The sequence below is a fragment of the Ferrovibrio sp. genome, assembly GCF_035304305.1.
Classification (GTDB): domain Bacteria; phylum Pseudomonadota; class Alphaproteobacteria; order Ferrovibrionales; family Ferrovibrionaceae; genus Ferrovibrio.
In genome coordinates this window covers 1-201,739 of record NZ_DATGQG010000054.1, presented here as the reverse complement: position 1 = coordinate 201,739, position 201,739 = coordinate 1, and the positions used below count along the sequence as shown (strand labels likewise).

General features: G+C 66.9%; 202 protein-coding genes, 2 tRNA genes and 1 pseudogene. 105 read left to right on the top strand and 100 right to left on the bottom strand.

Going from position 1 to position 201,739, the window contains the following annotated elements; translation table 11 throughout:
- On the bottom strand, positions 1-728 hold a 728-nt coding region (locus tag VKZ87_RS07255; RefSeq protein ID WP_324220581.1), incomplete at its 3' end, for a hypothetical protein.
- 383 nt (positions 729-1,111) lie between these two features.
- On the opposite strand from VKZ87_RS07255, the gene VKZ87_RS07250 reads away from it, so the two are divergent.
- Entirely contained in the window at positions 1,112-1,723 is a 612-nt protein-coding gene (locus VKZ87_RS07250; protein ID WP_324220580.1) for a glutathione S-transferase, read from the top strand.
- A 17-nt stretch (positions 1,724-1,740) separates the two neighbouring features.
- On the top strand, positions 1,741-2,283 hold the full coding sequence (locus VKZ87_RS07245; RefSeq protein ID WP_324220579.1) for a PAS domain-containing protein: 543 nt from the start codon (positions 1,741-1,743) through the stop codon (positions 2,281-2,283).
- A 6-nt stretch (positions 2,284-2,289) separates the two neighbouring features.
- Here the strand turns inward: VKZ87_RS07245 and VKZ87_RS07240 are convergent, their stop codons facing one another.
- Both VKZ87_RS07240 and VKZ87_RS07235 read right to left on the bottom strand, forming a co-directional pair.
- Positions 2,290-4,326: an elongation factor G gene (locus VKZ87_RS07240; protein WP_324220578.1), complete on the bottom strand. Its 2,037-nt coding sequence runs from the start codon at positions 4,324-4,326 to the stop codon at positions 2,290-2,292.
- A gap of 155 nt (positions 4,327-4,481) precedes the next feature.
- The gene (locus tag VKZ87_RS07235; protein WP_324220577.1) at positions 4,482-6,257 is read right to left on the bottom strand and encodes an SLC13 family permease; all 1,776 of its coding nucleotides are present in this window, start codon (positions 6,255-6,257) and stop codon (positions 4,482-4,484) included.
- Positions 6,258-6,394: 137 nt separating this feature from the next.
- Here VKZ87_RS07235 and VKZ87_RS07230 point away from each other — a divergent pair, with 137 nt between their 5' ends.
- Positions 6,395-7,684 (top strand): NCS2 family permease, encoded by a 1,290-nt coding sequence (locus tag VKZ87_RS07230; protein WP_324220576.1) that lies wholly within the window; start codon positions 6,395-6,397, stop codon positions 7,682-7,684.
- A gap of 60 nt (positions 7,685-7,744) precedes the next feature.
- On the opposite strand, the gene VKZ87_RS07225 is transcribed toward VKZ87_RS07230, so the two are convergent.
- Positions 7,745-8,656, bottom strand: a complete 912-nt coding sequence (locus VKZ87_RS07225; RefSeq protein ID WP_324220575.1) for a DMT family transporter — start codon at positions 8,654-8,656, stop codon at positions 7,745-7,747.
- Positions 8,657-8,761: 105 nt separating this feature from the next.
- Between VKZ87_RS07225 and VKZ87_RS07220 the strand changes: the two genes are divergently transcribed.
- Both VKZ87_RS07220 and rpsA read left to right on the top strand, forming a co-directional pair.
- Positions 8,762-9,397 (top strand): d(CMP) kinase, encoded by a 636-nt coding sequence (locus VKZ87_RS07220; RefSeq protein ID WP_324220574.1) that lies wholly within the window; start codon positions 8,762-8,764, stop codon positions 9,395-9,397.
- A 119-nt stretch (positions 9,398-9,516) separates the two neighbouring features.
- The gene (gene rpsA, locus VKZ87_RS07215) at positions 9,517-11,244 is read left to right on the top strand and encodes a 30S ribosomal protein S1 (protein ID WP_324220573.1); all 1,728 of its coding nucleotides are present in this window, start codon (positions 9,517-9,519) and stop codon (positions 11,242-11,244) included.
- Positions 11,245-11,313: 69 nt separating this feature from the next.
- Here rpsA and VKZ87_RS07210 read toward each other — a convergent pair whose 3' ends face one another.
- Positions 11,314-12,027, bottom strand: a complete 714-nt coding sequence (locus tag VKZ87_RS07210) for a hemerythrin domain-containing protein (RefSeq protein ID WP_324220572.1) — start codon at positions 12,025-12,027, stop codon at positions 11,314-11,316.
- A gap of 463 nt (positions 12,028-12,490) precedes the next feature.
- Here VKZ87_RS07210 and VKZ87_RS07205 point away from each other — a divergent pair, with 463 nt between their 5' ends.
- Positions 12,491-12,793 (top strand): hypothetical protein, encoded by a 303-nt coding sequence (locus VKZ87_RS07205; RefSeq protein ID WP_324220571.1) that lies wholly within the window; start codon positions 12,491-12,493, stop codon positions 12,791-12,793.
- A gap of 78 nt (positions 12,794-12,871) precedes the next feature.
- The gene (locus tag VKZ87_RS07200; protein WP_324220570.1) at positions 12,872-13,435 is read left to right on the top strand and encodes a ferritin-like domain-containing protein; all 564 of its coding nucleotides are present in this window, start codon (positions 12,872-12,874) and stop codon (positions 13,433-13,435) included.
- Between the two features lie 31 nt (positions 13,436-13,466).
- Here VKZ87_RS07200 and VKZ87_RS07195 read toward each other — a convergent pair whose 3' ends face one another.
- The 3 genes from VKZ87_RS07195 to VKZ87_RS07185 all read right to left on the bottom strand — a co-directional run bounded on the left by VKZ87_RS07195 (position 13,467) and on the right by VKZ87_RS07185 (position 16,250).
- A complete protein-coding gene (locus VKZ87_RS07195) occupies positions 13,467-13,988 on the bottom strand; it encodes a PAS domain-containing protein (RefSeq protein ID WP_324220569.1) in 522 nt (173 codons plus the stop codon).
- Between the two features lie 76 nt (positions 13,989-14,064).
- Positions 14,065-15,588 carry a hypothetical protein gene (locus VKZ87_RS07190; protein WP_324220568.1) on the bottom strand — a complete coding sequence of 508 codons (1,524 nt, stop codon included), beginning with the start codon at positions 15,586-15,588 and terminating at the stop codon, positions 14,065-14,067.
- Between the two features lie 113 nt (positions 15,589-15,701).
- Positions 15,702-16,250 (bottom strand): RNA methyltransferase, encoded by a 549-nt coding sequence (locus VKZ87_RS07185; RefSeq protein WP_324220567.1) that lies wholly within the window; start codon positions 16,248-16,250, stop codon positions 15,702-15,704.
- A 75-nt stretch (positions 16,251-16,325) separates the two neighbouring features.
- Here VKZ87_RS07185 and VKZ87_RS07180 point away from each other — a divergent pair, with 75 nt between their 5' ends.
- Positions 16,326-17,363 carry an asparaginase gene (locus VKZ87_RS07180; protein ID WP_324220566.1) on the top strand — a complete coding sequence of 346 codons (1,038 nt, stop codon included), beginning with the start codon at positions 16,326-16,328 and terminating at the stop codon, positions 17,361-17,363.
- A gap of 12 nt (positions 17,364-17,375) precedes the next feature.
- On the opposite strand, the gene VKZ87_RS07175 is transcribed toward VKZ87_RS07180, so the two are convergent.
- The 3 genes from VKZ87_RS07175 to VKZ87_RS07165 form a co-directional block, all read right to left on the bottom strand.
- Positions 17,376-18,173, bottom strand: a complete 798-nt coding sequence (locus tag VKZ87_RS07175; RefSeq protein ID WP_324220565.1) for a hypothetical protein — start codon at positions 18,171-18,173, stop codon at positions 17,376-17,378.
- A 67-nt stretch (positions 18,174-18,240) separates the two neighbouring features.
- Positions 18,241-19,362, bottom strand: coding sequence for a GTP-binding protein (locus VKZ87_RS07170; protein WP_324220564.1), 1,122 nt, complete (start codon positions 19,360-19,362; stop codon positions 18,241-18,243).
- A gap of 60 nt (positions 19,363-19,422) precedes the next feature.
- Positions 19,423-20,733, bottom strand: a complete 1,311-nt coding sequence (locus VKZ87_RS07165) for a nucleotide sugar dehydrogenase (protein WP_324220563.1) — start codon at positions 20,731-20,733, stop codon at positions 19,423-19,425.
- Positions 20,734-20,877: 144 nt separating this feature from the next.
- On the opposite strand from VKZ87_RS07165, the gene VKZ87_RS07160 reads away from it, so the two are divergent.
- The 3 genes from VKZ87_RS07160 to VKZ87_RS07150 are packed head-to-tail and all read left to right on the top strand — an operon-like array spanning position 20,878 to position 25,074.
- Positions 20,878-22,035 (top strand): glycosyltransferase family 4 protein, encoded by a 1,158-nt coding sequence (locus VKZ87_RS07160; protein WP_324220562.1) that lies wholly within the window; start codon positions 20,878-20,880, stop codon positions 22,033-22,035.
- Positions 22,032-23,078, top strand: coding sequence for a glycosyltransferase family 4 protein (locus VKZ87_RS07155; RefSeq protein ID WP_324220561.1), 1,047 nt, complete (start codon positions 22,032-22,034; stop codon positions 23,076-23,078). The genes VKZ87_RS07160 and VKZ87_RS07155 overlap by 4 nt, the downstream gene beginning before the upstream one ends.
- A 28-nt stretch (positions 23,079-23,106) precedes the next feature.
- Entirely contained in the window at positions 23,107-25,074 is a 1,968-nt protein-coding gene (locus tag VKZ87_RS07150; RefSeq protein WP_324220560.1) for a nucleoside-diphosphate sugar epimerase/dehydratase, read from the top strand.
- A 13-nt stretch (positions 25,075-25,087) separates the two neighbouring features.
- Here the strand turns inward: VKZ87_RS07150 and VKZ87_RS07145 are convergent, their stop codons facing one another.
- From VKZ87_RS07145 to VKZ87_RS07130, 4 genes are all read right to left on the bottom strand, one after another.
- Positions 25,088-26,068, bottom strand: a complete 981-nt coding sequence (locus tag VKZ87_RS07145) for a CoA ester lyase (RefSeq protein ID WP_324220559.1) — start codon at positions 26,066-26,068, stop codon at positions 25,088-25,090.
- A 110-nt stretch (positions 26,069-26,178) separates the two neighbouring features.
- Positions 26,179-27,093 (bottom strand): site-specific tyrosine recombinase XerD, encoded by a 915-nt coding sequence (gene xerD, locus VKZ87_RS07140; RefSeq protein ID WP_324220558.1) that lies wholly within the window; start codon positions 27,091-27,093, stop codon positions 26,179-26,181.
- Positions 27,094-27,100: 7 nt separating this feature from the next.
- Positions 27,101-28,930 carry a hypothetical protein gene (locus VKZ87_RS07135; protein WP_324220557.1) on the bottom strand — a complete coding sequence of 610 codons (1,830 nt, stop codon included), beginning with the start codon at positions 28,928-28,930 and terminating at the stop codon, positions 27,101-27,103.
- A 15-nt stretch (positions 28,931-28,945) separates the two neighbouring features.
- Positions 28,946-29,086: a hypothetical protein gene (locus tag VKZ87_RS07130; protein WP_324220556.1), complete on the bottom strand. Its 141-nt coding sequence runs from the start codon at positions 29,084-29,086 to the stop codon at positions 28,946-28,948.
- Positions 29,087-29,227: 141 nt separating this feature from the next.
- On the opposite strand from VKZ87_RS07130, the gene VKZ87_RS07125 reads away from it, so the two are divergent.
- Genes VKZ87_RS07125 through VKZ87_RS07115 form a run of 3 tightly spaced genes read left to right on the top strand, consistent with a single transcriptional unit; the run spans position 29,228 to position 31,882 of the window.
- Positions 29,228-29,866, top strand: a complete 639-nt coding sequence (locus VKZ87_RS07125; protein ID WP_414655632.1) for a shikimate kinase — start codon at positions 29,228-29,230, stop codon at positions 29,864-29,866.
- Positions 29,863-30,987: a 3-dehydroquinate synthase gene (gene aroB, locus VKZ87_RS07120; RefSeq protein WP_324220555.1), complete on the top strand. Its 1,125-nt coding sequence runs from the start codon at positions 29,863-29,865 to the stop codon at positions 30,985-30,987. Before VKZ87_RS07125 ends, aroB begins: the two co-directional genes overlap by 4 nt.
- 4 nt (positions 30,988-30,991) lie before the next feature.
- Positions 30,992-31,882 carry an AEC family transporter gene (locus VKZ87_RS07115; RefSeq protein ID WP_324220554.1) on the top strand — a complete coding sequence of 297 codons (891 nt, stop codon included), beginning with the start codon at positions 30,992-30,994 and terminating at the stop codon, positions 31,880-31,882.
- On the opposite strand, the gene VKZ87_RS07110 is transcribed toward VKZ87_RS07115, so the two are convergent.
- Both VKZ87_RS07110 and VKZ87_RS07105 read right to left on the bottom strand, forming a co-directional pair.
- Positions 31,836-32,189, bottom strand: a complete 354-nt coding sequence (locus tag VKZ87_RS07110; protein ID WP_324220553.1) for a ribbon-helix-helix domain-containing protein — start codon at positions 32,187-32,189, stop codon at positions 31,836-31,838. The two genes, VKZ87_RS07115 and VKZ87_RS07110, sit on opposite strands and share 47 nt — an antisense overlap.
- A gap of 116 nt (positions 32,190-32,305) precedes the next feature.
- Positions 32,306-32,593, bottom strand: coding sequence for a BolA family protein (locus tag VKZ87_RS07105; RefSeq protein ID WP_324220552.1), 288 nt, complete (start codon positions 32,591-32,593; stop codon positions 32,306-32,308).
- A gap of 327 nt (positions 32,594-32,920) precedes the next feature.
- Here VKZ87_RS07105 and VKZ87_RS07100 point away from each other — a divergent pair, with 327 nt between their 5' ends.
- From VKZ87_RS07100 to cobT, 3 genes are all read left to right on the top strand, one after another.
- Positions 32,921-33,319 (top strand): J domain-containing protein, encoded by a 399-nt coding sequence (locus tag VKZ87_RS07100; protein WP_324220551.1) that lies wholly within the window; start codon positions 32,921-32,923, stop codon positions 33,317-33,319.
- A 72-nt stretch (positions 33,320-33,391) separates the two neighbouring features.
- Positions 33,392-34,393 (top strand): cobaltochelatase subunit CobS, encoded by a 1,002-nt coding sequence (cobS, locus tag VKZ87_RS07095; RefSeq protein WP_324220550.1) that lies wholly within the window; start codon positions 33,392-33,394, stop codon positions 34,391-34,393.
- A gap of 15 nt (positions 34,394-34,408) precedes the next feature.
- A complete protein-coding gene (cobT, locus tag VKZ87_RS07090; RefSeq protein ID WP_324220549.1) occupies positions 34,409-36,280 on the top strand; it encodes a cobaltochelatase subunit CobT in 1,872 nt (623 codons plus the stop codon).
- Between the two features lie 9 nt (positions 36,281-36,289).
- Here the strand turns inward: cobT and VKZ87_RS07085 are convergent, their stop codons facing one another.
- On the bottom strand, positions 36,290-40,492 hold the full coding sequence (locus tag VKZ87_RS07085; protein ID WP_324220548.1) for a PAS-domain containing protein: 4,203 nt from the start codon (positions 40,490-40,492) through the stop codon (positions 36,290-36,292).
- A gap of 67 nt (positions 40,493-40,559) precedes the next feature.
- Here VKZ87_RS07085 and VKZ87_RS07080 point away from each other — a divergent pair, with 67 nt between their 5' ends.
- Positions 40,560-41,540, top strand: coding sequence for an esterase-like activity of phytase family protein (locus VKZ87_RS07080; protein ID WP_324220547.1), 981 nt, complete (start codon positions 40,560-40,562; stop codon positions 41,538-41,540).
- Between the two features lie 65 nt (positions 41,541-41,605).
- Here VKZ87_RS07080 and rpmB read toward each other — a convergent pair whose 3' ends face one another.
- The gene (rpmB, locus tag VKZ87_RS07075) at positions 41,606-41,902 is read right to left on the bottom strand and encodes a 50S ribosomal protein L28 (RefSeq protein WP_324220546.1); all 297 of its coding nucleotides are present in this window, start codon (positions 41,900-41,902) and stop codon (positions 41,606-41,608) included.
- Between the two features lie 270 nt (positions 41,903-42,172).
- Here rpmB and rpmH point away from each other — a divergent pair, with 270 nt between their 5' ends.
- The 6 genes from rpmH to argB are packed head-to-tail and all read left to right on the top strand — an operon-like array spanning position 42,173 to position 46,401.
- Complete coding sequence (gene rpmH / locus VKZ87_RS07070) at positions 42,173-42,307, top strand: 50S ribosomal protein L34 (RefSeq protein ID WP_324220545.1); 135 nt, start codon at positions 42,173-42,175, stop codon at positions 42,305-42,307.
- A 10-nt stretch (positions 42,308-42,317) separates the two neighbouring features.
- Positions 42,318-42,695 (top strand): ribonuclease P protein component, encoded by a 378-nt coding sequence (gene rnpA / locus VKZ87_RS07065; protein WP_324220544.1) that lies wholly within the window; start codon positions 42,318-42,320, stop codon positions 42,693-42,695.
- A complete protein-coding gene (yidD, locus tag VKZ87_RS07060) occupies positions 42,692-42,949 on the top strand; it encodes a membrane protein insertion efficiency factor YidD (RefSeq protein ID WP_324220543.1) in 258 nt (85 codons plus the stop codon). The genes rnpA and yidD overlap by 4 nt, the downstream gene beginning before the upstream one ends.
- Positions 42,949-44,778 (top strand): membrane protein insertase YidC, encoded by a 1,830-nt coding sequence (gene yidC, locus VKZ87_RS07055; RefSeq protein ID WP_324220542.1) that lies wholly within the window; start codon positions 42,949-42,951, stop codon positions 44,776-44,778. The genes yidD and yidC overlap by 1 nt, the downstream gene beginning before the upstream one ends.
- Before the next feature lie 5 nt (positions 44,779-44,783).
- Positions 44,784-45,440: a ribosome biogenesis GTP-binding protein YihA/YsxC gene (gene yihA / locus VKZ87_RS07050; protein WP_324220541.1), complete on the top strand. Its 657-nt coding sequence runs from the start codon at positions 44,784-44,786 to the stop codon at positions 45,438-45,440.
- A 46-nt stretch (positions 45,441-45,486) separates the two neighbouring features.
- Positions 45,487-46,401, top strand: coding sequence for an acetylglutamate kinase (gene argB / locus VKZ87_RS07045; protein ID WP_324220540.1), 915 nt, complete (start codon positions 45,487-45,489; stop codon positions 46,399-46,401).
- 24 nt (positions 46,402-46,425) lie between these two features.
- On the opposite strand, the gene VKZ87_RS07040 is transcribed toward argB, so the two are convergent.
- Together VKZ87_RS07040 and VKZ87_RS07035 are read right to left on the bottom strand one after the other, a co-directional pair.
- Positions 46,426-47,331: a DMT family transporter gene (locus tag VKZ87_RS07040; RefSeq protein WP_324220539.1), complete on the bottom strand. Its 906-nt coding sequence runs from the start codon at positions 47,329-47,331 to the stop codon at positions 46,426-46,428.
- Positions 47,332-47,342: 11 nt separating this feature from the next.
- Positions 47,343-48,332, bottom strand: coding sequence for an LLM class flavin-dependent oxidoreductase (locus tag VKZ87_RS07035; RefSeq protein ID WP_324220538.1), 990 nt, complete (start codon positions 48,330-48,332; stop codon positions 47,343-47,345).
- A 170-nt stretch (positions 48,333-48,502) separates the two neighbouring features.
- Here VKZ87_RS07035 and VKZ87_RS07030 point away from each other — a divergent pair, with 170 nt between their 5' ends.
- Positions 48,503-48,967 (top strand): VOC family protein, encoded by a 465-nt coding sequence (locus tag VKZ87_RS07030; protein WP_324220537.1) that lies wholly within the window; start codon positions 48,503-48,505, stop codon positions 48,965-48,967.
- Between the two features lie 6 nt (positions 48,968-48,973).
- Here the strand turns inward: VKZ87_RS07030 and VKZ87_RS07025 are convergent, their stop codons facing one another.
- Both VKZ87_RS07025 and purB read right to left on the bottom strand, forming a co-directional pair.
- Positions 48,974-49,858, bottom strand: coding sequence for a haloalkane dehalogenase (locus tag VKZ87_RS07025; protein ID WP_324220536.1), 885 nt, complete (start codon positions 49,856-49,858; stop codon positions 48,974-48,976).
- Positions 49,859-49,906: 48 nt separating this feature from the next.
- Positions 49,907-51,283, bottom strand: a complete 1,377-nt coding sequence (purB, locus tag VKZ87_RS07020) for an adenylosuccinate lyase (RefSeq protein WP_324220535.1) — start codon at positions 51,281-51,283, stop codon at positions 49,907-49,909.
- Positions 51,284-51,848: 565 nt separating this feature from the next.
- Here purB and VKZ87_RS07015 point away from each other — a divergent pair.
- From VKZ87_RS07015 to VKZ87_RS07005, 3 genes are all read left to right on the top strand, one after another.
- Positions 51,849-52,214 (top strand): VOC family protein, encoded by a 366-nt coding sequence (locus tag VKZ87_RS07015; RefSeq protein ID WP_324220534.1) that lies wholly within the window; start codon positions 51,849-51,851, stop codon positions 52,212-52,214.
- A gap of 166 nt (positions 52,215-52,380) precedes the next feature.
- Positions 52,381-53,028: a LysE family translocator gene (locus VKZ87_RS07010; RefSeq protein WP_324220533.1), complete on the top strand. Its 648-nt coding sequence runs from the start codon at positions 52,381-52,383 to the stop codon at positions 53,026-53,028.
- Position 53,029: 1 nt separating this feature from the next.
- On the top strand, positions 53,030-53,674 hold the full coding sequence (locus VKZ87_RS07005) for a glutathione S-transferase family protein (protein ID WP_324220532.1): 645 nt from the start codon (positions 53,030-53,032) through the stop codon (positions 53,672-53,674).
- A 12-nt stretch (positions 53,675-53,686) separates the two neighbouring features.
- Here VKZ87_RS07005 and VKZ87_RS07000 read toward each other — a convergent pair whose 3' ends face one another.
- The gene (locus VKZ87_RS07000) at positions 53,687-53,866 is read right to left on the bottom strand and encodes a hypothetical protein (protein WP_324220531.1); all 180 of its coding nucleotides are present in this window, start codon (positions 53,864-53,866) and stop codon (positions 53,687-53,689) included.
- A gap of 212 nt (positions 53,867-54,078) precedes the next feature.
- Here VKZ87_RS07000 and VKZ87_RS06995 point away from each other — a divergent pair, with 212 nt between their 5' ends.
- Positions 54,079-54,567: a response regulator gene (locus tag VKZ87_RS06995; RefSeq protein WP_324220530.1), complete on the top strand. Its 489-nt coding sequence runs from the start codon at positions 54,079-54,081 to the stop codon at positions 54,565-54,567.
- On the opposite strand, the gene VKZ87_RS06990 is transcribed toward VKZ87_RS06995, so the two are convergent.
- The 5 genes from VKZ87_RS06990 to VKZ87_RS06970 all read right to left on the bottom strand — a co-directional run bounded on the left by VKZ87_RS06990 (position 54,515) and on the right by VKZ87_RS06970 (position 58,492).
- The gene (locus VKZ87_RS06990) at positions 54,515-55,342 is read right to left on the bottom strand and encodes a DUF2243 domain-containing protein (protein ID WP_324220529.1); all 828 of its coding nucleotides are present in this window, start codon (positions 55,340-55,342) and stop codon (positions 54,515-54,517) included. The genes VKZ87_RS06995 and VKZ87_RS06990 overlap by 53 nt on opposite strands.
- A gap of 20 nt (positions 55,343-55,362) precedes the next feature.
- Entirely contained in the window at positions 55,363-55,557 is a 195-nt protein-coding gene (locus tag VKZ87_RS06985; RefSeq protein ID WP_324220528.1) for a hypothetical protein, read from the bottom strand.
- Between the two features lie 60 nt (positions 55,558-55,617).
- On the bottom strand, positions 55,618-55,923 hold the full coding sequence (locus VKZ87_RS06980) for a hypothetical protein (RefSeq protein WP_324220527.1): 306 nt from the start codon (positions 55,921-55,923) through the stop codon (positions 55,618-55,620).
- Between the two features lie 134 nt (positions 55,924-56,057).
- Entirely contained in the window at positions 56,058-57,668 is a 1,611-nt protein-coding gene (gene aceB / locus VKZ87_RS06975; protein ID WP_324220526.1) for a malate synthase A, read from the bottom strand.
- 95 nt (positions 57,669-57,763) lie between these two features.
- Positions 57,764-58,492, bottom strand: a complete 729-nt coding sequence (locus VKZ87_RS06970) for an SDR family oxidoreductase (RefSeq protein WP_324220525.1) — start codon at positions 58,490-58,492, stop codon at positions 57,764-57,766.
- Positions 58,493-58,617: 125 nt separating this feature from the next.
- On the opposite strand from VKZ87_RS06970, the gene VKZ87_RS06965 reads away from it, so the two are divergent.
- A complete protein-coding gene (locus tag VKZ87_RS06965; RefSeq protein ID WP_324220524.1) occupies positions 58,618-59,241 on the top strand; it encodes a TetR/AcrR family transcriptional regulator in 624 nt (207 codons plus the stop codon).
- On the opposite strand, the gene puuE is transcribed toward VKZ87_RS06965, so the two are convergent.
- Genes puuE through VKZ87_RS06950 form a run of 3 tightly spaced genes read right to left on the bottom strand, consistent with a single transcriptional unit; the run spans position 59,238 to position 62,695 of the window.
- Positions 59,238-60,209: an allantoinase PuuE gene (puuE, locus tag VKZ87_RS06960; protein ID WP_324220523.1), complete on the bottom strand. Its 972-nt coding sequence runs from the start codon at positions 60,207-60,209 to the stop codon at positions 59,238-59,240. The genes VKZ87_RS06965 and puuE overlap by 4 nt on opposite strands.
- A gap of 2 nt (positions 60,210-60,211) precedes the next feature.
- Complete coding sequence (locus VKZ87_RS06955; RefSeq protein WP_414655631.1) at positions 60,212-61,447, bottom strand: ArgE/DapE family deacylase; 1,236 nt, start codon at positions 61,445-61,447, stop codon at positions 60,212-60,214.
- Between the two features lie 9 nt (positions 61,448-61,456).
- On the bottom strand, positions 61,457-62,695 hold the full coding sequence (locus tag VKZ87_RS06950) for an allantoate amidohydrolase (protein ID WP_324220522.1): 1,239 nt from the start codon (positions 62,693-62,695) through the stop codon (positions 61,457-61,459).
- Between the two features lie 120 nt (positions 62,696-62,815).
- Here VKZ87_RS06950 and VKZ87_RS06945 point away from each other — a divergent pair, with 120 nt between their 5' ends.
- The 5 genes from VKZ87_RS06945 (at position 62,816) to VKZ87_RS06925 (ending at position 66,134) form a co-directional block, all read left to right on the top strand.
- A complete protein-coding gene (locus tag VKZ87_RS06945) occupies positions 62,816-64,078 on the top strand; it encodes a glycerate kinase (protein WP_324220521.1) in 1,263 nt (420 codons plus the stop codon).
- 156 nt (positions 64,079-64,234) lie between these two features.
- Positions 64,235-64,750, top strand: a complete 516-nt coding sequence (uraD, locus tag VKZ87_RS06940) for a 2-oxo-4-hydroxy-4-carboxy-5-ureidoimidazoline decarboxylase (protein WP_324220520.1) — start codon at positions 64,235-64,237, stop codon at positions 64,748-64,750.
- Between the two features lie 4 nt (positions 64,751-64,754).
- Positions 64,755-65,108 (top strand): hydroxyisourate hydrolase, encoded by a 354-nt coding sequence (gene uraH, locus VKZ87_RS06935; RefSeq protein ID WP_324220519.1) that lies wholly within the window; start codon positions 64,755-64,757, stop codon positions 65,106-65,108.
- Positions 65,108-65,581: a nucleoside deaminase gene (locus tag VKZ87_RS06930; RefSeq protein WP_324220518.1), complete on the top strand. Its 474-nt coding sequence runs from the start codon at positions 65,108-65,110 to the stop codon at positions 65,579-65,581. Before uraH ends, VKZ87_RS06930 begins: the two co-directional genes overlap by 1 nt.
- Before the next feature lie 10 nt (positions 65,582-65,591).
- Positions 65,592-66,134, top strand: coding sequence for a hypothetical protein (locus tag VKZ87_RS06925; protein WP_324220517.1), 543 nt, complete (start codon positions 65,592-65,594; stop codon positions 66,132-66,134).
- On the opposite strand, the gene VKZ87_RS06920 is transcribed toward VKZ87_RS06925, so the two are convergent.
- Both VKZ87_RS06920 and VKZ87_RS06915 read right to left on the bottom strand, forming a co-directional pair.
- Complete coding sequence (locus VKZ87_RS06920) at positions 66,131-67,318, bottom strand: urate hydroxylase PuuD (protein ID WP_324220516.1); 1,188 nt, start codon at positions 67,316-67,318, stop codon at positions 66,131-66,133. The genes VKZ87_RS06925 and VKZ87_RS06920 overlap by 4 nt on opposite strands.
- Positions 67,319-67,426: 108 nt before the next feature.
- Complete coding sequence (locus VKZ87_RS06915) at positions 67,427-68,041, bottom strand: hypothetical protein (RefSeq protein WP_324220515.1); 615 nt, start codon at positions 68,039-68,041, stop codon at positions 67,427-67,429.
- Between the two features lie 70 nt (positions 68,042-68,111).
- Between VKZ87_RS06915 and VKZ87_RS06910 the strand changes: the two genes are divergently transcribed.
- Positions 68,112-68,666 (top strand): histidine phosphatase family protein, encoded by a 555-nt coding sequence (locus tag VKZ87_RS06910; RefSeq protein ID WP_324220514.1) that lies wholly within the window; start codon positions 68,112-68,114, stop codon positions 68,664-68,666.
- On the opposite strand, the gene VKZ87_RS06905 is transcribed toward VKZ87_RS06910, so the two are convergent.
- The 4 genes from VKZ87_RS06905 to VKZ87_RS06890 all read right to left on the bottom strand — a co-directional run bounded on the left by VKZ87_RS06905 (position 68,663) and on the right by VKZ87_RS06890 (position 70,719).
- Positions 68,663-69,400, bottom strand: a complete 738-nt coding sequence (locus VKZ87_RS06905) for a DUF1045 domain-containing protein (protein ID WP_324220513.1) — start codon at positions 69,398-69,400, stop codon at positions 68,663-68,665. The two genes, VKZ87_RS06910 and VKZ87_RS06905, sit on opposite strands and share 4 nt — an antisense overlap.
- Positions 69,401-69,471: 71 nt before the next feature.
- Positions 69,472-69,663 (bottom strand): hypothetical protein, encoded by a 192-nt coding sequence (locus VKZ87_RS06900; RefSeq protein WP_324220512.1) that lies wholly within the window; start codon positions 69,661-69,663, stop codon positions 69,472-69,474.
- 82 nt (positions 69,664-69,745) lie between these two features.
- A complete protein-coding gene (locus VKZ87_RS06895; protein WP_324220511.1) occupies positions 69,746-70,411 on the bottom strand; it encodes a hypothetical protein in 666 nt (221 codons plus the stop codon).
- 32 nt (positions 70,412-70,443) lie between these two features.
- The gene (locus tag VKZ87_RS06890) at positions 70,444-70,719 is read right to left on the bottom strand and encodes a YMGG-like glycine zipper-containing protein (RefSeq protein ID WP_324220510.1); all 276 of its coding nucleotides are present in this window, start codon (positions 70,717-70,719) and stop codon (positions 70,444-70,446) included.
- 239 nt (positions 70,720-70,958) lie between these two features.
- Between VKZ87_RS06890 and VKZ87_RS06885 the strand changes: the two genes are divergently transcribed.
- From VKZ87_RS06885 to VKZ87_RS06875, 3 genes are read left to right on the top strand one after another with little or no spacing between them, the layout of a single operon-like run.
- Positions 70,959-71,564 carry a hypothetical protein gene (locus VKZ87_RS06885; RefSeq protein WP_324220509.1) on the top strand — a complete coding sequence of 202 codons (606 nt, stop codon included), beginning with the start codon at positions 70,959-70,961 and terminating at the stop codon, positions 71,562-71,564.
- Positions 71,548-72,270, top strand: a complete 723-nt coding sequence (locus VKZ87_RS06880) for a response regulator transcription factor (protein WP_324220508.1) — start codon at positions 71,548-71,550, stop codon at positions 72,268-72,270. The genes VKZ87_RS06885 and VKZ87_RS06880 overlap by 17 nt, the downstream gene beginning before the upstream one ends.
- Positions 72,263-73,792, top strand: a complete 1,530-nt coding sequence (locus VKZ87_RS06875; RefSeq protein WP_324220507.1) for a sensor histidine kinase — start codon at positions 72,263-72,265, stop codon at positions 73,790-73,792. The genes VKZ87_RS06880 and VKZ87_RS06875 overlap by 8 nt, the downstream gene beginning before the upstream one ends.
- Here VKZ87_RS06875 and VKZ87_RS06870 read toward each other — a convergent pair.
- On the bottom strand, positions 73,782-74,357 hold the full coding sequence (locus tag VKZ87_RS06870; RefSeq protein ID WP_324220506.1) for an HdeD family acid-resistance protein: 576 nt from the start codon (positions 74,355-74,357) through the stop codon (positions 73,782-73,784). The two genes, VKZ87_RS06875 and VKZ87_RS06870, sit on opposite strands and share 11 nt — an antisense overlap.
- 124 nt (positions 74,358-74,481) lie before the next feature.
- On the opposite strand from VKZ87_RS06870, the gene VKZ87_RS06865 reads away from it, so the two are divergent.
- Positions 74,482-75,495 carry an adenosine deaminase gene (locus VKZ87_RS06865; RefSeq protein ID WP_324220505.1) on the top strand — a complete coding sequence of 338 codons (1,014 nt, stop codon included), beginning with the start codon at positions 74,482-74,484 and terminating at the stop codon, positions 75,493-75,495.
- On the opposite strand, the gene gcvA is transcribed toward VKZ87_RS06865, so the two are convergent.
- The gene (gcvA, locus tag VKZ87_RS06860; RefSeq protein ID WP_324220504.1) at positions 75,434-76,381 is read right to left on the bottom strand and encodes a transcriptional regulator GcvA; all 948 of its coding nucleotides are present in this window, start codon (positions 76,379-76,381) and stop codon (positions 75,434-75,436) included. The two genes, VKZ87_RS06865 and gcvA, sit on opposite strands and share 62 nt — an antisense overlap.
- A gap of 124 nt (positions 76,382-76,505) precedes the next feature.
- Here gcvA and VKZ87_RS06855 point away from each other — a divergent pair, with 124 nt between their 5' ends.
- The 3 genes from VKZ87_RS06855 (at position 76,506) to VKZ87_RS06845 (ending at position 79,501) form a co-directional block, all read left to right on the top strand.
- The gene (locus VKZ87_RS06855; RefSeq protein WP_324220503.1) at positions 76,506-77,696 is read left to right on the top strand and encodes an acyl-CoA dehydrogenase; all 1,191 of its coding nucleotides are present in this window, start codon (positions 76,506-76,508) and stop codon (positions 77,694-77,696) included.
- A 26-nt stretch (positions 77,697-77,722) separates the two neighbouring features.
- Positions 77,723-78,943 (top strand): CaiB/BaiF CoA-transferase family protein, encoded by a 1,221-nt coding sequence (locus tag VKZ87_RS06850; protein WP_324220502.1) that lies wholly within the window; start codon positions 77,723-77,725, stop codon positions 78,941-78,943.
- An 87-nt stretch (positions 78,944-79,030) separates the two neighbouring features.
- Complete coding sequence (locus VKZ87_RS06845) at positions 79,031-79,501, top strand: hypothetical protein (RefSeq protein WP_324220501.1); 471 nt, start codon at positions 79,031-79,033, stop codon at positions 79,499-79,501.
- Position 79,502: 1 nt separating this feature from the next.
- On the opposite strand, the gene VKZ87_RS06840 is transcribed toward VKZ87_RS06845, so the two are convergent.
- Positions 79,503-80,471, bottom strand: a complete 969-nt coding sequence (locus VKZ87_RS06840) for a hypothetical protein (protein WP_324220500.1) — start codon at positions 80,469-80,471, stop codon at positions 79,503-79,505.
- A 213-nt stretch (positions 80,472-80,684) separates the two neighbouring features.
- Positions 80,685-81,587 (bottom strand): DMT family transporter, encoded by a 903-nt coding sequence (locus VKZ87_RS06835; protein ID WP_324220499.1) that lies wholly within the window; start codon positions 81,585-81,587, stop codon positions 80,685-80,687.
- A 194-nt stretch (positions 81,588-81,781) separates the two neighbouring features.
- On the opposite strand from VKZ87_RS06835, the gene VKZ87_RS06830 reads away from it, so the two are divergent.
- A complete protein-coding gene (locus VKZ87_RS06830; protein ID WP_324220498.1) occupies positions 81,782-82,990 on the top strand; it encodes an acyl-CoA dehydrogenase family protein in 1,209 nt (402 codons plus the stop codon).
- A gap of 6 nt (positions 82,991-82,996) precedes the next feature.
- Here the strand turns inward: VKZ87_RS06830 and VKZ87_RS06825 are convergent, their stop codons facing one another.
- On the bottom strand, positions 82,997-84,217 hold the full coding sequence (locus tag VKZ87_RS06825; protein ID WP_324220497.1) for an MFS transporter: 1,221 nt from the start codon (positions 84,215-84,217) through the stop codon (positions 82,997-82,999).
- 101 nt (positions 84,218-84,318) lie between these two features.
- Here VKZ87_RS06825 and VKZ87_RS06820 point away from each other — a divergent pair, with 101 nt between their 5' ends.
- Complete coding sequence (locus tag VKZ87_RS06820) at positions 84,319-85,578, top strand: hypothetical protein (RefSeq protein WP_324220496.1); 1,260 nt, start codon at positions 84,319-84,321, stop codon at positions 85,576-85,578.
- Between the two features lie 166 nt (positions 85,579-85,744).
- Here VKZ87_RS06820 and VKZ87_RS06815 read toward each other — a convergent pair whose 3' ends face one another.
- From VKZ87_RS06815 to VKZ87_RS06790, 6 genes are read right to left on the bottom strand one after another with little or no spacing between them, the layout of a single operon-like run.
- Positions 85,745-86,539 (bottom strand): ABC transporter ATP-binding protein, encoded by a 795-nt coding sequence (locus tag VKZ87_RS06815; RefSeq protein ID WP_298728400.1) that lies wholly within the window; start codon positions 86,537-86,539, stop codon positions 85,745-85,747.
- On the bottom strand, positions 86,536-87,786 hold the full coding sequence (locus tag VKZ87_RS06810; protein ID WP_298728398.1) for an ABC transporter substrate-binding protein: 1,251 nt from the start codon (positions 87,784-87,786) through the stop codon (positions 86,536-86,538). Before VKZ87_RS06810 ends, VKZ87_RS06815 begins: the two co-directional genes overlap by 4 nt.
- A gap of 48 nt (positions 87,787-87,834) precedes the next feature.
- Entirely contained in the window at positions 87,835-88,908 is a 1,074-nt protein-coding gene (locus VKZ87_RS06805) for a branched-chain amino acid ABC transporter permease (RefSeq protein ID WP_298728396.1), read from the bottom strand.
- 3 nt (positions 88,909-88,911) lie between these two features.
- Positions 88,912-89,799 carry a branched-chain amino acid ABC transporter permease gene (locus VKZ87_RS06800; protein WP_298728395.1) on the bottom strand — a complete coding sequence of 296 codons (888 nt, stop codon included), beginning with the start codon at positions 89,797-89,799 and terminating at the stop codon, positions 88,912-88,914.
- Positions 89,800-89,807: 8 nt separating this feature from the next.
- The gene (locus VKZ87_RS06795; RefSeq protein ID WP_324220495.1) at positions 89,808-91,757 is read right to left on the bottom strand and encodes an AMP-dependent synthetase/ligase; all 1,950 of its coding nucleotides are present in this window, start codon (positions 91,755-91,757) and stop codon (positions 89,808-89,810) included.
- Positions 91,747-92,535 carry an ABC transporter ATP-binding protein gene (locus VKZ87_RS06790; RefSeq protein ID WP_324220494.1) on the bottom strand — a complete coding sequence of 263 codons (789 nt, stop codon included), beginning with the start codon at positions 92,533-92,535 and terminating at the stop codon, positions 91,747-91,749. The genes VKZ87_RS06795 and VKZ87_RS06790 overlap by 11 nt, the downstream gene beginning before the upstream one ends.
- A gap of 204 nt (positions 92,536-92,739) precedes the next feature.
- On the opposite strand from VKZ87_RS06790, the gene VKZ87_RS06785 reads away from it, so the two are divergent.
- Positions 92,740-94,638, top strand: a complete 1,899-nt coding sequence (locus VKZ87_RS06785) for an AMP-binding protein (protein ID WP_324220493.1) — start codon at positions 92,740-92,742, stop codon at positions 94,636-94,638.
- A 50-nt stretch (positions 94,639-94,688) separates the two neighbouring features.
- On the opposite strand, the gene VKZ87_RS06780 is transcribed toward VKZ87_RS06785, so the two are convergent.
- Positions 94,689-94,762, bottom strand: a tRNA-Gly gene (locus tag VKZ87_RS06780).
- A 279-nt stretch (positions 94,763-95,041) separates the two neighbouring features.
- Here VKZ87_RS06780 and VKZ87_RS06775 point away from each other — a divergent pair.
- On the top strand, positions 95,042-97,345 hold the full coding sequence (locus VKZ87_RS06775) for a nitric-oxide reductase large subunit (RefSeq protein WP_324220492.1): 2,304 nt from the start codon (positions 95,042-95,044) through the stop codon (positions 97,343-97,345).
- A gap of 14 nt (positions 97,346-97,359) precedes the next feature.
- Positions 97,360-97,761, top strand: a complete 402-nt coding sequence (locus tag VKZ87_RS06770; RefSeq protein ID WP_298728387.1) for a SirB2 family protein — start codon at positions 97,360-97,362, stop codon at positions 97,759-97,761.
- Here VKZ87_RS06770 and VKZ87_RS06765 read toward each other — a convergent pair.
- Entirely contained in the window at positions 97,692-98,480 is a 789-nt protein-coding gene (locus tag VKZ87_RS06765) for a winged helix-turn-helix domain-containing protein (protein WP_324220491.1), read from the bottom strand. The genes VKZ87_RS06770 and VKZ87_RS06765 overlap by 70 nt on opposite strands.
- 95 nt (positions 98,481-98,575) lie before the next feature.
- Here VKZ87_RS06765 and VKZ87_RS06760 point away from each other — a divergent pair, with 95 nt between their 5' ends.
- Positions 98,576-98,815, top strand: coding sequence for a DUF1127 domain-containing protein (locus VKZ87_RS06760; RefSeq protein ID WP_324220490.1), 240 nt, complete (start codon positions 98,576-98,578; stop codon positions 98,813-98,815).
- A gap of 24 nt (positions 98,816-98,839) precedes the next feature.
- On the opposite strand, the gene VKZ87_RS06755 is transcribed toward VKZ87_RS06760, so the two are convergent.
- Positions 98,840-99,367: a PaaI family thioesterase gene (locus tag VKZ87_RS06755; protein WP_324220489.1), complete on the bottom strand. Its 528-nt coding sequence runs from the start codon at positions 99,365-99,367 to the stop codon at positions 98,840-98,842.
- 49 nt (positions 99,368-99,416) lie between these two features.
- On the opposite strand from VKZ87_RS06755, the gene VKZ87_RS06750 reads away from it, so the two are divergent.
- From VKZ87_RS06750 to VKZ87_RS06740, 3 genes are all read left to right on the top strand, one after another.
- Complete coding sequence (locus VKZ87_RS06750; RefSeq protein ID WP_324220488.1) at positions 99,417-99,962, top strand: MarR family winged helix-turn-helix transcriptional regulator; 546 nt, start codon at positions 99,417-99,419, stop codon at positions 99,960-99,962.
- Between the two features lie 169 nt (positions 99,963-100,131).
- Positions 100,132-102,075: an acetate--CoA ligase gene (gene acs / locus VKZ87_RS06745; protein ID WP_324220487.1), complete on the top strand. Its 1,944-nt coding sequence runs from the start codon at positions 100,132-100,134 to the stop codon at positions 102,073-102,075.
- Between the two features lie 58 nt (positions 102,076-102,133).
- Positions 102,134-102,319 carry a hypothetical protein gene (locus tag VKZ87_RS06740; protein ID WP_324220486.1) on the top strand — a complete coding sequence of 62 codons (186 nt, stop codon included), beginning with the start codon at positions 102,134-102,136 and terminating at the stop codon, positions 102,317-102,319.
- 18 nt (positions 102,320-102,337) lie between these two features.
- On the opposite strand, the gene VKZ87_RS06735 is transcribed toward VKZ87_RS06740, so the two are convergent.
- Positions 102,338-103,108 carry an SDR family oxidoreductase gene (locus tag VKZ87_RS06735; RefSeq protein ID WP_324220485.1) on the bottom strand — a complete coding sequence of 257 codons (771 nt, stop codon included), beginning with the start codon at positions 103,106-103,108 and terminating at the stop codon, positions 102,338-102,340.
- A gap of 142 nt (positions 103,109-103,250) precedes the next feature.
- Between VKZ87_RS06735 and VKZ87_RS06730 the strand changes: the two genes are divergently transcribed.
- On the top strand, positions 103,251-104,381 hold the full coding sequence (locus tag VKZ87_RS06730; protein WP_324220484.1) for a PQQ-dependent sugar dehydrogenase: 1,131 nt from the start codon (positions 103,251-103,253) through the stop codon (positions 104,379-104,381).
- Positions 104,382-104,384: 3 nt separating this feature from the next.
- On the opposite strand, the gene VKZ87_RS06725 is transcribed toward VKZ87_RS06730, so the two are convergent.
- Positions 104,385-105,242: a hypothetical protein gene (locus VKZ87_RS06725; RefSeq protein ID WP_324220483.1), complete on the bottom strand. Its 858-nt coding sequence runs from the start codon at positions 105,240-105,242 to the stop codon at positions 104,385-104,387.
- Positions 105,243-105,344: 102 nt separating this feature from the next.
- Positions 105,345-106,757: an aspartate aminotransferase family protein gene (locus VKZ87_RS06720; protein ID WP_324220482.1), complete on the bottom strand. Its 1,413-nt coding sequence runs from the start codon at positions 106,755-106,757 to the stop codon at positions 105,345-105,347.
- Between the two features lie 107 nt (positions 106,758-106,864).
- On the opposite strand from VKZ87_RS06720, the gene VKZ87_RS06715 reads away from it, so the two are divergent.
- Entirely contained in the window at positions 106,865-107,800 is a 936-nt protein-coding gene (locus tag VKZ87_RS06715) for a lysophospholipase (protein ID WP_324220481.1), read from the top strand.
- On the opposite strand, the gene VKZ87_RS06710 is transcribed toward VKZ87_RS06715, so the two are convergent.
- The 11 genes from VKZ87_RS06710 to VKZ87_RS06660 all read right to left on the bottom strand — a co-directional run bounded on the left by VKZ87_RS06710 (position 107,797) and on the right by VKZ87_RS06660 (position 116,251).
- Positions 107,797-108,264, bottom strand: coding sequence for a MarR family transcriptional regulator (locus tag VKZ87_RS06710; protein WP_324220480.1), 468 nt, complete (start codon positions 108,262-108,264; stop codon positions 107,797-107,799). The genes VKZ87_RS06715 and VKZ87_RS06710 overlap by 4 nt on opposite strands.
- A 63-nt stretch (positions 108,265-108,327) precedes the next feature.
- Positions 108,328-108,720: a response regulator gene (locus tag VKZ87_RS06705; protein ID WP_324220479.1), complete on the bottom strand. Its 393-nt coding sequence runs from the start codon at positions 108,718-108,720 to the stop codon at positions 108,328-108,330.
- 102 nt (positions 108,721-108,822) lie between these two features.
- On the bottom strand, positions 108,823-109,875 hold the full coding sequence (locus VKZ87_RS06700; RefSeq protein WP_324220478.1) for a chemotaxis response regulator protein-glutamate methylesterase: 1,053 nt from the start codon (positions 109,873-109,875) through the stop codon (positions 108,823-108,825).
- An 8-nt stretch (positions 109,876-109,883) separates the two neighbouring features.
- Entirely contained in the window at positions 109,884-110,768 is an 885-nt protein-coding gene (locus VKZ87_RS06695; RefSeq protein WP_324220477.1) for a protein-glutamate O-methyltransferase, read from the bottom strand.
- 22 nt (positions 110,769-110,790) lie between these two features.
- The gene (locus VKZ87_RS06690) at positions 110,791-111,327 is read right to left on the bottom strand and encodes a chemotaxis protein CheW (RefSeq protein WP_324220476.1); all 537 of its coding nucleotides are present in this window, start codon (positions 111,325-111,327) and stop codon (positions 110,791-110,793) included.
- A gap of 15 nt (positions 111,328-111,342) precedes the next feature.
- Positions 111,343-113,598 carry a chemotaxis protein CheA gene (locus VKZ87_RS06685; RefSeq protein WP_324220475.1) on the bottom strand — a complete coding sequence of 752 codons (2,256 nt, stop codon included), beginning with the start codon at positions 113,596-113,598 and terminating at the stop codon, positions 111,343-111,345.
- A gap of 29 nt (positions 113,599-113,627) precedes the next feature.
- Complete coding sequence (locus VKZ87_RS06680; RefSeq protein ID WP_324220474.1) at positions 113,628-113,996, bottom strand: response regulator; 369 nt, start codon at positions 113,994-113,996, stop codon at positions 113,628-113,630.
- Positions 113,993-114,307: an STAS domain-containing protein gene (locus tag VKZ87_RS06675; RefSeq protein ID WP_324220473.1), complete on the bottom strand. Its 315-nt coding sequence runs from the start codon at positions 114,305-114,307 to the stop codon at positions 113,993-113,995. Before VKZ87_RS06675 ends, VKZ87_RS06680 begins: the two co-directional genes overlap by 4 nt.
- Before the next feature lie 166 nt (positions 114,308-114,473).
- Positions 114,474-114,923, bottom strand: coding sequence for a hypothetical protein (locus VKZ87_RS06670; RefSeq protein WP_324220472.1), 450 nt, complete (start codon positions 114,921-114,923; stop codon positions 114,474-114,476).
- A 164-nt stretch (positions 114,924-115,087) separates the two neighbouring features.
- Complete coding sequence (locus VKZ87_RS06665; protein WP_324220471.1) at positions 115,088-115,627, bottom strand: hypothetical protein; 540 nt, start codon at positions 115,625-115,627, stop codon at positions 115,088-115,090.
- Positions 115,628-115,729: 102 nt separating this feature from the next.
- Positions 115,730-116,251 (bottom strand): hypothetical protein, encoded by a 522-nt coding sequence (locus VKZ87_RS06660; protein WP_324220470.1) that lies wholly within the window; start codon positions 116,249-116,251, stop codon positions 115,730-115,732.
- Between the two features lie 198 nt (positions 116,252-116,449).
- Here VKZ87_RS06660 and VKZ87_RS06655 point away from each other — a divergent pair, with 198 nt between their 5' ends.
- From VKZ87_RS06655 to VKZ87_RS06640, 4 genes are all read left to right on the top strand, one after another.
- Positions 116,450-117,655, top strand: coding sequence for a pentapeptide repeat-containing protein (locus VKZ87_RS06655; RefSeq protein WP_324220469.1), 1,206 nt, complete (start codon positions 116,450-116,452; stop codon positions 117,653-117,655).
- 10 nt (positions 117,656-117,665) lie between these two features.
- Entirely contained in the window at positions 117,666-118,316 is a 651-nt protein-coding gene (locus tag VKZ87_RS06650) for a chemoreceptor glutamine deamidase CheD (RefSeq protein ID WP_324220468.1), read from the top strand.
- A gap of 17 nt (positions 118,317-118,333) precedes the next feature.
- Positions 118,334-118,885 carry a response regulator gene (locus tag VKZ87_RS06645; RefSeq protein ID WP_324220467.1) on the top strand — a complete coding sequence of 184 codons (552 nt, stop codon included), beginning with the start codon at positions 118,334-118,336 and terminating at the stop codon, positions 118,883-118,885.
- A gap of 240 nt (positions 118,886-119,125) precedes the next feature.
- The gene (locus tag VKZ87_RS06640; RefSeq protein ID WP_324220466.1) at positions 119,126-119,518 is read left to right on the top strand and encodes a DUF2794 domain-containing protein; all 393 of its coding nucleotides are present in this window, start codon (positions 119,126-119,128) and stop codon (positions 119,516-119,518) included.
- A 10-nt stretch (positions 119,519-119,528) separates the two neighbouring features.
- Here the strand turns inward: VKZ87_RS06640 and VKZ87_RS06635 are convergent, their stop codons facing one another.
- The 3 genes from VKZ87_RS06635 to VKZ87_RS06625 all read right to left on the bottom strand — a co-directional run bounded on the left by VKZ87_RS06635 (position 119,529) and on the right by VKZ87_RS06625 (position 123,213).
- On the bottom strand, positions 119,529-120,839 hold the full coding sequence (locus tag VKZ87_RS06635) for a tetratricopeptide repeat protein (protein WP_324220465.1): 1,311 nt from the start codon (positions 120,837-120,839) through the stop codon (positions 119,529-119,531).
- A 1-nt stretch (position 120,840) separates the two neighbouring features.
- Positions 120,841-122,325, bottom strand: a complete 1,485-nt coding sequence (locus VKZ87_RS06630; RefSeq protein WP_324220464.1) for a M81 family metallopeptidase — start codon at positions 122,323-122,325, stop codon at positions 120,841-120,843.
- 162 nt (positions 122,326-122,487) lie between these two features.
- The gene (locus VKZ87_RS06625) at positions 122,488-123,213 is read right to left on the bottom strand and encodes a Bax inhibitor-1/YccA family protein (protein ID WP_324220463.1); all 726 of its coding nucleotides are present in this window, start codon (positions 123,211-123,213) and stop codon (positions 122,488-122,490) included.
- Positions 123,214-123,430: 217 nt separating this feature from the next.
- On the opposite strand from VKZ87_RS06625, the gene VKZ87_RS06620 reads away from it, so the two are divergent.
- A complete protein-coding gene (locus VKZ87_RS06620) occupies positions 123,431-124,645 on the top strand; it encodes a Bcr/CflA family multidrug efflux MFS transporter (protein ID WP_324220462.1) in 1,215 nt (404 codons plus the stop codon).
- Positions 124,646-124,648: 3 nt separating this feature from the next.
- On the opposite strand, the gene VKZ87_RS06615 is transcribed toward VKZ87_RS06620, so the two are convergent.
- Genes VKZ87_RS06615 through VKZ87_RS06605 form a run of 3 tightly spaced genes read right to left on the bottom strand, consistent with a single transcriptional unit; the run spans position 124,649 to position 128,498 of the window.
- Positions 124,649-125,248: a class I SAM-dependent DNA methyltransferase gene (locus tag VKZ87_RS06615; protein ID WP_324220461.1), complete on the bottom strand. Its 600-nt coding sequence runs from the start codon at positions 125,246-125,248 to the stop codon at positions 124,649-124,651.
- Complete coding sequence (locus tag VKZ87_RS06610; RefSeq protein WP_324220460.1) at positions 125,248-127,758, bottom strand: ABC transporter permease; 2,511 nt, start codon at positions 127,756-127,758, stop codon at positions 125,248-125,250. Before VKZ87_RS06610 ends, VKZ87_RS06615 begins: the two co-directional genes overlap by 1 nt.
- Complete coding sequence (locus VKZ87_RS06605; protein ID WP_324220459.1) at positions 127,758-128,498, bottom strand: ABC transporter ATP-binding protein; 741 nt, start codon at positions 128,496-128,498, stop codon at positions 127,758-127,760. The genes VKZ87_RS06610 and VKZ87_RS06605 overlap by 1 nt, the downstream gene beginning before the upstream one ends.
- Before the next feature lie 28 nt (positions 128,499-128,526).
- On the opposite strand from VKZ87_RS06605, the gene VKZ87_RS06600 reads away from it, so the two are divergent.
- The 4 genes from VKZ87_RS06600 to cobB all read left to right on the top strand — a co-directional run bounded on the left by VKZ87_RS06600 (position 128,527) and on the right by cobB (position 131,763).
- Entirely contained in the window at positions 128,527-129,183 is a 657-nt protein-coding gene (locus VKZ87_RS06600; protein ID WP_324220458.1) for an arylesterase, read from the top strand.
- Positions 129,184-129,284: 101 nt separating this feature from the next.
- Positions 129,285-130,343 (top strand): NADP(H)-dependent aldo-keto reductase, encoded by a 1,059-nt coding sequence (locus tag VKZ87_RS06595; protein WP_324220457.1) that lies wholly within the window; start codon positions 129,285-129,287, stop codon positions 130,341-130,343.
- A 71-nt stretch (positions 130,344-130,414) separates the two neighbouring features.
- On the top strand, positions 130,415-131,044 hold the full coding sequence (gene thpR, locus VKZ87_RS06590; protein ID WP_324220456.1) for an RNA 2',3'-cyclic phosphodiesterase: 630 nt from the start codon (positions 130,415-130,417) through the stop codon (positions 131,042-131,044).
- Positions 131,045-131,049: 5 nt separating this feature from the next.
- Positions 131,050-131,763 (top strand): Sir2 family NAD+-dependent deacetylase, encoded by a 714-nt coding sequence (gene cobB, locus VKZ87_RS06585; RefSeq protein WP_324220455.1) that lies wholly within the window; start codon positions 131,050-131,052, stop codon positions 131,761-131,763.
- A 3-nt stretch (positions 131,764-131,766) separates the two neighbouring features.
- Here cobB and VKZ87_RS06580 read toward each other — a convergent pair whose 3' ends face one another.
- Positions 131,767-132,171, bottom strand: coding sequence for a metallopeptidase family protein (locus VKZ87_RS06580; RefSeq protein WP_324220454.1), 405 nt, complete (start codon positions 132,169-132,171; stop codon positions 131,767-131,769).
- A gap of 89 nt (positions 132,172-132,260) precedes the next feature.
- Here VKZ87_RS06580 and VKZ87_RS06575 point away from each other — a divergent pair, with 89 nt between their 5' ends.
- From VKZ87_RS06575 to VKZ87_RS06545, 7 genes are all read left to right on the top strand, one after another.
- A complete protein-coding gene (locus VKZ87_RS06575) occupies positions 132,261-132,590 on the top strand; it encodes a 4a-hydroxytetrahydrobiopterin dehydratase (RefSeq protein ID WP_324220453.1) in 330 nt (109 codons plus the stop codon).
- On the top strand, positions 132,591-133,208 hold the full coding sequence (locus VKZ87_RS06570; RefSeq protein ID WP_324220452.1) for an SCO family protein: 618 nt from the start codon (positions 132,591-132,593) through the stop codon (positions 133,206-133,208).
- Between the two features lie 565 nt (positions 133,209-133,773).
- The gene (locus VKZ87_RS06565) at positions 133,774-135,006 is read left to right on the top strand and encodes a polyhydroxyalkanoate depolymerase (protein ID WP_414655630.1); all 1,233 of its coding nucleotides are present in this window, start codon (positions 133,774-133,776) and stop codon (positions 135,004-135,006) included.
- A 31-nt stretch (positions 135,007-135,037) separates the two neighbouring features.
- The gene (locus VKZ87_RS06560; protein ID WP_324220451.1) at positions 135,038-135,505 is read left to right on the top strand and encodes a YcgN family cysteine cluster protein; all 468 of its coding nucleotides are present in this window, start codon (positions 135,038-135,040) and stop codon (positions 135,503-135,505) included.
- A gap of 76 nt (positions 135,506-135,581) precedes the next feature.
- A complete protein-coding gene (locus VKZ87_RS06555; RefSeq protein ID WP_324220450.1) occupies positions 135,582-135,860 on the top strand; it encodes a hypothetical protein in 279 nt (92 codons plus the stop codon).
- Positions 135,861-135,924: 64 nt separating this feature from the next.
- Entirely contained in the window at positions 135,925-136,422 is a 498-nt protein-coding gene (locus VKZ87_RS06550) for an HAD-IIIA family hydrolase (protein ID WP_324220449.1), read from the top strand.
- Positions 136,423-136,439: 17 nt separating this feature from the next.
- Entirely contained in the window at positions 136,440-137,345 is a 906-nt protein-coding gene (locus VKZ87_RS06545) for an SDR family oxidoreductase (protein WP_324220448.1), read from the top strand.
- Positions 137,346-137,365: 20 nt separating this feature from the next.
- Here the strand turns inward: VKZ87_RS06545 and VKZ87_RS06540 are convergent, their stop codons facing one another.
- Positions 137,366-138,655 (bottom strand): 3-deoxy-D-manno-octulosonic acid transferase, encoded by a 1,290-nt coding sequence (locus VKZ87_RS06540; protein ID WP_324220447.1) that lies wholly within the window; start codon positions 138,653-138,655, stop codon positions 137,366-137,368.
- Between the two features lie 121 nt (positions 138,656-138,776).
- Between VKZ87_RS06540 and VKZ87_RS06535 the strand changes: the two genes are divergently transcribed.
- Entirely contained in the window at positions 138,777-139,568 is a 792-nt protein-coding gene (locus VKZ87_RS06535; protein WP_324220446.1) for a crotonase/enoyl-CoA hydratase family protein, read from the top strand.
- Here VKZ87_RS06535 and mutY read toward each other — a convergent pair.
- Positions 139,525-140,649 (bottom strand): A/G-specific adenine glycosylase, encoded by a 1,125-nt coding sequence (mutY, locus tag VKZ87_RS06530; protein WP_324220445.1) that lies wholly within the window; start codon positions 140,647-140,649, stop codon positions 139,525-139,527. The genes VKZ87_RS06535 and mutY overlap by 44 nt on opposite strands.
- Positions 140,650-140,721: 72 nt before the next feature.
- Here mutY and VKZ87_RS06525 point away from each other — a divergent pair, with 72 nt between their 5' ends.
- The 3 genes from VKZ87_RS06525 (at position 140,722) to VKZ87_RS06515 (ending at position 146,111) form a co-directional block, all read left to right on the top strand.
- Positions 140,722-141,234: a DUF721 domain-containing protein gene (locus VKZ87_RS06525; protein ID WP_324220444.1), complete on the top strand. Its 513-nt coding sequence runs from the start codon at positions 140,722-140,724 to the stop codon at positions 141,232-141,234.
- A 107-nt stretch (positions 141,235-141,341) separates the two neighbouring features.
- Complete coding sequence (locus VKZ87_RS06520; RefSeq protein WP_324220443.1) at positions 141,342-141,956, top strand: DsbA family protein; 615 nt, start codon at positions 141,342-141,344, stop codon at positions 141,954-141,956.
- Between the two features lie 30 nt (positions 141,957-141,986).
- Positions 141,987-146,111 carry an AAA family ATPase gene (locus VKZ87_RS06515; RefSeq protein WP_324220442.1) on the top strand — a complete coding sequence of 1,375 codons (4,125 nt, stop codon included), beginning with the start codon at positions 141,987-141,989 and terminating at the stop codon, positions 146,109-146,111.
- Between the two features lie 3 nt (positions 146,112-146,114).
- Here the strand turns inward: VKZ87_RS06515 and VKZ87_RS06510 are convergent, their stop codons facing one another.
- The 6 genes from VKZ87_RS06510 to VKZ87_RS06485 all read right to left on the bottom strand — a co-directional run bounded on the left by VKZ87_RS06510 (position 146,115) and on the right by VKZ87_RS06485 (position 152,110).
- Positions 146,115-147,035, bottom strand: coding sequence for a pentapeptide repeat-containing protein (locus VKZ87_RS06510; RefSeq protein ID WP_324220441.1), 921 nt, complete (start codon positions 147,033-147,035; stop codon positions 146,115-146,117).
- Between the two features lie 73 nt (positions 147,036-147,108).
- Entirely contained in the window at positions 147,109-148,101 is a 993-nt protein-coding gene (locus VKZ87_RS06505; RefSeq protein ID WP_324220440.1) for a D-glycerate dehydrogenase, read from the bottom strand.
- A 189-nt stretch (positions 148,102-148,290) separates the two neighbouring features.
- Positions 148,291-148,881 (bottom strand): hypothetical protein, encoded by a 591-nt coding sequence (locus VKZ87_RS06500; RefSeq protein WP_324220439.1) that lies wholly within the window; start codon positions 148,879-148,881, stop codon positions 148,291-148,293.
- Between the two features lie 130 nt (positions 148,882-149,011).
- A complete protein-coding gene (locus VKZ87_RS06495) occupies positions 149,012-149,953 on the bottom strand; it encodes an Hsp33 family molecular chaperone (protein WP_324220438.1) in 942 nt (313 codons plus the stop codon).
- Positions 149,954-149,972: 19 nt separating this feature from the next.
- The gene (gene argF / locus VKZ87_RS06490) at positions 149,973-150,917 is read right to left on the bottom strand and encodes an ornithine carbamoyltransferase (protein WP_324220437.1); all 945 of its coding nucleotides are present in this window, start codon (positions 150,915-150,917) and stop codon (positions 149,973-149,975) included.
- The gene (locus tag VKZ87_RS06485) at positions 150,914-152,110 is read right to left on the bottom strand and encodes an aspartate aminotransferase family protein (protein ID WP_324220436.1); all 1,197 of its coding nucleotides are present in this window, start codon (positions 152,108-152,110) and stop codon (positions 150,914-150,916) included. Before VKZ87_RS06485 ends, argF begins: the two co-directional genes overlap by 4 nt.
- A gap of 217 nt (positions 152,111-152,327) precedes the next feature.
- Here VKZ87_RS06485 and VKZ87_RS06480 point away from each other — a divergent pair, with 217 nt between their 5' ends.
- The 3 genes from VKZ87_RS06480 (at position 152,328) to VKZ87_RS06470 (ending at position 154,282) form a co-directional block, all read left to right on the top strand.
- Positions 152,328-153,494: an iron-containing alcohol dehydrogenase gene (locus VKZ87_RS06480; protein WP_324220435.1), complete on the top strand. Its 1,167-nt coding sequence runs from the start codon at positions 152,328-152,330 to the stop codon at positions 153,492-153,494.
- 2 nt (positions 153,495-153,496) lie between these two features.
- The gene (locus VKZ87_RS06475) at positions 153,497-153,940 is read left to right on the top strand and encodes a thioesterase family protein (RefSeq protein WP_324220434.1); all 444 of its coding nucleotides are present in this window, start codon (positions 153,497-153,499) and stop codon (positions 153,938-153,940) included.
- Positions 153,941-154,060: 120 nt separating this feature from the next.
- The gene (locus VKZ87_RS06470; RefSeq protein ID WP_324220433.1) at positions 154,061-154,282 is read left to right on the top strand and encodes a hypothetical protein; all 222 of its coding nucleotides are present in this window, start codon (positions 154,061-154,063) and stop codon (positions 154,280-154,282) included.
- 3 nt (positions 154,283-154,285) lie between these two features.
- On the opposite strand, the gene VKZ87_RS06465 is transcribed toward VKZ87_RS06470, so the two are convergent.
- Complete coding sequence (locus tag VKZ87_RS06465) at positions 154,286-155,116, bottom strand: ABC transporter permease (protein ID WP_324220432.1); 831 nt, start codon at positions 155,114-155,116, stop codon at positions 154,286-154,288.
- A 62-nt stretch (positions 155,117-155,178) separates the two neighbouring features.
- Here VKZ87_RS06465 and meaB point away from each other — a divergent pair, with 62 nt between their 5' ends.
- From meaB to VKZ87_RS06445, 4 genes are all read left to right on the top strand, one after another.
- Positions 155,179-156,126: a methylmalonyl Co-A mutase-associated GTPase MeaB gene (meaB, locus tag VKZ87_RS06460; RefSeq protein ID WP_324220431.1), complete on the top strand. Its 948-nt coding sequence runs from the start codon at positions 155,179-155,181 to the stop codon at positions 156,124-156,126.
- Complete coding sequence (locus VKZ87_RS06455) at positions 156,123-157,286, top strand: pyridoxal phosphate-dependent aminotransferase (RefSeq protein WP_324220430.1); 1,164 nt, start codon at positions 156,123-156,125, stop codon at positions 157,284-157,286. Before meaB ends, VKZ87_RS06455 begins: the two co-directional genes overlap by 4 nt.
- 7 nt (positions 157,287-157,293) lie before the next feature.
- Positions 157,294-158,442: an acyl-CoA dehydrogenase family protein gene (locus VKZ87_RS06450; RefSeq protein WP_324220429.1), complete on the top strand. Its 1,149-nt coding sequence runs from the start codon at positions 157,294-157,296 to the stop codon at positions 158,440-158,442.
- Positions 158,443-158,524: 82 nt separating this feature from the next.
- Positions 158,525-159,709, top strand: a complete 1,185-nt coding sequence (locus VKZ87_RS06445; protein WP_324220428.1) for an acetyl-CoA C-acyltransferase — start codon at positions 158,525-158,527, stop codon at positions 159,707-159,709.
- 1 nt (position 159,710) lies between these two features.
- Here the strand turns inward: VKZ87_RS06445 and VKZ87_RS06440 are convergent, their stop codons facing one another.
- Both VKZ87_RS06440 and VKZ87_RS06435 read right to left on the bottom strand, forming a co-directional pair.
- Positions 159,711-160,142: a DUF3293 domain-containing protein gene (locus tag VKZ87_RS06440; protein WP_324220427.1), complete on the bottom strand. Its 432-nt coding sequence runs from the start codon at positions 160,140-160,142 to the stop codon at positions 159,711-159,713.
- Complete coding sequence (locus tag VKZ87_RS06435; protein ID WP_324220426.1) at positions 160,139-160,822, bottom strand: lipid-binding SYLF domain-containing protein; 684 nt, start codon at positions 160,820-160,822, stop codon at positions 160,139-160,141. The genes VKZ87_RS06440 and VKZ87_RS06435 overlap by 4 nt, the downstream gene beginning before the upstream one ends.
- A 163-nt stretch (positions 160,823-160,985) precedes the next feature.
- Here VKZ87_RS06435 and VKZ87_RS06430 point away from each other — a divergent pair, with 163 nt between their 5' ends.
- The 7 genes from VKZ87_RS06430 (at position 160,986) to VKZ87_RS06400 (ending at position 167,645) form a co-directional block, all read left to right on the top strand.
- Positions 160,986-161,243 (top strand): exodeoxyribonuclease VII small subunit, encoded by a 258-nt coding sequence (locus VKZ87_RS06430; protein ID WP_324220425.1) that lies wholly within the window; start codon positions 160,986-160,988, stop codon positions 161,241-161,243.
- A gap of 1 nt (position 161,244) precedes the next feature.
- Complete coding sequence (locus VKZ87_RS06425) at positions 161,245-162,159, top strand: polyprenyl synthetase family protein (protein WP_414655629.1); 915 nt, start codon at positions 161,245-161,247, stop codon at positions 162,157-162,159.
- Between the two features lie 16 nt (positions 162,160-162,175).
- On the top strand, positions 162,176-164,098 hold the full coding sequence (dxs, locus tag VKZ87_RS06420) for a 1-deoxy-D-xylulose-5-phosphate synthase (RefSeq protein WP_324220424.1): 1,923 nt from the start codon (positions 162,176-162,178) through the stop codon (positions 164,096-164,098).
- 14 nt (positions 164,099-164,112) lie between these two features.
- Positions 164,113-165,483 (top strand): MATE family efflux transporter, encoded by a 1,371-nt coding sequence (locus VKZ87_RS06415; RefSeq protein ID WP_324220423.1) that lies wholly within the window; start codon positions 164,113-164,115, stop codon positions 165,481-165,483.
- Positions 165,480-166,229: a TlyA family RNA methyltransferase gene (locus tag VKZ87_RS06410; RefSeq protein ID WP_324220422.1), complete on the top strand. Its 750-nt coding sequence runs from the start codon at positions 165,480-165,482 to the stop codon at positions 166,227-166,229. Before VKZ87_RS06415 ends, VKZ87_RS06410 begins: the two co-directional genes overlap by 4 nt.
- Complete coding sequence (locus VKZ87_RS06405; RefSeq protein WP_324220421.1) at positions 166,219-167,508, top strand: class I SAM-dependent RNA methyltransferase; 1,290 nt, start codon at positions 166,219-166,221, stop codon at positions 167,506-167,508. The genes VKZ87_RS06410 and VKZ87_RS06405 overlap by 11 nt, the downstream gene beginning before the upstream one ends.
- A gap of 63 nt (positions 167,509-167,571) precedes the next feature.
- Positions 167,572-167,645 (top strand) — tRNA-Gln (locus VKZ87_RS06400).
- Between the two features lie 73 nt (positions 167,646-167,718).
- Here the strand turns inward: VKZ87_RS06400 and VKZ87_RS06395 are convergent.
- Positions 167,719-168,390 carry a TetR/AcrR family transcriptional regulator gene (locus VKZ87_RS06395; protein WP_324220420.1) on the bottom strand — a complete coding sequence of 224 codons (672 nt, stop codon included), beginning with the start codon at positions 168,388-168,390 and terminating at the stop codon, positions 167,719-167,721.
- A gap of 75 nt (positions 168,391-168,465) precedes the next feature.
- On the opposite strand from VKZ87_RS06395, the gene VKZ87_RS06390 reads away from it, so the two are divergent.
- The 3 genes from VKZ87_RS06390 (at position 168,466) to glgA (ending at position 174,203) form a co-directional block, all read left to right on the top strand.
- Positions 168,466-169,566 (top strand): efflux RND transporter periplasmic adaptor subunit, encoded by a 1,101-nt coding sequence (locus tag VKZ87_RS06390; protein WP_324220419.1) that lies wholly within the window; start codon positions 168,466-168,468, stop codon positions 169,564-169,566.
- Positions 169,567-169,569: 3 nt separating this feature from the next.
- Entirely contained in the window at positions 169,570-172,641 is a 3,072-nt protein-coding gene (locus tag VKZ87_RS06385; protein WP_324220418.1) for an efflux RND transporter permease subunit, read from the top strand.
- Between the two features lie 89 nt (positions 172,642-172,730).
- Entirely contained in the window at positions 172,731-174,203 is a 1,473-nt protein-coding gene (gene glgA / locus VKZ87_RS06380; RefSeq protein ID WP_324220417.1) for a glycogen synthase GlgA, read from the top strand.
- Here the strand turns inward: glgA and msrP are convergent, their stop codons facing one another.
- The 4 genes from msrP to VKZ87_RS06360 form a co-directional block, all read right to left on the bottom strand.
- Complete coding sequence (msrP, locus tag VKZ87_RS06375) at positions 174,204-175,154, bottom strand: protein-methionine-sulfoxide reductase catalytic subunit MsrP (RefSeq protein WP_324220416.1); 951 nt, start codon at positions 175,152-175,154, stop codon at positions 174,204-174,206.
- Between the two features lie 94 nt (positions 175,155-175,248).
- Positions 175,249-175,728, bottom strand: a complete 480-nt coding sequence (locus VKZ87_RS06370) for a Dps family protein (protein ID WP_324220415.1) — start codon at positions 175,726-175,728, stop codon at positions 175,249-175,251.
- Between the two features lie 162 nt (positions 175,729-175,890).
- Complete coding sequence (gene ada, locus VKZ87_RS06365) at positions 175,891-176,964, bottom strand: bifunctional DNA-binding transcriptional regulator/O6-methylguanine-DNA methyltransferase Ada (protein ID WP_324220414.1); 1,074 nt, start codon at positions 176,962-176,964, stop codon at positions 175,891-175,893.
- 61 nt (positions 176,965-177,025) lie between these two features.
- Positions 177,026-178,807, bottom strand: coding sequence for an acyclic terpene utilization AtuA family protein (locus tag VKZ87_RS06360; protein WP_324220413.1), 1,782 nt, complete (start codon positions 178,805-178,807; stop codon positions 177,026-177,028).
- Between the two features lie 92 nt (positions 178,808-178,899).
- Between VKZ87_RS06360 and VKZ87_RS06355 the strand changes: the two genes are divergently transcribed.
- From VKZ87_RS06355 to VKZ87_RS06345, 3 genes are read left to right on the top strand one after another with little or no spacing between them, the layout of a single operon-like run.
- Positions 178,900-179,676, top strand: a complete 777-nt coding sequence (locus VKZ87_RS06355; protein WP_324220412.1) for a ComF family protein — start codon at positions 178,900-178,902, stop codon at positions 179,674-179,676.
- 46 nt (positions 179,677-179,722) lie between these two features.
- Complete coding sequence (gene grxC / locus VKZ87_RS06350) at positions 179,723-179,983, top strand: glutaredoxin 3 (protein WP_324220411.1); 261 nt, start codon at positions 179,723-179,725, stop codon at positions 179,981-179,983.
- A gap of 7 nt (positions 179,984-179,990) precedes the next feature.
- A complete protein-coding gene (locus VKZ87_RS06345) occupies positions 179,991-180,833 on the top strand; it encodes a carbon-nitrogen hydrolase family protein (RefSeq protein WP_324220410.1) in 843 nt (280 codons plus the stop codon).
- Here VKZ87_RS06345 and VKZ87_RS06340 read toward each other — a convergent pair.
- The 3 genes from VKZ87_RS06340 to VKZ87_RS06330 are packed head-to-tail and all read right to left on the bottom strand — an operon-like array spanning position 180,803 to position 182,779.
- On the bottom strand, positions 180,803-181,675 hold the full coding sequence (locus VKZ87_RS06340) for an inositol monophosphatase family protein (RefSeq protein ID WP_324220409.1): 873 nt from the start codon (positions 181,673-181,675) through the stop codon (positions 180,803-180,805). The two genes, VKZ87_RS06345 and VKZ87_RS06340, sit on opposite strands and share 31 nt — an antisense overlap.
- Before the next feature lie 23 nt (positions 181,676-181,698).
- The gene (locus VKZ87_RS06335; RefSeq protein WP_324220408.1) at positions 181,699-182,238 is read right to left on the bottom strand and encodes a GNAT family N-acetyltransferase; all 540 of its coding nucleotides are present in this window, start codon (positions 182,236-182,238) and stop codon (positions 181,699-181,701) included.
- Positions 182,239-182,245: 7 nt separating this feature from the next.
- Positions 182,246-182,779, bottom strand: a complete 534-nt coding sequence (locus VKZ87_RS06330) for a class I SAM-dependent methyltransferase (protein ID WP_324220407.1) — start codon at positions 182,777-182,779, stop codon at positions 182,246-182,248.
- A 91-nt stretch (positions 182,780-182,870) separates the two neighbouring features.
- Between VKZ87_RS06330 and VKZ87_RS06325 the strand changes: the two genes are divergently transcribed.
- Positions 182,871-183,290: a DUF1178 family protein gene (locus VKZ87_RS06325; RefSeq protein ID WP_324220406.1), complete on the top strand. Its 420-nt coding sequence runs from the start codon at positions 182,871-182,873 to the stop codon at positions 183,288-183,290.
- Positions 183,291-183,293: 3 nt separating this feature from the next.
- On the opposite strand, the gene ubiG is transcribed toward VKZ87_RS06325, so the two are convergent.
- Complete coding sequence (gene ubiG / locus VKZ87_RS06320; RefSeq protein ID WP_324220405.1) at positions 183,294-184,031, bottom strand: bifunctional 2-polyprenyl-6-hydroxyphenol methylase/3-demethylubiquinol 3-O-methyltransferase UbiG; 738 nt, start codon at positions 184,029-184,031, stop codon at positions 183,294-183,296.
- Positions 184,032-184,217: 186 nt separating this feature from the next.
- On the opposite strand from ubiG, the gene VKZ87_RS06315 reads away from it, so the two are divergent.
- The 8 genes from VKZ87_RS06315 (at position 184,218) to VKZ87_RS06280 (ending at position 194,163) form a co-directional block, all read left to right on the top strand.
- On the top strand, positions 184,218-185,438 hold the full coding sequence (locus tag VKZ87_RS06315; RefSeq protein WP_324220404.1) for an aspartate kinase: 1,221 nt from the start codon (positions 184,218-184,220) through the stop codon (positions 185,436-185,438).
- Between the two features lie 78 nt (positions 185,439-185,516).
- On the top strand, positions 185,517-187,787 hold the full coding sequence (ptsP, locus tag VKZ87_RS06310) for a phosphoenolpyruvate--protein phosphotransferase (protein WP_324220403.1): 2,271 nt from the start codon (positions 185,517-185,519) through the stop codon (positions 187,785-187,787).
- Between the two features lie 65 nt (positions 187,788-187,852).
- Positions 187,853-189,016, top strand: a complete 1,164-nt coding sequence (locus VKZ87_RS06305) for a helix-turn-helix domain-containing protein (RefSeq protein WP_324220402.1) — start codon at positions 187,853-187,855, stop codon at positions 189,014-189,016.
- A 103-nt stretch (positions 189,017-189,119) separates the two neighbouring features.
- Positions 189,120-190,259: a flavodoxin-dependent (E)-4-hydroxy-3-methylbut-2-enyl-diphosphate synthase gene (gene ispG / locus VKZ87_RS06300; RefSeq protein WP_324220401.1), complete on the top strand. Its 1,140-nt coding sequence runs from the start codon at positions 189,120-189,122 to the stop codon at positions 190,257-190,259.
- A gap of 28 nt (positions 190,260-190,287) precedes the next feature.
- Entirely contained in the window at positions 190,288-191,526 is a 1,239-nt protein-coding gene (gene hisS / locus VKZ87_RS06295; RefSeq protein WP_324220400.1) for a histidine--tRNA ligase, read from the top strand.
- A 5-nt stretch (positions 191,527-191,531) separates the two neighbouring features.
- Positions 191,532-192,620 (top strand): peptide chain release factor 1, encoded by a 1,089-nt coding sequence (gene prfA / locus VKZ87_RS06290; protein ID WP_324220399.1) that lies wholly within the window; start codon positions 191,532-191,534, stop codon positions 192,618-192,620.
- The gene (gene prmC / locus VKZ87_RS06285) at positions 192,613-193,470 is read left to right on the top strand and encodes a peptide chain release factor N(5)-glutamine methyltransferase (RefSeq protein WP_324220398.1); all 858 of its coding nucleotides are present in this window, start codon (positions 192,613-192,615) and stop codon (positions 193,468-193,470) included. Before prfA ends, prmC begins: the two co-directional genes overlap by 8 nt.
- A gap of 231 nt (positions 193,471-193,701) precedes the next feature.
- Positions 193,702-194,163 carry a DUF4167 domain-containing protein gene (locus VKZ87_RS06280; RefSeq protein WP_324220397.1) on the top strand — a complete coding sequence of 154 codons (462 nt, stop codon included), beginning with the start codon at positions 193,702-193,704 and terminating at the stop codon, positions 194,161-194,163.
- Between the two features lie 75 nt (positions 194,164-194,238).
- On the opposite strand, the gene VKZ87_RS06275 is transcribed toward VKZ87_RS06280, so the two are convergent.
- Positions 194,239-195,270 carry an alpha/beta hydrolase family protein gene (locus VKZ87_RS06275; RefSeq protein ID WP_324220396.1) on the bottom strand — a complete coding sequence of 344 codons (1,032 nt, stop codon included), beginning with the start codon at positions 195,268-195,270 and terminating at the stop codon, positions 194,239-194,241.
- A gap of 198 nt (positions 195,271-195,468) precedes the next feature.
- On the opposite strand from VKZ87_RS06275, the gene trxA reads away from it, so the two are divergent.
- Positions 195,469-195,792 (top strand): thioredoxin TrxA, encoded by a 324-nt coding sequence (gene trxA, locus VKZ87_RS06270; protein WP_324220395.1) that lies wholly within the window; start codon positions 195,469-195,471, stop codon positions 195,790-195,792.
- On the opposite strand, the gene VKZ87_RS06265 is transcribed toward trxA, so the two are convergent.
- The 6 genes from VKZ87_RS06265 to pyrF are packed head-to-tail and all read right to left on the bottom strand — an operon-like array spanning position 195,789 to position 201,452.
- A complete protein-coding gene (locus VKZ87_RS06265) occupies positions 195,789-197,051 on the bottom strand; it encodes a bifunctional folylpolyglutamate synthase/dihydrofolate synthase (RefSeq protein WP_324220394.1) in 1,263 nt (420 codons plus the stop codon). The two genes, trxA and VKZ87_RS06265, sit on opposite strands and share 4 nt — an antisense overlap.
- 25 nt (positions 197,052-197,076) lie before the next feature.
- Positions 197,077-198,021 (bottom strand): acetyl-CoA carboxylase, carboxyltransferase subunit beta, encoded by a 945-nt coding sequence (gene accD / locus VKZ87_RS06260; protein ID WP_324220393.1) that lies wholly within the window; start codon positions 198,019-198,021, stop codon positions 197,077-197,079.
- 14 nt (positions 198,022-198,035) lie between these two features.
- Complete coding sequence (trpA, locus tag VKZ87_RS06255) at positions 198,036-198,857, bottom strand: tryptophan synthase subunit alpha (RefSeq protein ID WP_324220392.1); 822 nt, start codon at positions 198,855-198,857, stop codon at positions 198,036-198,038.
- Positions 198,854-200,065, bottom strand: a complete 1,212-nt coding sequence (gene trpB / locus VKZ87_RS06250) for a tryptophan synthase subunit beta (protein ID WP_324220391.1) — start codon at positions 200,063-200,065, stop codon at positions 198,854-198,856. The genes trpA and trpB overlap by 4 nt, the downstream gene beginning before the upstream one ends.
- Before the next feature lie 17 nt (positions 200,066-200,082).
- Positions 200,083-200,724, bottom strand: a complete 642-nt coding sequence (locus VKZ87_RS06245; RefSeq protein WP_324220390.1) for a phosphoribosylanthranilate isomerase — start codon at positions 200,722-200,724, stop codon at positions 200,083-200,085.
- On the bottom strand, positions 200,724-201,452 hold the full coding sequence (gene pyrF, locus VKZ87_RS06240; RefSeq protein ID WP_324220389.1) for an orotidine-5'-phosphate decarboxylase: 729 nt from the start codon (positions 201,450-201,452) through the stop codon (positions 200,724-200,726). The genes VKZ87_RS06245 and pyrF overlap by 1 nt, the downstream gene beginning before the upstream one ends.
- Positions 201,453-201,547: 95 nt before the next feature.
- Here pyrF and VKZ87_RS06235 point away from each other — a divergent pair.
- A pseudogene (locus VKZ87_RS06235) lies at positions 201,548-201,739 on the top strand (chitin deacetylase); the annotation flags it as partial.

Genomic DNA, 201,739 nt, shown 5'->3' with positions numbered 1-201,739 from the left:
TGCCCGCCGGTCGTCACCTCGGAGCGGAAATCGAAGCGCCGGTCGGCCATGGTGTCGCCGCAGGGCGTATTGAAGATCACCAGCTCCAGCGCGTTCCGCGCGTCGCCGTCCGGCGAGTCCAGCATCCAGGTCCAGCGGTCGTTGCCTTCGGTCGGCGGCTTCGAGGGATAGTGGCGCGGCGGCTGGCCGAGACGGTCGAGCGTGATCGAATCGCCGGTCACGCGCAGGTTCCAGTAGGGCTCGTTGCCGAAGGCACGCCAGTTCTGCTGCGCCGCGGGACCGCTCTCGTGGCAATCGGTGCGGAAATGCGTCACCCAGCCAAGCAGCCGGCCGTCGCGATGGAAGACCGGGTCGTTGCTGCCGCAGCGCTGGAAGGGTTCGGGCATGGTCGCAGGGGTGAAGATCGGGCCCTGCGCGGTTGTTTCGCCTGCTTCGGTCTGCACGGGTGTCCTGGTGGCGCCGGTGTCGATGCTGCATTCCCGGCGGCTGCCATCGGCCCCAACCGTCTCGACAAGCATCATTCCGCGGTTCTGTGGCACCGCATGGGCGACGTAGGCCGGCTGCGACGGGTGGGCAGCCAGGCAGGCATTCAGGCCGTTGTAGAGATCGGGCAGATAGCGGCTCCAGTTATCCGCCTCGGCCGTGCGGCGCGTGATCTGGATGTCATCGGCGGCGAAGCGATCGCCGCTGCAGGCGGCCAGCGCGACAGCGGCGCCCAGCGCCGCCATCCGGATGGCCGGCCGGATAGGATATGTCCGTTCCGCTCCCATGCCGGCTATTCCGCCAGAACAATGCGGCAGGATCGCGGCAAACCGCATTGCCTTCCGGCTGGGCATTTGCCCGGCGGCCAGCCCGCTTCATGGGCAGCCCCTGGTTCCGGACGGCCCTGGCGGCGGCAAAATCGCTGGCACGGAACCTGCTTCATGACAGCTGCATCCGGTGTGGAGTCGCATCGGGCTGCGATACCCCGGCCCCGGTTGTCTCTTCTGGGCCGGGTGGCGAGACGGACACCTTGCGCCGGCCATGAGGACTCTGTCGTCATTGCCGGCGCCTTTTTTTGTTCCGCGTTTCCTCCTAGGGTTCTCGCCGAATAAGAACCGAGGAAACCCCGATGAAACTCTTCTACTCGCCGACCTCGCCCTATGTGCGCAAGGTCATCGTCCTGGCCATGGAGACCGGGCTGGACGCGAAGATCGAGCGCATCCCCGCCGTGACGTCGCCGGTCGAGCAGCATCCTGATCTTGCCAGGGCCAACCCGCTGGCCAAGGTGCCGGCGCTGGTCATCGACAGCGGCGAGGTCCTGTTCGACAGCCGGGTGATCTGCGAATACCTCGACAGCCAGCACCAGGGGCCGAAATTCTTTCCTGCCGCCGGTCCGGCGCGCTGGACCGCGCTGCGGCAGCAGGCGCTGGGCGACGGGCTGCTCGATGCCGCTCTGCTGGTCCGTTACGAGGGCTTCCTGCGGCCGGAGGACAAACGCTGGCCGGCCTGGTCGGAGGGCCAGATGAAGAAGATCACGGGCGCGCTGGCCGAAATCGAGAGGCTCGCGCCGTCCTTCGGCGACCGGGTCGATATCGGCACGGTCGGCATCGCCTGCGCCCTGGGCTATCTCGATTTCCGCTTCGCCGACATGAACTGGCGGCAACAGCATCCGCAGGCCGCCGCCTGGGCCGCGCGCGTCTTCGAGCGGCCTTCGCTGAAGGCGACGGTGCCGGCGGCCTAGGCAGAGGTGGAAGGATCATGATGAGTGCGGTGGGAGAGCCCTGGCAGACCGACCACCGCATCACCCGGTTGCTGGACTACTGGCGGGCGAAACGTCCGGCCGGCGGTCTTCTGCCGGGGCGGGCGGCGATCAGCCCGGTCGAGCTTGGCCCCGGCATGCTGCCGCATGTGGCACTGATCGATGTCATCAATGGCGGCGAGCGGTTCCGCTTCCGGCTGGTGGGGACAAAACTGAATGCCGATGCGGGACTCGACCTGACCGGCCGGTTTGTCGACGAACTGAGGCCCGATCCGGATTATGCCAAATACATCACCGGCCTTTACCGGATGACCATACAGCACCGGCTGCCGGTCTACTCCGAAACCCGCTATCGCGCAGCCAGCGGCCGCATCGGACAGACGCACCGGCTGCTCTGTCCTCTCGCCACGGACGGCATCAGCATCGACATGTTCGCCTGCGCCCAGGTGACGGAAGCCGACGATCAGCGTTTCGCGGAAGCACCGACGCTGACCTTTGCCGCCAGCTTCGAGCCGCTTTGCGCGCTGGTGATCCCGGGCTAGGCCGGGTCAGGCCGCCATTGCCCGCCGCCTGTCTTCCACCACGCGGTCGGCCAGCTTGCCGGAGAGTTCCTGCAGATGATCGAAGCGCGCGGTGAAACTGCCCACGCCCAGAGTGGCCGAGCGCAGCTCCACCGCGAGGTCCTGCATTTCCGCTTCCGGCAGATAGCAGTCGATCTGGTCCCAGCCGGGCCATTCCTCGCGCGCCGCGATGCCGAGGATCTGGCCGCGTCGCGAGGACACGATGGCATGCACCTTCGCGGTGTATTCGTTCGGCACCGTGAAGGTGACGGCCTGGATCGGCTCCAGCAGCACCGGTCCGCATTTCGGCAGGCCTTCGCTCATCGCCAGGCCGCCTGCGGTGCGGAAGGCCTGGTCGGAGGAATCCACCGAATGGAACTGGCCGTCCGTCAGCGTTACGGCAATGTCGACGACGGGAAAACCCAGCGGCCCGCGCTGCAGCGCTTCCCGGATGCCTTCGTCGACGGCGGGGATGAAGTTTTTCGGGATGGCGCCGCCGACGATGCGGTTGACGAACAGATAGCCCTGGCCGCGCGGCTGCGGCGCGATATCGACCTTGATGTCGGCAAACTGTCCGTGGCCGCCAGATTGCCGTTTGAAGCGGGCATGCTGGTGCGTGCCGTGTCGGATCGTCTCCTTGTAGGCGGGCGCCGGCACCGATGTCCGTACGGCGGCGTTGAAGCGCTGCTGCAGCTTGTCGATCGCAAGCTTGAGATGGATCTCGCCCTGGCCGCGCAGCAGAAGCTGACCGCTGCTCTGGTCGACCACCAGACTCGGATCCTCCTCGCACAGCTTGGCCAGCGCCGCGGTCAGCTTGACCTCGTCCTTGCGGTCGGCGGGCAGCAATGCCAGGGCATGCACCGGCGGCGGCAGGTCCGGCCAGTCCGCAACCGGATCGCCATGGCCGTCAGCGGTGAGGAACTGGCCGGTTGCCAGCTCGTCCAGCCGGCCAAGAGCGGCGAGATCGCCGGGGACGGCCCGCTGCATCTTGTCGACATGCCCGCCCATCAGGCGGTAGAGCCCGCCCAGCCGCCTGCTGCCCAGCATGCCGTTTTCAGCCAGCTCGCCCTGCCACAGCCGTGTCAGGCTCAGTTTGCCGGTATGGCCCTGGTGCAGCGTCTTGAACACGGTGCCGCAGAGACCACCCTCCGCCGACGGAATGCCCAGCCGCTTCGCCGTCTCGGCATGATGCGGCGCGTCGTGGCGCAGCGCCTTCCACAGCCGCATGACGCCATTGCCGCGTTCGGCAGAACCGAAGAAGACGGGAACGATCAGATCTTCGTGCAGCTCCTTCCGGAGCTGCGCATAGATTTCCGTCGGCGCGGGCACGCGGTCTTCCAGCAGCTGCTCCAGCAATGCGTCATCGAAATCCGCGATGGCTTCCAGCATCTGCTGCCGGGCTTCCGTTTCCCGCGGCCGGACGCTGTCGGGCATTTCGACCAGATCGGATGGCTTGTTGTCGCCGTAGCGGTAGGCGCGTTCGGAGACCAGGTCGACATAGCCGGTGATCGTCTCGCCATCGCGGATCGGCACCTCGCGCAGCACAAGGGGACGGGCGGAGACATGCTGCAGGGCCGCCAGCAGGTCGCGCATGCGGATGCTGGTCTTGTCCAGTTTGTTGATGAAGAGGACATGGGGGATGCGCTTTGCATCGAGAAACCGCAGCAGCGGCGCCAGCGTCACGGCGCGGGAAGGATCAGGCTCGGCCACCACGATGGCGATGTCGGCCACCATGAGGGCCGCGAGCGCGTCCTGCGCCAGTTCCACCGAACCGGGGCAGTCGACGAACACCCAGGGATCGCCCAGAAAGCTGCAATGCGCGATATTCGGCTCGATGGTCATCTGCCGGGCGCGCGCCTCGGGCGCGGCATCGCCGACAGTGTTGCCCGCCGCCACCGACCCTTTGCGCGGGATGGCGCCGGCGATGAAAAGCAGGGTTTCCAGCAGGCTTGTCTTGCCGGCCGTATAGGGGCCGACGATGGCGGCCACCCTGGGGGCGGCAGTTCCGGCACTGGATTGGGTCACGGCGGGTCCTCCCTGAGCCACTGGGGTCAAAGGCACGACAGGCGGCCGGATGGCCGGTCTCTGCCGGCCTTCAGGAGCGGGGAAGCGCTACATGGCCACAGGATTCCACAGAGCGCGGCAAGTCCCTAGCGGAGATTTGCCCTGCTGCGAAGATTCTACAGCGGCCAGAGCATCGGCAGCACAACCATGGCGGTGATGAAGACGACGATCTGCAAAGGCAGGCCGAGACGCCAGTAGTCGGTGAAGCGGTAACCGCCCGGTCCCATCACCAGCAGGTTGTTCTGGTGTCCGATTGGCGACAGAAAGGCGCAGGACGCGCCGACCACGACCGCCATGAGGAAGGCGTCGGGATTGGCCTCGATCTGTTTCGCCAGATCTATGGCCAGCGGTGCCATCAGCAGCGCCGTTGCCGAATTGTTGACCATGTCGGAAATCCACATGGTCAGCAGCAGGATGGCGGCGAGCAGCCAGATCGCGGAAAGATCGCCCGAGAGATCCGCGAGAAACTTCGCCAGCAGTCCCGTCGTGCCGGTGCTGTCGAAGGCATCACCGACCGGCATGAGGGCGGCCAGCATGACCAGCACCGAGGCGTCGATGGACTGATAGGCCTCACGCAAACTCAGGCGCCGCGTCACGAGCAGGAGCGTCGCTGCCGCGCCGAGGCAGACGGCGGCCGGCGCGAGTTCGAGGATGAGCGCCCCCAGTCCCGCGAGAGCGATGGCGAGGGTCGGCAGGGCCGTGCTCGGCCGCTGCAGGGTCAGGTCGCGTTGCTCCAGCGGCAGCAGGCCGAGTTCGGAAATGGCATCCTCGACGCAGTCTTCCTCGCCCTGCAGCAGCATCACGTCGCCGGCATTGAAGCGCCAGTCCTTCAGGCCGCTGAAGGTGTTGGTGCCCTCGCGGGCGACGCCGAGCAGATTGACGGTGAAACGCTGCCGCAATCGCAGTTCGGCCGGCGTGAGGCCGATGATGGCGCCGTAGGGTCGCACCACGGCTTCGGCGATATGCAGGTCGTTGGCCTTGTTCTCCACCGGCACGTCGCGGCCCGGCTTGACCAGCGACAGGCTGAGCGGCCCGAGCAGCGGGCCGACGGTGTCCGGCGCTGCCTCGATCAGCAGGACATCGCCCGCCCGCACCTGCGTCCATTGCGCGGCACCCGGCACGGTGACGCTGCCGCGCTTGAGGCCGAGCAGCCCGGCATCGCTGTCCTCGAGGATCACCGAAACGTCGCCGAGCAGCTTGCCGATCAGCGGGGATTCCTCATCGACCGTGGCCTCCAGCAGATATTCCTGCACGCGGCCGGAGCCGGTGCGGCCGGCGGAAATGCGTTGCGGGATAAAGCGCCAGCCGATGAAGGCGACAAACAGCGTTCCGGTGATCAGGATGGCAAGACCAAGCGGCGCGAAGTCGAACAGTTTGAAGCCTTCGCCCAGGCGGTCGGCACGGATTCCGGAGATGATGATGTTGGGCGGTGTGCCGATCAGGGTCAGGACCCCGCCCAGCACAGTGATGTAGGACAGCGGCATGAGCACCATGCTGGGCGAGTGCCCGGCATTCTGGCAGACCGCGATGGCGACCGGCATGACCAGCGCCAGGGCGGCGATGTTGTTCATGAAACCCGAGGCGATGCCGGCCGGCAGGCAGAGCAGGATCAGGATCAGCACCGGGTTGGTCGTCCGCGCGGTGAGCCGGGTGGCGACCCGGTCGAGAATACCGGTCATGGATATCGCGCGGCTGATGACCACCGCCGCTGCTACCGTGATGACGGCGGGATGTCCAAAGCCGGCGAAGGCCTCTTCGGCCTTCACCAGCCCGAGCCCGACGGCGACGAACAGAACGGCCAGGGCCACCACGTCATGGCGCCAGCGGCCCCAGCCGAACAGCACGAGGGCGACGGCCAGCAGAGAGAGGATCTCGATCTGGGGAAGGGTCATGGGAGTGGTTAGGTTATTGAAAAGGCGTGCAAGTCGGTGATCCGTCCGTCATACTTAAGTCGAAGTCCAGCCGGCGAATCGTGACCGTTCGGGGGCCTGCCGGCGGCTTCGACCGATTAACACCTGGGGGACCAATTATGCTCGACCGTTACTTTAAGCTCTCGGAGAACGGTACCACCGTTCGGACCGAGGTGCTGGCCGGGATCACGACTTTTTTGACCATGGCCTACATCGTCTTCGTCAATCCGGCCATCCTGGCGGATGCGGGCATCGACCGTGGCGCCGCCTTCGTCGCCACCTGTCTGGCGGCGGCCATCGGCACCGCGATCATGGGGCTGTATGCGAATTATCCGGTCGCGCTGGCGCCCGGCATGGGGCTGAACGCCTACTTCACCTATGGTGTCGTTCTCGGCATGGGGCATAGCTGGCAGGTGGCCCTGGGCGCGGTCTTCGTCTCCGGTGTGCTGTTCCTCATCCTCTCGCTGCTGCCGATTCGCGAGAAGATCATCAATGCCATTCCGCTGTCGCAGAAGTTCGCCATCGGCGCCGGCATCGGCCTCTTCCTCGGTCTGATCGGCCTGAAGAATGCCGGCATCGTGGTCGACAATCCCGCGACCCTGGTCGGCCTCGGCAAGCTGATGACGCCGGTGGTCGGCATGGCGATTCTCGGCTTCTTTCTGATCGCCATCCTCGACAACCGCAAGGTGCCGGGGGCGATCATGATTTCCATCCTCGCCGTTACAATCCTCGGCATCGTGCTGGGGCTCTCGCCGTTCGGCGGCATCGCCTCGGCCCCGCCCAGCCTGGCGCCCACCCTCCTTGCCATGGATATCAGTGGCGCGCTCTCGCTCGGCCTGATCACCATCGTATTCGCCTTCCTGATGGTCGACCTGTTCGATACGGCGGGCACGCTGGTGGCGGTAGCGCCGCGGGCCGGTCTGCTCAATCCCGATGGCAGCCTCAAGCGTCTCAGCCGCGCCCTGATCGCCGATTCCACCGCCACCATCGCGGGCGCGGCGCTGGGTACCTCGACGACCACCAGCTACATCGAGTCCGCGGCCGGCATCCGCGTCGGCGGCAGGACCGGCCTGACCGCGGTCATCGTCGCGATCCTCTTCATCCTGGCGATCTTCTTCGCCCCGCTGGCGGGATCGATCCCCAGCTATGCCACGGCGCCGGCGCTGATTTTCGTCGCCTGCGTCATGGCCAGCAGCCTGGCGCGCATCGACTGGGAGGATCTCACCGAGTATCTGCCGGCAGTGGTCACGGCGATCATGATGCCATTCACCTTCTCGATCGCCACCGGCATCGGCCTCGGCTTCATCACCTATGTGGTGCTGAAGGCGACCACCGGCCGTTTCCGGGACATTCATCCGGTTATGGCGGCGGTGGCCTTCGTCTTCCTGCTGAAGTTCATTTTCACGTAATCCGGCGATCGCAACTGAATAATCGCGGAACGAAGCGGGCGGCTCTGCCGCCCGCTTTTTTTATTTCCGCGCGGCCAGCGCAAGCAGAATCCCGGCCAGCAGGATGACCACGCCGACGATCTCCGTTCGCGCCGGCCGTTCGCGGAAGACCAGATACGACATCAGGAAGGTGAAGATCATCTCCGTCATGCCCAGCATGCGGACATAGGCCGCCACCTGCAGCGCCATGGCGGTGAACCAGCCGGCCGAGCCGGCGGCAGAGGCCATTCCGACGATCAGGCCGGGTTTCCAGGCCGCCGCCACCCGGCGCAGCTCGCCCGGCTCCCGCCAGGCCAGATAGGCCATCATCAGCACGATCTGCAGCAGGATCGCATGCACCAGCGTCGTAGCCGCCGCCAGCGGCAGGAAATCCTCGCCGAGCGACAGGGAAGCGGCGCGGAAACCGATGGCCGAGACGGCGAACAGCGCGCCCGAGCCGATGCCGATCAGCGCCGATTTCTCCATCCAGCCGAACAGGAAGGCATGCAGGGCATTGTCGCTGCCCTTCAGCGAGATCAGCAGCACGCCCACGGTGCCGATCATGATGGCGGCGATGCCGCCCAGGCTGACCGGCTCGGCGAGGATCAGCATGCCGAAGGCGGCGGCCTGCAGCGCCTCGGTCTTGGAATAGGCGGTCGCCACCACGAAATTGCGCATCGTCAGCGCCAGGATCAGCAGGTTGGTGGCGAGGATCTGCGCCACGGCGCCGAGCGCCGTCCAGGCATAGAATTCCGCATGACCTTCCGGCAGCGCCCGGCCGGTCGCCCAGAGCGTCGCCAGCAGATAGGCCACCGCAAGCGGCAGGCCGTAGACGAAGCGGGTAAAGCTGGCGCCGTTGGTGCTCAGCCGCCCTTTAAGCTGCTTCTGCAGGCCGGTGCGGATGGTCTGGCAGAAGGCGGCCCAGATGGTGATCGGAATCCATGCCCATTCCATGGCCCAGAGGGGTAACCTGCCGGAGCGGGCGGAGCAAATGAGAAGCCTTGGCAGCCCCCTTGAGGGGAATTTGCCTAAATCCGGCCAGTCGGCTAAACCGCCCGCATGACAGCATCCCCTATCGTGATCGCCATCGATGGCCCGGTGGCCGCCGGCAAGGGCACCCTGGCGCGGCAGCTCGCCGCCCGGTACGACTATGCCTATCTCGATACCGGCTCGCTCTACCGCGCGGTCGGCAGCAAGGTGCTGCGCGAGGGCGGCGACCCGGCTGCGGCCGCCGCCGGCCTGACCGAAAGCGACCTTGCCGCCGGCGACCTGCGCTCGGAGGCCGTGGGCCTTGCCGCCTCGAAGGTGGCTGCCCTGCCCGAAGTGCGGGCCGCCCTGCTGGACTACCAGCGCCGGTTCGCCGCCCATCCCCCGGGGGGCAAACGGGGCGCCGTGCTGGACGGCCGCGACATCGGGACGGTGGTCTGTCCCGACGCGGCGGTGAAGCTGTTCGTCACCGCCAGTGACGAGGTCCGCGCCCGCCGCCGGCACAAGGAGCTGATGGAAAAGGGCGATACCGCCAGCTTCGAGCAGGTCCTGGCCGATCTGCGCCGCCGCGACGAGCAGGACCGGGCCCGGGCCACCGCGCCGCTGAAGCCGGCCGAGGATGCGCACTTGCTGGATACCTCGGATTTGGCTATAGAAGCCGCCGTTGCCGCGGCCGCAGAGATCGTCGCGGCAGCCCTGAAGCGCTGACGCTCGCTTCGGGCGGAGCAACCAACCCCGGGTCGCCGCGTCAGCGCCCTGCCTGCCCGCCCCGCGGATCGCCTCTGGCATCCGGCAGGCCCAACCACTAGGGGCTCCTAGGAGACATAATGGCTAAACGTAGTACTGCGGCGAAGGCTGCGGAAACCTATTCGGCTGACGAAAATTTCGCCGCCCTGCTGGAAGAGTCCTTCACCACCGCGAATGCGATGGAAGGCACTGTCGTCAAGGGTGTGGTCGTCAGCATCGAGAATGATTTTGCCCTGATCGATGTCGGCCTGAAATGCGAAGGTCGGGTTGCGCTCAAGGAATTCGCCGCCCCGGGCCGCGCGCCGGAAGTGAAGGTCGGCGACGTCGTCGAGGTCTTCCTCGACCGTATCGAGAATGCCCAGGGCGAGGCGGTGATCAGCCGCGACAAGGCCCGCCGCGAGGAAGCCTGGGAGAAGCTGGAGCAGAGCTTCAACGCCAACCAGCGCGTCGAAGGCGTCATCTTCGGCAAGGTCAAGGGTGGTTTCACCGTCGACCTGTCGGGCGCCGTGGCCTTCCTGCCCGGCAGCCAGGTCGACGTCCGTCCGGTGCGCGATATCGGTCCGCTCATGGGCCAGCCGACCCCGTTCCAGATCCTCAAGATGGACCGTCGCCGCGGCAACATCGTCGTGTCGCGCCGCGCCGTGCTGGAAGAGAGCCGCGCCGAAGCCCGTTCGGAACTGGTGTCCAACCTCAAGGAAGGCCAGATCCTCGATGGCGTGGTCAAGAACATCACCGATTACGGTGCGTTCGTTGACCTCGGCGGCGTCGACGGCCTGCTGCACGTCACCGACATCGCCTGGCGCCGCGTGAACCATCCCTCCGAGGTTCTGTCGATCGGCCAGACCGTGAAGGTGCAGGTCATCCGCGTGAACCCGGAAACCCAGCGCATCAGCCTCGGCATGAAGCAGCTGGAGGCCGATCCGTGGGAGGGCGTGAAGTCCAAGTACCCGGTGACCGCGCGCTTCATGGGCCGCGTGACCAACATCACCGACTACGGCGCCTTCGTGGAGCTGGAGCCGGGTGTGGAAGGCCTCGTGCACGTGTCCGAGATGAGCTGGACCAAGAAAAACGTCCATCCGGGCAAGATCGTTTCGACCTCGCAGGAAGTCGAAGTGATGGTGCTGGAAGTCGATCCGGCCAAGCGCCGCATCAGCCTCGGCCTCAAGCAGTGCATGGCCAATCCGTGGGATGCCTTTGCTGACAAGCATCCGGTCGGCTCGGTCATCGAGGGTGAGATCAAGAACATCACCGAGTTCGGCCTCTTCATCGGCTTGGACGGTGGCGTCGATGGCATGGTCCATCTGTCCGATCTGGACTGGAACAAGCCCGGCGAACAGGCGATCCAGGACTACCAGAAGGGCCAGGTGGTCAAGGCGCAGGTGCTCGACATCGATGTCGAGAAGGAGCGCATCAGCCTCGGCATCAAGCAGCTGGGCAACGATCCCTTCCAGTCGCTCGGCGAACTGAAGAAGGGCGCGGTGGTCACCTGCACCGTGGCGGCGGTCGATCCGCGCGGCATCACGGTCACCGTCGGCGACGGCGTGCAGGGCTATATCCGCAAGTCGGAACTGTCCCGCGACCGCGACGAGCAGCGTCCGGACCGCTTCTCGGTCGGCGACAAGCTGGACGCCAAGATCGTCACCATCGACGGCAAGGCGCGCAAGCTGACGCTGTCGGTCAAGGCGCTGGAAATGGAAGAGGACCGCAAGGCGATGGAGCAGTACGGCTCCACCGACTCGGGCGCCTCGCTGGGCGACATCCTGGGTGCCGCCATGCGCAAGAAGAAGGACGAGGACGCCGGCCAGTAAGCCGGTCCATCCCGGACATGCAGAGCCCCGGCGGAGCGATCCGCCGGGGCTTTTCTTTTCGCCCGGAACCTAGCGTTTTGCGGACGACATCTTCTCCAGCAGCTCCGCCTTCCGCATCATCAGCTGCTCGCCCAGTTCCTCGAGGTCGATGTCGCTGTCGCGCAGCTGCGGAAACATCTCGTTTTCCTCTTCCTTCACATGGTGCTGCACATACTCGCCCAGCACCTTGACCTTGGCGTCGAACAGATGATCGCGCGGGCTCATCGCCTCGATCTCGGCGATCAGCTGCTTGGCGCTGGCATGCTCGACGATGGCCTCGTCGACCAGATCTTCCTCGATCTCCTCATGGGCCTGCGGATAGAGCAGTTCCTCCTCGATCGTCGCATGCACCGTCAGCATGAGGCAGATCTTTGCGGCCAGCTTGCCTTTCTCGGCCTTGGACTCGAGCTGCTCGAATTCCTTGAACATGGTCTCCACTTCGCGGTGATCCCGCTTCAGCAGGGTGATGGCATCGGTGGGAGAGGCCATCATCTCGCTCATCGCCGTGCTCATCTGGCGGGCGAGTTTCGCCAGCGCCGGCGTAATCGTCATGCCGAACCGGGCGGAACGGCGGCGGGCTGTCGGGCGGCCGGCGCTGCGGCGGGATGCCGTCTTGCGTGCGGTGGATTTACGCGACGCCGCCGAGCGGCTGGCCGTCTTCCGGCGGGTGGTGCTGGACTTCGTCGTCCTGCGCGACTTGCTGGCGGTACGGGGCTTCGATTTCGTGGCGGCACGTCGGGCCATGGGGCGATCTCCTTGGGGAATGAAAGGGACACGGGGAGTTTTTCACTTTGCGCCCGTAACCCGACGGGCGCTGTTTCGTTCCCGTCGCCCGGAAAGCGGTGCGTCCGCAGTTTGAAACTGCGGCGGCAGTTCTTCACACCTTCGAACGGCGACGACGCGCGCTCTCCGAATCGGCATATTTCCCCGCGGACGACGGTAAACGAACTCGCGCATGCGGAAGCCTGCGCGCGCCGCCGAGACCTTGGCATGAGATGGCAATGATCCCCGAGCTCCGCGGACGCGTTGCTGGTGATCAGCGCTTGCGGGCTGCTCCCCGGAACCAGGTTGGTCCTGCGCTTTTTTCAGTTTCCTGATGGCAAAATGATGCTGTGGGGTATGATTCGTGCCGCTGCGCCCTATATCGCCAGAAGGCGGCGGAGCGGACCACCGTCCGGCGCGTGCGCCCCTGATCAAGGATCCAGACATGCAGGACAATTCGGCCGAGGCGGCCCGGCAGCGGGCACAGATGCGTTTCGAGCGGGCAACCAGCCAGGCCCGGGAAGCGGCGGCTGCGCTGAAGGATCATCACGATCGCAACGTGGCCGAAGCGGCCAAGGTGGCGAGGCTTAGGGCGCTGCGGCTCGCCCGCGACGCGGCTGCTGCCGAGGCGGAGCAGGAGGCGCTTGCCGCGGATGCTGCCGCCGGACTTGATCCGGCTGCCGCAAAGCCTTCCGCCAGGAAGAAAGCCGCTTCGCGCCGTCGGGCGGCTCCGTCCGAGAGTAACTGACGGGCGATCTTTCGCCGGAACGCTTCCCCACTTCACGGGTTGCCATGGCCATACAAATCCGTTGGAAGGAGTATGGTCATGTCCGAATCCCCGCAGCAGCATTACGCGAAAGCGACAACCCGCCAGACGGGCAGTTCAGAGGCGCGTGAACAGCTGGTCGACTGGCTGCGCGATGCCCATGCGGCGGAAGAGCAGTCCGAGAAGATGCTGACGAAGTTCGCCGGACGCATCGAGAACTATCCCGAACTCAAGAGCCAGATTCAGCGCCATATCGAGGAAACCCGCGGGCAGGCGCGCCGGCTTAAGCAGTGCCTCGACCGCTACGGCGACACCACGTCAACCCTGAAGGATGCCTTCGGCAGGATGATGGCCTTCGCCCAGGGGATGAGCGGTGCCTTCGTCGATGACGAGATCATCAAGGGCTCCATGGCCGCCTATACCTTCGAGCATATGGAGATTGCCTCCTATCGCATCCTGATTGCGGCCGCGGAGAGCCTGGGAGACACGGAAACCCGCAATATCTGCGAGCAGATCCTCGAAGAGGAAATCGCCATGGCCACCTGGCTCGAGGAGCATCTGCCCGAGATCACGCAGAAGTACATGCTCCGCACCGATATGCCCGGTGTCACCGCAAAACACTGATCCGGTTTCAGACTTCCCGGCCGGGCGGCGCTCAGATCGCGCCGGCCTGGCCGGGGAAGGCGAGGCGCTTGTCCGCAATGTCGCCCGCGCCGATGCCGACAGGCTGTTGCTCGAGGAAATGCAGCATGCTGAAGACAAAACGCCTGTCGCCCCGGGAATCGGCATACGGTAGGAGCAGCCGCTGGACGCCCTTCCACCGGCAAAGCGGCATCAGCAACCGTCCGGAATAGAAGATTGGCGAACCATGCCGCAGCGTTTCGTTCAGGATCGCGACGCGGCTTTCCACATGGGACGGATGCGCCAGCTCGTCGACATGGCGGCCGGTGCTCTCGAAGCCGAATGCCTCGACGATGGCGGTGCCGGACAGGCGGCAGAGAAAGCGGCCGTCGGTCTTGCGCTCGTGGACCTGGACCAGCGCGAGTTGCTCCGGCAGCAGTGTCGGTGTGAAGGGCGGCTGACGCGGCACGGTCTCGCTGCCGCGCGACTCGTTCCAGTGGCGCAGCATGCGGCGCATGCCATCGGCAGGAAGTGCGGCGAGGAAGGCAGTGTCCATCCGCCACACCTATGCAATCGCCGGCTGAAACAGAAGTTATTTTCCGGCAATGGGTGTGTGCGTTCGGATGCGCGACCTATACGCGAGCGCCCGCCAGCGGGTCGAAATACAGCGCGACTTTCTTGGCCATCTGCGCATCCTTGCAGCGATACCGCATGGCCACATACCCCTCATCGGTATAGCGCACCACATCGCCTTCAGCATCGAAGGTGATCTGGAGTTTCGGATTCTTGATCTTGACCGTCAGATTGAGGATTTCGCCCTCGAGGAACGTGCCGGTGATCGGGCCGAACAGCAGGCCGATGGCGCTCCAGTTCTTCAGCGGGATGCGCGTGCCCTCCAGCAGGACGTGATCTTCCGGTCCGCATTGCGTGCGCGCCGAGCGGCGCTGTTCGCCGGCGGCCAGCCTCTGCGTCAGGGGATCGAGAATGCCGAGGAACGCCTCGCGGCGATGGTCGGAGAGGCCCGAGCTGATCACCTTCTTGCGCAGTTCCTGCGCGATCTCGACCTTCTCCTCCGGCGAATAGGCCGGATCGGCGAATTCCTTCTCGAGATCGCGGTGCTCGAAGAGATACGAGATGTACTTCAGCAGGATCTCGCGCGGGCCGTCGCCGATCGCCTCCTCGAAGAGCTGCAGGCCCTGCATCAGCTTGGGTGCCGAATAATGACCCGGTATCAGCTTGGTCAGCTTCTCGGCGGTCACCAGCCGCACCATGCGCTTCTCGAACAGGTCGGCGGCGCCGAGTTCCAGCGCCATGTCCCGGTCGCGGGTGAGCAGCGCATAGGTTTCCTTGGTGGCGCGGAATTCCTCGGTCGGCTCTTCCGACAGCAGGGGCACGGAGGAGATCAGCAGCCGCCGGGTCAGCGCCACGATCGCCTCGCGCAGGGCCGGCATCGGATGCGCGCTGGCGATCTCGTGCAGGCGGCGGGCAAAGTCGGTGGCGTAAGCCTCGTCGTCGATGGCGTAACGGCTGTCCAGCAGCGACATCAGCTGCACGATGCGCAGCTTGGCATCGCGGAACCGGCCGAGCAGCTCGGGCACGGCGCTTTTCGCCGACAGGATTTCGGCAAGCGCCTCGTCCAGGACGGTGATGGCGGACGGATCCATGCCCTCGCCGAACAGCGCCAGGCAGCGCTCGGCCTTCTCCGTCCAGCTCTTGCTCAGGTGCAGATGCCGCGCCAGCGCCGAGAAGGCGATGCGGGTGCCGTATAGCGGATCGGATGCGGTCAGCTGGGCAAGCAGCCGGTGGGTCAGGGGCGTGGCCGGCAGGCGCTTCTCGAAGGCCTCAACCTGGGTGATTGCCGCGGTGGTGATGGCGTAGAGCTTCTTGACCTTGTCGCGAACGGGACTGTTGGTCGCCTGGGCCTGGGCGACGGCCGCCTTCTGGATCAGCGCGGCACAGAGATTCTCGGCGTTGTTCAGCAGCTTGGCATGGCCGCTATGGTGGAGAAGCTCGATCGGGATTAGCACATTCTCGTCGAGATAGTCCCGGCAGACGCGGCCGACCATCACGCGGGCACGGCGTTCCGATAGCGCATGCGCGTCCTGGCACAGAACAACGCCGCCCGATACCTCCGTAACCCCCGATGGTGCGCTCATGTGGCCTTCTCGACGTGCCAGTTATGCCGGCATTATGGCAGCCGCATGCCGAAAAGGAAATGGTAGGCGAAACCAGTAGGTTAATGCGTTGCCATCAGTACTCGTAAAAGTGGTTATCCGCGTCGCTTGGGGTGCCGGCGGCCGGGATTGTCCGCCCAGGGATCAGCCGTCTCCGGCAGCGCGGCAAGGCTGCGGGGCAGAGCGGAGATTGGCCGTTCGCCGAACTTCCCCAGGGTGATGAGCCGGTCATACATGACGATGGCGCCGGCGACGGCGACATTGACGCAGAAGCTGGTGGGAATCTTGATCACATGGGCGCAGCGGGCCACCAGTTCGGGGGACAGGCTGCCCATTTCCGGGCCCAGCACATAGGCGGCCTTGAGCGGGTGGCGGAAGCGCGGCAGTTCGATCGCCGAATCCAGCAATTCGATGCCGACCAGCTGGCAGCCCTGCGGCAGGGTGAGGTCGGCTGCGGACTCGTACTCGTACCAGGGCAGGGAATCGGGCGACTTGCTGGTGTCGGAGCGGGCGCGCTTGACCGAATACTCGGCGTCGATGGTGAACACGAAGCCGGCGCCGAAGGCATGCGCGGTGCGGAACAGATTGCCTGCATTCATCGGCTTGCTCAGGCGCTCGACGCCGATTCCGAAATAGCCACGCATCGCCAGTCCTGTCGCCGCCGTGTATAAGCCGCCAAAGTGAGTCCAGCCAGAACGATTCCAGCAGGAGAGAGCGCCATGAGTCGCCCCTTCGGTCCCCTGCCGCCCCCCGGCGCGCGGCCCTTTATCGTCGAGGTCACGCGTGGAGCGCAAGTGGAAAGCCGCCACGCCGTGGCCGCAGCCATCCTCGACGCCGATGGCGGCGTGGTGGCGAGCTGGGGTGATGTCGACGCGCCGGTCTTCCCGCGTTCGGCCAACAAGGCGATCCAGGCCCTGCCGCTGGTGGAAAGCGGCGCTGCCGACGCCTTCAGCCTCAGCAATGCCGAGCTGGCGCTGGCGGGCGCCAGTCATGGCGGGGAGGCGCGGCATACCGAAACGGTTGCAGCCTGGCTCAAGCGCATCGGCCTTTCGGCGGACGTGCTGGAATGCGGCGCGCACTGGCCCTATCACGAGGAGACCGCGCGGCAGCTCGCGCGTCAGGGCGGGCAGCCCGGCAACCTGCATAACAACTGCTCCGGCAAGCATGCCGGCATGGTCAGCGTGGCGCGGCATCTCGGCGAAGAGATCGCCGGCTATGTGCGGCCCGACCATCCGGTGCAGCGGCGGGTCACGGCGGCGATCGAGGATGTATGCAACGTGAAGCTCGATCCTGCGCTGACCGGTATCGATGGCTGTTCGATGCCGACCATGCCGCTGCCGCTGCGCAAGCTGGCCCATGGCTTCGCGCGCTACATCACCGGTCAGGGGCTGGCGCCGGAACGGGCGAAAGCGGCAAAGCGGATCGCCGCCGCGCTGTTGGCCGAGCCCTTCTACGTGGCCGGCACCGGCCGCTTCTGCACGGCAGTGATGCAGGCCGGGGCCGGCCGTTTCATCGCGAAGACCGGCGCGGAAGGCGTCTATACCGCGGCTTCGGCGGAGAAGGGGATCGGGATCGCGCTGAAGGTGCTGGACGGCACGGCGCGGGCCGCGCAGACCGCCCTCGGCGGCCTGCTGGAGCATGTCGGGCTGCTGGACGAGACCGGACGCGAGGCGATCCGGCCGCTGGTCGAACAGCCGCTGAGAAACTGGCGCGGCCTCGACGTCGGCAGCATCTCGCTGGCGCCGCCGGCCTTCTGAGCCGGCTTCCGTTCAGGCAGTGGCGCGCAGGGCGGCGGCAATCGCATCCTCTGCCGCCACGGCCTGCCGCACGTCACGCCCGGCGCGCGACTGGATCAGCCGCGCCAGCGCAATGATCCAGTTCGTCCGCCGCAGGAACTTCGCCAGTGCCGCGCGTGCGTCTGGTGCCGCTTCGGACAGCATCGCGGTTGCCAGTCGCGGCAGCCGCGGCGGTCCGCCCGCCGGCTCGTAGCGGGTCAGCGAATACAGGAACAGCAGCAGGTCGCGTGCCTGCCGCTCCGCCCTGGTCATGCCCGGCAGGTCGTGATCCTCGAAATCCAGCAGGCCGGGCCTGCCGTCGCGCCAGCTGAAATTGCGGATCTGCGCGCCGCCATGCCACAGCCCTGCGGCATGCAGGCGGCTCAACAGCGCCGCTGCCGCCTCGATGCGGCGCCAGCGCTCGTCGACATCGGCAAGACGGCCGAGATCGGATTCCAGCGCCGTGCCGGCATCGCCGAGCACCAGCCATTCAGGCGTGCAGCCGATGACCTCGGGTACCGGGAAGCCGTCCGCGGCGAGGTTGCGGATCGCCGCGGCCTCGGCGGCAAGCGCGGCGGCACCGCTGCGGCGTCGCGGCGGACGCAGCATCGGCAGGCCGAACAGGGTAGCGAGCATCCATTGCAGCAGAATCGACGAGCGCCGGCGCGGGATGCCCGCGGTCTTCACCCAGAGTTTGCGACTGTTCTGGCTGATGGCGAAGACCCGCGTCGGGGCGGTGGCGGCAAGACTGCGGATATGCGCCTGCAATGCGGGATCGAGACCCTGGTTCATGCCTTTTTCCGGCACTGCGATGTCATGAGGCCTGACGCTCACGCCCCGTTTCGGTCCTGACCATGCTTCAGCTGGCGGCAGCGTCCGCCGGCGGCTCGGCCTGACGGAGCGCCGCGAGGGTCTGTTCAATCACCTCGCGGGGCAGGTCGCGCGTGATGAACACGATCCGGCTGCGGCGATCCTCATCCGGCCAGGCGGGGATGGTCGCCGGCGGATGGAACAGGTGCTGCACGCCGTGCACGACGACCGGGCGGTCCACGCCGCTGACATTCATCAGGCCTTTCACCCGCAGGAGATTGTCGCCGCGATAGGCGGCCAGAAGGTCCAGCCAGGTCGCCAGCGTGTTCCAGTCGAACGGTTCGTCGAAGGTCAGGCAGAAGGCCTGGATGGACGCATCGTGCCGGTTGACGTCATGCGGATCCTGGCCGTCGCCGGCGTGGTCATGATCGTGGTGATGATGATCATGGTGATGACCGTGATCATGATGGTGGTGGCCATGGCCATGTTCGTAGGCTTCCGCGCGCAGCCAGTTCTGCGCATCGAAGCTCTTGGTCCTGGGATCGTACAGCCCGGCATTGAACAGCTGGTTCGGCGCGATGTCGCCATCGATCGCCGTGAAGATGGGCGCTGCCGGATTGAGATGCTGCAGGCGATGTCGCAGCTGCTGCACCGCCTGGGCGTCGGCCACGTCCACCTTCGTAAGCACCAGGCGATCGGCGACGGCGGCCTGCTTCACCGCCTCGCGATGGTGGTTCAGCGTGCTGTCGCCGTTGACCGCATCGACCAGCGTGACCACGCTTTCCAGTCGGCAGCGTTCCGCCACCACCGGGTCGGTCATCAGGGTATGCAGCACCGGTGCCGGGTCGGCCAGTCCCGTGGTTTCGATCACGATGCGACGGAAGGGCTTGATTTCCCCCTTATCCCTGCGCTGGGTGAGGTCGCGGAACGTCTCGACCAGATCGCCGCGCACGGTGCAGCACAGGCAACCGGAATTCAGCAGCACCGTGTCCTCGCTGCTGGAGGCGATCAGCGCATGGTCGAGGCCGACTTCGCCGAATTCGTTGACGATGACCGCCGTCTCGCCCATCTCCGGATGCCGCAGCAGGCGGTTGAGCAGTGTGCTCTTGCCTGCGCCGAGAAAGCCGGTGATGACGGAGACGGGAATGCGCGCGTCGGTCTGTTCGGACATCGGAAAACTCCTCGCGCCGATTATGCCCCATCCGGTGGCGGGAACAATGTCCGGTGCCGACTACAGCGCCCAGTAATTGAGGCCGGCCTCGGCTGCGTGGTCACGCCACATTCCCTTGAGATCGGCCAGCAGGCCATTCGGCTGCAGCAGGCCGGCAATAGTGGCCGGTGAAAGCGCGCGATACTGCTGATGCGGAACCGCGACCACGACGGCGGCAAAGCCGCTCAGGCCGTCCAGTTTCGGCGTCAGCATCAGGCCGTATTCGTGCTGCGCCTCGTTCGGATCGGCCAGCGGATCATGGATGGTGACGGCATGACCGAACTGCTTCAGGTGGCCGACCAGGTCGGCCACCTTCGAGTTGCGCAGGTCGGGCACATCTTCCTTGAAGGTCAGGCCCAGCACCAGCACGGGGCCGTTCTTCGGGATGCGCGACGAGACGCATTCGGCGACGTAGCGGCTCATGCCGTCATTGATCGCGCGTCCCGCAAGGATGATGCGGGCATGATGGCCCAGTTCCTCCGCCCGGTGCGCGAGATAATAGGGATCGACCCCGATACAGTGCCCGCCGACCAGTCCGGGCTGGAATTTCAGGAAATTCCACTTTGTTCCGGCCGCTGCCAGCACGTCCTGGGTCGAGATGCCCAGCTTGTTGAAGATCATCGCGATCTCATTGACGAAGGCGATGTTGATGTCGCGCTGGGCGTTCTCGATCACCTTGGCGGCTTCCGCCGTCTTGATCGTGGGCGCCAGATGGATCCCGCCGCTGGTCACTTTACCGTAGATCGCCGCGAGCCGGGTCGCGACTTCCGGCGTCTGGCCGGCCACCACCTTGGTGATCTTGTCGACGGTATGGACCCTGTCGCCGGGATTGATCCGCTCGGGCGAATAGCCGAGGAAGAAGTCCCGGCCGCAGGTGAGGCCCGACTCGGCGGCGATGATCGGGCCGCAGATCTCCTCGGTGACACCGGGATAGACCGTGCTCTCGAACACTACGATGGCGCCCGGCACGGCTCCGTGTGCGAGCGCCTGGCCGACGCTGCGCGAGGCCGAGCGTACCGGCCCCAGATCCGGCTTGTTCCCGGCGTCCACCGGGGTGGGGACCGTGACGATGTAAATGCCGTGGCCGGGCAGGTCGGCAGGGTCGGCGCTGAGCTTCAGGCTGCTCGAGCGCAGGGCCTCGGGTTCGGCTTCGCGGGTGCGGTCCACGCCGCGGCGCAGTTCCTCCACCCGGCCCCGGTCGATATCAAAGCCGATGACCGGAAAATGCCGCGCCAGCGCCAGGGCCAGCGGCAGGCCGACATAGCCCATCCCGATCACGGCAATGGATTCGGAGGTGGTTGGGGTAGGCGGCGAATCGGGTGGAATGGACAAGGAAGGACTTTCTGCAGGGAAACGCGTCGCAGGGGGTAGCCCGCCCGGGCCCCAGTGTCAATTCCGCCCGTTATCTGTCGGCTATTTGGGCTGCCTGCCGGGCCACAGCTTGACCCGGCAGGCCCGGGCGGGATAGAGCCGGGCATGTCCCGCAGGCTGCTGATCGTCGTCCAGGAAGCGCTGTTCTTCACCACTCACCGGCTGCCCGTCGGCCTGGCCATGCAGCAGCGCGGCTGGGAGGTGCATGTCGCCGCCCCGGCGGATGCCGCCATTGCGGCGCGGCTGACGGCATTGGGATTTCACGTGCATCCGATCCCGCTGGCGCGCGGCGGCCGTGATCCGGTCGCCGAACTGCGCCTGCTGCTTGCCATGCTGCGGCTGATCCGCCGGCTGCAGCCGGCGCTGCTGCACCTCGTCTCGATCAAACCGGTGATCTGGGGGGGTGTGGCGGCAAGGCTGCTCGGCGTGCCCGCCGTTGTCCATGCGATCACCGGACTCGGATTCCTGTTCATCCGGCAGGATGGCCGTACCGGCCTGCTGCGACGGATCATTGAGCGGCTTTATGCCTTCGCACTGAATCATCGCAACAGCGTGGCGATTTTCCAGAATGGCGACGACCGTACGCTGTTCGAGCAGCGCGGGATGGTGCAGCCCGGCCGCTGGGTGATGATCCGGGGTTGCGGCGTCGATATGAATGTCTTTGCTGCCGCGCCAGAGCCGGAGATCAATGAGAACAACCCGCCGATCGTCATGTTTCCTGCCCGGCTGCTCGGCGACAAGGGCATCCACGAATTCGTCGGCGCCGCTGAACGTCTTCGGGCTGCGGGTTACCGGGCGCGTTTCGTGCTGGTCGGACGGCGCGATTCGGACAACCCGACCGATATCGGAGAGGCCCTGCTGCAGCAGTGGGTCGAGGCGGGCGTTGTCGAATACTGGGGTTATGCCGAAGACATGCCGGCCATGCTTGCGCGCGCCCATGTGATCGTGATGCCTTCCTACCGTGAAGGTCTGCCGCGCGGCCTGATCGAGGCGGCGGCCACCGGGAGGGCCATCGTGACGGCTGACGTGCCCGGATGCCGCGAAGTGGTGCGGCATGGCGAGAATGGCCTTCTGGTGCCGGTACGCGATGCCGAGGCCACGGCGCAGGCCATCGCGCAGCTGCTCGATGACCCGGAGCTACGTCGGCGGCTGGCTCTGCGGGGACGCGCCATGGCGGAGGCCGAATTCTCGGTCGAGCGTTTCGTGACCGAGAGCCTTGCGGCCTATGAGCGCGTGGCCGGCCCGCTGCGGAGCAACCCATGACGACGCCGGATAACCTGAACGACTGGTTCTGGGCCATCGGCCTGGGGCTGGCGGCTGCGGCGATCACCGCGATCCTGCTACCGCCGCTGATAGCCTGGCTTAAGCGCCGCGCCGTGCTGGATCTGCCCAATGCGCGTTCCAGCCATACCCAGGCGACGCCACGCGGCGGTGGCATTGCCGTGATGACGGCCATTCTGGTCTGCGGTGCCGTCTGGCTGACGCTGTTTCCGGATATTCCCGCCGGCTTTGCGCTGGTGGGGGCGGCGATGCTGGCGCTGGTTTCGTGGATCGACGATCGCCGGCGCGGCGGCCTGCCGGCAGGGCAGCGGCTGGCGGCCCAGGCATTGGCCATCGCGGCGGTGCTTTACATGCTGCCTGCCGACGCGCGGATCGCCGGCGACTGGCTGCCGACCCAGGCCCTGCCGCTCTGGATCGAACGCGCGCTGGTGTTCCTCGCCTGGCTCTGGTTCACCAACCTGTTCAATTTCATGGACGGCATCAACGGCATCTCCGGTGCGGAGGCGGTCTCGGTGGGCGCGGGTCTTGCGCTGGTCCAGGCGGTCGCCGGGCTGGTGGGCGTCAATGCCGGGCTGGGGCTGATCGTCGCCGGCGCAATGGCCGGTTTTCTGCCATGGAACTGGAACCGGGCCCGGGTTTTTCTCGGCGATGTGGGCAGCGTGCCGGTGGGTTTCCTGCTCGGCTGGCTGCTGCTGGATGCCGCCATGCAGGGTTTCTGGGCGGTGGCGGTGATCCTGCCGCTTTATTACTGGACGGATGCCACAGTGACGCTGATTCGCCGTCTGGCTCGTGGCGAGCGGATCTGGCAGGCGCATAACAGCCATTTCTACCAGCAGGGCGCGCGCAAATTCGGCTCGCATGCCGTTGTTGCCTCGCGCATAGCCATCCTCAATCTGGGCCTGATTCTGCTGGCGCTGGTGGCGCTCCTCGGCTGGCCCTATTCCGGCGGGGCAGTAGCCGTGGCCATTGTCGCGACGCTGCTGCTTTGCAGGCATTTCGTCGGGGCGGCTAAGCCGGTAGAATGACCCCCTTGGAAAACGGCAACTGAAAGCTGTGGGACTCAGACAGATTATTTTCCCCCGCCTGAACCGGCGCGTCATGGTCGTGGCGCTGCATGACATCGTCATGGCGGCGCTGTCCTACCAGGCCGCGCTGTGGCTGCGTTACTGGCTCGCCGATTGGCGCTGGAGCCCCCTGCAGGCGTGGGAGGGCATGGTGGTCTTCACGCTGGTGGCGGCCGTAGTCTTCCGTTTCTCCGGTCTGTACCGCGGGATCTGGCATTTTGCCTCCATGCGCGACATGCTGGCGATCCTGCGGGCGTCCGCTCTGTCGCTGCTGCTCTTCCTGCCCTTGCTGTTCTTCGTCACGCGTCTGGAAGCCTATCCGCGCAGCGCGCTCATCCTGCAGTTCTTCATCCTGGTTGCCCTGCTGGCCGGGTCCCGGCTGCTCTATCGCAGCTGGAAGGAAGGCAGCCTGACCGGCGCACTCATTTCCGGTACTGATCGCCGCGTGCCCGTGCTGCTCGTCGGCTCCGGCCTCGCTGCCGATGCCTTCATCCGCGAGATGGAGCGCAATCGTCAGGCCGGCTATCGCGTGGTGGGGATTATCGACAACAGCGAAGGCCGGCAGGGCCGGGATCTGCGCGGCATCCGCATCCTGGGCGGAATCGAGGATCTGCCTTCGGTCGTCAACGGCATGCATGAAGGGGATCGGCCGCGCCGGATCGTGATCGCGGACGAACGGCTGGGCGGCGCCAGCATCCGCCGGCTGCTCGATCTGGCCGCGCCGCTGGCAATCAGCGTCTCGCGCCTGCCGCGAATGACGGAATTCCGCCGGGAGGACGAGGCGGCGCAGCAGCCGCGGCCGATCGATGTCGAGGATCTGCTCGGACGGTCGCAGCGCGTGCTGGACCGTACGCTAGTCGTGCAGCTGATCACCGGCCGCCGTGTGCTGGTGACCGGTGCCGGAGGAACCATTGGCTCCGAGCTGGTCCGCCAGATCGCGGAACTGAAGCCGGCCCTGCTGGTGCTGTTCGAGCAGAGCGAACATGCGTTGTACCAGATCGACATGGAGATGGCGGAGCGTTTCTCCGGCGTCCCGCGGGCCGCGGTGCTGGCCGATATTCGCTCGCCCGAACGGATCGAGCAGGTCTTCCGCGAATTTCGCCCCGAGATCGTTCTGCATGCCGCGGCGTACAAGCATGTACCGCTGGTCGAAGCCAATATCGAAGAGGGGGTGCTGACCAATGTGATCGGCACGCGGCAGCTGGCTGCAGCCTGCCAGCGTCACGATGTCGGCACCATGGTGCTGATCTCCACCGACAAGGCGGTGAATCCGACGAACGTGATGGGGGCGAGCAAGCGCGTGGCGGAGATGATCTGCCAGAGTCTTGATCTTTCCTCCGGCCTGACGCGCTTCGTGACGGTGCGCTTCGGCAACGTCCTGGGGTCATCCGGCTCGGTAGTTCCGCTGTTCCAGCGCCAGCTCGCCGCCGGCGGACCGCTCACCGTCACGCATCCGGAAGTGACCCGCTTCTTCATGACGACCCGTGAAGCCGTGGAGCTCATCCTGCAGGCCGCCGCTCTGCCGACGGCCGAGCTCGATGCGGCAGGAAAGATTTTTGTGCTCGACATGGGCGAGCCGGTTCGCATCCGCGATCTGGCCTATCAGATGATCCGCCTGGCCGGCATGCAGCCGGAGCGCGACATCAAGGTCGTCTTCACCGGTTTGCGGCCGGGTGAGAAGCTCTACGAGGAAGTGCTGCATCGCGACGAGGCGCTGGTGCCGACGCCGCAGGAAGGCGTGCTGCTGGGTGCGCCGCGGATCATCGATCACGCCGAACTGGAACGCAGTCTTGATGCCCTGCTGGAGGCGGCCAGATCCCGGGATACGGCTTCGGTGCTGACGCAGCTGAAGACACTGGTACCGGAATTCCAGCATGCGCCCCGGGGGCAGGACAAGGCGGCCGATGCCGGCGGATCCGGGCGCCCGGAACCCGCCAAGGCCTCCGCGGCGGAATAACCCCTGAAACCTGTCAGCTGCCCTGGGCGATCAGCTCGGCCTGCTTGACGATGCCTTCCGCCTGGCGGATCGAGGCGATGTCGATCAGCTTGCCATCCAGCGCGACGGCTCCCTTGCCCTCGGCCTGGGCCTGCTTCATCGCATCCAGAATGCGCCGCGCCTTGGCGACCTCCGATTCCGGCGGCGTGTAGACCTCGTTGGCCAGCGGGATCTGGGACGGGTGGATCGCCCATTTGCCCTCGCAGCCGAGGATCGCGGCCCGGTTGGCCTGCGCCTTGTAGCCTTCCGCGTCGGCGAAGTCGCCGAACGGACCGTCGATCGGCCGCAGCCCGTTGGCACGCGCGGCCACCACCATGCGCGCTATCGCGTAATGCCACATATCGCCCCAGAAGAACTCGCGGGGCTTATCGCCGTCCTTGTCGGTCAGCACGCCGTAAAGCGGGTTGGGTCCGCCGATCGAGGTGGTGCGTGCCCGCGTTGAGGCCGAATAGTCGGCGACGCCGAAATGCAGGCTTTCCAGCCGCGGCGAAGCCGCCGCGATCTCGTGGATGTTCTGCATGCCCAGCGCGGTTTCGATGATGGCCTCGATGCCGATGCGCTTCCTGAGGCCCTTCGCCGTCTCGATCTGGGTCAGCAGCATGTCGACGGCGTAGATATCGGCGGCGGTGCCGACCTTCGGCACCATGATGAGGTCGAGCTTGTCGCCGGCGCCTTCGACGACCTCGATCACGTCGCGGTACATGTAATGGGTATCGAGGCCGTTGATGCGCACCGACATCGTCTTGCGGCCCCAGTCGATGTCATGCAGCGCCTGGACGATGTTCTTGCGCGCCTGCGGCTTGTCGTCGGGGGCGACGGCATCCTCGAGGTCGAGGAAGATCACGTCGGCAGCGGATTTCGCGGCCTTTTCGAACAGCTTGGTGCTGCTGCCCGGTACGGCCAGTTCACAGCGGTTGAGCCGGGTCGGCGCTGGCGTGATCGTCTTGAAGCTCATGGCACCACTTTCCCTTCATCGGTCTGCCGCATCTGCTAACAGCGCCGGATAAACGTGGCAAGACTCAGAAAATTACCCGGATTGTGGCCATTGCGGGTCCGGCCGGTGGGTCAGGCCCGGGCCAGCGGGTGATGCTGCCGCACCAGCGCCTGCTTCCGCGCCTCCAGCACATGGGTATAGATCTGGGTGGTGCTGATATCGGCATGGCCGAGCATTTTCTGCACCGCGCGCAGATCGGCGCCGCGTGCCAGCAGATGGCTGGCGAAGGCATGCCGCAGCACATGGGGCGAGACTTTCGCCGGCGGAATCCGGGCCTGAATGGCGAGATCTTTCAGCAGCTGGCCGAAACGCTGGCGGGTCAGATGGCCGCTCTCGCCACGGGAGGGGAACAGCCAGGGCGAAGTCCGCTTTGGCTGCAGGAAGTCGGTGCGGAAGCCGGCATAGGCCTCCACCGCCTGACGGGCCGGTTCGCTCAACGGGACCAGCCGTTCCTTGCCGCCCTTGCCCCGGATCACCAGGAAGCGCGGATCGTCGCCGAAGGGCGGCCAGCGCAGGGAAACCAGCTCGCTGACCCGCAGGCCGGTGGCATAGAGCAGTTCCAGCAGCGCCGTCAGCCTGGCCGCCTCGGCCGGATCCTCGCGCAGCTCGCGCGCCGCCTGCAGCAGCCGGTCGACCTCCTCCTCGCTCAGCAGCTTGGGCAGGGCGCGCGCGCGTTTGGGGGCGTCCAGCAGCGCGGCGGGATCGTCGCTGCGCAATCCCTCCCGGGCGAGAAAGCGGAAGAACTGCCGCAATGCCGAGAGGCGTCGGGCTGCCGTCGCCGGTTTCAATCCGGCATCGGCAAGGCCCTGCACGTAGCGCCGCAGCGCGGCGATGCCGATGCGCTCCACGCTTTCGCCTTCGGCAGTGAGGAAGCCGGCAAAATCGGCGAGATCGGTGCGGTAGGCCAGCAGGGAATTCTGCGCCAGGCCACGCTCGGCACTCAGCATTTCAAGGAAGTTTTCGATGTGACGGTCGGGCCGCGCCATCGGGCGCTCAGAAATTCCGCAGCAGCGCGGCTTCCAGGGCGATCTGCTGCGCCTCGCGGCCGAGCCCGGCGCCGCGCAGGGCGTTCAGTGCGGTGACCAGAGTCTGCGCATCGGCCATCTCCGTGCCGTGCGAGCCGAGCAGCGCCAGCGCCAGCGCCACGGTTTCGGCCTTTGCCTGCGCCTGCGCGGCGCGGGCAAGGTTGCGCCAGATGGCGGGTGGCGCGCCGCTGCGGGTTCCCGTGCCGGCAGTGGGGGCCAGCAGCGCATCCCAGCGTTCCGCCGGCACCGCGATGCCCGCGCCTTCTGCCAGGGTCAGCAGCAGCGTGACCCGGGCATTGCGTTCGGCCGCGGGCATCTTCTCCATGGTGGCCAGCCAGGCGTCGAAGCGGCTGTCCTGCCACTCAGTCTCGGCGCCGGCGATCAGCAGCAGCGGCCAGGCCTGCGCCACCATCCCGCCGCGCTCGGGCGTCAGTGTCAGCAGTGTGTTGTACCAGAGCCGTGCCAGCCCGACCTCGCCGGCAGCAAGGTTGAGGCGGATCATTGCCGGTGCCGCGGCGGCGGTGCTCTCATCGGGAGTAAGATCGGCGGCGAGTGGCTGCAGAACGGCGGCAGTGGGGAACAGCAGGTCGCGCGCCTGCCCCAGTTCGAAGGCACGCTGCAGCAGGTCGGTCCGCTGCTTCGGCTCGGTGGCGTTCTTGGCGGCCTGGTACAGCGCGGCGGCGGCGCGCGGCGTATGGTCCTTGCCGGCGAGCAGCGCGCTGCGCTGGGCATCGGTGATCTCCACGTTGCCATAGGCTTCTGCCAGTCTGGCCGGAGGGAGCGCGCCGAGGCGGCTTGCGGCCTCCGCTGCAGCGAGCCGCGTATCGGCGTCGGCCTTCTCGTATCCGGCGAGTTCTGCCAGAACCGCCGGCGCGGCGATCTCCAGCCAGTTTTTCGGCACCGGCCGGCCGGCCGCGCGCAGCGTCGCCAGATGCAGCGGGCTCACCGCGTCGCCAAGTCCGTCTAGCTTCACTTTGGTGTCGCCGCGCAGGGCGGCGGCCAGCGCGCTGAAAGCGGCATCGTCGCCACCGCCATCGCGCCACAGAGTGAGCGCCAGATCGCCGCCGGCGATGTCCTTGGCGTGATAGCGGCAGAGCACGATGGCCTTCTGCCAGTAAGGCGCGCCGTCCTCGCGGAGTCCCTGCTGGATCAGTTCACAGGCCCGCATGAGATCCTGCTGCAGCAGGGCCGCATCCACCGGTACCTGGAGAAACACGGTATCTTTCAGCAGGGGCGGCTTCGGCACTGCCAGCTGTCCGGCGGCGTCAACATCGCCAAGCTCGTAGAGCTGCGCGATGCGCCGACCGAGCAGACTCGGCGTTTGCGGCTCGCCGGACGGCACTTCGGCGATGGTCAGCAGCAACCGCCGCTGCAACTCGCGCAGGGCCGGCGAGGGCACGGGCGCCGGCAGCACGCTCAGGGCCTGGGCCGCCTGGCGGCGGGTCGAGCCCTGCCACATATCGGCGCCGAGGCCGCCATTGCCATCGTCCAGCAGGCCGGCCGAGGACGGATCAGGCGCCGTCAACGGCTGGATCACGAAACCGTTCGGCATGGCCGCGGCGGTATCGCCGGGCGGGGTGGACGTATTCGCCGGCGGGACTGCGGGCGTCACGCCCACAGGCGGCACATTGCCCTGCGGCACGGACGGGAGCTGCGGAGCCGCCTCGTTCTGCGGTGCGGTCTGTGCGGGCGATTCGCCGCCATCCGACGGGATCAGCCGGATCGGCTGGGCCGTGGCTTCGGCGCAGGCGGCAGCGGCCAGAAGAGCGGCTAGGCCCCAGCGCCTGGCCTGCAGCATGACTGGCCGCATCGGCTATTTGCCCAGTCGGTCGGCCGGGATCACCTTTTCGACCTTGGCGCGAGGGGCAGGAATGTCCCAGGTGGCAAGAAAGGCGGCGCCGCCGCCGATCAGCAGCACGAGCAGGGCAATGAAGAAGACTGACATGCGGGCCATGCGGCGCGGCTCCGTAATCGGGGCGCAGCCGGCCATCGGGCCGGGACCGCGCTGGAAATGTGACGCGATTGCTTTATTCTGCCGGCATTCTATCGGCGCGGCGCGGCGCAGGCAATGTGCTAGCCCGGTAACGGAGACGATGTGAGTATCATTGCCATGACGCCGGATTCCGCCGGTGAGCAGCATGCAGCAGGGCCCGGACGGGGCGACAGCGGCGAGGTCTCGGAACAGGACGCACCGCGCAGTCTCGTGCTGGTCGGACTGATGGGGGCCGGGAAGAGTTCCGTGGGCCGCCGGCTGGCCCAGGCGATCGGATTCGATTTCGTCGATGCCGATACCGAGATCGAGAAGGCTGCCGGTGCGACGATCCCGGAAATTTTCGCCGAGCATGGCGAGGCTGCCTTCCGCGATGGCGAGCGCAAGGTGATCGCCCGGCTGCTTGGCCAGAAGCGCATCGTGCTGGCGACCGGCGGCGGCGCCTACATGAATCCGGAGACGCGGCGCCGGATCGCGGCCAGCGGCATCTCGATCTGGCTCAAGGCTGATCTCGACGTGCTGGTGCGCCGCTGCGCCCGGCGCGGGCACCGGCCGCTGCTGCAGAATGGCGATATCCGCGGCACGCTGGCGCGCCTGATGGAGGAACGCTATCCGGTCTATGCCGAGGCGGACATCACGGTGATTTCCAGCGACGTGCCGCATGAAGAGGTGGTGGACGAGATCCTGCGGCACCTGCCTGAGACATACCGCGCGCTGGCGGAGAAGGCGGGGCATCAGTCATGACGCAGCATCGGGTTCGCGTGGCGCTGGGCGAGCGCGCCTATGACATTCTGGTCGGCGGCGGCCTGCTGGATCGTGCCGGCGAACATATCGCGCCGCTGCTGCGACGATCTTTCGCCGTGATTGTTACCGACGAGAATGTCGCCGCCCGGCATCTCGAGCCGCTGAAGCGCGCGCTGGCGCAGCAGGGTATCGGCAGCGAAGCAATCATTCTGCCGCCCGGCGAGGCGCAGAAATCCTATGCCGGTTTCGAGCACCTCTGCGAGGCGCTGCTGGCGCTGAAGGTCGAGCGCCGCGATCATCTGATCGCGCTCGGCGGCGGCGTGATCGGCGACCTGGTCGGGTTCGCGGCCTCCGTCCTGCGCCGCGGCATGGATTTCATTCAGGTGCCGACCTCGCTGCTGGCGCAGGTCGATTCCTCGGTCGGCGGCAAGACGGCAATCAATTCGCGGCAGGGCAAGAACCTGATCGGCGCCTTTCACCAGCCGCGCCTGGTGCTGGCCGATGTCGACCTGCTGCGGACGCTGCCGCCGCGTGAACTGCGTGCCGGCTATGCCGAAGTGGTGAAATACGGCCTGCTGGGCGATGCCGAGTTCTATGCCTGGCTGGAAGCCAACGGCACGAAGCTGCTGAGCGGCGATGCCGCATTGCTGGCCGAGGCGGTGGCGCGGTGCTGTGCGCACAAGGCGCGCATCGTTGCCGCCGACGAACGCGAGGAGGGCGAGCGCGCGCTGCTCAATCTCGGCCATACATTCGGCCACGCGCTGGAAGCCGAAACCGGCTATTCCCAGCGCCTGCTGCATGGCGAGGGGGTTGCGGTCGGCATGGCTCTGGCCTTCCGCCTTTCAGGTACGCTGGGGCTTTGCGACGCAGATCTGGCGCCGCGCGTCGAGCGGCATCTCGCCGAAACCGGCCTGCCGGCACGCCTCGCCGATGTGGACGGGGCGCAGGCCTTTTCCGCCGAGCGCCTGCTCGATCATATGAGGCAGGACAAGAAGGTCCGTGACGGCAAGCTGGTCTTCATACTTGCCGAAGCGATCGGCCGCGCCGTGCAGCGCGACGACGTGCCGGTTGAGGCCGTGCAGGGGCTGCTGAGCGAACAGCTGGACCGCAGGGCGGCCTGAGCATATGCCGCTGGCGGCGCTTGCCGAAATTTTTCCCGTCATCGCTCCGCTTTTCGTGCTGGCCGGCATGGGCTGGCTCTGGGCCAAGCGGGGGCGTCCCTTCCAGGTCGAGACGGTCAGCCTGCTGGCGACCAATATCGGCACGCCCTGTCTGGTTCTGCATACGCTGCTGGCGACCCAGTTCGAGCGCAGCATCATCTTCGTCATGCTTCTGGCCTGCGTGCTGGCGCTGGCGGTCTTCATGGCGGCCAGCGCGCTTGCGCTGAAGCTCCTGCATATGCCGGTGCGCACCTTTGTTTCCTCGCTGACATTCCCCAATGCCGGCAATGCCGGGCTGTCTCTCTGCCTGTTCGCCTTCGGCCAGCAGGGGCTGGCTCTGGGTATCCTGTTTTTCGCCGTTTCGTCGCTGGGCAATTTCACCATCGGTCAGGCGCTGATGGCCGGCCGCGGCCAGCTGGGCACCGTACTGCGCTCGCCGATGATCTATGCCGTGCTGGCCGGCATCATCGGCAATCTGACCGACGTCCAGCTGCCGCAATGGATGATGCGCAGCCTGCAGGTTGCCGGCGGCATCGCCATCCCGCTGATGCTGCTGACACTGGGTGTCTCGCTGGCGACGCTGAAGGTGCAGGACGTGCGCAACGGCATCATCCTGTCGGTGCTGCGGCTCGGGATCGGCGTTGCGGTCGGCCTCGGCCTGACCATGCTGCTCGGACTGGAGGGGCCGGCGCGCGGGGTGCTGATCATCCAGTGCGCCATGCCGGCCGCCGTGATCAACTACGTCTTCGCCGCCCGCTACAACCGCGACCCGCCCGCCATCGCCAGCCTGGTCGTGCTCTCGACGCTGATCAGCTTCGCGTCTCTTCCGGCGTTGCTGCTTCTGGTCCTGAACTGACGAACTCGCGCACGAGCCGGCTGCCCATTCCCGGGATGCTCATGCCCGCCCGCGCGACGAAATAGGTCAGGATGGCGCTGCGCACCCTTGAGGTGAGCGTCTTCTCTTTGCGCGCCGGATCGCGGTCGACCAGGCTGGCAAAGGCGTGGCGGTCCAAGCCCTCGGCCCGGCAGATGGCATCCAGCGCTGCCCATTCCAGTCGCTCGAGGCGGATGCTGGTGCGCCCCCTGTGAAGACGGATATTCCGGGTAATCAGACTGGGACCCGAGATGGCGCCGCTATGCTGCGGATTGCGGGTGATTGGCATGCCACAACTCTTAATAGCCCGCCCCGAGTCCAGTCAAATGAAAAGGTTGTAATTCTGGAATTAAGCGCCTGAAAAAGTTGAATGAGAATGACTTTGGTTCGCTCCGGCTGTAGCTGCTATGGCTCCCGGGCGGCGCCGGGTTCATCCGGGGTCAGGGCAGTGATCGCAAGGGCGTGGATGCCTTCTGCCAGTTCCGCCTCCAGTGCCTTGTGGACAAGCCGCTGCCGCTGGACACGCGACAGGCCCCGGAAACCTTCGGCCACCACGAGCAGGCGGAAATGCGTTTCCTCCGGCTGCAGGCCTTTCATCGCCGCATGACCGGCATGGCGGGCCGATTCGTCGACCAGTTCGACGCGCTCCGGGGCCAGTGCGGCGGCGAGACTTCTGCGGATCCGGTCAGCCATGCCCATCGTCAGACTCCATGTGTTCCATAGGAAAACCGCAATTCGGTGCGACGTTAAATCAGCCGCTATTGCCTTGCCAGTGCATCGCCCGGAAACCATACTTTCGCGACCATGAACAAAGCCCGCGCCGCACAGCGCAAAGCCGCTCTTGAAGCTGATCTGGAGGCTGCTTTCGGCCGCAGCCGGCCGAACCGCTGCAATCATCCGGGATGCAGCGAAGAGGGGCTGTATCCGGCCCCAAAAAGCCGGGAACCACGGGACGGGCGCTGGTTTTTCTGTCTGCCCCATGTGCGGCAGTATAATGCCGGATGGGATTTTTTTCGGGGCATGAGTCCCGATGAGATCGAGCGCTACCAGCGCGAAGACGTGCTGGGGCACCGCCCGACCTGGCGGCTCGGGACCAAGCCTCAGCGCGAGGAGCCGCAGGTCTGGGTGAAGGACGATCTGGGCATCCTCGCCGATGTGGGGATCCGGATCGGGGCCGGGCGACGCAAGAGCGAGGCCGAGCTGCGGCTGCCTCCGGATGTCCGGGAAGCGCTGGTGACGCTGGGGTTCGAGCTGGCCAAGCTGACCCTGCCGTTACGAAAAGCCGTGATAAAGGCGCAATACAAGACGATGGTGAAGCGGTATCACCCCGATACAAGGGGTGGCGACCGGGCCGCCGAGGAACAGCTGAAAAGCATCAACCAGGCCTATGCCTTCCTGCAATCGCGCGGTTATACTTGAGCGATTTCCAGGCGGGCCGCTACTCAGGCCCCACGAAAAGGCCAAGCAAGCCACCAGACGACCGAGAGTGAGATGACGGCCCTCCAGACCAAGTCCATTGCCACGCCGGCCACCGATCTGCCGGATATCACCGTTTCCGTCCGCGACGTGTTCGGTATCGACAGCGACATGAAAGTGCCCGGCTTCAGCCAGCCGACCGAGCATGTCCCCGATCTGGACAGCGCCTACCGGTTCGACCGCGAAACCACGCTCGCGATCCTGGCGGGCTTTGCCTATAACCGCCGCGTCATGGTGCAGGGCTACCACGGCACCGGCAAGTCGACCCATATCGAGCAGGTCGCCGCCCGGCTTAACTGGCCCTGCGTGCGCGTCAATCTCGACAGCCATATCAGCCGCATCGACCTGGTGGGCAAGGACGCCATCGTGCTGCGCGACGGCAAGCAGGTGACGGAGTTCCGTGAAGGCATCCTGCCGTGGGCGCTGCAGTCGCCGGTGGCGCTGGTCTTCGACGAATACGATGCCGGCCGCCCGGATGTAATGTTCGTCATCCAGCGCGTGCTGGAAGTCGAGGGCAAGCTGACCCTGCTCGACCAGAACCGCGTCATCCGGCCGCATAAGGCCTTCCGTCTGTTCGCGACTGCCAACACAGTCGGCCTCGGCGACACCACCGGCCTCTATCACGGCACGCAGCAGATCAACCAGGGCCAGATGGACCGCTGGAGCATCGTCTGCACGCTCAACTATCTGCCGGCCGAGGATGAAGTCGCGATCGTGCTCGCCAAGTCGCCGACCTATACCGGCGAGGCGGGCAAGAAGACGGTGCGCAACATGGTGGCCGTGGCGGAACTGACCCGCGCCGGCTTCATCAATGGCGATATCTCCACGGTGATGAGCCCGCGCACGGTGATCACCTGGGCCGAGAATGCGCGCATCTTCGGCGATGTCGGCTTTGCCTTCCGGCTCACCTTCCTCAACAAGTGCGACGAGCTCGAGCGGCCGATGGTGGCGGAATACTACCAGCGCTGCTTCGGCGAGGAGCTGCCCGAGACGGCGGCGAAGGCCGATCTCAGGTAAGGCATATCCGGCGCGATGGCCAAGCCAGAGAGTCCCGCAGAACCGTTCAAGCGTGCCCTGACTGCCGCCACCCGGGCGATCTCCCAGGACCGTGACCTCCAGGTCAGCTTCGGTCCGGAAACGCCCGGACTGCGCGGCAAGCGGGCCCGCCTGCCGGTGCCCGGTCGCGACCTGCCGGCGGAAGAAGTCGCGCAGATCCGCGGCATGGCGGATGCGATGGCCCTGCGGCTGCGCCATCACGACGATGCACTACATTCAAGGCTGCTGCCGCAGGGCGGCACGGCCCGTGCGGTATTCGACGCCATCGAACAGGCGCGCGTCGAGGCGATCGGCGCCAACCGCATGTCCGGCGTGGCGAAGAATCTGGCGGCTGCGCTGGAAGACCGCTGCAAAAGCCGCGGCTATGCCAAGGTCAAGGACCGTTCGGAGGCGCCGCTCGCCGACGTGGTCGGCCTGATCGCGCGCGAACGCCTGACCGGCGAGAAAATTCCGGAATCGGCCCAGAAGATGGTGGCGCTGTGGCGCGACTGGGTCGAGGAGAAGGGCGGCGAGGATCTCGACCGGCTGTTCGAGAACATCGACAGCCAGCGGGCTTTCGCCAAGGTGGCCCGCAAGCTGATCAAGGATCTCGATCTGCTTGATGAGGACGGCAACGACCTCGACGAGGAAGACGAGGGCGAATCCGAGGACAGCCAGGGCGACCAGCCGCAGAGCCAGTCCGAGGGCCAGGATTCCGAGCAGGGCGAGGCCGCCAGCGCCGGCATGGACCAGTCCGACGCGGCTGATGCGTCCGGCGGCGAAGCAGCCGAGATGGAAGCCGAAGCCGGCATGGAGCAGGAGGTTGCGGGCTCCGGAGAAGAGGCCGGCAAGGGCCGCCGTCCGCCGCAATCGGATCTCACCGGCCATAACCGCGAGCCGACCTACAAGGCATTCACCAAGCAGTTCGACGAGGTCATCAGCGCCGACGATCTGTGCGACGCCGAGGAGCTCGCGCGGCTGCGCCATCATCTCGATCAGCAGCTCAGCCACCTGCAATCGGTCGTCGGCAAGCTGGCCAACCGCCTGCAGCGCCGCCTGATGGCGAAGCAGTCGCGCTCCTGGCATTTCGACCTCGAGGAAGGCATCCTCGACGCCGCCCGTCTCGCGCGCGTGGTCGCCAACCCGACCCTGCCGCTCTCCTACAAGCAGGAAAGCGATACCGAATTCCGCGACACCGTCGTGACGCTGCTGATCGACAATTCCGGCTCGATGCGCGGCCGCCCCATCACCGTCGCGGCGATGTGCGCCGACATCCTCGCCCGCACGCTGGAACGCTGCGCGGTGAAGGTGGAAATCCTCGGCTTCACGACGCGTGCCTGGAAGGGCGGCCAGAGCCGCGAGAAATGGCTGTCCGAGAACAAGCCGCCGCAGCCGGGTCGTCTCAACGACCTGCGGCACATCGTCTACAAGGCGGCCGACGCGCCGTGGCGGCGCGCGCGGCGCAATCTCGGCCTGATGCTGCGCGAGGGGCTGCTGAAGGAGAATATCGACGGCGAAGCGCTGCTCTGGGCCCACGACCGCCTGCTCGCCCGGCCCGAACAGCGCCGCATCCTGATGGTGATTTCCGATGGCGCTCCCGTTGACGACTCGACGCTGTCGGTCAATCCGGGCAACTACCTCGACCGCCATCTGCGCGAGGTGATCGAATGGATCGAGCGCCGCTCGCCGGTCGAACTGACCGCCATCGGCATCGGCCATGACGTCACCCGCTACTACAAGCGCGCGGTCACCATCGTGGACGCTGAGCAGCTCGGCGGCGCGATGATGGAGCGGCTGGCCGAACTCTTCGACGAGACGCCGGCTGCATCGCAGCCGCGCGGCCCCGGACGATCCCGCCGCGCCGCCTGATTCCGCGGCCTACCGCTTCAGCTTTTTCAGCGATGCCAGCAGGTCGCCGAGGCCGGCCTTCGCGGCTTCGCTCAGGCCCTGTTCGCCCTGCGGCCCGGCCTCCGGCGTTGCCAATCCGGCCGTGATGACCGGGCGATCCAGCACGCGGTTCATGGCCGCCAGAAGCTGCGGCAGCGCGATCGGCTTGGCGACGTAATCGTTCATGCCCGCAGCAAGATAGGTTTCGCGGTCACCCTCCATGGCATTCGCTGTAAGCGCGATGATTGGGATGCCGGAGCATCGCGCCGGCAGGCTGCGGATCGCCTGGGTCGCGGCGATGCCGTCCATCTCGGGCATCTGGACATCCATCAGCACGAGATCGTAGGGCGCCTTCTGGACCTGTTCGCAGGCCTCGATGCCGTTGGTCACTACGTCGACCTGATGGCCGATCTGCCGCAGCATCATGCTGATCACCATCTGGTTCACCTGATTGTCCTCGGCGACCAGCACGCGCAGCGGGCCCCGGGCCGCCGATGCCGTTGTTGTCTCGGCCGGTGCCGCCGGCGTCGCCATCTCCACCGGCGCGCCTTCCGGCAGCAGCACGGCGAACCAGAAGGTGCTGCCCTGTCCGGGCTCACTGGTGACGCCGATCTCGCCGTCCATCAGCTCGACCAGCTGCTTGGAGATCGCGAGACCAAGTCCGGTGCCGCCGAAGCGCCGCGCGATCGAACTGTCGGCCTGGCTGAACCGGCTGAACAACAGGTCCAGCTTGTCGGCGGCGATGCCGAGGCCGGTGTCGCGCACCCTGAAGGTCAGTCGGTGCCGGCCGTCCGGTTCCGCCGCGCTCTCGACGAGAATGTTGACCTCGCCCTTGGCGGTGAACTTGATCGCATTGCCGAGCAGGTTGAACAGCACCTGGCGCAGCCGGCCCGGATCGCCGTTGAGGAAGCGCGGTGCGTCGGGTGAGAGCCAGCTCGACAGCCGCAGGCCCTTCATCACGGCGCGCGGGTTCATCATCGACACCACGCTTTCGATCAGGTGCGGCAGGTCGAAATCGATGGCTTCGAGATCGATGCGGCCCGCTTCCAGCTTGGAGAAGTCGAGGATGTCGTTGATCAGCGTCAGCAGGTGCTCGGCCGAGCCGCGGGCAGTGGTCACCAGCTTGTGCTGGTGCGGCGACAGCTGGGTGTTGAGCAGCAGGCCGATGGTGCCCAGCACGCCGTTCATCGGCGTGCGGATCTCGTGGCTCATCATGGCGAGGAATTCCGACTTCGCGCGGTTGGCGCTTTCGGCGCGGTCCTTCTCGATGGCGAAGCGGTCCGCCAGTTCGCGCAGCTGGAAGGCCTGCTGTTCGACCTGGCGGTTGGCAGCCTCCAGTTCCGAGACATGGCGCTGCAGCGCCGCCTGCTGGCTCTTCAGCGCCGTGATGTCGCGGGCGATCGCCACGATGCCGCCATCAGCGGTGCGCTGCTCCTGCACCAGCATCCAGCGGCCGTCGGTGGTCTGCCGTTCCATGACCGGGCCGGGATTGCGGTGCGTCCGCAGGCGCTCCTCGATCCATTCTTCGACATCGCCGTCGATGACGATCTGGCCGCGGGCGACGGCGCCGCGCAGCATTTCCTCGAAGGTGGCGCCGGGCCGGATCAGGTTCTTCGTCGCCGGATAGTAGTCCAGCATCCGCTGGTTGAACATCACGACGCGGTCGTTCCTGTCGTACAGCATGAAGGCTTCGGAGATCGCCTCGATGCCGTCGCGCAGCTGCCGCTCGGCGCGCTTGATGGCGGTGATGTCAGTGCCGATGCCGACGATGCCGCCATCGGCGGTGGGGTGTTCGCGGACCAGCAGCCAGCGTCCGTCGGGCAGGCGCCGCTCGATCGGGCCCGAGGGGTTGCGGTGGTCGGCCTTGCGGTCGGCCAGCCAGGTTTCCAGTTCCCTGCCGCCGGTATCGAAGACGCCGCGCTCGACGCCGACGCGCAGCAGTTCGTCGAAGCTGAGGCCCGGCTCGATGATGTCGGCCAGCACCCAGAAGTAATCGACGAACCGCTGGTTGAAGAGGCGGATCCTGTCCTCGGAATCGTACAGCACGAAGCCTTCGTTGATGGCGCTGATGGCGTCGCGCAGGCGCTGCTCGGCCAGCTTCAGGTCGGTGATGTCATCGATGATCGAAATGACGCCGCCATCGGCAGTGCGCCGCCGCTGTATGCGCAGCCAGCGGCCGGGAAACACCTCCGCGTCGATTGGCTTGCCGCTCGGATTCCAGAAATCCTTCCGCAGCGTCTCGATGAAGTTGTCGAGATTGAGTCCCGGCGCCAGCCGATCGCGGTACTGCGCGATCAGGCGCATCTCCTCGTCGTTGTGGGTGCCGACCCTGACCCTGTTGGGGTCATGGCCGGTCAGGGTATAGAAATGCCGGTTGACCATGACGAGATAGCCGTCGCGGTCGTAGAGCGCGAAGCCCTCGCCGAGCGCTTCCACGGCATCGCGCAGCCGCAGTCCGGCCAGCTTGAGATCGGTGATGTCGGTGACGACGGAAATGGTGCTGCCGTCCGCGGTCCGGTGCCGCACGCTGCGCAGCCAGCGCCCGGGCAGGTACTCCCGGTCGATCGGACGGCCCGTCGGATGGCGCTGCTGCATCCGCAGTGCCTCGATATAGGCGTCATGGTCGACGTCGGGCCAGAAGGCCTCGCGCCGCCTTCGCACGATCTCGATGATCTCGTCGTGGTTGATGCCGGGCTTGACCACGTTGGGGTCGTGGCCGGTCAGCTCGTAGAGAGAGCGGTTCGCGAGCACGAGGCGGTTGTCCGGCCCGTAGAGCGCGAAGCCGTCCGACAGGCTGTCGATGGCGTCGCGCAGCCGCTGCTCGGCCCGTTTCAGCGCGGTGACGTCGGTGACGATGTCGACGGCGCCGCCGTCGCGCGTCGGACTCATCGAGAAACGCAGCCAGCGGCCATCCCTCAGCCGGGCCTCGAAGGAAAAGGGTTCCCGGCGCCGGAACAGCGTTTCCTGCCGGAGCGCCAGATGGCGCGCGCGACGCTCTGCGGTGGAAGCCGCGCCGAATTCGTCGGCCACCGCCAGCATGACATTCTCGAAGGGTATAGGCAGCTTGCCGGCAAACTGCGCAAGCGCGGGCAGCAGTTCGACGGCCTGGCGGTTGAAGCGCGTCAGCCGGTTCTGATGGTCGTAGAGCAGCAGGCCATCGCCCATCGATTCCACTGCATCGCTCAGCAGCATCTCGGCCGCATGGGCGCGATGGATCTGGCGGCGCAGCATGGCGAGGAAGACCATCGCCGCTGCCGCTGCGACGACGATGGCGAAAATGCCGGACAACACGTTCTGGTACCAGGTCGCCAGAATATCGGCGACCGAAAGGCTGCTGGAGACGACCAGCGGCAGGCCGCCGACGCGCCGGTAGGCGACGTAGCGCTGCGCGTTGTCGGACTGCCGGGTTGCGAGGAATACGCCGCTGTTCGACAGCTTGAGGTGCTCGGTGAACAGCGCGAGGTGGGCGGCCGAGCTGCCGGTGCTGAACTCGTTGAACGGTACGCGCGCGAGCCGCGTGCCGTCCTCGTGATACAGCACCAGCGCGGCATCCTCGGTCGGCTGCGCCGCGCGGTAGAAACTGTGGAAGTAACCGGGATCCACCGCGGCGACGATGACGCCGCCGAAGCTGCCGTCGGGCTTGCTGAAGCGGCGGCTGACGCTGATCGCCCATTTGCCGTTGATCCGGCTCTGCACCGGTTCGCCGACGAACAGGCCGGCATGGGCATTGGCGACATGGATCCGGAAATACTTCCGGTCGGCGCCGTTGAACGGCCGGGGCGTCAGGCTGTCACTGTCGATGATGGTGTCGCCGTTCTCGTCGAGAACCAGGAAGGCGCGCACCTGGGGCAGTTCCGCGAGCCGGGCATTCATCCGCTCGCGCAGCGCCGACAGGCCGGTCAGCGGTGTGGCGCCGGCCATGCCGCTCAGACCGTCGGCGTGGCTGAGCAGGAAAATGTCGACGGCGCCGAAGGTACGGCTGGCATGTTCGTCCAGCGCGGTCGCCAGCGAGCGGACTGCCCCCTGGCCGCGCGCGATTTCCTGGCCGTATTGCTGATAGAGATGCCAGCCGAAGACGCCGGCCAGGATCAGCAGCAGCATGCAGACAAAGAAAATCGAGGCCCGGATCGCATTGGCCGGGCTGCTGACCCGGGACTGGGTATCCGGGATATCGCTGGCGGTTCTGACCGGCATATGCTGCCATCCCATTCGACGCGCGAGGAAAGCATAACGGATGCCTGCTCCCCTGCACTATAGACTCATGCCGGTCCTGTTGCTTCCGGCCCTGCTGGCGCTGGCATTCTGCGGTTTCATCCGGCCGGCGGCGGCCGAGCCGATCACGGTGCGCAGCGCGATTCTGGAACTCAATCCCGAACAGCCGTCCGAAAAGACCCTGGGCCGGCTGGATTATCTCGGTGGACTGATACTGGCTGGCGAGGATTCGCGGTTTGGCGGCTATTCCGGGCTTGTCGTCGATGCGGATGGCGGCGGGTTATGGGCCATTTCCGATACCGGTCACTGGCTGCGTCTCGAATTCGCTGCGAACGAGGCGGTCCCGACTGGCATCGCGCGCGCTGAAATTCTGCCGCTGCTTGATCAGGCCGGCCGACCCGTCGCGACGCGTCGCGACAGGGATGCCGAGGCGCTGCGCCGCACCGGCGATGGCCGCTGGCTGGTGGCGTTCGAACGCTCGCACAGGATCTGGACCTACGCGCAGCCCGGCGGCCCGGCCACCGGAGAAGTGGCGCTGCCACTTGCCGCCGTTGAACAGCCGAGCAATGGCGGCGTCGAAGCCATCGCGGCTCTGCCCGGCGGAGCGCTGCTGCTGTTCAGCGAGGAGCTGGCGGCGGGCGAAGAGGCAAGCGCGGCCTGGTTGAAGAGCGGCACAGGATGGCGCGATCTCGCTTGGCCGCTGCGCGATGGATTCCGGCCCACCGATGCCGCGGTCATCCCGGCGAATGTTGCAGGCGCGGGCGACGTGCTGGTGCTCGAGCGCTTTTTCACGCTGCTGGAAGGTCCGAAGGCGCGCCTGCGCCGCACACCTGCGGCGGCGCTCGCCATACCGGGGCCGCTGCCCTCCGGCGTCGTTGCGGAATGGGCCCGGCCCTGGTCCGTCGACAACATGGAGGCACTGGATGTCCGCCGCGCGGCGGACGGCTCGGCCTGGCTCTATGTAATGTCGGACGACAACCGAAACCCGCTGCAGCGGACGCTGCTGATGGTCTTCCGGCTGCGGCCCTGATCCGGAAAAAAGAACGCCCGCCGGAGAGGCGGGCGTCCGAAACTCTGCCTGTGCGGCAGCGCGGATCAGGCGGCCTGCTTGGCAGCCAGCGCCTTCTTGATCTTGCGCTTCAGCACCCGGGCCTCGTCCGAGAGGCGGGAGTCGCTGGTCTTCAGCAGCCAGTTGTCGATGCCGCCGTTATGCTCGACCGAGCGCAGGCCGTGGCTCGACACCCGCAGGCGCACGTCGCGGCCGAGGGCCTCGCTGATCAGCGTGACGACCTTCAGATTCGGCAGGAACCGACGCCGGGTCTTGTTGTTGGCGTGGCTCACATTGTTTCCGGTCTGAACGCCCTTGCCGGTAACCTCGCAACGACGAGCCATGATAAAATCCTCTTGAACTTCCGTGTTTCCGCAAAATTGGCGGCCGGTTATAGGGTCTGGCCCCCGGCGCGTCAACCGGCATTGCCCGGTCGCGCGCGGCTTCCGCCCGGCAGGGCCGGCGATCCCGCGTTGACTCTGTTGATATGACCCCGTATACAGCGGGACCGATTTTGCCGGGGGTCCTCGCGGGCCCCCGCAGTTCTATATGCGTGTTTTCGTCTTTTTCGCGGTTTTCCGCGATAAAAGGCGGCAGTCAGACGGAGAGCCGCTGTGAAACGGACCTATCAACCCAGCAAGCTGGTGCGCAAGCGCCGCCATGGTTTCCGCGCCCGCATGGCGACCACGGGCGGCCGCAAGGTCATCGCCAGCCGCCGGGCTGCCGGCCGCAAGAAGCTCTCGGCCTGATCAACCCGCTATGGCGTCGGGCGGCGTCGATCGACTCCGCCGCCGCGCGGATTATCTCCGGGTGCAGGCGGCCGAACGGCGGGTAGCCCTGCCGGGCCTGCTGCTGCAGGTCGCGCCCGGGCCTACCGGCAGCCGCCGGATCGGCTTCACCGCTTCCCGCAAGGTCGGCAATGCCGTGGCCCGTAACCGGGCACGGCGGCGACTCAAGGCGCTCGCTGCCGAAATCATGCCAGGCCATGCCGCTGCCGGCCATGACTATGTTCTCGTTGCCCGGAAGGCGACGCCGTCGCGGGACTACGCCGCCCTGCGGCGGGATCTGGAATCGGCCCTGCGCAGGCTGAAGCTGTGGCAGGGCGAAACGCCCGACGCGGCGTCCGGTGCGGCATGACGCCGCTCGCCCGCCTCGCTGCTCTCCCCATCCAGGCCTACCGGTTGTTCCTGTCGCCCTGGATCGGGCATAACTGCCGCTACCAGCCGACCTGCTCCTGCTATGCGCTGGAAGCGCTGGAGCGGCACGGCGGCCTGAAGGGCAGCTATCTCGCGGTGCGCCGTCTGGCGCGCTGCAATCCTTTCGGCGGCAGCGGCTACGATCCCGTACCGCCTGCCGGCCAAACGTCTTCCGTACAGCAAGGCTCAGTCTGATGTCCGACCAGAAGAATCTCATCATCGCGATCGCCCTGTCGGTGGCGATCCTGCTTGGCTTCCAGCTGCTGGTCGAGGCGCCGAAGCAGGAGCGCCTGCGCCAGCAGCAGGCGGTGCAGCAGAGCGAGCAGCAGGCCAGCGTGCCGCAGCCGTCGCCGGGTCAGGAGGGAACCACTGCGCTGCCGCAGCTGCCCAGCCTGGCGCAGCAGGTGGCCGAAACCATCACGCGCGAGAAGGCGCTGGCTGCGGCGCCCCGCGTGAAGATCGAGGGCAAGCGGCTGGTCGGCTCGCTCAACCTTGTCGGTGGCCGCATCGATGACATCACGCTGCCGGAATACAAGGAAACCATCAAACCCGACAGCCAGCCGATCCATCTGCTTTCGCCGGCCGGCGGGCCGTCGCCGTATTACGCCGAGTTCGGCTGGACGGCGGCTGGCAGCGGCGTTGCCGTTCCGGACGGCCAGACGCGGTGGACGGCCGACAGGGACGTGCTGCGGCCGGGGCAGCCTGTGACGCTGACCTGGGACAACGGCCAGGGCCTGGTGTTCACGCGCGTCATCAATCTCGACGACAACTATCTCTTCACCGTGACGCAGAAGGTGGAGAATCGCGGCGGCGCGGCCGTCACGCTGTTCCCCTATGCGCTGGCCTCGCGTCATGGCCTGCCGAAGACCGACGGTCTCTATATTCTGTATGAAGGCCCGCTCGGCGTGTTCCGCGACGCCGCCGGCGATGAGGGCACCAAGCAGGAGCATGCCTATGGCGATCTCGCGCCGGGCGAGCCCGTCGAAGTGAATTCGGTCGGCGGCTGGATCGGCTTTACCGACAAGTACTGGCTGACCGCCCTGGTGCCCGCTCCGGAGCAGAATGTGAAGGCGCGCTTCACCGTCGCCAAGGGCAACGGGCCCGACCGCTTCCAGGTCGATTATCTCGGCGGCGGCCAGCAGCTCGAGCCGGGCAAGAGCATCGAATCCACCAGCCTGCTGTTTGCCGGCGCCAAGGAAGTGAAGCTGATCGACCGCTACGAGGAGCAGCACCGCATTCCGCGTTTCGAGCTGGCGATCGACTGGGGCTGGTTCCACTTCCTGACCAAGCCGATGTTCCACGCCATCGACTTCCTGAAGGGCCTGCTCGGCAATATCGGCCTGGCGATGCTGGCGCTCACCGTCATCGTCAAGCTGATCTTCTTCCCGCTCGCCTACAAGTCCTATGTGGCGATGAGCGCGATGAAGAAACTGCAGCCCGAAATGCAGAAGCTGCGCGAGCGCTACGGCGAAAACCGCGAGATGATGCAGAAGGAACTGATGGCACTGTACAAGCGGGAGAAGGTCAATCCCGCCGCCGGCTGCCTGCCGATCCTGCTGCAGATCCCCGTCTTCTTCGCGCTGTACAAGGTGCTCTACATCACCATCGAATTGCGGCATGCGCCGTTCTACGGCTGGATCCGCGATCTGTCGGCGCCGGACCCGACCTCCTGGCTCAACGGCTTCGGCCTGCTGCCCTGGAGCGTGCCCGATCTCGGCCCGCTGGCAATCATCTCGATCGGCGTCTGGCCGATCCTGATGGGCATCTCCATGTGGGCGCAGATGAAGATGAATCCGACGCCGCCCGATCCGGTGCAGCAGAAGATCTTCGCCCTGATGCCGGTGGTCTTCACCTTCATGCTCGGCAGCTTCGCCGCCGGCCTGGTGATCTACTGGACCTGGAACAACCTGCTCAGCATCCTGCAGCAGTATGTGATCATGAAGCGGATGGGCGTGAAGATCGGCGGCGGCGCCGAGAAACCCGAGCCGGCGCCGGCGAAGGTCGCCGCCAAACCGAAGAAGTAAGTCCGATGGCCGAACTGCCGGCCGCGGAGGAAGAGCTGACGCCGGCCGCGCTGGAACGCGGCCGGCTTCTCTTTGCCGGTCCCTGCGAATTCTTCGCCGGTGCCATGACCCTGGCGCAGCTGCCGCCGGCGCGCGGACCCGAGGTCGCCTTCGCCGGCCGCTCGAATGTCGGCAAATCCTCGCTGGTCAATGCGCTGACCGGCCGCAAGGCGCTGGCGCGGGTGTCCAACACGCCGGGCCGCACGCAGCAGCTCAATTTCTTCGATCTCGGCCAGGGCAGGCTCAGCCTCGTCGACCTGCCGGGTTACGGTTATTCCTCCGTCGGCAAGGCGAAGGCGGAAGCCTGGACCGAGACCACCCGCGCCTACCTGAAGGGCCGGCCGGAACTGCGCCGGGTCTGTCTGCTGGTCGACAGCCGCCACGGGCTGAAGCCCGGCGATGAAGACATCATGAAGCTGCTGGACCAGTCGGCGGTGGTCTACCAGGTGGTGCTGACCAAGGCCGACAAGACCTCGAAGGCCGATCTGGCGAAGGTCGAGGCCGCCACGGCCGCCGTGCTGAAGCGCCATGTCGCCGCCCACCCGGTGATCCGCGTAACCTCCAGCGAGGAGGGGGTGGGCATTCCGGAGCTCCGGGCCGAACTTGCGGCCCTGGCCGCCTGACCCGTATAACCATCCCTCGTCACGCCAACCAGGAAGAAGCCCGACCATGAAGACCTCCGGCCCGATGCCGCTGGAAGCGCATCTGCAGCAGACCGCCAACGTGCTGTCGGAGGCCCTGCCCTATATGCGCCGATTCGCGGGGCATACCATGGTCATCAAGTATGGCGGTCATGCCATGGGCGACGAGAAGCTGGCCGAGCAGTTCGCCCGCGACATCGTGCTGATCAAGCAGGTCGGCATCAATCCGGTCGTGGTGCATGGCGGCGGGCCGCAGATCGGCGCCATGCTTGAGCGGCTGAAGATCAAGAGCGAATTCGTCGATGGCCTGCGCGTCACCGACCAGGCGACGGTCGAGATCGTCGAGATGGTGCTGGCCGGCTCGATCAACAAGCAGATCGTCAGTGCGATCGGCGCCGCCGGCGGCACCGGCATCGGCCTGTCGGGCAAGGACGGCAAGCTGATCGAGGCCCGCAAGCTGCGCCGCAGCGTCCGCGATCCGGGCTCGAACATCGAGAAGCTGCTGGACCTCGGCTTCGTCGGCGAGCCGGTGCGCATCAATCCGGAAATCCTGCGCACCCTGCTCAACTCCAATGTCATCCCCGTCGTCGCGCCGATCGGCGTGGGTGAGCAGGGCGAGACCTACAACATCAATGCCGATACCTCGGCCGGCGCCATTGCCGCCGCGCTCGGCGCCTCCAAGCTGCTGATGCTGACCGATGTCGCCGGCGTGCTGAACAGGGACAAGAAGCTGATCCCGACGCTGACGGCAAAGGAAGCCCTGGTTCTGATGGGCGACGGCACGATCTCGGGCGGCATGATTCCGAAGGTGGAAACCTGCCTCGATGCCGTGCGCGGCGGCGTGCAGGCGGCCCATATCCTCGACGGCCGCATTCCGCATGTGCTGCTGCTCGAGCTCTTCACCGCCCATGGCGTGGGTACCATGATCGAGCGCTCGCACTGAGCGCTCGCATCGGGGGCGCCGCGATCAGGCCGGCTTCTGCGCCGGCCGGCGGTTGACCAGCAGGATGCCGGCAACGATCACCAGAACGGCAAGCCAGACCACCAGGCTGTAGCGCTCGCCGAACACGAAGGTGCCGATGGCGAGGCTGGTGGCGGCCATCACATAGCCGATCTGGCTCAGGTAAACCGGTCCGGCGACGCGCTGAAGCTCGAAATAGGGAATGAAGCTCAGGCAGGCGAAAAGCCCGGCCGCGGCGAGCACCCAGTCGGGCTCCGCGATGCCGGCGGGCATGTAGAACAGATCCATCGCCAGGCAGGCGAACAGCAGCCAGACGGCGGCGCCGAGCAGGGTCCCGGCGGCCAGCGCCAGCGGCGCGGCATCCTTCGGCCAGGCCCGTGTGCGATAGATGTTGCCGGCCGCCAGCGAGACCGGCGCGATGAAGGCCAGCAGCATCCAGGGCAGGGCGGCCTCGTCGATGGGCCCCGAGCGCGGGCCGACGATCATCAGGATGCCGATGAGGCCGAGGCCGATGCCGGCTGCGCGCGTCCAGGCCAGCTTCTCCATGCGCATGCCCAGCGCCATGGCATAGGTCAGCATGGCGGGGAAGGCGTAGACGATGCTGGGCAGGCCGGCGCCGATCCGCGCCACCGCGAGGAAGACCAGCACGTTCGGCAGGGCCAGCGTGATCAGGCCGCTGATCGCATAATACCGCAGATGCGTCCGGCCGAGCGGCGGGCGCGCGCCGGACAGCATGGCGAGTGCCAGCAGGCCGAGGCCGCCAAGGCCGTATTGCCAGAACGCGAAGGCGATTGCCGGGATGCCGGCCGAGGTGGCCAGTTTGGCGAAGGGCGGCGCGAGGCCCAGGGTGCTGCCTGTCGCGACGAGCAGCAGCAGCGGATAGAAGCGCGATGCGCGCAGGACGGCAAACATGCGGATCGAGTCTACAGGTTGTCGCGGATCTCGGCGGCGATCTCGAAGGAGCGCAGCCGCGCCTTGTGATCGAAGATCTGCGCCGTCAGCATCAGCTCGTCCGCGCCGGTGCGCTGCAGGAACTGCTGCAGCGTCGCGCGCACCGTCTGCGGCGATCCCACGGCCGAGCAGGACAGCACCTGGTCCAGCATGGCGCGGAACTGCGGCGGCAGCTCGTCGTCGTAACCGGGCTTCGGCGGCGGCAGCTGGCCCGGCCGGCCGCTGCGCAGGTTGACGAAAGCCTGTTTCCAGGAGGTCGAGAGCAGCAGCGCCTCCTCGTCGGTATCGGCGCCGAAGATGTTGAAGCCTAGCATCACATAGGGTTTGTCGAGATGCTCCGACGGCTTGAAGCGTTCGCGGTAGAGCGCGATCGCCTGCATCATCTGCTGGGGCGCGAAATGCGAGGCGAAGGCGTAGGGCAGGCCGAGCATGGCGGCGAGCTGCGCGCCGAACAGGCTGGAGCCGAGGATCCAGATCGGCACGTCTAGCCCGGCGCCCGGCACGGCACGGATCGCCTGGCCCGGCTCGGCCGGCGCGAAGTAGTTCATCAGCTCGACCACGTCGCGCGGAAATTCGTCCTCGTCGGAGGTCAGGTTGCGGCGCAGGGCATAGGCGGTGCGCTGGTCGGTGCCGGGGGCGCGGCCGAGGCCCAGATCGATGCGGCTGGGATAGAGTGAGGCCAGCGTGCCGAACTGCTCGGCGATCACCAGCGGTGAATGGTTCGGCAGCATGATGCCGCCGGCGCCGACCCGGATCGTCGAGGTGCCGCCGGCGACATGGCCGATCAGGATCGAGGTCGCCGCCGAGGCGATGCCGGGCATGTTGTGATGCTCGGCCAGCCAGAAGCGCCGGTAGCCCCAGCGCTCGGCATGCTGCGCGAGGTCGAGGCTGTTGCGGAAGGACTGGGCGGCGTCGCTGCCCTGGGTGATCGGGGAGAGGTCGAGAACGGAGAAGACTGGCATCGGGCGTATATGGGGCGGCAATCGGGGAAAACCAGACGGCGGCAGCGCGCCGGCGGCGGTGGGATGCCATGAGGAAAACTCATGGCCGGTGGAGTTTTAATCGGTTGCCGCCGCAGCGCCAGCCGCTATCTTCGGGCAAACGATCCGCCCCCTGCACGAGGCCCGCCGCGATGAATGCCCTGAACCCGACCAAGCCTGCCGCCGAGACCGCCGCCCGGGCGATCCGTCCCTTCCATCTCGCCTTCCCGGTCCGCGACATTGCCGAGGCCCGCAAATTCTACGGCGAACTGCTCGGCTGCCCGGAAGGCCGCTCGGCCGAGAACTGGGTCGATTTCGACTTTTTCGGCCACCAGCTCGTGGCGCATCTGGCACCGGAGGAATGCGGCCACAAATCCACCAGCGCGGTCGACGACCATGACGTGCCGGTGAAGCATTTCGGCGTCATCCTCACCATTCCCGACTGGAAGGCGCTGGCCGAGAAGCTCAGCAAGGCCGGCATCAAGTTCATCATCGAACCCTATGTCCGCTTCGAGGGCGAGGTGGGCGAGCAGCACACCATGTTCTTCCTCGACCCCTCGGGCAACGCGCTCGAGTTCAAGGCCTTCGCCCACGACGAGATGATCTTCGCCAAATAGGCGGCGCTACAGCCGGGCGAGCGCTTCCTCCGCCACGCGCTCGCCCCATTCCTGCACGAAATGCCCGGCCTCGGGCAGCTCCAGCGGCTCGGGGCAGTTGCGGATCACCTTGCGCAGGCCGCGCATCACCGGCGCGCCGAGCACCGGATCGGTCATGCCGATCGCCATGAAGCTCTTCCCGCTCCACTCGTTCTTCCAGAACTGCAGCGCCTTGCGCGACAGTTCCGCGCCCGGCGCATCGGGTGCGTCCGGCACCAGGTTGGGGAAGCGCCGCACGCCGCCCTTGTAGGTCACGTCGGGATAGGGCGCCTCGTAGGCGGCGGCCTCGGCGTCGCTCAGATGCGGGCAGCTGCGCTTCATCAGTTTGGCGATCGCCATGTCGGGATTCTTGTTGTTCCACGCGCGCCAGTCGAGGAAGCCCTGGGTCAGCGGCTGGTCGCCGGTGCCGAGCGCCGTGTTCATCACCAGCAGGCCGGTGAAGCGTTCGGGCATCTCCATCGGCAGGGTGAGGCCGAGCAGCCCGCCCCAGTCCTGGCAGACCAGCGTGATGTTCTGCAGATCCAGCGCGCGGATGAAATGCAGCAGCGAGTCGCGGTGGAAATCGAAGGTGTAGACCGCGTCCTCCTTCGGCTTGTCGGAGCGGCCGAAACCGAACAGGTCGGGCGCCACCACGCGATGGTCCAGCGGCCGCGACAGCACCGGGATCATGCGGCGGTAGAGATAGCTCCAGGTCGGCTGGCCGTGCAGGCAGAGGAAGGTGCGCGTGCCGGTCTGGCCGACATCGACGTAATGCATCCGCAGACCGTTGGGATGCGTCAGGTAATGCGGCGTGTAGTCGTAGCCGGGCAGGTTCTCGAACCGCTCGTCCGGCGTGCGCAGGGCTTCGATCATGGCGTCCTCTCCTTTTTTGCCGCAGGAGAGGCCGCTGTCACGCCGCTGTCAACGCTTCTTCCTGGCCTTCGGCTTGGCGGCCGTCTTCTTCCTCGGCGCGGCCTTCCCTGCTTTCCCCGGCGTCAGGCCTTCCGGGCCGAAGACGCGGGCGAAGATGGTGTCGACATGCTTCAGGTGATAGCCGAGATCGAACAGGGCGGTGAGCTGCGCCGGCTTCAGCCGGGCGGTGACGTCTTTCTCGCCGAGCAGCGCCTGGAGGAAATCGCCGCCATGCTGCCAGATGCGCAGGGCATGCTTCTGCACCAGCGCGTAAGCCTCCTCGCGCGACAGGCCCGCCTGGGTCAGCGCCAGCAGCACGCGCTGCGAATGCACCAGGCCGCCGAAGCGGTCGAGATTCTTCATCATGTTGTCGGGATAGACGACCAGCTTCTCGATCACCCCGGCGAGACGATGCAGGGCGAAATCGAGATGAATGGTGGCGTCGGGCCCGATGCCGCGCTCGACGGAGGAATGGCTGATGTCGCGCTCGTGCCACAGCGCGACGTTCTCCAGCGCCGGGATCACGGCCGAGCGCACCAGCCGCGCCAGACCGGTGAGATTCTCGGTCAGCACCGGATTGCGCTTATGCGGCATCGCCGAGCTGCCCTTCTGGCCCGGCGAGAAGAATTCCTCGGCCTCCATCACCTCGGAGCGCTGCAGGTGGCGGATCTCGACGGCCAGCCGCTCGACCGAGGAGGCCACCACGGCGAGATGGGCGAAATAGGCGGCGTGGCGGTCGCGCGGAATCACCTGGGTGGAGACCGGCTCGGGCTGCAGGCCGAGCTTCTTCGCCACCCATTCCTCGACGAAGGGATCGATGTTGGCGAAGGTGCCGACGGCGCCGGAGATCGCGCAGGTGGCGACTTCCTCGCGCGCCATCAGCAGGCGCCTGCGGGCGCGCTGGAACTCGGCATGGAAGCCGGCGAGCTTGAGGCCGAAGGTGGTCGGCTCGGCATGGATGCCGTGGCTGCGGCCGATGCAGGGCAGCAGCTTGAACTCGAAGGCGCGCTCCTTCAGCGCGGCCAGCACGCGGTCGACGCCCTCGATCAGCAGGTCGGCGGCACGCACCAGCTGGACGTTGAAGCAGGTATCCAGCACGTCGGACGAGGTCATGCCCTGGTGCACGAAGCGCGCCGACGGGCCGACATGCTCGGCCAGATTGGTCAGGAAGGCGATGACGTCATGCTTGGTCTCGCGCTCGATCGCGTCGATGCGGGCGATCTCCCATTTGCCCTTCTTCCAGACCTCCTTCGCGGCGGCTTTCGGAATGACGCCCAGTTCGGCCTGGGCATCGCAGGCATGGGCCTCGATCTCGAACCAGATGCGGAATTTCGATTCCGGCTCCCAGATGGCGGCCATTTGGGGACGGGTATAGCGCGGGATCATCGGGCGACTCGCAGACGGAGGGCTGAAACGGAAAGCGGGCCGTGTTTACCCCGCGGCCGGGGCGGGCGCAACGCCGGTCCGCTGCCGCCGCTGTCGCACAGCCTGTGCGGGCAGAGCCGCGGGGTCGCGGTGGCCGATCATGCCGCAAAAACGGTGCCTCCCGCAGCCGACCGGAGGTCCGCCGCCAGACAATTCAACGGCTTGCGGGTCCGGTCCGGTCAGGCTGCGAGCCGGTTGCAGCCCGTTGGAGCCTGTTGGACGCCAATTCGATCCCGTTGAGAGCCAGTTCAGTCCCGTTCGAGGCCAGTTGAGTCCCGTTGAGGCCGGTTCAATCCCGTTGAATCCGGTTCGGGCACAGGCTGGGGTTGTGGCAGACGAATGCACTTATATGCGGACGCTCCCCCGGGGAGCGGCCATGGAATGGTCGGATGGACGATGGGCAACAGCGGAAAAGAACAATGATAGAACATTCAGGCGCGACTGTCAAGCGAAGCACCGCTGCCTGCCGCCGCCCTCCGCCCTAGATCAGACCGGCAGCACCGGACCGCAGCGACAGGGATCCGCCATGGCCATCGTTCTCAACCACACCATCGTGCCGGCGCGCGACAAGCTCGCGGCGGCCAGATTCTTCGCCGACCTCTTCGGGCTGGAATGCGGCGAGCCCGGTTTCTTTGCGCCGGTCCAGGTGAACGAGCAGCTGCATCTGCTGTTCGACACCGACACCGACTTCAGGACCCAGCATTACGCCTTCCATGTCAGCGAGGCGGAGTTCGACGCCATCTTCGGCCGCATCCGGGCGGCAGGCCTCAGTTACGGCAGCGGGCCGACGACGCCGGAGAACGGCGAGATCAATCACTGGGGCGGCGGCCGCGGCGTCTATTTCCGCTCGCCCGACGGCCATCTTTTTGAGCTGATGACGGTGGCGCAGTAGACGCGGGCGCATCAGGCCCGGTCGGATAACCCCTCGCCCTTCCGCCGCGCGCGGCTCTGTCTTTCCCCTGCGCCGGCGGCGCATTGCATCGCTGCAATTTCGCGCTTCAGCGTTCCACGGCGGGCCGGATAGAGTCGCGCGACCGCAACGACGCCGACGGCCTCCCATGAACACCTTCACCCTGCTGCCTGCCGCCAACTGGGCCGCCTTCGCCCTTGTCTCGCTCGGCATGGTGCTTACGCCGGGGCCGAACATGATCTACCTGATCTCGCGCTCGATCTGCCAGGGCCGCATGGCCGGGCTGATCTCGCTGGGCGGTGTGGCGCTCGGCTTCGTGGTCTACATGCTCTGCGCCGCCTTCGGCATCACGGTGCTGCTGCTCGCGGTGCCCTATGCCTATGAGGCGCTCTGCTATGGCGGCGCGGCCTATCTGCTCTATCTCGCCTGGCAGACACTGAAACCCGGCGGCCGCTCGCCCTTCCAGGTGCGGCAGCTTCCGCAGGACAGTCCGCGCAGGCTGTTCACCATGGGCTTCGTCACCAACCTGCTCAATCCGAAGATCGCGATGCTCTATCTCTCGCTGCTGCCGCAGTTCATTGCGCCGGAGCAGGGCCATGTGCTGCTGCAGTCGCTGCTGCTGGGTGCGACGCAGATCCTGATCAGCGTCAGCGTGAACGCCCTGATCGCCGTTGCCGCCGGCAGCATCGCCGGTTTCCTCGCCGCCCGGCCGCTCTGGCTGCTGCTGCAGCGGTGGGTAATGGGCACCGTGCTGGCCGGACTGGCGTTCCGCATGGCGATGGAGGCGCGGCGCTGAGATGGCGCCGCCGGTTCTCTTCGGCGCGACCTACAGCGTCTACACGCGCATCTGCCGGCTGGCGCTGGAAGAGAAGGGCGTCCCCTACCGCCTGGAAGAGGTCGACGTGTTCGCGCCCGACGGACCGCCGCCGGACTATCTGCGGCGCCAGCCCTTCGGGAAAATCCCCGCTTTCGAGCATGACGGCTTCGCGCTGTACGAAAGCGGTGCGATCAGCCGCTATGTCGACGAGGCCTTCGACGGTCCGCCGCTGCAGCCGCAGGACCCGCAGCCGCGGGCCCGCATGAACCAGACGATCTCGATCCTCGATTCTTATGCCTATCGCGCCTGGGTCTGGGGATTGTTCGTCGAGCGGGTGCGCAAGCCGCTGCGCGGCGCGACACCCGACGAAACGGCAATCGCGGCTGCGCTGCCGAAGGCGCGGGCGGCCTGCGACACACTGGCCGACATTCTCGCCGGGCAGCCTTTTCTCTGCGGCGCGCGGATCAGCCTGGCCGACCTGCACGCGGCGCCGATGCTGGCCTGCCTGACGATGACGCCGGAAGGGCAGGCGATGATCGGAGAAAAGTCCGTGCTGGCGCAGTGGTGGGTGCGGCTGCGGTTGCGGCCGGCTATGGCCGCAACCAGGGGCATCACCGAGGTCTAGAATCCCGCCGATTCAGTGTGTCTGCTGCACCGGCCGGAGATCGGGCCGCTGCCGCAGCGGATGGCGTTCCTGGTCCATCGGTGCCGATGGTGGCGGCGCCGAAGAGGTGATCATGCCGAACAGCAATGCGCCGGCGAAGGCCAGATAGCCGATCATCATGCCAGTGAAAAATGCCAGATCTCCCGGAGTCATGACTGCAACCTTTCCTCGGTACCGCTCTCCTCCGGATACCCCTGACCGCAGACGCGGTTCCATCTGATTGCCTGCATGGAACACGGGTTCTGACACGGCGATGTCATGGTCGCGGCTCTTGTTTTCGCTGCTGCCGGTGCCTATGTCCCCCTGCATATCGGACTGCGTACCGAACGTGATTGCGTGTCGCTGAAAAGAGGGATTCTCCGGACATGATTGATCGCCCAGGAAGCGATGCGGCCAGCCATGCCGGTCGCAAGGTGTCCGCTGCGCCCGCAGCGGAAGCGCTGTCGATTTTCATTGCCGAAGATGATGCGGCCGTGGCCGAGGTGCTGACTGATTTCGTCAGCGATATCGGCCACCGTGTCGCTGCCGTCGAGACCAGCCACGCGGCGGCTCTCGCCGCGGCGGAGCAGATTGCCGCCGACATTGCGATTCTCGATATCAATCTCCAGGGCCGCCCGGGCTTTGCCGTTGCCGACCGTCTTACGGCGCGCGGCATTCCGGTGATCTTCGTCACCGGTCTCGGCATCCTGGAGCTGAGCGGCAAATACGAGGATGCCGTGCTGCTGAAAAAGCCGTTCAAGGCGGAAGAACTCGCCGAGGCGATCAGCCGCGTGCGCGTCGAGAAGCTCGCCGCTGCCGCGGTCACGTCAGGCGCATGGCGCGAAAGCAGGCGGCGGGAAAGACGCTCGAACTGACCGGCAGTGCGTTGTGGCGGTACAGCCGCCACAGGCGCCGGTCCCACACCGACAGATCCCCGCCCGCGGCGATGAGATAGACCTCGCCGCTGGCATCGCTCCACACGGTGCGGCCATCCAGCGCGTCGATCGCGGCGAAAATCTCGGCCGGCGCCGTGCCGGGCAGGAACCAGACCAGCAGTGGCGTGCGGCCATCCGGCGTTGCGGTGGCCGGTAAAGGCAGGCTGGCGCTGACCGCGGCGGAAGCGACGATGCCTGCCAGCAGCATCGCCGGGATCGGATGCGCGCCGCCACCGCCCGGATCCGCGCCGGCGCGGGCGCGCAGCCACAGGCCGGCGGCAACTGCCGCAACGCCGAAGACCGCGAGCCACAGCAGATCCCAGAGCAGCGGCGTCTCCACCGCCATGCGGATGCGGTGCAGGCCGAGCATCCAGTGGACCAGCGCGATATCGGTGATGTGCCAGATGCCGAAGCCGAGCAGCAGGCTGGCGGCCAGCCGGCGGCCGGAGCGGGCGGCGGCATCATGACGGTGGCGCCAGAGCAGCCAGAGGCCGATCGCCGCCAGCACATACATCAGCAGATGGAAGACGCCGTCGGCGAGAATCTGCACGCGGATGTCGCGCCATGTCTCGCCCTCGAGTCCGCTGAGCAGATGATGCCACTGCAGCACCTGATGCAGCAGGATGCCGTCGAAGAAGCCGCCGAGCGCGAAGCCGAGCAGGATTGCAGCTCTGCTGCTGCCGCCCCGGGACAGCGGTGGCATGGCTGCATTCATCTCGCCTCTCCGTGCGGTGGTCAGCGGTCCTGCTGGTAACCCTGGTGACGGGTGTTCTGGCTGATATCCGCGTGCCGGCCCTTGTGCGCGTTACGGTCGGTGGTCCTAGAGCCGCTCTCCTTCGCGGCGCCGGTGCCGGGCGCATTGCCCTGGTCGGCGAGGTTGCGCTGCTTCGGCGGCTGGTTCTGCGGCGGTACGGGCGGCGGACGGGTCATGACGCTACTCCCTGACTGAGCGGGTGAAACGACCGGGTGACGGCGGAAGTTCCGCCTGTGTCAGCCCTTGCCGTCGGCGCCGGTGCGGCCGTAGCGGCGATCCTTCGGCCGCGTGGTCGGGCGTTCGACCTGCTTCTGCGCATGGTCCAGCCCTTCGGGCTGCGGCACCTGTTCCTCAATGATCTCGTGATGCTCGGCGGCGAACTGGTCGTTGCCGTAGGTGCCGGGGCCGTAATGCCGCTGCGCTTCGGCGTTGCGGATCAGCGGCTCGGTATGCGCGGCGCCTGAGGCGCGACCGCGCGTGCCGGGGCGCTCGTGATGCTGCGTCGGCAGGTCGGGCAGGCGGGTCTTCTCGTTCTGCGGCATGGCGGCTCCTCCTGCATGCTGAGGAGAAACCCGCGGCGGAAGGGGTGGGTTCCGGTGAACGGATCCGGATGCGTCACCCTCGGCTGCGCCGAGGGTGACGATTCTTGTGCTGTGAAGGGACCTTGCCCGGGAGGTCAGGCTCCCGCCGCGACGATATGGTCGTAGGCGGGCAGGGTGAGGAATTCGGTGAATTCCTCGGCCAGCGCCAGCTTGCGGAAGATCTCCGCCGCTTCGGCGTATTTGCCGTTGTCGAACTTCTCCGCGCCGACCAGCTGCCTGGTCTTTTCCAGTTCTTCGTCTATGGTCTTCTCGATCAGCGCGGCATCGATCAGCCGGCCGTCGTCGAGCTTCGCCTTGTGGTGGCGCCATTGCCAGACCTGGGCGCGGCTGATCTCGGCGGTGGCGGCATCTTCCATCAGGTTGTAAAGCGGCACGCAGCCGATGCCGCGCAACCAGGCCTCGAGATAGCCGATCGAGACATTCACGTTCTGGCGCAGGCCGGCCTCGGTGATGCTGCCGTTCGGCATTTCCAGCAGGTCCTTCGCCTCGACATGCACGTCCTGGCGCTGGCGGGCGATCTGGTTGGCTTCCTTCATCACCGCGTCGAACTCGGCCTTGGCGATCTGCACCAGGCCGGGATGCGCCACCCAGGTGCCGTCATGGCCGTCGGTCGCCTCGCGCTTCTTGTCGGCCGCGACCTTGGCCATGGCCTCGGCATTGGCCTTCTCGTCGTTCTTGATCGGGATCAGCGCCGCCATGCCGCCCATGGCATGCACCCGGCGGCGGTGGCAGGTCTTGATCGCCAGCAGCGAGTAGTTGCGCATGAAGGGCACGGTCATGGTGACCTGCGCGCGGTCGGGCAGCACGGCCCAGGGCTGTTTCGCGAATTTCTTGATGAAGCTGAAGATGTAGTCCCAGCGGCCGCAGTTCAGGCCGGCCGAATGGGTGCGCAGCTCGTAGAGGATCTCGTCCATCTCGAAGGCGGCGAGGATGGTTTCGATCAGCACGGTGGCGCGGATCGTGCCGCGCGGCAGCTTCAGGTAATCCTCCGAGAAGTCGAAGACCTGGTTCCACAGCCGCGCTTCCAGATGGCTTTCCATCTTGGGCAGGTAGAAGTAGCTGCCCTTGCCCTGCTGCTGCCGAAGTTTCGCATTGTGTAAGAAGTAGAGGCCGAAATCGAACAGGCTGCCCGACATCGGCTCGCCGTCCACCATCATGTGGCGCTCGGGCAGGTGCCAGCCCCGCGGCCGCACGAACAGCGTCGCGGGCTTCGGGCCCAGCCTGTATTCCTTGCCGGAGGCCGGATCCCTGTACTCGATCACGCCCTTGTTGGCGTCGATCAGGTTGATCTGGCCGTCGATCAGGTTGTCCCACGATGGCGTCGAGGCATCCTCGAAATCGGCCATGAAGACATAGGCGCCGGAATTCAGCGCGTTGATCACCATCTTGCGGTCGACCGGCCCGGTGATCTCGACCCGGCGGTCGAGGATGTCGTCGGGCAGCGGCGCGACGGTCCAGTCGCCCTCGCGGATATGCTTCGTCTCGGGCAGGAAATCCGGCTTCTCGCCGGCATCCAGCCGCGCCTGGCGCTCGACGCGCTTCTCCAGCAGGCGCTTGCGCTCGGGGTTGAAGCGGCGCTGCAGCTCGGTGATGAAGGCGACCGCTTCTGCGTTCAGGATGGTTTCAAAACCCGGCTTGCAGGCTCCGGTGATGGTCACACCGGCCAGACGCGGCCATTCGGTCATCGGGGTCTCCCTGGATTCCGTGTTTCTTGCCTGATCGGGCAGGATAGGCGGTTCTGCGCCGCGGAATCAAGGAAGGCCCCTCCGACTCCACGGCGCTACGCGTTGGTGCCGCCGTCGACGGCGATCTGCGCGCCGGTCACATAGGCGCCGCCGGGCCCGGCCAGGAAAGCCACCATTGCCGCCACTTCCTCGGCCCGGCCATAGCGCCCGAGCGCGGTCAGCGCGCGCTGGCCATCCGCCGACGGACCGCTTGCCGGATTCATGTCGGTGTCAATCGGGCCGGGCTGGACGACGTTCACCGTGATGCCGCGCGGCCCGAGATCGCGGGCCAGCCCGCGGGTCATGCCGGTGATCGCCGCCTTGGACATGGAATAGAGCGTGATGCCGGGAAAGCGCACCGCCTCGCCGAGGCAGGAACCGATGGTGATGATGCGGCCGCCATCCGTCATGTGCTTCTCTGCGGCCAGCGCCGCGAGATAGGGCGCGCGGGTATTCACCGCCAGGATGCGGTCGATCTCCTCCAGGCTGTTGCCCTCGGTGACGATGCCGGCATTGACGACCAGGATGTCGAGCCGGCCGAGCGCGCTCGCGGCTTCGTCCACGGATGCGGTCACGGCCGCCGCATCGGCGCTGTCGGCCCGGATGGCAACCGCGCGGCCGCCCTTGCTCTCGATCCGCGTCACGACCGCGTCCGCCCTGTCCTTCGAGCCCTGGAAGGTCAGGGCCAGATCGGCGCCGGCCTCGGCCAGCGCCATGGCGATCGCCGCCCCGATGCCGCGGCTGCCGCCGGTCACCAATGCCGCCTTGCCCTTGAGATTCGTCATGTCCGTCTCCTGTTATGTAGTGGTCGATACATAATTAGGAGCGGCAAGGTAGGGCCTTGCTCCGGCGGGTCAAGCGGCTTACATAACGATTGCTACAGAATCGGATGGGAGCGCAGGAAACGGATATGGCTGGCAGGGCAGCGCCGCGCGGCCGGCCGCGCGGCTTCGACCGGGATGCGGCGCTGCGGGCCGCAATGGAGGTCTTCTGGCGCCGCGGCTACGAGGGCGCCTCGGTCAGCGATCTCACGCAGGCCATGGGCATCAATGCGCCGAGCCTCTATGCCGCCTTCGGCTGCAAGGAGGCCCTGTTCCGCGAAGCCGTGCGGCTTTACCAGGAGAGCGAGGGCGCCGGAGCGCGCCGGGCGATGGACGAGGCGCCGGACGCCCGCGCCATGGTGGAGGCGATGCTGCGCGCCAATATCCGCAGCTATACCGATCCGGCCAAGCCGCCCGGCTGCATGGTGGTGCTGGCCGCCATGCTGGGCACGCCGGAGAATGCGAAGGTCTGCGGCTTTCTCACCGGGATGCGCAAGGCCTCCGTTGCCGATCTGAAGAAACGGCTGGACCGCCACGGGGCGCGCGGCACCCTGCCCAGGGGAGCGGATACGGCGGCGCTGGCGCAGTTCTACGCGACGGTGCTGCAGGGACTCTCGATCCAGGCACGCGACGGCGCCTCGCGCCGGACGCTGGACCGCATCGCCGACGGCGCCATGGCCGCCTGGGACGGGCTGGTGGGCGGGACGCGCTAACCCCTGTAGGGATGCACCCTGCGCCAGTGCTCGGCGATGTCGATGCGGCGCGGCACCCAGACCTTCTCGTGGCGCTGGATGTAATCCATGAAGCGGGCCAGCGCGGCGGCGCGGCCAGGACGGCCGGCGAGCCGGCAGTGCAAAGCCACGGTCATCATCTTCGGCGCACCGTCGAGCCCCTCGCGGTAGAGCACGTCGAAGGCATCCTTCAGATAGTCGAAGAAATCCGTGCCGGTGGCGAAGCCGTGCAGCTGGCCGAATTTCATGTCGTTGCAGTCGAAGGTGTAGGGAATGACGAGTTGTGGCTTCTTGCCCACCAGGGTCCAGTAGGGCAGGTCGTCGTCATAGGCATCGGAATCGTAGAGGAAGCCGCCTTCCTCGACGACCAGCCGGCGCGTGTTGGACGACAGCCGGCCGGTATACCAGCCCAGCGGCCGCTGGCCGGTTGCCTGCTCGATGGCTGCGATGGCCAGCTTCATATGCGCGCGCTCGGTGGCGACGGGCACTTTCGCATAGTCGTACCAGCGCCAGCCATGGCTCGCGACCTCATGGCCGGCCTCGTGCATCGCCCGGGCGGCCTCCGGATGCCGCGCCACTGCCATGCCGACCGCCCAGGAGGTGAAGTGCATCTCGCGCTCGGCGAACAGCCGCATGAGGCGCCAGAAGCCGGCGCGGCTGCCGTAGTCGTAGACCGACTCCACCTGCTCGTCGCGCATGCGCTCGCGCGGCACGCCGCCCGGCACCTCGTGCAGGAAAGTCTCCGAGACCTTGTCGCCATGCAGGATGCTGCGTTCGCCGCCTTCCTCGTAATTGACGACGAAGTTGACCGCGATCAGCGCCCCGCCCGGCCATTGCGGGTCGGGCGGACTGGCGCCGTAGCCGATCAGGTCGCGCGGATAGGGTTTCTTCCCCAGCGCGGCGGCGACGATGTCGGTCGTCTTCTTCCGTGCGGTCTTCTTCTTCGCCATGCTCAGCCCAGCAGCTCGTACAGGGTGCGGGCAACCACCTCGGTCGCCTTGTAGAGATCGCTTAAGACCAGCTTCTCGTCGGCGCGGTGGCCGTTGGCTTCCAGCAGGTTGCGCGGCCCGGCGCCGTAGAGAACGGTCTTCACACCGGCGGCGGAGTAATGCCGTGCATCGGTGTAGAGCGGAATGCCTTCGGTGCCGACCGGCTTGCCCATCACCTCGGTGGCGTTGCGGGCGAGGATGTCGATCAGTCTGTCGACGCCCTCCACCCTGCCGAAGGGCCGCGCCAGCATGATGCGCTTCACCTCGACGCTGATGCCGGGCAGGCCGTTCACCGCGCCGTTGATCAGCGCGCGCAGTTCGGTTTCCGCCTGCTCGGGATTCTCTTCCGGAATCAGGCGGCGGTCGAGGCGGAAGGTCACCCTGTCGGGCACCACATTGGTGTTGATGCCGCCGCTGATCAGCCCGACCACCAGCGATGGCGTGGTGATGCCTTCCACGCCGGAGCGGATCTTCGCCAGCGTGCCGCGATAGGTGTAGAGCGCCTGCAGCACCTTCGTGGCCGCTTCCAGCGCGTCATGGCCGGTATCGGGCCTGGCGGCGTGGGCGGAGCGGCCGTTCACGGTGACCTCCAGATGCAGGCAGCCGTTATGCGCCGTGGTGATGGCGTAGGAGAAGCCGGCCGAGAAGGCGTAGTCGGGTTTCGAGATGCCCTGTTCCAGCAGCCACTGCGGGCCGATGGCGCCGCCGGCCTCCTCGTCATAGGTGAGATGCAGCTCGATCGTGCCGTTCAGCCTGCGGCCCAGCGATTCCAGCGCCAGCAGGGCATAGGAATAGGTGACGAAATCGGACTTCGAAACCGCGACGCCGCGGCCATACATGACGCCGTCCTTCACCACGGCGCCGTAAGGGTCGACGCTCCAGCCTTCGCCGGGCGCCACCACGTCGCCATGGGCGTTCAGCGCCACGACCGGGCCTTCGCCGAATTTCTTTCGCACCACCAGATTGGTGCAGGAGATCATGCCGTTGGCCTTCACCAGGTCATCCGGCACGGGATGACGCTCGACGGTGAAGCCGAGTTTCTCCAGCAGCTCGGCGGCGCGCCTCGCATGGGGCGCGCAGTCGCCCGGCGGATTGTCGGACGGCACCTTCACCAGTTCGGCCAGCATGGCGGCCATCTCGCCCTGGCGGGCGGTGACAAAGTCATGAATGGCCGCGGCGGCAGTCTTGTCGATGGTCATGGCGGAGTCCTACTGAACCGGTGCGCGGAAATTCTCGATGAAATGCAGCAGGGCCGCCGTCGCCACCTCGACATCCTCGGGCAGAACGGCTTCCAGCGGATTGTGGCTGATGCCGCGCGTGCAGCGCATGAACATCATGCCGATGGGGCAGAGCGGCGCCAGCGTCGCCGCATCATGGCCGGCACCCGACGGCAGCCGCATGGTCGGCAGGCCCTGTGCCCTGATGGCGGCTTCCACCGCATCCATCAGCGCCGGATGGCAGGGCGTGGCGGTGGAGTTGTAAAGCTCGGTCACGGTGAAGGTCAGGTTGCGGCGGGCGCAGACCGCCTCGATCTCGCGCAGCACGTCGGCAATCGCGGCATCGCGGGTCGCGTCGTCGCCGGCGCGGATGTCGATGGAGAACCGTGTCATGCCGGGAATGACGTTCATTGCGCCGGGCAGCGCCTCCATCATGCCCACCGTGCCGACCAGCGTCGGCGTGCCGGTGCAGCGCCTCTCGATGAAGGTCACGATCTCGGCGGCGGCCACCAGGGCGTCCTGGCGCTGGCCCATCGGCACGGTTCCGGCATGGCCGGCCAGGCCGGTGATCTCGACCCGGTGGCGGCGCGCGCCGGAGATTGCGGTGACGACGCCCAGGGCAAGACCCTCATTCTCCAGCACCGGGCCCTGCTCGATATGCAGTTCCATGAAGGCGGCGACGCTGCCCTTTCTGCGGGCGCAGGACCCGATCTTTGCCGGATCGAGGCCGAAGGCTCTGTAGGCTTCGCCCATGCTGACGCCGTTGCGGTCCTTCGTTTCCAGCATCGCCGGGTCGAAGGTGCCGGCAATGGCGCGACTGCCGGTCATCGGCGCGCCGAAGCGGGTGCCTTCCTCGTTCACGAAGCCGACCACCTCGATGGCATGGTCGAGGCGCTTGCCGCGTCGGTCCAGGTCGGCGACGCAGGCGATCGGCGCGATCACGCCCAGCATGCCATCGTATTTGCCGGCATTGCGCACGGTATCGAGATGCGAGCCCAGCATCAGGACGGGCGCATCCGCCTGGCTGCCCTCGTAGCGGCCAACCACGTTGCCGGCAGCATCGTGATGCACCGTCATGCCGGCCTCGCGCATCCAGCCGGCGACCTTCTCATGGGCCTGCTTCTGCTCGGGCGTGAGGAAGGTGCGCAGCAGGAAATCCGGGCTTTCGCTGATCCGGCCCAGTTCGTCGAGGCGGGCCAGCATGGTATCGGCGAAGCGGAAAGCGGTCATGAGCGGAATCCGGAAGGCTGCGGGAGATGGCCGGACCATACACCGGGGCCGGTTTTCCTCCAAGGCTGGGGCTGGCCAAGCGCCGGGTCATCCGCTAGCAACAAAAAGGGAGGAACGCCGATGACACGCGATCCGGAAGGCCTTCTGCAAGCGATGTTCGACGCCGCCCGCAAGGCGGCCGATCCGGCCGTCTGCGTGCCGCCGCATCTGCCGCGACCGCCGAAAGGGCGCACGATCGTCGTCGGTGCCGGCAAGGCTGCCGCGAGCATGGCGCGCGCCGTCGAGCAGGCCTGGCCGGGTGAACTCGAGGGCCTGGTGCTGACGCGCTACGGCCATGCCGTGCCCTGCGAACGCACCCGCGTCGCCGAAGGCGCCCATCCCGTGCCCGATGCCGCCGGCGAGAAAGCCGCGGGGCTGATCCTGGGCATGGTGCAGGGACTCACCGAGAACGATCTCGTGCTCTGCCTGATTTCCGGCGGCGGCTCGGCGCTGCTGGCCCTGCCGGCGCCCGGACTGACGCTCGCCGACAAGCAGGCGGTGAACCAGGCCCTGCTGAAATCCGGTGCCAACATCGCCGAGATGAATTGCGTGCGCAAACATCTCTCGCGCATCAAGGGCGGCCGTCTGGCGGCCGCAGCTGCGCCGGCGCGCGTCGTTTCGCTGCTGATTTCCGACGTGCCGGGCGACGATCCGGCGGTCATCGCCTCCGGCCCCACCGTGCCCGATCCGACCAGCTTTGCCGATGCGCGCGCCGTGCTGGAAAAATACGGCATTGAGGCGCCGCACGCCGTGCGCCGGCACCTCGAACAGGCCGCGCAGGAGACGCCGAAACCGGGCGATCCCGTCTTTGCCCGCACGGAAACCGTGATGGTGGCGACGCCGCAGATGGCGCTGGAGGCCGCCGCGAAAGTCGCGCGCGAGGCCGGAATTGTGCCGGTGATTCTCGGCGATGCCATCGAGGGCGAGGCGCGCGAGGTGGCGCAGGTCATGGCCGGCATCGCGCGCCAGGTGCGCCGCCACGGCCAGCCGGCGGCGGCGCCCTGCGTCCTGCTCTCGGGCGGCGAGACCACGGTCACGGTGCGCGGCAAGGGCCGCGGCGGGCGAAATGCGGAATTCCTCACCGCGCTGGCCGTGGCGCTGGACGGCGCGGAGGGAATTTACGCACTGGCCGCCGACACCGACGGCATCGACGGCAGCGAGGACAATGCCGGCGCCTGGCTCGCGCCTGACAGCATCGCGCGCGCCGCCGCCAAAGGCGTCTCGGCCAAGGCCTGCCTGGCCGACAATGACGGCTACGGCTTCTTCCAGGCCGCGGGCGGACTGATCACGACCGGACCGACGCTCACCAACGTGAACGACTTCCGGGCGATACTTGTGCTGTAGCTGGTCAGGCCACGGCAGCAAGCCCATACCCATCACTGTCCTGCCCGGGCTTGACCCGGGCATCCATCCCGACCCTTGGCACGCCGGAACCGGTATTGGACCTCGGGCTTCGTCCAAGGATGACGGTTCGTTGATAGCCGGATAAAGTGCACAATCATGACCACACTTGCCGAACTCAACGCCATGTCCGAGGCGGATTTCGTTGCCGCGCTGGGCGACATTTTCGAGCATTCGCCCTGGGTGCCGCAGCGGGCCGCCGCGAAGCGGCCCTTTTCCAGCCTCGACTCCCTGCATGGCGCGATGGTCGATGTGATGTGGGCCGCATCGGAAGACGAGAAGCTGGCGCTGCTGCGCGCGCATCCGCAGCTGGCCGGCCGGGAAGCCGATGCCGGCACGCTGACCGCGCATTCCACCTCCGAGCAGGACAGCGTCGGCCTCACCCGGCTGACGCCTGAGGAGAAGCAGCGGATCGTTGCGCTGAACGCCGCCTATCTGGAACGCCACGGCTTTCCCTTCATCATCGCGGTGAAGCTGCGGACCAAGAGCCAGATCTTTGCCGAATTCGAGCGCCGGCTGGCTAATGACCGGGAGAAGGAATTCGCCACCGCGCTGTGCGAGGTTGGGAAGATTGCCCGCCTGCGCCTCGAAGCCCTGCCGGACATGAAGGAGTGATGCGATGGGCCGCCTGAGCACCCATGTACTGGATACGATGCATGGCAAGCCGGCAGAGGGCATCGAGATTGCGCTGTATGCGCTGGACGGCGGGCAGCGCAGGCTGCTGAAGACGGTGACGACCAACAGCGACGGCCGGACCGATGCGCCCTTGCTGGCGGGCGAGGAATACAGGCCGGGCCAGTATGAGCTGGTCTTCCAGGTCGGCGCCTATTTCCGCGGCAGGGGCGTGGCGCTGCCGCAGCCGGCTTTCCTCGACAGCATCCCGATCCGCTTCGCCATGGCCGATGCCGACGGGCATTACCATGTGCCGCTGCTGGTCTCGCCCTGGAGCTATTCCACCTATCGGGGGTCGTGATGAGCGATCATGCCGGTTTCATGCGGCGGGCGATCGCGCTCAGCCGCGAGCATATGGAAGCCAACCATGGCGGGCCGTTCGGCGCCGTCATCGTGATGGACGGGAAAATCGTCGGTGAGGGCTGGAATCAGGTGACCGGCGCCAACGACCCGACCGCCCATGCCGAGGTGGTAGCCATCCGCGACGCCTGCCGGAGGCTGGGACGCTTCGACCTGCGGGGCGCGGTGCTCTATACCAGCTGCGAGCCCTGTCCGATGTGCCTCGCGGCCACCTACTGGGCGCGCATCGACCGGCTCTACTACGCCAATACGCAGGCCGATGCGGCAGCCATCGATTTCGACGACGCCTTTCTCTATCGCGAACTGGCCCTGCCGATGGAGAAGCGCAGCCTGAAATGCGAGCAGATCCTGCGCGACGAGGCGCAGCAGGTTTTTCAGGCCTGGACCGTGAAGCCCGACAAGGTGCCTTACTAGGGAGGCCGTCATGAAACGTCTCGTACTCGCCGCCACGCTGGCGCTGCTGCCGATGGCCGCTCACGCCCAGCATCAGCCGCAGCCCTATGCGGGCCAGGAAAGCCGAACCATCAAGGCGCTGTCGCCACAGGAGACGGCCGATCTTCTGGCCGGCCGCGGCATGGGCCTGGCCAGGGCGGCCGAGCTCAACTCCTATCCCGGGCCGGCGCATGCGCTGGAGCTGCGCGAACAGCTCGGCCTCGACGCGGCGCAGGTGGCGGCTCTGGAGGACCAGAAGCGCCGCATGGCAGACGCGGCGATCACGCTGGGCAGGCAGCTCGTATCGGCCGAACGCGAGCTGGACCGGCTGTTCGCCGAACGCCGCATCGATGCGGCCGCGCTGCAGGCCAGGACCGAAGAGATCGGCCGCATGCAGGGCCGGCTTCGCGCCGTGCATCTGGCGACCCATCTGGAAACCCGCAGTGTTCTGACGGAGGCGCAGATCCGGCGCTATGACGAGCTGCGCGGGTATACGAACACAGCGCCGGCGCAGCAGCACCGGCACAGGCACTAGTCGATCTTCGCGCCGGCGGCGATCCAGGCGCCGAGCAGCTGGCGTTCCTCGTCGGTCATCTCGGTGGCATTGCCCGGCGGCATGGCCTCGGTGCGCACCGCCTGCTGGTTGATCGCGGCGGCGAAGCGGCGCATCTGCTGTGGCGTTTCCAGCATCACGCCCTTGGGCGCCTCGGCAATGCCGTCGAAGGTCGGCCGCGCCGCATGGCAGGCGGTGCAGCGTGATGCCACCACCTTCTGGACCTCCTCGATGCCTGCATCGCCGGCAAAGTCGCTGCGGCGCGGATCCCAGGCGGTGAAGAAGACCAGCCCGATCACCAGCGCGAAGGAGACGGCGAGGAATTCGTAACGCTGGCCGCGGCCCTGGTTTTTCAGGTTGAAGAAATGCCGCACCAGGCCGCCGATGATCATGACCACCGCGAGGATGACCCAGCCGTAGGGATGACCGTAGGTCATCGGGTAATGGTTGCTGATCATCGCGAACAGCACCGGCAGGGTCAGGTAGTTGTTGTGCAACGAGCGCTGCTTGGCCTGCTTGCCGTAGGCCGGATCGGGCGTCTGGCCGGCCAGCATCTGCGCGACCGCCTTCTTCTGGTTCGGGATGATCACCATCGCCACATTGGCAGTCATGATCGTGCCGAGCAGGGCGCCGACATGCAGATAGGCGGCGCGCGCCGAGAAGACCTGCGCATAGCCGTAGGTCGCCGCCACCAGCATCACGAAGCCGATGCAGGCCAGCAGCGCGGTGTTGTTGCCCAGCGGCGACTTGCAGAGCCGGTCGTAGACGATCCAGCCGAGGATCAGCGAGGCGACGCTGATGCCGATCGCCGCCGGCGCGCTGAGCGGCAGGACGTTGGGGTCGATCAGGTAGAGGTCGGCGCCGGCATAGTAGAGCACGCCGAGCAGGAAGAAGCCCGACAGCCAGGTGAAGTAGCTCTCGTATTTGAACCAGTGCAGTTCAGGGGGCAACTGCGGCGGCGCGACGGAGTATTTCTCGGTGAAATAGAAGCCGCCGCCATGGATCATCCAGGCTTCGCCCAGTACGCCGGATTTCGGCTGCTGGCCCTGCCGCAGCGAATTGTCGAGCCAGACGAAGAAAAAAGACGAGCCGATCCAGGCGATGCCGAAGACCAGGTGCATCCAGCGCAGCACCAGGTTGAGCCAGTCGAGCGAAAGGTCGGTCATGGACGGGAATGACTCCGGACGGGGCGCGAACCGCGCCGTCCAGCCGTAAAGCCGGTCGCGGCGGCCGTCAACCCGCTTTCCCGCTACCGTCTTTTCCGTCGCTGTCCGTCAGTTGAGCTGGCGCGGCGGATCAGGCTCCAGTTCCGCCAGCATGGCCCGAACCGAGTCGAGGTGCGGGTTCAGATCGAGTGCGGCGGCGAAGGCCGCCGCCGCCGCGGCGGTCTCGCCATGGCGCAGGCAGATCTGGCCGAAGCCGCAGATGGCGCCGAAATGCCGGGGCTCGAGTTCCAGCGTGCGGCGGATATCGGCGATGCTGTCGTCGTCGCGATGCTGCAGGAAGCGCAGCGTCGCGCGCTTGTTCCAGGCCTCGGCCCAGTAGGGCGCGTCGCGCAGCAGCGCGGCCAGCAGGACGTCGGCTTCGGCGAAGCGGCGCCGGGCGATGGCGGCGATGACGCACTGCATCCGCGCTTCCAGCGCGGGGTCGTCATGGCCGGTCCAGATCGCCCAGATCTCGTCCTCGATCTCGTCGGCCGGCCGGTCCGGCAGCACACGGTGCAGCGCCTCGAACAGCGCATCGAGCCTGCGATCGCGTTCGCGCCGGCCGGAATTCAGTCCGGGCCGCGGTTCAACCGCCATGCCGGACCCGTGCAGCAGGCCGGCCGGCGCGTCCGCCCGCGGCCCGCTCAGAATCAGCTTCAGTGTTTCCGTGACCGGCAGGGTCATGCCCGGCTCCCTGTTCCTGCCGCCCCATCGGCCTATCAGTTAGTCCAAAGGCCGCGGGCGGCGAGGTGCGATGCGGGTTTTCTGGGCAGTGATCATGCTGCTGCTCGTCTGGACCGGCGCGGCCGCGGCCAGCGAGACGGCGGCGCTGTGGGAGGCCCTGCGGCAGGGGCAGGCCGTCGCACTGGTCCGCCATGCCGAGGCGCCGGGCGCCGGCGACCCGCCCGGCTTCCGGCTCGACGACTGCGCCAGCCAGCGCAATCTCTCGGATGCCGGCCGGAACCAGGCGCGGCGGCTCGGCAACGCCTTCCGGCAGCATGGCATCGACCGGGCGCTGGTGCTGACCAGCGCCTGGTGCCGGGCTCGGGAGACCGCCGCCCTCATGGAGCTCGGCATGCCGGATGTCGCGCCGGCTCTGGCCTCGCTGCACGGCCGCAGCGCGGCGCGGGAGGCACAGATCGCGGAACTGAAGGCGCTGATCGCCAGTCTGCCGGAGCATCGCGCGCTGGTGCTGGTTTCGCACCAGGCGACCATCGCTGCCCTGGTGCAGACCTATCCCGGCAGCGGCGAGGTGGTGGTCGTCGACCGCCGCAGCCTGCAGGTGCTCGGCCGGCTGACGGCGCGCTAGCCGCCGAGCGGATAGCGGCCGGCGATGCGGAAGGGTCTGTCCGGCGCCGTCTGCACGAAGAGGCAGATGTCGTCGACGCGGTATTCCGTGCGGGTGAAGCGCGCCGTCATCGCCTGCAGATGCCGCTCGAGCGCCGCGCTTTCCGCCGCATCCGGAACGTCCCCGGTCAGGGTGAAGTGCAGGCGGAACTCTTCCATCACATAGGGATAGCCCCATTGCAGCAGATACTCTTCCTGGCGCGGCGTCAGTCGGGCGGCGCGGCGGCGTGCCAGTTCCTGCTCGCTGGGCGGCGCGCGCAGGTGATCGAAGTCGCGCACGCAATCAGCGGCGAGCGCCTGGATCTCCTCGCTGGGCGCCGAAGGGACCAGCGCGAAGAACCCGCCGATCTTCGCAAGCTTCAGCGGCGGCAGGCGCAGCGGCCGCCGGACCATGGTGAAGCGTTCCAACGCGACGATCAGCCGGGCCTCGTCGCAGCCTTCGGCAAGGCGGAAGGGCGGTTTCAGCGTGGCATGGAAGCCGTAGCGGCGCGGCGCTTCGGTGAGCGCGGCGATCCGCGCCGCGGCGAGGCCGGCGGCGGGTTCAGGCTGATAGGAGCGGCCGGTCTCAGGATCATGGCCGAGCCAGCGGGCAGCGGCCTGGCTCAGCGGGTCGGCGGGCGGTGGCGCAAGGTAGAGGGCGAAACGGGGGGAGGAAACGGTGGACATCGGCAGCCGGAAACGAATGCGTTCCGGCATTGCTACGGCGCGCTGGCCTTATCGTAAAGAGCCAAGCCGCAACCGGTCCGGCGGTGCGGCGGCAGGTTGCGTCAGTGGCGCAGGCGCGGCGGCCAGCGCCGCACCTCGCTCGCCGTTGTCCGGCGCTGCTCGGTTTCCTCGCGCCAGCGCGGAATCAGATAGCGGTCGTCCTGATCGGCATGGGCACGGCCGGCGACCAGACGCTCCCGCGCCCGGGCCCAGGCTTCCTGCGTGACATAGAGAAGCAATGTGTTCGTCAGCATGACACAATTCCACTTACTCAGATCACTGAACGAACCGCATTGTAGGAATGATGATCCTTAAGGAAGTACGACCAGTTCATGATCAACTCATGACCTGCCACACGCCGTTGAGCTGGCGGCACGCAACGGCATAGGCGCTCTCGCTGCGCCCGCCGATCTGCGCCCCGGTGTGGAACTCGCGGCAGTAGCGGCCGTCGCGCTCGAAGGTGTTGAGCGGCGTGACCCCGTAGGCAATACCGAGGTCGCCATACCAGTGTATGTGGGCGCGGTCGGGCGCATACTCGAGCACCCGGCTGACGCAATACTGGTCCAGATCGTCCATGCTGCGGCCGATCACGCTGCCGACCAGAATGCTGACCGGATCGCCGCCGATCAGCACCGGTCTTGCCTGGGTGCTGCCATTGGCGGCGACCACCGGCCCGCGGCTGATTTCCTTGAGCAGGGAGCGGCGGTCACAGGTGCCGTCCTCGATGCCGTGCGGCATCGGATAGACCGCATAGGGCATCGTCGGGGCCACCCGCGGCGGCTGCACGACATTGAGCCAGATGTAGTTGCTTTCGGAGGCGCCGGCGGCGCCGGGCACCGCCGTCGGGCCGGCGGTGGTAGCGGAGAGGGGGGGCGGATCTGCCATCGCCACCCCGGATATCACCGAGGCGACGATGGCAGCGGCCAGGCCGAGGGTGGGTCGGCGACCGGGCCGCGGCGCGGCGATGGAGGGGGTGCTCCACCACGGGGTTGAGGCAGGCATGACGCGCCGCTCCGCTAAAACCTAAAACCTGCTCACTTGTTCCTTTGCGTCTCGTGATAGAGAAGACCGCCGCCGGTGCCGATCACGCTGCCGACCAGCGCGCCAGTCAGCGTGCTGCCGGTCAGCGCACCGATCGCCGCACCGCCGGCCGCGCCGATGGCACCGCCGGACAGCGCACGCTGCTGCTGGGTATTCATCCCCGAGCAGCCTGCGACCACCAGACCGGCCAAAGCCAGTGCGGTGATGTGCGATATCTTCGGCATGCCGATCTGCACCGATGCAATCTCCTGCGTATCTGCCGCAGCCACTCCCGTTCAGGCTGCGGTGCTTCACTCCGTTGCAGGCACCTTGTGGCGATTCTCGGAAGCACGGCAACGGTTATTTGCCGGCGTCCGCGTTTTATTCGACATGTCATGTCGATATCGAACTTAGATCACGGGAAAGTCACAGACGTTAGCAGCGCATTGCTTTATGCAGCTCTCTCACGCCTCCGACTGGACCAAAAACACTGTTCCGAACCAGACGTGCCTTTCCCGCCACGCACAGCTTGCGTATCGTCCAGGGCATGCCCGCATTCTTTCGTGATTCGCGCCAGCCGCGCCGCCGCCAGCCCGCCTGGCATGCGGTCGTGGCAGGGCTGTTGCTGCCGCTGGCAGCCTGCGAAGGCTTTCCCGGTTTCGGATCACCGTCGGCGCCCATCGTCATCGAAGTGCCGGTGACGCAGACGGCGCCGGCCGCCGAGTCGGAGCCGCCCAGGCCGCCCCTGCCGGAGCGAAAACCGCTGGCGGCATTACAGGCCAGACGCAGTCAGGGTACGAACGGTTCAGATGCGCACGACGCTTCCCACGGCGCCCCGCCTGAGGAGCCCGCCGGGCATGGCGGGGAATACCACGCCGAACCGCCCCCTACGGTGACCGGGTTGAACCGGGCGGACCTGATCGACCGGTTCGGCACACCGGTGGCCGAACGGGAAGCCGCCCCGGCCCGGGTGCTGGAATTCGCCGAGGGAGACTGCGTCCTGTCCGCCTATCTTTACTTCGACACCGCACGCAACGATTTCTACGTACTGCAATATCAGGTAAACGGTATGACTGACCGTAACGAAGCCGCCGACCGCTGTCTCATGAGGATTCGCGATGCCGCTCGCCGCTGACTCGCCGCTCGTTGCCGTCGTGGACGACGATGGCCTGTTCCGTGAAACCATCTCCGCCAACCTGACCGAAGCGGGATACCGCTCGGTCACCTTCGGCGGCGGACCAGCCCTGATCGACTGGCTGGTCAAGGGCAACCGTGCCGCCGCCCTGCTGCTCGACTGGCAGATGCCCGACATGGACGGACCGGCGACGCTGGAGCGCCTGCGCGCTACCGGCCACGAACTGCCGGTGCTGTTTCTCACCGGGCTGAACCAGCCGATCTTCGAGGAGAAGGGGCTGCGGCTCGGCGCGGTCGACTTCGTCGACAAGAGCAAGAGCTTCGCCATCATCCTGCAGCGGCTGCGCATCGCGCTGGCGGGCAAGCAGCCGGCCGGCGGCGCGATGCAGCAGGGCGGCGCCAGCGGCCTCGTGCTGGACGTCGCCTCGGCGCGGGCCTCCTGGAACGGCCAGCAGGTCGAACTGACCCATGGCGAATTCAAGGTGGTGCAGCTGCTGGCGCAGCGCGTCGGCCGCGATGTCGGCTACCGCGAGATCTACGACGCCGTCCGCGGCGTCGGCTTCGAGGCGGGGCAGGGGCCCGATGGCTATCGCGCCAACGTGCGCGCGATGGTGAAGCGCATCCGGCAGAAATTCCGCGATCTCGATCCGGATTTCGACGCCATCGAAACCTATCCCGGTTTCGGTTACCGCTGGCGCCATGGCTGACAGCGCGGCGCGCTTCGGTCGCCTGCTGCGCTCGCTGAAGGTTCGCGCGCTGATTGTCGTCGCGCTGTTCGTCGCCCTGCCGCCGATTCTGTACCTGACATTCCGCCAGGCCGACCTCGACCGGCAGAAGCTGCTGCTGGAAAGCATCCGCGTCAAAGGCCTCACGGTGGGCCGCGTGCTGGAGGAACGGCTGCAGCGTGCCGACATGATCCCGCTGTTCCGGCTGGGTGAGGAACTGGCGCGGTTCCAGACCGAGGGCGTCAGCCTGCGGCTGCTGTTCCGGCCGCATGATGCGCCGCCGGATGCCGGCTTCCTCTATGTCGCCTCGGCGCCGGCGATACCCCCCGCCGAACTGGCCTGGGAGCGCGCCCGGCTGGACGAGGCCGGCGTTCTGGCCCAGCTCGGCGACAGCTGCGGCGGCGACCTGCCGCTGGCGCTGCGGGTCGATATGGCCGGCGGGACCAGCGAGATGATCACCTCGATCACGCCGGTGCGCACGCAGCGCGGCTGCTGGGCGCTGGTGGTCTCCAACGATCTGACCGACGCGGTGGAGCAGCGCCTCGGCCGGCCCTACTGGGAGGCGCCGGAAGTCCAGATCGCGGCCGCGATCTATCTCGGCTTCGCGGTGATCGTGCTGCTGATCGCCTTCGATCTCTGGCGCGGCCTGCGGCGCTTCGCCAAGACGGCGCAGGCGGTGGCCGAACGGCGCGTGGAGGGACGCTTCGTGCAGCGCAACCGGCTGCCCGAACTGGAACCGGTTGCCGCGGCATTCGACCGGATGGAAGACAGCCTGCGCGCCACTGCCGGCGAACTGCGCCAGGCGGCGGAAGAAAGTGCCCATGCCTTCAAGACGCCGCTCGGCACGATCCGTCAGGCGCTGGTTCCCCTGCGCGCGCGGATCAGCGCCGACGATCGGCGCAGCCAGCAGGCGCTGCGGGCCGCCGATGCGGCGCTCGACCGTCTCGACGCCCTGGTACGTGCATCGCGCAATCTCGACGATGCCGTCGCCGATCGTCTGGATCCGCCGCGCGAACCGGTCGATCTCGGCGCTCTGGTGGAGGATGTGGTCGAGGCGCGCAGCGCCGATGCCTCCGCTCGCGGCGTCACCCTGCGGTGCGAAACCGATGTCGACATCATTTCGCCGCGTGGCGGGCGGCTGATCGCCGACGCGCTGGGTCAGGTGATCGAGAATGCGATCAGCTTTTCACCCAAGGGCGGCACGGTGTGGGTGCGGGTGCAGCGCGGACGACGGGCCGCGATCACGGTGTCGGACGAAGGCCCTGGCGTGCCGCCGGAACTGCTGCCGCGCATCTTCGACCGCGACGCCTCCTTCCGCTCCGAGGCAAATCATTCCGACAGCACCAATTTCGGCCTCGGGCTCTGGGTTGCAAAACGCAACATGGAAGCGCTGGGTGGGCTGATCGCGGCGGCGAATCTGCCGGGCGGCGGCTTCATCGTCACGCTGGCCCTGCCGATCAACAAGCCGGCCGGCAAGCAGAACGAGAAACAGCTCAGCCGATGATGGCCGAGTCCCGGGCGCGCCGTCGCCAGGCGAAACCCAGCAGGGCGACGCCGATCATCAGCGCGAAGATGCCGATGACCCAGGTGGCGGCGACCGCAACGGCGCCGGGGAAGGCGATCAGCAGCAGCGCGAAGGCGACGAGGATGATGCCGCCCTTGCTGAGCGGCCAGTCGGGACTGACCTGCCGTTTCAGCCGCAGGCTGCCGGCGATCTCGATGATTCCGAACAGCAGGGCCCAGGCGGCGACCATGTAGAGCAGCAGCATGATGGTTGCCTGCGGCCAGAGAATGCTGATCAGTCCGATCAGGATGCCGGTAATGCCGGTGAGCGCCACGAAGCTGCGGCTCGGCTCGCCGCGGGCCATGCGCAGGCTGGCCACCAGCGCGATCAGGCCGTCTGCCAGGGCATAGGCGCCGAACAGGATCACCAGCGCGCCAAGGCTGATGCCGGGCCAGAAGATGGCGACGAGGCCGAACAGCAGGGCCGCGATGCCGCGCAGTACGATCATCCACCACAGGCGGTTCGGCATCGGCGCCGCAGCACCGGGCGGCATGCGTTCGAGCATGAGGGCCTCAGTCAGGTCACACGGTCAGGTCGCAATAACGATGATTATAGTCGTGCCGATGGTGAACTTCCATTCCCCGACGTCACGCATTGCAGTGTGCGCCATCCATGCCTAGTTTTGAAACATGACAGAGACGGATCCATTCATCGCCGGCCTGCCCAAGGCTGAACTTCATGTCCATATCGAAGGCACGCTCGAGCCGGAGCTGCTGTTCAGACTGGCGCAGCGCAACGACATCGCGCTGCCTTATGCCTCGGTGGAAGACCTGCGCCGCGCTTACAGTTTCGGCAACCTGCAGGATTTTCTCGACCTCTATTACCAGGGCATGAACGTGCTGCGGCGCGAGCCCGATTTCTACGACCTGACCATGGCCTATCTGCAGCGGGCGGCGGCGCAGAATGTCCGCTACGCGGAGATCTTCTTCGATCCGCAGGGGCATACCGAACGCGGCGTGGCGTTCCCGACGGTGATCCGCGGCATCACGCGGGCACTGAAGGATGCCGAGCAGGATCTCGGCATTACCGGACGCCTGATCCTGTGCTTCCTGCGCCATCTGGACGAGACCAGCGCCGAACGCACGCTGGACGAGGCGCTGCCCTGGCGCGAGCATTTCATCGGCATCGGCCTTGATTCCTCCGAGCGCGGACATCCGCCCTCGAAATTCCGCCGCGTCTTCTCGCGCGCCGGGGCGCTCGGCCTGCATCGCGTCGCCCATGCCGGCGAGGAAGGCCCGCCGGAATATGTCTATGAGGCCCTCGATCTGCTCGGCGTCGAGCGGATCGATCATGGCAACCGTGCGCTGGAGGATCCGGCGCTTGTGGCGCGGCTCGCCCGCGAGCAGATGCCGCTCACCGTCTGCCCCCTGTCCAACCTGCGGCTCTGCGTCGTTCGGGACATGGCGCAGCATCCGCTGCGCCGCATGCTGGAGGCAGGGCTGATGGCCACGGTCAATTCCGATGATCCGGCCTATTTCGGCGGTTACGTGAACGAGAATTACGACGCCGTGCAGCGCGCACTGGGGCTGAGCCGCGAGGAGCTGGTCACCCTGGCCGGCAACGGCTTCCGTGCCGCCTTCCTCAGCGCCGCCGAGAAGCAGCGCCATCTCGCTGCTCTGGAAGCTTACGCGACTGCTGCCTAGTGGCTTCCACCAGCCAGTCGCGGAAGGCGCGCAGGGCCGGGTCGTTGCGGCGCGCCTCGGGATAGAACAGGCAATAGGCCTGCTTGCTGCCGAGCGACTGGGGGAAGGGCACAACGAGACTGCCGTCTCGGAGTTCCTGCTCGATCAGGAAGCGCGGCACGATGGCGGCGCCCATGCCGATCACTGCCGCCTGCACCACCATGGCGAACTGCCCGTAGCGCGGCCCGAGCGGCACCGGCGGGCAGCTGATCTCCAGCGCGGCGAACCAGTCGGCCCAGGCGGAGAGGCGGGTCGACTGCTGCAGCAGGGGAATACGGAACAGGTCTTCCGGCCTGCGGATGCGGTGCCGGTCCAGCAGCGCCTTCGAGGCGACGGGAACCAGTTCTTCCTCGATCAGCCGCTCGACGACGGCGCCCGGCCAGACCGGATCGCCGAACGAGATGGCCGCGTCCAGCGGCTCGGCGGTGAAGTCAAAGCTTTCGATCCGGGTCGGCAGGTTGATGGTGATCTGCGGATGGCGGGCGGCGAAGTCGGGCAGCCGCGGGATCAGCCAGCGGGTGCCGAAGGTGGGCAGGGTGGCGATGTTCAGCGTCGCGTTGCCGCCGCGGGCGGCCATCGTGTTGACCGTCGCGGTGCCGATCCGGCCCAGCGCCTCCTGCAGTTCGCGGGCATAGGCCGCGCCGGCAGGCGTGAGGACCACCCGTTTCCGGATACGTTCGAACAGGGTAAGGCCGAGGATCTCCTCCAGCAGTTGCACCCGGCGGCTGACCGCGGCCTGGCTGATGTTCAGCTCCTTCGCGGCGGCGGTGAATCCCTGGTGCCGGGCGGCCGCCTCGAAGGCGGTCAGGGCGGATAGTGGGGGCAGGAAGCGGCGCGGCAGGGCCATAAGATTGATAACCTCCGGTTATCAAGTGATAGTCTTTTATCGTTTGCATGCCAACCGTCTCTCTGCCAGCTTGCCGGCCGGCATCCAGGGGGCTATCTCCCTGACCAGACGTGAGGAAATCGCCATGAACGCCCAGAGCTCAAGCCGGCCTGCCTTCCAGTGGGATGATCCGTTCAACCTGGAAGCTGAACTGACCGAAGAGGAGCGGCTGGTCCGTGATACGGCGCGCGATTACTGCCAGAACAAGCTGCTGCCGCGGGTGACGGAAGCCTTCCGCGAGGAGAAGACCGACCCGGCGATCTTCCGCGAGATGGGTGAACTCGGCCTGCTCGGCCCGACCATCGAGGGTTATGGCTGCGCCGGCGCATCCTATGTTGCCTATGGCCTGATCGCCCGCGAGGTGGAGGCCATCGATTCCGGCTACCGCTCGATGATGAGCGTACAGTCGAGCCTGGTGATGCATCCGATCCATGCCTATGGCACGGAGGCCCAGCGCGAGAAGTACCTGCCCAAGCTGGCGAGCGGTGAATGGATCGGCTGCTTCGGCCTGACCGAGCCCGATTACGGCTCCGATCCGGGCAGCATGAAGACCCGCGCAAAGAAGGTGGCTGGCGGCTACGAGCTCAACGGCGCCAAGATGTGGATTTCCAACTCGCCGATCGCCGACGTCTTCGTCGTCTGGGCCAAGACCGAAGACGACGTGATCCGCGGCTTCGTGCTGGAAAAGGGCATGAAGGGACTCAGCGCGCCGAAGATCCACGGCAAGCTCTCCCTGCGCGCCTCCATCACCGGCGAGATCGTGATGGACAATGTGTTCGTGCCCGATGAGAACCTGCTGCCCAACGTGCAGGGCCTGAAGGGCCCCTTCGGCTGTCTCAACAACGCCCGCTACGGCATTGCCTGGGGCGCCATGGGCGCGGCCGAGACCTGCTGGCGCCAGGCGCGGCAGTATGTGCTCGACCGCAAGCAGTTCGGCCGGCCGCTGGCGGCGAACCAGATCATCCAGCTGAAACTGGCCAACATGCAGACCGAGATCGCGCTCGGCCTCAATGCGGCCCTGCGCGTCGGCCGGCTCAAGGACCAGGGCAAGGCGGCGCCGGAGATGATCTCGCTGATCAAGCGCAACAACTGCGGCAAGGCGCTCGACATCGCCCGCATGGCGCGCGACATGCACGGCGGCAACGGCATCCATGAGGAATATCATGTGATGCGGCACCTGATGAATCTGGAGACGGTGAATACCTACGAGGGCACGCATGACGTCCATGCGCTGATCCTCGGCCGTGCCCAGACCGGCATTCAGGCCTTCTACTGATCGCCTGACGGCCGGGGGTGAAGGGAATGCGCGCGCTCGACGACATTGTCGTGCTCGATCTCAGCCGGGTTCTGGCGGGCCCCTGGTGCACGCAGAACCTGGCCGACCTCGGCGCCACCGTGATCAAGGTGGAGAAGCCGGGCGAGGGCGACGACACGCGGAAATGGGGGCCGGTCTATCTCAGGGACCCGCAGACCGGCGCGCGCGCCGATTCCGCCTATTATCTCGCGGCCAATCGCGGCAAGTATTCGATCACCGTCGACATGGCCTCGGAAGAGGGCCAGCGCATCCTGCGCGACCTGGCGAAGCAGGCCGATGTCGTCGTCGAGAACTACAAGCTCGGCGGCCTGAAGAAATACGGCCTCGACTACGACAGCCTGTCGGCGATCAATCCGCGGCTGGTCTACTGCTCGATCACCGGCTTCGGGCAGACGGGCCCCTATGCGCCGCGCGCCGGCTACGATTTCATCATCCAGGGCATGGGCGGCCTGATGAGCGTCACCGGCGAGCGGGACGACCTGCCCGGCGGCGGACCGCAGAAGGCCGGCGTTGCGCTGGCCGACGTAATGACCGGCCTGTATGCCACCATCGCCATTCTCGCCGCCCTGAACCAGCGCCACCGCAGCGGCAGGGGCCAGTATATCGACATGGCGCTGCTGGACGTGCAGGTGGCGACGCTGGCCAACCAGGCGACCTACTACCTCATCGGTGGCGAGGCTCCGGTGCGTATGGGCAACGGCCATGCCGCCATCGTGCCCTACCAGAGCTTCCCGACTGCCGACGGCCACGTGATCATCGCGGTCGGCAATGACGGCCAGTTCGCCAAGCTGGCTGACGAGCTCGGCCATCCGGAATGGAAGACCGATCCGCGCTTCGCCACCAATATCGAGCGCCTGAACCATCGCGCCGAGATCGTCGCCGCGATCGAGGCCGAGACGCGCAAGCGCACCATGGACGACCTCATCGCGGCGCTGGAGAAGCGCCATGTGCCCTGCGGTCCGATCAACACCGTTGACCGCGTCTTCGCTGACCCGCATGTCAAGGCGCGTGGCCTTCAGAAGACGGTGCCCCATACCGGGCAGGGCAGCCTGCCGTCGGTCGCCTCGCCGCTGCGGCTCTCGGATTCTCCCGTCGTTTACGACCGCGGCCCGCCCCTGCTGGGAGAGCATACCGAGACCGTGCTGCGCGAGCGGCTCGGACTGGACGACGCCACCTTGTCGACACTTCGTGACAAAGGCGTGATCTGACCGTCTGCGGGCGCCTGTCCGCGCTTGCCACGGAACGAAGCCGGCTTTTCGCGTTTAAATGCAGCGTCGCAAACCGTGGATGCTGCCATGATGCTCTCGCAGACCGAAGCCGGTGCCCTCGATCTCGAAACCGCACGCGCCTTTCTCGATGCCGTCACCATCGAGGACGCACTGTTCGAGGATCCGGAGCGGGTCGACGACTGGTATGCCGCGGTGGGCGATCTCTTCCACGCGCTGCTCTGCCTGATCGCCCTGCGCGTCCAGACCGAGAGCGGCCGAACCATTACCCTGGAGGAGATGAACGAGCGGATCCGCACGGCGCCCCATGGCTTCGCCGTCCAGGAATTCTTCGTCACCCTCGACAATGCGCCGCATTCGGCGCTGATCGCCATCCCGCCGCTGGTGAAGCGCCAGCTCTTCTCCGCCATCCTGCACGAGCTGATGGAGAATTACGTCGTCGTCGCGGTCGGCATGCTGGGCGACCAGCAGGTCATCCTGGTGGGCGAGCGCCTCTCCGATCTGGCCCGCAGCTTCGGCCTCGGCGCCCGCGCCGTCTGACCTAGCCTGCCGCAGCCAGAGACCGGCCTGCCGCCTTTCCCGGCGCCTTTCCGGGGCGGACCGGCAGGCGGGGCCGGCGGCCGTAATTGCGGTTCACGCCGCTGGCGATCGACAGCATGCGGTTGAGCGGCTGCGCCCGCACCTCGGCTTCCGGGCGGGAGCAGAACAGCTCGGCATGGAACAGGCCGTCGGCTTCCTTCCCTGCTGCGGAGATGCCGCGGGCGCCGAGCGCCTCCAGCGTGCCGCGCATCTCCTCCTCGTCGCGGAAGCGGCGCTGTACGAAGGTGGCGCCCTCGAATTTCTCGGTGACCAGCTTCTGCCGCTGCAGGGTGCGGGCGATGTCCGAATAGTCGAACATGCGCAGGACGAAGGAGGCGACCCAGGGCGCCTCGCCGTTCGCGGTGCAGACCGCCAGCTTGTCGAAGCTTCTGCTGGTGATGTAGCCGACGCAGCCCGTCGAAACGATCAGATCCACCTTGGCCAGCTCGCGGGCGGCCCATGCCGGAACCTCGTCGCGTTCCAGGTCGGCCACGATGCCGACATCGAGAATGCCGCAGGCCTCGGCATAGCTGACGGCCTCCTTCGACACATCCAGGCCGATGACGCGGATGTCGCGCCGCCGCGGCCAGGCGGCGAAGTAGTGGCGGTCGAGACTGCGGATCTCGTCGCTGCCCAGCGGCATGAAGCTCAGGGCGTCGTAGCGTTCGGTCAGCTGGTCGTACGAGACGGCATACTTCATCAGAGCGGCATTGACGCCGTAGGAGCAGCCGAGATCGAGAACGGTGATCGGACCGCCCTTGGCCCGCTGGCGCGCCTCGATCAGCTGATCGAAGACCGGCCGCGCCAGATGCGGGATCACGTAACCGAGCGTGCCGAGGGTGCGGAAATAGGCGCGCGGATCGGGCTGAACGTAGATCGCGCTGAAATCTGCCTTGCTGCGATTGATCTCGGTGAAATCGCTGCTGATCATGCTTTCTCCCCTTTGTGAAAAAATTTTTCGGTTGGCCTGCATGGGAATGCAGGCGCGCGGAAAACGATCGAATTGTCGTATGCAGCGGCACCATAAACGCTGATGCCGTCACCGCAAGCCCAAATGCCGGGTATCACCGGATTGCCGCGCTTCGTTCGCTTTTATACGCAGATGTTTGCGCTCATTCGTGCGCGAAGCGGAAGCGAACGCGCGTCAGCGTTGCGCACGTGCCGGCGCATTCACCAGATAGATGCCCGCCGCCACCAGGATCAGTGCCGCCAGCAGCGCCAGCGAGATCGGCTCGTCCAGCCAGATCGCGCCGCAGAGCACGCCGAAGACGGGCGTGAGAAACGAGAATGCCGACAGCCGCGAGACCGGATAGCGCGTCATCATCCAGAACCAGGCCAGATAGCTGACCGAGGCGACGGCGAAGATCTGGAAGCCCATCGCGCCGATCACGAACGGCGTGAGCGGAATGTCGAAATCCTCGCCGAACAGCGCGGCACCGGCGAGCAGCACCAGCGAGGATACGGCGAGCTGGTACAGCAGCGTCTTGTAGGGCGAGACCAGGCGCAGCTTCGACGCCTTGATCAGGACCGTGGTAGCGGCCCAGAGAATGGCCGCGCCGACCATCAGGGCATCGCCGAGCAGTTCCTGCGGCTGCGGCGCTGCCAGCCGGTCGGCGAAGGTGAGAATGACGCCCAGGAAGGCAAGCCCCAGTCCGGCCCACTGCAGCAGGCGGACCCGCTCTCCCGGCACGAGGAAATGCGAGCCCAGCGCGACCCAGAAGGGGGCGGTGTAGAGCAGGATCGCCGCGCGCGAGGCGCTGGTGAGCGTCAGGCCGTAGAAGATCAGCGCGAATTCGCTGCCGAACAGGATGCCGGCCCAGAGCCCCGGCACCAGGCTGCCGTCGCGGTCCAGCAGCGGGATGCGCCGCCACAGCATCCAGGCCAGCACGGCCAGGGTCGCGCCGGCCGAGCGGATGCCGGCCTGCAGCAGCGGCGGCACGAAATCGGCGACGATCTTGATGACCACCTGCTGGATGCCCCAGGTCAGGCACAGGATGGTCATGAGGCCGATGGCGAGGCCATCCAGGCGGTCTTTGCGGTCGGTCATGTCCGGGGCGTCGAGACGGGTTCTGCGGCCGATTATAGGAGGGCGGGGCATCCGCACAATCGCCATGACGATCCCGCCGATTGCCGTAGCGGCAGGCGCGCCGGCGGGTTTGACGCCTCCGGCGTTTCATGCCCTATTTGGGCGACAAGAAGAGACCGCCGCAGCCTGCCTGCGCCATCAGTCCGGGGAGCGCCATGAACCTGAATTTCACGCCCGAAGAGCTTGCCTTCCGCGACGAGGTGCGCCGTTTCATCGACGAGAATTTCGACGACGAGATGCGCGCCGCGATGAAGAAGACGCGGACCGGCTACATCGCCAAGCATCTCCATATCCGCTGGCAGAAGAAGCTGAACGAGAAGGGCTGGCTGGCGCCGAACTGGCCGCAGGAATATGGCGGTCCGGGCTGGACCGCGGTGCAGCGCTACATCTTCGACCAGGAGATGGGCTCCGCCGGCGCGCCGATCGTCGTGCCCTTCGGCCCGCGCATGCTGGCGCCGGTGATCATGAAGTTCGGCACCGAGGCGCAGAAGAAGAAGTATCTGCCCGACATCCTCGCTAGCAACACCTGGTGGTGCCAGGGCTATTCCGAGCCGGGCGCGGGCTCCGACCTTGCCTCGCTGCAGATGAAATGCGAGGACAAGGGCGACCATTTCCTCTGCAACGGCAGCAAGATCTGGACCTCGGAAGCCCAGCATGCCGACATGATCTTCTGCCTGGTGCGCACGGCGCAGACGAAGAAGCCCCAGGAAGGCATCTCCTTCATCCTGATCGACATGAAGTCGCCCGGCGTTACCGTGGCGCCGATCGTCACCATCGACGAGCCCACCGAGGGCATGCAGGAGGTCAATCAGGTCTTCTTCGATGACGTGAAGGTGCCGAAGGAGAATCTGGTCGGCGAACTGAACCAGGGCTGGACCTGCGCCAAATACCTGCTGGAATTCGAGCGCGGCAACGCCTATTCCGCCGGCCTGAAGCGGCATCTCGCCCATGTGCGGCGGATCGCGCAGGCGGAGAGCCGTGGTGGCGGCAACCCGCTGATCGAGGATCCGTCCTTCGCCGCGCGGCTTGCCCAGACCGAAATCGACATCATGGCGCTGGAAATGACCGAGCTGCGCATCCTCGGCCAGCTGCGCGGCGGCCAGAATGTCGGCGCCGCCTCCTCGATCCTGAAGACCCGCGGCACCGAGCTGCAGCAGGCGGTGACGGAACTGGCGGCGGATGCCATTGGCTATTACGCCGCGCCGTTCACGCCGCTTTACGAGGGCGGCAACGAGCCGGGCATCGGGCCCGATTACGCCGACGGCGTCGCCGCGCGCTATCTGAACATGCGCAAGGTGACGATCTACGCCGGCTCCAACGAGATCCAGCGCAACATCATGTCCAAGCTGATCCTGGGGCTCTGACGGTCTTCAGGCGGCGGCCGGCGACGGCTGCCGCCATTGCCGCAGCAGCAGCCAGCTGACGATGGTCACGTTCATCAGGTTCCAGGCGACGCCGTTGACCAGCGCCGCCTTGTACGAGCCCGTGAGGTCGTAGATCGCGCCCGACAGCCAGCCGCCCAGGGCCATGCCGGCCAGCGTCGCCGAGATCGCGAGGCTGACGCGGAAGCCGGCCTGCGCGGCGGGGAAATGCTCGCGGATGATGAAGGCATAGCTAGGCACGATGCCGCCCTGCACCAGGCCGAACATGGCCGAGATGATGTAGAGCGAGGCCAGGCCGTCGAAGGGAATGTAGAAGGCGAGAGCCGCGCCCTGCAGCACGGCGCCGAGCAGCAGCGTGGCAAGGCCGCCGATCCGGTCGAGAATCCAGCCCGAGGCCAGCCGGCTGACGATGCCGAAGCCCAGCATCAGCGCCAGCATCTCGGCGCCGCGGGCCGGGCCGTAACCGAGATCGACGCAGTAGGCGACGATGTGGACCTGCGGCATCGACATGGCGACGCAGCAGCCGAGTCCGGCGACGACCAGCAGAGCCTGCAGGACGTTCGGCGGCAGTCCCAGCGGCCGCCCGGAAGAGGGCTGGGGATTGGCGGCCGTCGGCACCGGTGCGGCCTGTTTCGGCGGCGGCCGGCGCAGCATCAGCGACAGCGGCAGCATCGTGAGCAGGCAGAAGGCGGCGATCCAGAGATGGGTCTCGCGCCAGCCGATCTCGGCAATGAAATGCTCCAGCACCGGCGGCCAGATCGTGCCGGACACGTAATTGCCGCTGGCGCAGAGACCCATGGCGAGGCCGCGGCGCCGGTCGAACCACATCGAGGTGTCGGCCAGCAGGGGCGCAAAGAAGGCCGAGCCGCCCAGCAGGCCGATCAGCAGGCCATAGAGCAGGGCGAAGGACAGGATGCTGCCGGCAAAGGCGGTGGAGGCATAGCCGGCTGCCAGCGCCAGGGTGGCGCCGATCACCGGCACGATGATGCCGAAACGGTCGGCCAGCCGGCCCATCAGCACGGTGCCGAAGACGAAGCCGATCATTGCCAGAGCGTAGGGCATGGAGGCATCGGCGCGGGCGACGCCGAACTCGGCCTGCACCGCTGGCAGGGCGACGACGATCGACCACATGCCGACGCCGCCGATGGTGCCGAGCGCGATCGCGGCGACGAGGCGGGCCCAGGCGTAGCGGGATTCGATTTCACTCATGGGCCGAGTCTACCGGTTGCGGAAAGGGATGGACATGATCGGCCCGGCGAGGCTAAAGGACGGATCAGTCTTCACTCTCCGGTGCGGCACTGCAAGGCGCAATGACCGATTCCCCCGAGAAACAGTCCGCCCCGGCGATGCTGCGGCGCAACTTTGGCCTCGGCATCGCCAACGGCACGCTGGTGGATGCGAGCGACCAGATCGCCAGCGCCAATATCGTCGTGCCCTGGCTGCTGCATGCCCTTGGTGCCTTCCCGTTCATCTCATCGGCGGCCGTGCCGCTTGTCCGCGCCGGCCAGCTGGCGGCCGGCATTGCCGCCGGTCCGGTCGTCGTGCGCGCACCACTGGCCAAGCAGCTGGTCGGCGGGGCGACGCTGGTAAAGGCCGCGGCACTTGCCGGCATGGCGCTGGCGGCTTGGCTGCTGCCGCCGCTACCCGCCATCGCCGTGATCATTGCCCTGCTGCTTCTGGTCGGCATTGCCAATGGCCTTGGGGGCCTCGGTTTCCGCCAGCTTGCCGCCAAGGCCATTCCCGCCGAGCGGCGCGGCGCCCTGCTGGCGCTGCGGCTCGCGGCGGGCGGCGGGCTGACGGTCATCCTGCTGCTCTTCTTCTATCTGCAGCATGACACGCCGCGCAGCCTCGACGGCTATGGCTGGAAGCTGCTGCTCGGCGCCGCCTGCCTGGTGCTCGGCGCCCTCGCCATCCTGCTCTTTTTCGAAGTCCGCGGTGCCCGCGGCGGAACGTCTCCCTCGCTTGCCGATGGCTGGCGGCTGACGAAGACCTCGCCCTGGTTCCGGCGCTATCTCTCGATGCGCGCGGTCGCACAGACCATCGATATGGCGGTGCCGTTCTTTGCCATGCATGCGGCCAACGTCACCGATGCGTCCCACGCTCTCGGCCTCTTTGTCGCAGCCTCCACGATCGGTGGCGCGCTGGCGGGGCTCGGTCTTGCGCGCGTTCTCGACCGTCATGTGCATCTCGTGCTGCGCGCGGCGCCGCTGCTTGCGCTTGCCGCGACTGCCTATGCCTTTTTGCTCGACGCCCATCTTGGCTGGCGCACGGCGGAGGCTTACGCCCCGGTTTTCTTTGTCGCCGCGGTGGCGGGCCAGTCCTACTGGCTGGCCTGCGACACGCTGGCGCTGCGGCATCTCACGCTGGCCGAGCTGCCGGCGGGCAGCGGCCTGGCCGGAGCGGTCGCGAGCGTCTCGGCCATGGTGATGGCCTTCGTGTTCGGCCTGATCGCCCATGGCAGCCACATGCTGGCGTCGCTTGCCGCGCTCGCCCTGCTGCTTGTGCTGTCGCTGCTGTATGTCGAGCGGGTCATCCGCCTGCCGGCCCGGGCCGCGGCGCAGGCGGCATAAAAAAAGACCCCAGTCGCCACGTTCGGGCGGCGAGAGGGGCCATCAAGTCAAAGGGAGGAAACACCCAAAAGGGCCGAGCCCGGCAGCGCCGGTCTCGCGCGGGGGTGTACTGCGGTACGGCTGCGGCCGGAAGGTTGGAATCCGGTAACCCGGTGAATGCGGCGGCTCAGGCCAGCCAGCGCTTGCGGCGGCGGTAATGCTTCACGGCGTGGTAATCCACCCGACCGGCACCGCCGAGGTAGAATTCCTGCACGTCGGGATTGGCTTTCAGCGTTTCGGCGCTGCCGCTCATCACCACGCGGCCGTTCTCGATCAGATAGGCATGGTCGACGATTTCGAGCGCCGCGGTGGCATTCTGCTCGACCAGCAGGACGCCCATCCCGCGCTCGCGGTTGATCCGGCTGATCGTGCCGAAGATTTCGTCCACCAGATAGGGCGCGAGCCCGAGGCTCGGTTCGTCCAGCATCAGCAGCTTGGGTTCCGTCATCAGCGCGCGGCCGATGGCCAGCATCTGCTGCTCGCCGCCCGAGAGATAGCCCGCCTTGGCATTGGCGCGCTGGCCCAGGCGCGGGAAAAAGGCGAACACCATCTCCATCAGCTCGGCGACCTTCTGCCGGCTGCGGTGCATGGAGGCGGCGGCAATGAGATTTTCCGCCGGCGTGAGATGGCCGAAGACGCGGCGGCCTTCCAGCACCTGGACGATGCCGAGCCGCACGCGCTGCGGCGCTGAAAGCGCGGCGATATCCTGTCCCTGGAACAGGATATTGCCGCGCGTCACTTCTCCGCGTTCGGGTTTCAGCAGGCCCGAGACGGTCTTGAGGGTCGTGCTCTTACCGGCGCCGTTGGCTCCGAGGAGGGCAACCGCGCCTCCCTCGGGTACCGTCAGCGAGACGCCCTTGATCGCCTGGAAGACGCGATCGTAGGCGACTTCGATGTTTTCCAGCGCCAGCAGCACGGTCATTTCCCCGACGTCTTGAACTCTTCCGCGTTCTTGCGGACCAGCTCCCAGACGAGATCCTGGGACGCCGCATACCAGTCGGTCTTCGGCACCCACTTGGAGCCGTCCCACTGGGAGATGCGGCCCTTGCCGCCGCCCTGATGGTCCTTGGCGGTGATGGTCACCGGCGGGATCAGTCCCTGGGCATCGAAATCCTTGATGCTCTCGAGGCCGGCCTTGAGCTGGGCGCCGGTGAGCGGACCGTTCGGATTCTTCTCCAGCGCGAGCCGGATGCCTTCCGCGACCAGCGCAGCGCCGGCGACGCCGATGTTGTAGTAGGTCGAGCCCACCTTGGCGGCCGGTCCCGCGCCTTTGCCCTTGGCGACGACTTCCGTCTCGATCGCCTTGATCACGGCGGCATCCTTGCCGTAGGCGGCACCCTCGAAGCGCAGTACGCCCTTCGAGGCCTCCTTGCCGGCGATTTCCGTGTCAACCTCGGAGAGCCAGATCACCGACAGCAGGCGGTCGAGCTTGATGCCGTTGCGGATGGCTTCGCGCAGCGAAACGGTCTGGCCGCCGCCGGCGCCCCAGATCACCGTCCAGTCCGGCTGGAAGCGGCGCACCGCCGTCCAGGTCGCCGACTGCTCGTTGCCCGGCGAGGGATAGGGGTAGATACCGAGCTCATAGCCTTCCTTCTCGGCCAGCGCCTGGAAGATCGGCTGCGGCTCGCGGCCGAAGGGCGAGTCGATGCCGACCAGCGCGATCTTCTTGCCCTTCAGGTTCCCTTTTTCCTGCTCCTTGATGTACTGCAGGATGTTCGTTGCCTGCGACCAGTAGAGCGGCGTCATGGGGAAGATGTAGGGGAAGGTCTCGCCATCCGCTGCATCCGAGCGGCCATGGAACAGGGTCAGCATGTTGACCTGATCCTTCAGCGCGCGCGGCACCACGGCGCGCGACACCGGCGTGGACAGGAAGTCCACCAGCACCGCGCCTTCATTCTTCATGCGCTCGTAGGCCTCGATGCCGCGCTGCGGCTGGTTGGCGGTATCGACCACTTCAGCCTGGATCTTGTGGCCCTTGATGCCGCCGCGCTCGTTGATCAGCGTGAAATAGTCCCGCTGGCCCTGGTTGTAGTCCGAGGTGACGAAGGTATAGACGGCGGTGAAATCCTGGGCGAGGCCGATCTTGATGACCTTGTCCTGTGCCATAGCGCTGCCGGTCGTGACGGCCAAGGCCGCCGCTCCCAGCAGGTTCAATGCAATCCTGTTCATGGCGTTCTCCCTTCACTCTGTGGTTATGGTTTTACGCAACTCAACGCCTCACCGGCGGGCATGCCGGAAAGGCCACACCAGAAAATAATTGCGGATATTGTCGTAGATCTTGGCGAGGCCGAGCGGCTCGAACAGCAGGAAGCCGACGATCAGGCCGCCGTAGAGGATCAGCGGAATGAGGGCGAGCACTTCCGGCGACAGCGACAGGCCGATCGCAGCCACGAACCAGCCGACGAAGTTGTTCAGCACGATGGGGGCCAGCAGCACCAGCGCCGCGCCGAAGAAGCTGCCGAGGATCGAACCCATGCCGCCGACGATCACCATGGCGACCGCCTGGATCGAAACGTCGAGATGGAACTGCTCCGGGGTCACGGCGCGGTAATAGCAGAAGGCCAGCACCGCGCCGGACACGCCGCCGAGGAAGGACGAGACCCAGAAGGCCACCAGCTTGTAGTAGAACGGATTGACGCCGATGATCGCGGCCGCGAAATCCTTCTCCCGCACGGCGACCAGCGCGCGGCCGAAGCTGGTGCGCTTCACGTTGAGCATGAAGATCGTCACCAGCGCACAGACGGCGAGCGCCACCCAGTAGCGGCCGGCATCCGAATCGACGGGGAAGCCGAGAATGCGAATCACCGGGGTCTGCAGGGTGGCCTGGCTGCCGCCGCTGATCGCCGGCACATGCGAGATGATCCAGTCGATCATGTACTGCATGGCCAGCGTGGAGACCGCGAGATAGAGGCCCTTCACCCGCAGTGCCGCCGCGCCGAAGATCATGCCGATCAGGGCGGAAAGCAGGCCGGCGAGCAGCAGCGCCAGTTCGAAAGGAACGCCGGCGCGGGCGAGATGGATGGCGCTGTAGGCGCCGATCGCCATAACCGCGGCGAAGCCGAGATGGATCTGCCCGGCCCAGCCCATCAGCAGATTGAGCGACAGGGCGGCCGTGGCCCAGATGATCCAGGGCAGCATGTAGCTGCCGAGATAGAGCGGAGACAGATAGAACGGCGCGGTAATGCCGAGGATGACCGCCGCGATGACGAGATAGCGGTCGAAGGGCACCGGCCAGAGCTGGCGGTCGGCCGCGTAGGAGACGTGCTTGATGCCGGAGAGGCGGTAGAACATCGCTTACACCCGCTCGATGTCTTCGCGGCCGAACAGGCCGTGAGGGCGGAAGATCACCGTCAGCAGAATCACCATCGATGCCACCACGTCGCGGCTGCCGCCGCCGACGTAAGGGTCGAGATAGGCCGGGATCACGCTTTCCAGGACTCCGAGGATCATGCCGGCGATCAGCACGCCGAAGATGCTGTCCAGTCCGCCGAGGATGGCGACTGCCAGCGCCTTGAGCAGCAGCAGCGACAGCGTCCAGTCGACGCCCTGCACCGAGCCCCAGAGAATGCCGCCGGAGGCCGCCGCGACGCCCGCCATGCCCCAGGACAGGCCGATGGCGCGCTCCACCGATATGCCGACCGACCAGGAGGCGGTCTGGTCGTCGGATACGGCGCGCAGCACGGTACCGATGCGGGTGCCGAAGAACAGCATCGACAGCAGCACGAGGCCGAGCGCCACGCCGCCCGAGACCAGATAGGCGGTGTTGATCAGCATCGGGCCGATGATGACCGGCGCCTGCGGGATGCCGAGATCGAGGCGCTTGACCACCGAGCCGAAGATCGCCGGCACCAGGCCGCGCAGCAGGATTTCGAGGCCGAGCGTGAGCATGATCACCATGATCACCGGCTGGCCGATCATCGGGCGCAGGGCGACGCGCTCGATGCCGGCGCCGATGAAGAACATGGCAATCAGGCTGAGCGGCACCGCGATCCAGAGCGGAACGCCGGCCAGCGTGAGCAGCGCCCAGGCGATATAGGCGCCGGCCATGGCCAGCGCGCCCTGGGCGAGATTGGCGATGCCGGAGGATTTGAAAATCAGCACGATGCCGAGCGCGACCAGCGTGTACATCAGGCCGATCAGGACGCCGTTTACCGCCAGTTCGAGGAGGAAATAGATGTCCATGATCTGCCTCAGGCCACGCTGCGCAGGGCCAGCTGGCGTTTCAGCACGCCGGTGGCGCCGGTTTCGTAGGTGATGCGGGTCTCGAATTCGACCGACTCGCCGCTGCCGTACAGAGCCTCGATCACGGGCGCGTAGCGCTCGTCGATGACGTTGCGGCGCAGCTTGCGGGTGCGGGTCACCTCGCCGTCATCAGGGTCGAATTCCTTCGGCAGGTTGACGAAGCGGCGGATCGCCAGACCCGGCGGCAGCAGGGAATTGACGTGGCGTACGACGCCGGCGATCAGCTCGACGACAGCCGGCTGCTGCGAGAGATCGGCATAGGAGGTGTAGGTGACGCCGTTCTCCTCCGCCCAGTGGCCCACGGCGGCCATGTCGATGCAGATCATGGCGGCCAGGTGCGGGCGGGCGGCGCCGATCACCGCGGCATCCTTCACATAGGCGCTGAACTTCAGGCGGTTCTCGATATAGGTCGGGATGTAGCGTTCGCCGGCGGCGGTGTGCACCACCTCGCTGACGCGGCCGAGCACGACCAGATCGCCGTCCTCCTCCAGATACCCCGCGTCGCCGGTATGCAGCCAGCCGCCGGCCATGGCGGCGGCCGTGGAGGCCTCGTCATTGAGGTAACCGTCGAAGACGCTGTCGGCGCGGATGAGGATCTCGCCGTCCTCGGCGATCCTGATCTCGACGCCGGGCAGCGGCTGGCCGACCGTGTGCAGTTTCACCTTGCCGCTCGCCTGTGCCGCCGTCAGCGCCGCGTTCTCGGTCTGGCCATAGAACTGCTTCAGGTCGAGGCCGAGCGCGCGGAAGAACAGGAAGGTGTCTTCGCCGATCGCCTCGCCGGCCGTATAGGGGCGCCGCGCGCGGGCGAGGCCAAGATGGTCGCGCAGGGGCGCATAGACCAGCCATTCGCCGATGCAGCGCAGGATCCTGCGGCCGAGGGTCGGTGCGCGCCCCTCCAGCCGGTCACGCTCCATGGCGATCGCCAGCGGCATGAAATAGTCGAACAGCCGGCGTTTCAGCGGCGACGATTCCGCCATGCCGACCTGCACATGGGTCAGCATGCCGTCCCAAGAGCGTGGTGAGGCGAAATAGACCATAGGGGCCACTTCACGCAGGTTGGCCAGCACCGTGTCCTGACGCTCGGGAATGTTGACGCAGAAGCGCAGCGCGATGCCGCCGGCCACCGTGAAGACGAAATCGCCGACCCAGGCCACCGGCAGATAGGCCATCAGCTCGTCGCGGGTCTGGAAATAGTCGGCTTTGGCGGCGTTGCGCACGGCGGCCAGCGCGCGGCGATGCTGCAGCACGATGCCTTTCGGCTTGCCGGTGGTGCCCGAGGAATGCAGCAGGACGGCGGCATCGTCGGGCCGGGCGCGACCGATCAGGTCGTCGCGGAGGCCGGGCTCCGCAGCGAGGCGGGCGGCGCCTTGGGCGATGAGATCGTCCCAGGACACCAGGCCAGGCTGCTTGTAGCCTCGCAGGCCGCGCGGATCGTCATAGATGATGATCTCGGGCAGGCCGGTCTCCGTCCGCAGCTCGAGCAGCTTGTCGACCTGTTCCTGGTCCTCGGCCAGCGCGAAGCGCGCCTTGCTGCTGGCGGCGAAGAAGCGGATCTCCTCGGGCGGCAGGTCGGAAAAGACCGGCGTTGGCAGGCCGCGCAGCATGCCGGCGCCGATCATGCCGAAATAGAGCCGTGGCCGGTTGTCGCCGATCACCAGCAGGCCTTCGCCGGCGCGGAAGCCCATCGCCTCGAGGCCGGCGGCGAAGCCGAGCGCCGCATCGAGATACTGCCGCCAGGTGAACTCCTTCCAGATGCCATGCTCGCGCTCGCGCATGGCGACTTCCTGCGGATGCGCCGCCGCATTGGCGGCCAGCAGCGAGACGAGCGTCCCGCCATCCATGCCGGCATGGATGCGCGGCACCGCTCCGGTATCGCTGGCCAGCGCCTCAAGCCGCATGGCGGTTCCTGCTCCCGAGATAGGCCTCGATGACCTTCTGGTCGGCCAGTGCGTCGGCCGGCCGGCCTTCGGCAATCTTCTCGCCGTAGCAGAGCACGGTCATCTGGTCGCAGATCGCCGCCACCACATCCATGTGATGCTCGATCAGCAGGACGGTCAGGCCGCGTTCCTCGCGCGCATCGAGAATGAAGCGCGCCATGTATTCCTTTTCCTCCTGGTTCATGCCGGCCATCGGCTCGTCCAGGATCAGCAGGCGCGGCTGCGCCACCAGGGCGCGGGCCAGCTCGATCCGCTTCTGCAGGCCGAGCGGAACCGTCTCGATCGGCTCGCTGCGCACGTCCTGCAGCTGCAGGAAGTCGATCACTTCCTCGACGACTTCGCGTTCGCGGATTTCGTCACGCTGCGCCCACCACCAGTAGAGCAGCGTGCTCAGGGCGCGCGGGCGCATATGGATGTGGCGCCCCATCATGATGTTGTCGAGGACGCTCATGCCGCGGAACAGCGCGAGGTTCTGGAAGGTGCGGGCAATGCCGAGCTTCGCCACGGTATGCGGCTTGCGTCCGGTGATGTCCCGGCCTTCGAACAGGAGGCGGCCCTGCTGCGGCGGATAGAATCCGGTGACGGCATTGACCAGGGTAGTCTTGCCGCTGCCATTGGGCCCGACCAGGCCGTAGATCTGCCCCGGAGCGATCGACAGCGACACGTTCTTCAGCGCGACCAGGCCGCCGAATTTGCGTACCACACCCTGGCATTCCAGACTGGTTGCCGCCGCTTCCATTCCGTCTCCTCCCGGACTGACGCGTCCGTGTCAGCAGCTTCAGCTTGTTGATTGCCGTGCTGGTCCATATTTCGGACCGCATTGATTCTGCTGCTGATCGGATGGATGATAAACATGCAGGCAGCGCGGGCGCAAGCGACGTTGCAGGTTTGCGCTTGCGATGTCTGCGGTCCACTATGTGGACTGCCACAGGGGAGGAAAACGGTGCAGACCACCGTTGCGGAAGCCAGCGCGACAGGAACGCAGAGCCTGGAACGCGCCATCACGCTGCTGCAGGAGCTGGCGAGCCATGGCAGCCGCGGCGCACGCCTGACCGACCTCGTCAGCGATACCGGTTTCAGCAAGGGCACCGTGCGGCGCCTGCTGGCGACGCTGATCCGCCAGGGCATGGTCGAGCAGAGCGAGACGTCCCGGCGCTATTTCCTCGGCAGCGAGCTCTTCTTTCTCGGCAGCGTCGCGGCGTCGCGCATTTCCCTGAACAGCCTGCCGGAACACAAGCTGCATCGCCTGGCGGCGCTGGCGCCGGCGAAATATGCCGGCAGCGGAATCAGGCTGGCGCATCTTCTGTGCGACCGTCATGCCGAAGCCGGGCGCGATGCCCCGCCGGCCATGCTGCATGAAAGCGCGGCCGGCCGCTCCTCGCGCCTCACCTATGGAGAACTGGCGGATTACTCGCGGCGCTTCGCCAGCGTGCTGCGCGATCTCGGCGTCACCAGGGGCACGCCCGTCGTCATCCATCTGCCCAAGGGGCCGGAATACCTGATCGCGACCCTGGCGCTGTGGCGGCTGGGCGCCGTCCAGGTGCCGCTCTTCACCACCCTGGGCCCGCAGGCCATCGCCTACCGGCTGGAGCATAGCGGCGCGAAGGTGATCGTCAGCAACGGCGCCGGGCGCGCCAAGCTGCCGCAGGATGAAAGCCTGCGCGTCGTCTCGGTGGAAGGCGAGGGCGGACCGGCGATCGGTGACCGCGACGTTTCCTTCTGGCTGGCGCTGCATGCCGCCCGCCCGCTGGAGGCGGATGCAACGCTGGACGGCGACGATCCCTTCGTCCTGCTCTACACGATCAGCGGCCGCGACGTGCCGCGCGGCCTGCCGGTGCCCGTCAGGGCCCTCGCCTGCCTGGAGCAGCATATGCTGGTCGGGCTGGATGCGCGCGACGACGACGTCTACTGGAACATCTCCGACCCGGGCTGGGCGGCGGGTCTCTATTACGCCGTGATCGGCCCGCTGCTGCTCGGCCGCACCGTTCTGTTCTGCGACGGGCCGTTCGATGTCGCGCAGGTCTACCGCGTGCTGGTGAAATACGGCGTCACCAATCTGCTGGCGGCCCCGGGCTGGTATCAGGAAATGCGCGACGCCCAGGCGGTCTGTCCGCCGCCCTCGGGCCTGCGGCTGCGCGTCGCTTCCAGCGTCGGCGGCGCCCTGCCGCAGGCTCTGGTCGACTGGACAAAGTCAGCGCTCGATATCGAACTGCACAATCTGTACGGCCAGGCGGAACTCGGGCTTGCGGTGATCAACCATCATCTGCCGGCCCTGCGCCGCGGCGCGATCCCGGGTTCCATCGGTCGTGCCATGCCGGGACTGCGCGTGGTGGTGCTGGACGGCGATGGCCGGGAGCTGCCGCCGGGTGCGGAAGGCGAGCTTGCGGTCGATACCGAGAAGTCGCCGCTCTTCTGGTTCCAGGGCTATCACCGCGATGCTGCGGCGACGGCGCGCCGGTTCCGCCATGGCGGGCGGTTCTACCTGACCGGCGATCTGGTGCGAATCGATGCCGATGGCAACGTGCTGTATCTCGGCCTGATGGATGATGCAATTCACAGCGCCGGCTACCTGATCGGACCGGTGGAGATCGAACGCATCCTGCTGTCCCATCCCGCCATCGCCCAAGCAGCCGTGGTCGGCCGGCCCGACAAGCTGCTCGGGGAAGTGGCGCGGGCATTTCTGGTGCTGAAGCCGGGACAGACGGGCAGCGCCGAACTCGCGCGCGAGATCGCCGATTTCGTCACCCGGCGCGTCGCCGGACTGAGCTACCCGCCGGAAATCGAGTTCGTCGCCAGCCTCGCGCAGGCCGGCCTCGGCCCGTCGCGTCTTGCCGGCCGCTAGGACGGCTCGGCTGTACTGCGCCGCGCCGCTGGAAAGCATGATTTCTCGATTGGAGCGGGTGAGGGGAATCGAACCCCCGTCGTAAGCTTGGGAAGCTTCTGCTCTACCATTGAGCTACACCCGCGCATCGCCAAGATAGCGTAAGGCGGCGCGGCGTTTCAACCGCGCGGCGGCCGGCCATGCGGCTTTCCGTCGCGGTTCGTCCGCTTCTCCGATCATCAACCCGGCAATTGTTTGTCCCGGCGCAAGGATCGACTGCACCGGCGTAGGCATCCTCCGGCCCGGGCGCGCCGCTCCGGATGGAGAAGTGTGCCTGCCCGGCTGCGGCAGCGATGCCCCGGGGGATATCGGGATATGACGGATTGCCGCAGGTAGCCGGCGGTCCGGAACTGGAGACATGACGATGACCAGCACCAAGAAACTCTGGAGCCTGCTGGGCCTCCTTCTGGCGGTTTCCTTCAGCGTCCTGCTGTGGAGCGGCAACCAGATTTACCAGAATGCGCCGCCGATGCCGGAGCAGGTGGTGACCGACGGCGGCAATGTCGTCTACACGAGAGCGGACATCGAGAAGGGTCGCCAGGTCTGGCAGTCGATGGGCGGCATGCAGCTCGGCTCCATCTGGGGGCATGGCGGCTATGTCGCGCCCGACTGGAGCGCCGACTGGCTGCATCGCGAAATCCTCGCGCTGATGGACATCTGGGCGCGGCGCGATTTCGGCACCGGCTACGAGCATCTCAACGGGGAGCAGCAGTCGTCGCTGCAGAACCGGGTGCGCTCCAGCATGCGCGTCAACAGCTATGATCCCGATACCGGCACGATCAGGCTGAGCGCGGACCGCGCCGCGGCCATCGCTGCGGTCTCGCGGCATTACGAAAGCCTGTTCGGCAACGATCCGGCGACGGCCGGCCTGCGCGAAGCCTACGCCATGAAGAACGATACCGTGCCCGATCCGGAACTCCGGCGGGCGCTGCCGGCCTTCTTCTGGTGGACCGCCTGGGCGGCTGCAACCGAGCGGCCAAATGACAGCATCACCTATACCAACAACTGGCCGAGCGAGCCGCTGATCGGTAACCGGCCGCCTGCCAGCACCTTCCTCTGGTCGGTCTTCAGCGTGCTGTTCCTGCTCGCCGGCATCGGCCTGCTCGGCTGGCACTACGCCGCCACCCATGGCCGCGAGGAGACGCACAGCTTCCCCGAATTCGACCCGATGCGGCATGTCACGGTGACGCCGTCCATGCGGGCCACTGCGAAATATTTCTGGGTGCTGCTGGCGCTGTTCCTGGTGCAGATCCTGCTCGGGGCGATGACGGCGCATTACCAGGTCGAGGGTCAGCTGGTTTACGGCTATGAGCTGGCCGAGGTGCTGCCGTACTCGATCACGCGGACCTGGCATACCCAGCTGGCGGTGCTGTGGATTGCGGTCGCCTGGCTCGGCACCGGCCTCTACATCGCGCCGGCCATCTCGGGCTACGAGCCGCCCTTCCAGAGGCTCGGCGTGAACTTCCTCTGGGTCTGCCTGCTGATCATCGTTGTCGGCTCCTTCGCCGGCCAGTGGATGGCGGTCATGCAGACTCTCGGCCTCGAGAACAATTTCTGGTTCGGTCACCAGGGCTGGGAATATGCCGACATGGGCCGCTTCTGGCAGGTCTTCCTGTTCATCGGCCTGATGCTGTGGCTGTTCCTGGTCGGCCGTGCGCTGTGGCCGACGCTGATGCAGAAGTCGGAAGCGCGTTCCATCGTCGGCCTGCTGTTCCTGTCCACCGTCGCGATCGGCCTGTTCTTCGGCGCGGCGCTGATGTGGGGCGAGCATACCCATATCTCGATGGTGGAATACTGGCGCTGGTGGCTGGTCCACCTCTGGGTCGAGGGCTTCTTCGAAGTCTTCGCCACGGCGGTGATCGCCTTCCTGTTCACGCGCCTCGGTCTCCTGAAGGTGACGACGGCCAGCGTGGCGGTCCTGTTCGCGACCATCGTGTTCATGGGTGGCGGCGTGCTGGGAACGCTGCATCACCTCTACTTCGCCGGTTCGCCGACTCCGGTTCTGGCGCTGGGGGCCAGCTTCTCGGCTCTGGAAGTGGTGCCGCTCGCCTATATCGGCTTCGAGGCCTACCACAACTACCGGCTCGGCAAGGCCACGCCGTGGATGCAGCGCTACCGCTGGCCGGTGATGTTCTTCATCGCCGTCGCCTTCTGGAATCTGGTCGGTGCCGGACTGTTCGGCTTCCTGATCAACCCGCCGCTGTCGCTGTACTACATGCAGGGGCTGAACCTCACCCCGCTGCATGGCCATACTGCCCTGTTCGGCGTCTATGGCATGCTCGGCATCGGCCTGGTGCTGTTCTGCCTGCGCGGCCTGAAGCCCGACGTGGTCTGGCACGAGGGTCTGCTGAAGAGCAGCTTCTGGTGCTTCAACATCGGTCTGACACTGATGGCACTGCTCACCCTGCTGCCGCTGGGCACGATGCAGGTCTTCGCCTCGATCGAGCATGGCTACTGGTATGCGCGCTCGGCGGAGTTCATGCAGCAGCCGATCGTCGACCTGCTGGTCTGGATGCGGGTGCCGGGCGACACGATCTTCGCCATCGGCGCACTGATCCTAGCAGCCTTCATTGCCGGCCTGTGGGTGTTCCCGCGCCGCGAGGACGCACTGCCCGCGCGTGGCTTCGGGCAGGGTCATGTCGGGACTGCAGCGAGGCCGGGCGAGTAAGCTGCGGGCGTGAGGTGAGTGCGTTCTACGCCGAGATCCGCCTCGTCCATGTCGCGGCGGTGCTGTTCAGCGGCGGTCTGTTCCTGGTGCGCGGCCTGGGGCTCGTAATGGGCTCCGGCTGGCCCAGGGCAGCGCTGCTGCGCTACCTGAGCTACACGAACGACACGGTGCTGCTCACAGCGGCGCTGATGCTGATGACCATCGTGCAGCAGTATCCCTTCGCCGATGCCTGGCTGACCGCGAAGGTGCTGCTGCTGGTCGTCTACATCGTGCTCGGGGCGATGGCCTTCCGGTCGGGAACCGGCCGGGCGCGGCGGGTCGGTCTGTGGCTGGCGGCGCTGGCGGTCTACGGCTTCATTATCTCGGTCGCCCGCGCCCATGATCCGCTCGGCTTTCTCGCCGACTGGATGGCCTGAGGCGCCTCGCCGGGTACCAGCGATCCGAGTCCGAACAGCCTGTCCAGCTCTTCCCGCCCGCGCCGGGTCAGGGTGACGGCGCGGCTGTCGGGCCGGCGGATGAGCCAGCCGAGTTCGAAGCAGCGGCTGGCGATGGCGGCGCCGAGGCTGCCGGCGAGATGCGGCACGCGCTCGCTCCAGTCCAGGCAGGGGCGGGCGAAGCCGCGGCGCTGGCGCGCGACGCTGTCGACGTCGATGCCCATTTCGGCAAAGAGCTGCCGGCCGGCCCGGGTAACCTGAAAATCCTCCGCTGGTCCGGCCGGTGCAATCAGGCAGTCGCGCTGCAGCAGGCGGTCGAACAGGCGCACGCCGAGCCGGCCAGCGAGATGGTCGTAGCAGGTGCGCGCCTCACGCAGTTCGGCGGTCAGCCTGGGGCTGTGGCGATGCGGTGCCATCACCCGCTCCCCCGCCAGTGCCATCATGCTCTCGATCGCGCAGGCCACAAGGCCGTTGGAAAGGCGGTAATAGCGGTGCCGTCCCTGGCTGGCGACATCGAGCAGCTGCGCGTCCACCAGCTTGGCGAGATGGCCGCTGGTGGTCTGCGGCGTGACGCCGGCCGCCAGCGCGAGTTCCTTGGCGGTGCGGGCGCGGCCATCCATCAGTGCGCGCAGGATGTTGGCGCGGGCCGGATCGCCGAACAGGGCGGCGATGGTGGCGAATTGCGGTTCGGTGCTGCTCATGGGTGAAGTCTAGGGGCAGCATCCGCGGGCAGCAATCGCGGATGCTTCGGTGCGAACCGAAGCATCATGCCGGCATCGGCCATTAGGGTTGCGCCATGTCGCGCATTTCGAAAGCCATCATGTTTCCGACCGGCGCCCATGTCCTGCCCGATGCCCGACGGCGCCGGTCATGGCTGTGGCTGCCGGGGCGGTTTTTCGCCCTGATCGTGGTTGCCCAGCGCCTCGCGCGCGAGCGGCAGGAGCTGGCCGAACTGGATGCCGCGCAGCTCCGCGACGCCGGCCTCACCGAGGCAGACCGACGGGCCGCGCTGCACAAGCTGGTCTGGCGCCGCTGATACCGAAAACAGCCTTCCCGCAGATCAGATCGGAAAGATCAGGCAGGTGGTCGTGCCGGTGGCGTAGAGCTTGCCGTTGGCGTCGACGATGCGGCCTTCCGCCGTGCCGACCCGGCTGCCGACCTGGATCGCCTTGCCCTCGGCATAGACGGCGCCGATCTGGTCGGTGATCGCGCGCACCAGGCTGACCTTGTATTCCAGCGTGGTGTAGCCCATGCCCTTCGGCAGCAGCGACTGCACCGCGCAGGACATGCAGCTGTCCAGCAGCGTGCCCGCGAAACCGCCATGCACTGAGCCAATCGGATTGTAATGCTGTCGTTCCGGCCGGGCGCCGAACACGACGCGTCCCGGCTCGGCCTCATCGACCCACATATTCATCAGCCTGGCGATCGGGGCGCCGGGCAGCTTGCCGGCCATCATGTCGCGGAAAAGCTCGATGCCGCTGCGGGCGCGCAACTCCTCCAGCGGGATGGGCGCGTATTCCCTGATCTCGGGCGGCCGGGCATCGGCATGGCGGGTGCGGGGGGCGGTATCGCCGGGCAGGGCTGACATGGGAGGACCTTTCGCAACGCTGGCCGGCTTGCCGGCACCAGGATATATCGTGTATATACACGTCATGAACCATGCTGTCGATCCCGCCATGGCGGAAAAGGGCGATCCGGTCCTGCCGCGGCCGGCCCCGGACGGGAAGGAGGAGTGCATCTGCTTCCTGCTCCGCTCGGCGGCGCGGCGGGCCAGCGCCCTCTATACCCGCCATCTGGCCCGCATCGGGCTCGGTCTGCCGCAGCACAGCCTGATCGGCATGGCGGCGGCCTTCGAGAAGCAGAACGGCCGTCCGGCGACGGTCACGGAACTGGCCAGAGCGCTGGATCTCGACCGCACGACGCTGACCCGCAACATCAAACCGCTGGTGGACAGCGGACTGCTGAGCGTGGACGCCGCGGCCCGGGGCGGCCGGGCCAGGGCGGTACGGGCCACCTTCGAAGGCCGCGCGGCCTATTGCGCGGGGGTGGCGCTATGGCGCCAGGCCCAGGACGAGATGATCGCCGGGCTGAGACAGGACTATCCCGGCCTGATGCGCGGCCTTGCGGCCGCGATCGCCGCCGTGCCAGACAGACCCTCAGGGACGGCCGACCGCGACTTCTAGCCGCACCCCCGGCAAAAACGGCCCTGCCGCGCTATGCTTTGGTCGAAGGCCTGAGAGGGGGCGCTTGTCCCCTCCGACCCGTCCGGGCATCATTCGGGATGCTACGGCTGCGCTCCCGCGGAGCGCGCGAGGAAACGTCCAGACGCAAAAAGAAAGGGGAGAGCCTATCATGGCCGACAACGAGCTTTTTCCGGTGTCAAACGATTGGGCAAAGCGCGCCTGGGTCGATGCCGGCAAGTACAAGGCCATGTACGAACAATCCGTCCGTGATCCGGAAGGCTTCTGGGCCGAGCACGGCAAGCGGATCGACTGGATCAAGCCGTTTACCAAGGTTAAGGACGTATCCTACGACAAGAAGGACCTGCATATCCGCTGGTTCTATGACGGCACCCTGAACGTTTCGGCCAACTGCATCGACCGGCACCTGCCCAAGCGCGCGAACCAGACCGCGATCATCTGGGAAGGCGACGATCCGTCCAAGTCGGAGCACATCACCTACCAGCAGCTGCATGACGAAGTCTGCCGGATGGCCAACGTCCTGAAGGCGAACGGCGTCAAGAAGGGCGATCGCGTTACAATCTACCTGCCAATGATTCCGGCCGCTGCCTATGCAATGCTGGCTTGTGCCCGCATCGGCGCGATCCATTCGGTGGTCTTCGGCGGCTTCTCGCCCGACAGCCTCGCCAACCGCATCCAGGATTGCGACAGCCAGTTCGTCATCACGGCCGACGAAGGCCTGCGCGGCGGCCGCCCGGTGCCGCTGAAGGCCAACACCGATGCGGCGCTGAAGAGCTGCCCCGGCGTGAAGAAGGTGCTGGTGGTGAAGCATACCGGCGGCAAGATCGACTGGCAGGACGGCCGCGACATCTGGCTGCATGACGAGGCGGCGAAGGTCCCGGCCAAGTGCGACCCCGAGCCGATGGGCGCGGAAGATCCGCTCTTCATCCTCTACACCTCCGGCTCGACCGGCAAGCCGAAGGGCGTGCTGCACACTTCCGGCGGCTATCTCGTCTTCGTGGCCATGACCCACCAGTATGTCTTCGACTATCACGAAGGCGACATCTACTGGTGCACGGCGGATGTCGGCTGGGTTACCGGCCACAGCTACATCCTCTACGGGCCGCTGGCCAACGGCGCGACCACGCTGATGTTCGAAGGCGTGCCGAACTATCCCGACGCGTCGCGTTTCTGGCAGGTGATCGACAAGCACAAGGTCAACATCTTCTATACCGCGCCGACCGCGATCCGCGCCCTGATGCGCGAGGGCGAGGCGCCGGTGAAGAAGACCAGCCGCGCGAGCCTGCGCCTGCTCGGCTCGGTCGGCGAGCCGATCAACCCGGAAGCCTGGCTGTGGTACCACCGCGTGGTCGGCGACGGCCGCTGCCCGATCGTGGATACCTGGTGGCAGACAGAAACCGGCGGCATCCTGATTTCGCCGCTGCCGGGCGCCATCGCCCAGAAGCCCGGCTCGGCAACGCTGCCGTTCTTCGGCGTGAAGCCGGTGATCGTCGACGGCGACGGCAAGGAACTGGAGGGCGTCGCGGAGGGCAATCTCTGCATGGCCGACAGCTGGCCGGGCCAGATGCGCACGGTCTACGGCGACCATCAGCGCTTCATCGACACCTATTTCAGCACCTTCCCGGGCAAGTATTTCACCGGTGACGGCTGCCGCCGCGATGCCGACGGCTATTACTGGATCACCGGCCGCGTCGACGACGTGATCAACGTGTCCGGCCACCGCATGGGCACGGCGGAAGTCGAGAGCGCGCTGGTGGCGCATCCCAAGGTGGCCGAGGCTGCCGTGGTCGGTTACCCGCACAACATCAAGGGCCAAGGCATCTATGCCTATGTGACGCTCAAGGCGGGGGTGACGGCGACCGAAGAACTGCGCAAGGAGCTGGTCGCGCATGTGCGCCAGCAGATCGGACCGATCGCCTCGCCGGACCTGATCCAGTGGGCGCCGGGTCTGCCGAAGACCCGCTCCGGCAAGATCATGCGCCGCATCCTGCGCAAGATTGCCGAGAACGAGTATTCCAGCCTCGGCGACACCAGCACGCTGGCGGATCCCAGCGTGGTGGAAGATCTGGTCAACAACCGGATGAATCGCGGATAAGCGGGACTCCGGCCCGCTCCGGGCCGGAACCTTCCTGGTGCGGTGCTGTTAAGCCTCCATGGCACCGCAACAGGATCCGAACATCACCAATCCGAAAGACTGGGATACCAGACAGCGCGTCATGGAGCCCACACAGGCGCGGTCCGGCGTGAAGACCGGCCATATGCGCTATGTGCTCGGCTTCGGCCTGGCCGGCATCGTCATCGCCTTTTTCCTCGTCTGGTATTTCCTGATCCGCGTCTAGCCCGGTTGACGGTCCGGCTCAGATCCACCCGCCATCCACGATGAAGGCCTGCCCCGTGCAGCGCCGGCTGTCGTCGGCGGCGAGCCACAGCACCATGCGGGCGACATCGGGCGGGTAGAGCTTCTCCTTGAGCGCCTGCTTGCGCAGCAGTTCCTGTTCGCCTGCCGGCGTCAGCCAGAGGGTTTCCTGCCGCTCGGTCATGATCCAGCCGGGCATGACGCAGTTGACCCGGATGTTGTGCGGACCGAGCTTGCGGGCCAGGCTGCGGGTCAGTCCGTTCACGCCGGCCTTCGCTGCCGTATAAAGCGGCAGGTCAGGCTCGCCCACCACCCAGCTGATCGATCCCATGTTGATGATCGAGCCGCCGCCCGACTGCTTCATGTCGGGCAGCACGGCCTGGGTGGCATAGACCTGATGCTTCAGGTTCACCGCCATGCGCGATTCGAAATAATCCGGCGTGATCTCCTCGATGTCGTGGCGATCATCGCTGGCGGCGTTGTTGACCAGCACGTCGATGCTGCCCAGCCGCTCGCTGACGCCGGCGATGGCGTCCTGCAGGGCCTCGATATCCGTCAGATCGCAGGGCAGGAACAGCGGTCGCGGATGCCCGTCGGCGGCGATGCGCTCGACCAGCGCCTCGGACGGCGCCTGTGCGATGTCGAGAAAGGCCACGCGCGCGCCCTGTTCGGCGAAATGCTCCACGATGGATGCCCCGATTCCGCTGCCGCCACCCGTGACCAGCACCACCCTGTCACGGAGGCTTGGGTAGATCGCGAAACTGCCTGCCATGATTCCTCCGCCTCGTCCTCCGGCGATTCAGAAACACGGGAAAGGAAAAATTGTGGCAGAGAATAGGGGGCGGCCCGGCGGCATGCGGTTCCCGGCTGACCGGGGCGATCTATCTCATCCGGACGGAACGACGGAGCGGCAGATGCGGACGAGTCTTCAGCTGATGATCACGGGTTTGCTGGCGGGACTGCTGGCTCGGGGCGGGCCCGGCCTGGCGCAGGATGTCGAGACCCGCAGCAGCGAGGCCGGGTTGCTGCGCGTCGTGACCGTCGCGAAGGGACTGGAAAATCCCTGGGCGCTGCAGTTCCTGCCCGATGGCCGCATGCTGGTCACCGAACGGCCCGGACGGATCCGGATCGTCGCCAGGGACGGCAGCCTGTCGGCGCCGCTGGCGAACGTGCCGGAGGTTTTCGCCTCGGGCCAGGGCGGCCTGCTGGATCTGCATCTCGATCCGGATTTCGCCTCCAGCCGCAGGCTCTATTTCAGTTATGCCGAGCCGGGCGAAGGCGGCGCCGGCACCGCAATGGCCTCCGCCCGCTTCGCCGAGACGCGGCTGGAGGATGTCACGGTGATCTTCCGGCAGCAGCCGAAAATGTCCGGCGGCAATCATTTCGGCAGCCGCATCGTGGTCGATCGCGGGGGCAGACTGTGGCTCGGGATGGGTGAACGCTTCCGCTTCGATCCGGCGCAGGATCTGCGCACGCATCTCGGGAAGGTGGTGCGGCTGGAAAAGGACGGCAGCGTACCGCCCGACAATCCTTTCGTCGGCCGCGGCGATGCATTGCCGGAAATCTGGTCCTACGGCCACCGCAATATCCAGGGCATGGCGCTGCATCCCGCGACCGGCCAGGTCTGGCTGCATGAGCACGGCGCCCGCGGCGGCGACGAGATCAACATTCCGGAAGCGGGAAGGAATTACGGCTGGCCGGTTATCGCATACGGCGTGCATTACTCGGGGCAGAAGATCGGCATCGGCACCGAGGCGCCCGGCATGGAACAGCCGCTGCTGCACTGGACGCCATCCATCGCGCCGGCCGGTATGGCATTCTATACGGGAGACAGGATCCCGGCCTGGAAGGGCAATCTGTTTGCCGGTTCCCTGGTCTTCCGCAGCATCCAGCGCGTCGTGCTGGACGGTACCCGCGTGGTCGCGCAGGAGCGGATCGAGCTGGGCAGCAATATCCGCGATGTGCGCGACGGACCGGACGGATATCTTTACGCCGTCACGGATTCCTCGAATGGCCGCATCCTGCGGCTGGAGCCGGGCGGCTGATGCTCAGCCCAGTTCGCCGGTCGCGGCGTTGTAGTTGTTGATGATCTTGTGCAGCACGTCGAGCATGTTGCGCTGGATCGGATCCTGGCCGTTGAGGATCAGGGTCAGCGCCACGCGGGTGATGCCGAGCTTGGATGCGACATTGTCCAGCGTGATGCCGCGGGCGCGGCAGGCATAGTTGACGGTGTCGAAGGACCCCTTGTCGAGAAACACGCGGCCCCATTCGTCACGGCCGGTGAGGCGGATCGGCTTGATCTCCGGCGTGGCCGGCCCGGCCTGACGGCGGGGCGCGGCCGGTGCGGCAGCAGCCGGGCGCGGCGCGCTGCCGGAACGTGCCGGCGGCCGCCAGTCGGGATCGCGTTCGAAAACCTCCAGCTGGGGCGCCTGGTCCATCAGATGCTGCAGCATCTTGCGCATGCTGCCGAGGATGTCGTCGGCGCCGCCGTCGCTGCCCGGCGCGTCCCGCAGCAGGCCGCTGATTTCCTCGAGGCGCTTCATGCGGGTGGCGAAGAATTCCCGCGCGCCGAATGGGAGGGCAGCCCGGGTCTCGATCAGGTTCTCGAGATAGCTCTGTTTGACGTCGATTTCGATCTTGAGGATCTTGGCGCGCATCTGCGCCACATAGCGCCGCAGCTCGTCGCGCCGGCCCGTTTTCAGCACCGAGAGACGACCCTCGGCCACTTCGGCGGCCTGGTGGAATTCGTCGACCAGCCCGGAGAACTTGCGGAAGCTGGAAACGGTGGACCGTTTCTCGTCCGGGTCCTCCGTGAACCTGAAGATCTGCATCGCCCGCTGCTCGATCTTCGAGATCAGCTCGTTGGCTTCCTGGTTATGGGCCTGATTGTCCGTCGCGGTGTTCATCGCTCAGAATCTGCCCGCACTTGGTTAGAATGATATTAACATAGCCGTCTAAAACGGGTGACGGAACCGTTCACTTCGCCAAAAGCGATCAGATGACGCCAGTCACGCCGCCTGTCGCAGGCCCTCGCGTTCGACCAGGGTCGCGGTCCGCTCGAGCGCCCGCTCGAAACGATCGAACATCTCGTCGATCTCCGCTTCCTCGATGATCATCGGCGGGCAGAAGGCCATGCTGTCGCCGGCGACGGCGCGCTGGATCAGGCCTTCCTCCTGCGCGAATGCCATGCAGGCGGCACCGACGCCCGCTGCGGGGGCGAAGGCGCGCTTGCTCGCCTTGTCGGCCACCAGTTCGACCGCGCCGATCAGGCCCATGCCGCGCACCTCGCCGACCAGCGGATGTTCGGCGAGCCGCCGCAGCCGGGCTTGGAAGCGCGGCGCCACCCGGTTGACATGGCCGAGAATGTCGCGCTCGCGATAGAGGTCCAGCGCGCGCACCGCCACGGCGGCCGATACCGGATGGCCGCCATAGGTGAAGCCATGGCCGAAAGTGCCGATCCGGCCGGAATTGTCGCGGATCACGTCATAGACCTTCTCCGGCACCAGGACGGCCGAGATCGGCAGATAGGCGCCCGACAGCTGCTTGGCGCAGGAAAGGAAATCCGGCTGATAGTCGAGTGCTTCCGCGCCCCATTGCCGGCCGGTGCGGCCGAAGCCGCAGATCACCTCATCCGAGACGCTGAGGATGTCGTATCTGCGCAGGACGGCCTGCATCGCCGGGAAATAGCCCTGCGGCGGCACGATCACGCCGCCGGCACCCATGATCGGCTCGGCGAAGAAAGCCGCGATGCTGTCGGGGCCTTCCTGCTGGATGAAGGTTTCGAGGTTGCGCGCCAGCCGGGCGACGAAATCCGCCTCGCTCTCGCCGGGCTCGGCAAAGCGGTAATGATGCGGGCAGTCGACATGCCTGATGCGGGCGATCGGCAGGTCGAAATCGCGGTGATTGGCCGGCAGTCCGGTCAGGCTGGCCGTCGCGATTGTGACCCCGTGGTAACCGCGGTTGCGCGACAGGATGGTCTTCTTGTCGGGCTTGCCGCGCGCATTGTTGTAATACCAGATCAGCTTGATCAGCGTGTCGTTGGCGGCCGAGCCGGACTCGGCGAAGAAGACCTTGCCGACCGGCACCGGACTGAGCGCCTTCAGGCGCTCGGCCAGTTCCACCACGGGCGGTGTCGTCTTGTGACCGAAGCCGTGGTAGAAGGGCAGCTTGCGCATCTGCTCGATGGCGGCATCGACCAGCGCCGGCTCGCTGAAGCCCAGCCCCGCGCACCACAGCCCGGCCAGGCCCTCGATATATTCGCGCCCCTGGTCGTCATAGACGTAGATGCCCTTGCCGCGCTCGATCACCAGCGGACCCGCGGTCTCGTGCTTCACCAGGTTGGTATAGGGGTGCAGCACATGGGCGATGTCGCGGGCGGACATCGAATTGGGGATCTGGTTTTTCGGGCTCTGAACGGTCATTGGCGTCCTCCGGGGGGACCGTCAGTAGACGGCGAAAAGCCGCGCCTGTCAAAAAGCGCGCATCTCCGGCTCTGTGCGCCGGGCGGAGGGGCCGCTAGAGTCGCGCCATGACGCAGCCGAACATCACCCTGACCTCACCGGCCGACGGGCTGCTGCTGCAGGGCTACGAATGGCTTCCCGCCGGCACGCCGCGGGCCATCGTGCTGATCGCCCATGGCATGGCCGAGCATGCCGGGCGGTATGCGCGTTTTGCCGCGGCGCTGAACCAGGCGGGATTCGCCGTCTATGCCTTCGACCACCGGGGCCATGGCCATTCGGCGCGCGGCAGCGCCGGGCTGGGCCATTTCGCCGACCGGGACGGCTGGAACCGCGCAGTCGTCGATCTCGCCGCCGCGGGCGAACTGGCGCGGCAGCGCCATCCGGGGCTGAAGCTGCTGCTGTTCGGCCATTCCATGGGATCCTTCATGGCGCAGCAGTTCCTGCATGAATACGGCTCGCGGCTGGCCGGCTGCGTGCTCTGCGCCTCCAGCGGCAAGCCGCCGGCGATTGCCGTGCTCGGCCGCCTGATCGCGCGGCTGGAACGTCTGCGGCTGGGCCGGCGGGGCATCAGCATGCTGATCCACAACATGTCCTTCGGCGCCTTCAACAGGCGCTTCGAACCGTCGCGCACGCCGTTCGACTGGTTGTCGCGGGACGCCGCCGAAGTCGACAAATATGTCGCCGATCCCTTCTGCGGCTTCCCCATCACCGTGCAGTCCTGGATCGATTTCCTCGATGGCCTGGATGCCATGGCGCGGCCGGCGAACCAGGCGCGGATTCCGAAGACGCTGCCGGTGCTGGTGATTGCCGGCACTCACGACCCGGTTTCGGGCGGTGGCAAGGGCCTGCGGCAATTGCTGGAGGCCTATGGGGCGGCAGGTCTGAACCGGGTCGAAAGCCGCTTCTACGACAAGGCCCGCCACGAACTGCTGAACGAGACCAACCGCGATGCGGTGACGGCCGATATCGTGGCCTTCCTGGAGCGCTGTCTGGGAACCGGCTAGCGCGCGCCGGTAACGGTCTCGGCGTCGACGGCGGGCACGGCGTCCAGATTGTCGAAGACGCGATGCAACAGCTCCTTGAGCTGCTGCGCTTCCGTTTCGCTCAGGCCCGCCAGGGCCGTCTTTTCCAGATTCTGCGCCACCGGTGTGAGGCGGGCGCTCAGGTCTTCGCCGGCCGGCGAGATCCGGATTGCGATGGCACGCGCGTCCTCGGTATCGCGGTCACGGGTCACCAGGCCGCCGGCCTCCAGGCTGCTGACGAGCCGTGACAGGGTGGAGATCTCGATGCTGGTGCGGCAGGCGAGTTCGGTGAGCCGCTGGCCGTTGCGCTCGCGCAGGGCGGCCAGCACGCGCCAGTCGGGCAGCGAGATGCCCTCGCGGCGCAGCACGGCACTGAAGCGCGCAGCCATCGCTACGCCGGCGCGATTGATCAGATAGGGAAGATAATCGTCCAACCGCAGCGGCACGCCGGGCTCCGCGGAAGCGGCAGGAGGGGACTGGGCCGCCATGCCTGCCGGATTCGGCATGCCTTACGCGCCGAGCTTTCCGAGCACCGCTTCGATCTTCTGGCGCATCGTCGCGGCGTTGAAGGGCTTGACCATGTAATTGTTCACGCCGGCCTGGATCGCGGTCTTCACCATTTCGGTGTCGCGCTGGCCGGTCGCCATGATGAAGGGCATGCGCTTGGTGAGCGGATTGCTGCGGATTGTCTTCAGCAGGGTCAGTCCGTCCATCCCGTCCATGTTCCAGTCCGAGATGATCAGGTCGAACTTGTTGGAATTCATCGCTGTCAGGGCTTCCGCGCCGTTCTTCGCTTCGACGACGTTCCTGATGCCGATTTCCTGCAGGCAGTAGCGAGCGATGCCGCGCATGCTCATCTGGTCGTCTACGATCAGAACCCGGAGTGTACTGGCCGAAGGCATCTGCCCCTCACATCCTTTCAATCAAGCCGGGCCTTCCTGGCCCGCGCCGCCGCGCCTGATGCGCCCTTGATACCCGCTATCTAGCTTAAAAAACGAGCTTTCTCAACGCTGTTTGCACCGGTTCAGGATCTCGGCCGCGATCTGCCCGATCGCTACCTCTGCCTGTACCCCGCCCATCAGTTTCGCTGCCTTGGGCATGCCGTAGACCAGGCTGGTCGACTCGTCCTGACCGATGGTCTGGGCGCCCGCATCGAGCATCTTCTTGAGCCCCACGGCACCGTCCTTGCCCATGCCGGTCAGGATGACCCCGATCGCATTATGGCCGGCATGCTCGGCGACCGAGCTGAACAGGACGTCGACGGAGGGGCGGTGGCCGGAGACCGGCGGATCATGGTTAAGCTTGGTGTAATAGTGGCCCCCCGAGCGGTGCAGCGTCAGGTGATAGTCGCCCGGAGCAATATATACGTGGCCGGGAAACACCCGGACATTGTCCTTGGCCTCGGTCACCGTGACCGCCGAAAGGCTGTCCAGGCGGGCGGCAAAGCTGCCGGTGAAGCGCGGCGGCATATGCTGGGTGATCAGGATCGGCGGGCTGTCCGGCGGCAGGATGGTGATGACCTCCTTCAGCGCCTCGACACCGCCGGTGGAGGAGCCGATCGCCACGATGATGTCCGTGGAGGTGAAGCCCGGACCCGGCGTCAGCCGCCGGGTCGCCTGGCCTTCGGCCGGCCTGGAACGCGCCACCACGCGGGCGGTCGAGGCGGTCTTGACCTTGGCGATCAGCTCGTGGCGGATCTCCTCCAGCGCATGCTTGATGTCCAGGGTCGGCTTCGGGACGAAGTCGACGGCGCCCATTTCCAGCGCCTGCATGGTGATCGCGGCGCCCTTCTGGGTCAGCGTCGAGACCATCACCACCGGCATCGGCCGCAGCCGCATGATCTTCTCGAGGAAGGAGATGCCGTCCATGTTCGGCATCTCGACGTCCAGCGTGAGCACGTCCGGATTCAGTTCCTTGATCATGCTCCGGGCGATCAGCGGGTCGGGCGCGGCGCCCACCACCTCGATTTCGGGGTCGCTGGACAGTGCGGCGGTCAGCAGCTGGCGGATCAGCGCGCTGTCATCGACGATAAGGACCCGGATTTTCTTGCCAGCCAATGAGGGCCTCACGCGATCTTGCGATGGATGTTGCGGCCGAGCAGCTTGAACCGCTCGGTGATGCCGAACAGGTTTTCCGAATGGCCGATGTAGAGAAAGCCGCCGGGCGCCAGCAGGTTGGCGTAGCGGTCGAACAGCGTGCGCTGGGTGTCCTTGTCGAAGTAGATCACCACGTTGCGGCAGAAGATCACGTCGAACGGGCCCTTCATCGGCCAGGGTTCGATCAGGTTGAGGTATTTGAAGCTGATCAGCGCCCGTGCCTCGGCGCAGAGCCTGACCTTGTCCGGCCCGTGCGGCTCGAAATACTTCGAAGCGATCTCGTGGGGAATGCCTTCCAGCGCGCTGGCATTGTAGACGCCTTCGGCACCGCGCCGCACCATCTCGGTGTCGATGTCGGTCGCGAGGATTCTCGCATCCCACTGTTTGATGTCGGGCATCGCGCGCAGCAGCGTGATGGCGATCGAGTAGGGTTCCTCGCCCGAGGAACAGCCGGCTGACCAGATGCGCAGCCGGCGGCCGCCCGTCGCGGCGCGGGCGCGGATCTCCTGCAGCGCCTGGCCGGCGAGATGCTCGAAATGGTGGTTCTCGCGGAAGAACTTGGTGAGGTTGGTGGTCAGCGCATTCAGCGTGGCGCCGAGTTCCTCACGGCCGGCATCGGAGCCGATGAACTCGATATACTGCCGGAAACTCTGCATGCCGAGGCGGCGCAGCCGCTTGGCCAGCCGGGCATAGACCATGTTGTGCTTGGTCGGCCCGAGCTCGATTCCGGTGCGCTCCTTCAGCATGGCGCGCAGGAAGGCGTAATCCTCGCCCGAAAAGCTGAATTCGCGATCCTCGGGTCCGGGCGCGTCCACAATCCCCTTTTCGAGGCGCGTGCGGATGTCGGCGTTCATCGATCTGTCCGGGCGACCGGGTTCAGGCGGCGCTGGCCTGCTCGGAGGGGCTACTCAGCATCGGGCGGGTGCTGCTGTCGGCGGCTTCCAGCATGCGGCCGGAGAACATCCGCTCCAGGCCGATGAGGCCGACCATGCGCTCGCCGACGGTGATCAGGCCTTCCATGAAGCCGACGCCGTTGACCTGCTCCATGCTCGGCATGGCGCGGATCTCGTCCTCGTTGATCGTGATGATGTCGGAAACCGCGTCGACCAGGATGCCGACAATCCGCGACGCCACCGACACGATGATGACGACGTTGTACTTGTCGGGCTCGGTGCGCGGCATGCCGAAGCGGGCACGCAGGTCGAAAATCGGCACGATGGCGCCGCGCATGTTGATGACGCCGCGGACCACCTCGGGCGTGTTCGGCAGCGGCGTGGTTTCCGACCAGGCGCGGATCTCGCGCACGGCCATGATGTCGACGCCGTATTCCTCGTTGCCAACCGTGAAGGAGACAAGCTGCACGGTACGGCTCGACCGGGCCTGCTGCTCGCTGCTCTGTTCTGCGGCTGTCATTACCTACTCCACCCTTTACGCGCTGGCCTGCAGGGCCGGTGCGGCGAGTTGCCGGTTCTGATTGCCCGGCCGCTGCGTCTCATTCTCGGCAATATGCTTGATTCCCGCAACATCGAGGATGAGCGAGACGCGGCCGTTGCCGAGGATGGTCGCCGCGCCGACGCCGCGGATCGGATCGAAGTTCTCCTCCAGGCTTTTGATCACGACCTGCTGCTGGCCGATGATCTCGTCCACCACCAGGCCCATCTTGGAGCCGTCTTCCAGCTCGACGATGATCACCAGGGCCTTGGTCGGATCGTCGATGCCGTTCTGCACCTTGAAGATGCGGTGCAGGTAGACCAGCGGCACGTATTCGCCGCGGATCCGCAGCACCTCGCTGGAATTCGCCACCATGTTGATCTGGTCCGGCTCCGGCCGCAGGCTTTCCACGATATTGGCCAGCGGCAGGATGTAGGACTGGTCGCCGACCTTGAGCACCATGCCGTCCAGCACCGCCAGCGTCAGCGGCAGGGTCAGGATGAAGGACGAGCCCTGGCCGGGGCGCGACTGGATGTGCACGCGGCCGCCAAGCGACTGGATGTTCTGGCGCACGACGTCCATGCCGACGCCGCGGCCGGAAATGTTCGACACCGTATCGGCGGTGGAGAAGCCCGGCAGGAAGATCAGGTTGTCGATCTCCTCGTTGCTCAGGACCGCATCGGGCGGAATCAGTTTCTTCTCCAGTGCCTTCTTCATCACCTTGTCGCGGTTGATGCCGCGGCCGTCGTCGCTGATCTCGATGACGATGCGGCCGCCGCGCTGGTCGGCCGAGACGTGGATCACGCCTTCCGCCGGCTTGCCGGCGGCGATGCGTTCCTCCGGCGTCTCGATGCCGTGATCGCAGGAATTGCGGATCATGTGGGTCAGCGGATCACCCAGCTGCTCGATCACCGTCTTGTCGATCTCGGTGTTCTCGCCGCTCATGTCGAGGCGGATCTTCTTGTTCGTCGCTACCGCCAGTTCGCGGACCAGGCGGGGCAGGCGCGCAAACACGCTCTTCACCGGCTGGGCGCGCATGGCCATCACGCTTTCCTGCAGGTCGCGGATGTGATGCGACAGCTCGGCGAGGCCGTTGGCCAGTTCGGGATGCTGGTCGGCATGCAGGTGTTCGGTCTGCTGCGCGATCATCGCATGGGTGATCACCAGCTCGCCGACCATGTTGACCAGCTTGTCGACGCGGTCGAGATCGACGCGGATCGAGCGGACGGCCTTGCCACCTTCGGGGGCGGCGCCTTCGGCCTTGGCGCCGGCGGGCTTGGTACCGGCAGGCTTGGCCGCCTCGGCCTTCGGCGCCGTACCGGCCGCCGCAGCCTGCGGCTTGGGTGTGGCAGTAACCGCAGCAGCCGTCGGAGCCGGAGAGGGTTCCGCGGCTTCCGCCTTGGCCGGCGCCTCGCTTGCGGGCGCCGCCGCCTCGGCCGGCGGATTCAGGCAGGTGACCTCGAGCTCGCAGTCATCGAGCACGAATTCGAACACGTCGCGGATCGCCTGCTCGCCCTTGTCGGTCTCGATCTCGAATTCCCACTTGATGTAGGCGCCCTCGGCCTGCATCTGGTCAAAGGGCGGGATCGTGGAGGCGTCGGCGCGGGCGAGGAAGCCGCCCAGTTCGCGCAGTTCGCGGATCAGGATCAGCGGCTCGTTGGCGCGCTGGTACAGCGCGTCGCGCGGCGTGAACTTCACGAGATATTTCAGCAGCGGCGCCTTGGCCGGGGCGGCTGCGGCCGCAGGGGCCGGCTCCGGCTCGGCAGAGGCCGCGGCCGCAATCACGGCATCGGGGCCGCCGGCCGCCAGCTGGGCATCCAGCGCGGCCAGCTCGTCGTCGGCGGCATTGGGATCGGCATTGACGCCGATCGAGGCGGCCAGGGCGATCAGCGCCTTGCGGCCTTCATCCTCATGGTCGGGCGGCAGCTCGGTGTCGTTCTGGGCCGCACGCACGAGATCGGAGAGGATGTCGGCGCAGCGCAGCACCAGCAGCACGGAATCCGGCGTCGGCTCGAGCCGGCCGTCGCGCATCAGGTCGAGAACGGTCTCGAAGATATGGGCGAAGTTGACCAGGCGGTCGAAGCCGAAGGCGCCGGCACCGCCCTTGACGGAATGGATGGCGCGGAAGACGGCGTTCAGCGTGTTAATGTCGCCTTCGCCGGCCTGCAGCGTCATCAGATGGCCTTCCAGGTCGCCGAGCAGTTCCTCGCACTCGGTGAAGAAGGTCTGTCTGAACTGGGCTAAATCATCCATTTCGGCGCGTCTCGCTTCTGCTCCACGGCTTACGGGCTGACTTTCCGGATCACTTCCAGCAGCTTGCCGGGATCGAACGGCTTGACGATCCAGCCGGTCGCGCCGGCGGCGCGGCCTTCCTGCTTCTTCGCCTGGCTGCTTTCGGTGGTCAGAATCAGGACCGGAGTGGCCTTGTTCTTGGGCTTTTTCCGCAGTTCCTTGATGAAGGTGATGCCGTCCATCACCGGCATGTTTATGTCGGTGATGATGACGTCGATGTTATCGTTCGCATCAAGCAGGTCGAGGCCTTCCTGCCCGTTCTCGCCCTGAATCACCTGATAGCCACCCTGCTTCAGCGCGAATTGCAGCATCTGCAGCATGGTCTTGGAATCGTCGACGGTAAGAACCGTTTTGGTCATGTCTCTACCGGCCATTTCATGAGAAACGAGAACAGCCCCAGGTCGTCGAAGGCGGTAACGAAGGCGTCACTGGGCGAGCGGATCACGAAGGGAATGTTGTGCTGCTCCATATGCTGGGCAGCCGAGAGCAGGATCTGGACGCAGGGGGTCGACAGCCGGTCTACGGCCGAGGCGTCGATGACGATCTTGCCGTTGTGACCCAGGGCTTCGTGAAACGTGTGCAGCAGGGGCTCGGCGGCCCGCAGGTCCATGCTCGCAACCAGACCGAGCTGGACGGCATCATCCGTCTTGGTAATCGTAAACGGCTCCATCCGCCTTCCCCCTGAACCCCCGCCGGACGGGAGCTGGCCGCCGCCGTGCCTCCGGCATCCGGCTTGCGGGGCAGCCTAGCCGAGGGTCCCACGGGACGAAAGAGGGATCATGGCGAGGGTTACCAAAAAAGCACGTCCAACCGGGACTTTGCCGCGGATTTCCCGGTCAGGCGTGACCCGGATCGATAGTCATGCGCTGGCGGACCTGCAACGTCTGCTTGAGGTCCTGATAGCGCTGCCGGAGTTCCTGCCGGGTGCCGCCGGCGAGCTGGAACATCATCATGATGGCATCTTCCAGATCGTCGGCGCAGTGGCCGAGCGACTCGATGTCCCCGTCGGCCATCTCGGTCGCTCCGAGATGGCGCAGATAATCGACGATCCAGAGCGAATGAACTGCAAGTTGTGACAGGGACAGGCCCTGGAAGGTGGTTTCGGTGTTGAAACGCTCGGTCAGGCGCGGCCGCGGGGCCGAGAACTGGCCGGCGTCGCGTTCCCGGGGATCGAGGTCCTCCGGTTCCACATCGATAATGGGGTCGGCGGAGAAGAAGGCATCGTCCGGACCGGCATCATCCTGGCCGGCATCGCGATCCGCATAAACGCCCTGGTCCAGATCCACCGGATCGTCCTATCCCGCACTTGAATCGGAAACCGAATCGGCCCGTGCCCGATTCGCTCCGACCTTAGCCGATGCCGATTCGCGGGGTCAAGAAGAACCGCTAGATGCGGGGAGGGGTGCGGTCTGCACCCACCAGTTCTTGTATCGGGTTCTGCTGATTCGGATCAGCCGATCCGGGCGCCGGTCTTGAGCACGACCTTTTCCAGTCCGGCCACCAGCTCGCGCCCGATGGCGCCGCCATCGCCGCTGACCTTCTGGCTCAGCACGACATAGAGCGCATCGATATGCGGCGAAACCACGGCCGAACTGACCTCGAGCTGCCGGTCGAGGCAATGCTCCAGATAGCTGCTGAGATAATGGGTGATGGTGGTGACCAGCGGATAGCCGAAGGTGCCGCCCAGGCCCTTCATGTCCCAGCAGATCCGCAGCATCTTCTTCACGTCCGCGGCATTGTCGAGGCTGGTCTGCTTCAGCGTCTCGAACGCCGCGCGCATGCGTTCCAGATCGGAATCCGCCCACTGGGCATACATCTTATGCCCGAGCACCTGGACGGCGATTTCGGCTTCCTTGAGCGCTTCCTTGTCGACGCCGCCGGCGCCGACCTTCATCTTCAGGTAGTTGGGGGGCGTGACGAATTGTGCGTCACTCGGCGCCTTCTTGCCCGACTGGGGCGCAGCCGCCTTGGTACCCTCGTTCTCAGCCATGCCCGATCACGCTCCCACTCCGCAGCGGCCCTGCCTGCCGCTGTAGCAAACACCCTAGTCATGCCCCTGCGGGGCTGCAAACCAAATCGCCGCGAAAGTCGGTCAGAACAATTCTACCTCGTCCTCGGTCTCGGCCGGCGCCGCTGCGGGAGATTCCGCCGCCGGCGCGCCGAGCAGGTAATGCTGGAAATGCGTGCGCACCTGCTCCAGCGTCTGGCTGGCGACCAGCCCCTCGCCCCAGCCGGCCGCGCGATGGGTCAGCAACGGCGCCCAGCTGCGCCCCGACTGCTCGCGGATGATGTCCTCGACATATTTCAGCGCATTGATCACGTGCTGCTGGCGCTGGCTGCGCAGGTCGTCCGACTGCATCAGCGTCACCACCTCGCCCATCACCGGCGAGCCGGGCAGCTGCCGGCCCAGTTCCACCAGCTTGGCCGCAAAAGCCTGGGAGGTGGCGCTCTGCACCTGCTGCAGGTCCTGGATTTCCTCCTTGATGGCCAGCAGCACGAGGGCAACGAAGTCGAGCAGTTCGCGGGCCGTGGCGGGCGCAATCGTAGCGGACTCCGCCTCGGCCGGCGGCGACGACGGACGCTGGTTCTGCGGCGATGCTGCACTCTCCCCCATAATGCGACTATTTCACAAACCCGGCCGGCTTGCATCCGTCCTGCATGCGTCCGGAAGGGGGCATTCCCATTTCTTAACCTTCCCGGTTTGCCGCCGGTAAGGGATGGTGCGACTTGCGGTGGTGGGAGGCTTTACCGGCGGCAGTATGGCGCCCGGGCAAAAACATGCTAACAAGCTGCAAGGGTGCAGGCTGGGTATATGGATCCGATCGATATCAAAGAGCTCTTGCATCACCATCATCTCTGGTTGAAGGGGATGCCGGGGGGCAAGGCGGCTGATTTTTCCGGTCGCGACCTCAGCGGTGCCGATCTGTCCGGCGCCGATCTGCGGCGCGCCAGCTTCCGCATGACCGTCCTGACCGGGGCCCGGATGGTGGAGGCCCGGCTGGTGCAGTGCGACTTCTTCAAGGCGGACCTGAGCGGTGCGGACCTCTCCGGGGCGGATCTCACGCGGGCCGACCTGCGGGGCGCCGCGCTGGAAAAGGTGAACATGGCCGGCGCCAATCTCACCGGCGCGAATTTCCGCCGCGGCCTGGAGATCGGTTCGGACCCCAGGCAGGCGGTGGAGGTGCTGCGCCAGAACGTCACCGGCGGCAATTTCGCCGGGGCGACGCTGGTGGGCGTCGACGCGCTGGGCGCGGATTTCAGCGGCAGCAATCTGGCCGGCGCCAACCTGCAGGACGCGGCGCTCGCCGATTGCCAGCTGGTGGGGGCCGACCTGTCCGGCGCGGATCTCAGCGGCGCCACGCTGTCGGGCGCCAATCTGGTCGGCGCCGAGCTGAGCGGCGCCAATCTGGCCGGCGCGACCCTGGCCGGGGCCAATCTCACCGATGCCCATCTGCATGGCGTCGACCTCGCCGAGGTCGAGCTGAGCGGCGCCAATGTCGCGATGGCCAACACGGCGCCGGAACCGGCCGCGGCACCAAAGAAGATGAGCGAGGCGGAGATCCGCGCCGCCCTGCAGGCGCATCGCCGCTGGATCGAGACCGGGGCGGGAGCGCGCGCCGATCTGCACGGGCAGGACCTCACCCGATTCGACCTGTCCGGCCTCGATCTCTCGGGCATCAAGCTGCGCGGCGCGGTGCTGCGGCATGCGCGGCTGGCCGGCACCGTGTTCAAATTCGCCGACCTGGCCGGTGCTGATCTGCGCCAGGCGCAGATATCGTCGGCCACCTTCGCCGGTTGCAACCTCGCCGGGGCTGACCTGCGCGGCGCGACATTGGCCGGCAGCCGCTTCGGCCATGCCGAAATCCTGACGCCGAAGGGCGAGCGGACGGGGCGGGTGATTCACACCGATCTCACCGGCGCCCGCCTGGCCGGTGCCGACTGTGCCGATGTCGACTGGGGCGACGCCATCCTGCGGGATGTCAGCGGTCTTGAACCGCCGCCTGCAGGCAGGCCATGATGGTTACGCGATGAATACTACCCCGGGCATCCTGCGACGACCCGCCGCCGATTCCGCCGGCGCGGGTGCGTCTGTCGAACGGCGGCGGTATTTCGATCCCGTTCTGAAGGTGCATGTCGTCCAGGTTTTCCAGGGCGACTTTTTCGTATCCACCCGCGAGGGCGAGATGCTGGCCACCGTGCTGGGCTCCTGCGTCGCCGCCTGCATCCGCGACCCGGTCGCCGGCGTCGGCGGGATGAACCATTTCCTGCTGCCCGACAAGGGCGGCGACACCAGTCCCGACCTGCCGGTCTCGGCCGCCTTGCGCTACGGCAGCTATTCGATGGAGCAGCTGATCAACGGCATCCTCACCGCTGGCGGCCGTCGCGAGCGGCTGGAGGTGAAGATCTTCGGCGGCGCGAACGTGCTTGCCGGCCTGCGCGGCATCGGCCACCAGAATGCCGACTTCATCGAGCGCTTTCTCAAGGCCGAAGGCTTCAGGATCATGGCCGCGGATCTGCGCGGCACGCTGCCGCGCAAGGTGCAGTATTTTCCCTCGTCCGGCGTGGCGCGTGTCAAGCAGATCGAGGATGCCAGCGCCAAGGCCGTGTTCCAGCGCGAGAGCGCGCGGAAGATCACGGCCGTGCAGAGCCAGGCCGGCAGCATCGAGCTGTTCGACTAGGTACGGATCCGCTCGTTATGGCGTATAAGCTGAACAACATTGCCGTGCTGGTGGTCGACAGCAATCCGAACCACATGCAGCTGATCAAGGAGGTGCTGCGTCCGCTGGGCGTGCAGCGCATCGCGGAGGCGATGAACGCCAGGGATGCGCTCAGCTATCTCGAGAACAATGTCGTTGATATCATCTTCACCGAATGGCACATGGACGGCGAGATGGACGGCATCGGCTTCGTCGAGTGGGTGCGCAAGAATCCCGCCTCGCGCAACGTGTTCGTGCCGATCATCATGGTTACGGCGCAGTCGGAGGAGTGGAAGGTGATGAAGGCCCGCGATGCCGGCGTCACCGAATTCCTGGTCAAGCCGTTCACCGCCAAGGCGATGGCCAAGCGCATCACCATGGTGATCGAGTATCCGCGCCAGTTCGTGCGTACCGACGATTTCTTCGGCCCCGACCGGCGGCGCCACAAGGTCTCGACCTATACCGGCGAGGAACGCCGCCGCGATCTGATCGAGAAGGGCGAGCAGCAGATGGACGAAAAGGCCATCGAGAATCTGCTGAGCGAGCTCTAGTCGGTCATACGGTCGTCCCTGCCAATTTCGCCGCGCCGCGCTTTCACGGCGCGGAGTCGCTTTCCGTTACATTCAGTATCGGCTGCATACTTCTGCTGCAGCCCGAGCAGCCGTTTCACCAGGGCCGGATGATGGCCTGGTCACGCATTGTCGGCTTGACGCCGCAGCGGGCAGGGACCAAGATTCTGCCAGTGGCCGGTCTGCGGCTGCTGCGATTCGACGGGAGGTAAGCCGCTCGGCATGAGCGAGGTGATTGCCCTTCACCAGTACCGGCGCCCGGAGGAGGCGGTGACCCGCCCGGCGGGTGCAAAGTCCGCCGAGGGCAGAACGACCGAGCCGCAGGTCTTTTTCGATCGTCGCGAATTCAACCTGATTCTCAATCTCTATGCCCGCATGGTCGGCCAGGGCGAGTGGCGCGACTACGCCATCGGCCATGATCGCGACAGCTGCAGCTTCGCCGTGTTCCGGCGCAGCGCCGACGGCGCGCTCTATCGCATCGTGAAAACGCCGAAGCTGGCGCGCAAGCAGGGCGCCTTCACCATTCTGGCGCAGGGCGGACGCATCGTGCGCCGCGGCAAGGACCTTGCCGTGATGCTGCGCTATTTCGAACCCAAGCGCGAAGCGACGTTCTGAAAATAACGGTCTATGCGCCGAGTGCCGCCAGTTCGCGGCGGTGCTTCGCCACACCGGGACGCTCTGCGGCGCGCCGCTCGAAATGCGGCTTCACGGCGGCGATCTCGCCGGCGTGCGCACCCGCCCGCAGCCAGAGCTGCCAGAACAGATCGCGCTGGGCATGGCTGCCGCCGATCTGCTGCAGGCCCGACAGGGCCGGCTGCAGCCGCGTGAAGGCGGTGCGCCAGTCGCCGCGGCCGTATGCGAAGACGCCTTCCGCCAGCGGCACGCCGACCTCGCGCCAGATGCGCCCGTTCAGACGATCGGGCAGGGCGGCAACATGATTCTGCAGGCTTGCCAGCAGCCGCGCGGCGGCCGCTTCGCGCCCCGCGCGGGTCAGTGCCAGCAGGTAATGCGCATCCAGGAAAGGCTCGACATGCTCCGGCCCGCGCCGTTCGACATGGTCGGCGACGTCCTGCCAGCGCGCGCCGACGTCGAGGCCGGCGAATTCCAGCCGCGCCAGCAGGGCGGCCGCATTCACCTGGTCCTGGCTGTATTCCTTCCATACGCCCCAGACCTGCTCGTCATAGAGCCGCAGGGCCTCTTCGGGCCGGTCGGAATCGATGGCGAACAGCGCGGCATGCCACCAGTTGTGGCTGCGCATGAAGGAATTCCTGTCCGTCCAGGTATCCGCATGCTCGCTCATGAAGGCGAAGCCTTCCGCGCAGCGGCCCTGCGTCTCCATCACATGGGCCAGCGCGTGATGCGCCCAGGGCTCGGCGCGTTTGAGCTCGATCGCATGCCGGGCCGAGGCTTCGGCCTCGTCGAGCCGGTTCATCTCCTCCAGCGCGAAGGCGCGCATGCCATGCATCTCGGCAGAGGCGCGGTGCGCAGGCAGGGCGGCCTCGGCGATCTCCAGCATTCCGGCCAGGTCGCCGACATGGAACATGTGGAACTGGGTCATCTTCACGGCCGCGAGGTCTTCCGGCCAGTGGTTGACGATCTCGCGGCAGAGCGCGATGGCGCGTTCCGCATCGCCGTCCACCCAGGCGCTGACCTGGGCATGCCAGAGCTGCTCGCGCTCCGTCGTCTTGGCCAGATGCGGCGCCGCGCCGTCCAGCCAGGGGCGCGCCCTGGCGATCGACTGCCCGGTCTGCAGGAACATCTCCAGCGCGGCCGCCTTGGCCTGCGCCATCACGCAGGCGGGATCGGCGCGGGCGGCGTCCCAGACCGTCGCGGCCGTGGTGCCATAGGTCAGGAAGCTGGTGTCGAAGGTATCGAGGCCGGTGACGACGTCCGGATCGTCGGTGGCGATCGGCAGGCCCCAGCGGTCGTTCAGCATGTCATTGCTGCCAGTCGTTGATGCGATCCAGCGGATAGATGGGACGGCGCAGCTTTTCGTATTTCAGCTTGCTGTTGTCGGAGGTCGTCACGCCCTCGCCATCCAGCGTGAAGGTCGCCCTGGCCAGCGGCGCGAAGCCCGCGCGGTAGTGGATGCGCGACTTCAGCAGCAGGTAGCGCTTGTGCTGCGGATCGATGCCCACCGAGGTGAAGACGCCGGTATCCCAGGGTTCGTGATGGCGCGACACGACGACGATCTGCATGCGGCCGTCGACCTCCAGCACGGCGGTGGGGCCCATCATCACCTTGTAGCCGTTATACATCGGCCCGCGCACGATCCATTCGCCATCGGTGATCGTGCGGACCTTGCCGGTCAGCTTCAGCGGCCGGCCCTTGAGGCCGAGCGAGGGCATGTCGGTCTTGCCGCCCAGCTCCAGCGTCACGGTCGCGCCGACGCCCGCCTTCTGCATGATCTGCACGGCCTCCGGGTCCCAGACGGCGCCGACGGCGACATCCTCCAGTCCCTGCCGCAGCACTTCCTCGATCACCATCATCACGTCCTGGGTGCCGCCCGAGCCGCAATTGTCGGCATGGTCGAGCAGGATCACCGGGCCGTCCTTGATCTGTTTGGCCTTCGCCACGCTCTCGGCCAGGTCGCGGTGGCGGTAGACATGCTGGTCGCGCTTGTCCCAGACCTGCGCCGCGATGGCGTCGGCGGCCGCATCGGCCTGCTGCTGGTCATTGCCGACGGTGATGACCGTGGTGCCGGCATCCTTGAAATCGGCGAGCGCGAAGCCGCCGAACACGCTGGCGCAGGGCAGTCCCCTGGCTTCCTCGTTCCGGCAGGCCTGGATGGCCGATTTCATCGGCTCGTCATCGGTGCCCTGGCACAGGGTCTGCGACAGCAGCGGCAGCTGGCGGAGCGCCATGGCCGGCTTCGGCCGCTTGCCGGCGATGAATTCCATCACGACGCGGCCGACCTGGCCCGCGACGACATCCATATCGACATGCGGATAGGTCTTGTAGCCGATCAGCGCGGTGCAGTTCTCCACCATCTTCGGAGTGAGATTGCAGTGCAGGTCGAGGGTGACGGCGATCGGCAGGTCCGGCGCGATGCGGCGGATCTGCTCCAGCAGGGTGCCTTCCCCGTCATCGGTGCCTTCCGCCACCATGGCGCCGTGCAGGTCCAGCAGGCAGCCGTCGCAGCCCTGGCGCACCGCCTCGAGAATCGGATCGGTCAGCCGCTTGTAGGCGTCCGCCGTCACCTTGCCGCCCGGCATCGCCTCGGCCGCCATCGGCAGCACCACCTCGGCGCCGTATTCCTTCGCGAGGTTGAGATAGACGCCGAGCGGCATGTTGGTCTTGGCATAGGCCTCGATGGCGGCCTGGCCGGTATAGAGCCCCCAGGCCTCGAACCGCGCCCAGTCGGTCACGATGGGAGAGAAGGTATTGGTCTCATGCTTCATCATCGCAAGGACGAGTTTCATCGGGGCAGCAATCCTGGTTTTTCGTTGGTGGGCGAATGAAAGTCTAAGGCCAGCCCGCCGGCCCTGTCACGCCGCTCGCGCCGGTTCCGCCCGCAGTGGTGGCAAAGAAAAACCCCGGCGGTTGCCCGCCGGGGTTTCGCAGTTGCAGCAATGACGCTGCGATCAGTCGTTCCGCTGGCCGAACAGGCTCAACAGGGCCATGAAGATGTTCAGGAAGTTCACGTAGAGAGCTACCGCGCCGAACACCGCCTGCTTGGTCAGCACATCGGACGGGGTACCCTCGTAGAACTCCGACTTGATCCGCTGCGTATCATAGGCGGTCAGGCCGGTGAAGACCAGCACGGTGATCGCCGAGACCGCCATCTGCAGCACGGTCGAGCCGAGGAAGATGTTCACCACGCTGGCGATGATCAGGCCGATCACGCCCATGAACAGGAAGGCGCCCATCCCGGTCAGGTCGCGTTTGGTGGTATAGCCCCACAGGCTCATGGCGCCGAACATGGCGGCGGTGATGAAGAAGATCCGCAGGATCGACTCGCCGGTGTAGACAAGAAAGATCGTGGAGATCGACAGGCCCATCGTGGCGGTGAAGGCCCAGTAGAGCACCTGCACCGTGCCCGCCGACATGCGGTTGGCGCCGAAGCTCATGGCCAGCAGAATGCCGAGCGGCGCCAGCATGACCACGAAGGCCAGGCCGCTGCCGAACAGGGTCTGCATCAGGGCGGGGGACTGGGCGACCAGCAGGGCCACGATGGCGCTGAGCGCCAGGCCCGAGCCCATATAATTGTAAACCCGCAGCATATAGGCGCGCAGCGCCTCATCGATCGTCGCCCGGTCGATCGTGGTGGCGCCGTAGCCATAGCGCGGCTGGTTGAACGGCGTCGACATGGGTTTGCCTCCAAAGGTTATGTCATTTGTGCAGAGGTATATTGTCTGGCAGGCTCCCGATTTCAAGGATAATCGGCCTGTCGGGAACCAATTAAGCCCTTCACAGGTCTGGCATTTCAATTTTCTGTTCAGGATGTGACGCCGGTACTCGTCAGTAGGCGAACTATCGCGTAGAAGGCGCCTCCCCCGGGCCGAAAACCGCCCATCCAGGAGTCCCATGACCCTCTCTACCCCGTCTTCCGCCGGGCCGGCGGCTTCCGGCAGCCACTCGCTGCTGCGCCTGACCCTGATCCTGGGGGCGCTGAGCGCCTTTACCCCGCTGGCCGTGGACATGTACCTGCCCGGCCTGCCGGCGCTGGAGCGCGCCCTGGCGACCGACGCCGGCAAGGTCCAGCTCACGCTGTCGATCTTCTTCCTCGGCCTGGCGATCGGGCAGCTTTTCTACGGGCCGCTGAGCGACCGGTTCGGCCGCCGCATGCCGCTGCTGATCGGCAACCTGCTCTATGTCGGCGCCTCGCTGGCCTGCGCGCTGGCGCCCAATGTCGACACGCTGATCGCCGCCCGTTTCCTGCAGGCCTTCGGCAGCTGCGCGGGCATGGTGATCGCCCGCGCCATGGTCCGCGACCTGTTCGAACCGCGCGAGGGGGCGCGGGTCATGTCGCTGCTGATGCTGGTGATGGGGGTGGCGCCGATCCTCGCACCGCTGCTCGGCGGCTACATGCTGGTCTGGTTCGACTGGCATTCGATCTTCTGGTTTCTCGCCGGCTTCGGGCTGCTCACCATGGTGGTGGCCCGGATCGGCCTGCCCGAGACCAACCGCCCGCAGCCGCAGGCCCGGCTGACCATCGGCACGGCGCTGCGCAGCTACGGCCAGCTGCTGGTGCAGCGCCGCTTCATGGGCTACACGCTCGCCTCCAGCCTCGGCATGGGCGGCATGTTCGCCTATATCGCCGGCTCGCCCTTCATCTTCATCGACCTGTTCCGGGTGCCCGCCGATGCCTTCGGCTGGATCTTCGGAGTCAATGCCATCGGCATCATCGGCATGTCGCAGGTGAACCGCTTCCTGCTGCGCCGTTTCACTCTGGACGAGGTGCTGATCGTGGGCATCTGGGCCATGGCCCTGGCCGGCCTGGCGCTGCTGGTCGCCGCCTGGTTCGGCGCCGGCGGAATGATCGGGATCTGGCTGCCGCTGTTCCTCTACATCGCCAGCCTCGGCGCCGTGCTGCCCAATGCCGGCGCTTCCGCCATGGCCGGCGAGGCGCATCGCGCCGGCACGGCGGCGGCGCTGATGGGCACCCTGCAGTTCATCCTCGGCGCCGTCACCAGTGCCATGGTCGGCGCGCTGCATGACGGCACGGCCCTGCCGATGGCGATCATCGTGGCGCTCAGCGGCATCGGCGGCCTGGTGGCGCGGCTGGTTCTGGTGCGGTGAGGGTTACGGCCTGAGCTGCGCCAGCCAGATGGTGTGGCCGGTGCAATCGGGGTCATCGGCCCTGTGCGCGACGACCTCGAAGTCCTGGGCATCCAGCTGTGAGCGGTATTCTTCCGGCGCGAGGCTGGCGTGGTAGAGCGGCTCGCCGTGATAGCTCCCGATCGCCTCGCCGTGATACGGCCCGCTGGTGAACATCAGCGCGGCACCCGACGCGGCATGCTTCCGGAACAGCGGGAACATGCGGCGCTGATCCTCCACGGTGAGGCGGAAAAAGCTGTCCCAGGCGAGGATGCCGTCGAATTGCTGCTCCAGTGACAGCAGCCGCATGTCGGCCACCGACCAGCGATGCGCGGGAAACCGTTCACGGCACAGCGCGATCAGGCTCGGCGACGAATCGATGCCGGTGAGCCGGCAGCCCTGCCCGATCAGATAGGCGGCAATGGGTTCGCCATGGCCGCAGCCGATATCGAGCACCGCGGGCGCGGGCGGCAGCAGACCGAGAAAGCGGTCGAGCCAGGCCTTCTCGAACAGCGAACGGCCGCGCTCGGCGTCGTAGGCCTGCGCATGCCGCTCGTATAAGCCGATGATCTGATCTGCCGCCATCAGGCGGTTCTTAGCAGCGGCGCGGGTTTGGCCGCCAGTGCCTGCCAGGCGCCGATCAGGCCGAGCGCCAGGGTGGCGATCACGCCGCCGATGGCGGTGACGGCCGCGACACCGGGCGCGAAGACGAAATTGGCGTTCATCAGCTGCGTCACCATGGCCCAGGCGGCCAGCCAGCCGAGCAGGAAGGCCACGACGGCGCCGACCAGCCCGACGAGGCCGTATTCGATCAGATGCGCCGCGAGGATGTCGCGCCGCGTGGCGCCCAGCGCCTTCAGCACTGCGCTTTCCCGCAGCCGCTTGCGGTGCTCGGCCGCCAGCGCGCCGGCCAGCACGAAGAGGCCGGCGATCAGGGTGACGGCGGCCGCGCCGCGCACGGCGGCACCGAGCTTCTCGACCATGGCATTCAGCTCGCCCAGCACGTCCTTCATGCGCACGACCGAGACATTGGGGAATTGCCGCGTCACGTCGCGGAACAGCGCGACCTCGGCGGCGGCATCGGCCTTCACCGTTGCCAGGAAGGTATGCGGCGCGCGTTCAAGCAGGCCGGGCGAGAAGACGAGCACGAAATTGATCCCGAAGGACGACCAGTCGAGGCGGCGGATGCTGGCGATCTCGGCCTCGATGTCGCGGCCGAGGATGTTCACCGTGAGCCGGTCGCCGATCCATACGCCGAGGCCTCTGGCGGCGCGCTCTTCCATCGAGATCAGCGGCGGACCGTCATAGTCCGGCTGCCACCATTGCCCGGCCACCAAAGTCGAGCCCTCAGGCAGCGTGCGCGCATAGGTCAGGCCGCGGTCGCCCTGCAGCACCCAGCGCTGTTCGGGCGTCACATCCACCTGGTCGGCCGGCACATCCTTCACCCTGGTGATGCGGCCGCGCAGGTTCGGCACGGTGTCGAAATCGCGCGCGCCCGGCGTGGCGGACACCAGGGCGGCGATCTCGCCGCGCTGCTGCGGCTGGATGTCGAGCAGGAAGAAGGCCGGCGCCTCGTCGGGCAGGCGGTCCTCCACCTGGGCATGCAGGTTGCCTTCCACCAGCGCGATGGCGACCAGCAGCGTCAGCGAGACGCCGAGCGACAGCAGCAGTGCCGCCGTTGCCGCGCCGGGCCGGTGCAGGCTGGAGAGCGCGAGTTTCAGCCGCGCGCCGCGCGGCGGCCTGATCCGCCGCGCCAGCGCCGAAACGCCGAGCGCGAAGAGCCGGAACAACAGGAAGGCGACGATGGCGGCGATGACGAAATAGAAGGCGAAGCGCCGTTCGGTGGCGCCCAGCACCGCCATGGCGGCAAGGCCGGCGAACAGCGCCAGCGTCGCCAGCAGATAGGGCAGGCGGGGCCAGCGCTTTCCCGGCGCGACGAGGTCGCGGTAGAGGGCGGCCGGGCGGATATCGGCGGCGCGCGCCAGCGGCCAGACGGTGAAGGCGAGCGCCACCAGCAGACCGTAGATGCCGGCCAGGATGAGCGGCATCGCGTAAAGTCCCGGCACCATGGGCAGCGGCATGATGCGGGCCAGGGCGCCGGCGGCAAGATTGGGGACGGCCGCGCCGATGACGATGCCCAGCGCGATGCCGAATGCCGCCAGCAGCATGGTCTGCCAGAGATAGACGCGGAAGATGAAGCCGGTCGTCGCGCCGACGGATTTCAGCGTGGCGATCGTCGGCGTTTTGCCCTGCAGATGGGCATGCACGGCATTGGCCACGCCGACGCCGCCGATCAGCAGGGCGGTCAGCCCGATCAGCACGAGGAAAAGCGAGGCGCGGTCGAGGAAGCGTTTCACGCCTGGGCTGCCTTCGCGCCAGTCGCGGATGCGCCAGCCGGCGGAGGGAAATTCGCGCTCGGCCGCCGCCTGCACCGCCGCGGCGCTCGCGCCCTCGGGCAGCAGGAGGTGGTATTCCCAGTAGGCGAGGCTGCCGGGCTGGATCAGCTGCGTCTGCGGCAGGGCATCGAGGCTGATCATCACGCGCGGGCCCAGGGTGAAGCCCGCCGTGGCACGGTCGGGCTCGCGGGTAATCACGGCGCGGATCTCGAACTCCGCCTCGCCGAGGCGGATGCGGTCGCCGATGCTGGCATCCAGCCGGATCAGCGCCTGCGGATCGACGGCAGCGCCGAACACGCCGCCGCGTTGGCGCAGCGCCGCCTGCAGCTCGGCGCCATTCTCCAGTTCCATGCGGCCATAGAGAGGGTAGGCCGGTCCGACCGCCTTCATCTCCACCAGCACGCTCTGCTGCGTCTGCGGCGCATGGCCCATCACGCGCATCTGCACGCTTTCCGACAGGCGGCCCTGCTGCTCGAGGAAGGCGCGTTCGGCCGCTTCGGCCGGACGGTGCGTCAGGCGGAACTCGATGTCGCCGCCGAGCAGCGAACGCCCGTCGCGCTCGAGGCCGGTGATGATGGCGGCCGACAGGGTGCCGATCGCGGCGATGACCGCGACTCCGAGCGCGAGACAGGCCACGAACAGGCGGAAGCCGCGCAGGCCGCCGCGCAGCTCGCGCAGTGAAAAGCGGAGACTCAGCATTATTCGGCCGCCTTCGGGCGCGCCCTGGCGGTGCCCTGCGTGACCGACCTGATGCGGCCGTCCTCGATATGCACGACGCGGTCGCAGAGCGATGCCAGCTGGTCGTCATGGGTGATCAGCACCAGGGTGGAGTTCAGCCGCGCCGCCTCGCCGAACATCAGCTCGATGATGGCATGGCCTGTCGCGCCGTCGAGGTTGCCGGTCGGCTCGTCGGCCAGCAGCAGGGCGGGCCGCGGCGCCACGGCGCGGGCCAGCGCGACGCGCTGCTGCTCGCCGCCGGACAGCTGGGCGGGATAATGCGTTTCGCGGTGATCCAGCCCGACCTGCCTCAGCGCGGCGCGGGCGCGCTCGATGGCATCCGGCGCGCCGGCCAGTTCCAGCGGCACGGCGACATTCTCCAGCGCCGTCATGGTCGGGATCAGGTGGAAACTCTGGAACACGATGCCGACATTGGCGCGGCGCCACAGCGCCAGCTGATCCTCGTTCAGGGCGTTGAGATCGGCGCCGGCCACCCGTACCTCGCCCTCGCTGACCCGTTCCAGCCCGGCCAGCACCGCCAGCAGGGTCGATTTGCCCGAACCCGAGGGGCCGACGATGCCGACCCGCTCGCCGGCTTCGATCCCGAGGTCGATGCCGCGCAGGATATTGACCGGCCCGGCCGTGCTCTGCAGCGTGAGCTTCACGCCGGTCAGGCCGATGATGGTGTCGACACCGGCAGATCCGGCCTTAAATGGGTCCATGAACAGGGTTTCCGCAGAAAAGAAGGCGATGATGCAAGTACACGCAGGATATGGACCATTCCGGCGCTGGCGCAACGCGGCTTTGGCGCTGGCGGTGATGCTGGTCACGCTGGCCGCCCATGGGGTGCTTGCGGCCCCGCTCAGGATCCTGGCCCTGGGTGACAGCCTGACGGCGGGCTACAACCTGCCGGCCGATGCCTCTTTCCCGGCCCAGCTCGAAAAGGCGCTGCGGGAGAAGGGCGTGCAGGCGCAGGTGATCAATGCCGGCGTTTCGGGCGATACCACGGCGGGCGGGCTGGCCAGGCTGGACTGGGCGCTGGCCGACAGGCCGACCCACGCGCTGGTGGCCCTGGGTGCCAACGACATGCTGCGCGGCCTGCCGCCCGAGGAGGCCAGGGCCAATCTCGACAGGATCATCACCCGGCTGAAGCAGGAAAACGTGAAGGTCATGCTGGTCGGCATGCTGGCGGCGCCCAATCTGGGCGCCGATTACGGGAAGCGGTTCAACCCGATCTATCCCGACCTGGCGAAGAAGCATGACGTGCCGCTCTATCCCTTCTTCCTGGACGAGGTGGCGAACAACCCGAAGCTCAATCTGGGTGACGGAATACATCCCAACCGGGAGGGCGTCGCCACCATGGTCCGCAAGATGCTGCCCCAGATTTTGGGGTTTCTCGGCGCCTGAAGCCGCAAATCTGGTTGTAAATTCGTTGGCCTGCCGACAAGATGGGCCATCTTCCCCATCCGGCGGCCGCGGTCGCCCCAGTCTTGAGTAGGAGTTTTGTCATGGAGTTCCGTCGCTTGGGCCGCACCGACATCTCGGTCAGCCTGATCTGCCTGGGGACCATGACCTGGGGGCAGCAGAACACCGAGGCCGAGGCCCATGCCCAGCTCGATTACGCCCTGGAGCGCGGCATCAACTTCATCGACACCGCCGAGATGTACCCGGTGCCGCCCCAGGCCGAGACGGCCGGGCGGACCGAGACCTATATCGGCACCTGGCTGAAGGCGCGGAAGAACCGCGACAAGATCGTGCTGGCCACCAAGGTGGCGGGCCGCGGCTATCCCTCGCGCGGCAGCTTCGAATGGCTGCGCGAGAAGGGCACGCCCGCCACCGAGCTCAGCCCAAAGCAGATCCGCTACGCCGTCGAGGCGAGCCTGAAAAAGCTGCAGACCGATTACATCGACCTGTACCAGACCCACTGGCCCGATCGCTCTACCAACAATTTCGGCAAGGCGGAATACAGCCATGTCGAGGAGCAGACGAACGCCATCGAGGACATCCTCGGCGCGATGCAGGATCTGGTGAAGGAAGGCAAGATCCGCGCCTTCGGTCTTTCCAATGAAAGCCCCTGGGGCACCATGCGGCATCTGCATCTGGCCGAAACCCGCGGCCTGCCGCGTGTCGTCTCGATCCAGAATCCCTACAACCTGCTGAACCGCTGGTACGAGGCGGGCCTCGCGGAGATCACCCACCGCGAGGATGTCGGGCTGCTCGCCTATTCGCCGCTCGCCATGGGCGTGCTGGCCGGCAAGTATCTCGGCGGCGCCCGCCCGCCCGGCGCGCGGCTGACCCTGTTCACGCGCTTCACCCGCTACAGCAATCCGCAGGTCGACCGCGCTGCCGAGCGTTACGTGGCGCTGGCGCGGCAGCACGGCCTCGATCCGGCACAGATGGCGCTGGCCTTCGTGAATTCGCGGCCGTTCGTCACGTCCAACATCATCGGCGCGACGTCGATGGAGCAGCTGAAGACCGATATCGACAGCATCGATGTGAAACTGTCACAGGAGGTTCTTGACGGCATCGAGGCGATCCATCGCGATCAACCGAACCCGGCCGCCTGATCCGTGTTGGAATAACAGGGGTTGCGCGTCCCATCTGGGCATTTCTGCCCGTACCTGCGGAGGGCTGAGCCATGATCCGCTTGTTTGTCGCCCTGAGTTTCCCGGATGAAGTCCGCAACTCGCTTGCCACCCTATGCGCCGGCGTCCCCGGCGCCCGCTGGTCGAAACCCGAACAATTCCATCTCACGCTCCGCTTCATCGGCGAGGTCGACGGCCGTGTGGCGCATGCGGTCGCCGAGGAGCTGTCGGGCATCGTGATGCCGTCCTTCGAGCTGAGGCTGTTCGGCGTCGGCACCTTCGGCGACAAGCGCAAGATCCATTCGCTCTGGGCCGGCGTACGGCCCAGCCCGCCGCTGCTCCGGCTGCAGGAAAAGGTCGACAATGCCTGCCTGCGGGCCGGCATGGCGCCCGACCGGCGCAAATTCGCGCCGCATGTCACCCTGGCGCGGCTGAACAACGCCCCGATCGACCGGCTCGGCGCCTTCCTCAGCCATCATGCGCTCTACGAGGCGCCGCCCTTCCTGTGTGACCGCTTCGTGCTCTATTCCAGCTTCCTCTCCAGCTCCGGTGCGATCTACACGCCGGAACGCGTCTACCGCCTCGACGGGCTGAGCGAGGAAGAGGGTGAGAATGACTGGATGGCCGACGAGGCCGAGCACTGGGACCGTCAGGAGATGGCGGCCTATGGTTATGCCGACTGAGTGGAATGACGGGTAAGACGCGGTCCATCGTCATCCTGACCGGTGCGGGCATTTCGGCGGAATCGGGCCTCGGCACCTTCCGCGACAAGGACGGCCTGTGGACGAAATACGACCTCAGCGAGGTCGCGACGCCGGAAGGCTTCAGCCGCAATCCGGTGCTGGTGCACGACTTCTACAACGCGCGGCGTAAGAACCTGATCGAGGCCCTGCCGAATGCCGCCCATGCGGCGCTGGCGCGGCTCGAGCAGAGCTGGGAGGGCGACTTCCTGCTGGTGACGCAGAATGTCGACGACCTGCATGAGCGCGCCGGATCGAAGCGCGTGCTGCACATGCATGGCGAGCTGCGCAAGGCGCGCTGCGGGATGTGCGAGCATGTCTGCGCCTGGGACGGCGATATGGGGATTGCCACGGCCTGTCCCTCCTGCGGCATCAGGCAGGCGATGCGGCCGCATGTGGTCTGGTTCGGCGAGATGCCGCTTTACATGGACGAGATTTACGCCGCGCTCGACAGCTGCGATCTGTTTCTCTCGATCGGCACCTCGGGCCAGGTCTATCCCGCGGCAGGGTTCGTCGCCGAACTGCGCCGCGCCGGCCGGGCCCATACGGTGGAGCTGAATCTGGAACGCTCGGACGGCCATACACTGTTTGCCGAGGGGCGCTACGGCCCGGCAACGCAGGTGGTTCCGGACTATGTCGAGGAGCTGCTGCGCCGGCTCTGAGCGTTACGCGACGCTGGCTTCGATGCGGTCCATATCCTCGTCGGACAGGCCGAGATGGTGGCCGATCTCATGGATCAGCACGTGGCGCACGACGCGGCGCAGCGGCTCGCCGGTTTCGCACCAGTAATCCAGCAGCGGCCGGCGGTAGAGAAATATCATCGCCGGCAGGGTTCCGGTATCGCCGCGTTCCTCGGCCAGGATGCTGCCGCCGGCATAGAGGCCCAGCAGGTCGAAGGGGCTCTCGCAGCCCATCTCCCGCAGCGTTTCCTCGTCGGGAAATTCGGCAACCTGCACAGGAACGCCGTCGATGTAGCGTCCCAGCGCCGGGCGCAGGCGGTTCAGTTCCGCCTCGGCCATTGCGGCAAGGTCGTCCAGGCTCGGCGGTGTCAGATCGTGAGAAGACGCCATGCGGCGGATCGCCCCATTCCCGGTTGCAGCGGTTGATGCAGCAGGGGCAGCGCGTTAGCTTCCCCGGCAATGTCGCCGAGGAGGATGGCATGGCACCGGTCGATCGGAAAGTGGCGAAGCTGGAAGGACCCGCGCGTACCGCCGCTTTGCAGGGTCTGACCCGCTGGCGCGAGGTCGAAGGCCGCGATGCGATTGCCGCGCGCTTCGCGTTCGCCGATTTCAACACCGCTTTCGCCTTCATGACGCGCGTGGCGCTGATGGCGGAAAAGCTCGACCATCATCCGGAATGGTTCAATGTCTACAACCGCGTGGAGATCCTGCTGACGACGCATGATGCCGGCGGGCTGAGCGAACGCGACATCGCGCTCGCGACGTTTATCAACGAGGCTGCCGCCACGCTGGGCGGCAAGGAGGTCTGAATGTCGGGGCCGGCACAGAGGGGCCTGCTGCGCGGGCTGGTGATCACGGCGGTGCTCGCCGTGCTCGCGCTCGGCGCCTATGTCGTTTTCGCGTCGCTGATCCCGCGTTCGTCGCAGGATGGCGGCAGCGGCCAGGTGACGATCGGCGGGCCGTTCGAGCTGGTCGATCATGAGGGTAGAACGGTCACCGACAGGGATTTCGCCGGCCGGCTGATGCTGATCTATTTCGGCTTCACCAACTGCCCGGATATCTGTCCGACGGGCCTGCAGACCATGGCGATCGCCATGGACGAGCTGGGCGCGGCCGGCGAGAAGGTGCAGCCGCTGCTGATCACCGTCGATCCCGAACGGGATACGCCGGCCGTGATGAAGGAATACGTGCAGGCCTTCCATGAGCGGCTGGTCGGACTGACCGGCACGCCGGAGCAGATCGCGAAGGTCGCGCGGGAATACCGGGTCTATTACCAGAAGGTCGCGCTGAAGGATTCCAGCCTGGGCTATTCCGTCGACCATTCCGGCTTCATCTACCTGATGGACGGCGAGGGGAAATATCTCACCCATTTCCGCCACGACACGACCCCCGAGCAGATGGCGGAGCGGATCAAAAGCAAGCTCTAGCCTCGACCTTCGGACTGATGCCGCGCCGGCCTTGAACCGGCGCCGATGTTCCCTATATGTACATATTGCCCGGAAAGGTCACCGCTCCGGCAGGAACCGGGTGGCCCGAGCGTCGGTTGCATATCCGTGTCGCAAGGCCACCTTCCAGTCTTTGTTTTTCAATGCATTAGGCCCGCAAGGGTTAACTTAAGCCCGGATTAGCACCAGATAAGCACAAATAAGCACAAATAAGCTTGGGATTGTCGGAACAGAGACGGAGGAAGGAAAGCAACGGCGTCACCATCGACCAGAGAGGTGAATACATGGGCGTTCCGCTCTCCGCATTTCCTTCCGCAGCCGGGCGCCGGATCGCCGTACGGCCCGCAGGCGGTGGACTGAGGTCCTGCGCAACTTTCGGTACGCGTTTTCGTTTTGCAACGCAAAAAGGATTATGCGGCTGCGAAAGCATCGTATTACAAATTGATAACCAGCGAATCGACACCAGCCATTTGCGTCGCTTCGTTCCGGGATTTTGTTCCGGTGCCGCATCGCGGGGGCGCGTCCGGTACCGGCAGGAGGGGTGGCCGTGTTGATCTATTCCTTTTACGAGATGCAGCGTGTCGCGCTGCAGCCGGTTCGCGCGCTGGCCGAAGTTCAGTCCGCGGCGCTGCGGCTTCCCTATCTGCCGTTGAACTACACGCCGGCCGCCCGTTCCATGGCAGCCGGGCTGGAAGTCTTCAACAACATCACCCGCCGCTACCCCAAGCCGAAATTCGGCCTCGAAACCACGATGGTCGACGGCACGACCCGCCGGGTGCGCGAGGAGGTCGTGCTGCGCCTGCCCTTCGGGCAGCTCAAGCATTTCGTCCGCGAAGGCTGCGAGGAGCGCCGGGATCCGAAGCTGCTGATCGTGGCGCCCCTGTCGGGCCATTTCGCCACTCTGCTGCGCGGCACGGTGGAGGCCATGCTGCCCAACCATGAGGTCTACATCACCGACTGGCGGGATGCCCGCGACGTGCCGCTGCGCGAGGGTCCGTTCGAACTTGACGACTACATCGATTACGTTCGCCACTTCCTCGACCTGCTCGGTCCGGGCAGCCATGTCATGGCGGTCTGCCAGCCCTCCGTACCGGTGCTGGCCGCCGTGGCCCTGATGTCGGCCGAGAAGCATCCGAATCTGCCGCGCTCGATGACGCTGATGGGCGGCCCGATCGATACCCGCATCAGCCCGACGGTACCCAACAATCTGGCCCAGGAGCGTTCGATCGAGTGGTTCGAGCACAGCGTGATCAGCCGCGTGCCGTTTCCGCATGCCGGCTTCATGCGGCCGGTCTATCCGGGCTTCATCCAGCTCACCGGCTTCATGACGATGAATCTGGACCGTCATGTCGGCGCCCATGTGCGGCTGTTCCACCATCTGGTGAAGGGCGACGGCGACAGCGCCAAGGCGCACCAGACCTTCTACGACGAGTATCTCGCGGTCATGGACCTGCCGGCGGAATACTACCTGCAGACGGTGCAGCGCGTGTTCCAGGAACATCAGCTGCCGCGCGGCCTGATGCGCTGGCGCGGCGAGAAGGTCGATACCGCCGCCATTTCCAAAACCGCGCTGCTGACCGTGGAAGGCGAGAAGGACGACATTTCCGGCGTCGGCCAGACCTATGCCGCGCACACCATCTGCCCGAATATCCCGAACGCGAAGCGCATGCATCATCTGCAGGCCGGCGTCGGCCATTACGGCGTGTTCAACGGCCGCCGCTGGCGCGAGGAAATCGCGCCGAAGGTCACCGCCTTCATCCGCCAGCATCATAAGGGCTGACGCGGGCGCATCGCGGGTCTAGTGTCGCGCCATGTCCCGCGCGATTCCCTTCTGGCGGCGCAAGCGCCTCGACCAGATGACGCCTTCCGAATGGGAGTCGCTGTGCGACGGCTGCGGCAAATGCTGCCTTTATCGTCTGGAAGACGAGGAAACCGGCAAACTCGAGCAGACTAACGTCGCCTGCAAGCTGCTGAACTGCGCCACCGGACAGTGCAGCAACTATCCGAAGCGCAAGAAGCTGGTGCCCGACTGCATCCAGCTCACGCCGGCCAAGGTGGCGAAAATGAACTGGCTGCCGAGGACCTGCGCCTATCGCCTCGTTCATGCCGGCAAGGACCTGCCCTGGTGGCATCCGCTGAAAAGCGGCAGCCGCGAGACGGTGCACCAGGCCGGCATGTCGGTGGCGGGACGCTGCATCTCCGAGAAGGAGGCGGGCGAGCTGGAGGACCACATCGTCTACTGGCTCGACCATCGCGGCCCGCCCAGGCCTGGCCGATAAGCCGGCCGCCCCGCCAGGCTGCCACGCAAAGGCCCGATTCGCCGGGCAGCATGGGGCCCTGATGATGGAGGCCATCATGCGACTTCTCCCGATCATAGCGATGCTGCTGGCGGCGGGCCCCGCCCTGGCCCAGTCGCCGCCGCCCGCTCCCGCCGATCCGGCCGCGCCGAGCGAGTGGAACCGCCTCAGCAACGAGAGCCGGCGGATGGAGCAGGAACGCGAGCAGCGCCAGATCCAGTCGCAGCAGCAGCAGCGATTCGAGGCCGAGCGGCAGGACATGGAGCGCCAGCGCCGCAACGATCTCGACCGGATGCGCATGGAACGCGACCAGGAACGCCGCATGCCGCAGCGTTAGGCGCGTCTGTGACTGGCGCCGTGGCGGATTTCCCCGCTATCTTCGGCGCTCCGGGGGAAGACCGATGCTCGATGCCGATCTGATCGCCAAGTTCCGCGCCGTGAAGCTGCTGTCGCTCGATCTCGACGGCACGCTGACCGATGGCGGCATCTACTACACCGACGAGGGCACCGAGCTGCGCAAGTATTTCGTGCAGGACGGCTTCGGCATCCTGATGGTGAAGGAGGCCGGCATCGAAGTCGCGCTGATCACCATGAGCGACACGCCCTCGATCGCCCGCCGCATCGAGAAGCTGAAGATCCGTTTCGGCCATATGGGCGTGCGCCACAAGCTGCCGGCGCTGCAGGCGATCTGTACCGAGCTCGGGATCGGGCTGGAGCAGGTCTGCCATGTCGCCGACGATCTCAACGATCTCGACGTGCTGCAGGCGGTCGGGCTGCCTGTGGCCGTCGCCAATGCCCGGCCGACGGTGAAAGCGGCGGCGGCCTATGTCACCCAGGCCAGCGGCGGCCACGGCGCCGTGCGCGAGGTCTGCGATCTCATTCTCGAACACAAGCTGTAGAAAGAACGGAGGAAATCATGGCCATCGATTTCAACGGCCGCGTTGCCATTGTCACCGGAGCCGGCGCCGGCCTCGGCCGCAGCCATGCGCTGCTGCTGGCCGAGCGCGGCGCGAAAGTGGTAGTGAACGACCTGGGCGGCGCGGTGGATGGCACCGGCGGCTCCTCCAAGGCGGCCGACCAGGTGGTTGCCGAGATCAAGGCGAAGGGCGGCGAAGCGGTTGCCAGCTACGACAGCGTCTCGGACGCGGCTTCCGCCGCCAACATCGTGAAGATCGCGATGGATGCCTTCGGCCGCGTCGACATCGTGGTCAACAATGCAGGCATCCTGCGCGACAAGACCTTTGCCAAGATGGAGATCGCCGATTTCGACACCGTGGTCGACGTGCATTTCCTCGGCTCGGCCTATGTCACCAAGGCAGCCTGGCCGATCATGCAGCAGCAGAATTACGGACGCGTCGTCATGACCTCGTCCAATTCGGGCCTCTACGGCAATTTCGGCCAGTCCAACTATGCCGGCGCCAAGATGGGCGTAGTCGGCCTGATGAACGCGCTGAAGCAGGAAGGCGCCAAGTACGGCATCCTGGTGAACACGATCGCGCCGGTCGCGGCGACGCGCATGACCGAATCGCTGCTGCCGCCCAAGCTGCTGCCGCATCTGAAGCCCGAATACGTCTCGCAGGCCGTGGCCTATCTCTGCTCCGAGGCCTGCAGCGCCACCGGCGACATCATCTCGGCCGGCGCGGGCTTCTACGCCAAGATGCAGATCATGGAGTCGCAGGGCATGTTCTTCGGCGTCGACGCCAAGGTGACGGTGGAGGATTTCGCCGCCAATTACGCCAAGATCACCGACATGTCGAAGCCGATGCATTTCGGCTCCTCGATGGAAGAGGTGGCGCATATCGCCAAGCCCTTCATGGAGTGACGGCCCCCGGGGCCGAAGGTTCAGCGGGGCAGCCGGTCCAGAATGGCCGTGACGAGGATGTCGACCACCTTTTCATGGCCGCTGGCATAATGCTGCCCGCGCTCACCCATGAGGCGGCAGGTGTCGGGCTGCTGCAGCAGCGCGGCCGCCGCCTCGGCCAGGCCTGAGGAGTCGCCGAACTGGCGCGCCCCGCCGGCCGCGATCAGGCCGGCACCGGCCTCGGTGAAATTGAACATGTGCGGGCCGAAGATGACGGCGCAGCCCAGCCGCGCCGGCTCCAGCGGATTGTGTCCCCCATGGGGAATGAGCGAGCCGCCCATCGCGACCAGCGGCGATAATCGGCACCACAGGCCGAGCTCCCCCAGGGTATCGGCGATATAGAGATCCGTTTTCGCATCCGGCATCTCGCCGCGCGAGCGCAGCGCGATATTCAGATCCGGCGCGCCCAGTTCGCTCGCCAGCGCGGGGCCGCGTTCGGGATGCCGCGGCACGATGATCGTCAGCAGGCCAGGGAAATGCGGCTCGAGGAAGCGGTGCGCCAGAACCGCGAGCGGTTCCTCCCCCGGATGGGTGCTGGCCACCAGCCATCTCGGCCGGCCCTGCAGACGCTGCTGCCATTCGGCGACGGCCGCTTCGTCCACCGGCAGCGGCGGCGCGGCGAGCTTGAGATTGCCGACCTCCTGCACGTCGCGGGCGCCGAGCCGGCGCAGCCGCTCGGCATCGCCATGGGTCTGCGCGTAGATCGCGGCAAAACTGCCGAGCAGCCAGCGCGCGGTGCCGGGCGCCGCCTGCCAGCGGCGGCAGGAGCGGTCCGACAGCCGCGCATTGATCAGCAGCGCCGGAATGCCGCGATGGCGCAGCCCGTTCAGCATGCCGGGCCAGAATTCCGATTCCGTCCACACCGCCAGATCGGGTCGCCAGTGATCGAGAAAGCGGTCCACCGCGCCGGGCAGATCGACCGGCACGAACTGGTGCAGAATGCCGTCACCTTCCGGCATGCCGGCCTTGCGCTGCTGCACCAGACGCGCGGAGGTGACGGTGCCCGTGGTCAGCAGCAGCGTCAGCCCGGGCTCGCGGCGGCGCAATGCCTGCAGCAGCGGCAGCAGGGCCTGCGCCTCGCCGACGCTGGCGGCATGGCACCAGACCAGCCGGCCCTCCGGCCGCTGCAGGCCCGGAATGCCGAGGCGCTCGCTCAGCCGCGCCGGCTCTTCCTTGCCGCGCGCGGCGCGGCGCTGCAGCCACAGGCGGACCAGGGGACCGAGCAGATAGCCGGTGCCGCGCCATAAATTCCGCCGCCAGTCGAAAGCCATTCTTCGGATTTGCCTGTTTTCTTCACTTCGCAGATTGCCGTAACGGGAGCACGCCGGAAAGACTTACGGCTTGCCCGATTGCGCCATGACTGTCAGCCTTGCAGCAGTCGGGGAGGACATCATGAGCGACGGACAGCAGCAGACCAGTGTGCGGATCGAAAAGCAGGGCGCGGTGACGACGGTGATTCTCAATCGCCCCGAGGCCCGCAATGCCGTCGACCGTCCGACGGCGGATGCGCTGCGTCAGGCCTTCAAGGATTTCGATGCCGATGATGCGGCGCGCGTTGCCGTGCTGTGGGGCGCGGGCGGCAATTTCTGCGCCGGCGCCGACCTCAAGGCGGTGGCCGATGGCGACCGGCGCAACGATGCCACGCCGGAAAGCGAAGGCCCGATGGGGCCGACCCGCCTGCATCTCTCCAAGCCGGTGATTGCGGCGGTCTCGGGTTATGCAGTCGCGGGCGGGCTGGAACTGGCGCTGTGGTGCGATCTGCGCGTTGCCGAAGAGGATGCGGTCTTCGGCGTCTTCTGCCGGCGCTGGGGCGTGCCGCTGATCGATGGCGGCACGGTGCGGCTGCCGCGGCTGATCGGCCACAGCCGCGCGCTCGACATGATCCTGACCGGCCGTCCGGTCAAAGCCGATGAGGCGCTCTCCTTCGGTCTCGCCAACCGCGTCGTGCCGACGGGCGCGGCGCGTCAGGCGGCCGAGCAGCTGGCGGCCGAAATCGCCCGTTTCCCCAACGGCTGCATGAAGGCCGACCGGGCCTCCAGCTACCGGCAGTGGGATCTCTCGCTGGATGCCGCCCTGCATAACGAGGCGGAAGGCGGTTATCCCATCGTCGAGCAGGAAGCGATCGCCGGCGCCGCCCGCTTCAAGGGCGGCCTTGGCCGCCACGGCGATTTCTCGTCGATCTGACCGGGCGGCCGTCGCGGGGCAGCAGGCCCAGCATCTTCCGCATCACCGTCGGCAGCGCGGCGTCCCGCGGCTGTTCCCAGATGCCGTCGACGGTCGCGGCTTCGCCTGCGCCGATGCGGCCGTAAACCGCGCCGATCTTCAGCGCGAAATGGGTGAAGACATGCTCCGCGGCCAGATCCACCGGCTGCCAGTCGATCTGTACCGGCGCATGCGTCGCGGCTTCGGCATTCTGCCAGGCCTCTTCGCGCCAGGGCGTGCTCGGCACTTCCAGCATGCCGCCGAGCAGACCTTTCGGCGGCCGGCGGCGCAGCAGCACGGCGCCATCGTCGCGCTGCAGCAGGAAAGCGATGGCATGACGCACCGGCCGTGACGCTTTCGGCGCCTTGCGCGGCAGCTCGCCGGCAACGCCGAGCCTGCGCCCCGCGCAGAGCTGCGCCAGCGGGCAGAGCAGGCAGTCCGGATTGCGCGGCGTGCAGATCGTCGCCCCGAGGTCCATCATGGCCTGGGCGAAATCGCCGGGCCGGTTATCCGGCGTCACTCGGGCTGCAAGCACGCGCAGCTCAGGCTTGGCTTTCGGCAGCGGCGTCTCGACCGCGAAAACACGCGCCAGCACGCGTTCGATATTGCCGTCCAGCACGGCGGCCGGCTTGTCGAAGGCGATGGCGGCGATGGCTGCCGCCGTGTAGGCGCCGACGCCCGGCAGCTTCAGCAGTTCCGCCTCGCTGTCGGGAAACACGCCGTCGAACTGCGTGCTGACCACCTGCGCGCATTTGTGCAGGTTGCGGGCGCGCGCGTAATAGCCCAGCCCGGCCCAGGCTGCCGTCACCTCGTCGGTTTCGGCTGCGGCAAGATCCTGCACGCGCGGCCAGCGCGCGGTGAATTTCAGGAAATAGGGAATGACCGCCGGCACCGTGGTCTGCTGCAGCATGATCTCGCTGAGCCAGACACGGTACGGATCCATCGGCTTCGCGCCGGGCGGACTGCGCCAGGGCAGGCTGCGGTGATGCCGGTCATACCAGGCCAGCAGCGGCGTCGCGAGATCATCCTGGCGGGGGGCGGAATCGCGGCGCGGTTTCAGCATGGCCGGACCCTAGCATCGCGCGCCGCGCGGGCAAGCATCGCCGCCGCGCCGGATGCGGCGTAAACTGGCTTCATGACGGAAGAGTCGAAAAAGCACGATCCGGCCCGCCGGCTGAATGCCCCGAAGGCGCTCGGCCTGGCGCTCGGGCGCCTGACGCGCCCGGTGCTGAAGAAGCGCGGCGCGGCTCTGGCCGATATCCTGTCGCGCTGGGGCGACATCGCCGGGCCGCTGCTGGCGCAGGAAACCCAGCCCGAGCGGCTGATCTATGCCGCGGGCGCCGGCCACGGGGCGACCCTGGAGATCGCCGTCAGCCCGGCCTTCGCGCTGGAGTTCCAGCATCTCAGCCCCCTGATCATCGAGAAGGTGAACGGCTATTTCGGCTATCAGGCGGTGGCCGGATTGCGGCTGAAACAGCGGCCGATCCAGCGCCCCTCCGAGTCGCCGCCGGAACCCCGTCCGGCGACTCGGCCGCTGACTGCGGAAGAGCAGGCCAGGCTGGCCGAGCTGCTGCGAGGCGTGGAAGACCGTTCCCTGCGCCAAGCCCTTGAAAGCCTTGGGCGATCACTTCTCGGTGCGAAGCGCTGAACGCCTTGTGGCGGCCAGATTCTTGTGGATAACGGCAGAGTCCGGTTGAGGCCGGAAAGAGCCACCCATACAATGCCCCTCAACATGTAGGGGGTCGGAGTATCGTTATGAAATATATACAGCGTTTCCGTACCCGCCTTGCGTTCCTGGTCCTGCTGGCGGCCGGGTTGTTTACCATTCAGGCCCAGGCCCAGGATGCCGACCCCCGGCTGCAGGACATGGTGCTGGGGAAGGCCGATGCGCCGATCACCATCATCGAATACGCCTCGCTGACCTGCCCGCATTGCGCGGCCTTCCATGCCGACACCCTGCCGGCGATCAAGAAGGAGTTCATCGATACCGGAAAGGCCAAGCTGATCTTCCGCGACTTCCCGCTCGACCAGCTGGCCTTCACGGGCGCGATCCTGGCGCGCTGCGCCGGACCGGACCGGTATTTCACCTATCTCGACGTGCTGTTCGCGCAGCAGCGCCAGTGGGCGACGGCGAAGGACCCGCTCGGCGCGCTGAGGCAGATTGCCCGGCTGGGCGGCATGCCGGCCGAGCAGTTCGACAAATGCCTCAGCGACAAGACGCTGGGCGACTACATCCTGGCGCAGCGCGTCGAGGGCAATCAGAAGTTCAACGTCAACTCCACGCCGAGCCTGATCATCAACGGCAAGCTCGAGCCGGGTGCCGCCGCGCTCGACGAGTTGCGCAAGAAGCTTAACGCGCTGGCCAAGTAACCGCCGCCGCGTCGCAGAAAGGGAGTCCCCGTGCAGTTCACCAAGTTGCGCCTGTCCGGTTTCAAGTCCTTCGTCGAGCCGACGGATTTCATCATCCATCCCGGCCTGACGGGGATTGTCGGCCCGAATGGCTGCGGCAAGTCGAACCTGGTGGAAGCCCTGCGCTGGGTCATGGGCGAGAATTCCGCCAAGCGCATGCGCGGCTCGGGGATGGACGACATGATCTTTGCGGGCACGGCCACGCGGCCGGCCCGCAATATCGCCGAGGTGACGCTCACCCTGGACAACAAGTCGCGGACCGCGCCCGCGGCCTTCAACGACCAGGACACGCTGGAGATCACCCGCAAGATCGAGCGCGAGAAGGGCTCCGACTACACCATCAACGGCAACGACGTGCGCATGCGCGACGTGCAGCTGCTGTTCGCCGACCTCGCCTCCGGCGCCAATTCGCCGGCCATGGTCAGCCAGGGCCGCGTCGGCGCCATCATCAATGCCAAGCCGACCGACCGCCGCATGCTGCTGGAAGAGGCGGCCGGCATTTCGGGCCTACATTCGCGCAGGCATGAGGCGGAACTGCGCCTGAAGGCGGCCGAACAGAATCTGGAGCGCGTGGTCGACGTCATCGGCCAGCTCGACAACCAGCTGCAGTCGCTGAAACGCCAGGCGCGTCAGGCCAGCCGCTACCGCAACATCGCCGGCCAGATCCGTAAGACCGAGGCGATGCTGTATCACCTCAAGCATGAGGCCCTGCGCCAGGCGCTGGCCGATGCCGAGCAGGCCCTGCATGCGGCCGAGCGCGAGGTTGCCGACCGCACCCTGCAGGTCTCGGAAGCCCATGACGCCGAGCGCATCGCCGCAGAGGCGCTGCCGCCGCTGCGGCAGAACGAGGCAGAGGCCGGTGCCAGGCTGCATCGCCTTACCGTTGCGCGCGAGGGCCTGGATGCGGAATCCGCCCGTGCCCAGGAAGCCGCCGAGCAGGTACGCGCGCGGCTGGCGCAGATCGCGGCGGATGCCGAGCGCGAAAGCGCCTTGGCGCAGGATGCCGAGGAGACCATCGCGCGTCTGGCCGCCGAGGCCGAACAGCTGGAAGCTTTGCGGGCCGGCGAGGCCGAGGCGCAGGCCGCCGCCGAAACCGCTGTCAGCGAGGCGCAGGGCAAGGTGGACGAACGCCAGGCCGAGCTGGATCGCCTGACCGACCGCGCGGCGGAAGAGCAGGCCCAGCGGGCCCGTCTGCGCCAGGCCATCGAGGATGCCGGCCGCCGTCTGGAGCGCCTGCGGGCGCGACTGGAGGAACTGTCGGCTGAAGAGCAGCGGCTGCAGGCGCAGACCGAGGCTCTGATGGAAGCCGAAACCGCCAATGCCGAGGTGGAGGCGCGGCAGGCCGCCGTGGAAACCGCGCGGCAGGCCCTGGATGCCGTGGAAGCCGAGCATGCGCAGAAGATCGAGGCCGCGCGCCAGGCTTACGAAGCGGTCGAGGCCGAACAGGCGCGGCTGATCGAGGCGGCCCGTGCCGCGCTGGAGGCGGTCGAGGCCGAACATGCGCAGAAGATCGAAGCCGCCCGCGCGGCGCTGGCGCAGGTCGGCGCCGAGCATGAGCAGAAGATCGAGCAGGCGCGCGGCGGCCTGAATGCCGTCGAGGCCGAGCATGCGCAGAAGATTGAGGCGGCCCGCGCCGGGCTGAATGCCGTCGAGGCCGAGCATGCGGAGAAGATCGCGGCGGCCCGCAGCGGCGTCGAAGCGGCCGAGGCCGCCCGCGCCGCCAAGCAGCAGGACGAGCAGCAGGCGCGCGATGCCTGGCAGGGCCTGCAGGGCGAGCTGACCCGTCTGAAGGCCGAGGAAGCCGGCCTCACCAAGCTGCTCAAGCTGGATGAAAGCAATCTCTTCCCGCCGCTGATCGACCAGGTCACCGTCGAGCCGGGCTATGAGAAGGCGCTGGGCGCCGCTCTGGCCGACGAGCTGAATGCCGCGACCGATCGCAACGCGCCGATGCACTGGGATGCGCTGCCGCCGCTGTCGGATCCGCCGGCGCTGCCCTTCGGCGCCGAGCCGCTGTCGAAATACGTCACCGGCGCCGCCGCCCTGCAGCGCCGCCTGAGCCAGATCGGCGTCGTGGCCGACGATGTGGACGGCGCGCGGCTGCGTGCCGACCTGAAGCTGGGCCAGCGGCTGGTGACCCGCTCCGGCGCGCTGTGGCGCTGGGACGGCTTCACCGTGAAGGCCGGCGCGCCGACCTCCGCTTCGGTGAAGCTGGAGCAGCGCAATCGCCTTGCCGATCTGCGCGAGGAGCTGCGCGAACTGGAAGGCCGCCTTGCCGATGCCCAGCGCGCCTACGAGGCCGCGCGTCAGGCGACCGAAGAGGCCGCGATGGCCGAGCGCGCCGCGCGCCAGGCCGTGGCTGCCGCGGAGGAAGAGCGCAATGCCGCCCGCCGGCAGGCCGCCGCCGTGGTGGAAACCGCCGAGCAGAACCGCGCCGAAGCCCGCAGCGCCGCCAGCGCGGTCGTGCAGGCAGCCGAGCGTGCCGCCGCCGAGGCACGCGAGCAGGCGGGCCGTGTCGTTGCCGATGCCGAGCGCGAACGCCAGGCGGCGCGCGACCGGGCGAACCAGGGCGTTGCCGCGGCCGAGCGCGAGCGCAACACCGCCCGCGAACATGCCACCCAGGCGATCGCGGCGGCCGAGCGCGAGCGCAATGCCGCCCGCGAACGCGCCAACCAGGATATCGCCCGCGCCGATCGCGAACTGGGCGAGGCGCGCGACCGCCAGGCCGAGATGGTGCGCCGCGAGGCCGAGCGCCAGTCGCGTCTGGCCACGCTGGCCGAGCAGAAGCAGCAGACCGAGCTTGAGATTGCCGAGGCCGAACAGGCCCGCGCTGCCGAGGAAGCGGCGCTCGCCGCCATGCCGGCGGAAGACGAGGTGCGCCAGCTGATCGCCATGGTGCGCGACGAGGTCAACGCGCTGCGGCAGGTGCTGGTCGAACGCCGCGCCGCGCTGGAGCAGCTGCGCCTCGATGCCCAGGCGCGCGCCCGCCGCCTGGAAGCCATCGTCATCGAGCAGCGCGCCGCCCGGGCCCGCAATGAAAGCGCCGGCCAGCAGCTGGAGCAGCTCGGCGCGCGCCAGGCCGAGGCGACGGCGGAGCTGGAGAAGCTGGAGCAGATTCCGCGAGAACTGGAAGGCCGCCGGCAGGCGCTGCTGGAGCAGATCGAGGCCGCCGAGGCCGCGCGCAAGGAAGCCGCCGACCATCTGGCGAATGCGGAAGCCGCGCAGCAGCTGGCTGCCAAGACCGCCCGCGAGATCGAGCAGCTGCTCGGCGCCGCCCGCGAAGCGCGCGTGCGCGCCGAATCCGATCTCGAGCACCAGAAGGTCAGCATGGACGAGCTGGCGATCCGGGTGCGCGAGGCGCTGGACTGCACGCTGGAGAACGTGCTGAAGGCGGGCGAGGTCGGCGAGGACGAGGAATTCCCCGAACTCTCCGTCGTGGAGAACCGGCTCGAGCGGCTCCGCAAGGAACGCGACAATATGGGGCCGGTGAACCTGCGCGCCGAGCTGGAAGCCAATGAGGTGGAGGAGAAGCTCACCTCGCTGCAGACCGAGCAGACCGATCTGGTCACCGCCATCGACAAGCTGCGCCAGGGCATCACGTCGCTGAACAAGGAAGGCCGCGAGCGCCTGCTGGAAGCCTTCCAGAAGGTGGACGGACATTTCCAGAAGCTGTTCGTCGAGGTCTTCGGCGGTGGCCGCGCCCATCTGCAGCTGGTGGAATCCGACGACCCGCTGCAGGCCGGCCTCGAGATCTATGCCTCGCCGCCGGGCAAGCGGCTGCAGCTGATGTCGCTGCTTTCGGGCGGCGAGCAGGCGCTGACGGCGCTGTCGCTGCTCTTCGCGGTCTTCCTCACCAACCCGGCGCCGATCTGCGTGCTGGACGAGGTGGACGCCCCTCTGGACGATTCCAACGTCGAGCGGCTCTGCAACCTCATGGAAGCCATGGCGCGCCAGACCTCCGATATCGGCGAGGGTACCCGCTTCATCGTGGTCACCCACCATCCGATCACCATGGCGCGCATGGATCGCCTGTTCGGCGTCACCATGGCCGAACGCGGCGTCTCGACCCTGGTTTCGGTCGACCTCGCCGCGGCGGAAGCGATGAAGGCGACGGCGTAGGTCTTACGCGCTCACCAGTGGCGTGAAGCCGAAGCTGCCGTCCAGCATGGCGCCGCGGAAATCGGTGTCGGTGGCGTTGATGCGCAGCAGGTTGGCACCGCGCAGGTCGGTGCAGATCAGCATGGCGCCTGTCAGGTCGGCGCCGGAAAGATTGGCTTCGCTCAGATCGGCGCCGCTGAGATTCGCACGGGCCAGCACTGCGTCGGCGAGGTTGCAGCCGCGCAGCACGGCGCGCCGGCCCTGCCTGCCGTCACTGGTCACCCATTGCTGGTGCTCGGCAAGAATCGTTTGCAGTTCGGCCGGCTCCATGGGCGTGGCCAGCTTGCCGCCGGCGGCGAGGATCGCCTCGCCCATGCCCTGCCCGAGATCGGCGAGGGCGAAATCCGCGCCCCGCAGATCGGCGCCCGCGAAGCTGACATTTTCCAGCCGGGCATAGGCGAAGCTGGCATCCTGCAGGTTGGCGTGGTCGAAACTCGCCTCCCTGAGGATGGCGCCGACGAAGGAGGCGCCCTTCATGCTGGCGGCATGCAGCCGCGTCGTCATGCCGCTGCCTCCGGCCTCATAGGGCCCGAGCTGCGCTTCGTTCAGGCAGGTATTGGTCAGCACGGCGCGGCTGAGATCGGCGCCCCGCAGATCGGCCTTGCTGAAATTGGCGTCCGTCAGGTCCGCGGCGGTCAGGTCGCAGCCCGGCAGCTCGGCTTCCGTGAAGATGCTTTCGCGTAAATCCGAACAGGACAGGCGGCAGAAGGGCAGGGCGGCCCGGTGCAGGTTGCGCCGCCGCAGCTGCACGGCGTCGAAATCGGTCTTTTCCAGCATCAGCCGCCGGCCGATCCGCACCGAACTGCCCAGCGACTGCACGTAGCGGCCATGCGATTCGAGCAGTTCACCCAGATTCGGCGGGCAGGTGGCGTAGGTCGGTGGCATGGCGGGGAAGATTCTTACAGGCGAGCCATGGTCTGTGGAACAAAAAAACGGCGCCCGAAGGCGCCGTCCCGGTTCAGAGCAGACCGGCGATGACCCGGTCGGGCGGAGCATGGCCGTCGGCGAAGGTCTTGATATTGATGATCACCTTCTCGCCCATGTCGTTGCGGCCCTCGATCGTCGCCGAGCCCATGTGCGGCAGCAGCACCACGTTGTCCAGCTCGAGCAGCTTCGGGTTCACGGCCGGCTCATGCTCGAAGACGTCCAGCGCCGCGCCGGCAATGTCGCCCTTGCGCAGCTTGCGGACCAGCGCATTCTCGTCGATCACCTCGCCGCGCGCGGTGTTGACGATGTAGGCGTGCGGCCGCAGCAGGTCGAGGCGGCGGGCGGACAGCAGGTGGAAAGTGGCCGGCGTATGCGGGCAGTGGATCGAGATGATGTCCATGCGGGCCAGCATCTGGTCGAGGCTTTCCCAGTAGGTCGCCTCCAGCTCCTGCTCGATGCTTTCGTGGACCCGCTTGCGGTTATGGTAGTGGATCGAGAGGCCGAAGGCCCGCGCGCGGCGCGCCACGGCCTGGCCGATGCGGCCCATGCCGATGATGCCGAGCCGCTTGCCGCCGAGGCGGTGGCCCAGCATCCAGGTCGGCGACCAGCCGTCCCACTTGCCGCTCTGCAGCGCCACGGCGCCCTCGACCAGACGGCGTGGCAGCGCCAGCAGCAGCGCCATGGTCATGTCCGCGGTGTCTTCGGTCAGCACGCCGGGCGTGTTGGTCACGGTGATCCCGCGCTGGCGGGCGGCGGCGAGGTCGATATGGTCGACGCCGGTGCCGAAATTGGCGATCAGGCGGAAATTCGGGCCGGCATGGGCAAGGACGGCGCCGTCGATCCGGTCGGTAATGGTCGGGACCAGCACATCGGCTACCTTCACCGCCTCGATCAGCTCGGCCTGAGTCATCGGCTGGTCCGCCACGTTCAGGCGGGTGTCGAACAGCTCCATCATCCGGGTCTCGATCGGATCCGGCAGCTTGCGGGTCACGATGACCAGGGGGCGCTTCTTCGGCGTGGGCATTGAGGCGTTTCCAGCTCCGCGAGGGGGAGGGGCTTTGCGCCCTCTCTAGCAGATCGAATTAACCGAGACAAACCTTGGAGGGGGCGAAATCGGCTGCCGCCACGGAAGGATAACAGCCGATCGCCGGGGGCGGGTGCGCTGCCGCCCGGAATGCTCCGTTCGCGTACGAACGGTCCCGGGCGGCAGGGTTCAGCGGACGTAAAGGGGCATATACTGGCGGATATTGCGCTCCAGCTCGCGATTGACGTCCATCAACGTCTCGCGGACCAGATCGTGGAGGACCCGGTCGCGGTCGTTCAGGGTCGCCTTCTCGCTGATGCTGTTGGAGCGGCGCGCGGAGGCCGAGGCTTCGGCCAGGCGGAAGCCGCGCGCGTCATGGAGCTGGACCGCCATTTCCACGTCGGTGTCGAAGCGGGCGATCTGGTCCTCGGTGAAGCTGCCGCGGAGGCCCGGAGTCTTGCGCAGATCGGTCTCCGTAACGCTGGCCTTCCGGATGATCACCCGGACGGTGTTCTGCTGCGTATTGTCGAGGGCGACGCGGTCGCGGGCCCAGCGCTGCGCCACCACCTGCGGCGGCTGCGGGATGTTGAGCTCGATATGCGGCGGCTGCGCCGTCGGCTGGTATTCGACGAGGGTTTCGACGGCACTGGCCGCGAAGGTCAGCTTCGGCTGGTCCTCGAAGGTGATTTCCGGCAGCACAAGCCGTTCCGGCGCCGAGCTGCAGGCGGCCGCCAGCACGGCAATACCCAGGACGGCTAGACCTCGGACGAAGGCATTCATGGCCGTTTCTCCTTGTTTTTCGCCCTGACTTAGGCGGCCAAATGGGGCGAATTCAAGGCCCCCGGGCGCGTTCCCCGGAGGATGGCCCCGAGAAATCACTGCTGAAGGATCGACGGGCGCCGGAGGCAGCTCAGGCGTCGAGGCTGCCCGCCGCGCGCCGCACCACCTCCGCCGGAAAGCGGTAACTTTCGCTGCAGAACTGGCAGGTCACGGTGATTGTTCCGTCCACCGCCATGGCCTCGATCTCGTCGGTGGAGAAGGTCGAGAGAATGCCCTTCACCCGGTCGGGCGTGCAGGTGCACTGGTCCAGCAGCGGTGCGGTCTCGAAGACGCGCACGCCATCCTCGTGGAACAGCCGGTACAGAATTTCATTCTGCCCGAGTGCGGCGTCAGTGAGCTCGGCGGCGGTCGCGGTGCCCAGCAGGACCTGCATCTTCTCCCAGGCCGCCGCCCGCTCTTCCTGCGTCAGTCCGCCCGGATCGAGCGGCAGCTGCTGCAGCAGCACGCCGCCGCCACGCCAGGCCCTGCGCCCGTCACTGCCCCTGCGATGGGCCGCGGCGAGCACCACGCGGGCATTGAGCTGTTCGGACTGGGCGAAATAGGCATGCGCCGCATCGGCCAGGCTCGCACCCGAGAGATCGACGATGCCCTGGTAGCGCTCGAAATCCTCGCTCCGGGGATCGATGGTGAAGGCCAGATAGCCCTTGCCCAGCAGCAGCGGCACCAGTCCTGTCGTGCCGCCCGGTCCGAGTTCGAGGCCTTCCAGCCGTTCCGCGTCGAAATTGGCATAGGCGCGCAGATGGCCGGGCGTGCGGTAATCCGCCACCAGGGCGGAAACCGGCCCGTCGCCCTTCGCCTGGAGGGAGAAGACGCCTTCGAATTTCAGGGCCGTCCCCATCGTGGCGACGAGCACCAGGGCCTCGGCCAGCAGATGCGCGACCGGCTCGGGATAACGGTGGCGGGCAAGAAGGGAGTCGAGCGCCGGACCCAGCCGCACGATGCGGCCACGCACATCGCACTGCTCGACCTGGAATGGCAGCGACAGATCGTCGCGAAGAGGAAGCGTACTCACAGGGCCTATATAGGAGCGGTCAGGCGCCGAAACACCAGGCCAGGATCGCCTTTTGCGCATGCAGGCGGTTTTCCGCCTCGTCGAAGACGACGGAACGCGGACCGTCGATCACCTCGGCGGTCACTTCCTCGCCGCGATGGGCGGGCAGGCAATGCATGAAAATCGCGTCCGGCGCCGCCTTGGCCATCAGGGCGGCATTGACCTGGAAGGGCCGGAGAATGGCGTGGCGCCGCTCGGCGTCCTTCATGCCCATCGAGACCCAGGTATCGGTGATCACGCAGGCCGCATCGCCGACGGCCGCGGCGGGATCGCTGGTGACGCGGATCTGGCCCTGGCGCTCGGCGGCCCATTTCAGCACCCCGGCGTCGGGCCGCAGCTCGTCCGGGCAGGCGAGATCGAGGCGGAAGCCGAACAGCACCGCCGCGTGGATCAGCGAGGTGGCCATGTTGTTGCCGTCGCCGACCCAGGCCAGCTTGCGGCCTTTGATCGGGCCGCATTTCTCCTCGAAGGTCATCACGTCCGCCATCACCTGGCAGGGATGGCTGTCGTCGGTCAGGCCGTTGATCACCGGCACCGAGGCATTGTCGGCCAGTTCGGTGAGGTTCTTCGCCTTGCCCGTACGCATCATGATGGCGTCGACATTCGCCGACAGGATGCGGGCGGTGTCGGCGATCGATTCGCCGCGGCCCGTCTGCAGTTCGTCGGCGCGCAGCACGATGGTCTCGCCGCCCAGCTGCCGCATCGCGCTGTCGAAGGACAGCCGGGTGCGCGTGGACGGTTTCTCGAAGATCATCGCGAGAATCCGGTCGGCCGCGGGCCGGTCGGGCTCCACGGCTCCCTTGGGCCAGCCGCGGCGGCCCGCCTTCATGCGCGCCGCATTGGTCAGGATGCCGCGCAGGACATCCGGCGAGAGGAGGTGCAGGTCGAGGAAGTGCCGCACCGACTGGGTCTGCATCGCGTTCATTTTGCCGCCTCGGCCTGCATCTGGCCCTGCAGCCTGCGGCAGGCCGCCTCGATGCGGCTGATGCCCTCCGCGAGATCCTTTTCCGGAATCGTCAGCGCCGGCATCAGGCGCACGGTATTGTCGCCCGCCGTCACGCCCAGCACATGCTCGTCGCGCAGGGCGGCCTGGAAGTCGCCGTTGGGGATGCGGGTCTTCAGCGCCAGCAGGAAGCCCTGGCCGCGGACCTCCTCGATCAGATCGGGATAGCGGTCGCTGAGCATGGCGAGCTGCTGGCGGAAATAGGAACTGCGCCTCTGTACCCCGTCGAAGAAGCCGGGCTCGAGCATGACGTCGAGCACCGCATTCGCCGCCGTCACGGCGAGAATGTTGCCGCCGAAGGTGGTGCCGTGCGTTCCCGGCGCCATGCCGGAGCAGGCCTCGTCGGTGGCCAGCACGGCGCCGATCGGCATGCCACCGCCCAGCCCCTTGGCCAGGGACATGATATCCGGCTCGATGTCCGCCCACTCATAGGCGAACAGCTTGCCGGTGCGGCCCATGCCGGTCTGCACCTCGTCGAGGATCAGCAGCAGGTCGTTCTCGTCGCAGATCTGCCGCAGCGCGCGCAGCACGTCGGTCGGCACCACGCGGATGCCGCCCTCGCCCTGGATCGGCTCGACCATGATCGCCGCCGTCTCCGGCGTGATCGCGGCCTTCACCGCCTTCAGGTCGTTCAGCGGAACGTGATCGAAGCCCTCGACCTTCGGGCCGAAGCCCTCGAGATACTTCTTGTTGTTGGTGGCCGACAGCATGGCGAGCGTACGGCCGTGGAAGGCGCCGTCGAAGGTGATGACGCGGTACTTCTCCGGCTTGCCCTTGGCCGCCCAGTATTTGCGCGCGATCTTCACCGCGCCCTCGTTGGCCTCGCCGCCGGAATTGCAGAAGAAGGCCTTGTCGGCGAAGGAGTGCGCCACCAGCTTCGCCGCCAGCTCTTCCTGCTCGGGCGACTTGTACAGGTTGGAGACATGCCAGAGCCTGGCCGCCTGCTCCTGCAGGGCCTTCACCAGCCGCGGATGGCTGTGACCCAGCGCGGTGACCGCGATGCCGGAGCCGAAGTCGAGATAACGTCGACCGTCGGCGGTGTAGAGGTAGGAACCCTCGCCCCGCTCGAACGCGAGGTCCTGCCTCGCGTAGGTCGACATCAATGCTTCGCTCACGACACCTTCTCCGGTTCGGTCTGAAAAAGACGACGCCAGCCCCGGGCTTTTCGCGCCGGGCTGGCGGGAGGTCGGACTCTAAGGTCGGGCAAGGTCATGTGTCAATTCAGCCAATGTACGCCGACAATGGCGGGGAACCGGCCCGCCCGGCACTGGCCGGACTTTCCGTCCCGGTGCTAGTCTCTGGAAAACATCACGAAATTGCCGGAGGAGAGCCATGACCACCCTCAGCTTCGAGACCACGCGCCGGGTCTATTGTGAGCCGGGCGCCAGCACCAAACTGGGCGGTCTGCTGGCCGAGCTGGGGGTCACCCGGGCGATCCTGGTCACCGATCCGGGAGTCATGAAGCTGGGCCTGCCGAAAGCCGCACTGGAGAGCCTGGAAGCGGCCGGGATCGCTGTCGCGATCTATGACAGGACGGAAGCCGATCCGCCGGAGAAGCTGGTCCATGAAGCCGTCGAGGCGGCCAGGCAGCATCGCGCCGACGGCGTGGTCGGTTTCGGCGGCGGTTCGTCGATGGACATCGCCAAGCTGGTCGCCTTCCTGCCGGTTGCCAGCCAGCAGCTCTCGGAAATCTACGGCGTCGGTTTCTGCAAGGGCCGCCGGCTGCCGCTGGTCCAGGTGCCGACCACCGCCGGCACCGGCTCGGAAGTCACCGGCATCGCGATCATCACCACGGGCGAATCCGAGAAGAAGGGCGTCGTTTCGCCCATGCTGCTGCCCGACATTGCCCTGCTGGATGCCGATCTCACCCTGGGGCTGCCGCGGCATGTGACGGCGGCCACCGGCGTCGACGCGATGGTGCATGCCATCGAGGCCTACACATCGAAGCACAAGAAGAACCCGATCTCGGACGCGCTGGCGCGCGAGGCGCTCAGCCTTCTGTCGCGCAACATCCGCAGGGTCTGCTCGGAAGAGGGCGCAAGGGACCGCCAGGCGCGCTCGGAGATGCTGCTGGGCGCGATGCTGGCGGGCATGGCATTCGCCAATGCGCCCGTTGCCGCCGTTCATGCGCTGGCCTATCCGGTCGGCGGGCATTTCCATGTGCCGCACGGCCTGTCGAACGCGCTGATGCTGCCCCATGTGCTGCGCTTCAACCTCGAGAACGAGACGGCCGCCCGGCAATACGGCGAGCTGGCGCCGGTGCTGCTGCCGGGCAGCAGCTTCGGCAGCACCAATGCCGCGGCCGGCGCCCTGCTTGCCGAGCTGGAGGCGATCATCGACGACGTGAAGCTCGAGAAGCAGCTGCGCCAGGTCGGCATCAGCCACAATCACCTGCCGATGCTGGCGAAGGATGCGATGAACCAGCAGCGCCTGCTGGTCAACAATCCGCGCGAGGTCACCTACGACGACGCGCTGAAGATCTATGAGCAGGCACTGTAACGATGAGCGAAGTTCTGGATCCCAAGCTGGAGGTTCGCGAGAACTACCGGCATACCCTGCGGATTCCGACGCGGCTGTCGGACATCGATGTCTACCAGCATGTCAACAACGTTCAGTATTACGCCTATTTCGACACGCTGGTGAACGACTACATGATCCGTTTCGGCGGGCTGGACATGGCCCGCGATCCGGTGATCGGCCTGCTGGTGGAGAGCGGCTGCCGCTTCCACAAGTCGCTGAACTATCCCGAAACCATCGATGCCTGCCTGCGCACGGTGAAGCTGGGCAATTCTTCGGCGCGTCACGAAATCGCGCTGTTCCGCGACGGCGACCGGCATCCCGCCGCCACCGGCCATTTCGTCCATGTCTTTGTCGAGCGCGGCGTGCAGAGGCCGGTGCCGATTCCGCCGAAGATCAGGGCCTGCCTCGAGAAGATCCTGGTGTAGTCGCAGACGCGAATCTGCCGGCCGGCGCAGGGCGCCAGGTGTCCGTAAATTAACCTGCATTCACAGGGCGACGACGGCATGCTGGCGGCCATCGTCATTTGCGTTTCCGAAGGGGCCAGCATGTCTGCAGATCCGGATTTCCGGCAGCGCCGCGATGCCGTCGTCACGCCCGCCGTGCCGCATTTCCATTTCGTGCTGCTGCTCGGCCTTGTCGCTGCCGCCACCGCGATCACCGCGATCATCTTCAACGACCAGACCTCGGCCGCCTGGGCCTCGGGCGCGCTGCTGGGCGTGGCCGGCTGGATCGCCTTTCCGCTGCTGCGCGGTACGCAGCAGCGCTGAAGTCTAGGGCTGGAGCCGGTAGCCCCGGCGCAGCAGGGCGTAGCAGAACAGCCAGAGGGCGACGCCCGTGGCGCCCAGAGCCACCGCGCCCAGAATCACGTTGCCGTCCGTATGGCCGGTCAGGCCGTAGCGGAAGCCGTCGATCATGAAGAAAAACGGATTCACCAGCGCCGCCCCGTGCCAGAAGTCCGGCAGCTGCTGCACCGAGTAGAAGGTGCCCGACAGGAAGGCCAGCGGGGTGACGATGAAGTTGGTCACCGCGGCCAGATGGTCGAATTTCTCGCTCCACAGGCCGGCCAGGATGCCGATCAGGCTGAGGATCAGCGAGCCGCAGAACACGAAATACAGCGTTGCCGGCCAGGAATGGACGGTTGTGCCGGCGAAGGGCGTGATGGCAAGCCCGACGGCCAGCGCGACGACCAGGCCTCGGGTGACCCCCGCCATGGCATAGGCGAACAGGAATTCGCCGGCGCTGATCGGCGGCATCAGCACGTCGATGATGTTGCCCTGTACCTTCGAGATCATGATCGAGGATGACGTGTTGGCGAAGGCATTCTGCGTCGTCGCCATCATGATCAGGCCGGGAGCCAGGAATTCGACAAAGGGCATGCCGCCGATCTCGCGGTCGCTGCGGCCCAGCGCCAGCGCAAAGACCGCAAAGAAGAGCAGCGTGGTGACCACGGGCGCCAGCACCGTCTGGGTGATCACCTTGATGAAGCGCTGGACTTCCTTCTGATACAGCGTCCACAGGCCCATCCAGTTGGCGCGGCCGTAATCGCGCGGCGTCGCCGGCGCGTGGCGGAAAGTGGTGTCGGTCGTGCTGTTCTCGGCCATGTCAGCCACTCGGTGTCCGGGGAATGTTGTCTGGCCGCCTTCTTACCGCGTATGGTGCGGCGATGCAAAAAGCCCCGCCCCGAACCGTCCAGACCGACCCGCCTGAATGGCTTTCGGCCCTGCTGGGCGGCGATCGTGCGGCGCTGGCGCGTGCCATCACCGCGGTGGAAAACGATACGGCCGAGGCCCGTGCCGTGCTGCAGGCGATCCGCGACAAGCTCGGCCGCGCCGTCGTGGTCGGCTTCACCGGGGCGCCCGGCGCGGGCAAATCCACCCTGGTTTCGGCCTATGTCCGGGCATTGCGCGAGCGGGGCCAGACGGTGGGCGTCGTTGCCGTCGATCCCTCCAGTCCGCTCACCGGCGGCGCCATCCTCGGCGATCGCATCCGCATGACCCAGCATGCCGGCGACCCGGGCGTGTTCATCCGCAGCCTGGCCAGCCGCGGCCATCTCGGCGGGCTTTCCCGCACCGCCACACGCGTGATCGACGTCTTCGATGCCGCGGGCCGGGATGTCATCGTCGTCGAGACGGTCGGCACCGGCCAGTCGGAAGTCGAGGTGGCCGAGATCGCCGATGTGCGCGTGGTGGTGAATGCGCCGGGGCTCGGCGACGACATCCAGGCCATCAAGGCCGGCATTCTGGAAATCGCCGACATACTCGTCGTCAACAAGTCCGACCTGCCCTTTGCCGAACGCTCGGCGCGCCAGCTGGCCGCGATGAGCGCGCAGCGCGCCCAAGGGCCGGTGCCGGTGCTGCAGACGAGCGCGACGCGCAACGAGGGAATCGCCGAGCTGGCCGATGCGATTGCTGCCATCGGTCGCCGCAAGCGACCCGATCCGAGGGCGCGGCAGCGTCGCCTGCTGCACGCGCTGGCGCTGGACCGCTTGCGCCGCGCGCTCGAATCGCTGCCCGATGTGGAAGCGGATGCGCTTGCCGAGCAGGTGCTGTCCGGCCAGGCCGACATCGAAACCGTCCTTCACGATATAACCAGCCGTCTCCGGAAAACATGATCGAAGCTCCCATCTGCCAGAACATTCTCGACCTGCCCGGCTCGCGCATCCGCGTGGTCAGCCGCGCCTCGGCCGATATCCCCGACCTCATCAAGCTGTGGTTCGGCGAGGGCGACGAGCCGACGCCGGAATTCGTCCGCAGGGGCGCCGCGGAAGCGCTGGCGCGCGGCGAGACCTTCTATGCCGCCAACCGTGGCATCGCGCCGCTGCTGGATGCGATTGCGGGCTATCTGAACCGTGCCTATGGCGTGAGCGTGCCGCATGAACGGATGGTGGTGACGGCGTCGGGGATGAACGCCATCATGATCACGGTGCAGTGCCTGGTCGAGCCGGGTGACAGCGCGGTGGTGATCGGACCGATCTGGCCGAACGGGCGTGCAGCCATGAAAGCCATGGGCGGCGAGGTGCGCGATGTCTTCCTCAGGGCACAGGAGGACGGGCGCTGGAAGCTCGACCTCGACGAGCTGTTCGCCGCCTGCGATGAGACAACCAGACTGATCATGATCAACAGTCCGGGCAATCCGACCGGCTGGGTGGCTTCGGAAGCCGAGCTGAAGGCGATCCTCGATTTCTGCCGCGAACGCGGCATCTGGATTCTGTCCGACGAGGTCTATGGCCGCATCATCTACAACGGCGCGCGCCATGCGCCGAGCTATTACACCCTGGCGCAACCCGAAGACCCGGTGGTGATCATCAATTCATTCTCGAAAAGCTGGTCGATGACCGGCTGGCGCCTGGGCTGGATCGTGGCGCCGCCGCGGCTCTGCACGGCGGTCGAGAAGATGACCGAATTCAACATCTCGCACCCGACCACCTTCGTGCAGTGGGGTGGCGTCGCGGCGATGAACGAGGGCGACAGTTACATCGAGGGCCTGGTCGAGCGTTACCGGCGTGCCGCCGACCTGGTCTATCAGGCGCTGGCGCCGCTGCCGCGCGTGCGGCTGGCCAAGCCGGAAGGCGCCTTCTATGCGTTCTTCGCGCTCGATGGCATGACCGACAGCGTCGAGTTCTGCAAGGAGCTGGCGCGCAAGGCACGGGTCGGCCTCGCGCCCGGCATCGCCTTCGGTCCCGCCGGCGAGGGCCGCATCCGGCTCTGCTATGCCGCCTCGCTGCCGAAGCTCTCGGAAGCAATGGAGCGGCTGGTGCCGCATCTGAGATAGGACAGCCATGCGCATGATCTACGAAAGCGACGAGCACGTTCAGCTGCGCGAGCAGGTGGCACGGTTCATCGAGAACGAAGTCCGCCCCCATGGCGAGGCCTGGGAGGAGCAGGGCTTCGTGCCGCGGGAGGTGCTGCGCCGCATGGGCGCCCTCGGGTTTTTCGGCATCCGCTACCCCGAGGAATATGGCGGCTCGGCGCAGGGCGCCATCGCCTCGGCGATCCTTGCCGAGGAATGCGGCCTGTCCGGCTTCGGCGGCTTCTCCGCCACCGTGCTGGTGCATACCGACATGGCGTCACCGCATCTGGCCCATGCCGGCAACAGGGCGCAGCTGGACAGGTGGATGCGCAGGGTCGTCGCCGGCGAGCTGATTACCGCCGTGGCGGTCACCGAGCCCGATGCCGGGTCGGATGTTGCCGCCATCCGCACGCGGGCGCGGCGCGACGGCGACGCCTACGTGCTGAACGGCAGCAAGATGTTCATCACCAACGGCGTCCATGCCGATCTTTACTTCGTCGCGGCGAAGACCGATCCGGAGGCCAAGGGCTCTCGCGCCATTTCGATCTTTGCCATCGAGAAGGGCATGCCCGGCTTCAGCGTCGGACGCAGCCTGCGCAAGCATGGCTGGCTCTGCTCCGACACGGCCGAACTCGTCTTCGACAACTGCCGGGTACCGGCGGAGAACCTGTTGGGCGAGGAGAATCGCGGCTTCTACGCCATCATGCGCAACTTCCAGAATGAGCGGCTGGTGCTCGGTGCAATGGCGGTCGGCGAATGCCGCCGGGCCCTGCAGATCACCCGCGAATACGTCACCACCCGCAGGGCCTTCGGCGGCGTTCTGGCTGACAAGCAGGCGATCCGCCAGCGACTTGCGATGGCCGAGGCGCGCACGGAAGCGGCGCGCCAGCTGGTCTATCACGCCGCCTGGCTGGTCGAGCAGGGGGTGGACGCTGTCCGCGAGGTTTCTATGGTCAAGGCGCTCTGCGGCGAGCTGGTCAGCCAGATCATGTATGACTGCCTGCAATTCCACGGCGGCGCCGGGTATCTGCGGGAATCGGCGATCGAGCGCATGGCGCGTGACGCCCGCATCCACTCCATCGGCGGCGGCGCCACAGAGGTCATGCTGGAGGAAATTGCCAAGCGCTGGCCTGCGTAAGACCTGCCCCGGCGGAACCTTTGCGCTGCACATCATTTGGCGCTAGCGTCTCCGCCTGACCGATATCACGGAGGAAACTGTCATGCGTGAAGCCGTCATCGTCTCCACCGCCCGCACGCCGATCGGCAAGGCCTATCGCGGCGCCTTCAACAACACCGACGCTGCCACGCTGGGCGGGCATGTGATCCGCGAGGCAGTGAAGCGCGCCGGCATCGACCCTGGCGAGGTGGATGACGTGGTGATGGGCGCGGCGCTGCAGCAGGGCGCCACCGGCGGCAACATCGCGCGCAATGCGGCGGTCGCGGCCGGCCTTCCGGTCAGCGTCGCCGGCATGAGCGTCGACCGGCAATGCGGCTCGGGCCTGATGGCCATCGCCACTGCGGCAAAGCAGATCATCCTCGACAATGTCCCCATTGCGGTCGGCGGCGGGCTGGAGTCGATCTCGCTGGTGCAGAACGAGCATATGAACACGTTCCGCGCCCGCGATGAATGGCTGATGAAGAACAAGCCCGACATCTACATGCCGATGATCGACACCGCCGAGACGGTGGCGAAGCGCTACAAGATCAGCCGCGAGGCACAGGACGAATACGCACTCCGCAGCCAGCAGCGGACCGCCGCCGCGCAGCAGGCCGGGAAGTTCGACGACGAACTGGCGCCGATGCCCACGAGGATGGCCGTCGTGAACAAGGAGACCAAGGAAATCTCCTACAAGGACGTCACCCTGACCAAGGACGAGGGCAATCGTCCCGACACCAATGCGGAAGGCCTCGCCGCGCTGCAGCCGGTGCGCGGCCCGGGCAACTTCATCACCGCGGGCAACGCCAGCCAGCTGTCCGACGGCGCGTCCGCCTGCGTGCTGATGGAAGCCAAGCTGGCCGAGAAGCGCGGCCTGAAGCCGCTCGGCATCTATCGCGGCATGGCGGTCGCCGGCTGCGAGCCCGACGAGATGGGGATCGGCCCGGTCTATGCCGTGCCGAAGCTGCTGCAGCGTTTCGGCCTGAAGATGGACGATATCGGCCTCTGGGAGCTGAATGAGGCCTTCGCCGTGCAGGTGATCTACTGCCGCGACAAGCTCGGCATTCCCGATGAGCGCCTGAACGTCAACGGCGGCGCGATCTCCATCGGCCATCCCTATGGCATGTCGGGCGCCCGCATGGTCGGGCACGCCCTGATCGAGGGGAAGCGCCGCGGCGTGAAATACGTGGTCGTCACCATGTGCATCGGCGGCGGCCAGGGCGGCGCCGGGCTTTTCGAAGTCGCCTGAGTCAGCGCAGCGCGCGACGGGTGAGGATCAGTTCCGCCACGCCGCCGCGCTCGTAGAAGACGATCCCGAACTGGCCATAGGTCTCGGCGAGACCTGTGGCCTTTTCCTTCGTGATGCCGGGGATGGCAAAGCCGGGCTCCGCCCTCCAGCCGCGCTGGTCCGGCACGCCGAGATGCGGCAGGGCCGGCCAGCCCCGTCGTGCCAGGTCGCGCCGCAGCCGCTGATGCGCCGCCATGTTACGTGTTGCCGGATAGCGGCGGCTGCAGGGATTCCACGCCGTCAGGCAGCAGAGCGTGTCCGCGCCGAGGCTGTCCAGCAGGGCGTCCGCCTCCGGGCTGTGCTCGTGCAGTCGCAGCCCGACCGGTTCGCCGTCCGGAACCAGGATTGCGTAGGTCGTTTCGGCATAACCCTGCAGTGTCGTAGGCGAGATCACCGCAGCTCCGCCGAGGACAGGGCCTGCAGCAGACTGCCGGTGCCGGGATTGGAAACCACGTTGCGGTAGAGGATGTCGCGCGGATGCGCCGGTTGGCCGTAGTAGGTCTGGTTCCGGCTGTGCCGGGCCGTGATCACCGCGCCTTCCACGGAAACGCCGGCGGCCAGGCCGCGGCTCTTCGAATAGGACAGGATATCCGCTCCGAGGTTGGTGGTGGTCGCAGCCTCGATGCCGGCACCGACGGGGCCCGCGGCAACCGTGGCGTCGGCGCCGAGCTTGAATTCGTTCCTCAGGATCGCTTCGACGGCCCGCTCGTTCATCAGCAGCAGCATGACTTCGGAGGCCTCGCCGCCGATCTGCAGTCCGATCGAGCCGGCGCCCATGGTGTAAATTGCCGGCTGGCTCCAGCCATTCGCCGTTCTTGCCAGCAGCACGCCCGAGCCGCCCTCGCCGCCGATGATGAAACTGGCCTTCAGAAGCTGCGGCACGATGAACACGCCCTTGGCCTGGGCCAGCTTGCGCCGCATGTCGCTGAACTGCGGGTCGGCGGCAAAACGGTCCACGGTGATGCGCGCCTGGTCGATCAGGTTCTGCTCCTCGTTGGCGAAAGCAGCGGGGGGCACCAGAAGCAGAGCAGCGCCGAATGCACCGGCAGCCAGCAGGGTTCGACGGGTGGTCATGGGCGGGAATCCCCTCTCCGGATTGGCAGATCAGCAGATTATATGGCCTCGGCCCGGTTTGGCAGTGACCGTGGTTGGAACTGCAGAACCGAATCGGGTGCCGGGGTTGTTCGGGGGATAGCGAACCCTTAGACTGTGGCGGCTTTGTGGAATTGGAGACGGCATGGATAAGGCAGGCGAAGCGATCCCCGCCGATATCGCGGCCATGAGTTTCGAGGCGGCGCTGAAGGCGCTGGACGAGATCGTGGCCAAGCTGGAAAGCGGCCGGGTCGACCTTGAGGAGTCGATCGCGCTCTACGGCCGCGGCGCGCTGCTCAAGCGGCACTGCGAATCGAAGCTGAAGGCCGCCGAAGAGAAGATCGAAAAGATCGTGGTCGGCGCCGACGGACAGCCCTCGACCCAGCCCTTCAAGGCCGACTGACATGGCGCGCCAGTCGCCGGACCTGGCGGCGGCGATGCGGGAGATCGGGGCGGCCACCGAGGCCGCGCTCGACCGTCTGCTGCCGCGCCCCGAGGGAGCGATTGCCCGGCTCGACGAGGCCATGCGTTACGCCTGCCTGGGCGGGGGCAAAAGGCTGCGGGCCGTGCTCTGCGTCGCCAGTGCCGATCTCTTCGGCGTGCCGCGCACGCAGTCGCTGCGCGCCGCGGCCGCCATCGAGATGCTGCACGCCTATTCGCTGGCCCATGACGATCTGCCCTGCATGGACGACGACGACATGCGCCGCGGCCGCCCCAGCCTGCACCGGGCGTTTGACGAGGCAATGGCGGTTCTGGCCGGCGATGCGCTGCAGACCCAGGCCTTTGCCGTGCTGGCCGATGCCGAAACCCACGCTGAAGCCGAGGTTCGCCTGGCGCTGGTCGCCGGACTTGCCCAGGCCTCCGGCGCGCGCGGCATGGTGGGGGGGCAGGTGATCGACATTGCCGCCGAGCAGCGCAGCGCGGCCGGCCAGCCTCTCGACATGGCGGAAATCAGTCATCTGCAGGCGCTGAAGACGGGCGCGCTGATCCGCTTTTCAGCCGAAGCGGGCGCCATCCTGGGCAGGGCGGGCTCCGCGGAGCGGTCAGCGCTGCGGGATTATGCCGCTGATCTGGGGCTTGCCTTCCAGATTGCCGACGACATTCTGGACCGGGAGGGTTCGGCCGAGGAGCTTGGCAAGGCGGTGGGCAAGGATGCCGCGGCCGGAAAAGCCACCTTTGTCGGGCTTTTAGGGCTGGAGGGCGCCAGGGCCCGCGCCGCCGAATTAACCAGTTCGGCGCAGGCGCGGCTGGCATCTTTCGGTCCAGCGGCCGGGATTTTGCAGGCACTGGCGGAGTTTGTTATAACCCGCCGCTCGTGACACACTCTGGTTACCGATGATCAGCAACCGCACCCCGTTGCTGGATACGGTGCGGACCCCGGCCGACATCCGGCAGTTCGACATCGACCAGCTCAAGCAGCTTGCAGACGAAGTCCGTCGCGAGATGATCGACGCCGTCTCGGTGACGGGCGGCCATCTCGGCGCCGGACTTGGCGTCGTCGAGCTCACGGTGGCCCTGCATCACGTCTTCGCCACGCCCGAGGACCGGCTGATCTGGGATGTCGGCCACCAGGCCTATCCGCACAAGATTCTCACCGGCCGGCGCGATCGCATCCGCACGCTGCGGCAGGGCGGCGGCCTGTCCGGCTTCACCCGGCGCTCGGAGAGCGAATACGATCCCTTCGGCGCGGCACATTCCTCCACGTCGATCTCGGCCGCGCTCGGCATGGCGGTGGCGCGCGACTTCAAGGGCGAGCGCCGCAACGTGATCGCGGTGATCGGCGACGGCGCCATGTCGGCCGGCATGGCCTATGAGGCGATGAACAACGCCGGCGCGATGAACAGCCGGCTGATCGTCATCCTCAACGACAACGACATGTCGATCGCACCGCCGGTCGGCGCCATGAGCGCCTATCTGTCGCGGCTGTTGTCGTCGCGCTCCTATCTCGGCCTGCGCCAGCTGGCCAAGCAGATCGGCGAAAAGATCCTGCCGCGCGGCCTGGCATCCATGGCCGAGAAGGCCGAGGAATATGCCCGCGGCATGGTGGCCGGCGGTACGATGTTCGAGGAGCTGGGCTTCTATTACGTCGGCCCGGTGGACGGCCACAATCTCGACCATCTCGTGCCGGTCCTGAAGAACATCCATGACACCGACAAGACCGGTCCGGTGCTGATCCATGTCGTGACGCAGAAGGGCAAGGGCTACGGCCCGGCCGAAGCGGCGGCCGACAAGTATCACGGCGTGTCGAAGTTCGATGTCGTGACCGGCACCCAGGCCAAGCCCAAGGCCGGCCCGCCGAGCTATACCAAGGTCTTCGCGGAAAGCCTGATCCGGGAAGCCGAGGCCGACGAGCGCATCGTCGCGATCACGGCCGCGATGCCGTCCGGCACCGGCCTCGACCTTTTTGCCAAGCGCTTCCCGCAGCGGACCTTCGATGTCGGCATCGCCGAACAGCATGCGGTGACCTTCGCCGCCGGCATGGCCTGCGAGGGCTTCAAGCCGTTTGCCGCGATCTACTCCACCTTCCTGCAGCGCGCCTACGACCAGGTGGTACATGACGTGGCGATCCAGAAGCTGCCGGTGCGCTTTGCCATCGACCGCGCCGGCCTGGTCGGCGCCGATGGCGCGACTCACGCCGGCAGCTTCGACATCGCCTATCTGGGCTGCCTGCCCGATATGGTGCTGATGGCCGCCGCCGATGAGGCCGAGCTGGTGCATATGGTGGCGACCGCCGCCGCCATCGACGACCGTCCGAGCGCCTTCCGCTATCCGCGCGGCGAGGGCATGGGCGTGGCGCTGCCCGAGCGCGGTCTGGTGCTGCCGCTCGGCAAGGGCCGCGTGATGCGCGAGGGCAGTTCGATCGCCATCCTCTCCTTCGGCGCACGTCTGGGCGAGGCGCTCAAGGCGGCCGACGATCTGGCGGCCCGTGGACTTCCGACCACCGTGGCGGATGCGCGCTTCTGCAAGCCGCTGGACACCGATCTGGTGCGGCAGCTGGCGCGCCATCACGAGGTGCTGATCACCATCGAGGAAGGGTCCATCGGCGGTTTCGGCAGCCATGTGCTGCAGTTCCTCGCCCATGAGGGCCTGCTTGATCAGGGACTGAAGGTCCGCCCGATGGTGCTGCCGGACTTCTTCATCGATCACGATGCGCCGGTGAAGCAGTATGACATAGCCGGCCTGAACGCACCGCAGATCGTCGCGACAGCCCTGTCGGCACTCGGCCTGCCGTCTGCCGAACTAACAGTCCGCGCGTAACCCGGGTTCGTCGCATGATCCTCACGGAAGCGCGGGCGACGCTCGCGCTGGCGCTGCCCATTGTCGGTACCCAGCTGGCGCAGATCGCCATCCATACCACTGACGTGCTGATGCTGGCGCGGCTGTCCGACCACGCGCTGGCGGTGGGCGCACTTGCTTTCGCGCTGTTCTCGTTCTTCTGGATGCTAGGCATCGGACTGGCGATTGGCGTGGCGCCGATCGCCTCCCATGCCATCGGCTACGACATCGCCGACCGCGCCAGCGTGCGCGATGCCGTGCAAGACGGGCTGCTGGTGTCGCTGGGCTTTACGGTCGTGACCGCCCTGCTGCTGTGGTTCTGCGAGCCTTTCCTGGTCTGGTTCGGCCAGCCGGCCGAGCTGATCCCCGATACGATGCTGCTGCTGCGGCTGCTGTCGGCCTCGCTGCTGCCGATGCTCGGCATTTCGGTACTGCGTGCCTTCACCGCCTCGCTGAGCCGGCCGCAGCCCGCCATGGTGCTGATGATCTTCGCGGTCGGGCTGAACGCGCTGCTGGTCTACAGCCTGACCTTCGGCGCCTTCGGCCTGCCGGCACTGGGTATCGCCGGTGCCGGCCTCGGTTCGGTGCTGGCCAACTGGATCGTCTTTCTCGTTTTTGCCGTCTACGTCGCCCGGGAGGGGCAGTTCGGCGCCTACCGGCTCTGGCACCGGCCCTGGCAGGCCCTGCGGCGCAGCAGCCTGCGGCGGCTCATTGCCTATCTGCGCATCGCGGGGCCGATCGCCCTGACCTTCGGCTCGGAAGTGGGCCTGTTCTCGCTGGCCGCGCAGCTCATGGGCCGGCTCGGTGCGGCCGAAGTCGCCGCGCACCAGATCGCCCTGCAATGGGCCTCGATCAGCTTCATGGTGCCGATGGGTCTGGCCCAGGCGGCGACGGTGCGGGTCGGCCTTGCCGTCGGCGCGCGCGACCATGCCGGTGCGGCGCGGGCGGGCTGGATCGCCATTGCGCTGAGCGTTGGCTTCATGGCGATGATGGCGCTGGTCTTCGCCCGGGCCGGTGCGCCGCTGATCGCCCTGTTCGTTACCGACCGGGCATCGCCGGTCTTTGCGCTGGCGGTCTCCTATCTGGCGATCGCCGCGATGTTCCAGCTGGTCGACGGTGCGCAGGCTGTTTCCAACGGCGCCCTGCGCGGACTCAAGGACATGACGGTGCCGATGATCTTTGCCGCCATCGGCTACTGGGGCGCCGGCCTGCCGGCGGCAATCTGGCTCGGCTTCTACACGCCTCTGCGCGGCGAGGGAGTCTGGATCGGGCTCGTCGTCGGCCTCGCCGTTTCCGCCGTGCTGCTGGTCTGGCGTTTCGCTTTCTGGGCCCGTAGGCTGCGGCGCATGCAGGAGCGGCAGGCATGAAGGCTCAGAAGATGCGGCTCGATCAGGCGCTGGTGGAGCGCGGGCTGGCGGAAAGCCGGGCCAAGGCCCAGGCCGCCATCATGGCCGGCCTGGTGTTTTCGGGCGAGAAGCGCCTCGACAAGCCGGGCCATCCGGTCAGCGCCGATACGCAACTTGAAGTGCGCGGCAAGCCGCATCCCTGGGTCAGCCGCGGCGGCATCAAGCTGGCCCATGGCCTGCAGCATTTCGGTTTCCCGGTGGAGGGGCGCATCTGCATCGATGTGGGTGCCTCCACCGGCGGCTTCACCGACGTACTGCTGCAGCACGGCGCGGCGAAGGTCTACGCCGTCGATGTCGGCGAGGGCCAGCTGGACTGGAAGCTGCGTAACGATCCGCGCGTCGTGGTTCTGGAAAAGACCAATGCGCGCCATATCTCGGCAGAGCAGATCCCCGATAGGGTCGGCGCGGTGGTCTGCGATGCCAGTTTCATCGGGCTGAAGACCGTGCTGCCCGCCGCGCTGTCGCTGGCCGGACCGGGCGCCTGGGCGATCGCGCTGATCAAGCCGCAATTCGAGGTCGGTCGCGAGCGCGTCGGCAAGGGCGGGGTGGTGCGCGATCCCGCCCTGCATGCCGAGGTCTGCGCGGATATCGAGGCCTGGTGGTCGGCGCTGCCGGGCTGGCGCGTGGTCGGCATCGAGACCAGCCCGATCCGGGGACCGGAAGGCAATGTCGAATTTCTGATAGGGGCCGAGTTCAGTGACGCGTGATGTCGAAGGCGTGATCGAGCGGATGGGCGGGCAGGGGCATGGCGTGCTCGTGAAGAACGGCGAGCGCTACTACATCCCCTACACCGTGCCGGGCGACCGCGTGGCCGCCCGGGTCGGCGAGCCGCGGGGCGACGGTTTCGCCGCGCAAATCAGCGTGCTCGAGGAAGCGGGACCCGATCGCGTCGAGCCGCCCTGCGGACATTTCCATCTCTGCGGCGGCTGTTCGCTGCAGCACTGGGCCGATGCACCCTACCGCGCGTGGAAGCGCGACAAGCTTGTGGCCGCCCTCCGGCGCCGCGGTTTCGATGATCCGCCGGTGGAGGATCTGGTTGCCGTGCCCGATGCCTCGCGCCGCCGGGCCGAATTCATCGTGCGCCGCGTGAAGGACCGGCTGCTGCTCGGTTTCCACGAAGCCGCCAGCCGCCGCATCGTCGATCTTGCCGAATGCGCCGTGCTGCGGACGGCACTGCTGCAGAAACTGCCGGCTTTCCGCGAGGCGCTGATGCCCGTGCTGGGCGATGGCTGGGCCGTCGATCTCAGGCTGACCGATACGGAAACCGGCATCGATGCCGTGATCACCGGCAAGCTGAAAATGCGCGTGCAGGAGCGCATCGGACTGAGCCGCGCGGCCAAGGCCATGGGGCTGGCGCGCCTGAGCTGGCGCTTCGATCCGCGCAGCGAGCCGGAGCTGCTGTATCTGGGCGAGCGCGCGCCGCTGGTCCGGTTCGGCGATGTGCCGGTGACGCTCGCTCCCGGCGGTTTCCTGCAGGCCAGTGCCGAGGCCGAACGGGCGATGGCGGATCTGGCGCTCGATGCGCTGAAGGATGCCAGACGCGTCGCCGATCTTTTCTCCGGCTGCGGCGCCTTCGCGCTGCGGCTGGCCGCGCAGGGCAAGGCGGTGCTGGCCGCCGATGCCGACCAGCCGGCGATCGCGGCGCTGAATGCGGCGGTGCAGGCGGCGAAACTGCCGGGGAAGCTCACCGCCGAGGCGCGCGATCTGGAGCGCCGGCCTCTGATGCCGGCGGAGTTCAGGAAGCTGGACGCGGTGCTGCTGGATCCGCCACGGGCCGGTGCCCGGGCGCAGGCCGAACAGCTGGCCGAGGCCGCCCGCCGGGACATGGCGCCGGGGATCGTGGTGATGATCGCCTGCGATGCCAGCAGCTTCGCCCGCGATGCCCGCATCCTCGCCGATGCCGGCTGGCGGCTTGAGACGGCGGTGCCGATCGACCAGTTCCGCTGGTCGCCGCATCTGGAAATCTTCAGCCTTTTCAGGCGCTAAGAAGCCGGGAGGCGAGGGGTTGCAAAGGCCGCGACGGCAAGCTATATCCCGCCCGATCCCTGCTGGGGGATCGTCTAACGGTAGGACCCCAGACTCTGACTCTGGTTGTCTAGGTTCGAATCCTAGTCCCCCAGCCATTCTTCCCCGGACAATGGCGCCAACTTTCCGCCCGCTGATTAAGCTCAGAAAACCAGCGTGAATTCCAAGCGTCTAGGATGCCCTGCCGCAGCCGCGCAGGAAGAGCTTCACCGCGTTGGCCACGCGTGACTCGATCTCGCGTCGCGCCATTGCGGCCGGCTTGGCGGTGAGCAGCAATCCGAGCTGCTGGTGCCCGAGCACCATGCCGAGGAACTGTTCGGCCGCCAGGGTGGGATCGGCAATCCGCAGTTCCGGCCGCGATTGCAGGTAGCACCCGAGCGTATCGATGATGGAGCGCGGGCCGCTGGCGAAGATGAGCCGGCCGAGCGCGGGATTCCGCGCTGCTTCGGCGACGATCAGCCGGTGCAGTGCCAGAGAGCTCGGCGCGAGGGCAAGGGTGAGATAGGCGCGCCCCACCTCCTGGAGCGCCTGTTCCGGCGGCAGGTTGTCCAGCGCCAGGCGTTCGATGCCGCGGGTCAGCCGGCCCGCCAGCTCCTCGATGATGGCGCCGAACAGCGCCGCCTTGCTGGAAAAATGGGCATAAACCGTCACCTTGGAGACCCCGGCGCGGCGCGCGATCAGGTCCATGCCGGCAGCGTAACCTTGGTCGAGGAAGATCTCGGTCGCGGCAGCCAGGATCTCGGCCCGTTTGCGGATGTCCGCAGGCCGGCCGCGGCGGAGCGCTCTCTGCGGTTTCGCCGCCGCCCTTTCTTTATCCGTCCCCGTTGCTTTTCGCTTTCCCATTTTCTGAACCCTACAGTATAGATATTGCCGCTGCACCTCCCAGCTTAAGGAGGGTCACGTCACAGGCAGGCGGGTATGAAGAAGGCTCTCGGTTTGGGTGTCGCCGCGGTGTTGGTTCTTGGCGCCGTCGGCTGGTTTTATGGTGCGGAACTGCAGGCCAGGCTTGCCCCGGGCGCCAATGCGTCGGCGCCGAATTCCCCCGCCGCCCAGCTGGGCAGCCAGCAGGCCCCGATTCCGGTTGCGATCCGCCCCGTCTCCACGGGTCAGGTGCGGCAGCAGATCGAGGCTGTGGGCAGCCTGCTGTCGGATGAATCCGTCATCCTGCGGCCCGAGATTGCCGGGCGTGTTACCGAAATCCTGTTCGACGAGGGCCAGCCGGTGAAGCGCGGCGCCCCGCTGGTGCGGCTGGACTCCACGATCGCGCGCGCGCAGGTGAACCAGGCCAGGGCGAGCATCGCGCTGAGCCGCGCCAATTACGAGCGCGCGCGGGAACTCTACGGCAAGGGCGCCGGCACGCAGCGGGCGCATGAGGAAGCCCTCGCCAAGCTCGCCACCGACGAGGCCGCGCTGGCGCTGGCCCAGGCCGTGCTGGACAAGAGCACCATCAACGCGCCGTTCGATGGCGTAATGGGCCTGCGGCAGATCAGCGTGGGCGACTACGTCAATCCCGGCCAGGCCATGGTGAATATCGAAAGCCTGGATCAGCTGAAGGTCGATTTCCGCATCCCTGAGGTCCATGCCCGCCTGATCGCGCCGAACCAGGCGATCCGCGTGCGCGTCGATGCGATGGGCGGGGCCGAGTTCGATGGTCGCGTCTATGCCATCGATCCCGCCTTTGACCCCAACGGGCGCGCGGCCATCCTGCGTGCCCGCCTGCCCAATCCCGATCGCCAGCTGCGGCCGGGCATGTTCGCCCGCGTCACTCTGATCGTGGAAGAGCGCGCCAATGCCGTCCTGGTGCCCGAGACGGCGCTCAATCCGGTGGGCGCCGAATTCTTCGTCTATCGCGTGGTAGACGGCAAGGCGGTCCAGACGAAGGTGAAGCTCGGGCTGCGGCGCGGCGGTTCGGTGGAAATCCTCGACGGCCTGCAGTCGGACGACCGCATCGTTGCCGAAGGCGGCCAGAAGCTGCGCGATGGACAATACGTCAGGGCCGCGGCGGTCGGGGGAACGTAACACATGGTCATTTCCGATCTCTGCATCCGCCGTCCGGTCTTCGCGACGGTGCTCAGTCTCGTCGTGGTGCTGGTCGGCCTGGTGGCTTTCACGCGCCTCACGGTCCGCGAATACCCGAATATCGATCCGCCGGTGGTGCTGGTGGAGACGCTGTATCGCGGCGCCAGCGCCGAGGTCATCGAAAGCCAGGTGACCCGCGTGCTGGAGGAATCGATCGCCGGCATCGAAGGCATCGATTTCGTCCGTTCCATCACCCGTCCGGAGCGGAGCCTGGTGGTCGTGCGATTCAAGCTGTCGCGCGACGCGGAATCCACCGCCAACGACGTGCGCGACCGCGTCAGCCGCGTGCGCGGCAAGCTGCCCGACGAGATCGACGAGCCGATCGTGTCGAAGATCGAGGCCGATGCGCAGCCGGTTCTTTACATCGCCTTTTCCTCGGACCGCCATTCGCCGATGGAGCTGACCGACTTCGCCGACCGCTATGTGAAGGACCGGCTGCAGTCGATCAGCGGCGTGGCGGAAGCGCGGATCTTCGGCGAACGCCGCTATGCCATGCGCATCTGGCTCGATGCCGCGCGCCTGGCGGCCTACAATCTGACGCCGCAGGATGTCGAGGGCGCGCTGCGCAGGCAGAATGTCGAGGTTCCGTCCGGCCGCATAGAGAGCCGCGACATGGAATTCACGGTGCTGTCGGAGACCGACCTGCGCACCCCCGAACAGTTCGGCGCCATCATCATCCGCGAGGTGAACGGCTATCCGGTCCGGATGCGCGATGTCGCGCGCGTCGAGGTCGGTCCGCTCGACGAGCGCGTCAGCGTCCGCTTCAACGGCAAGCCCGCCGTTTCCATCGGCGTGGTGAAGCAGGCGGTGGCCAATCCGCTCGATATTTCGGCCGGGGTGCGCGAGGCCCTGCCAGGAATCCTGGAAAGCCTGCCGGAAGGCATGCGTGCCGAGATTGCCTACGACACCTCGATTTTCATCCGCGCCTCCATCGATTCCGTCTACCGCACCATCGGCGAGGCCGTGCTGCTGGTCGTTGCCGTGGTATTCCTGTTCCTGCGCAACCTGCGCGCCACGCTGATCCCGGTCGTCACCATTCCCGCCTCGCTGCTGGGTGCCTTCGCGATCATGTACGCGCTGGGTTTCACGGTGAACACGCTGACCCTGCTGGCGATGGTGCTGGCGATCGGCCTCGTGGTCGACGACGCCATCGTGGTGCTGGAGAACATCTACCGCCACATTGAGGAGGGCATGCCGCCGCTGCAGGCGGCCTTCAAGGGCGCCAAGGAAATCGGGTTTGCGGTCGTCGCGATGACGCTGACCCTGGCGGCGGTCTATGCGCCGATCGGCTTCATGAGCGGCACGACCGGCCGGCTGTTCACCGAATTCGCGTGGGCGCTGGCCGGTGCCGTGCTGGTCTCCGGTTTCGTCGCGCTGACCCTGAGCCCGATGATGTGCGGGCGCATGCTCAAGCATGAGGCGAAGCACGGCCGGCTGTTCAATCTCGTCGAGAATGCGCTCAACGGGCTGACCGCGGGTTATTCCAGGCTGCTGCGGGTGTCGCTGAAGGCGCGGCTGCTGGTCATCCTGGTCGGCGTGGTGTTCGCCGGCGGCAGCTATTTCCTGTTCACCGGCCTGAAGCCGGAACTGTCGCCGGTGGAAGACCGCGGCACCATTATCGGCAGTTTCAACGGCCCCGAAGGCGCCACCATCAACTACATGGAGCGCTATGCGCGCCAGGTTGAAGAGCTGATGGGGACGGTTCCCGAGGCGCAGGCGCGCTTCGTCGTCGCCGGCAATCCCATCGTGTCGCAGGGCGTGTCGTTCACCCGCCTGATCCACTGGGACCAGCGTGATCGCAAGCAGCAGCAGATCGTCGAGGAGCTGACGCCGAAATTCCGCGAATTCGCCGGCGTGCAGGGCTTCGTCAACAATCCGCCGTCGCTCGGCCAGAACCTGCGGTCTCCGCCGGTCTGGATCGTGATCCAGGCAAGTGTCGATTATGACGAGCTGAACCGGATGGTCGGCCTGGTCCTGGCCGAAGCCTCGAAGTCGCCGGCGCTCAGCAATCTCGATACCCGCCTGAAGCTCAACAAGCCCGAAATCAAGGTGTCGGTGAACCGCGACAAGGCGGCGGATGTCGGCATCGAGGTCGACGCCATCGGTCGTACGCTGGAAACCATGCTGGGCGGCCGGCAGGTCACGCGCTTCAAGCAGAACGGCAAGCAGTATGACGTGATCGTCCAGGTCGCCGATGTCGAGCGCACCAATCCGGAGGATCTGTCGAAGATCTACGTGCGCGGCAGCAGCGGCCAGATGATCCAGCTGTCCAACCTGGTGGAAGTGCGCGAGTCGCTGACGGCGCGCGAACTGACGCGCATGAGCCAGCTGCGCGCTGCCGACATCACCGCCAACGTCGCGCCCGGCTATTCCTCGGGCGAGGCGCTGGCGGCGCTGGAGGAGGCTGCGCGGCGCGTGCTGCCGTCCAGCGTGCAGATCGACTACAACGGCCAGTCGCGCGAGTTCATGCAGGCATCCGGCGACATCCTGTTCACCTTCATCCTGGCGCTGCTGTTCATCTATCTGGTGCTGGCGGCCCAGTTCGAGAGCTTCATCGACCCCTTCATCATCATGCTCACCGTTCCTCTGTCGATGACCGGCGCGCTGCTGGCGCTGAAGCTCGGCGGCGGCACCATGAACATCTACAGCCAGGTCGGACTGGTGACGCTGGTCGGACTGATCACCAAGAACGGCATCCTGATCGTGGAATTCGCCAACCAGCTGCAGGAGCAGGGGCGCAGCCGGCTCGAGGCGGTGATCGAGGCGGCCTCCCTGCGTCTGCGGCCGATCCTGATGACCACGGCGGCCATGGTGCTGGGCGCGCTGCCGCTGGCCATGGCGGTCGGTGCAGGCGCGGAAAGCCGCAACCAGATCGGCCTGGTCATCGTCGGCGGCCTGCTGCTTGGCACGCTGCTGACCCTCTTCGTGGTGCCGACCGCCTATACCCTGATCGCGCGGGAGCGCCGCGCGGCCACGGCCGGCGACCAGGCACCGGCGGCGCATCCGGCCGAATAGCGCGGCCTCCGCCCGATCCGTCATCACCGGGAACCCGGAAGGGTGTTCCGGGTTGAGAAGCCGCTCTGCCTCCCAAGCGGTCGCTCAACATGCTTTTCGAACGGATTACGCCGCCAGCGGCGCCCGACCCCGACCGGACGACACCATCCGGTCCGGGGCCGAGAGTGCTGTATGTCACGCCCGAGCTGGCGGACTATGCCAAGGCCGGCGGGCTGGGCGAGGTAGCCGCCGCTTTGCCCCGGGCGCTGCAGAGCTTCTGCGATGTGCGCATCCTGATTCCCGGTTATCGCCCGGTACTGGAAAAGCATCGCTTTATCCCGGTGATCAGCGAGTTGCCGCCGGTGAATGGCATTCCCGGGGCGAAGCTGGGCCGGCTTCAGACGCCCGACGGGCTGACCATCTACGTCGTCCTGAATTCCAGCCTGTATGACCGCGGCGGCTCACCCTACTGCGACAGCCACGGACAGGACTGGCCGGACAACGACATCCGCTTCGGCAGGCTCAGCGCCGCGGCGGCCGATCTTGCGGCCGGCATCGCCGATCCGGACTGGAAACCGGACCATCTGCATCTGAATGACTGGCCGACGGCGCTGGCGGCCGGCTATGTCGCCTGGCGCAGGCTGAACGTGCCGACGCTGCTGACCGTGCACAACCTTGCCTATCACGGCGTGTTCAGTCCCTCCCGCCTAGAGGCGCTGGGGATTCCCTGGGAAGCATTCCGGATGGATGGCGTCGAGTTCTACGGCCAGTGGTCCTTCCTCAAGGCCGGCCTCTACTACGCGTCCCAGATCACCACGGTGAGCTCCACCTATGCCGAGGAGATCACCCGTCCCGAACACGGTCATGGCCTTGACGGGCTGCTGAAGCTCCGCTCGGCGCAGGGCCGGCTCAGCGGCATCCTGAACGGCATCGACGAAAGCTGGGATCCGACCCTGGAGGCGCAGTCCGGACGCTTCGACCTGTCGCGCTGGAAAAGCCGCAATGCGGCGCAGGTGCGCCGGGATTTCGGCCTCGCCGTCTCGCGCGGGCCGCTCTTTGCCATCGTATCCCGGCTGGTGCGGCAGAAAGGTACCGATCTCGCCATCGAGGCCGCAGATGCCATCGTGAGGAACGGCGGCCAGCTGGTGGTGACGGGGCGGGGCGAATCCGATTTCGAGCATGCCATCGCCGATCTCGGCGCGCGGTATCCCGGCGCGGTCGGGGTGAGGATCGGCTTCGACGACCGCGAGGCGCGCCGCGTGTTTGCCGGCAGCGACTTCCTGCTCATGCCCTCGCGCTTCGAACCCTGCGGACTGGCGCAGATGTATGCGCAGAAATGCGGTTCGCTGCCGATTGCCCACAAGACCGGCGGCCTGGCCGAAACGGTCGCCGACGGGCTGACCGGTTTCCTGTTCGAGGATTACAGCCTGCGCGGACTGGTCGAGGCGATCGGGCGTGGCCTTGCCACCTATCGCTCGACGCGCAAGATCGGCCAGATGCGGCGCTCCGCCATGTCGCAGGCCTTCAGCTGGACGGACTCGGCCTTGCAGTATTCCATGCTCTACCGGGCCGGGGTTGCCTGATCACATGAACAGCTTCTCGTCCGGCAGGTCCCGGTACAGGTCGGCGACGAACTCGCCGTAGCCGTTGTAGATCTGCGTCGGGATCCGCTTGCCGACGCCGATCACCTCCTCGGTCGCCTGGCTCCAGCGCGGATGCGCCACCTCCGGGTTTACATTGGCCCAGAACCCGTATTCGTCCGGCCCGATCGCTTCCCAGAAGGTCTTCGGCCGCTGATCGGTGAAGGTGAAACGCACGATCGACTTGATCGACTTGAAGCCGTATTTCCACGGCACGACCAGCCTGAGTGGCGCGCCCATCTGCTTCGGCATCGGCTTGCCGTAGGCGCCGGTGCCGATGAAGGCAAGGTCATTGGCGGCCTCGGCCATGGTGAGCCCCTCGACGTAGGGCCAGGGATACCAGAACTGGCGCTGGCCACCCGCTTCCTTCGGCCGCACGAAGGTTTCCATCCGCAGGTATTTCGCTCCCGACTGGGGCTGGGCGAAATCCACCAGCGCCCTCACCGGAAACCCGCTCCAGGGGATCACCATCGACCAGGCCTCGACGCAGCGCAGGCGGTAGACCCGCTCCTCCACCGGCATCTTGCGGATCAGTTCCTCTGCATCGATGGTGATTTCCTTCGCGACCATGCCGTCGATCTTCACCTGCCAGGGGCTGACGTTCAGCTTCTGCGCCGCGTCGGCAATCCGCTTGTGGGAGCCGAATTCGTAGAAATTGTTGTAGCTGGTGGCGATCTTCTCTTCGGTCAGCGCGCGGCCGGCCTCGTAAGCCGGATTGCGCCTGGCGGGATACAGGTCCGGCGCGGTATGGGCGCGCAGCGGCTGGGCCAGGCCGGCGGCGCCGAGGCCCGCAGCTCCGATGCCGAGCAGCAGCCGCCGCCGGTTCAGGAACACCGTTTCCGGCGTTGCCTGCGATTCCGGAATCTCCCAGCCCTTGCGCCGCCTGATCAGCATGATGCGCTCCCTAACAGAAAAACACCCGGCCATGACCCTAGCGGGCCACGGGCCGGGCGCCAATCAAGCTTCGGTGAGGCGGATCAGCCGCCGATCACTTCTTCTCCAGCAGGCTGCGCAGCATCCAGGCGGTTTTCTCATGCACCTGCATGCGCTGGGTCAGCAGGTCGGCCGTCGGTTCGTCGCCTGCCTTCTCCACCAGCGGGAAGATCTCACGTGCGGTCTTTGTCACCGCCTGATTGCCCTTGACCAGGCTCTTGATCATCTCCTGCGCATTGGGAACGCCGTTTTCCTCGCCGATGGAGGAGAGCTTGGCATACTGGGCATAGGAGCCCGGCGCGTAATGGCCCAGCGCGCGGATGCGCTCGGCGATCAGGTCCACGGCCAGCGCCAGTTCGGTATACTGCGTCTCGAACATGGTATGCAGCGTCTGGAACATCGGGCCTTCGACATTCCAGTGGTAGTTATGCGTCTTGAGGTAAAGCGTGTAGGTATCGGCGAGCAGCCGCGACAGGCCGTCGGCGATTTTCTTGCGGTCCTTTTCTGCGATGCCGATGTCGATGGCGACTGACATGGGACTGCTCCTTATTTTCTCTGTTTTCCGGTATATCTAAGTTAGACTTGTCCGAGCCTTTCGCAAGGCGACAGGGATCACACTCTCCGCGGATATATTGCACCCGGGCGAGGAGACTGTCACCGGGCGTACCCGGACTTCGGGCTCGGTGGACAGTCGTCGCTATTCGGCGGCGGCTTCCGTCTTTTTCTCGCCGGCCAGCAGCCGTTCCTTGCGCTTCAGTCCCCAGCGGTAGCCGCCGAGGCTGCCGTCGCTGCGCAAAGCGCGGTGACAGGGGACCAGCACCCCGATGATGTTGTTGCCGCAGGCCGAACCGACTGCCCGCGCGGCGCCGGGCAGGCCGAGTTCGGCGGCGATCTCGCGATAGCTCCGGGTCTGCCCCGCCGGAATGGCCTGGAGCGCCGTCCAGACCCTGATCTGGAAGGGCGTGCCGCGAAGATCGAGGCGCAGGCTCCGCGGAACGGGTTCTCCCCGCAGCACGGCTTCCAGCGCCGCGAAGATCTCGCTTCCTGAGGCGTCGTTCCGCTCGATCCGGGCGGCGGGAAATTCCGCCTGCAACTCGTCCAGCAGGGTGGCGGCGCTGGTGCCGAACAGCAGGGCAGCGACGCCACGCGGACTTTCAGCCGCCAGGGTCAGTCCCATGCTGGTGCGGCGGATCGCCACGGTGACCGTCAGGCCTTCACCGCCCCGGCGGTAATCGGCCGGCGTCATGCCGAGCCAGCGGTCGGCTTTCTCGTAGACCCGGCTGGGTGCGCCGAATCCCGCGCCGTAGATGGCTTCGGTCACGCCGCTACCGTTGCGCAATTCCTGTTTCAGCGTCGCGACCCGACGCGCCTCGGCATAGCCGCGCGGGCTGACGCCATAGGCGGCGGCGAAACGCTTCTGCAGATGCGTCGCCCCCATATGGGCGACAGCCGCCAGCTCGGCGAGGCTGGGTGCCGGCTCGCCATCGGCGAGCCGTCGGTCGATGAGGGCGCGGGCGCGCTCCAGTCGGGGATCGGCCTCCGGCGCCTTGTCCGGCTGGCAGCGTTTGCAGGGCCGGAAGCCGGCGGCCAGGGCCGCGTCCGCGCCGGCGAAGATGCGGATATTCTCCCGCCTCGGCACGCGGCTGATGCAGGAGGGCCGGCAGAAGATCCGCGTCGTCGTGACGGCATAGAGGAAGTTTCCGTCTGCGGCGGGATCATTGCCGCGGATGGCGGCGTACTGGGCGTCGGTCGGTTTCAGGGCTGTTTCCATGAGCGGAAAGGTAGGCCACCGCGCCCCGGCCGGCTATCTGGTTATTGCGGGGTCATCCCGGTCAGAGATCCCATGACGCGGGCACCGATACCGGATAGTCGAGCAGCATCTGGGCATAAGCCTTGCCCTGCGGATCGTTGCGCAGTGACGCGATCCCGCCGCCGCCCAGCGCCCGCCGCAACAGGAAATTCAGGCCGTTGATGCCGGGCCATTCGAAACGCTCGACCGGTCCCTGCACCAGATGGGCGAAATAGCGCTGCACGTTATCCGGGGTCAGCGCGGCGCGGATCGCCGGCAGATAATCCGGCCTGCGGGCAATGACGCCGATATTGCTGTCATCGCCCTTGTCGCCCGAGCGGGCCCAGGCGAGGCGGACCAGCGGCACGTCTTTCCGGGCACCGTCGGGGAGCAGGGCGAGGTCGGGTTTGCCCGCCGGGCTGCCTGCCGTCTCGCCCGCAATGACCGGCAGCTGCAGCGGCTCTGCGGTGCCGCCCAGATCGAGGGAGATCCGCAGGGCCTGCTTGGCGATGAAGCAGGAGAACAGCCGCACCACCGGTTGCGGCGTCGGCCGGCCGCCGAAGAAGCCGGTCGTGCCGGCGGAGAAGGAGGTTCCGGCCGGCGCGATCTCACGGGCGAAGATCTCCAGCGCGGCCTTGTCGCTGTGGCTGACCGCGAGTTTCAGCACGATTTCGCGGCTGGCCAGAGCGCCCTCGTGGGCATTCGCGCCGTACATGGCTTCCGTGCCGAGTACCTCGACCGAGGTGGCGCGGTAGTCGCCGAGATTGAGCTGCGTGAAGATGCGCCGCGTACGCTTCAGGATCGCTTCCGCCGTGCGCTCCGCTTTGGCGCGGGCCTCGATGCCGCCGATGGTGAGATGCGCCACGGCGCGGAAGCCATCGAGCCAGGTGGCCGAAACCTTGTAGCGGTCCGACGGCGGCCGGCCTTTCGCGCCGGAGACGCGCACCCGATTCGGCGCCAGCTCCTCGATGCGCACGGCGGTGAAATCGCAGGTGACGTCGGGCAGCTGATAGGCGGACGGATCGCCGATCTCGTAGACCAGCTGCTCGGCCACGGTCCCGAAGCTCACGAGGCCGCCGGTGTCTTCCGGCTTGCCGATCTCGAAGCTGCCGTCTTCCGACACGGTAGCGATCGGATAGCCGATATTGTCCCAGTCGGGCACGTCGCGCCAATCCGTGAACAGGCCGCCCGTCGCCTGCGCGCCGCATTCGATGATATGCCCCGCAAGGCTGCCGGCGGCGAGGCGGTCATAATCCCGCATGTCCCAGCCGAATTCATGGATCAGCGGTCCGAGGCAGAGAGCGGAATCGACGCAACGCCCGGTCACCACGATATCGGCACCGCGCTTCAGCGCTTCCGCGATCGGCGCAGCCCCGAGATAGGCATTGGCCGACATGAAGCGCTGCGGCGTGGCGGCGCCCGGCTCCAGCGGCTGAAGCTGCGGCCGGAAGTTTTCGATCTCCGGCATCAGGTCGTCGCCCAGTACGACACCGACCTTCAGATCCAGCCCGGCTTCGGCGATCAGTCCGCGGATTGCGGCGGCGCAGGCGGCCGGATTCACCCCCCCGGCATTGGAGACGATCTTTACCCTGCGGCGCGCGATCTCGGGCAGCAGACGCTTCATCGTCACGGCGACGAAATCCGTGGCATAGCCCTGCTCCGGGTCCTTCGCACGCATGCGGGCCATGATCGACATGGTGATCTCGGCCAGATAGTCGAAAATCAGGTAATCAACCTGGCCGGAGGCCAGCAGCTGGGGCGCGGCGACCATGGAATCGCCCCAGAAGGCCGAAGCGCCGCCGATGCGAATGGTTCTGCCCGTCATCTCCTGTTTCCTCGATATGGGTTTTCTGCCACCTTAGCGGCCGTCCTCGCGTTCGTCATGCCTATCCCAGCGTCAAGCACGGCTCACCGATCATGTCAGACACGGGCAGCTTTTCTCTGCAGACCGTCCGGCCGCTGCGCGCGGCGGCCAGGATGTGGCGCGGGATTGTCGACTCGCTGCTCCCGGCGCAATGCATGCTGTGCAACAGCGAGGTCGACGAGCCGGGCCGCATCTGCGTCGAATGCTGGCCCTCGCTCTCGTTCATCGCAGCACCGTTCTGCCCGTCCTGCGGCATGCCCTTCGCGGTCTCGGTGCCCGAGGGTCTGGTCTGCGGCGCCTGCATGCGCCGGCCACCGCGCTTCGCCCGCGCCCGCGCGGTTTTCGTCTATGACGGCGGCGGCCGCGAACTGGTGCTGCGCTTCAAGCGCGGCGACCGCACCGATCTCGCGCCAGGCCTGGCCGGACTGATGCGCCAGGCCGGTGCGGAGCTGCTCGCCGACTGCGACCTGATCGCGCCGGTGCCGCTGCATCCCAGGCGACTCTGGCGCCGGCGCTTCAACCAGTCCGGCCTGCTTGCCGGGGCGCTGGGCCGCCTGGGCGGCAAACCGGTGCAGCTCGATCTCCTGTTGCGACGGAAATTCACCCGCAGTCTCGGTCATGCCGGCCGCCTGGAGCGCCGCCGGATTCTCGCCGGCGCCATTGTCGCCAATCCGAAAGCGGCGGCCGCGATCCGCGGGCGCAGGATTCTGCTGATCGATGATGTGCTGACGACCGGCGCGACCGCCTCGGCCTGCTGCCGGACGCTGCTGCAGGCGGGGGCGGCTTCGGTGGATGTCCTGACCCTGGCACGGGTTGTCCGGCCGGAATGAGACACAATATGATCCTCATGACAAAAACCCGTCCCCAGAGGCCCTCATGCCAGACATCGTGATCTACACGACCTTCATGTGTCCCTATTGCGCGCGCGCGAAGGCGCTGCTGGAGAAAAAGGGCCAGACCTATACCGAGATCGATGTGTCCTATGATGCCGCCAAGCGGCAGGAAATGAGCCGGAAGGCCGGCGGGCGCACCACCGTGCCGCAGATCTGGATCAACGGCCAGCATATCGGCGGCTGCGACGACCTGCATGCGCTGGACCGCGCCGGCAAGCTCGATCCGATGCTGCAGGCGGCCTGAGGACGCCATGGCGCGACGCGTGAAGATCGGTCTCGTGCAGCCGAATATCTGGGACGACATGGATGCCAATGTCGCCCAGATCGCGGCGCTGGCGCGCCAGGCGCGCGCCGATGGCGCCGAACTGATCGCCACGCCGGAGAATTCCGGGTTCATGGGAGCCAATGCCGCTGCAAGCGTGGCCGCCGGCCGGCCCGAGGAGCGGCATCCCGCGCTGCAGGCCTTCCGGGATATGGCGAAGGAGATGAGCGCCTGGTTTCTCGTCGGCTCCATCGCCGTGAAGCCGGAAGGCGCGAACCGGAACTTCAACCGCTCGTATCTGCTCGCGCCTGACGGCGAGATCGCCGCGCGCTACGACAAGATCCATCTCTTCGACGTCGACCTGCCGTCAGGCGAAACCTACCGCGAATCCAATTCGATCGCCGCCGGCGACCGGGGCGTGCTGGCGTCGCTGCCCTTTGCCACGCTGGGCATGAGCGTCTGTTACGATCTGCGTTTCCCGGGCCTGTATCGCGGCCTGGCGCAGGCGGGCGCCGATCTCATCTCGATCCCCGCCGCATTCACGCGCACCACCGGTGAGGCGCATTGGCATGTGCTGCTCAGGGCGCGCGCCATCGAAACCGGCGCCTTCGTCATCGCGCCGGCCATGTGGGGCAATCACCCGGGCAACCGGCAGACCTACGGTCATTCGCTGGTCGTCGATCCCTGGGGGCGGGTGCTGGCGGATGCGGGAGAAGGCGTGCGCGCCGTGACGGTGGAGATCGATCTGGCCGAAGTGGCGAAGGCGCGGGCGCAGATCCCCGCCTGGCGCCACGATCCGAGCTATGCGATGCCGGCCCGCGCGGCCGAGTGAAAGCCGTTCTGCGCCTCTGAGAAGACGGGCAGCGACACGCCGGTTGCCTGGCAGAAGCCGTTCCACAGTCCGGGGGTGATGGCGAGCACGGGTTCGGCGCGGACCTCGCCGTCGAAACCGAGATAGTCGTTCGTCATGCCGCCGGCCTCGCGAACCAGCAGAAGTCCGGCCAGGGCATCCCACGGTTTCATGCGGGCTTCATAGAAGCCATCCATCGCGCCTTCGGCGGTCAGCGCCATCAGCATCAGCCCGCTGCCCAGACGCCGGTACTGGCAATGCGCCCTGAGCAGCCGCTCGATCAGTGCGGCATGCGGCTCGCCCGCTTCGCCATGGCCGAGGCCGAGGCCGATGCAGGCCTGCTCGAGGCGCGTCGCACCGCTGACGGCGATCGGCTGTCCGTTGCAGAAAGCGCCATGGCCGCGGCGCGCGCTGTACAGCTTGTTGCTGACCGGGTCGAAGATCAGGCCCAGTTCGATGCGACCGCTGCAGACTAGGGCGATGGCGACGCACCAGTAGGGCAGACCGCGCACGAAATTGGCCGTCCCGTCGATCGGATCGATCACCCAGACGGCGTCGGTCTCGCCGCCACGCCGGCCACGCTCCTCGCCGAGGATGCCGTCATGGGGAAAGCTGGCCAGCAGGCGCGAGGCGATCAGGTCTTCCGTCTCGGCGTCGGCCTGGCTGACGAAATCCTGCACGCCCTTGAGCTTGATGACGAGATCGTTGCGATTGTCGAAGAAGCCGCGCGCCAGCTTGCCCGCTTCGCGGATCACCTGCTCGGCATGGTTCAGACGCTGCTCGATATCGATCATGGCGGCAAAGAGGATAGACCAAATCCGCATGATGGCAACGTAACGCCGGCTGCTCAGCCGGATGATGTCGCCCAGCGCTCGCGCGACAGTTCGAACCAGCTGACGATGCGCTCCCACAGCGGTGCTTCGCCGGTTGCGGTGAAGCCAAGCTTCGACAGTACCCGCTGCGACGCGCTGTTCTGCGGCGCGGTGACGGCGATCAGGTGATTCAGGTCGGTTCTGGTGAAGGCAAAATCGAGTGCTGCACGGCCGGCCTCCGTTGCCAGGCCGCGGCCCCATACCGTCTTGCTAAAAAGGTAAAGCAGTTCGGTTTGTTCCGCTTCCGGAATCCAGCGCAGGCCGCACTGGCCGAGCAGCCGGCCGCTCCGGCGGTCCTCGACGGCCCAGACGCCGTAGTTCCGCCGTGCCCAATGGTCGTTGAAATTGTGGATGTTGCTCTTGGCGCGTTCCTGGGCCTCGCGGCGCGACAGGCCCTTGCCCGGGAGCATGTGGCGCATGACCGTGTCGTCGCTGTAGAAGCGCGCCAGGACTTCCCAGTCCTCGGCAGCGAAGCGGCGCAGCCGCAGACGGTCGGTTTCGATCTGCTGCGCCATGCCGGCCTCAGTGCTTGATGGCGCAGATGCGCTGCCGCATTCCGGGCTTTGGCACGGCATCCTCGCCCTGTTCGAAGGCGAGGATGTCGCAGCAATCCCTGCAGCGTTCGTAGAGTTCGCCGGGGACGAGCAGGAAATCCGGGCTGGACGGCTTCCCGAACCGCTCGTTGCCGCGCATGAAGGTCTCGTACAGCAGGATGCCCTGTGGCGCGAGCGCGGCCAGCAGCGCCGGAAACAGCGGGCGCCAGAGGTAGTTGGTCACCACCACGGCGGCGAATTGCCGGTCCGGCAGCGGCCAGGGCGCAGCTTCCAGATCGGCCTCGACCAGGGCGGCATCCGGGCTGTTCCGGAGATCGGCGACGCCCGTCAGGTCGCGGTCGACGAAGGTGACGGGATGGCCGCGCTGGAGAAACAGGCGGCCATGGCGTCCACCGCCGCAGGCGAGGTCCAGAACGCGGCTGCCGGCTGCAACCAGCGGCGCGAAACGGACGATCCAGGGAGAGGGATTGCCCCCCTCCGGTTGTGGCGCATGGCCCCCCATGGCCCACCCCTTGTTGCGCGGCTATCGCAGCGCCATGTATAAGCTATTGGTCTTGCTCAAACCCGGGCCTCACCCCGAATCACGTTCGCCCATGATCAAGTACGAATTGAAATGCCGCAAGGACCATGTCTTCGAGGCGTGGTTCTACGACAGCGCCACCTACGACAAGCAGGCGGCGAGCGGCAAGGTCGTCTGCCCGGTCTGTAATTCCCGGAAGGTCACCAAGGCGCCGATGGCGCCGCGCATCGCGCGGTCCCGGGGCGAGCGCGCCGCCGAGGAGACGAAACAGATGGCGGCCGCCCTGAAGGCGCTGGCCGAGCTGCGCGACCATGTGGAGAAGAACGCCGATTATGTCGGCGAGCAGTTCGCCGAGGAGGCGCGCAAGATCCATTACGGCGAGGCCGACAAGCGCAACATCTACGGCGAAGCCAGCCGGGAAGAAGCCCGGGAACTGGCCGAAGAGGGGATCGACGTTGCCGTCATCCCCTGGCTGCCGCGCGGCGACGCCTGACGGTCAGGGCTTCGTCGCCACCATCATGTAATTGACGTCCGTGTCGCGTCCCAGCCGCCAGCGGTCGGCGAGGGGATCATAGGACACGCCGGTGATCTCGCTGACGGTGAGGCCGGCATGGCGCAGGCCGGCCGCCAGTTCATGCGGCCGGACGAATTTCTTCCATTCATGGGTGCCGGGCGGCAACCAGCGCAGCAGGTATTCCGCGCCGACGATGGCGAGCGCATAGGCCTTCAGCGTGCGGTTCAGCGTGGCGGCGATCAGCAGGCCGCCGGGCTTCACCATCTGGCCGCAGCAGCGCAGGAAACCCTCCAGGTCGGCGACATGCTCGACCACTTCGAGCGTCAGCACGACGTCGAAAGTCTCGCCGGCCGCTGCCAGATCTTCCGCGCTGGTGCAGCGGTAATCGACCTCCACGCCGCTCTCGGCGGCATGCAGCCGGGCCACGCCAATGTTCCTTTCCGAGGCGTCGGCGCCCACCACCCGGGCCCCAAGGCGGGCCATGGGTTCCGCCACCAGCCCGCCGCCGCAGCCGATATCCAGCAGCCGCAGTCCCGCAAGCGGCTCCGGACCGGCCGGATCTCGGCCGAAATGCGCGGCGATCCGGTCCCGGATGAACCCGAGCCGGACCGGGTTGAACCGGTGCAGCGGGCGGAATTTCCCCTGCGGATTCCACCATTCCGCCGCCATCGCCGAAAAGCGGGCGATTTCGGCTGGATCGATGCTGGCAGCTTGTGTCATGGCCTGTCCGCGGCGGGTCCGAAGCTATTGGCAGAAGGTGGAAAAACGGCGTTTTCGCCGTCCGGTCGGCTTGCCTAACCAAGGGGCCAAAGAGTATTAAGGGGCCGCTTTTCGATCGGCAAGTTCCGGCCGGTCGAAACCCTGGATATTTTACGACAACGGACAGTGAAAACGGGATCGAGCGACATGGCGCGCCTGGTCATGAAATTCGGCGGCACGTCGGTCGGCTCGGTCGACCGCATCAAGAACGTCGCCGCCAAGGTGAAGCGGGAGGTCGAGGCCGGCAACCAGGTTGCCGTGGTCGTCTCGGCCATGTCGGGCGAGACCAATCGCCTGGTCGATCTCTGCAAGCAGATCGATCCCGCCCATGACCAGCGGGAATACGACACCGTGGTCGCCTCGGGCGAGCAGGTCACCACCGGCCTGCTGTCCATCGCGCTGCAGTCGGTCGGCGTGAAGGCCCGTTCCTGGCAGGGCTGGCAGGTGCCGATCCGCACCAACGGCATGCATGGCAAGGCGCGCATCGAGGAGATCGACGGCACCGCCATGCTCAGGGACATGGAGGCGGGGGTCGTGCCGATCGTGGCCGGCTTCCAGGGCGTCGGGCCGAACGACCGTATCGCCACGCTCGGCCGCGGCGGCTCGGACACCTCCGCCGTGGCTCTCGCTGCCGCGCTGAAAGCAGACCGCTGCGACATCTACACCGATGTGGACGGCGTCTACACGGCCGATCCGCGCATCGTGAAAAAGGCCCGCAAGCTGGATAAGATCACCTACGAGGAGATGCTGGAACTGGCATCCCTCGGCGCCAAGGTGCTGCAGACCCGCTCGGTCGAGATGGCGATGAACCATCGCGTCCGCACGCAGGTTCTGTCGAGTTTCGCCGATACGCCAGGTACGCTGGTAGTCGATGAGGATGAGATCGTGGAAAAGCAAATCGTTTCCGGCGTCACCTATTCGGCCGACGAGGCCAAGGTCACCCTGATCGGTGTGGCCGACCGCCCCGGCGTCGCTGCCGGCATTTTCGGCCCGCTGTCGGAAGCCGGCATCAATGTCGACATGATCGTCCAGAATGTCTCCGAGGACGGCAAGAAGACCGACATGACCTTCACCATGGGGCGTGGCGATCTCGACCGCGCCGTGAAGATCCTCGAGCAGCAGCAAAACAGCCTCGGCTGGTCGAAGCTGATCCCGGACCGCAACGTCGTGAAGGTCTCGGTCGTCGGTGTCGGCATGCGCAGCCATGCGGGCGTCGCGCATATCATGTTCAAGGCGCTGGCCGAGAAGGGCATCAACATCCTCGCGATCACCACGTCGGAGATCAAGGTCAGCGTGCTGATCAGCGCCGACTATACCGAACTGGCAGTGCGCGCCCTGCACACCGCTTTCGGGCTGGATTCCGAGTAGGGCGGCCGATGGACGCGGGGGCTCGATGCAGCGAGGGCGTGCCGGCATAGCGGTTCCGCATCACAGCGGGGACCGGCCGTGACGCCGGGCCGGGCGCCGCCGCCCGGGCCGAGGGGCCTGCTGCGCCGTCTCCGCGAGGTGATGGCGGAAGCCGGCACCGTCGAGGAACGGCTGGGCCGCGTCGTGCGCAACATCGCCGCCAACATGGTGGCGGAAGTCTGCTCGGTCTATCTGCTGCGCAACGACGATCTCGAACTCTATGCCACCGAAGGTCTGAATCCGGATGCCGTGCACAAGACGCGGCTGAAGGTCGGCGAGGGCCTGGTTGGCGACATCGCCAGCAATGCCCGGCCGCTGGCGCTGGCGGATGCGCAGAATCATCCGCAATTCGCCTACAAGCCGGAAACCGGCGAAGAGATCTACCATTCGCTGCTCGGCGTGCCGATCCTGCGCGACAGCCGCGTGATCGGCGTGCTGGTCGTGCAGAACCAGACGCGCCGGCAGTATGCCGATGAGGAGGTCGAGGCGCTCGAGACCATCGCCATGGTGCTGGCCGAGATGGTTGCCTCGGGCCAGCTCAGCAGCGGCGAGGATCTCGCCGCCGTCAGCCGGGCGTCGACTTTGCCCTTCCGCGCCGATGGCCGCATGCTGTCGGAAGGTCTCGCCATCGGCGTCGCCGTGCTGCACGAGCCGCGCATCCATGTCGAGAAGACCATCGCCGACGACATCCCCTACGAGAAGGAGCGGCTGGATGCCGCCGTCGCCTCGATGCGGGACCAGGTCAACCGGATGCTCGAGGCGCCCGACAGCGACATCGTCGGCGAGAGCCGCGAGGTTCTGGAAACCTACAAGATGTTCGCCCATGACACGGGCTGGCTGGCCAAGCTGCACCAGGCGACCGAGTCCGGCCTCACGGCGGAGGCGGCGGTGCTGCGCGTGCAGGCCGACACGCGGCACCGCATGCAGGCGATTACCGATCCATACTTGCGCGAGCGCCTCGCCGATCTCGACGATCTCGCCAACCGCCTGCTGCTGCACCTGACAGGCAAGCCGACCCATTCGGCGGCCGAGAACTTGCCCGACAACGCGATCCTGTTCGCGCGCTCCATGGGGCCGGCGGAGCTGCTGGATTACGACCGGCGCAAGCTGCAGGGCGTCGTGCTGGAGGAGGGCTCCAGCGTCAGTCACGTCGCCATCGTGGCGCGCGCGCTGTCCATTCCGGTGATCGGCGGCTGCGAGGGCGTGATTGCCCGGGTGGAGCCCGGCGACACCGTCGTGGTAGACGGAGACCATGCCCAGGTCTTCGTGCGGCCGGCGCCCGATGTCATCACGGCGTTCCACCAGAGCCTCAGCTTGCGCAAGGCGCGGCTGGCGAAATATGCCGCCCAGCGCGACGATCCGCCGGTCACCCGCGACGGCACGCGCATCTCGCTGCTGATCAATGCCGGCCTGCTGATCGATCTCAGCCATCTCGACGAGACCCGGGCCGACGGCATCGGGCTCTACCGCACCGAGCTGCAGTTCATGGTGCGCCCGACCCTGCCCAAGGCCGAGGCGCAGACCGCGATCTACCGGCGCGTGATCGAGCATGCCGGCGACCGTCCCGTGGTGTTCCGCACCCTGGATATCGGCGGCGACAAGGTGCTGCCCTATCTGGTGAAGCATCCGGAAGAGAACCCGGCCATGGGCTGGCGGGCGATACGCCTGGCGCTCGACCGGCCGGCCCTGCTGAAGGTGCAGCTGCGCGCGCTGCTCTCGGCGGCGGCGGGCCGCAAGCTGCATGTCATGTTCCCGATGATCGCCGAGGTGGATGAATTCCGCCGCGCGCGCCGACTCCTCGACCGCGAGGTGCAGCGCATGGTCAACCTGCGCAAGCCGGTGCCGGTGGGCATCGCGGTGGGGACCATGCTGGAAGTGCCGGCGCTGGCCTGGCAGCTGCCGGCCCTGCTGCCGCTGGTGGATTTCGTCTCGATCGGGTCGAACGACCTGATGCAGTTCCTGTTCGCGACCGATCGCGGCAACCCGAAGGTGGCGGATCGCTACGATCCGCTCAGTCCCAGCATGCTGGGTTTCCTGCACTGGGTGGTGCAGCAATGCCGGGCTGCCGGGAAGCCGATCACACTCTGCGGCGAGATGGCCAGCCGTCCGCTGGAGGCCATGGCCCTGATCGGGCTGGGTCTGGAGCGGCTCTCGATGCCGGCCAACGCCATCGGCCCGGTCAAGGAGATGCTGCGCAGCCTCGACATCCCCCAGCTGGCCGGGTTCATGGCCGGGCTTTACGCCTCGCCGGAGCACAGCGTCCGCGCGCAGCTTGAGGAGTTTGCCCGGGAAAACGGGGTAATTGTTTGAAATAGCTGGCTTTGCCGGCCAAAACCCGTATGATGCCCCAAGGGTAACGAGGGGCGGGGAAGATCATGTCGACCCAGACCGGCGCGCAGCCGGCCTTGCCGGAGGCATCCGCAACCGGCGGACGCTACGAAGGCGTTGGACATAGCCTGAAAGTCGTGCGCGAGCGCCGCGGCCTGTCGCTGGCCGAGGTGTCCGCGCGTCTGCGCATCCGTCGTCCCTATCTGGAAGCCATTGAATCCGGCGCCTTCGGCGAGCTGCCCGGCGCCGTCTATATCAACGGATTTCTCAGGCAGTATGCTGACTTCCTCGGCCTCGAGCCCGACCAGGTCCTGAAAGCCTACCAGGCCGAGGCCGATGCGCCCCTGCACCCGCCGGTGCTGAATTTTCCCATGCCCCGGCCGGAAGAGCGCCGGCCGCATCTCTGGCTGGTCGTCGGCGCCCTGATCGTCGCCGCCGTCGTCTATGCCCTCTGGTATCGCCACCAGGAAACCCTGCGTGTCGGCCAGGAGCTGATCCAGGCGGTGCCCGGGCGGCTTGCCGACATGGTCCCGGCGCCGCAGCCGATCGCGCCGGCGCCGTCGGCGCCCCCGGCCGCGGCAGTGCCGCAGACCGCGACCCCGGCCGTGCCCCAGGCGACCGCATCGGCCCCCCTGCCGGCTCCGGCGGTCGCGACCCCGGCGCCGGTTACCGGGGCGCCTGCAACACCGGCTGCAGTCACTCCTGATCCCGCCGCTCCCGGCGCTGAAATGCCTGCTGAAACGCCTGCCGCGACCGCCAGTGTCCCGGCTGATCCGCCAGCCGCCGCTCCGGATCCGGCGCCTGCCGCTCCCGCGGCAGCACCAGCTGCCCCGCCGGCGACGGAAACCGCCACTGCCACTGCTGCGGCGCCGACCGAAACTCCCGCTGCCGAAACGGCCCCGGCTGCGGCACCGCAGGTTTTCGGCGTGCCGGCCGAGAGCCGCATCCGCCTCGAGGCGACCGCCCAGTCCTGGATCCAGGTCCGCGGGCCGAACAACGAGCAGATCTTCACCCGCCTGCTCAATCCGGGCGAGCGCTATGCCGTGCCCGATCGCGCCGGCCTGACCCTGCTGACCGGCAATGCCGGCGGCCTGCGCATCGTGATCGACGGCCAGCCGCTGCCGCCGCTGGGCGGCGACGGCGAGGTGAAGCGCGGCATCGAACTGGATCCGGAACGGCTGAAATCCGCCGGTCAGGACCATCAGGGCTAGGCGCGACCGGCCGACCGCGCGGTCCCCTGTGCTTGCTATTGGGGTGTAAAGACGCCATGTTACGCCGCGTCCGGCAGCCCTTCTGCGCGGACGGAAACACATCATGAGCATCCGACCCTATCGGGATATCCAGCGCCGCCGGTCGCGCAAGATTTTCGTCGGTTCCGTTCCGGTGGGCGGCGATGCGCCGATCACCGTCCAGACCATGACGAATACGCTGACCAGCGACGTCGCGGCCACGGTGGAGCAGATCCGCCGCTGCGAGGAGGTCGGCGTCGATATCATCCGCGTTTCCTGTCCGGATGAAGACTCGACGAAGGCGCTGAAGCAGATCGTGCGCCAGGTAAAGGTGCCGGTCGTCGCCGACATCCATTTCCACTACAAGCGCGCGATCGAGGCCGCGGAGGCGGGCGCCGCCTGCCTGCGCATCAATCCGGGCAATATCGGCAATGCCGCCCGGGTGCGGGAGGTGGTGAAGGCCGCGAAGGACCATGGCTGCTCGATGCGCATCGGCGTCAATGCCGGCTCGCTGGAAAGGCATCTGCTGGAGAAATATGGCGAGCCCTGTCCCGAGGCGATGGTGGAAAGCGCGCTGGAGCATGCGCGTATCCTGGAAGACCATGACTTCCGAGAATTCAAGATCAGCGTGAAGGCCTCCGACGTCTTCCTCGCGGTTGCCGCCTACCAGGCGCTGGCGGAGGCCTGCGACTACCCGCTGCATGTCGGCATCACCGAGGCTGGCGGCCAGCGCATCGGCACGGTGAAATCCTCCATCGGGCTCGGCATGCTGCTGTGGTCGGGTATCGGCGACACCATCCGCGTCTCTCTGTCGGCCCCGCCGGAGGAAGAGGTGCGGGTCGGCTTCGACATCCTGAAGTCGCTTAACCTGCGCCATCGCGGCGTCAACGTGATTTCCTGCCCGTCCTGCGCGCGGCAGCAGTTCGACGTGATCAGGACGGTCGAGGTCCTGGAGAAGCGGCTTGCCCATATCACCACGCCGATGACGCTGAGCGTGATCGGCTGTGTGGTGAACGGTCCCGGCGAGGCGCGCGAGACCGATATCGGGTTCACCGGCGGCGGCAACAACACGCATCAGGTCTATATCGCCGGCCAGCCGGCGCACCGGCTGCAGAACGAGGACGTGGTTGCCCATCTCGTGCGGCTGGTGGAAGAGAAGGCGCGCCAGATCGAGGCCGCCAGGGCATCGACCCCCGCATCCGAAGCGGCCGACGCCGCTTCTTAGCTGACAAATTCAAAAACGGAGACTCGCCGTGGCCCAGTTGCAGCCCGTGCGCGGCACGCATGACATTCTGCCCGAAGAATACGCCCGCTTCCGCCATGTGGTGGATACGGCCCGCCATGCCGCCCAACTGTTCGGCTACCGCGAGATGGCGACGCCTATCTTCGAATTCACCGACGTCTTCGCGCGCTCGATGGGCGAAACCTCCGACGTCGTCTCGAAGGAGATGTACTCCTTCGCCGACAAGGGCGGCGAGGAAATCACGCTGCGGCCGGAATACACTGCCGGCATCTGCCGCGCCTTCATTTCCAACGGCCTGCAGCAGCATGTACCCTTCAAGGCCTTCGCCTGGGGGCCGATGTTCCGCTACGAGCGGCCGCAGAAGGGACGCCAGCGCCAGTTCCACCAGATCGACATCGAGGTGATCGGCGCCGCCGAGCCGCAGGCCGACGTGGAGGTGATTTCGGTTGCGGCGGAAATCCTGCGCCGCCTCGGCATCCTCGACAAATGCGTGCTGGAGCTGAACACGCTGGGCGATCCGGAGAGCCGCATCGGCTACCGCAAGGCCCTGGTCGACTATTTCGGCGGCCATGTCGACAGGCTGTCGGAGGACAGCCGGCGGCGGCTGGAGAAGAACCCGCTGCGCATCCTCGATTCCAAGGATGAGGGCGATCGCGCGCTGGTGGCCAATGCGCCGCTGATCGAGGAATACCTCACGCCGGCGGCGCGGGACTTCTTCCGCGCGGTGCAGGACGGGCTGGGCGCGGCCGGCATCCCGCTGAAGGTGAGTCCCCGGCTGGTACGCGGCCTCGACTACTACACGCATACCGCCTTTGAATTCACCACCGACATGCTCGGCGCGCAGGGTACCGTGCTGGCCGGCGGCCGCTATGACGGCCTGATCGAACAGCTCGGCGGCAAGCCGACGCCCGGCATCGGCTGGGCCGGCGGCATCGAGCGGCTGGTGCTGCTGAGCAATCCGCAGCCGGCGGCGCCGCACAGCGTTGCGATCATTCCCATCGGGCCGGCGGCGGAAGCCGAGGCGGCGAAGCTGGCGGCCGAGCTGCGCCGCGCCGATGTCGCCGTCGAACTCGCCTATGGCGGCAATGCCGGCAAGCGCTTCAAGCGCGCCGACAAGCTCGGCTGCGCGGCAGCCGTGGTGATCGGGGATGACGAACTGGCGAAAGGCGTCGCGAAGGTCAAGGACCTGAAGAGCGGCGAGGAAACCACCGTGCCGCGCGGCGAACTGCTGTCGAAGCTGAAAGCGTAACGCCCATGGAAGCGACCGGCCTGCCCGAGGCCAAGCTCGACAAGGTGATCGAGCGCTACGAGATCCTGCAGGCGCAGATGTCCGCCGGCGGGCAGGATGCCGGCACCTTCGTCAGGCTGTCGAAGGAATATGCCGAGATCGAGCCGCTGGTGAAGGCGATCCAGTCCTGGCGCAAGCTGCGCCGGGACATCGCCGAGCTCGCCGCCATGCGTGACGATCCGGCCTCCGATCCCGAGATGCGTGCCCTGGCGGAGACCGAATGGAAGGAAGCGCAGGCCGCACTGCCCGACCTCGAGCGGCAGGTGAAGATTCTGCTTCTGCCCAAGGATGCCGACGACGAGAAGAATGCCATCCTCGAGGTGCGCGCGGGCACCGGCGGCGACGAGGCAGCCCTGTTCGCCCGCGACCTGTTCGAGATGTATCGCGGCTATGCGGCGCTGCAGGGCTGGAAATTCGAGGTCGAAAGCATTGCGGAGACCGAACTGGGTGGCTTCCGCGAAGCGGTCGCCACCATCTCCGGCCGCGGCGTCTTCGCGAAGCTGAAATTCGAGTCCGGCGTGCATCGCGTGCAGCGCGTGCCGGATACCGAGACCCAGGGCCGCATCCATACCTCTGCCGCCACGGTGGCCGTACTGCCGGAGGCCGAGGATGTCGACATCGAGATCAACGAGGCTGACCTGCGCATCGACGTCTACCGTTCCTCGGGCGCCGGCGGTCAGCATGTGAACACCACCGATTCCGCCGTGCGCATCACGCATATTCCTACCGGCATCGTGGTTGCCCAGCAGACCGAACGATCGCAGCACAAGAACAAGGCCAAGGCGATGAAGCTGCTGCGCGCCAAGCTGTACGAGGCCGAGCGCGAACGCACCGATTCCGCACGCGCCGCCCAGCGCAAGGGGCAGGTCGGCTCCGGCGACCGGTCGGAACGCATCCGCACCTACAATTTCCCGCAGGGCCGCGTCACCGACCACCGGATCAACCTGACGCTCTACAAGATCGAGCAGGTGATGACCGGGGAGGCGCTGGACGAGATAATCGGCGCGCTGATCGCCGAGGATCAGGCGAGCCGGCTGGCCGAACTGAATGACTGAGATGCAGGCGGGCGATCTGCTGCGCGATGCGACGGCGCGGCTGAAATCCGCCGGCGTCGAAGGTCCGCGTCGCGATGCCGTTCTGCTGCTCAGCCATGCCAGCGGCATTGCCGCCGACCGCCTGCGCATCGAGCCGTCCACGCCTGTCGCGCCGGAAGCGGCGGTCCGGTTCTCGGAGTATGTCACCCGCCGGGCGGATCGCGAGCCGGTCTCGCATATCCTTGGCCGGCGCGAATTCTGGAGCCTCGAATTCGAGGTCAGCCGCGACGTGCTCGACCCGCGGCCGGACAGCGAAACCCTGGTCCAGGCGGTGCTCGACCAGGTGCCGGACCGGGCAGCGCCGTTGCGGCTGGTCGACTTCGGCACCGGCTCGGGCTGCCTGCTGCTCGCGCTGCTGCACGAATTGCCTGCCGCGGAAGGACTGGGCATCGACCGTTCGCCGGCCGCTCTCGCCGTCGCCGCCCGCAATGCCGGGCGCCTCGGCCTGGCGACGAGAGGCCGCTGGCGGGAGGGCGACTGGGGCGAGGGCATCGCCGGTGCATTCGACATCCTGATCAGCAATCCGCCCTATATCGAAACCGCCGCCATCGGCGCGCTGGCACCCGAAGTCGCCCGGCACGAACCGCGGCTGGCGCTGGACGGCGGCAGCGATGGCCTGGCGGCCTACCGCGCGCTTATGTCGCATCTCGCCCGGCTGGCGGCACCGGGGGCGATCGTCGCGCTCGAGATCGGCCAGGGACAGGAAGAACCGGTGGCCGGGCTACTGGCGGAATCGGGCTTCCGGGAGATCTGCGCGAAACCGGATCTGGCCGGCATCGACCGCGTCATTCTGGCCCGCAACCCCCGGTAATTTCTGGTAAAAAAGGGGTTGGCAGGCGCCCCCATGGCGCTTATCTTGGGATTACGGGATGACGCAGCCCCGCAGGATCACGCGAAAGATGCAGTGGTCGGGGCGCTTGGGCAGGCGGCGTCATCGCCTCTTCGATGTCATGAGAGGCCGTCGGCGTCGCGCGTTACGTTAGCGCGATGCGCCTGCGCAGTTCGCCCGAATGCGCCATTAGCGACAACAGCGAGATGAACAGTGAATAACAAGAATCGTCAACGTGGCGGCCGTCCCCAGGGCCGTCGTCCCCATGGCAATGCGAATGGCGGTGGCGGCGCCCATCGGAATTTCGATTCCAACGGTCCCGATGTGAAGATCCGGGGCAGCGCCAGCACCATTTTCGAGCGTTACTGCCAGCTCGCCCGCGATGCCAATGCCTCCGGGGATCGCGTCGCGGCGGAAAACTATCTGCAGCATGCGGAGCACTACTACCGCATCATGCTGGCCCAGGGCGTGACCCCGATGCAGCGCGCCGCGCAGCAGCAGCAACAGCATGCCGCGCAGCAGCAGCCGCAACAGCAGCAGCCGGCGCAGGTGCAGCAGGCGCCGCAGCAGGCCTTCGCGGACGGCGAGCAGCCGAGCCTGGAGATGGAACTGGAAGCGGCGCTGGACTCGAGCGAGACCTCCGGTTCGGAACGCGATGAGGCGACAGCCGCCTGACCGCCGTACGGAATTCCTGAAATGCAAAAGGCCGCTGAAACCAGCGGCCTTTTTGTTTGCGTCTTTGATGCGCCGTTACTCGTCGGCTGCCTGGCTGATCAGCTCGGCCCGCAGCCCCAGCGCTTCATCGGCGATGGTCAGCGCGCGGATCGGCAGGCTCTCTTCCTCAGGCACGATCGGCGCCAGCGCAATGTCGAACTCGAACTCCTTGTCCAGCAGGCCGCGGTCGCCGAGATAGCGCTCGAAGAAGTCGACGGTGCGGTTGATGCTGTCTTCGCGGGCCTCGCCGCGGAAGGTGTGGCCCTGACCCTGGTAGATCATCACCTCATGCTCGGCGCCAACATTCTGCAGCAGACTGACCAGGTCATGGGCCCGGCGCACCGGCACGGTGCGGTCGCGTTCGCCATGCAGCACCAGAGTCGGCGGCATCCGGTGCACGCCGCGGCGCTGCACCTCCGCCGGCATGGCGCCGACCACGTTCACCACCGCCTGGATCCGCTCATCCCGGCTGCCCAGGCTGAGGGCATGGAAGCCGCCGAGCGAAAGGCCGAAGATGCCGATCCGGTCGGCATCGACGTAATCCTGCTGCTGCACGTAGGACACGGCCTCGGCAATCACCCTCTCGCGCTCGTCATGCAGCGCCGGTGCGGCCTTGTGGCTGTGCGGAATGCCGTCGAAATAATGCACGACAAAGGCGGAAATGCCGCGCTCGGCCAGGGCCTTGGCCTGGGGGTAGAACAGCGTGCCGTCGCCCAGGCCGCTGGCGCCGTGCAGGATCAGCACGGCGGGGGCCTGTTCGTCGGCGGCGGTCTCGGCCCTGACCACGTCGACGCGCACCCGGCGGCCGTCGATCATGAAGCTGGTGCCCTCCGCGGCCACCGCCCGGCGGGCGGGCTCGGCAGATTTCTGCTTGCGCGGGGCCTTGTAAACGGCGGGCTTGGCAGCCGGCTTGGGCGCCGTCGCCGTCTTGCCGGAGGGATGCGAAGCGGCGCGGGGCTGCGCCTGGGCCACGGGCGCCGCGACCAGCGACAGGCCGAAGGCCAGCGCTGTCGCCAGCGCCGCGCCACGCATCCAGATTGCCGGCCTGCTGGCGGGTCCCCCGGCCATTACACCCCCTGACTACCCTCTGAACGGGCGGATTTCCCGGCCCCTGTTACGGTTTGTAACAACTCGTGCGCGACTTTGTCCAGCTGTAAATTCAAGACAAATCATGGACTTGCTCCCTGCTTGACGCTCGGGGGTGGCCTTCTTACCTTTATCCGCGCTGCCGGAATCGCTCCGCAGCCGCATCAACGAGGATTTCCCATGTCAGAGCCGACCAAAGTTACCGACGCCTCCTTCGAAAGCGACGTACTGAAGGCGCCCGGCCCGGTGCTGGTCGATTTCTGGGCCGAATGGTGCGGTCCCTGCCGTCAGATCGCCCCGGCGCTGAACGAGATCGCCGGCGAGATGGCCGGCAAGCTGACGGTCGCCAAGGTCAACATCGACGAGAACCCGATGACGCCGTCAAAGTTCGGCGTGCGTGGTATACCGACGCTGATTCTGTTCAAGGATGGCAAGGCGGTCTCGACGAAGGTCGGCTCGATGCCGAAGAGCCGCATCGTGGAGTGGATCAACTCCTCGATCTAATGGTTTTCCGCGAGAACCCGGCCCGCCAGATAGAGCGAGCCGGCGATCACGACCCGGGCCGGGGCTGCTGCTCCGGCCCTTATCATTTGCGCGACGTCGTCCATTGCCCCTGCCAGGCTTTCCGCCGGCGCTGCCTTCAGCCCGACTGACTGCGCCGCCGCGGCCAGATCGCCGGCCGACAGGGAGTTCGCTTCGCCCGGGATGGCGACGCAGCGCGCGCCCTGCATCCGCGGCGCCAGCGGGCGCAGGAAGCCCGCGGCATCCTTGGTATTGAGCATACCGGTGACCAGCCAGGTGGGCCGTTCCGGCATGCCGTCCAGGGCAGCGGCCAGCGCCGCGCCCGCCATGGCGTTGTGGGCGCCGTCCAGCCATAGCTCGGCATCCTGCGGCAGCAGTTCGATCAGCGGGCCTGCCCTGAGACGCTGCAGCCGCGCCGGCCAGTCGACCTGGCGCAGGCCGGCGGCGAAGGCGGTTTCGGAAAAGCGGAAGCCGTCCAGCGCGCGGGCGCAGGCGATCGCCGTGCCCGCATTGACGACCTGGTGCGGGCCGGGCAGGGCGGGGCGCGGCAGGCGGTAGGCCGCGCTGCGATCCTCCCAGACGATGCAGTCCTCGCCTGCGCTGACGCGCCATTCGCGGCCATGGCGCAGCAGCGTCGCGCCGTGCTCCGCCGCGCGGGCTTCAATCACCGCCATCGCCTCGTCGGGCTGCGGACCGACCACGCAGGGTACGCCCGGCTTGATGATGCCAGCCTTGGCTTTCGCGATGTCCGTCAGCGTGGGGCCGAGGAACTGCACATGGTCGATGCCGATCGGCGTGATCGCGGTCAGCGCCGGCTTCGGCACCAGGTTGGTGGCATCGAATTCGCCGCCGAGCCCGGTCTCCAGCAGCAGCAGGTCGGCGGGCGTTTCGGCGAAGGCGGTGAAGGCCGCTGCCGTGGTGATCTCGAAGAAGGTGATCGGCTCGCCCCGATTGGCCGCCTCACAGCGTTCCAGCAAGGCCGTGAGGTGATCGTCGCCGATCAGCGTGCCGGCGAGGCGGATGCGTTCGTTGAAGCGTACCAGATGCGGCGAGATGTATGCATGCACGGAATAGCCGGCGGCTTCTGCGATCGCGCGCAGGAAGGCGAGCGTCGAGCCCTTGCCCTTGCTGCCGGCGACATGCACCACCGGCGGCAGATGCAGATGCGGATCGCCCAGGCGCGCCAGCAGGGGCCTGAGCCGGTCCAGCGAGAGGTCGATCGCCTTGGGATGCAGCGCCATGAGGCGCTGCAATACAGGATCCGGATTACTTGGACCTTTTGCCGGGGGCGCCATGCGGAATTTCCCCGGTCGGCGGTATGTCGATGCCGGGTCGCGGCAGGGCAACGATATCGGCCTTGGGCATCGGATCCAGCAGCAGGGCAACGATGCGGCTGAGCGTGGCGCGCAGGTCGCGGCGATGCACCACCATGTCCAGCATGCCGTGCTCGAGCAGGTATTCCGAACGCTGGAAGCCTTCCGGCAGGGTTTCGCGGATGGTCTGCTCGATGACGCGCTGGCCGGCAAAACCGATCAGCGCTCCGGGCTCGGCGATCTGGATGTCGCCCAGCATGGCGTAGGAGGCCGTAACGCCGCCGGTGGTGGGATCGGTCAGCACCATGATGAAGGGCAGATGCGCCTCGCGCAGGCGCTGCACGGCGATCACCGTGCGCGGCATCTGCATCAGGCTCAGGATGCCCTCCTGCATGCGGGCGCCGCCGGCCGCCGAGAAGACGATCAGGGCGGCGCGCTGGTTCACCGCCAGCTGCGCGGCGGCCACCAGCGCCTCGCCGGTCGCCATGCCCATCGAGCCGCCCATGAAGGCGAAATTCTGCACCGCGATCACCACGTCGCGCTGGTCCAGCGTGCCATGGGCAACGGCAAAGGCATCCTTCTGCCCGGTCTTGGCGCGGGCATCCTTCAGGCGGTCCGGGTATTTCTTGGAATCGCGGAAATGCAGCGGGTCCTGCACCACGTCGGGCAGTTCGATGGTCTGGTACTCGCCGTTGTCGAACAGCGCCTTGAACCGCTCCTTCGGCCCGATGCGCATGTGGTGGTCGCATTTCGGGCAGACATGCTGGTTCTCTTCCAGCTCCTTGGCGTAGATCATCTGCCCGCAATTGGGACACTTCTTCCAGAGATTGTCCGGCGTGTCCTTCTTCGTGGTGAATTCGCGGATCTTCGGCAGGACGGTGCGGGTCAGCCAGTTCATTCCATCTCTCCCAGTTACGCCGCTGCCTTCACCACGCCGCGGACCGCGGCACCCAGCTCACGAACCAGCGCCAGCACATGCTCGGCCGGATCGCTGCCCTTCGCCTGCGCCTCGGCGATGCGCTCCACCAGGGCAGAGCCGACCACGGCGGCATCCGCCACCCGGGCGATCTCGGCGGCGCGGGCGCCGTCGCGGATGCCGAAGCCGACGGCGACCGGCAGGTCCGTATGCTTCTTGATCCGCGAGACGGAGGTCGCCACTGCGGCGGTGTCGGGCGCGGCGGCGCCGGTGATGCCGGCGATCGAGACATAATAGAGGAAACCGGAGGTATTCTGCAAAACCGCCGGCAGGCGCGCATCGTCGGTGGTCGGCGTCGCCAGCCGGATGAAATTCAGCCCGGCCTTCACGGCGGGGATGCAGAGCTCGTCATCTTCCTCGGGCGGCAGGTCGACGATGATCAGGCCGTCCACGCCGTCCTTCTTCGCGTCGCTCAGGAATTTGTCGACGCCATAGGCCGAGATCGGATTGAAATAGCCCATCAGCACGATCGGCGTGACATCGTCCTTCCGGCGGAAGCCGCGCACCAGATCCAGCGTCTTCTTCAGCGTCGCGCCAGCAGCCAGCGCGCGCAGGTTTGCCGCCTGGATCGAGGGGCCGTCGGCCATCGGGTCGGTGAAGGGCATGCCGAGCTCGATGACATCGGCGCCGGCTTCGGGCAGGCCCTCCAGCAGCCGCGCGCAGGTGTCGAAATCGGGGTCGCCGGCGGTGATGAATGTCACCAGGCCGGCGCGGCCCTGCTTTTTCAGCTCGGCAAAGCGTTTGTCGATGCGGCTCACAGCTTTACCCCCAGATGCTTCGCCACGCTGTAGATGTCCTTGTCGCCGCGGCCCGAGATGCCCACCACCATCAGATGGTCCTTCGGCAGGGTCGGCGCCAGCTTCATCACCTGCGCCAGCGCATGCGAGGTTTCCAGCGCCGGGATGATGCCTTCCAGCTTCGAGCAGAGCTGGAACGCCTCGATGGCTTCCCTGTCGGTGGCCGAGACGTAATTCACGCGCCCGACCTCATGCAGCCAGGCATGCTCGGGCCCGATGCCGGGATAATCGAGGCCCGCGGAAATCGAGTGCGCCTCGGTGATCTGACCGTCCTCGTCCTGCAGCAGATAGGTGCGGTTGCCGTGCAGCACGCCGGGCGTGCCTTTTGCCAGCGAGGCGGCATGCTTCGCGGTGTCGAGGCCTTCGCCGGCGGCCTCGACGGCGTAGATCGTCACGTCCTTGTCGTCGAGGAAGGGATGGAACAGACCCATGGCATTCGAGCCGCCGCCGATGCAGGCGACCAGCGAATCCGGCAGCCGGCCTTCCTTCTCGAGGATCTGCGCGCGCGTCTCTTCGCCGATGACGCACTGGAAGTCGCGCACCAGCTGCGGATAGGGATGCGGTCCCGCCACCGTGCCGATGATGTAGAAGGTGTCGTGCACGTTGGTGACCCAGTCGCGCAAAGCCTCGTTCATCGCGTCCTTCAGCGTGCGCGAACCGGAGGTGACACCGCGCACCTCGGCGCCGAGCAGCTTCATGCGGAAGACGTTCGGCTGCTGCCGCTCGATATCCACCTCGCCCATGTAGATGACGCAGGGCAGGCCGAAGCGGGCGGCGACCGTCGCCGTTGCCACGCCATGCTGGCCGGCGCCGGTCTCGGCGATGATGCGCTTCTTGCCCATGCGTTTGGCCAGCAGGATCTGGCCGATGCAGTTGTTGATCTTGTGCGCGCCGGTATGGTTCAGCTCTTCGCGCTTGAAGTAGATCTTGGCGCCGCCGAGATGCTGGGTCAGCCGCTCGGCGTAGTAGAGCGGGTTGGGGCGGCCGACATAGTCGCGCAGGAAATACTCGAACTCGGCCTTGAAGGCCGGATCGGCTTTCGCCGCCTTGTAATGCTTCTCCAGGTCGAGGATCAGCGGCATCAGCGTTTCGGCCACGAAGCGCCCGCCGAAGCGGCCGAAATGGCCGCGCTCGTCAGGGCCGGAGCGATAGGAATTGAGCATCGTCATCACAAACCTGCCTGGGACTAGAGGGCGCGCGCGGCCTTGAGGAAGGCGCGGATCTTTTCCGGATCCTTCCTGCCCGGCGCGCTTTCCACGCCGGAGGAGACATCGACCGCCGTGGCGCCCGAGCGTTTCACCGCCTCGGGCAGGTTTTCCGGCGTGAGGCCGCCCGAAAGCATCCAGGGCCGCTGGAATTTCGCATTCTGCATGATGCTCCAGTCGAAGCTGACCGCGTTGCCGCCGGGCAGCTTGGCATCCTTAGGCGGCTTGGCGTCGAACATCAGCCAGTCGACGATGTCCTCGTAGTCGCGCGCCGCCTTCAGGTCGGCCTTCTCGGATACCTTGAAGGCCTTGATCACCGGCAGGCCGAAATAGATCGACAGCGCGCGGCAGCGGTCCGGCGTCTCGTCGCCATGCAGCTGCATGAGGTCGAGCCGCGCCTTGGCGAGGATCCTGTCGAGAAAATCCGTTTCAGGATTGACGAAGACGCCGACCCGGTCGATGCCCGAGGGCAGGTCGCGCAGCAGCTCTTCCGCCTGCTCCGCCGTCACGTTGCGCGGCGAGGGCGGGTAGAAGATCAGCCCGATCATGTCGGCGCCGTTCTCCACCGCCGTCTGCATGGCGACGGGATCGTTGATGCCGCAGATCTTGGTGAAGATCGCCATTATGCCGCGCCTTCCAGTTCGCGCGCGATGGCCCGGGCGCTGGCTTCGGGATCGGGGCTGTCGGTGATCGGCCGGCCGATGACGAGGTGATCGGCGCCGAGCGCGAAGGCTTCCGCCGGCGTCATGACGCGCTTCTGGTCGCCGGCCGCCGCGCCCTTGGGCCGGATGCCGGGCACGACCAGTTTGAAATCCGGGCCGCAGGCCTTGCGCAGCATGGCGATCTCGGTGGCGGCGCAGATCACCCCGTCGGCGCCGTTGTCCTGCGCCAGCTTCGCCAGCCGGATCACCCAGCTGCTGACGTCTTCCGTGATGCCGACCGCCTTCAGGTCGGCGGCGTCCAGCGAGGTCAGCGCGGTGACGGCGAGGATCATCGGCTTCTGCCGCGCGGCCTTCGCCGCCTCCACCGCGGCGCGGATCATGGCGGGACCGCCGGCCGCGTGGATCGTCAGCATCATCGGGCCCATCGCCGCGGCGGCGGAGCGCACCGCGCCGGCCACCGTGTTGGGGATGTCGTGAAACTTGAGGTCGAGGAAGAGCGGCGTGCCGGTGGGCAGGATGGCGCGTACTTCCGTCGGGCCGAAGGCGGTGAAGAATTCCTTGCCCAGCTTGACCCCGAAACCGGCGGCGGCGGCGGCCCGGGCGCAGCGCGAGGCGAAGGCCAGTTCGGTGGTATCGATGGCGCAGAAGACGGGGGCGATCCGGCTGGCCGGCTGGGGCTTGAGAGGCATGTTCGTCATCGGCGGCGCTTATAGCCCAAAGCCCGGGCCAAGTCTCCCCCCGGCACCGGCTGGCGGGGCGTCCCGGCCCGGTCTAAGCTGCCACCATGCCTCGTTTTCTGCCATTCCTCCTGCTCGCCTGCCTGGCTGCCGGTCCGGCTGTCGCGGCCGACCATGCCGCCATCCTGATGTATCACCGCTTCGGCGAGGACAGCGTGCCGAGCACCAATATCCGGCTCGAGCAGTTCGACGCCCATATCGCCGAGCTGACCGCGGGCCGCTACAGTGTGCTGCCGCTG

Bases quoted from the DNA above. Each gene is read 5' to 3' on its own strand.
- VKZ87_RS07250 (WP_324220580.1), top strand. From the start codon at position 1,112: ATGAAACTCTTCTACTCGCCGACCTCGCCCTATGTGCGCAAGGTCATC.
- VKZ87_RS07245 (WP_324220579.1), top strand. From the start codon at position 1,741: ATGATGAGTGCGGTGGGAGAGCCCTGGCAGACCGACCACCGCATCACC.
- VKZ87_RS07235 (WP_324220577.1), bottom strand. From the start codon at position 6,257: ATGACCCTTCCCCAGATCGAGATCCTCTCTCTGCTGGCCGTCGCCCTC.
- VKZ87_RS07230 (WP_324220576.1), top strand. From the start codon at position 6,395: ATGCTCGACCGTTACTTTAAGCTCTCGGAGAACGGTACCACCGTTCGG.
- VKZ87_RS07225 (WP_324220575.1), bottom strand. From the start codon at position 8,656: ATGGAATGGGCATGGATTCCGATCACCATCTGGGCCGCCTTCTGCCAG.
- VKZ87_RS07220 (WP_324220574.1), top strand. From the start codon at position 8,762: ATGACAGCATCCCCTATCGTGATCGCCATCGATGGCCCGGTGGCCGCC.
- rpsA (WP_324220573.1), top strand. From the start codon at position 9,517: ATGGCTAAACGTAGTACTGCGGCGAAGGCTGCGGAAACCTATTCGGCT.
- VKZ87_RS07210 (WP_324220572.1), bottom strand. From the start codon at position 12,027: ATGGCCCGACGTGCCGCCACGAAATCGAAGCCCCGTACCGCCAGCAAG.
- VKZ87_RS07205 (WP_324220571.1), top strand. From the start codon at position 12,491: ATGCAGGACAATTCGGCCGAGGCGGCCCGGCAGCGGGCACAGATGCGT.
- VKZ87_RS07200 (WP_324220570.1), top strand. From the start codon at position 12,872: ATGTCCGAATCCCCGCAGCAGCATTACGCGAAAGCGACAACCCGCCAG.
- VKZ87_RS07195 (WP_324220569.1), bottom strand. From the start codon at position 13,988: ATGGACACTGCCTTCCTCGCCGCACTTCCTGCCGATGGCATGCGCCGC.
- VKZ87_RS07190 (WP_324220568.1), bottom strand. From the start codon at position 15,588: ATGAGCGCACCATCGGGGGTTACGGAGGTATCGGGCGGCGTTGTTCTG.
- VKZ87_RS07185 (WP_324220567.1), bottom strand. From the start codon at position 16,250: ATGCGTGGCTATTTCGGAATCGGCGTCGAGCGCCTGAGCAAGCCGATG.
- VKZ87_RS07180 (WP_324220566.1), top strand. From the start codon at position 16,326: ATGAGTCGCCCCTTCGGTCCCCTGCCGCCCCCCGGCGCGCGGCCCTTT.
- VKZ87_RS07175 (WP_324220565.1), bottom strand. From the start codon at position 18,173: ATGAACCAGGGTCTCGATCCCGCATTGCAGGCGCATATCCGCAGTCTT.
- VKZ87_RS07170 (WP_324220564.1), bottom strand. From the start codon at position 19,362: ATGTCCGAACAGACCGACGCGCGCATTCCCGTCTCCGTCATCACCGGC.
- VKZ87_RS07160 (WP_324220562.1), top strand. From the start codon at position 20,878: ATGTCCCGCAGGCTGCTGATCGTCGTCCAGGAAGCGCTGTTCTTCACC.
- VKZ87_RS07155 (WP_324220561.1), top strand. From the start codon at position 22,032: ATGACGACGCCGGATAACCTGAACGACTGGTTCTGGGCCATCGGCCTG.
- VKZ87_RS07145 (WP_324220559.1), bottom strand. From the start codon at position 26,068: ATGAGCTTCAAGACGATCACGCCAGCGCCGACCCGGCTCAACCGCTGT.
- xerD (WP_324220558.1), bottom strand. From the start codon at position 27,093: ATGGCGCGGCCCGACCGTCACATCGAAAACTTCCTTGAAATGCTGAGT.
- VKZ87_RS07135 (WP_324220557.1), bottom strand. From the start codon at position 28,930: ATGCTGCAGGCCAGGCGCTGGGGCCTAGCCGCTCTTCTGGCCGCTGCC.
- VKZ87_RS07130 (WP_324220556.1), bottom strand. From the start codon at position 29,086: ATGGCCCGCATGTCAGTCTTCTTCATTGCCCTGCTCGTGCTGCTGATC.
- aroB (WP_324220555.1), top strand. From the start codon at position 29,863: ATGACGCAGCATCGGGTTCGCGTGGCGCTGGGCGAGCGCGCCTATGAC.
- VKZ87_RS07115 (WP_324220554.1), top strand. From the start codon at position 30,992: ATGCCGCTGGCGGCGCTTGCCGAAATTTTTCCCGTCATCGCTCCGCTT.
- VKZ87_RS07110 (WP_324220553.1), bottom strand. From the start codon at position 32,189: ATGCCAATCACCCGCAATCCGCAGCATAGCGGCGCCATCTCGGGTCCC.
- VKZ87_RS07105 (WP_324220552.1), bottom strand. From the start codon at position 32,593: ATGGCTGACCGGATCCGCAGAAGTCTCGCCGCCGCACTGGCCCCGGAG.
- VKZ87_RS07100 (WP_324220551.1), top strand. From the start codon at position 32,921: ATGAGTCCCGATGAGATCGAGCGCTACCAGCGCGAAGACGTGCTGGGG.
- cobS (WP_324220550.1), top strand. From the start codon at position 33,392: ATGACGGCCCTCCAGACCAAGTCCATTGCCACGCCGGCCACCGATCTG.
- cobT (WP_324220549.1), top strand. From the start codon at position 34,409: ATGGCCAAGCCAGAGAGTCCCGCAGAACCGTTCAAGCGTGCCCTGACT.
- VKZ87_RS07085 (WP_324220548.1), bottom strand. From the start codon at position 40,492: ATGCCGGTCAGAACCGCCAGCGATATCCCGGATACCCAGTCCCGGGTC.
- VKZ87_RS07080 (WP_324220547.1), top strand. From the start codon at position 40,560: ATGCCGGTCCTGTTGCTTCCGGCCCTGCTGGCGCTGGCATTCTGCGGT.
- rpmB (WP_324220546.1), bottom strand. From the start codon at position 41,902: ATGGCTCGTCGTTGCGAGGTTACCGGCAAGGGCGTTCAGACCGGAAAC.
- rnpA (WP_324220544.1), top strand. From the start codon at position 42,318: ATGGCGTCGGGCGGCGTCGATCGACTCCGCCGCCGCGCGGATTATCTC.
- yidD (WP_324220543.1), top strand. From the start codon at position 42,692: ATGACGCCGCTCGCCCGCCTCGCTGCTCTCCCCATCCAGGCCTACCGG.
- yidC (WP_324220542.1), top strand. From the start codon at position 42,949: ATGTCCGACCAGAAGAATCTCATCATCGCGATCGCCCTGTCGGTGGCG.
- yihA (WP_324220541.1), top strand. From the start codon at position 44,784: ATGGCCGAACTGCCGGCCGCGGAGGAAGAGCTGACGCCGGCCGCGCTG.
- argB (WP_324220540.1), top strand. From the start codon at position 45,487: ATGAAGACCTCCGGCCCGATGCCGCTGGAAGCGCATCTGCAGCAGACC.
- VKZ87_RS07040 (WP_324220539.1), bottom strand. From the start codon at position 47,331: ATGTTTGCCGTCCTGCGCGCATCGCGCTTCTATCCGCTGCTGCTGCTC.
- VKZ87_RS07035 (WP_324220538.1), bottom strand. From the start codon at position 48,332: ATGCCAGTCTTCTCCGTTCTCGACCTCTCCCCGATCACCCAGGGCAGC.
- VKZ87_RS07030 (WP_324220537.1), top strand. From the start codon at position 48,503: ATGAATGCCCTGAACCCGACCAAGCCTGCCGCCGAGACCGCCGCCCGG.
- VKZ87_RS07025 (WP_324220536.1), bottom strand. From the start codon at position 49,858: ATGATCGAAGCCCTGCGCACGCCGGACGAGCGGTTCGAGAACCTGCCC.
- purB (WP_324220535.1), bottom strand. From the start codon at position 51,283: ATGATCCCGCGCTATACCCGTCCCCAAATGGCCGCCATCTGGGAGCCG.
- VKZ87_RS07015 (WP_324220534.1), top strand. From the start codon at position 51,849: ATGGCCATCGTTCTCAACCACACCATCGTGCCGGCGCGCGACAAGCTC.
- VKZ87_RS07010 (WP_324220533.1), top strand. From the start codon at position 52,381: ATGAACACCTTCACCCTGCTGCCTGCCGCCAACTGGGCCGCCTTCGCC.
- VKZ87_RS07005 (WP_324220532.1), top strand. From the start codon at position 53,030: ATGGCGCCGCCGGTTCTCTTCGGCGCGACCTACAGCGTCTACACGCGC.
- VKZ87_RS07000 (WP_324220531.1), bottom strand. From the start codon at position 53,866: ATGACTCCGGGAGATCTGGCATTTTTCACTGGCATGATGATCGGCTAT.
- VKZ87_RS06995 (WP_324220530.1), top strand. From the start codon at position 54,079: ATGATTGATCGCCCAGGAAGCGATGCGGCCAGCCATGCCGGTCGCAAG.
- VKZ87_RS06990 (WP_324220529.1), bottom strand. From the start codon at position 55,342: ATGAATGCAGCCATGCCACCGCTGTCCCGGGGCGGCAGCAGCAGAGCT.
- VKZ87_RS06985 (WP_324220528.1), bottom strand. From the start codon at position 55,557: ATGACCCGTCCGCCGCCCGTACCGCCGCAGAACCAGCCGCCGAAGCAG.
- VKZ87_RS06980 (WP_324220527.1), bottom strand. From the start codon at position 55,923: ATGCCGCAGAACGAGAAGACCCGCCTGCCCGACCTGCCGACGCAGCAT.
- aceB (WP_324220526.1), bottom strand. From the start codon at position 57,668: ATGACCGAATGGCCGCGTCTGGCCGGTGTGACCATCACCGGAGCCTGC.
- VKZ87_RS06970 (WP_324220525.1), bottom strand. From the start codon at position 58,492: ATGACGAATCTCAAGGGCAAGGCGGCATTGGTGACCGGCGGCAGCCGC.
- VKZ87_RS06965 (WP_324220524.1), top strand. From the start codon at position 58,618: ATGGCTGGCAGGGCAGCGCCGCGCGGCCGGCCGCGCGGCTTCGACCGG.
- puuE (WP_324220523.1), bottom strand. From the start codon at position 60,209: ATGGCGAAGAAGAAGACCGCACGGAAGAAGACGACCGACATCGTCGCC.
- VKZ87_RS06955 (WP_414655631.1), bottom strand. From the start codon at position 61,447: ATGACCATCGACAAGACTGCCGCCGCGGCCATTCATGACTTTGTCACC.
- VKZ87_RS06950 (WP_324220522.1), bottom strand. From the start codon at position 62,695: ATGACCGCTTTCCGCTTCGCCGATACCATGCTGGCCCGCCTCGACGAA.
- VKZ87_RS06945 (WP_324220521.1), top strand. From the start codon at position 62,816: ATGACACGCGATCCGGAAGGCCTTCTGCAAGCGATGTTCGACGCCGCC.
- uraD (WP_324220520.1), top strand. From the start codon at position 64,235: ATGACCACACTTGCCGAACTCAACGCCATGTCCGAGGCGGATTTCGTT.
- uraH (WP_324220519.1), top strand. From the start codon at position 64,755: ATGGGCCGCCTGAGCACCCATGTACTGGATACGATGCATGGCAAGCCG.
- VKZ87_RS06930 (WP_324220518.1), top strand. From the start codon at position 65,108: ATGAGCGATCATGCCGGTTTCATGCGGCGGGCGATCGCGCTCAGCCGC.
- VKZ87_RS06925 (WP_324220517.1), top strand. From the start codon at position 65,592: ATGAAACGTCTCGTACTCGCCGCCACGCTGGCGCTGCTGCCGATGGCC.
- VKZ87_RS06920 (WP_324220516.1), bottom strand. From the start codon at position 67,318: ATGACCGACCTTTCGCTCGACTGGCTCAACCTGGTGCTGCGCTGGATG.
- VKZ87_RS06915 (WP_324220515.1), bottom strand. From the start codon at position 68,041: ATGACCCTGCCGGTCACGGAAACACTGAAGCTGATTCTGAGCGGGCCG.
- VKZ87_RS06910 (WP_324220514.1), top strand. From the start codon at position 68,112: ATGCGGGTTTTCTGGGCAGTGATCATGCTGCTGCTCGTCTGGACCGGC.
- VKZ87_RS06905 (WP_324220513.1), bottom strand. From the start codon at position 69,400: ATGCCGGAACGCATTCGTTTCCGGCTGCCGATGTCCACCGTTTCCTCC.
- VKZ87_RS06900 (WP_324220512.1), bottom strand. From the start codon at position 69,663: ATGCTGACGAACACATTGCTTCTCTATGTCACGCAGGAAGCCTGGGCC.
- VKZ87_RS06895 (WP_324220511.1), bottom strand. From the start codon at position 70,411: ATGCCTGCCTCAACCCCGTGGTGGAGCACCCCCTCCATCGCCGCGCCG.
- VKZ87_RS06880 (WP_324220508.1), top strand. From the start codon at position 71,548: ATGCCGCTCGCCGCTGACTCGCCGCTCGTTGCCGTCGTGGACGACGAT.
- VKZ87_RS06875 (WP_324220507.1), top strand. From the start codon at position 72,263: ATGGCTGACAGCGCGGCGCGCTTCGGTCGCCTGCTGCGCTCGCTGAAG.
- VKZ87_RS06870 (WP_324220506.1), bottom strand. From the start codon at position 74,357: ATGCTCGAACGCATGCCGCCCGGTGCTGCGGCGCCGATGCCGAACCGC.
- VKZ87_RS06865 (WP_324220505.1), top strand. From the start codon at position 74,482: ATGACAGAGACGGATCCATTCATCGCCGGCCTGCCCAAGGCTGAACTT.
- gcvA (WP_324220504.1), bottom strand. From the start codon at position 76,381: ATGGCCCTGCCGCGCCGCTTCCTGCCCCCACTATCCGCCCTGACCGCC.
- VKZ87_RS06855 (WP_324220503.1), top strand. From the start codon at position 76,506: ATGAACGCCCAGAGCTCAAGCCGGCCTGCCTTCCAGTGGGATGATCCG.
- VKZ87_RS06850 (WP_324220502.1), top strand. From the start codon at position 77,723: ATGCGCGCGCTCGACGACATTGTCGTGCTCGATCTCAGCCGGGTTCTG.
- VKZ87_RS06845 (WP_324220501.1), top strand. From the start codon at position 79,031: ATGATGCTCTCGCAGACCGAAGCCGGTGCCCTCGATCTCGAAACCGCA.
- VKZ87_RS06840 (WP_324220500.1), bottom strand. From the start codon at position 80,471: ATGATCAGCAGCGATTTCACCGAGATCAATCGCAGCAAGGCAGATTTC.
- VKZ87_RS06835 (WP_324220499.1), bottom strand. From the start codon at position 81,587: ATGACCGACCGCAAAGACCGCCTGGATGGCCTCGCCATCGGCCTCATG.
- VKZ87_RS06830 (WP_324220498.1), top strand. From the start codon at position 81,782: ATGAACCTGAATTTCACGCCCGAAGAGCTTGCCTTCCGCGACGAGGTG.
- VKZ87_RS06825 (WP_324220497.1), bottom strand. From the start codon at position 84,217: ATGAGTGAAATCGAATCCCGCTACGCCTGGGCCCGCCTCGTCGCCGCG.
- VKZ87_RS06820 (WP_324220496.1), top strand. From the start codon at position 84,319: ATGACCGATTCCCCCGAGAAACAGTCCGCCCCGGCGATGCTGCGGCGC.
- VKZ87_RS06815 (WP_298728400.1), bottom strand. From the start codon at position 86,539: ATGACCGTGCTGCTGGCGCTGGAAAACATCGAAGTCGCCTACGATCGC.
- VKZ87_RS06810 (WP_298728398.1), bottom strand. From the start codon at position 87,786: ATGAACAGGATTGCATTGAACCTGCTGGGAGCGGCGGCCTTGGCCGTC.
- VKZ87_RS06805 (WP_298728396.1), bottom strand. From the start codon at position 88,908: ATGTTCTACCGCCTCTCCGGCATCAAGCACGTCTCCTACGCGGCCGAC.
- VKZ87_RS06800 (WP_298728395.1), bottom strand. From the start codon at position 89,799: ATGGACATCTATTTCCTCCTCGAACTGGCGGTAAACGGCGTCCTGATC.
- VKZ87_RS06795 (WP_324220495.1), bottom strand. From the start codon at position 91,757: ATGCGGCTTGAGGCGCTGGCCAGCGATACCGGAGCGGTGCCGCGCATC.
- VKZ87_RS06790 (WP_324220494.1), bottom strand. From the start codon at position 92,535: ATGGAAGCGGCGGCAACCAGTCTGGAATGCCAGGGTGTGGTACGCAAA.
- VKZ87_RS06775 (WP_324220492.1), top strand. From the start codon at position 95,042: ATGACCAGCACCAAGAAACTCTGGAGCCTGCTGGGCCTCCTTCTGGCG.
- VKZ87_RS06765 (WP_324220491.1), bottom strand. From the start codon at position 98,480: ATGAGCAGCACCGAACCGCAATTCGCCACCATCGCCGCCCTGTTCGGC.
- VKZ87_RS06760 (WP_324220490.1), top strand. From the start codon at position 98,576: ATGTCGCGCATTTCGAAAGCCATCATGTTTCCGACCGGCGCCCATGTC.
- VKZ87_RS06755 (WP_324220489.1), bottom strand. From the start codon at position 99,367: ATGTCAGCCCTGCCCGGCGATACCGCCCCCCGCACCCGCCATGCCGAT.
- acs (WP_324220487.1), top strand. From the start codon at position 100,132: ATGGCCGACAACGAGCTTTTTCCGGTGTCAAACGATTGGGCAAAGCGC.
- VKZ87_RS06740 (WP_324220486.1), top strand. From the start codon at position 102,134: ATGGCACCGCAACAGGATCCGAACATCACCAATCCGAAAGACTGGGAT.
- VKZ87_RS06735 (WP_324220485.1), bottom strand. From the start codon at position 103,108: ATGGCAGGCAGTTTCGCGATCTACCCAAGCCTCCGTGACAGGGTGGTG.
- VKZ87_RS06730 (WP_324220484.1), top strand. From the start codon at position 103,251: ATGCGGACGAGTCTTCAGCTGATGATCACGGGTTTGCTGGCGGGACTG.
- VKZ87_RS06725 (WP_324220483.1), bottom strand. From the start codon at position 105,242: ATGAACACCGCGACGGACAATCAGGCCCATAACCAGGAAGCCAACGAG.
- VKZ87_RS06720 (WP_324220482.1), bottom strand. From the start codon at position 106,757: ATGACCGTTCAGAGCCCGAAAAACCAGATCCCCAATTCGATGTCCGCC.
- VKZ87_RS06715 (WP_324220481.1), top strand. From the start codon at position 106,865: ATGACGCAGCCGAACATCACCCTGACCTCACCGGCCGACGGGCTGCTG.
- VKZ87_RS06705 (WP_324220479.1), bottom strand. From the start codon at position 108,720: ATGCCTTCGGCCAGTACACTCCGGGTTCTGATCGTAGACGACCAGATG.
- VKZ87_RS06695 (WP_324220477.1), bottom strand. From the start codon at position 110,768: ATGAACGCCGACATCCGCACGCGCCTCGAAAAGGGGATTGTGGACGCG.
- VKZ87_RS06690 (WP_324220476.1), bottom strand. From the start codon at position 111,327: ATGACAGCCGCAGAACAGAGCAGCGAGCAGCAGGCCCGGTCGAGCCGT.
- VKZ87_RS06685 (WP_324220475.1), bottom strand. From the start codon at position 113,598: ATGGATGATTTAGCCCAGTTCAGACAGACCTTCTTCACCGAGTGCGAG.
- VKZ87_RS06680 (WP_324220474.1), bottom strand. From the start codon at position 113,996: ATGACCAAAACGGTTCTTACCGTCGACGATTCCAAGACCATGCTGCAG.
- VKZ87_RS06675 (WP_324220473.1), bottom strand. From the start codon at position 114,307: ATGGAGCCGTTTACGATTACCAAGACGGATGATGCCGTCCAGCTCGGT.
- VKZ87_RS06665 (WP_324220471.1), bottom strand. From the start codon at position 115,627: ATGGCTGAGAACGAGGGTACCAAGGCGGCTGCGCCCCAGTCGGGCAAG.
- VKZ87_RS06660 (WP_324220470.1), bottom strand. From the start codon at position 116,251: ATGGGGGAGAGTGCAGCATCGCCGCAGAACCAGCGTCCGTCGTCGCCG.
- VKZ87_RS06655 (WP_324220469.1), top strand. From the start codon at position 116,450: ATGGATCCGATCGATATCAAAGAGCTCTTGCATCACCATCATCTCTGG.
- VKZ87_RS06650 (WP_324220468.1), top strand. From the start codon at position 117,666: ATGAATACTACCCCGGGCATCCTGCGACGACCCGCCGCCGATTCCGCC.
- VKZ87_RS06645 (WP_324220467.1), top strand. From the start codon at position 118,334: ATGGCGTATAAGCTGAACAACATTGCCGTGCTGGTGGTCGACAGCAAT.
- VKZ87_RS06640 (WP_324220466.1), top strand. From the start codon at position 119,126: ATGAGCGAGGTGATTGCCCTTCACCAGTACCGGCGCCCGGAGGAGGCG.
- VKZ87_RS06635 (WP_324220465.1), bottom strand. From the start codon at position 120,839: ATGCTGAACGACCGCTGGGGCCTGCCGATCGCCACCGACGATCCGGAC.
- VKZ87_RS06630 (WP_324220464.1), bottom strand. From the start codon at position 122,325: ATGAAACTCGTCCTTGCGATGATGAAGCATGAGACCAATACCTTCTCT.
- VKZ87_RS06625 (WP_324220463.1), bottom strand. From the start codon at position 123,213: ATGTCGACGCCGTTCAACCAGCCGCGCTATGGCTACGGCGCCACCACG.
- VKZ87_RS06620 (WP_324220462.1), top strand. From the start codon at position 123,431: ATGACCCTCTCTACCCCGTCTTCCGCCGGGCCGGCGGCTTCCGGCAGC.
- VKZ87_RS06615 (WP_324220461.1), bottom strand. From the start codon at position 125,248: ATGGCGGCAGATCAGATCATCGGCTTATACGAGCGGCATGCGCAGGCC.
- VKZ87_RS06610 (WP_324220460.1), bottom strand. From the start codon at position 127,758: ATGCTGAGTCTCCGCTTTTCACTGCGCGAGCTGCGCGGCGGCCTGCGC.
- VKZ87_RS06605 (WP_324220459.1), bottom strand. From the start codon at position 128,498: ATGGACCCATTTAAGGCCGGATCTGCCGGTGTCGACACCATCATCGGC.
- VKZ87_RS06600 (WP_324220458.1), top strand. From the start codon at position 128,527: ATGATGCAAGTACACGCAGGATATGGACCATTCCGGCGCTGGCGCAAC.
- VKZ87_RS06595 (WP_324220457.1), top strand. From the start codon at position 129,285: ATGGAGTTCCGTCGCTTGGGCCGCACCGACATCTCGGTCAGCCTGATC.
- thpR (WP_324220456.1), top strand. From the start codon at position 130,415: ATGATCCGCTTGTTTGTCGCCCTGAGTTTCCCGGATGAAGTCCGCAAC.
- cobB (WP_324220455.1), top strand. From the start codon at position 131,050: ATGACGGGTAAGACGCGGTCCATCGTCATCCTGACCGGTGCGGGCATT.
- VKZ87_RS06580 (WP_324220454.1), bottom strand. From the start codon at position 132,171: ATGGCGTCTTCTCACGATCTGACACCGCCGAGCCTGGACGACCTTGCC.
- VKZ87_RS06575 (WP_324220453.1), top strand. From the start codon at position 132,261: ATGGCACCGGTCGATCGGAAAGTGGCGAAGCTGGAAGGACCCGCGCGT.
- VKZ87_RS06570 (WP_324220452.1), top strand. From the start codon at position 132,591: ATGTCGGGGCCGGCACAGAGGGGCCTGCTGCGCGGGCTGGTGATCACG.
- VKZ87_RS06560 (WP_324220451.1), top strand. From the start codon at position 135,038: ATGTCCCGCGCGATTCCCTTCTGGCGGCGCAAGCGCCTCGACCAGATG.
- VKZ87_RS06555 (WP_324220450.1), top strand. From the start codon at position 135,582: ATGCGACTTCTCCCGATCATAGCGATGCTGCTGGCGGCGGGCCCCGCC.
- VKZ87_RS06550 (WP_324220449.1), top strand. From the start codon at position 135,925: ATGCTCGATGCCGATCTGATCGCCAAGTTCCGCGCCGTGAAGCTGCTG.
- VKZ87_RS06545 (WP_324220448.1), top strand. From the start codon at position 136,440: ATGGCCATCGATTTCAACGGCCGCGTTGCCATTGTCACCGGAGCCGGC.
- VKZ87_RS06540 (WP_324220447.1), bottom strand. From the start codon at position 138,655: ATGGCTTTCGACTGGCGGCGGAATTTATGGCGCGGCACCGGCTATCTG.
- VKZ87_RS06535 (WP_324220446.1), top strand. From the start codon at position 138,777: ATGAGCGACGGACAGCAGCAGACCAGTGTGCGGATCGAAAAGCAGGGC.
- mutY (WP_324220445.1), bottom strand. From the start codon at position 140,649: ATGCTGAAACCGCGCCGCGATTCCGCCCCCCGCCAGGATGATCTCGCG.
- VKZ87_RS06525 (WP_324220444.1), top strand. From the start codon at position 140,722: ATGACGGAAGAGTCGAAAAAGCACGATCCGGCCCGCCGGCTGAATGCC.
- VKZ87_RS06520 (WP_324220443.1), top strand. From the start codon at position 141,342: ATGAAATATATACAGCGTTTCCGTACCCGCCTTGCGTTCCTGGTCCTG.
- VKZ87_RS06510 (WP_324220441.1), bottom strand. From the start codon at position 147,035: ATGCCACCGACCTACGCCACCTGCCCGCCGAATCTGGGTGAACTGCTC.
- VKZ87_RS06505 (WP_324220440.1), bottom strand. From the start codon at position 148,101: ATGCCCACGCCGAAGAAGCGCCCCCTGGTCATCGTGACCCGCAAGCTG.
- VKZ87_RS06500 (WP_324220439.1), bottom strand. From the start codon at position 148,881: ATGAATGCCTTCGTCCGAGGTCTAGCCGTCCTGGGTATTGCCGTGCTG.
- argF (WP_324220437.1), bottom strand. From the start codon at position 150,917: ATGAACGCGATGCAGACCCAGTCGGTGCGGCACTTCCTCGACCTGCAC.
- VKZ87_RS06480 (WP_324220435.1), top strand. From the start codon at position 152,328: ATGACCACCCTCAGCTTCGAGACCACGCGCCGGGTCTATTGTGAGCCG.
- VKZ87_RS06475 (WP_324220434.1), top strand. From the start codon at position 153,497: ATGAGCGAAGTTCTGGATCCCAAGCTGGAGGTTCGCGAGAACTACCGG.
- VKZ87_RS06470 (WP_324220433.1), top strand. From the start codon at position 154,061: ATGTCTGCAGATCCGGATTTCCGGCAGCGCCGCGATGCCGTCGTCACG.
- VKZ87_RS06465 (WP_324220432.1), bottom strand. From the start codon at position 155,116: ATGGCCGAGAACAGCACGACCGACACCACTTTCCGCCACGCGCCGGCG.
- meaB (WP_324220431.1), top strand. From the start codon at position 155,179: ATGCAAAAAGCCCCGCCCCGAACCGTCCAGACCGACCCGCCTGAATGG.
- VKZ87_RS06455 (WP_324220430.1), top strand. From the start codon at position 156,123: ATGATCGAAGCTCCCATCTGCCAGAACATTCTCGACCTGCCCGGCTCG.
- VKZ87_RS06450 (WP_324220429.1), top strand. From the start codon at position 157,294: ATGCGCATGATCTACGAAAGCGACGAGCACGTTCAGCTGCGCGAGCAG.
- VKZ87_RS06445 (WP_324220428.1), top strand. From the start codon at position 158,525: ATGCGTGAAGCCGTCATCGTCTCCACCGCCCGCACGCCGATCGGCAAG.
- VKZ87_RS06435 (WP_324220426.1), bottom strand. From the start codon at position 160,822: ATGACCACCCGTCGAACCCTGCTGGCTGCCGGTGCATTCGGCGCTGCT.
- VKZ87_RS06430 (WP_324220425.1), top strand. From the start codon at position 160,986: ATGGATAAGGCAGGCGAAGCGATCCCCGCCGATATCGCGGCCATGAGT.
- VKZ87_RS06425 (WP_414655629.1), top strand. From the start codon at position 161,245: ATGGCGCGCCAGTCGCCGGACCTGGCGGCGGCGATGCGGGAGATCGGG.
- dxs (WP_324220424.1), top strand. From the start codon at position 162,176: ATGATCAGCAACCGCACCCCGTTGCTGGATACGGTGCGGACCCCGGCC.
- VKZ87_RS06415 (WP_324220423.1), top strand. From the start codon at position 164,113: ATGATCCTCACGGAAGCGCGGGCGACGCTCGCGCTGGCGCTGCCCATT.
- VKZ87_RS06410 (WP_324220422.1), top strand. From the start codon at position 165,480: ATGAAGGCTCAGAAGATGCGGCTCGATCAGGCGCTGGTGGAGCGCGGG.
- VKZ87_RS06395 (WP_324220420.1), bottom strand. From the start codon at position 168,390: ATGGGAAAGCGAAAAGCAACGGGGACGGATAAAGAAAGGGCGGCGGCG.
- VKZ87_RS06390 (WP_324220419.1), top strand. From the start codon at position 168,466: ATGAAGAAGGCTCTCGGTTTGGGTGTCGCCGCGGTGTTGGTTCTTGGC.
- VKZ87_RS06385 (WP_324220418.1), top strand. From the start codon at position 169,570: ATGGTCATTTCCGATCTCTGCATCCGCCGTCCGGTCTTCGCGACGGTG.
- glgA (WP_324220417.1), top strand. From the start codon at position 172,731: ATGCTTTTCGAACGGATTACGCCGCCAGCGGCGCCCGACCCCGACCGG.
- msrP (WP_324220416.1), bottom strand. From the start codon at position 175,154: ATGCTGATCAGGCGGCGCAAGGGCTGGGAGATTCCGGAATCGCAGGCA.
- VKZ87_RS06370 (WP_324220415.1), bottom strand. From the start codon at position 175,728: ATGTCAGTCGCCATCGACATCGGCATCGCAGAAAAGGACCGCAAGAAA.
- ada (WP_324220414.1), bottom strand. From the start codon at position 176,964: ATGGAAACAGCCCTGAAACCGACCGACGCCCAGTACGCCGCCATCCGC.
- VKZ87_RS06360 (WP_324220413.1), bottom strand. From the start codon at position 178,807: ATGACGGGCAGAACCATTCGCATCGGCGGCGCTTCGGCCTTCTGGGGC.
- VKZ87_RS06355 (WP_324220412.1), top strand. From the start codon at position 178,900: ATGTCAGACACGGGCAGCTTTTCTCTGCAGACCGTCCGGCCGCTGCGC.
- grxC (WP_324220411.1), top strand. From the start codon at position 179,723: ATGCCAGACATCGTGATCTACACGACCTTCATGTGTCCCTATTGCGCG.
- VKZ87_RS06345 (WP_324220410.1), top strand. From the start codon at position 179,991: ATGGCGCGACGCGTGAAGATCGGTCTCGTGCAGCCGAATATCTGGGAC.
- VKZ87_RS06340 (WP_324220409.1), bottom strand. From the start codon at position 181,675: ATGCGGATTTGGTCTATCCTCTTTGCCGCCATGATCGATATCGAGCAG.
- VKZ87_RS06335 (WP_324220408.1), bottom strand. From the start codon at position 182,238: ATGGCGCAGCAGATCGAAACCGACCGTCTGCGGCTGCGCCGCTTCGCT.
- VKZ87_RS06330 (WP_324220407.1), bottom strand. From the start codon at position 182,779: ATGGGGGGCCATGCGCCACAACCGGAGGGGGGCAATCCCTCTCCCTGG.
- VKZ87_RS06325 (WP_324220406.1), top strand. From the start codon at position 182,871: ATGATCAAGTACGAATTGAAATGCCGCAAGGACCATGTCTTCGAGGCG.
- ubiG (WP_324220405.1), bottom strand. From the start codon at position 184,031: ATGACACAAGCTGCCAGCATCGATCCAGCCGAAATCGCCCGCTTTTCG.
- VKZ87_RS06315 (WP_324220404.1), top strand. From the start codon at position 184,218: ATGGCGCGCCTGGTCATGAAATTCGGCGGCACGTCGGTCGGCTCGGTC.
- VKZ87_RS06305 (WP_324220402.1), top strand. From the start codon at position 187,853: ATGTCGACCCAGACCGGCGCGCAGCCGGCCTTGCCGGAGGCATCCGCA.
- ispG (WP_324220401.1), top strand. From the start codon at position 189,120: ATGAGCATCCGACCCTATCGGGATATCCAGCGCCGCCGGTCGCGCAAG.
- prfA (WP_324220399.1), top strand. From the start codon at position 191,532: ATGGAAGCGACCGGCCTGCCCGAGGCCAAGCTCGACAAGGTGATCGAG.
- prmC (WP_324220398.1), top strand. From the start codon at position 192,613: ATGACTGAGATGCAGGCGGGCGATCTGCTGCGCGATGCGACGGCGCGG.
- VKZ87_RS06275 (WP_324220396.1), bottom strand. From the start codon at position 195,270: ATGGCCGGGGGACCCGCCAGCAGGCCGGCAATCTGGATGCGTGGCGCG.
- trxA (WP_324220395.1), top strand. From the start codon at position 195,469: ATGTCAGAGCCGACCAAAGTTACCGACGCCTCCTTCGAAAGCGACGTA.
- VKZ87_RS06265 (WP_324220394.1), bottom strand. From the start codon at position 197,051: ATGGCGCTGCATCCCAAGGCGATCGACCTCTCGCTGGACCGGCTCAGG.
- accD (WP_324220393.1), bottom strand. From the start codon at position 198,021: ATGAACTGGCTGACCCGCACCGTCCTGCCGAAGATCCGCGAATTCACC.
- trpB (WP_324220391.1), bottom strand. From the start codon at position 200,065: ATGACGATGCTCAATTCCTATCGCTCCGGCCCTGACGAGCGCGGCCAT.
- VKZ87_RS06245 (WP_324220390.1), bottom strand. From the start codon at position 200,724: ATGGCGATCTTCACCAAGATCTGCGGCATCAACGATCCCGTCGCCATG.
- pyrF (WP_324220389.1), bottom strand. From the start codon at position 201,452: ATGCCTCTCAAGCCCCAGCCGGCCAGCCGGATCGCCCCCGTCTTCTGC.